This window comes from Streptomyces sp. 35G-GA-8 (assembly GCF_023534745.1).
In the GTDB taxonomy this organism is placed as follows: domain Bacteria; phylum Actinomycetota; class Actinomycetes; order Streptomycetales; family Streptomycetaceae; genus Streptomyces.
Genome location: NZ_JAMHJQ010000004.1, coordinates 115,343 through 346,028, shown reverse-complemented (window position 1 = coordinate 346,028; position 230,686 = coordinate 115,343). Strand labels below are relative to the sequence as shown.

Here is a 230,686-nt window from a genome sequence, read left to right as displayed (position 1 = left end):
GACAACGTGCTCGTCGAGCACTACGTCAACAAGGAGCAGGCCACCAGCTACGTCGGCAATGTGTATCTGGGCAAGGTCCAGAACGTACTGCCGTCGATGGAGGCCGCGTTCGTCGACATCGGCAAGGGACGCAACGCCGTCCTGTACGCCGGTGAGGTCAACTTCGAGGCGCTGGGCATGGCCAACGGCCCGCGCCGGATCGAGACCGCGCTCAAGTCCGGCCAGTCGGTGCTCGTGCAGGTCACGAAGGACCCGATCGGCCACAAGGGCGCGCGTCTGACCAGCCAGGTGTCGCTGCCCGGCCGCTATCTGGTCTATGTGCCCGAGGGCTCGATGACCGGCATCAGCCGCAAGCTGCCCGACACCGAGCGGTCCCGGCTGAAGACCATCCTCAAGAAGATCGTCCCCGAGGACGCGGGCGTCATCGTCCGTACGGCCGCGGAGGGCGCCAGCGAGGACGAGCTGCGCCGCGATGTCGAGCGGCTTCAGTCGCAGTGGGAGGACATCAAGAAGAAGTCGAAGAGCGGCAACGCCCCGACGCTTCTCTACGGTGAGCCCGACATGACCGTGCGGGTCGTCCGCGACATCTTCAACGAGGACTTCTCGAAGGTCATCGTCAGCGGTGACGACGCGTGGGGGACCATCCACGGCTATGTCGACCATGTCGCGCCCGATCTCTCGGACCGGCTGTCGCGCTGGACGAGCGAGGTCGACGTCTTCGCGACGTACCGCATCGACGAGCAGCTGATGAAGGCGCTGGACCGCAAGGTCTGGCTGCCCAGCGGTGGTTCGCTGGTGATCGACAAGACCGAGGCCATGATCGTGGTCGATGTCAACACCGGGAAGTTCACCGGTCAGGGCGGCAATCTTGAGGAGACCGTCACCAGGAACAACCTGGAGGCGGCCGAGGAGATCGTGCGCCAGCTGCGGCTGCGCGACCTGGGCGGCATCGTCGTGATCGACTTCATCGACATGGTGCTCGAATCCAACCGGGACCTCGTGCTGCGACGCCTGCTCGAATGCCTGGGCCGGGACCGTACGAAGCACCAGGTCGCCGAGGTCACCTCGCTGGGTCTGGTGCAGATGACCCGTAAGCGGGTGGGCCAGGGTCTGCTGGAGTCCTTCTCCGAGACCTGTGTCCACTGCAACGGGCGCGGTGTGATCGTGCACATGGAGCAGCCCACGGCGGCCGGTGGCGGTGGCAACGGCAAGCGCTCCAAGAAGCGCGGTCGCGGCGGCGCCGGTACGGAGCATGACCACGAGCATGAGCACGTCGAGGTCGTGGCGGAGACCGAGGCCGAGGTAGCGGCGGAGGTGGCGGCCCCGGTCGCGGTGGCCGAGTCGTTGTCCGACACGTTCGCGCCGGACGAGGAGCTGTTCAGCAGCGTGGCGGAGGCGGAGGCGTCCGTACGCGGCCGTTCGCGCCGCCGGGCGTCCCGCAAGGCGTCCGCCCCGGCGGGCTCGCCGAGGACCGCGGAGCCCGAGCAGGTGCCGGCGCAGGTGGCCAGGACCGAGGCACCGGCCGCCGAGACGTCCGTGGAGTCGCCGGTGGAGACCCCGGCAGCGGACGCGGCTCCCGCCGCCGCGCCGGAGACGCCCGCCGAGGAGGCGGCCCCCAAGGGCCGTACGCGCCGCCGCGCCACGCGCAAGGCGACGGCTCCGGCAGGTTCGCCGAAGGCCGCCGACACGGAGGCACCCGCCGAGGTGGTCCTGCCGGTGTCCGCCGAGCCCGTGACCGCACCGGAGCCGCTGGCGGCCGAGCAGGCCGTCGCCGAGCCCGTCGCCGTCGACGCGCCCGTCGCCGAAGAGGCGCCGGTCGCGGCTCCGCCCCGGGCGCGCCGCAGGGTGACCCGCAAGGTCACCGCTCCGGCGGGGTCGCCCTCGGGCGCCGAGGACGCGGCGGTCGTCGTGGTGGAGCCGGCCAGGGCGGAGGAGCCCGCGAAGGCCGGGGAACCGGCCGTCGAGGAGCCCGCGGCCCCGGCCAAGAAGGCGGTGCGCAAGACCGCCAAGAAGGCGACGACGGCGAAGAAGACGGCCGCCAAGAAGACGACGGCCAAGAAGACCGCGGCGAAGAAGACGACGGCCAAGAAGACGGCCAAGTCGACGACGAAGAAGACCGCGGCGGCCGAGCGTACGACGCCCTCCGGCGTCACCGCCTCCACGGAGGACTGACGACGCCGTCGTCCCCGGTCGCCGTACGGGCCGGGACGACGCCGTCGTCCCCGGTCGCCGTACGGGCCGCGCATGAGCCCGTACGGCGCCGGGGACGGGGGAGCTGGTTTGACCCTCTGTACAGGGGCCCCGTACTCTAAACCTTCGGTGTGTTCCTATGCGCGCCCACCTCTGAGCACCCACCTCCCGGATTCCCGGGGGAGGCCGCTCGTCCTGTCAGGAATCGCCACGGGCCCCGGTCCGTGCGAGCGGCTGGCATCAGAGGTTCCGTTCCGAGCGAGAGTGAGATCCGCGTGTACGCCATCGTGCGCAGCGGTGGTCGCCAGCACAAGGTTGCTGTCGGCGACATCGTTGAGGTTGACAAGATTCCCACTGCCAAGGTTGGCGACACGGTCGAGCTCTCGACCCTGCTCGTGGTCGACGGCGAGGCCGTCACCAGCGACCCGTGGGTGCTGGACGGCATCAAGGTCACGGCCGAGATCGTGGACCACCACAAGGGTGCGAAGATCGACATCCTTCGCTACAAGAACAAGACCGGCTACCGCCGTCGCCAGGGTCACCGTCAGCAGTACACGGCGATCAAGGTCACCGGTATCCCCGCGGCTGCGAAGTAAGGGACTGAGGAGACATGGCACACAAGAAGGGCGCATCGTCCACTCGGAACGGGCGCGATTCCAATGCTCAGCGGCTCGGCGTGAAGCGCTTCGGCGGTCAGGTCGTCAGCGCCGGTGAGATCCTGGTCCGCCAGCGCGGCACGCACTTCCACCCGGGCTCCGGCGTCGGCCGTGGCGGCGACGACACGCTGTTCGCGCTGAACGCGGGCGCGGTGGAGTTCGGCACCAGCCGCGGCCGCAAGGTCGTGAACATCGTTCCGGTCGCCTGAGCACTGAGCATCAGGCGCCTGTAGCACGGTTTCTTCGCGAGGGCGGACCTCACTTCCCGGTGACGGGAAGCGGGTCCGCCCTTCGTGTGTTGGACGTATGACATTTCCGTATGTACTGGAGGCAATCCCCATGACCACCTTCGTGGACCGCGTCGAGCTGCATGTCGCCGCGGGTAACGGAGGCCACGGCTGCGCCTCCGTACACCGTGAGAAGTTCAAGCCGCTCGGCGGACCCGACGGCGGCAACGGCGGCCGTGGCGGCGATGTCATCCTCGTCGTCGACCAGTCGGTGACGACGCTGCTCGACTACCACCACTCCCCGCACCGCAAGGCCACCAACGGCAAGCCGGGCGAGGGCGGCAACCGCTCGGGCAAGGACGGCCAGGACCTGGTCCTGCCGGTCCCCGACGGTACGGTCGTCCTCGACCGCGCGGGCAATGTCCTGGCCGACCTGGTCGGGGAGGGCACCACATATGTCGCCGCCGAGGGCGGTCGCGGCGGTCTCGGCAACGCGGCGCTGGCCTCGGCCCGCCGCAAGGCCCCCGGCTTCGCGCTGCTCGGTGAGCCGGGCCGCAGTGGCGATGTGGTGCTTGAGCTGAAGACGGTCGCCGATGTGGCGCTCGTCGGCTACCCGAGCGCCGGCAAGTCCTCGCTGATCTCCGTGCTCTCCGCGGCCAAGCCCAAGATCGCGGACTACCCGTTCACCACGCTTGTCCCCAACCTGGGTGTGGTGACGGCGGGTTCCACCGTCTACACCATCGCGGACGTCCCCGGTCTGATCCCGGGCGCCAGCCAGGGCCGGGGTCTGGGTCTTGAGTTCCTGCGCCATGTCGAGCGCTGCTCCGTGCTGGTGCATGTGCTGGACACGGCCACGCTGGAGTCCGACCGCGACCCGGTGACCGACCTCGATGTGATCGAGGAGGAGCTGACGCAGTACGGCGGTCTCGACAACCGGCCGCGGATCGTCGTCCTCAACAAGATCGACATCCCGGACGGCAAGGATCTCGCCGAGATGATCCGTCCTGATCTGGAGAAGCGCGGCTACCGCGTCTTCGAGGCCTCGGCCGTGGCCCATCTGGGTCTGAAGGAACTCTCCTTCGCGCTCGCCGAGATCATCGCCAAGGCCCGTGCCGACAGGCCCAAGGAGGAGGCGACCCGGATCGTCATCCGTCCGAAGGCCGTCGACGACGCGGGCTTCACCGTCTCCCTGGAGGACGACGGGCTCTACCGGGTGCGCGGCGAGAAGCCCGAACGCTGGGTCCGCCAGACCGACTTCAGCAACGACGAGGCCGTCGGCTATCTCGCGGACCGGCTCAGCCGGCTCGGTGTCGAGGAGCAGCTGATGAAGGCGGGCGCGCGATCGGGGGACGGGGTGGCCATCGGACCCGAGGACGACGCGGTCGTCTTCGACTGGGAGCCGACGATGATGGCGGGAGCGGAGATGCTCGGCCGCCGCGGTGAGGACCACCGTCTGGAGGCGCCCCGTCCGGCGGCGCAGCGGCGCAGGGACCGGGACGCGGAACGGGACGAGGCGCAGCGGGCCTACGACGAGTTCCACCCCTTCTAGAACGCCCCGGAGAGCTTCCGGCGGGCCTGCGGGCCGCGGGCTCCGCAGGCCCGTGGGCCCGTAGCACCACGGGCCCACGGGCCGTTGTCGCGGTGGGTGACCGCGTGGGCACGTCGCGTAGGCTCTCATTTGGGAGCCGCCGTGCTCCGACGTGAAACTTATGTGGTGTCCTTCACGTACGACTCCCGGCACCGAACCGCTGCCGTGCTGGTCTTCGCAGGTGAATCAGGGGTTGCGTACCGGTGTCGCGGGGTTGTGGTCCACCTTGCAAGACGATTGCCGCGGGTGGGACCATCGCTACATCCTCTGAGCCCGCAAGGTAGGTCAGTCCTGTGTCTGCAACATCCGCGTCGCCCACGAAGTCCCGCACCACCGCTGTCGTCCTGGCGGGCGGAACCGGTCAGCGTGTGGGCCTGTCGATCCCGAAGCAGCTGCTGAAGATCGCGGGGAAGGCGGTCATCGAGCACACGCTGTCGATCTTCGAGCGGAGTGACTCGATCGACGATGTGATCGTGCTGATGGCGCCGGGCTATGTGGCCGACGTGGAGAAGATCGTCGCGAAGGCCGGACTGGCCAAGGTCACCCGGATCATCGAGGGCGGCGCGACACGGAACGAGACCACCGAGCGCGCCATCGCCGCGCTGGGCGAGGGCCTGGCCGAGGGCGAGGACCGCAACGTACTGTTCCACGACGCCGTGCGCCCGCTGCTGTCGCACCGCGTGATCAAGGACTGCGTGGACGCGCTGGAGCGCTACCAGGCCGTGGACGTCGCCATCCCGTCCGCGGACACGATCATCGTGACCCGTACGCACGGCGGCGACGGCGAGTTCATCACGGACGTCCCCGACCGGTCGCGGCTGCGGCGCGGCCAGACCCCGCAGGCGTTCAAGCTCTCCACCATCCGCAAGGCGTACGAGATCGCCGCGGGCGACCCCAACTTCCAGGCCACCGACGACTGTTCGGTGGTGCTGAGGTATCTGCCGGACGTGCCGATCTATGTCGTCGCGGGCGACGAGTACAACATGAAGGTCACGCAGCCGGTCGATGTGTTCATCGCCGACAAGCTCTTCCAGCTGGCCTCCGCCGCCGCTCCGCAGCAGTCCTCCGACGACTCCTACCGTGAGCTGCTGGCCGGCAAGACGCTTGTCGTCTTCGGCGGTTCGTACGGCATCGGCGCGGACATCGCGCAGCTCGCCGAGTCCTTCGGCGCCACGGTGTACGCGCTGGGCCGCTCCACCACCGGTACGCATGTCGAGAACCCCGAGCATGTCGACGACGCGCTGTCGCGCGCCTATGCCGAGACGGGCCGGATCGACTATGTGATCAACACCGCGGGCGTGCTGCGCATCGGCAAGCTGGCCGAGACGGACAACACCACCATCCAGGAAGCGCTGAACGTCAACTACCTGGCGCCGGTGCAGATCGCCCGCGCCTCGTACAAGTACCTGGTGGAGACCAAGGGGCAGCTGCTGCTCTACACATCGAGCAGCTACACCCGGGGGCGCGCGGAGTACAGCCTTTACTCGTCCACGAAGGCGGCCATGGTGAATCTGACCCAGGCGCTCTCCGATGAATGGGCCGGTGAGGGAATCCGAGTGAATTGCGTCAATCCGGAGCGCACCGCGACTCCCATGCGCACCAAGGCATTCGGCCAGGAGCCGGAGGGCTCGCTGCTCTCCTCCGAAGCGGTCGCCAGGACTTCCCTCGATGTGCTGCTCTCCGAGCTGACCGGCCATGTCATCGACGTACGGCAGCAGGACCCGACCCGCAGTGCCTCCGAGGCGTCGGACTTCGAGCAGGCTCTGGCGGCCGTCCTGGACCGTCAGGAAGATGTGTAATAATTCTTGACAATCTTTGCACGGGCCTCTGTGGTCGCCGACGCGCGAATCACGGAGGCCCGAGTTCGTGAAGTTTTCTCTTCACATTTTCGTCGCAAGGTCCTATAGCCTCCACGGTCTGGAGCAAGTATTCCGTGATTTCGACAGCCATTCGCCTGGCCCGGGTGGGCAGCGGATCAGAGCTGGCAGCCGCACTTCTTCTGGGTCTGAGTTTCCCGTGCGTCATGCTCGCCGCGATAATTCCCAATGTCTGGTTCTTCGCCGCGGCCGCGGCGGTGAGCTATCTCGCGGACACTTTCCTGCACCAGCGCGGCAGCTATCTGGTGAACCGGCTCGCCAAGGTGCGGGCCGGTCTGTCGATCCGCTTCCTGATCCGGCAGATGCTGCTGGTGCTCCTGGTCGCGCGGTGCGGCCTCGGTGAGGACCGGATCTTCTATGTGACCGTCGTCGCCGTGCTGGTGTTCTACGGGCTCCAGGCGCCGCACGGCGCGATCGTCACCCTGCTCCGACTGCGCCGCAGACTGCCCGTGGTCACCCGCAATATCGATCTCGGTGCCATCCGGATCCCGGACGCCCCGCCGCCCTGGCTGCTCAGCCGTTCCGCCGAGAAGATGCTCCACCTGGATGTCTTCGCCATGGTCGGCGTGATCGTCACGCTCCAGACCCGCGACAACCTCTACGGCTACGCCGGGCTCGGCCTCAGCGTGCTGCTCGCCGTCGGCTTCATCGTCGCGCTGCTGCCGTATCTGCGGCCGAGCCGGCTCGTGCCCAACGCCGAGAAGGTGCTGACGGCGGTGGACGGCTGGCTGGCCGACTACCGGCCGACCGTGATGCTGTACTTCTCCGGCTCCAAGGAGTCCGCGTACCAGGTCAACATGTGGCTGGAGACGATGGGACAGCTCGAAGGGCGACCGCTGATCGTCCTGCGCGAGCGCGTCATCGCGCAGCAGCTGGGCCCGACGGCCGTGCCGGTGCTCTGCGTCCCCGGTGGCGTGCATCTGATGAATCTGGATCTCTCGACGGTCCGGGTCGCGCTCTACGCGGCCAACGTCGGCAAGAACATCCATATGCTGCGCGTCCCGACCATGAAGCATGTCTTCATCGGGCACGGCGACAGCGACAAGCTGGCCAGCGTCAACCCGTACAGCAAGGCCTACGACGAGGTGTGGACCGCGGGCCGGGCCGGACGTGACCGGTACGCGCTCGCCGATGTCGGGGTACGGGACGAGGACATCGTCGAGGTGGGCCGCCCGCAGCTGGCCCCGATCGAGCCGGCGAACGGCTCGACGAAGAACCCCATCCCGACGGTGCTCTACGCGCCCACATGGGAGGGCTGGGACGACAGCCCGGGCAACACCTCGCTCCTGCTGGCAGGCGAGAACATCGTCAAGCGGCTGCTGAAGGCCGAACGCCCCGTCCGGGTGCTCTACAAGCCGCACCCCTTCACCGGTACGCGCAGCGCCAAGGCGAAGGCGGTCCACGAGCGGATCATCGCGCTCGTGGAGAAGGCCGCCACCGAGCGCGCCACCGACGCCCGCTGGGCGAAGGACGCGGCGGGGCTCCGCGACGAGCAGAGCGCGGCGCGGACCGAGCTGGCCAGGATCGGCGCGCGGCTGACCGAGCTGTCCGGCGGGGCCGACGCGAGCAGGGACGAGGCGGAGGAGTCGCGCGACTCCAAGGCCGACCCGGCCAGGCAGGCGGAGCTGACGCGGCTGAGGCGCGAGTGGAACGGCGCGTACTGGCGTTCCTTCGGCTGGTGGGAGCACCGGGTCATCGATGGCTCGGAGCCGGCCCTGTACGACTGCTTCAACGAGTCGGACGCCATGGTCTCCGACATCTCCAGCGTCGTGTCGGACTTCATCGCGAGCGGCAAGCCGTACGCGGTCACCGACTCCGCGGAGCTGGGCGCGGAGGAGTTCAAGCGGCAGAACACCGCCGTGCGGGCCGCCGTGATCCTCTCCAACAGCGCGAAGGAGCTGGACCAGCTGCTCACCGCGGTCGCGGAGCCGTCCGCCGACCCGCTGGCCGAAGCCCGTGGTGAGCTGAAGCGCTATCTGCTCGGTCCTGACGAGCCGACCTCCATCGAGCGGTTCGACGCGGCGGCGCAGGCCCTGGCGGCGAAGTCGCTGGCCCGCAACGTGGGTGTCGAGCAGCGGCTCACGGAGCCGGAGGAGGCGCCCGCGCCGGACGACTCGGCGCCGGCCGAGCCCCGGGCGGAGGACTCGCCCGTGGGGGGCTAGGCCCTGTCTGACAAATCCCGCCTGGCTCGCGACGCCTGGCACGCGCGCTCGCCGCGTTGTCGGGCTCGTCCAAGTAGCTCCGCTACGAGAACGACCCTCCGCCTTGCGATCGCGCTCGGCATCCGAAGGAGGAGTCAGGGCGCCGAGACGGAGAGAGCGCAGCGAACGTAGTGCACCAGACGCCGCGAGCCCCGCCCTCCGGGCGGACGGCGTTATTTGTCAGACAGGCCCTAGGGTCAGCGGTTCTCGGGCCCGGCAGGGCGCCTACGGGCGCGCTGCCGGGCCTTCGTCATGCCCGCCGCGTTCCGCCGCCACTCCGCCCGGCCGGAATACGGATGTGACGGGCATCACGGCCACAGGCGATCGAAGTGAGACAACCAACATTCGATGGCGCTTGTCTTGAATTGCGATGAACACTTTGACTCTTCCTGACGTCAGTGTGATCGTCGGGGCATATGAAGCGATGCCCTATCTGATCCGCTGTTTGGAATCCGTCGAGGCCCAGACGCTGGGGCCCGACCGCATCGAAATCGTCGCGATCGACGACGGCTCGACCGACGGCACGGGTGAATACCTGGAGGCGTTCGCCGCGCGGACGGCCATCCCGACCAGAGTGGTGCGCCAGCCCAACTCGGGCGGTCCCAGCGGGCCGCGCAACGTCGGACTCGGCATGGCGCGCGGCCGCTATGTCTTCTTCCTCGACGCCGACGACTACTTCGGCGAAGAATCGCTGGAGCGCATGGTCGCCATGGCCGACCGCGCCGGCACCGACGTGGTGCTCGGCAAGGTCGAGGGTGTCAACCGCGGCGCTCCCGGCTCGATGTGGAACCGTACGGCGGAGCGCGTCGACATCTACCGCTCACAGGTCATCTACACGCTGAGCGCGCAGAAGCTCTTCCGCCGCGATCTGCTGGAGCGGCTGGGGCTGCGTTTCGACGAGACGCTGAAGACCGGTGAGGACGCCCTGTTCACGATGGAGGCGTATATCCGGGGCAACGGTGTCTCGGTGATCGCCGACTACACCTGCTACTACCTGGTCGGCCGCGACGACGGCAAGCATGTGACCAAGAGCGGCGGCCACGCGCTCCGTTTCGAGGCCACGGGCGCTCTGATGGCGCTCATCACCTCGCTGGTGCCGGCCGGCCGGAAACGCGACCGGCTGATGGTCAGACCCTTCACGGTCGGACTGATCCAGCAGTTCGGCCACGGGATGCTCAAGCAGCCCGAGGAGATCCGGGAGCACAAGCTGGAGCTGGCCGCGCCGCTGATGGAGCGGTACTGGACCCCGGGCGTGGCCGCGCGCATCAAGGTCTCCGAACGGCTGCGGCTGGAGTGCGTCGCGCTGGGCCGGCTCGATCTGCTGGCGGACATGCTGGCCTTCGTCAAGGCCGGGACCGTACCCGAGGTCGTCCACCGGGGCCGCGCCCGTACCCCGTACCTCGTCTTCCCGCACTTCGGTGACAAGAGGAGCGGCCTGACGGACGCGTCGTACGAGGTGACCGTGCCGGACTGGCTCGGCAAGCCGGGGCTGCGGCGCATCGAGGCGCCCAAGGTCTTACGCCGGCGCAAATCGCTGGCACGCAGGGTGGCGCGCAGGGTGCGTACCCGGATACGGGACCTGGCCGTGCCGAGGCCGCACGGTTCGCTGCCAACCGGGCCCAGGCCGTGAGGGGTTGGACGGTGCGGGGTGATGAGCCGGGGGCGGCTCCGAGCGATACGGCGATGAGGGCCGGTGAGTCCGCCCGCGCGTCTGCCCGCGCGGGGCTCTTGATTGCACCTCCGCGCACGCCTGAGCGCCCTTTCGCGCACCCCTTTTGCACCGGTTCACTCTCCTGAGATGACCAGCGGCGGGCCGCACAGGAAATCGTAGGTAAAATCGGACTGTCGGGCGACGCCCGGACAGCATCGGAATCTCAGCAGGGATAGGGATAGTGAAGGCTCTCGTACTGTCCGGCGGGGCGGGTACCCGTCTGCGCCCCATCACGCATACCTCCGCGAAACAGCTCGTCCCCGTGGCGAACAAGCCCGTGCTCTTCTACGGTCTTGAGGCCATCGCGGAGGCGGGGATCACCGAGGTCGGCGTGATCGTCGGGGACACCGCGGAGGAGATCCGCGAGGCGGTCGGCGACGGCTCGCAGTTCGGCATAAAGGTCACCTACCTCAAGCAGGACGCCCCCCTCGGACTGGCGCACGCCGTTCTCATCGCGCGTGAGTTCCTGGGCGAGGACGACTTCGTGATGTACCTCGGTGACAACTTCATCGTCGGTGGCATCACGGGCCTGGTCGACGGCTTCCGCGAGGACCGCCCCGAGGCGCAGATCCTGCTCACGAAGGTCCCCAACCCCACCTCCTTCGGCGTCGCCGAACTCGACGGCGCGGGCAGGGTGGTGGCCCTGGAGGAGAAGCCCAAGGAGCCCAAGAGCGATCTCGCGCTCGTCGGCGTCTATCTCTTCACCCCGGCCATCCATGAGGCCGTGCGCTCGATCGAGCCCTCCTGGCGCGGTGAGTTGGAGATCACCCACGCCATCCAGTGGCTGATCGACCAGCAGCGCGACGTCCGCTCCACGACCATCTCCGGTTACTGGAAGGACACCGGCAATGTCGCCGACATGCTGGAGGTCAACCGCTCGGTGCTGGAGACCGTCGAGCCGTGCCGTGACGGCAGCGTCGACGAGGCGACGGAGATCATAGGGCGGGTCAGGATCGAGAAGGGCGCTCGGGTCACCGGCAGCCGGATCGTCGGTCCCGCGATCATCGGCGAGGACACGGTGATCAGCGACGCCTACATCGGTCCCTTCACGTCGGTCTCCGAGGGGTGCAGGATCGAGGACAGCGAGATCGAGTACTCCATCGTTCTGCGGGGCTCCTCGCTCACCGGCGTGCGCCGGGTGGAGGCATCGCTGATCGGCCGCGATGTCGAGATCACCCCCGCGCCCCGTAACCCGTCCGCCCACCGACTCGTCCTCGGTGACCACAGCAAGGTGCAGATCTCCTCATGACCGACAGGATTCTGGTGACCGGCGGTGCCGGTTTCATCGGCTCGCACTACGTCCGTACGGTCCTGGGCCCCCAGGGCCCCGGCGATGTCGAGCTGACCGTGCTCGACAAGCTCACCTACGCGGGCAACCCGGCCAACCTGGACGAGGTCCGTGACCACCCCGGGTTCCGCTTCGTCCAGGGCGACATCTGCGACCCCGAGCTGGTCGCCAAGCTGATGGCCGAGCACGACCAGGTGGTGCACTTCGCCGCCGAGTCGCACGTGGACCGCTCCATCGACGGCGGCGCGGAGTTCGTCCGTACGAACGTCGTGGGCACGCACACACTGATCGACGCCGCGCACCGCGCCGGCGTGAAGACCTTCGTGCATATCTCCACCGACGAGGTCTACGGCTCGATCGACGAGGGTTCCTGGCCGGAGACCCACCCGCTGGAGCCCAACTCGCCCTACTCCTCGGCGAAGGCGTCCAGCGATCTGATCGCGCTCTCGTACCACCGCACGCACGGCCTCGATGTGCGGGTGACCCGCTGCTCCAACAACTACGGGCACCACCACTTCCCCGAGAAGGTCATCCCGCTCTTCATCACGAACCTGCTGGACGGCAAGAAGGTCCCGCTGTACGGCGACGGCGGCAACATCCGCGACTGGCTGCACATCGACGACCATGTGCAGGGCATCGAGCTGGTCCGCACGAAGGGCCGGGCCGGTGAGGTCTACAACATCGGCGGCGGCACGGAGCTGTCCAACAAGGAGCTGACCCGGCTCCTGCTGGAGGCCTGCGGAGCGGACTGGGACACCAGCGTCGAGTACGTCACCGACCGCAAGGGCCACGACCGCCGCTACTCCGTGGACTGCGCCAAGATCCGTACGGAGCTGGGGTACGAGCCGCGCAAGGACTTCGCCGCGGGCCTCGCGGAGACCGTGGAGTGGTACCGCGAGAACCGCGCCTGGTGGGAGCCGCTGAAGGGGCGTGCCGCGCTGTGAGCCGCTGGCTCGTCACCGGCGCCGGGGGCATGCTCGGTCAGGATCTGCTGGCCCGGCTCGCCGGGGCCGGGCAGCACGCGACCGGCCTGGACCGTAAGGCCCTGGACATCACGGACCCCGGCGCGGTGCGCACCGCCCTGGAGACCCGTACGCCGGACATCGTGGTCAACTGCGCCGCCTGGACGGCCGTGGACGACGCGGAGACCAAGGAGGCCGAGGCGCTCGCGGTCAACGGCACGGGACCCCGGGTGCTCGCCGAGGCGTGCGAGGCGTCCGGCGCCGTCCTGATCCAGGTCTCCACGGACTACGTCTTCGCCGGAGACGCCGGGGCACCGTACGGCGAGGACGACCCCACGGGCCCGCGCAGCGCCTATGGGCGGACCAAGCTGGCGGGGGAGCGGGCGGTCCTGGACACCGTCCCTGAGACCGGTTTTGTGGTCCGTACGGCCTGGCTGTACGGCGCGGGCGGCGGCAACTTCGTCCGGACGATGATCAAGCTGGAGGGGATCAAGGACACCCTGGACGTGGTGGACGACCAGCTCGGCCAGCCCACCTGGACCGGCGACCTCGCGGACCGGCTGGTCCTGCTGGGCCTCGGGGCCCTCGCGGGGACGGCCCCGGCCGGGGTCTACCACGGCACCAGCGGCGGCGAGACGACCTGGTTCGGGTTCACCCGCGAGATCTTCCGGCTGCTCGGCGCGGATCCGGAGCGGGTCCGTCCGACCACCAGTGAGGCCTTCGTACGGCCGGCCCCCCGGCCCGCGTACAGCGTGCTGGGACATGACCGGTGGAAGGCCGCGGGCATCGAACCGATCCGTGACTGGCGCACGGCGCTCGGCGAGGCGTTCCCCGCGCTGGTCCGGGCCGAGCGGGGCTGAGCCCAGGTCTTGTCCGGGGGCTGAGCCGGGCGCAGTCTGCCCGCGCGGCCAAATGGGTGTTACTGGCCAGTAGATGTTTACGTACAGCCTGGTGGCCCACTAAGTTCACTGAGAATCAATCCCTTGGTTGTTGATTCTCAGTGAAGGGCCCCTTACGTGGATCGCCACGGCTTCCTGCGCCAACTGCACCGTGTGTACAAACCCCGCACCTACTTGGAAATCGGGGTCAATGACGGCCGCAGTCTGGCGCTGTCCCGGGTTCCGTCGGTCGCGGTCGACCCGGCGTTCCGGGTCGTCACGGACATCAGCTGCGATGTCCATCTGGTCAAGGCCACCAGCGACGACTTCTTCGCCCGCAAGGATCCTTTGATCCATCTCCGCAACGGCCGCAACCCGTTCCGCGCGCTCGCCCGGCGTGACCCGGTCAATCTGTTCGGCGGTGACCCGAAGCTGGAGCTGTCGTTCATCGACGGCATGCATCTCTTCGAGTTCGCGCTGCGCGACTTCATGAACGTCGAGAAGCACTCCCGCTGGTCCAGCGTGATCGTCCTGGACGACATGCTGCCGCGCGATGTCGACGAGGCGGCGCGCGACCGGCACACCAAGTTCTGGGCCGGCGACGTCTACAAGGTCGCCACCGTGCTGCGCCGGTACCGCCCCGACCTGCTGGTCGTCGACGTCGACACCGAGCCGACCGGGGTGGTGGCCATCTTCGGCGCGAACCCGGACAGCACGGTGCTGAAGGGCGCGTACGACAAGATCATCGAGGAGTACGTCGTACCGGACCCGCAGGACGTGCCCGAAGAGGTGCTGGTCCGTAAGAACGCGGTGCGGCCCGAGGCGCTGCTCGGGGCGGGTTTCTGGCCCGCTCTGGCCCGCGCCCGCAATCTGCGCCGCTCGCGGTCGGCCTTCGCGCCGCTGCGGCGGCAGATCGAGGCGGTCACCGGCTGATCCCGGAACCCTACGGAAGGGGCCCGAGCGATTCATGATCGCTCGGGCCCCTTCCGTATGCGCCGGGCCGGCTCAGCCGCGGGCGGCCAGCTCGCTGTAGTACGCCTTGCAGTCCTCGTACGACGGGAGCAGGCCCTGGGCCTCGGCCTCCGCGAGGGTCGGCGCCGCCGCGTCCTTGTCGGAGAGCAGCGGGGTGATGCCCTGGGGCCACTCGATACCGAGCGCCGGGTCCAGCGGGTTGATGCCGTGCTCACGCCCGGGGGCGTACCCCTCGGAGCACAGATAGACCACCGTGGCGTCGTCCGTCAGCGCCATGAACGCGTGGCCGAGCCCCTCGGCGAGATAGACGGCGTGATGATCCACATCGTCCAGCCGTACCGCCTCCCACTGCCGGTATGTGGGGGAGCCGACCCGGATATCCACGATCACGTCGAGCACCGCGCCGCGTACGCACTTCACATACTTGGCCTGGCTGGGCGGTACATCGGCGAAGTGGATCCCGCGCAGCGTGCCGCGGCTGGACACCGAGCAGTTCGCCTGGGCGAGGCGCAGTGGGTGGCCGGCCGCCTCGGTGAAGTCCGACGCCTTGAACCACTCGTGGAAGCTGCCACGGCTGTCCGGGAAGATCTTCGGTTCATGTACCCAGGCACCTTCGACCGAGAGCTGCCGCATGTGATCACGTCCTTGTTCTGTGTGCTTGTCACTCATTGCTCGGGAGAAGCGCGGCCGGTCACAGACGCGCGGCGAGCCGGCGCACCTTCTTGCGCGCCGACGAGGGCAGCCGGCGCACGAGCGGGCCGCCCGCCGAGCGGAGCACCCGGCGCAGCGTCGCCCTGCGGCGCTTCACCGTCACCATCCGGACGAGCAGCGGATCGACCATGTCCAGACCGCTCTCGTCCAGCCGGATCCGGCCGCCCTGGGCCACGGGCACCTCGCAGAGCGGCAGCACGGGGCCCTTCGGCCCGTCCAGCCGCACCGAGAGCTGCGCCGGTCCGGCCGGCAGGTCCGGCACCCTGGCGGGGACACCGAGGTGGGCCCTGCCCTGGTCGGGGCGGAGCGTGGACGGCGCGGTCCGCGCGTTGCCGTCCGCCGGGGTCAGCACCAACTCGACCGCCTGCGAACCGGACTTGGTGCCGGTGAAGACGTCGAGACGCAGCTCGGGACGGCTGCCGGGCATCCGCCGCGCGGGCCGGTCCGCGAGATAGGTGGCCATCTTCTTGGCGCGGCCCGCGACATCGAGGGTGAGGTTGCCGTGCGGGTCGGTGAAGTACGGGATCACCGGCCGCGCGGGCGAACCGAGCAGCGCGGGAAGGCACTTGGTGTCGACCGACGCGGCGCGGTCCGCGCCCAGCCTGGCCTTCCGTACCAGCCCGAGTCCGCGCAGCGGCACCCAGACGTCCCAGAAGCCGCGGGAGACCCGGCCGCGGCCCTTGACCGCCTCGCTGGTGACCTGGCCGACGCCGTGCAGGACGACCTCGTACGCGTCGTCGCCCAGCGCCTCGATCTTGGTGGTGAACTCCGCGACACACGGCCACTCGACGGCGGTCTCGCGGTTGCGCAGCGAGAACTCGCCCTTGAAGCTGTCCATGTCGTCGGTGACATCGAGGAGTTCACCGTCCGGCAGCAGCCCTTCGGTGATGTCGGGGTGCAGGAAGTAGCGCTTGTCGCGGCGGACCAGCCGCAGCGGCTCCTTGTCCTCGCCGTGGACGAGCCGGCCGGTCACGGTGAGCGCGGCACTGCCGTCCGGCTGCCAGTCGAAGTCCTCCAGCCGGGCCGCGCCCTTCACCGACTTGGCGAAGTGGGCGATCTTCACCAGCCCCTGGCGGTCGTCGGCGCGCAGCAGGGTGGAGCGGAGTCTGACCAGCGAGCCGAGGCCGTCGTGCACGCCGTCGTGCATGAACTCCTCGGCGAGCGGACGGATCGCGTCGCACATCTCGTCGAGGAACTCGGGCGTGTAGTTGACCACGGACGGCTCGCTCAGCCGGCCGAGCATCTCGACCCGGTAGAAGCGCCGCAGCAGCCGGTCCCGGAATTCACCCGGTTCGGTGTTGTCCACGACGACCTTGAGGACCTCGCGCAGGTTGCCGTAGTAGCCCGCCGGCACGATCTTGGCGGAGCCGGCGTTCTGGCCGTCGTCCCGCTTCGAGTAGTAGTAGCAGGTGTAAGTCCCCAGGATCGATACGACCTTGGCGGGGAAATACGCCTGCATCATGTACAGCTGGTCCTCCAGGCGCCGCTTGCCCTCGGGGTACGCGATGCCGTTCTCGCGCAGGAACTCCGTACGGAACATCTTGTGCGGGGTCAGGCTGTCGTACAGTGGCGCATTGCTCAGATCGCACTTCTCGCGGTTCTTCTTGAACACGCCGTGCGGAACGCCGCGGAAATTGGACGCGACCTTCCCGATCACGATGTCGGAGCCGTTGCGGTGACCCATCTCATACAGCCGTCGCAGCGCGTCGGACGCCATGTGGTCGTCCTGGTCAACGAACTGGACGTACTCCCCCTTGGCCTCGGCGACACCGATGTTCCTCGGCTTGCCGGGCCAGCCCGAGTTGGGGATGTGGATCACCCGGAAATGAGGGTGCTCGGCCGCCAGCTTGTCCAGCCGGGCCGGGCTGTCGTCGGTCGATCCGTCATCCACGAAGAGCACTTCGAAATCCGCCGCCGGCAGCGTCTGGGCCAGCAGTGAATCGATGCACGGGTCGATGTACTTACCCGGGTTGTACACCGGAATGACGACGCTCACTTTTACTGGCATTACTGATGGCCCATCTCGTGTGTGGTTGCGCGGGGGATCAAGTGGGGGGAGTCGCCGCCATCGGCGAGCGTGCGGGCGCCGTGGAGGCCAGCCTATCGCTGCGCGGACGGGAACGTTTCCCGGCTGTTGTCATACCTGACAGACTGTCTTCACCGGCACGCGGTTGCACCGCGGGCGAGGGTTGAACAGACGGACGGGTGTCCGGGTCGCGTCCCACCCACTGAAATGCCTCGTCGGCCCGGGAGTCGCCCGCGTACGCTGAGCGACCGGCGGACGACCAGCCGGCGAGCGGTCGGCCGGTGAGGTGTGGCCGACAGTGAGAGCAGGGGCACAGCACGTGGCAGCGGCACGGCAGAGCGCGACGGCACGGCAGGACGCGGTGGCAGGGGCCCACAGGATCGTCGTCAAGGTCGGCTCCTCCTCGCTCACCACCGCCTCCGGAGGGCTCGACGCCGACCGGGTCGACGCACTCGTCGATGTTCTCGCCCAGGTCAGACGCGGTGCCGGCAGCGGTGACGAGAAAGAGGTGCTGCTCGTCTCCAGCGGTGCCATCGCCGCCGGACTCGCCCCACTCGGGCTGGAGCGCCGCCCCCGGGACCTGGCCCGCCAGCAGGCCGCCGCCAGCGTCGGGCAGGGGCTGCTCGTCGCCCGCTACACCGCCTCCTTCGCCCGCTACGGCGTACGCGTCGGGCAGGTGCTCCTCACCACCGACGACACCAGCCGCCGCGCCCACTACCGCAACGCGTACCGCACCCTGGACCAGCTGCTCGGCATGGGCGCCGTCCCCGTCGTCAACGAGAACGACACCGTCGCCACGGACGAGATCCGCTTCGGCGACAACGACCGGCTGGCCGCCCTCGTCGCCCATCTCGTACGGGCCGATCTGCTCGTCCTGCTCTCCGATGTCGACGGGCTGTACGACGGCGACCCCCGTACCCCCGGCGCCTCCCGGATCGCGGAGGTGCGCGGCCCCGCCGATCTGACGGGCGTCTCCCTCGGCAGCGCGGGCCGGGCGGGCGTGGGCACCGGCGGCATGGTCACCAAGGTCGAGGCCGCCAGGATCGCCGCCGCCGCCGGGGTCCCGGTGGTGCTGACCTCCGCCAGCCACGCCGCCGACGGGCTCGCGGGCCGGGACACCGGTACGTACTTCCACCGCACCGGACGGCGCTCCGCGGGCCGGCTGCTGTGGCTCGCCCACGCCTCCACCCCGCAGGGCGCGCTCACCCTGGACGACGGCGCGGTACGGGCCGTCGTCGAGCGGCGCACCTCACTGCTGCCGGCCGGGATCGCCGCCGTCGAGGGCGAGTTCAGCGCCGGAGACCCGGTGGAGCTGCGGGACACGGCGGGCCGTCCGGTCGCCCGTGGACTCGTCAACTTCGACGCCAAGGAGATCCCCCAGCTCCTGGGCCGCTCCACCCGCGAGCTGGCACGCGAGCTGGGTCCCGCCTACGAGCGTGAGGTCGTACACAGAGACGATCTGGTCATCCTCCATCCCTGACCCACCCCTGAAACGGCTGAAACTCCGGTCTTTGAACAGGGACCTTTACCAAAACCGCCCCATGCCCTGCCCGGGACTGGTCAACTTTGTCCCAGGGGTACAGGCGGGGTACAGCACGACAACGCATCAACAGGAGGCCGCTGGTGAGACGAGCGCGCCCGGGGGCGGTGCCCCGAGGGACCGGGGGAAGCGCCCACGCCCGGAGGGCCGCGGGCGAGGAACGAGCCCTGACCAGCGTCGAAGCGGGGGACGACTTCGACGACGAACAACAGCGGGAGGTCGTATCGAGAACGGAGGCGCGCGGGGAGGGCCGTGCGCTGTCGAAGCTCTGGCACATCACGCTCAGCGTCTCGGGCGCCGAGGCCCCGCTGCCGGAGGTCCGGCGCGGCCTTGAGCAGCTGGCCCATGACCACCCCTTCCTGCTGACCAGCCGGTACGCCAACGACCACGCGGAGATCCGGTACTGGGAGGAGGCCCGGGATCTGCACGACGCCGCCGCCGTCGCACTGCGGCTCTGGGGCGAGCACCGGTCGAGCGCCAAGCTGCCGCCGTGGAAGATCGTCGGCCTTGAGGTCATCGACCGTGAGACCTATCACCAGCGGATCGCGGAGGGGTACGGCCCGCCACCGGCGGCCCCGGTGGGCGTTCATCCGTTCTGATCCCCCACCGGAAGTGTCTCGGAGTCCGGAATAGGTGCGGAATGCCCGCAGGGCGCGCACTACCCTGCGGGCATGACCTCGCTCTCGCCGTACGACAACCTCTCCCCGGTCGCCAGGGCCGCCTACCGGTCCCGCGCCGCGGCCGCCGATATCGCGCCACTGCCGCGGGCGGCCAAGGACGACGCGCTGCTGGCGATCGCGGACGCGCTGGAAGTCCGTACCCACGAGATCGTCACGGCCAACGCCGAGGACATCGCGCGGGCCCGGGAGGCCGGGACCGGCGAGGCGATCATCGACCGGCTGACGCTGACACCGGAGCGGGTGCGGGCCATCGCCGCGGATGTACGGGACGTGGCGGCGCTGCCCGACCCGGTCGGTGAGGTCGTACGCGGCTCGACGCTGCCCAACGGCATCGACCTGCGGCAGGTGCGGGTGCCCCTCGGTGTGGTCGGGATCATCTACGAGGCCCGCCCCAATGTCACCGTGGACGCCGCCGCGCTCTGTCTGAAGTCGGGCAACGCGGTGCTGCTGCGCGGCTCCTCCTCGGCGATCTCCTCGAACACCGCCCTCGTACGGGTGCTGCGCGACGCCGTCGGCGGGGCCGGGCTGCCCGCCGACGCCGTACAGCTCGTGCCCGGCGAGGGCAGGGACGCCGTACAGGAGCTGATGCGGGCCCGGGGCCTGGTCGACGTACTGATCCCGCGCGGCGGCGCCTCCCTGATCCGCGCCGTCGTCGAGGGCTCCACCGTCCCCGTCATCGAGACCGGCACCGGCAACTGCCATGTGTATGTGGACGCCGAGACCGATCTCGACATGGCCGTCGAGATCCTGATCAACTCCAAGGCGCAGCGGCCCAGCGTCTGCAACGCCGCCGAGACGCTCCTCGTCCACCAGGACATCGCGGGCGCGTTCCTGCCGCGCGCGCTGGACGCGCTCGCCGACGCCGGGGTCACGGTCCACGCCGACGAGCGGGTGCTCGCGTACGGCGCGGGCTCGAAGGCGGAGATCGTGCCGGCCACCGCGGAGGACTGGGAGACCGAGTACCTCTCGTACGACATCGCCGCCGCGGTCGTCGACTCGCTGGACGCGGCCGTCGCCCATATCCGCCTCTGGTCGTCCGGCCATACGGAGGCGATCGTCACCACCTCGCAGGCCGCCGCCCGCCGATTCACCCAGTTGGTCGATTCCACGACCGTCGCCGTGAACGCGTCCACCCGGTTCACCGACGGCGGCCAGTTCGGCTTCGGCGCCGAGATCGGAATCTCCACGCAGAAGCTGCACGCGCGGGGGCCGATGGGCCTGCCCGAGCTGACCTCGACGAAGTACATCGTGATCGGCGACGGCCACACGCGGTAGCGGTGGGGCCACTGATACGGACCAGTACGGCAGGGGCGCCCGCGGCGACGGACGGGCGCGCCCGGGCCGCGATGTGACAAAGACCGAGTCGGGAGAGTTCGGACTCCGCCTGCCCAAAACGACCCGCCAGGTCTACCCTGAAGGGGTGCCGGACGACGTGGGGGGCAAGCCGTTCCCGGACGGCTGGGAGCCCGACGACGACCGCGGAGGCGCGGACAAGGACTTCGCCCCCGTGGTGTTCGACGAGGACTTCGTCAGGTCCGCCACGATCCATGAACCCTCCGCCGTGGAACGGCTGCTGGCCGCCGCACAGGCGCGCGCCGAGGCCGAGGCGGCCCGCGCGCGGTCCGGCGGGGGACGGCCCGAGGATGAGCTGTACGAGGAGCTGTACGGCCGCGACGGCGCGTACGGACCCGACCCCGACTACGACGACGGGTACGACCCCGATGACCCCGACGCGCTCGCCGGGCCGTACGGACGCCATGGCGGCTCGCTGCGGCCGTACCGCGGCGCCGCCCGCTGGCACCGGCCCGTCGCCTGGCTGCTCGCCCTGCTGATGGGGATCGGGATGGTCGCGCTGGCCTTCTCGGCCGTCTACCGCGGAGCCTCCAACAGCCGCGACGGCACGGTGCCGGGGCCCACCACGACCGAGATCGACAAGCCGGCCCCGGGTATCCCCTCGGCCTCCGCGAACGAGTCGGCGCCGACGGTCTCCGTGGTGCCGCGCGCGCCCTGACCGCATGCCCTGACCGCGCGCCCTCAGCGCGGCGGAACACCCCCCGGACGGCCGGGGACGACCTGAACGGCCGATCGCGTGGCTCCCGGAACTTCCCGGCTTGCCCAGCGTTTATGTTCGGCCCCTCCGACCTACCCTGAAGGTATGGCAGGGCGTGGAGACCCACCCGAAGGGGAACCTGAGGGGCTGCCCGGCGGCGATGACGACGAGTACCGCTCCACCGTCTTCGACGAATCCTTCATCCGGGAGGCCCGCCTTCAGGAGTTCTCGGCGCGGGAACGGATGACCGATCACGCCGACGCCGTACGGAGGGTGCCTCCGACGCAGCCTCCGCCCCCGGCCGTACGACGGCCCCACGGGATCTTCTGGCGCGGATCGAGACAGCTGCTGCTGCTCGTCCTGGTGGTGGTCCTGGCGTTCGGTACGGCGATCTATCTGGGCCTGCGCAATCCCTACCGGCCGAACACCGGCCGCTCGGTGGACCAGGTGCGGATGTCGGTGATCCCCCTGGCCCCCCAGGGACCCGTACCCGGCGGTACCCCCGCGGATCTCTTCAAGCACAGTCCGGCCGCGCAGTTCCGGGTGGGGGCGGCCGGGATCACGATGCCCGCCGTCCGGGAGACCGGGGGCTTCTCGGAGAGCCAGGTGATGGCCGCGCTGGCCACCGTCAAGGACTATCTGGTGGCGTCCTCACTCGACCCGGACGTCATCGAGGGCCACTCGGAACGACCGGTACGGCTGCTGCTCGACCCGGACCAGCTCGACCAGTTCGACGCCGGATTCGCCGCCCCCGCCGACGACGGCCTGCACGCCCCGACCGGCTGGCTGGTGCGCTTCGACCCGTCGAAGGTGGCCCAGGCCGACGACGAGGTGCGGGTGCACGGCACGCTGCGCTACCAGGAGACCTCACCCGGGACGCTGGAGGTGGTCTCGGACCATGTCTTCGTCTACGCGCTGCGCCCGGCGGGCTCCGACGCGCTGCCCGTACGGGACGCCTCGCTCTTCACCGTCCGGCGCGAGCTGCGCTTCCGCTTCGACCTGGACGCGCTGCCGCGGCATACGGCGCGACTGCTGACCAGTGAGGTGCAGGCCGGGCCGCAGGCGTGCTCGACGGAGCCGCCGACGACGCTGCGGCCCCTGCTGGCGGGCCAGCGCGCGAAACCCCATGAACCGGCCGGCACGGACCCGTACGCGACGGGTCCGCCCACCACGGCGCTGTGCGGGACGCTGTCCCGCGCGGCGGAACCGAGCCCGGCCGCCTGACGTGGCCGACCGGGCTCTCGATGCACGCTCTCGCGGTTCAGCTCTTGCCGGGGCCCTCGTCCGAGGGGCGGTCGCCCTTGCCGGCGTTGCCGCCGTTGCTGCCGCCGCCACCCGTGAACTTGTCGCGCAGCTTGCCGCCCAGGTCGCCCGCGCCGCCCGCGATGTCGCCGACCAGCTTCATCAGCGGGTCCTTGCTGTGGCGGACAGTGTCCGCGTAATGCGTGGCGGAGTCACGGAGCGAGTCCGTCACGGAGGTGTCCTTGTCCTCCTCGCGGCGCGGGTAGTGGCCGTCCATGATCCGCTGGTAGTCGCGGCTCTCGGCCCACTTCTTCAGCTCGGCCGCACGCACGGTCGTGAAGGGGTGCGTACGCGGCAGCACATTGAGGATCTTGAGCACGGAGTCCCGCAGATCGCCGCCCGCCTCGTACTCGGCGGCCTGCTCCAGGAACGCGTCCACGTTCATCTCGTGCAGGTGATTGCCGCCGGCGATCTTCATCAGGCCGCGCATCGAGGCCTGGAGATCCTGGCCGACCAGCAGTCCCGCCCGGTCGGCCGACAGCTCCGACTTCCGGAACCACTCCCGCAGCGCCGTCACGATCGCCATGATCGCGACATTGCCCAGCGGGATCCAGGCGACCTTGAGCGCCAGATTGGTGAGGAAGAGAAGTATCGTCCGGTAGACGGAGTGACCGGAGAGCGCGTGGCCCACCTCATGGCCGACGACCGCCCGCATCTCCTCCTCGTCGAGCAGCTCCACCAGCCCGGTCGTGACCACGATGATCGGCTCGTCCAGACCGATGCACATCGCGTTCGGCTTCGGGTCCTGTGCCACATACATCGCGGGGACCTTCTCCAGGTCCAGGATGTAGCAGGCGTCCCGCAGCATGGCGTGGAGATGGGCGAACTGCGCGTCGCCGACCCGCACCGAGTCGGAGAGGAAGAGCAGCCGCAGGCTGCGCTCGGGCAGCAGCGCGCTCATCGCCTTGAAGACCGTGTCGAATCCGGTGAGCTTGCGCAGGGCGACCAGCGCCGAGCGGTCCGCGGGGTGTTCGTACGCCCGTGAGGAAATGCCCGGGAAGCGCTTGCGCTGCCTGCTCGGCACGTTTTCGTGAGTGGCTGCCTCGTGACTGTCTTCGGTCATATGGATATCCCCTGTTCATACGAGTCCAAAGCTCGTCCCCCTGACGGCCCCCACCCTAGGGGGTGGGTCTACCGTGTGACGGGGGCCCATCGCCGTGTTTCCCGGGAGCCGCCACCCCGGGCGTGGCCGGAAGAGACCGAGGAGCGCACCCGACATGCCGGAAATCGTCACCCTGCTCGCCGCCGCACCGGATCAGCAGGGACCGGGCGATACGTTGCGGATCGTGCTGGTCGTCTCGTTGGTCGGAGCCGTCCTGCTCGCCTGGTTCCTGTTGCGCGGATACCGCGACAACGATCACAACGACTGAGTCGGCGTGAGCGTGCCCGAAGCCCCCGCATACGATGTGCGCGAAGTCTCCGCTCCCACCCGTGAAGAAAAGGGCCCGTAGAAGATGAGCCTCACCGGTACCGCCGCCCACTTGGTCACGCTCGCCGAGGCCACCGAGAACGGCGGCAACCACGAAAGCCTCAACCCGTACCTCATCGGTGGCGGCGCCCTGTTCGCGTTGCTTCTGCTGCTGTGGATCACCACCCGCTTCAACCGCGACCGCTGACACCGGCGCGTCATCTTGTGCCAGTAGGCTCTGCACGCATGGGAGAGCAGCAGGCGGCCGGCGGTCGTGAACCCGGATCCGGCCGTGGCAGGCGCCGACTCGGCGTGATGGGCGGGACATTCGACCCGATCCATCATGGGCACCTGGTGGCGGCCAGCGAAGTGGCCGCCTTGTTCCACCTCGACGAGGTGGTGTTCGTGCCGACCGGGCAGCCGTGGCAGAAGAGCCAGCGCGTGGTCTCCCCGGCCGAGGACCGCTATCTGATGACGGTCATCGCCACCGCGTCCAATCCGCAGTTCTCGGTCAGCCGCAGCGACATCGACCGCGGCGGCCCGACCTATACGATCGACACGCTGCGGGACCTGCGGGCCGTCCACGGCGACGCGGACCTCTTCTTCATCACCGGAGCCGACGCGCTCTCCCAGATCCTGAGCTGGCGGGACCACGAAGAGCTGTTCTCGCTCGCCCACTTCATCGGAGTGACCCGGCCGGGCCATGATCTGACGGACGACGGACTGCCCAAGGGCGGGGTCTCCCTCGTGGAGGTGCCCGCGCTGGCGATCTCGTCGACCGACTGCCGGGGGCGGGTCGCGAAGGGCGATCCGGTCTGGTACCTGGTGCCGGACGGTGTGGTGCGCTACATCGACAAGCGGCAGTTGTACCGCGGCGCATGAGCCAGGGAGAGGGGCACCGGTGAACGACCAGCAGCAGCCGTACGATCCGTACGACCCGTATTACGCGCAGCCCCGGATCGTCGGTTACGACGAGTACGGGCAGCCGGTGTACCAACAGCCCCAGCCGCAGCAGCAGTACGACGCCTACGGGCAGCCGCGGCAGCACCAGCCCTCGCAGCAGCAACAGGGGTACGGATACGACCCGTACGCCCAGCCCCAGCAGACGACGGGGCCCCAGCAGCCTCAGCAGCAGTACGACCCGTACGCCCAGCCGTCATCGCCGCAGCAGCAACAGCCGTCGCAGCAGGGGCAGGCTCAGGGCCAGGGCCAGGGCCAGGGCCAGGGCCAGGGCCAGGGGTACGGATACGACGGCTACGGCTACGACACCGGGCAGCAGCAGCCCGTGAGCGTCGACACGACCCAGCAGTGGAACATCCCGCAGCAGCAGCCGGCCGCCGCGTCCGCCGCTCCGGTCGCCGAGCCGCCCGCCGCGCCCGCCCCGGCGCCCACGTCCGTACCCGTACCGGAGCAGCGGCGGCCCGACGGCGAGGACCGTGACTACCGCACCGAGCAGTTCTCGTTCATAGAGGAACCGGACGAGAACTCCGAAGACGTCATCGACTGGCTGAAGTTCACCGAGAGCCGCTCCGAGCGGCGCGAGGAGGCCAAGCGGCGCGGTCGCAGCCGTGTCGTGGCCCTGGTCGTCGTTCTCGCCCTCGCGATCACCGGCGGCGTCGGCTATCTCTGGTACGCGGGCAAGCTGCCGGGTCTCGGCGCCGCGGACGAGAAGAAGACCACCGCCACGGGGCCGCAGAAGCGCGATGTGATCGTGGTGCATCTGCACGACACCAAGCAGAAGGGCACCTCCACGGCGCTGCTGGTCAACAACGCCACGACCGGACAGGGCACCACCGTCCTGCTGCCCAACTCCCTCGCCGTCGCCGACGACGACGGTGTCTCCGCCACGCTCGGCAAGTCCGTCGACGACGACGGCTCGGACGGCACGCGCGAGGCCATCGGCGCCGTGCTCGGCACCAAGATCACCGGCACCTGGCGGCTCGACACCCCGTATCTGGAGAACCTTGTCGAGCTCGTCGGCACGATCGATCTGACCACCGACGTCGAGGTGCCCGGGGCGAAGGAGGGCGACGACCCGGTGGTCAAGAAGGGCGAGAACCAGACGCTCAGCGGAAGCATGGCCGTGGCCTACGCCACCTACAGCGCGCCCGACGAGCCGGAGGCCAAGCAGCTCCAGCGGTTCGGCCAGGTCCTCCAGGGGGTGCTGCGGAAGATGTCGGACGACCCGCAGGCCGCGACGGTCACCGTCGAGACCCTGGCACAGATCCTCGACCCCTCACTGCCCGAGAAGGACCTGGGCGCCTCCCTCGCCAAGCTGGCCGAGCACGCCAAGGTCGGCGACTACAAGACAACGCTCCTGCCCGTCCAGCAGAACGGCCTGCTCAGCGAGCAGGCCTCCGAGAGTGTGGTCAAGGACATCCTGGGCGGCTCGGTCACCGCTCCGGAGCAGGGCTCCGCCGTGCGCGTCGGGGTGAAGAACGCGAGCGGGAACCAGGACGCGGCGGAGTCCTCCCGGATCTCGCTGGTCAACGGCGGCTATCGCTTCGTGGACGCGGGCACGGCGGAGATCGTGGCATCCTCGCAGGTCACCTACGGTGACGAGGCGAAGAAGCCGGAGGCGGAAGAGGTCGCCAAGACCCTCGGACTGCCGGTCGACGCGGTGAAGAAGGGCAAGGCCGCCACGAACGCGGATGTCTCCGTCGTCCTCGGCAAGGACTACAAGGTCGACTGAGGCCGGCGGGGACCGGGGCCGCCCCGCTCCCGCGCCGCACCGGCTGTCGGTGGTCCGTGAGATCCTTGGTATCTCCATGACCACCGACGGAAGCCTGCTTGTGACCGCCACTGATCGTTCCATCGAGCTCGTCAACGCCGCCGCCCAGGCGGCGGCCGACCGGCTCGCGCACGACATCATCGCGTACGACGTCAGCGATGTGCTGTCGATCACCGATGCCTTCCTGCTCGCCTCGGCGCCCAACGACCGTCAGGTCAAGTCGATCGTCGACGAGATCGAGGAGAGGCTCCAGAAGGAGCTGGGCGCCAAGCCGGTGCGCCGCGAGGGCGACCGCGACGCGCGCTGGATCCTCCTCGACTACGTCGACATCGTCGTGCATGTGCAGCACAGCGAGGAGCGCGTCTTCTACGCCCTGGAGCGGCTGTGGAAGGACTGCCCCGAGCTGCCGCTTCCCGAGGACGCCGTCAAGACCCGGGGCAAGGCCGCGGAGCACGCCGAGTCGGCGGGCGACGGCGGGGAGCGCGCGGGGGCCTTCGGTGACACGGACGGTGAGCTGAGCTGAACGGCGGAAAGGGCGGCAGGGGCCGCCGCATCATCCTGTGGCGGCACGGCCAGACGTCGTGGAATCTGGAGCGCCGCTTCCAGGGCACCACGGACATCGAGCTGACCGACACCGGTATCGCCCAGGCGCACCGGGCCGCCCGGCTGCTGGCCTCCCTGAAGCCGGACGCGATCATCGCCTCCGACCTCCGGCGGGCCACGGCCACGGCCCGTGAGCTGGCCGCGATCACCGGACACGACATCGCCTATGACCCCGCGCTCCGCGAGACCTTCGCGGGCGACTGGCAGGGCCTGACCCATGAAGAGATCATCGGGCAGTTCGGCGAGCAGTACGCGGCGTGGAAGCGCGGCGAGCCCGTCCGGCGCGGCGGCGGTGAGCTGGAGACCGAGGTGGCGGAGCGCGCCGCGCCCGTCGTCCTCCGGCACGCCGACAAGCTGCCCGACGGCGGCACGCTCGTCGTGGTCAGCCACGGCGGCACGATCCGTACCACGATCGGCCATCTGCTGGGTCTGGAGGCCCACCACTGGGAAGGTCTCGGCGGGCTCTCGAACTGCTGCTGGTCCGTCCTCGGTGAGGGCGCGCGCGGCTGGCGGCTCCTGGAGCACAACGCGGGAACCCTCCCGGAACCCGTCCTCGGTGACGACGACTGAGCCACCCCGGGCGGCGGCGGGGCCGGATTTCACTTTCCGGCTGGTCGCAGGCTAAAGTTCTTCTTGTTCGCGGCGCTGAGCGCGGGGAACACGCGGGGCTATAGCTCAGTTGGTAGAGCGCCTGCATGGCATGCAGGAGGTCAGGAGTTCAATTCTCCTTAGCTCCACAATCGGTTACATCCTCTGGATCCCGTCCCTGGCAAGGGGCGGGATTTCTGGTTTCGGGACGTTCGTCCTCGCGCTCGCCCTCTCCCTCGCCGTCTTTCTCGCCCCGCGGGTTCCGGGCCCGTGGTCGCCGCGTCCGGTATAAGCCCTAACAGGCAGGATTTTTCAGGCTGCTCCCCAGTCCTCGTCGTGGCAGAATCGGACCGCCGGAGGGGGGCGACGGACCGCATGGGGAGGGAGCGCGTACATGTCCGCCAGCAGCGTCGAGGAACCCGGTGAACCGCTCGTCGCGGCGGAGGCGCGCACCGGCCTCAGTTGCCCTTCGTGCGGCTCGTCCCATGTGGCTCAAGTGCTTGGTGACAATGGCGGAATTTCCTACGTGTGCACGGCCTGCGGCCACAGCTGGAGCTGAGTGATGGGTGCACACAGGCGTAAATGCGACTGGTGCGGCAGTGGTACGCCGATCGTCCGTGACATGGATCCGCTCAACCCCGAGTACCAGTACTGGTGCGAGGAGTGCGCGCGGGCGCTGATCATAAAGGGCGACCCCATCGAGACCTACCGGGAGCTGGAGGGCGAGCCGATCTACGGCCGGCTCCTCGACGAGCACTGCACGCTCAAGCGGTTCTACTCGTTCGCCACGGCCTGACCACCGACACCGCCACGTACCCGATCAGGGCGGCGGCCGTCAGCGGGTAGAGGGCCGAGAGCGCCATCTCGGCGGCGCCCTGGGTCAGTTCGGGGCGGCCGGCGCCGTGCGGGACCCACCACAGGGCGTACGAGCAGAAAACCAGCGCCGCGGCGAGCGCCCACCTCGCCCCGGCGCGCGCGCCGAGGAACAGCACGATCGGTACGCACCACACCCAGTGGTGCGACCAGGAGACCGGGCTGATCAGCAGCGCCGTCGCCGCGCAGGCGGCCATGGCGGCGGCACGCTCCCCGCGCAGCGCCGCCGCGACCGCCGACGTGAGGCCGAGCACCGCCACCGCGGCGGCCGTGGCGGTCCACCAGAGCGCCGGCTCGCCGGTGTGCAGCAGCCGGGCGAGGACCCCGCGCAGCGACTGGTTGGCGGTGTTCTCCGCGCTGCCCACCCGGTGTGTCTCGAAGAGGGTCATGGACCAGAAGCGGAGCGAGTCGCGGGGGAGAGCGGCGGCTGCCGCCAGCGTCGCCGCGCAGAAGACCACCGAGGCCGTCGCGGACCGCCGCAGCCACGGATTCCGGCCCTCCCGCCCGGCCCGTACCAGCCCGACGATCAGGAACAGGACCGCGAAGAGCGCGGGGGTGAGCTTGACCGCCGCGGCGAGGCCGGTGCCCGCGCCCGCCCAGCGGTGGCCGTCGCGGCGCGTGAGGTCCCACATCACCGCCACCGCGAGCAGCAGATTGATCTGCCCGTAGCGCAGGGTCGTCCAGACCGGCTCGCACCAGACGGCGAGCGAGGCGACCCAGAGCGCGGTGACCCACGGTCGGGGGAGCCGGTCCGGGGGGAGCGTCAGCCGCAGGGAGAGCTGGGCGAACGCGACCAGGAGCAGTAGATTCCCGGCGGTGGCGAGCGCCCGCAGCCCGGGAACGCCCGGCAGCGTGAGCGGGGTGAACAGCAGGGCGGCGAACGGCGGGTAGGTCGCCGGAAGTTGAACGGACGTCGCGCGCATCGCGTACAGGTCCCGGCCGTCCAGCACCGTACGGCCCTCGGCCCGATAGACCATCAGGTCGATCATGGAGACCCCGGCCGCGCGCTGCGCCGCCCAGAACGTGGCGAAGGACAGCAGACAGACCGAGGCGGCGAGCAGGAGGGGGCGCCGGGCGGAGAGGTTGCGGAGCGTGCTCCGCGGGAGCATGGCGACAGTCACGAAGGGCGACAGTACCGGGCGTATCGGTCTTATCCCTTCAGACCGGAAACGATTTGGTGGTGAGCCGGAGTGACCGTGTAATGTTGGCGATGCCGCCGAGGGGAGAGCCCGGAGAGCGGCACACCGCGAGGGGCTATAGCTCAGTTGGTAGAGCGCCTGCATGGCATGCAGGAGGTCAGGAGTTCAATTCTCCTTAGCTCCACATCTATTCGGCTGTCACAGCGGATTCAGCAGTAGTCGGCAGTACTCAGCAGTACGAGAAGCGGGCCGCCCGGATCGGGTGGCCCGCTTCTCGTCTGTGTGCTGTGCCCTCATGGGGGGTGCTTGTGGGGCGTGGGCCGGCGGGCGCCCGTCGCGGGCATCCGCCGGCCGAATGTCTCAACCGCGCCCGGGTCCCAGGGCCTTGCGGCCACCGCTGGGCGGCAGCGCCATGCGAGCGGACCGCTCGGTGCGTACCGGCGCGGGCTGCTCGATACGGAGCGCGAGCGCGGGGCAGCGGCGCACCGCGCGCTGCGCACGCCCGCGCAGATGCATCGGAACCGACGCGTCCGCGAGCGCCGGATAGCCGTCAGGACCCATCCGGATCAGCTCGGGGACGATGTCCGCGCAGAGACCGTGGCCCTGGCACAGCGTCCAGTCCACGGCGAGTTTCTCCCCGCTCGGAATGGACTCCTCCGCCTCCTGGTGGCCCGGTCCCGGCAGGGGCAGCACCCCCGTCGTCTCGCGTCCGCAGCCGCCGTCGAGCACATGCGCGGCGAGGTCGTCGGTGAACGCCGACAGAGTGGAGGCGAAGAACCGCGCGGAGCCGTCGGGGTGCTTGCAGGCGCCCCGGCCCTTGACCGCCTGGGTCACCGCGCGCAGCGCCTCCAGCGCGGCCTGGCCGCCGCCGTTGATGACATCGGAGAGACCGCCCGCGGCCGCGGGCAGCCCGAGCTTGCAGGGGCCGCACTGCCCCGCCGTCTCGGCCGCCAGCCAGTTGGCGACCCGTAGCGCCTCACCCAGCGGGCAGGTCTCGGGACCGATCGGCAGGATCGCGCCCGCGCCCAGCGCGCCGCCGAAGGACGCGAAGGACTCCTTGGAGATGACGGCCTCATGGGCGGCCATCGCGTCGATCCAGTTGCCGTGGTAGCCGCCGGTCAGCACGCCCTGGGGCATCGGCGGGGCGCCGGCCATCTGGAGGATGTACCGCAGCGGCACCCCCGACGGCGCCTCGACCACCATGGGACGGGCGACCGCGCCGGAGATGGTGAGCAGGACCGTGCCCGGCTCGCTGTCGAGCCCGGTGTGGCCGTAACGGCGGGCGCCGATACGGGCGGCGACGGCCAGCTGGGCGAAGGTCTCGGCGTTGGACAGCAGCGTCGGGAGACCGGCCACCCCGGACTCGGCGGCGCGCTCGCGGCGGCCGGGCGGCAGGGCGGGTCCGCCGCCGATGGCACGGATCACGGACGAGGCCTCGCCCGAGACCATGCGCTCGGGGGTACGGATCACCCGCGCGCGCAGCGGCTGGCCGCGCCGGTCGGACAGTCCGCGTTCGGCGAGGGCCGCGCGGATCGAGACCTCGGTGGAATTGCGGGTGACGGCGACGACCAGGGTGCGCGCGCCGAGCGCCTCGGCGGCCAGCAGCGCGCCGTCGAGTATGAGATGCGGGGCGCGGTTGATCAGGACGGTGTCCTTGCGGCAGGGGGGCTCGCCCTCGCTGCCGTTGATCACGACGACCGGCCGGACACCTCGGCGGATCGCGGCCTTGGCGACCGCACGCAGTTTCTTGCCGAAGGGGAAGCCCGCGCCGCCGCGGCCGGTCAGCGAGATGTTCTCGGCGAGCTGTGCCAGCCGCTCGCCGGTCATCGGCTCCAGCGGGCCGTGCACCTTGAGATGCATGGGCAGATCGAGGCGTTCGACCAGATCGAATCCCTGGGTCAGCTGGGGGAGGCCGACGACACGGACTTCGGGGACATCGGGGAGCGGGGTGTTCACGGTCGGTCTCCTGCGGGTGCGTGCCAGGGTTCCCCGGCCGGGGGCGGATAGAGGGGACCGGGCGGTGGATCGGCGGGATCGGGCGTGTCCCGGGCGGGGGAGGCCGGTCCGGGCGAGGCGGGTCCGGGGGAGGCGGGTCCGGGGGAGGCCGGTCCAGGGGAGGCCGGTCCGGGGAAGGCCGACGTCTGCCCGGCATAGGGCCCGCTGCCGTAGGACCCGCTGTCGTAGGCGGGGACGGAACCGGTGTCGTAGGCGTCGGTGCCGCCGTACGGGGACGCTCCCGCCGGGCCGTAGGCCGAGGCGGCCGTCGTGTCGTACGTGGGGATCGCGCCGGAGTCGTAGGGGGTCGACGGGGGCGGAGCGAAGGCCTGCGCCGGCGCCGGCCGTGGCGGGGACGGGGCGGGCCAGCCGCCCGGCCTGCCCATGGGCTCCTCGGAGACGACCGGGATCTCCTCGGTCATCGGTATGCGCTCGGCGAGCGGTATGCCGTCGGGGGCCCCTGCCGGCCCGGGGGGCTGCGGTACCGGCATACGCGTGGTGGCCTCGGTCCCCAGCGAGACCGCGCGGTACCCGGCGGAGATACCCGTACCGGTGTCCGACAGCGGATCGGCGCGGGGGGCGGCGAAGGTGTCGGCCAGGGGGTCGACGGCCGGGAAGGGATCGGCCGGTGGACGGGGAGCCTCGTACAGCGGCGGGGACGGGGCAGCGAGCCGCGGCGGCGTACGGGGCGGGTCGAGCGGCGATCCCAGCGACGGGCCGGGCATGGCGGGCTCGCGCTGGAGGGGGCCCGCGTACCGGGGCCGCGGGGGAATGCCTGTCGCGCCCGGGAGCGGGGCCGAGGCGAGATCGCGCCGGGACGGCTCGGTCTCGGCCGTCTCACGGGCGGCCCCGTTCACCCCGTTCACCCCGGCCGCGCCGGTCAGCGACACGATCTTGTCGGCGATCCGGCGCTTGAGCGGGCGTGGGAAGAGCCGTACGGACACGGCGGCGGCCACCCCGACCAGGGTGAGGCAGTACAGCGTGGTGACATAGGTGGCCGCGGGGCGGCCCGCGAAGAGGCCGTGCACAAGAGCGAAGCACCAGGCCGGGTAGGCCAGCATGTGCACCGCCCGCCAGCGCCCCGCGAACCGGCCGGGGAGGGCGAAGGCGCTGCGCATCGCGCCGGTCGTGGCCGCGATGATCATCAGCAGTCCGGCGAGCGAGCCGAAGCCGATGAGGCCGTTGGCGCCGTCGATACCGAGGCCGAACGGCACGAGGGCGCCGATCAGTGCCACATGTCCGAGGGAGACCTTGACGGTGACATGCAGCAGCAGAAAGCCGAGCGAGGCCACGGCCGTCGCCCGGTGGACGCCTTGGGCCAGCAGTCGGTGCCGCGGGGAGAGCAGTAACCGGTCGGTGGCTATCAGGCCCCAGACGACGGCCCCGGAAAGAGACAGCAGCGACAGCACGCCGGCGCCGAAATCGAGGAAGTCACGGAAATCGTCGCCTCCCGCGACGGCGAGTAGCGGTACCAGTACCAGTGCGGCGACGGAAACTCCGCCCTGTATCTGCCGGCTCTTGTCGGGATCCAGGCTGAGCGACGAACTGGGCTTGCGTTGAGGGTTCATGGGGGCAACTCCGAATGGCTCGGGAAAGCGGTCCCGTGGGCGGCATGCTAGGTGGCGCCATACCGGGCAGTACCGGGTTTGCGGGTTTAGCCGGGGCAAGGTGAGTTATCCGACTGCGCGGTTGCCCGGATAGGGACTGATACGCGGAGTAAGCCGGGTGCGGCGCCCGCCTCAGGGGTCTCGCGGGAGCCCGCGGCATGCCCAACGCCGGGACCCGGTCAAGCCCTTCTGTCAACCCTTTCGCTCACTCTCACCCGTATTCTGCGCAGGCCCTCCCCGGACCGTCCGCCGCCTCTCCCCGCCGTCTCCCCGGACTCTTCTCCTCCGGGGCGCCCCTCGGCCGTGACCGCAGGCGTGACCGTGGTCGTCACCTCAGCCGTGACCTCAGCCATGACCTCGCTCGGAGGCGGCCCCGCGTGATACGCCGGTGCGGGCCGTCCGGACGCTGCGGTACCCTGACGCCATGCGTGCCGTACGCCTTCTGCTTAGCGGGCCGCGCTGATCAGTCCCGACGGACACGGATGACAGAGATCCGGTCGGAATCAGCGTGGCGTCCCCTCCTGTGTGAGGGGCTTTTTCGTTCACCGGCCGGCGCCGCCATTCGTCGAATGGCACGGCCGAATCCGCTGGCAGAGACGATCGATGGAGCTTCGGAGAACATGAGCGAGACGAATTCCGCTGCCGCTGAGCCGGTGGCGCCGCACCGCTACACGGCGGCCATGGCCGCCGACATCGAGGCACGCTGGCAGGACTTCTGGGACGCCGAGGGCACGTACGAGGCGCCGAACCCCACGGGTGATCTGGCCGGCGACCCCGAGCTGGTCGCGAAGCCCAAGAAGTTCATCATGGACATGTTCCCGTACCCGTCGGGCACGGGTCTGCACGTCGGTCACCCCCTGGGCTATATCGCCACCGACGTGTTCGCCCGCCACCGGCGCATGACCGGTCACAACGTTCTGCACACGCTGGGCTTCGACGCCTTCGGCCTGCCGGCCGAGCAGCACGCCGTCGCCACCGGCACGCACCCCCGCGTGTCGACCGAGGCGGCCATGGACAACATGAAGGTCCAGCTGCGCAGGCTGGGTCTGGGCCACGACAAGCGCCGGTCCGTGGCGACGATCGACCCGGACTACTACAAGTGGACCCAGTGGATCTTCGTACAGATCTTCAACTCCTGGTACGACAAGGACGCGGACAAGGCGCGCCCGATCGAGACGCTGGTGGCGCAGTTCGAGAGCGGGCAGCGCCCGACGCCCGACGGGCGCCCCTGGAGCGCGCTGAACGCCGCCGAGCGCGCCGACGTCCTGGGCGAGTACCGGCTGGCGTACGCGTCCGACGCGCCCGTCAACTGGGCTCCCGGCCTGGGCACCGTCCTGGCCAATGAGGAAGTCACCGCGGACGGCCGCTCCGAGCGCGGCAACTTCCCCGTGTTCAAGGCGAAGCTGCGCCAGTGGAACATGCGGATCACCGCCTACGCGGACCGGCTGCTGAACGATCTGGACGCGCTGGACTGGCCCGAGGCCATCAAGCTGCAGCAGCGCAACTGGATCGGGCGCAGCGAGGGCGCGCGCGTCGACTTCCCGGTCCATGTCGGTGACGACGGTCATATGGACGCGATCACCGTCTTCACCACGCGTCAGGACACGCTGTTCGGCGCCACGTACATGGTGCTGGCGCCCGAGCACGACCTGGTCGAGAAGATCGTGCCGGCCGCCTGGCCCGAGGGCACGCACGACGTATGGACGGGCGGCCACGCCACCCCCGCCGAGGCCGTCGACGCGTACCGCAAGCAGGCCGCGTCGAAGTCCGACGTCGAGCGGCAGGCCGAGGCGAAGGACAAGACCGGTGTCTTCACCGGCGCGTACGCCACCAACCCGGTCAGCGGCGACCGCGTACCCGTCTTCATCGCCGACTATGTGCTGATGGGGTACGGCACGGGCGCGATCATGGCCGTACCGGCGCACGACAGCCGTGACTTCGCGTTCGCGCGCGCCTTCGAGCTGCCGATGCGCTGTGTGGTCGAGCCCTCGGACGGCCGCTCCACCGACCCTGCGGAGTGGGACGACGCGTTCGCCTCGTACGACGCGCGTCTCATCAACTCGACGGGCGAGGACATCTCGCTGGACGGTCTGGGCGTTTCCGAGGCCAAGGCGCGGATCACGGAGTGGCTGGCCGCGCGCGGTATCGGTGAGGGCACCGTCAACTTCCGGCTGCGCGACTGGCTGTTCAGCCGTCAGCGGTACTGGGGCGAGCCGTTCCCGATCGTCTACGACGAGGACGGTACGGCGCACGCGCTGCCCGAGTCGATGCTGCCGCTGGAGCTGCCGGAGGTCGACGACTACTCGCCACGCACGTTTGACCCGGACGACGCGGACACGCAGCCGGAGACGCCGCTGTCACGGAACGCGGACTGGGTCGATGTCGAGCTGGACCTGGGGCAGGGCGAGGGCGTCAAGCGCTACCGCCGGGAGACCAACACCATGCCGAACTGGGCCGGTTCGTGCTGGTACGAGCTGCGCTACCTGGACCCGCACAACAGCGAGAAGCTGGTCGACCCTGCCATCGAGCAGTACTGGATGGGTCCCCGCGAGGGGAAGCCGCACGGCGGCGTCGATCTGTATGTGGGCGGTGCCGAGCACGCCGTACTGCATCTGCTGTACGCGCGCTTCTGGTCCAAGGTGCTGTTCGACCTGGGGCACATCTCCTCGGTCGAGCCGTTCCACAGGCTGTACAACCAGGGCATGATCCAGGCGTTCGTCTACCGGGACAGCCGTGGCATCGCGGTGCCGGCCGCCGAGGTCGAGGAGCGGGACGGCGCGTACTGGTACCAGGGCGCGAAGGTCAGCCGCGTACTGGGCAAGATGGGCAAGTCCCTGAAGAACGCGGTCACTCCGGACGAGATCTGCGCCGAGTACGGCGCGGACACGCTGCGGCTGTACGAGATGGCCATGGGCCCGCTGGATGTCTCGCGTCCGTGGGACACCCGCGCGGTCGTCGGCCAGTACCGGCTGCTGCAGCGGCTGTGGCGCAACGTGGTGGACGAGACGACCGGCGAGGCCACCGTCGTGGACACCGCGGAAGCCGACATCGACGAGGACACGCTGCGCGCGCTGCACAAGGCGATCGACGGGGTCTCGCAGGACATGGCGGGGCTGCGGTTCAACACGGCCATCGCGAAGGTGACCGAGCTGAACAACCACCTGACCAAGACGGACGGCCCGGTCCCGCGCTCGGTCGCCGAGCGGCTGGTGCTGCTGATCGCGCCACTGGCCCCGCATATCGCCGAGGAGCTGTGGCGCAGGCTGGGCCACTCCGACTCGGTCGTCCACCAGGACTTCCCGGTCGCGGACCCGGCGTATGTGGTCGACGAGTCCGTGACCTGCGTGGTGCAGATCAAGGGCAAGGTCAAGGCGAGGCTGGAGGTCTCCCCGTCCATCTCGGACGAGGAGCTGGAGGCGCTGGCGCTGGGTGACGCGGCGGTGGTCGCGGCGCTGGGCGGCGGGGGCATCCGGAAGGTGATCGTGCGGGCGCCGAAGCTGGTGAACATCGTTCCCGCGTAGCACAGGGCTTTCCCCTACGGGCAGGTTGGGGGTTTCGTACGGAACCCCCGGCCTGCCTGTTGCGTTTACGGTGGAAGAAGCGGCACGCGAAAGCCGCTGCCGAGAACGACCGAACGCGAAGGGGCGCCCATGGACGTCGTGATCCTGATCGTGGCGCTGCTCTTCGTCGCCTTCGTCGCGCTGGGAGTGTTTGTGAGCGTGAAGGCGGTGCGCGCGGCCAAGCGGGGCGTGGACCGTACGATCTCGCAGGCCCGCAGGACCGTCGAGGACACCACGCTGCGCGCCAGAAGCATCGGTCAGACGGGCGCGGCGGGGGAGCTGGCGCAGCTGCGGCTGAGGCTGCGGACCTCGATGCGGGCCACGCAGGAAGCGCTTCAGGCCGGTGTGGCCGAGGACGCCTCGCTGACGGAGTCGATCGAGCTCTTCCAGCGGCTGAGCGCGCACGGCCATGAGCTGGACGACGAGCTGCGGCAGCTGGAGCGGGACCCGGACCGGGTGAGGGTCGCGGAGCGGCTCCCGGACGTGCGGGAACGTACGGAACGGATCACGCACGCGGCGGACTCACTGCGCTGGGCCGCGCGGGACCGGGCGCGGAAGTTCGCGGAGGACGACCTGTCGTCGCTGAGCGCGCAGATCGATGTGGAGTCCGGGGCGCTGCGGCACTGGTCGACGGCGGAGGAACGGCCGGAGCGTGAGCCGATGCGTGAGCCGATGATGTGGCCGGAGCCGGAGGGCTCCGGGGCCGGGGCGGCGGGGGCGGAGCGGGCGGGTCCCGCGTCCGGCGACCAGGGCGGGCCCGAGGCGATCGAGCCGCCCGATACCCGGCGGCAGCAGACATATCCCTGGCAGAAGGCCCCCGGGCAGACCAGGCCCGAGACCACGACGTGACGGTCGGGACCATGACGGTTGAGGACTCTGGCCTGACGGTCGGAGACGATGATGTGACGGTCCGGGGGCCACGGGCCGACGGTCCGAGGCGGGATCACGACGTGTGCGGGGGCGGAAACGATCACTGACATGGGGGTGGGCTGCCGACCAGGGGCGACGACGGGTAACCTCCCGCTCATGTCCCGCCATGTCGCGATCATCACCGATTCCACGGCCTACCTGCCGCCGCAGGCGATGGAGCGGCACGGCATCACCGCGGTGCCGCTGACCGTCGTGCTCGGTGACCGCGCGCTGGAGGAGGGCACGGAGATCTCGGCCCGTTCGCTCGCCGTGGCGCTCCAGAAGCGACGCTCCGTGACCACGTCGCGGCCGAGCCCCGATGTCTTCGCCGCCGCGTACCGCGGGGCGGCGGAGGCCGGTGCGAGCGGGATCGTCTCGCTGCATCTGTCGGCCGAGTTCTCCGGGACGTACGACGCCGCCGTGCTCGCGGCGAAGGACGCGCCCGTGCCGGTACGGGTGGTGGACACCGGCATGGTGGCGATGGCGCTCGGGTTCTGCGCGCTGGCGGCGGCCGAGGCGGCGGAGGCCGACGGCACGCTGGACGAGGCGGTGGCCGCCGCCGAGAAGCGGGCCGCCGGGACCTCCGCGTACTTCTATGTGGACACGCTGGACTATCTGCGCCGGGGTGGCCGTATCGGTGCCGCCCAGGCGCTGCTGGGCTCCGCGCTCGCGGTGAAGCCGCTGCTCCAGCTGGACGGCGGGCGTATCGAGCTGCTGGAGAAGGTGCGTACGGCGTCGAAGGCGATCGCGCGGCTGGAGGAGATCGTCGCCGAACGGGCGGGCGCGAGCGAGGTGGACATCGCCGTGCACCATCTGGCCGCACCCGAAAGGGCGTTGACGCTGGCCGAGCGGCTGCGTGAGCGGGTGCCCGGGCTGGTGGATCTGCATGTCAGCGAGGTGGGCGCGGTGATCGGGGCGCATACGGGGCCGGGACTGCTGGGGGCTGTGATCTCCCCGCGCTGACCGGGGCGGCGAGGTCTGGGTGACTCTTCGGCGGGGGCGCGACCACTCCTGAGGGTGACCGAGTTTTCCACAACTCGCTTGTTGTCCACGAGAATTCGGCCTGCTCAGCGAGGTCGGGCGGATGTGCCTACCGTCTTGTGGCATGGCTCTCCGAACACGCTCCGTAACCTCCGTCGCTGCCGGGACAACCTCTGTCGCTGCCGGGACAACCTCCGTCGCTGCCAGGACCTCCGCGACCTTCGCGACCTCTGCCACCAGCGGCCCCGGCCGTGCCCCGGGCTCCGACGGCCGGGCCCGTCGTGGGCGTCATGGCCGTCCTGGCGGCCCACGAGCGCGCCCCCGCCCGCGCCCGCGCACGGTGCTGTCACGTACGGGCGGTGCGGGCGGTGCGGGCGGTGCGGCTCCGGACCCGATCCCCGCCCCGACCCTTGCTCGGACGGAGGTGCGCCGTCGCGCGGAAGCGCTCTTCGCCGACGCTGTGTCCGGGAGGAGCGGGGACGCCACCGCGACGCGTGGGGCGGACGCGGCTGTGGCGCCGGAGGTGGCTGTGGCGCCGCACGCGGCGCGGGCGGGGCGTGGGCGCGCGTGGGCGGTGACCGCGCTGTGCGAGCGGCTGCCTCTGTGGGTGCGGCTCAGATGCGGTCTGGAGCCCCGGACGCTCGCGGCGCTCGCGGTGGTCCTGGTGGTGGGCGTGATTCTGGCCGGTCATCACTTCTGGAGCGGCCGGCCGGGGACCGTCAAGGCTCCGGAGAACGTCGGTGCGGAGGCCGTGATCCCCGAGGCAGCGGCGGAGGCCTTGCCCCTGCCCTCGCCCTCACTCTCGCCGTCGCCGTCGCTGTCGGCTCGGGTCGTTGTCGATGTGAGCGGGAAGGTACGGCGGCCCGGAGTCCTGTGGCTGCCCGCCGGGTCACGGGTCGCCGACGCGCTGCGCGCCGCCGGGGGAGCGAAGCCCGGCACGGATCTGACCGGGCTCAACCGGGCGCGGGTGCTGATGGACGGCGAACAGGTCCTGGTGGGCGGGCCCGCCCCTCCGGGAGCAGCCGGAGCGCCGGGTGCGGGTGTCGGCGCGGGCGCGGGCGACGGCGCCCAGGCCGCCGCAGGGCCGGTGAGCCTCAACGCGGCCACGCCCGAACAGCTCGACACGCTCCCCGGCGTCGGTCCGGTGCTCGCCCAGCACATCATCGACTACCGCGGCAGGCACGGCGGTTTCCGGTCCGTCGATGAACTGCGCGAGGTCAACGGCATCGGGGAGCGCAGGTTCGCGGACCTCCAGTCCCTTGTACGGCCATGACGCGCCCGGTGGTTCACACGACGGCCGGGCACCGCCTGGGGTCCGCCGACCCCCGCCAGGAGGCACCGGCCGACCTCCGACTCGTCCCGCTCGCCCTGGCGGCGTGGGGCGCGGCGGCCCTGGCGCTGGGAGCTCCCGGGCGCCGGACCGCCGTTGGTGTCCTCGCCTGTCTGCTCGCCGCGGGTCTGCTGCTGGTGTGGCCCGGTGCCGGGCCGGAGCGACGGCTCACGTCACGGCTCAAGCGCCGTCTCAAGCGAAGCCTCAATGGTGTGGCCGTCGCGGGGATGCTGCTCTGCGCCGCCGCCGGAGCGGCGTCCGCCGGGCTGCACGCCGCCGATCTGCACCGGGGGCCCGTACCGGCCCTCGCGGAGCGGTACGCCCGTGTCACCACGGAGTTGACGGTGACCTCCGACCCCCGGCCCACGCGTCCCAGGGTTCGCGGGGACCGGACCGAGCGTGGTGGGTTCGTCCTGGACGCGGACCTCACACGGGTGATGACACCCCGGGGCGGGACCACCACCGGCCGGACGCCCGTCCTGGTGATCGTCGCGCCCGGTGCACACTCCGGGCCCTGGCAGCGGCTGCTGCCTTCCACGCGGCTGCGGCTGACCGGGAAGCTCGCGCCTCCCCTCCGTGAGGACGACCACTACGCCGCCGCGTTACGTGTGGAAGGCACGGGCCCGCCGTTGGTCACCGGCACGCCAACCTCCGTACACCGCAGGGCGGGAGAGCTGCGTGCCGGGCTGCGTGAGGCCACCGAGGGACTGCCGCCCGATGCCCGTGCCCTGCTGCCGGGGCTGGTCGTCGGCGACACCTCACGCGTCCCGCCGGAGCTGCACGACGCGTTCGCGGCAACGGATCTGCTGCATCTGATGGCGGTCTCCGGAAGCAATCTGACGATTGTGCTCGCTCTGCTGATCGGGCCGGCCGGGCTGGCCATCAGAGCCGAACGGCGCGGGCTCGCCCCGCGTCTGGGGATCTCACTGCGGTCGACGGCGCTGTTGGGAGGGGCGCTCACGCTCGGCTTCGTGGTCGTCTGCCGGCCGGAGCCCAGTGTGCTGCGGGCCGCCGCCTGCGGGGCGATCACGCTCCTCGCCATCGGCACGGGCCGCCGCAGAACCCTGGTTCCCGCGCTGGCCGCCGCCGTACTGCTGCTGGTGCTCTACGACCCCTGGCTGGCCCGGAGCTACGGCTTCCTCCTCTCCGTACTGGCCACCGGTGCCCTGCTCACCATCGGGCCGCGGTGGAGTGCGGCGCTGGTGCGGCGCGGGGTGCCACCACGGCTCGCGGAGATGCTGGCCGCGGCCGGCGCGGCGCAGGCGGTGTGCGCGCCTGTGGTGGCGGTGTTCGCGGCGAGGGTCGGGCTGGTGGCGATCCCCTGCAACCTCTTCGCCGAACTGGCGGTGGCCCCGGCCACGGTCCTCGGCTTCGCCGCGCTCGCCGTGGCGCCCGTGGCGATGCCCGTGGCCGAAGTGCTCGCCCATGGCGCGGGCTGGCCGGCGGGGTGGATCGCGTCCGTCGCGCGCGGTGGCGCGGCACTTCCCGGCGCGGAGGTCGCCTGGCCGGGCGGCTGGCGTGGTGGCCTGCTGCTCGCCGCGGCGACGGTCCTCGTCCTGCTCGCCCTACGGCGTGTCCCGCGCCATCCCTGGACGGCCGCCGTCTGTGCCGTACTGCTGCTGCTCGCGGTCCTGCGGCCACCGCCGCTCACCCGGGTCGTCACCGGATGGCCGCCGCCGGGATGGACGTTCGCGATGTGCGACGTCGGTCAGGGCGACGCGACCGTGCTCGCGGCGGGCGAGTCCACCGCCGTGGTCGTGGACGCGGGACCCGACCCCGGGCCCGCCGACCGCTGTCTGCGGGACCTCGGCGTCACGCGCGTCCCGCTGCTGGTGCTCACCCACTTCCACGCCGACCATGTCGCGGGGCTGCCCGGCGTTCTGCGGGGCCGGGCGGTCGGGGCGATCCAGACGACGGTCTCCGAAGACCCCCCGGAACAGGCCGCGTTCGTACGGAGAACGGCGGCCGGGGCGCGTGTGCCCGTCGTCCGTGCGCGGCCGGGCGAGCAGCGCCGGATCGGACCGCTGACCTGGCGGGTGCTGTGGCCGGGGACCGGGGCGGCCCCGACGGCCGGGGAGCCGAACGACTCCAGCGTCACCCTGTTCGTACGGATCGCCCGGGGGCCGACGCTGCTGCTCCTCGGTGATCTCGAACCACCCGCTCAACGAGGCCTGTTGCGCGGCTGGCCGACTCTGCCACCCGTGGACGTGCTCAAGGTGGCCCATCATGGCTCGCCCTTCCAGCATCCGGGGCTCCTGCGCGAGGTACGCCCGCGGCTGGCCCTCATCTCGGCGGGCCGGGACAACCCGTACGGACACCCCTCACCCCGTACCGTCGACGCGCTCCGCGCCGCGGGAGCGGCGGTGCTCCGTACCGACACGGACGGGGCGATCGCGGTGGTGGGATCCGGGGCCGGGCTACGGGCCGTGCTCCGGGGCAGGACCCCGTCCCGGGCGGCGGGGAGTCGGATTCGACGACCGCGGTCACCGCCCCCTCGACGTCGAGGCGCGCGGCGATCCGGCGGCGGCTGTTCGACACGTCTGTTGTTCAACAGCGGGTGACAATCCACTCCGCGCGCTCCTGTACCAGTGGGTACGTTTGCCTCGAACAAAGCAAGGGTGATCGAATGCGTACTCGTCATGGGTCGCCGCTCTCGACGATGACGTCTCCCGTGCGCGGCCCCGCAGAGCCCGAACGCACAGGGGTACGTACACCATGATCAGCCGCCTTCTCGGCCGACGGACGGCCGCTCATCAGCGAGGCAACCCGCTCGCCGGACTCTCTGTACCCGCCGGCGCGGGGCTGCTCTCCTGCCGAGTCCTCGACCCCGTCAATGAACCTGTCGGGCAGGCCGAGTTCACGGTGAGTGACAGCGCCGGCCGTAAGGTCGTGAGCGGTGAGACCGACCCCTTCGGGATGCTCGTGGCGATGGTGCCCTTCGGGGAGTACCGGCTCGCCATCTCGGCCGACAGCTTCGCCCCGTACCGGGGGAATGTGTCGATCACCGAGGGCGCGGAGCCCAGCGGCCTCGGTGACATCGTGCTTCAGGTGGCCCCGTCGCTTCCGCTGCCCGCCCCCGGCGACTGGGAGATCGAACAGGCCCACACGCGGGTCGGCTTCACCGCCCGCCACATCGGACTCGCCCGTGTGCACGGCCGGTTCGACAACTTCGCCGGGGCGATCCGGATCGGTGACACCATCGAGAACACGGCGATGCATGTCGTCATCGACGCCGCTTCGATCAACACCAATGTGCGGATGCGCGACGACCATCTGCGGTCGGCGGACTTCCTCGACGTGGAGAAGTACCCGACGATGGAGTTCTACAGCGACCGCTTCGTGCACCGCGGTGGCAGCACCTGGGCGATCACCGGCGGGTTCACGCTGCACGGTGTCACTCGCACGGTGACGCTCGACGCCAACTACGGCGGTATGCGTGTCGGCATGGAGGGCGAGACGCGCGCGGCCGTCGTCGCCACCACCGAACTGCACCGTGAGGACTACACCATCGACTGGCAGACGATGCTGGCCCGTGGCATCGCCGTCGTCGGCTCCAACATCAGGATCGAGCTCGACATCCAGATCGTGCCCAAGGACACCCAGCTGAAGTACAAGTGACGGCACCCGATAATGGGGTCCGTGAGCGATGTGAGACACCTGCTGGTACTGCCCGACCGTGACGCGGCCGAGGACGCGGCGCAGCAGCTGGGGGACCGGTTCGACGTGACCGAGACGCCGCGCCTGCTGCGGGACGCCCTGGCCGGGGAGGACGACGCGGAGGACGCCCAGTGGCTGGTGGTCGTGGAGGACCCGGAGGCGCGGATGGACACGGTCGCGCTCGACGCGTTCGCCGCCGAGTGGGGCGGCTGGCTGGAGGCGCCGTAGCCGCGCGCTCCGTGGCGGCGGTGCCTCATCGCGGTGGCCGCGCCGCGTGGCCCGGTGACCGTAGGGCGACAGCCATGCGTCCGGGTGTCAGTGGGCCGTGCGACCCTGGATCACGATGGCCACCAAAAAAGCTTCCCCCGACGACCCGCTCGCCCCGCTCACGCTCGCCGTGGGCCAGGAGGATCTGCTGCTCGACCGCGCCGTGCAGCAGGTGGTGGCGGCGGCCCGCGCCTCCGACGCCGATACGGACGTCCGCGATCTCACCTCCGACCAGCTCCAGCCCGGCACCCTCGCCGAGCTGACCAGCCCGTCGCTCTTCGCCGAGCGCAAGGTCGTCATCGTGCGGAACGCGCAGGATCTCTCCGCCGACACGATCAAGGACGTCAAGGCGTATCTCGACGCCCCGGCCGAGGAGATCACGCTCGTCCTGCTGCACGCCGGTGGCGCCAAGGGCAAGGGTCTGCTGGACGCCGCCCGCAAGGCGGGGGCCCGTGAGGTCGCCTGTCCCAAGACGACCAAGCCCGCGGAGCGGCTCACCTTCGTACGTTCGGAGTTCCGGGCGCTCGGCCGCTCGGCCACGGCGGAAGCCTGCCAGGCACTGGTCGACTCCATCGGCAGCGATCTGCGGGAGCTGGCGAGCGCCGTCTCCCAGCTCGCGGCGGATGTCGAGGGAACGATCGACGACGCGGTCGTGGGCCGCTACTACACGGGCCGCGCGGAGGCGTCCAGCTTCAATGTCGCCGACCGCGCCGTGGAGGGCAGGACCGCAGATGCCCTCGAAGCGCTGCGCTGGTCGCTGTCGACCGGGGTGGCGCCCGTACTGATCACCAGCGCCCTCGCCCAGGGGGTGCGGGCCATCGGCAAGCTCTCCTCCGCGCGCGGCGGCCGGCCCGCCGATCTCGCGCGTGAGCTGGGGATGCCCCCGTGGAAGATCGATCGCGTGCGCCAGCAGATGCGCGGCTGGACCCCCGACGGTGTGGCGACGGCGCTGCGGGCGGTCGCCGATGCCGACGCGGGCGTCAAGGGCGGCGGTGACGACCCGGAGTACGCGCTGGAGAAGGCGGTCGTCGCGATCGCCCGCGCCGCCCGCTCGAACCGCTGAGACAGCGGCTGACAACCCCTGACAACCACTGGCAACGGCTGACAACCGCCGACGTCCGGGAGCGCCTGCGCCGAAGGCCCCGGTGACCCGTCCTGGGGAGGACGGGGCCGGGGCCTCGACGTCAAACCTGGTGAACTCGCGCCCGCGTGGCGAACGCAGTCGCGCGCGAGTTCGGGGTCGCCGGTCAGGAGCGGTAGAGAGGGCCCGCTGAGTCCCGTCCGGCGGTCAAATCAAGAGAGCGCTCAGCCCTGGAGGGAAGCAACCTTGGCAGCCAGCGCCGACTTCTTGTTGGCGGCGGCGTTCTTGTGGATGACACCCTTCGAGGCAGCCTTGTCGAGCTTGCGGGACGCCTCACGAGCGGCCAGCGAGGCCTTCTCGACGTCGCCCGCGGCAGCGGCCTCACGGGCCTTGCGGATCGCGGTCTTGAGCGACGACTTGACAGCCTTGTTGCGCAGGCGTGCCTTCTCGTTGGTCTTGTTCCGCTTGATCTGGGACTTGATGTTCGCCACGAAAGAGCCTTTTCAGGTTCGGTGAATCTTGACTGAGCCGCCTCGCGCCGAGACGGCACGAGACACAGCTGTTCAGGCTACCAGTCACCCTCCGACCGGCCCAAACCGGGCGCAGTCCCGTACCCATGGGACCATGGAGCCTACGTATCGATCCGAGTCGACCCGAGACGAGACGCCGCGCGTCTCAAGAATCAGGACCCTGCGTGCCCGCGACCCCTCTCCACGTGCCCGAGCCGAGCCGTACGGACCCGGCGCTGCTCCGCAACTTCTGCATCATCGCGCACATCGACCACGGCAAGTCGACGCTCGCCGACCGGATGCTCCAGCTGACCGGAGTGGTCGACCAGCGGCAGATGCGCGCTCAGTATCTCGACCGGATGGACATCGAGCGCGAGCGCGGCATCACGATCAAGTCCCAGGCGGTCCGGCTGCCCTGGGCTCCCCGTACGGGCGAGGGCGAGGGCACGACGCATGTCCTCAATATGATCGACACGCCGGGCCACGTGGACTTCACCTACGAGGTGTCCCGTTCGCTCGCGGCCTGTGAGGGCACGATCCTGCTGGTGGACGCCGCCCAGGGCATCGAGGCGCAGACCCTCGCCAACCTCTATCTGGCGATGGAGAACGATCTCACCATCGTGCCGGTGCTCAACAAGATCGATCTGCCGGCCGCCCAGCCGGAGAAGTTCTCCGAGGAGCTGGCGAACCTCATCGGCTGTCAGCCCGAGGACGTGCTCAAGGTCTCGGCCAAGACCGGCGTCGGCGTGGACGCGCTGCTCGACCGGGTGGTCAAGGACGTACCGCCGCCGGTCGGTGTCGCGGACGCGCCCGCCCGCGCGATGATCTTCGACTCCGTCTATGACTCCTACCGCGGTGTCGTGACCTACGTACGTGTCATCGACGGCCAGCTCAACAAGCGCGAGCGGATCCGGATGATGTCCACCGGGGCCACCCACGAGCTGCTGGAGATCGGTGTCTCCTCGCCGGAGATGACCCCGTCCGACGGCCTCGGCGTCGGTGAGGTGGGCTATCTCATCACCGGCGTGAAGGACGTACGGCAGTCCAAGGTCGGTGACACGATCACCACCCTCAACAAGGGGGCGACCGAGGCGCTCGGCGGCTACAAGGACCCCAAGCCGATGGTGTTCTCCGGCCTCTATCCGCTGGACGGCTCGGACTACCCCGAGCTGCGCGACGCCCTCGACAAACTCCAGCTCAATGACGCGGCCCTGGTCTACGAGCCGGAGACATCCGCGGCCCTCGGCTTCGGCTTCCGCGTCGGTTTCCTCGGGCTGCTGCACCTCGATGTGATCCGGGAGCGTCTGGAGCGCGAGTTCGGGCTCGATCTGATCGCCACCGCCCCCAACGTGGTCTACCGCGTGCTGATGGAGGACGGCAAGGAGCACACGGTCACCAACCCGAGCGAGTTCCCCGAGGGCAAGATCGACTCGGTGCACGAGCCGGTCGTACGGGCCACGATCCTCGCTCCGAGCGAGTTCATCGGCTCGATCATGGAGCTGTGCCAGTCCCGTCGCGGCACCCTGCTCGGCATGGACTACCTCTCCGAGGACCGGGTCGAGATCCGCTACACGCTGCCGCTCGCCGAGATCGTCTTCGACTTCTTCGACCAGCTGAAGTCCAAGACCCGGGGCTATGCCTCGCTCGACTACGAGCCCACCGGCGAGCAGACCGCCCAGCTCGTCAAGGTCGACATCCTGCTGCACGGCGACAAGGTGGACGCCTTCTCCGCGATCACCCACCGGGACCAGGCGTACGCGTACGGTGTGCGGCTGGTCGCCAAGCTGCGCGAGCTGATCCCGCGGCAGGCCTTCGAGGTGCCCATCCAGGCGGCCATCGGCTCCCGGGTCATCGCCCGCGAGACGATCCGCGCCATCCGCAAGGATGTCCTCGCCAAGTGCTACGGCGGTGACATCTCCCGGAAGCGGAAGCTGCTGGAGAAGCAGAAGGAGGGCAAGAAGCGGATGAAGATGGTCGGCAGCGTGGAGGTCCCGCAGGAGGCCTTCATCGCGGTGCTCTCCAGCGACGAGTCCGGCGGCAAGGCGAAGAAGTGATGCCACGGAGCGGCATGACGAAGTAGCACGGAGAAGCAGCGCGAAGAAGAAGTAGCAGAGCGTGATTCGCGGACTGGACGGGTCCCGCGCCGTGGCGCAGGGGCCCGTTCGCGTACTCCGTGTCCCCTGGGGCGGTTCGATATGAAGCGGCGTGTCGCTGCCCCTTACGTACCGGGCGGGTGGCATCTAGTCTGATCAATGATCCTAGTTACTCGTCGGTTAGTTACTTGTCAGTCACATAACCAGGTCAGTCACGCAGCGCTGCCGCGGGCTCGGAGGATGTCGTGAGCGACACACAGAACCTGATCGAGAACCGGCCGCCCTCCGTGGCGACCCTCTTCATCGAGCGCGTGAGCGCCACGCCGGACGCGGAGGCCTACCGCTTCCCCGTACCCGCGCCGGTCGGCCAGGGCCCCGACGAATGGCGCTCCCTGAGCTGGCGCGAGGCGGCCGAGCGGGTGTACGCCATCGCCGCCGGACTGATCGCGCTGGGCGTACTGCCCGAGGAGCGCGTCGCGCTCGCCTCGTCCACCCGCGTCGAGTGGATCCTCGCCGACCTCGGGGTGATGTGCGCGGGCGCCGCGACCACCACGGTCTACCCCTCGACCAACACCGAGGAGTCCGCGTACATCCTCGCCGACTCCGAGAGCCGGGTCCTGATCGCCGAGGACGCCGCCCAGCTCGCCAAGGCGCGCGAACGCCGGGCCGAGCTGCCGCATCTCCGCCATGTCGTCGTGATCGACGCCGCCGACGCGCTCCCCGCCGACGGGGACCCGGAGGGCTGGGTGCTCTCGCTGGCCGATCTGGAGGCGCGCGGCACGGAGTATCTGCGCACGCGTCCGGAGGCGGTCAAGGAGCGGGTCGCGGCCATCACGGCCACTCAGCTCGCCACCTTGATCTACACCTCGGGCACCACCGGCCGGCCCAAGGGCGTACGGCTGCCCCATGACAACTGGTCGTACATGGCCAAGGCCACCGTCGGTACGGGACTGATCACCAAGGACGACATCCAGTACCTGTGGCTGCCGCTCGCCCATGTCTTCGGCAAGGTGCTGACCTCGGGACAGATCGAGGTCGGGCATGTCACCGCCGTGGACGGGCGCGTCGACAAGATCATCGAGAATCTTCCGGTGGTCCAGCCGACCTATATGGCGGCCGTGCCGCGGATCTTCGAGAAGGTCTACAACGGGGTCGCGGCCAAGGCGCGGGCCGGCGGCGCCGCCAAGTACAAGATCTTCCAGTGGGCGGCGGGGGTCGCTCGCGAATACGCCAAGGTCTCCCAGGACAACTTCCGGCGCACGGGCACGGCCTCCGTACCGTTCGCCCTCGGCGCCAAGCACAAGGCCGCCGACGCGCTCGTCTACGCCAAGCTGCGCGAGGCGTTCGGCGGCCGGCTGCGCGCCGCGGTCTCCGGCTCCGCCGCGCTCGCGCCCGACATCGGCTTCTTCTTCTCCGGGGCCGGGATCCACATCCTGGAGGGCTACGGACTGACCGAGTCGAGCGCCGCCAGCTTCGTCAACCCGGGGGAGGCGTACCGCACCGGCACGGTCGGCAAGCCGCTGCCCGGCACCGAGGTACGGATCGCCGACGACGGGGAGATCCTGCTGCGCGGCCCGGGGATCATGGCCGGATATCACGGGCTGCCGGAGATGACGGCGGAGGTGCTGGAGCCCGACGGATGGCTCCACACCGGCGACATCGGCGAGCTGTCCCCCGACGGCTATCTGCGGATCACCGACCGCAAGAAGGACCTCATCAAGACCTCGGGCGGCAAGTACATCGCCCCGGCCGAGGTGGAGGGGCAGTTCAAGGCGGTGTGCCCGTTCGTCTCCAACATCCTGGTGCACGGCGCGGACCGTAACTTCTGTACGGCGCTGATCGCGCTCGACGAGCCGACCATCCTCGGCTGGGCCGCCGAGAACGGGCTGGCGGGCAGGACCTACGCCGAGGTGGTCGCGTCCCCGGCGACCGAACGGCTGGTCGCGGGCTATGTGCAGCGGCTCAACGGGGGACTCCAGCGCTGGCAGACCATCAAGAAGTTCCGGCTGCTGCCGCGCGATCTGGACATCGAGCACGGTGAGCTGACGCCGAGCCTCAAGCTCAAGAGGCCGGTGGTGGAGCGGACGTACAAGGATCTGATCGAGGAGATGTACGCGGGCTCCCGGGAGTCCTGAGGGCGGCCGTCGGGCCGGGATCCGCGGGCCGGGATCGGCAGGCCGGGTCCCGGCCGGTGGGCCCCGGCCGGTGGGCCCGGCCGGGGGCTTCGCCGGTCGCGCTACTGATCCCGGCCGCGCCGCAGTTCCTCCAGCGTCTCCTCTATGCGGGCCAGCTGCTTGCCCACCGAGTCGAGGCCCCCGGAAGCGCCCGCGCGCAACTCGTCCTCGATCGAGGCCAGCCGGTCCGTGATCTCCCCCAGATGCTCCTGCTCGCGCGCCAGCAGCCGTTCCAACTGGCGGTTCTTGCGGTGCAGATCGAGGAAGACGCTGACCTTGGCCCGGAGCATCCACGGGTCGAAGGGCTTGGTCAGGAAGTCCGCCGCGCCCGTGGCGTAGCCCCGGAAGGCATAACCGCTGTCGGACTCCGGACCGTTCAGGAAGATGATCGGGATGTCCTTGGCGCCGTCGAGCCGCTTGATCCGGTAGGCGGTCTCGAAGCCGTCCATGCCGGGCATCCGGACATCCAGCAGAATCAGCGCGAACGGCTCCCGCAGCAGCGCCCGCACCGCCTCCTCGCCCGAACGGGCCCGTACGAGCGGCTCGTCGAGCGAGGCGAGGACCGCTTCCAGTGCGTCGAGATTGTCCTCCAGGTCATCGACGAGAAGGATGCTCGCCCGGTCCGTGGTGGCTGTTGTCCTGCTCATCCCGCTCCCCTAGGGCCTGTGTTCAGGCCAGGGAGGCAAGGATGCTCTGTGCGAGGCGTTTTGGCACGTCCTTCCGGCGGTTTGGGCCCCGTGTCGCCACCACGCCGCCGCCCCCCCCGCCATACCACCCGCATCCGGCCGGTGTGCTTCCGGTTCATGGTCAAATCTTGTCCACTTCCATGACTCGGCGCGTATGAGCGGGCTCCGTCTGTCACTCTGTCGGGATCGTAAGCGGCACAACGCCAGAACCGGATCAGGAGCCGCAGTGGGGCGCATTCCGATCCCGCGCGAGACCCTTCATCTCCCGGCACCCCAGGTGCCGTTACGGAGGGACACGCGGTCGACATCACGTACCAGCCTGCCGGGCAACCCGCTCGCGCCGTCCGCCGCGCGCCGCTTCACCCGCGCCGCGCTGGCGGACTGGACCAGTCTCGGGCTGCTCACCACCTGTACCTTCTGCCAGGGGGACGAGGGCTGTTCCCCGGGGGAACACAGCACCGATCTGCTCGCGGACGACGCGGTGCTGATCGTCGACGAACTCGTCACCAACGCGGTGGTGCACGCGGGCACCACCGTCGAGCTGCTGTGCCGGCTCGAAGACCCCGGCGAGGACACGTCAGGGACCCCGTCGGGGGAGGGCGAGGAGCCCGCGGCCGTCGTCCTCGAAGTCTCCGACCACCACCCCGCCCGCGCCATACAGAGCGACGGGGCGGGACAGGGACCGGCCGGCACACCCGAGTACGGGCGCGGGCTCCAACTCGTCGCCGCGCTCGCCGAACGCTGGGGCATCACCTATCGCTCCGGGCTCAAGACCGTCTGGGCCCGTCTCCCGCTCGAAGGCCGGGATTCGGGGCAGGACCAGGGGACCGAGCCCGCCCTGCGGCGCGGGCTGCGCGCCGCCGAGATCCTCGCGCCGGCGACGCGCCGCACGGCGCGCGACGACCCCGAGTGGACCGGGCGGGGCGCCCTCTCGTTCCTCGCCGAGGCGTCCGAACTGCTCGCCGGGCAGCTGGACGAGGATCTGGTCGCGGCGCTCGCCGGACAGCTGCTGGTGCCACGGCTCGCGGAGTGGTGCGCGGTCTGGCTGGACGGCGAGGGCGGGCAGCAGGGCGCGGTGCCCCGGCTGGCGCGGGTGTGGCACGCGGACGAGGCGAGGATCGAGCCGCTGCGCCGGATCCTGGAGAAGGAACCGCCGCGGTTACCGGTCTCACCGAGGGGCGGCCCGGTGCGGGTGCCCTGGCCGGGCGAGGGATCCCGTGCCGGTGCCGGTACCGGTCCCGACTCCGGCTCGGCTCCCGACTCCGAGGCCGGTCCCGGGTTCGACTCCGAGGCCGGTGCGGCGCTCGCCTGCCGGCTGGTCGCGAACGGGCGCGCGCTCGGCACGCTGCTGCTCGGCAGACCGGGGCAGGGCCCGGTCCCCGACGAAGTGACCGCGCTCATCGAGGACTTCGCGCGCCGCGTCGGCCTCGCGATCGGCGCGGCCCGCCGCTACACCCGTCAGGTCACCATCAGCCGGGTCCTGCAACGCGGACTGCTGCCCAGCCAGGTGGCGCGCATTCCGGGCATCGCCAGCTCACTCGTGTACGAGCCGAGCGACGACGGTCTGGCGGGCGGCGACTTCTACGACGTCTTCCCGTGCCCGCCGGGCGACCGCTGGTGCTTCATGCTCGGCGACGTCCAGGGCAGCGGTCCCGAGGCCGCCGTCGTCACCGGCCTGGCCCGCCCCTGGCTGCGACTGCTCGCGCGCGAGGGCTACCGGGTCGGCGCGGTCCTCGACCGGCTGAACCGGCTGCTCCTGGACGACGCGACGGAGGCGGCCGAGTCCGCGTCCCTGATGGTCGCCGCGTCTGCCGCGTCCGCCGCGTCCGCGACGTCTGTGGCGTCCGCCGCGTCGATGCCCCCGTCGTCGTCACCGTCCCCCTCCGAGGGCGGCCAGGCACGCTTCCTGTCCCTGCTGTACGGCGAGCTGATGCCGCTGCCGGGCGCGGGCGGCGCCGTACGGTGCACCCTCGCCAGCGCCGGCCATCCCCTGCCGCTGCTTCTGCGGCCGGACGGGACGGTGCGCCCGGTGGCGGAGCCGCAGATGCTGCTCGGGGTCGTCGAGAAGGTCGCGTACGAGAGCAGCACCTTCGACCTGGAGCCCGGCGACACGCTCCTCTGCGTCACCGACGGCGTCACCGAGCGCCGCTCCGGCCGGCGGATGCTCGACGACGGCGACGGCCTCGCGCGGGCCCTGGCGGGGTGTGTGGGGCTGACGGCGCAGGAGGTGGCGGAGCGGATACGACAGGTCGTCCACGACTTCGACGAGACGCCGCCGGAGGACGACGTGGCGCTGCTGGTGCTCCAGGCGACCTGAGCCCCCGCGCGACGGGTGGACCGGGCGCGGGGCCCGGTCCACCCGTCGCGTACGGGACACTGGGGGCATGCCTTCCGCACTGCCCGACGGCGACCCCATGCCCGAGACCGGCGCGCTGCCCCCGCACGCCCTCACGGGCGCGGCGGACCGGCCCCTCGGCTTCTACCTGCACGTTCCGTACTGCGCGAGCCGCTGCGGCTACTGCGACTTCAACACGTACACGGCGACCGAGCTGCGCGGCTCGGGCGGTGTCCTGGCCTCCCGCGACAACTACGCGGACACCCTCGCCGACGAGGTCCGGCTGGCCAGGAAGGTACTGGGCGACGACCCGAGGCAGGTCCGTACGGTGTTCGTCGGCGGCGGTACGCCGACACTGCTCGCCGCGGCCGATCTGGTACGGATGCTCGGCGTGATCCGCGACGAGTTCGGGCTCGCGGACGACGCTGAGATCACCACGGAGGCGAATCCGGAGTCCGTGGATCCGGCCTATCTGGCGGCCCTGCGGGAGGGCGGCTTCAACCGGATCTCCTTCGGGATGCAGAGCGCGAAGCAGCACGTACTGAAGGTCCTGGACCGCACGCACACCCCCGGGCGGCCCGAGACGTGCGTCGCGGAGGCCCGTGCGGCGGGCTTCGAGCATGTGAACCTCGATCTGATCTACGGCACGCCGGGGGAGAGCGACGACGACTGGCGCGAATCGCTCGCGGCGGCGGTGGGGGCGGGGCCCGACCATGTCTCCGCGTACGCGCTGATCGTGGAGGAGGGCACCCAGCTGGCCCGGCGCATCCGGCGCGGCGAGGTCCCGATGACGGACGACGACGAGCACGCGGACCGGTATCTGATCGCGGACGAGGTGCTGGCGGCGGCCGGCTTCTCCTGGTACGAGGTGTCCAACTGGGCGACCTCGGAGGCGGCCCGCTGCCTGCACAACGAGCTGTACTGGCGCGGCGCGGACTGGTGGGGCGCGGGTCCGGGCGCGCACAGCCACGTGGGGGGCGTGCGCTGGTGGAACGTGAAGCACCCGGGCGCGTATGCGGCGGCGCTGGCGTCGGGGCGGTCGCCGGGCGCGGGGCGGGAGATCCTGACGGCGGAGGACCGCCGGGTGGAGCGCGTCCTGCTGGAGCTGCGGCTGTCCGACGGCTGCGAGCTGTCATTGCTGCGGCCGGACGGCCTGGCGGCGGCCCGGCGGGCCGTGGCCGACGGGCTGCTGCGGCGGGGGGCGTACGACGAGGGGCGTGCGGTGCTGACGCTGCGGGGGCGGCTGCTGGCGGACGCGGTGGTGAGGGAGCTGGTGGACTGACGGGTGTGGCGCGGGGCGGGGTGCGGGTGCGTGCGTCGTCGGCCGGGGGCCGGGGTCTCCGGAGGTACATGTCCGGACGGCATGATTTACGGCGCGACCCTGCCCAGACGATGGTTCGGGCGTTCGCGCGCCACAAATCACGCTTTAGTGTCCGGACACGCACCTCCTACGACCCCGACCCCCTCCCCCCGGTGGTCGCCGCCAGGCGCCGACTCGGTGAGGTGGGGGGGCGGGTGCGGCCCGGTGGCCCCGCCGATTCGCCGTCCCGGCCGGGGGTGGGTGGGCTGGTGCGGGAGGGTGGCCCCTGCGATTCGCCATCCCGGCTGGGGTGAGTGGGCTGGTGCGGGACGGTGCCGCCGCCTCCCCCGCCCACCCTCGCGCACGGCCGGGCCAGTCGGTGACGGGCGGTGAAGGGGGGCGCGCAGGGGTCGTGTCCGGGACGTAGAGCGTGATTTGTGGCGCGCGACCGCCCGAACCAACGACAGGCCAGAACCGCGCCGTAAATCATGCAGTCCCGGATGCGAGCCCGGAGCGCACCCCGGCAACAACCCGCAGACGAAAACCGGCCCCAGCCGAAACGCACCCCGTCAAGCGGTACCCCCAACCGTGACGAAGTCGATCAACTCCTCCACCCTCCCCAGCAGCGCGGGTTCCAGGTCCCGGTACGAGCGCACGCGCGACAGCACGTGCTGCCACGCCGCCCCCGTGTTCTCCGGCCAGCCCAGCGCGCGGCACACGCCCGTCTTCCAGTCCTCGCCCCTTGGCACCGTAGGCCACGCCGCGATCCCCACCGACGATGGCTTCACCGCCTGCCAGACGTCGATGTAGGGGTGGCCCACCACCAGGACGTCCGCACCCGTCACCGCGGACGCGATGCGGGACTCCTTCGAGCCCGGTACCAGATGGTCGACCAGGACGCCCAGCCGCGCGTCCGCGGCCGGCGCGAACTCGTCGACGATGGCGGGGAGATCGTCGATGCCGCCCAGGTATTCCACGACCACGCCCTCGATGCGCAGATCGTCGCCCCACACCTTCTCGACCAACTCCGCGTCGTGCCGGCCCTCCACGTAGATGCGGCCCGCCCTCGCCACGCGCGCGCGGACGCCGGGGACGGCGACCGAGCCGGACGCGGTGCGGGACGGTCGGGAGGGGCCCGCCGTCGCCGGGCGGACCAGGGTCACCGGCCGGCCCTCCAGGAGGAAGCCGGCGGGCAGCAGCGGGAAGACCCGGTGCTTGCCGAAGCGGTCCTCCAGCGTGACCGTCGGACCCTCGGCGGTCTTCTCGCAGCGGATCACCGCGCCGCAGAAGCCCGTTGACACCTCCTCGACCACCAGATCCGGCTCGGCGGGGACCTCGGGCGCGGGCGTGGACTTCTTCCACGGGGGCGTCAGATCAGGGCTGTAGCTGCGCATGCGCACGACGATAGGCGGGAGCGCGGCACGGCGGCTACGACGCCCCCGCCCGCGCGGCACCGCGGCTACGACGCCCCCGCCCGCGCGGCCAGCGCGTCCCGCTGCGCCCGTACGAACGCCGCGTCCACCACCGCCCCGTGCCCCGGCACATACAGCGCGTCCTCGCCGCCCAGCGCCAGCAGCCTGTCCAGGGCCGCCGGCCAGCGCGCCGGGACCGCGTCGGGGCCCGCCTGCGGCTCGCCGGACTCCTCCACCAGATCGCCGCAGAAGACGACCGCCGGGGAGCCGGGCACCAGCATCGCGAGATCGTGCGCGGTATGACCGGGCCCCGCGTTCGCGAGCAGGACCCGGAGGCCGCCCAGGTCCAGCGCCACCTCCACGGACACCGCGTGCCGGGGCGCCACCAGGAGGTCCACCGCCTCGGCGGCCTCCCCGGCGGCGACCCCGTGGCGTACGGCGTCCTCGTACAGGCCCGCCGTGTCCCCGCTGAGCAGTTCCGCCATGCCCGCGGCCCCGTACACCTCCGCCCCCGCGAACGCGGCCGTCCCGAGCACATGGTCGAAGTGCGGGTGGCTCAGCGCGACATGGGTCACACGCCGGCCGCCCAGCGGCACCCGGGCCCGGATCGCGGCGCCCTCGCGGAGCGTGGAGCCCGTGTCGTACAGCAGCGCCGCGTCGGCGCCGACGACCAGTCCGGTCGTCGCGTCCCACCCTGGCAGCCGCAGCCGCCCCACCCCTGGAGCCAGCGGCTCCCATCCGGATTCTTCCCAGGCGACGTTCATACCGGGACGCTACGGGACGCTATCGGCACCGGCCGGCGCGAGCGCGGGGTAGCGTGGTCGGCTGCTCTTGCTAGCGGTGTACCCCACGGCCGTACACTGGCTGGGGGAGTGCTGGCACTCCTCCAGAGCGAGTGCCAAGGCCGGAACGACGGACGAGAGCTGGAGGTGTGCGATGCTCAGCGAACGCAGGCTGGAGGTGCTGCGCGCAATCGTCCAGGACTATGTCGGGACGGAAGAGCCCGTCGGCTCCAAGGCGCTCACCGAGCGGCACAAGCTCGGTGTCTCCCCGGCGACCGTACGCAACGACATGGCGGTGCTGGAGGACGAGGGCTTCATCGCCCAGCCGCACACCAGCGCGGGCCGTATCCCGACGGACAAGGGATACCGGCTCTTCGTCGACAAGCTGGCGGGGGTCAAACCCCTGTCCTCGCCGGAGCGCCGCGCCATCCAGAACTTCCTGGACGGAGCCGTGGACCTCGACGATGTCGTGGGTCGTACGGTACGGCTGCTGGCGCAGCTCACCCGGCAGGTCGCCGTCGTCCAGTACCCCTCGCTGACCCGCTCGACGGTGCGGCACGTGGAGCTGCTGGCGCTGGCGCCCGCGCGGCTGATGCTCGTCCTGATCACGGACACCGGACGGGTCGAGCAGCGCATGATCGACTGTCCCGCGCCGTTCGGCGAGACCTCGCTCGCGGACCTGAGGGCCCGGCTCAACAGCCGGGTGGTCGGGCGCCGCTTCGCGGATGTCCCGCAGCTGGTGCAGGACCTGCCGGATTCCTTCGAGCAGGAGGACCGGGGGACCGTCACGACGGTGCTCGCGACCCTGCTCGAAACCCTGGTCGAGGAGACCGAGGAGCGGCTGATGATCGGCGGTACGGCCAACATCACCCGCTTCGGACACGATTTCCCGTTGACCATCCGGCCGGTGCTTGAGGCGCTTGAGGAGCATGTGGTGCTTCTCAAGCTGCTCGGCGAGGCCAAGGACCCCGGCATGACCGTACGGATCGGGCACGAGAACGCCCATGAGGGGCTCAACTCCACGTCCGTCGTCGCGGTCGGCTACGGTTCTGGCGACGAGGCAGTCGCCAAACTCGGCGTGGTCGGACCGACCCGCATGGACTACCCCGGAACGATGGGAGCGGTACGCGCAGTGGCACGTTACGTCGGACAGATCCTGGCGGAGTCGTAAGTGGCCACGGACTACTACGCCGTACTCGGCGTACGCCGCGACGCATCTCAGGACGAGATCAAGAAGGCATTCCGCAGACTCGCGCGCGAGCTGCATCCGGATGTCAATCCCGATCCCAAGACGCAGGAGCGCTTCAAGGAGATCAACGCCGCCTACGAGGTGTTGTCGGACCCGCAGAAGAAGCAGGTCTACGACCTCGGCGGGGACCCCCTCTCGCAGAGCGGTGGCGGGGGCGCGGGCGGGTTCGGAGCCGGTGGCTTCGGCAACTTCTCCGACATCATGGACGCGTTCTTCGGTACGGCGTCGCAGCGCGGCCCGCGGTCGCGGACGCGGCGCGGCCAGGACGCGATGATCCGGCTGGAGATCGACCTCAACGAGTCGGCCTTCGGCACGACCAAGGACATCCAGGTCGACACGGCCGTGGTCTGTACGACCTGTTCGGGCGAGGGCGCGGCGCCCGGCACCTCGGCGCAGACCTGTGACATGTGCCGGGGCCGCGGCGAGGTGTCGCAGGTCACCCGGTCCTTCCTGGGCCAGGTCATGACCTCGCGGCCGTGCCCGCAGTGCCAGGGCTTCGGTACGGTCGTGCCGACGCCGTGCCCCGAGTGCGCGGGCGACGGCCGGATCCGGTCGCGCCGTACGCTCACCGTCAAGATCCCGGCCGGGGTCGACAACGGCACGCGCATCCAGCTCGCGGGCGAGGGCGAGGTCGGCCCCGGTGGCGGCCCCGCCGGTGATCTGTATGTCGAGATCCACGAGCTGCCGCACGCGGTGTTCCAGCGGCGCGGCGACGATCTGCACTGCACGGTCACGATCCCGATGACCGCGGCGGCGCTCGGCACGAAGTGCCCGCTGGAGACGCTGGACGGCCTGGAGGAGATCGACGTTCGTCCCGGTACGCAGTCGGGCCAGTCGATTCCGCTGCACGGCCGGGGCATCACACATCTGCGGGGCGGCGGCCGGGGCGATCTGATCGTGCATGTCGAGGTGATGACCCCGTCGAAGCTGGACCCGGAGCAGGAACGGCTGCTGCGGGAGCTGGCGAAGATGCGCGGCGAGGAACGGCCCACGGGCCAGTTCCAGCCGGGGCAGCAGGGGCTGTTCTCGCGGCTTAAGGACGCCTTCAACGGCCGTTAGGACCAACGGGTTTCGCCGGTGGCCCGGGGAGTGCTCCCCGGGCCACCGGCGTTGTCCCCTGGGCGCCTCGGGATGCGGTCTCCTTGATGCGTCGCGCGTTCCGCCGCGCATTCCTCTGTCACATGCCGGACGTGGCACCGATTCGGAGCTGTCATACAAGGCATGGCACGATGCCTGCATGTCCTCCGCACTGACCGATCTCTGCCGGTATCCGATCGTGCAGGCCCCCATGGCGGGCGGCGCCTCCTGCCCGCAGCTGGCCGCGGCCGTCTCCGAGGCCGGCGGTCTCGGGTTCCTCGCCGCCGGGTACAAAACGGCGGACGGCATGTACGAAGAGGTCAAACAGTTGCGCGGGCTGACCGGCCGGTCCTTCGGGATCAACCTGTTCATGCCGCAGCCGCGCTACGCCGACCACGCGGCGGTGGAGGTCTACCGCAACCAGCTCGCCGGCGAGGCGACCTGGTACGAGACGCCGCTCGGCGATCCCGACGCCGGACGCGACGACGGCTACGAGGCGAAGCTGGCGATACTGCTCGACGACCCGGTGCCCGTCGTGTCGTTCACCTTCGGCTGCCCGACCAGGACGACGCTCGACGCCCTCGCCAAGGCCGGCACGTACACCGTGGTCACGGTGACCACCCCCGAGGAGGCCCAGACCGCGCAGTGGTCGGGCGCCGACGCCGTCTGCGTCCAGGGCATCGAGGCCGGCGGTCACCAGGGCACGCACCGCGACGACCCGGCCACCGACGGCGCGGGGATCGGGCTGCTCTCGCTGGTGACCCAGGTCAGGGAGACCGTGGAGCTCCCGATCATCGCCGCGGGCGGACTGATGCGCGGCGGCCAGATCGCGGCGGTCCTCGCGGCGGGCGCGGACGCGGCCCAGCTCGGAACGGCGTTCCTGGTGTGCCCGGAGTCCGGGGCGAACGCGCTGCACAAGCAGGCCATGACCAATCCGCTGTTCGTGCGGACCGAGCTGACCCGGGCGTTCTCCGGGCGCCCCGCGCGCGGCCTCGTGAACCGCTTCATGCGCGAGCACGGCCGGTACGCCCCGCCCGCCTACCCCGAGATCCACCACCTCACCTCCGGACTGCGCAAGGCCGCCGCCAAGGTGGGCGACGCGCAGGGCATGGCGCTCTGGGCGGGCCAGGGCCACCGCATGGCCCGCGAGCTGCCGGCCGGACAGCTGGTCGAGGTGCTGAACGGTGAACTCGAAGCGACCCGCGCCTCGTTGATGCCGGGTCTGGGCAACGCCTCGTGACCGCTCCTGTCTTCGTCGTCGAAACCGGCGGACTGCGGGTCGGCACGGTCACCCTGGACGGCCCCGAGGGGCGGCACGCCGTCTCCGTACGGCGGCTGCGCGTCGGCGAGGAGATCGTCCTGACGGACGGCGCCGGCACCGGCGCGTACGGGACGGTCGCGGCGGTCGAGGGCAAGGACCGGCTCGACGTCACCGTCACCGAGGTACGGACCGAGCCGGAGCCCACGCCCCGGATCACCGTGGTCCAGGCGCTGCCCAAGGGCGACCGCGGGGAACTGGCCGTCGAGACGATGACCGAGACCGGTGTCGACGCGGTCGTGCCGTGGCAGGCCGCGCGCTGCGTCACGCAGTGGAAGGGCGAGCGGGGCGCCAAGGCGCTCGCCAAGTGGCGGGCCACGGCCCGCGAGGCGGGCAAGCAGTCCCGCAGGCTCCGCTTCCCCGAGGTCATGGACGCGCTGTCGGCCAAGCAGATCGCGGCGCTGCTCGCCGAGGCGGACTTCGCCGCCGTACTGCACGAGGAGGGCAGCGAGCCGCTGGCCACCGCGCCGCTGCCCACGGAGGGCCGGATCGTGCTGGTCGTGGGGCCCGAAGGGGGCGTGTCCCCGCAGGAGTTGACGGCTTTCGCGGCGGCGGGCGCGCGGCCGTACCGGCTCGGCCGCAGCGTACTGCGCACCTCCACCGCGGGGACGGCGGCCACGGCGCTCCTGCTCGGCCGCACCGGCCGCTGGTCCTGACGGGCGCCGGGCCATCGGCCGGGACCGCCGCGCGCCCCGACCCCACCGGATAGCATGCGACGTACTCAACTGATCACCAGTGGTGCCGAGGAGGCCCGGACCATGGCGGGAGAACCGCAGGCGGACTGCCTGTTCTGCAAGATCGTCTCGGGGGATGTGCCGGCCACCGTCGTCCGCGAGACCGAGACCACCCTCGCCTTCCGTGACATCAACCCGCAGGCCCCGACGCATGTCCTGGTCATCCCGCGGGTGCACTACCCGGACGCGGGCACCCTCGCCGCGGCCGAGCCCACGATCGCCGCCGATGTGCTGCGCGAGGCCGCCGCGGTCGCCGTCGACGACGGGACCGACGGCAGCGGCTATCGGATCGTCTTCAACACGGGCGCGGGCGCGGGCCAGACCGTCTTCCACGCGCACGCCCATGTCCTGGGCGGACGCGGCTTCAACTGGCCCCCCGGGTAGGCGTCTTGTCCGTACGGGAACTGGTCGTGCTGGGCACCGCGAGCCAGGTGCCCACCCGCCATCGCAACCACAACGGCTATCTGCTCCGCTGGGACGGCGAGGGCCTGCTCTTCGACCCGGGAGAGGGCACCCAGCGCCAGATGCTGCGCGCCGGGGTCGCCGCGCACGACATCAACCGCATCTGTGTCACGCACTTCCACGGCGATCACTCGCTCGGGCTGGCCGGGGTCATCCAGCGCATCAATCTCGACCAGGTGCCGCACGAGATCACTGCGCACTACCCGGCGAGCGGGCAGCGCTTCTTCGAACGGCTGCGGTACGCCACGGCCTACCGCGAGTCCGTCGCGCTGACCGAAGCGCCGGTCACCGGCGACGGCGTGCTCGCGCGCACCCCCGCGTACACCCTGGAGGCGCACAAGCTCTCCCACCCCGTCGAGTCGTACGGCTACCGCCTCACCGAGCCCGACGGGCGCCGGATGGATCCGGCGCGGCTGGCCGCGCACGGCATCGCGGGCCCGGACGTCGGCCGCCTCCAGCGCGAGGGCGTGCTGAACGGCGTCACGCTGGAGGAGGTCAGCGAGACGCGCCGGGGACAGCGGTTCGCCTTCGTCATGGACACCCGGCTCTGCGACGGGGTGCACGCGCTGGCCGAGGGGTGCGATCTGCTGGTCATCGAGTCGACCTTCCTCGACGGGGACGAGCGGCTGGCCACCGACCACGGCCATCTCACCGCCGGCCAGGCGGCGCGGGCCGCGCGGGACGCGGGGGTGGGGCATCTGGTGCTCACACACTTCTCACAGCGCTACGACGACCCGGACGAGTTCGAGCGGCAGGCCCGCGCGGCGGGTTTCGAGGGCGAACTGACGGTCGCGGCCGACCTCGTACGGGTACCGCTGCCCAAGCGTTCCCGCTGACGGGAGCGCCGATGCCCGCCCCACGCCACCGCGACGGCCCGCCCGTGCCCGGCCGATCGGGCAGACTGTCCGGATCCGCACGCGACCGGGAGCCCGCCGTGATCACATCCAACGGAGACCCGCAGGAACACTCCGCCCATGTCGACCCGCTGCGCGGACTGCGCGCCCCGGACGATCCCGACTGCGATGTGTATCTGACGGGCACGGTCTTCCTCGACATCATCTTCACCGGGCTGGACAGCGCGCCCGTACGCGGCACGGAGTCCTGGGCCCGGGGCATGGGGTCCAGCCCCGGCGGGATCGCCAATATGGCCACCGCCCTGGCCCGCCTCGGCCTGCACACCTCACTCGCGGCGGCCTTCGGCGACGACCACTACGGCGAGTACTGCTGGGACGCGCTGGAGCAGGGCGAGGGCATCGACCTGTCCCGGTCGCGGACGGTCCCCGGCTGGCACTCGCCGGTCACCGTCTCCATGGCGTACGAGGACGAGCGCACGATGGTCTCGCACGGCCACGAGGCCCCGCCACCCGAAGGGGCCGTGCCCGAGTGCCCGCCGCGCGCCCGTGCCGCCGTCGCCGCGCTCACCCCCGGCCGCCGCGACGAGTGGATCGCCCGCGCCGCCCGCCGCGGAGCGCGCATCTTCGCCGATGTCGGCTGGGACGACACCGGCCGCTGGGATCTGGCGGGGCTGGCCGATCTGGAGCACTGCGAGGCGTTCCTGCCCAACGCCGAGGAGGCGATGCGCTACACCCGTACCGACTGCCCGAGAGCCGCCGCGCACGTGCTCGCCGAGCGGGTGCCGCTGGCCGTCGTCACGCTCGGCGGGGACGGCGCGTACGCGGTGGACGGCGCCACCGGCGAGACCGCCGAGGTCCCGGCGATCGCGGTGGAGGCCCTGGACCCGACGGGCGCGGGCGATGTGTTCGTGGCCGGATTCGTCACCGGCACACTCGCCGACTGGCCGCTCGCCGACCGGCTGGCCTTCGCGGGACTGACCGCGGCGCTCTCGGTCCAGGAGTTCGGCGGCTCGCTCTCCGCGCCCGGCTGGTCGGAGGTCGCGACCTGGTGGCAGTACGTACGCACCTCCCCGGACCAGGACCCGGCGGCGCTGCGGCGCTACGCCTTCCTGGAGGAGCTGCTGCCCGCGCCGAGCAGGCCGTGGCCGCTGCGCAGGGCCGTACCGACCATCGGCTTCGGCCGCTCGGCCTGAGCCGGGCGGCGCCGCCCGCCCGGCCCCAGGGGTTCGCCGACGGCACATGGAAAAGCCCTAGGGCTGTGTCAGTGCGGGGTCGTACGCTGGTACCCCAGAGGTTGTCGAGCAGCGAGAACCCTGCAACGGGAGGTATGCGCAGGCCACAGTGCCGGCCCATGACTCAGACACCCGCAGCCAAGACCCCCGTATCGGGGCAGGCACGCGCCCAGTGGACCGTCCCCGCCAAGCACCCCATGGTGACGGTCCTGGGCTCCGGAGACACCCTCCTTCGTGCGATCGAGAAGGCGTTCCCGGCCGCGGACATCCATGTCCGGGGAAACGAGATCAGTGCGACCGGCAGCGCGGCGGATGTCGCGATGGTCCAGCGCCTGTTCGACGAAATGATGCTGGTGCTCCGCACCGGTCAGCCGATGACGGAGGACGCAGTGGAACGCTCGATCGCCATGCTCAGGGCAAGTGAGAACGGCGGAGCGGACGGTCCCGAGACGCCCGCCGAGGTGCTCACCCAGAACATCCTGTCCAGCCGCGGCCGGACGATCCGCCCCAAGACCCTCAACCAGAAGCGGTATGTCGACGCGATCGACAAGCACACGATCGTCTTCGGCATCGGCCCCGCGGGTACCGGCAAGACCTATCTCGCCATGGCCAAGGCGGTCCAGGCTCTACAGTCGAAGCAGGTCACGCGGATCATCCTGACCAGGCCCGCCGTCGAGGCGGGCGAGCGGCTCGGCTTCCTGCCCGGCACGCTCTACGAGAAGATCGACCCGTATCTGCGGCCGCTCTACGACGCGCTGCACGACATGCTCGACCCCGACTCGATCCCGCGTCTGATGGCGGCGGGCACGATCGAGGTGGCGCCGCTGGCATATATGCGTGGCCGTACGCTCAATGACGCGTTCATCATCCTCGACGAGGCGCAGAACACCAGCACCGAGCAGATGAAGATGTTCCTGACCCGGCTCGGCTTCGATTCGAAGATCGTCATCACCGGTGACATCACCCAGGTCGACCTGCCGGGCGGCACGAAGAGCGGCCTGCGCCAGGTCCAGGACATCCTGGACGGGGTCGACGACATTCACTTCTCCCGGCTCACATCCCAGGATGTCGTACGGCACAAGCTCGTCGGCCGTATCGTCGACGCGTACGAACAGTACGACAGCGACAACGGGAAGTAGAGCCACAGCGCACCATGTCGATCGACGTCAACAACGAGTCAGGCACCGAGGTCGACGAGCAGGCGATCCTCGACGTCGCCCGCTACGCGCTCACGAGGATGCGTATCCACCCGCTCTCCGAACTGTCGGTGATCGTGGTGGACGAGGCCGCGATGGAACAACTGCACATCCAGTGGATGGATCTGCCGGGCCCCACGGATGTCATGTCCTTCCCGATGGACGAGCTGCGTCCGCCGGTCAAGGACGACGAGGAGCCGCCGCAGGGGCTCCTCGGGGACATCGTGCTCTGCCCCGAGGTGGCGAAGAAGCAGGGCGAGGAAGCCCCGACGCAGCACACCATGGACGAGGAGCTCCAACTGCTCACCGTCCACGGTGTGCTGCATCTTCTCGGCTACGACCATGAGGTGCCGGACGAGCGGGCCGAGATGTTCGGTCTCCAGGCGGCCATCGTCGACGGCTGGCGGTCGGAACAGGGGCTCACGGGTCCGTCGCCCGCGCCGACCGTCTCATGACCGCGCAACTGATCGTCGGAGCGGTCGCCCTGGTCGTCGTGGCCTGGCTCGCGGCCTCCGCCGAGGCGGGCCTCGCCAGGGTCTCCAGCTTCCGGGCGGCCGAGGCGGTCCGCTCGGGGCGCCGGGGCGCGGCCAAGCTGGCACAGGTCGCCGCCGACCCGACGCGCTATCTGAATGTGGCCCTGCTGGTACGGGTCGCCTGCGAGATGGCGGCCGGGGTGCTCGTCACGTATGTCTGTCTGAAGGAGTTCGAGGAGACGTGGGCGGCGCTGGTCGTCGCCATCGGTGTGATGGTGCTCGTCTCGTATGTCGCGGTGGGTGTCTCGCCCCGTACGATCGGCCGCCAGCATCCGCTGAACACGGCGACGGCCTCGGCGTATGTCCTGTTGCCGCTCGCCAGGATCATGGGCCCGATCCCCCAGCTGCTGATCCTCCTGGGCAACGCGCTCACCCCCGGCAAGGGCTTCCGCAAGGGACCGTTCGCCAGCGAGGCCGAGCTGCGCGCGATGGTCGACCTCGCCGAGTCGGAATCCCTCATCGAGGACGACGAGCGCCGCATGGTGCACTCCGTCTTCGAACTGGGCGACACCCTCGTACGGGAGGTCATGGTCCCGCGCACGGACCTGGTCTGCATCGAGCGGTACAAGACGATCCGCCAGGCGCTCACGCTGGCGCTGCGCTCCGGCTTCTCCCGTATCCCGGTGACGGGGGAGAACGAGGACGACATCGTCGGCATCGTCTACCTCAAGGACCTGGTCAGGAAGACCCATATCAACCGGGACTCCGAAGCCGATCTGGTCTCCACGGCGATGCGCCCCGCCGCCTTCGTGCCCGACACGAAGAACGCGGGCGATCTGCTGCGCGAGATGCAGCAGGAGCGCAGCCATGTCGCGGTCGTCATCGACGAGTACGGCGGCACGGCCGGCATCGTCACGATCGAGGACATCCTGGAGGAGATCGTCGGCGAGATCACCGACGAGTACGACCGCGAACTGCCCCCGGTCGTGGAGCTGGGCGACGGCTCGTACCGCGTCACGGCCCGGCTGGACATCGGTGACCTCGGGGAGCTGTTCGGGCTCGACGAGTACGACGACGAGGACGTGGAGACCGTCGGCGGCCTCCTGGCGAAGGCCCTGGGCCGCGTCCCGATCGCCGGCGCCACCGCCAGCGTCGACCTGCCGGACGGCCGCACGCTCCGGCTCACGGCCGAATCCCCGGCCGGCCGCCGCAACAAGATCGTCACGGTCCTCGCCGAACCGGTCAGGAAGGAAGCCCAGACCCCGTGACCCCGGCGGAGCTGACGGCGTGCTGCCTGGCACTGAACGGAACGTCCTCGGACATCCCGTTCCCGCGCAACCCGGGCATCACGGTCTTCCGGGTCGCCACGAAGATCTTCGCGATCTGCTCCCTGGAGGACCGTCCGCTGAAGGTCTCCCTCAAGTGCGACCCGGAGGAAGCGATCCGCCTCCGCGAGACCCACCCGGAGATCGTCCCGGGCTGGCACCTCAACAAGCGCCACTGGAACACGGTCACGGTCGGCCCGCTGCCGGCCCGGATGGTGCGGGAGCTGATCGAGGACTCGTACGACCTGGTGGTGGCCGGCCTCCCGAAACGGGAACGGCTCGTGCTGGACAGGCCCTGAGCGGCCTGTCCGGGCCTGGCTCACAGTCCGACGACGGTGAACTCACGCAGCCGCATGATGAGCTGTCCGGCCCGGACCCAATGGACACGCGGATCATCGAAGGCCACGCCCACGACGCCCAGCGGGACAGGGGACGGATTCCCCGGAGCGTAGAGCGCTCCCCGCACCCCTGCCAGTCCGAAGGCGCGGACACGTAGCGCCACACATCGGGTGCGCAGATGCGGGCACGCCCGCACGGACCTCGCGGCGCAGTGAAGACAGAGCGGTGGATGGGTCGTGACGAGGTCACGGGGCCATGAGGCCGGGTCGGCCGGGTCTTCGCCCAGCAGCCACAGCACCCCATCCGCATCGCGGTCGGCGGGCCGGGCACAGATCTGGCACAGAAGCTGTCCCATGGCGCGGCGCTGCCGCAGCGCGTGAACCTTGCCGAACTGGGGTCGTCCCCTGCCGGGAAGCGACCTGACACGTGTCCACAGCACGCCGTCCGAGTCACGGTCGTACGGCCGCTCGTCCGCATAACCGATGCCCCTGCCTTTTACGACGACACGCTGGCCGGGAGCCCGCTCCTCGCTCCACTCGGCGATGTACGGCACGGGGTCCGAGTGATGCGGTCCGCTTGCCCCAGGTGCCTTTTGACGCCTCATCGGCGCACCTCGCCATTCCTGTCGATTGACATCTCTAGACATCTTGAGTGAAGCGAACATCTCTAGAGATGTCAATCGGAGCGGGAAGGTCGACCGCTGTCGGGGCGCATCGGCCGACCGAAGTGCGCTGGTACACCTGTGCCCTAGGGTGTCTAGAGAAGAGGGAGGACGTTCACGTATGGCCACAAGCGGCGGCGGCCGTCAGCCGAAGTACCAGCGCATCGCCGACGCGCTCCGCAAGGCGATTGAGGCGGGCGAGTACGGGCCGGGCGCGCGGCTTCCGGGGGAGAACGACCTCATGGCCGCCCATGGCGTCGCCCGTATGACCGCGCGGCAGGCACTGGGCGTTCTGCAGAGTGAAGGGATCGCCGAGTCCCGCAAGGGCGCCGGTGTGTTCGTGAGGTCGTTCCGGCCGCTGCGGCGGCATGGTGTGCAGCGGCTGGCCGGCGAGCGGTGGGGCGCCGGGCGATCGGTCTGGTCGGCGGACATCGAAGACCGGACGCTTGTCGTGGACGGGGTCAGTGTGGCCGAGGAGCCCGCCCCTGAGTCCATCGCACGTGTTCTCGCGCTCGAACCGGGCGATGCCGTGTGCGTACGGCGGCGGCGGTTCGTCCTGGACGGAAAGCCGGTCCTGCTGGCCACCAGCTTTCTGCCTGCGCCGATGGTGGCGGGTTCGGCCATCACTGAGGAGGACACCGGTCCCGGCGGAATCTACGCCAGGCTCGGCGAACTCGGCTTCGCGCCCGCACACTTCAGGGAAGAGATCCGTTCCCGCATGCCGTCCAAGGAGGAGGCGGACCGGCTGAGCCTCTCCGCCGGTACCCCCGTCATCCTTGTCTGTCGCACCGCGTTCGACGCCGAGGGGCGGCCGGTGGAAGTGAACGAGATGGTCCTCGACTCGGCGTCGTACGTGCTGGAATACGACTTCGACGCATAGCGGCACGGCCCGTTGGCGGCCGTGCGGATCGGGCTGCCTATGCTCGGCGTATGACTGAGAGCACCGACGTCTCCGCCGAGGACCGCAAGATCATCACGCTCGCACGCAGCGCCCGCGCCCGTAACGGCGTGCCCGAGGGCGCGGCGGTACGGGACGAGACCGGGCGTACGTATGTCGCCGGCACCGTGCGGCTCGACTCGCTCAAGCTCAGCGCGCTGCGTACCGCCGTCGCCATGGCCGTGGCCAGTGGCGCGACCTCGCTGGAGGCGGCGGCCGTCGTCACGGCGGGGGAGACCGTGTCGGACGAGGACCGCGCGGCCGTACGCGACCTCGGCGGGCCCGCGACCCCGGTCCTTCTGGCGGGCCCGGACGGCACCCTCCGGATGACCGTCCCGGCGGGCTGAGCCACGGCCCCGTGGGGCGCGATCCGCACGCGGAAAGTGGCGGCGCGGAGGCCGTGTGGGGCTGTCTGGTCGGCGCGCGGTAAACGATCGGGGAGAATGGGCGCCATGAGCGCTCGTACCTCTTCGCCCGAGACTTCTCCCGAGGCAGCCGAAGCCCCCCATCGGGCCGGCTTCGCCTGCTTCGTCGGCCGCCCCAACGCGGGCAAGTCCACCCTCACGAACGCTCTGGTCGGCCAGAAGGTGGCCATCACCTCCAACCGGCCGCAGACCACGCGCCACACCGTGCGCGGCATCGTGCACCGTCCCGAGGCGCAGCTGATCCTGGTCGACACCCCGGGCCTGCACAAGCCGCGCACGCTGCTCGGTGAGCGACTCAACGATGTCGTACGGACGACCTGGGCCGAGGTCGATGTGATCGGCTTCTGTCTGCCGGCCGACCAGAAGCTCGGCCCCGGCGACCGGTTCATCGCCAAGGAACTGGCCGCGATCAAGAAGACGCCGAAGGTCGCCGTCGTTACCAAGACGGACCTCGTCGACTCCAAGACGCTGGCCGAGCAGTTGATCGCGATCGATCAGCTCGGCAAGGAACTCGGCCTGGAGTGGGCGGAGATCGTCCCGGTCTCGGCGGTCGGCGACCAGCAGGTCGGCCTGCTCGCCGATCTGCTCGTCCCGCTCCTCCCGGAGAGCCCGCCGCTCTACCCGGAGGGCGACCTCACCGACGAGCCCGAGCAGGTCATGGTCGCCGAGCTGATCCGCGAAGCCGCGCTGGAAGGCGTACGGGACGAGCTGCCGCACTCGATCGCGGTCGTCGTCGAGGAGATGCTGCCGCGCGAGGACCGCCCGGCGGACAAGCCGCTGCTGGACATCCACGCGAACGTCTATATCGAGCGCCCCAGCCAGAAGGGCATCATCATCGGCCCGAAGGGCAAGCGCCTCAAGGAGGTCGGGACGAAGTCCCGGAAGCACATCGAGGCGTTGCTCGGGACGCCCGTCTTCCTCGACCTGCATGTCAAGGTGGCCAAGGACTGGCAGCGCGACCCGAAGCAGCTGCGCAAGCTGGGGTTCTGACCGGACCGGATGCGTTTTGGCTGGGGCCGGTGGTTGGGTGCGGGTTGTTGCCGGGGTGCGCTCCGGGTTCGCGTCCGGGACTGCATGATTTACGGCGCGCAGCTGCCCAGACGATGGTTCGGGCGGTCGCGCGCCACAAATCACGCTCTACGTCCCGGACACGACCCCTGCGCGCCCCCCTTCACCGCCCGCACAAGCGGGCCCGGCCGACCGCGAGCCGAGTGTGCCCACCGGGGGAGGGGGTCGGGGTCGTAGGAGGTGCGTGTCCGGACACTAAAGCGTGATTTGTGGCGTGCGGACGCCCGAACCATCGTCTGGGCAGGGTCGCGCCGTAAATCATGCCGTCCGGACATGTACCTCCGGAGGCCCCGGCCCCCGGAGGTACAACGCACCGCCCCGCAGGGCCTACGCGCCTTCCTTGAGCACGCGTGAGATCAGCGCGCGCTGCGCGTCCGTCAGGCCCGGGTCCGCGCAGTGGACCGCGTGGTCGTCGATGGTGATCACGTAGTGGTAGCCGTCCGGTACGCCGGCGGACGGCGTGTCCGCGCCGTCCGCCATCGCCCGGTCGGCCAGTTCCCGCCAGTCACCGGCATCGCGCAGGCCCGAGGTCTCGATCTCGGCCCGGCGCTCGATGCCCGCGAAGCCGCCTGTGCGCCGTACTTGGATACGCATGGGTCCTGTCTAGTACGTGATCGGCGGCGGCGGTAGCCGCCGCTCGTGCCACACCTGGTGCTTCACACCGCGGGGACCCCGACCTGGGACCAGGCCTTCGTCACCGCCTCCAGCTCCGCGCCGTCGCCGAAGCGGGCCCGCGCGGCCGCGACCGTCAGCCGGGCGAAGTCCGCGAACCGCGCGTCCGCGGCCAGCTCGCCGCCTGTCAGCACGTCGAACCAGATCCGCCCCGCCCGCTCCCACGCCTTTCCGCCGAGCGCCGAGGCCAGCAGATAGAACGCGTGGTTCGGGATCCCGGAGTTGATGTGGACCCCGCCGTTGTCCTGGCTCGTCCGTACGAAGCCGGCCATGGTGGCCGGCTGCGGGTCCTTGCCGAGGACATCGTCGTCGTACGCCGTCCCCGGCGCCTTCATGGAGCGCAGCGCCTCCCCGGTGACACCGGGAGCGAGCAGACCCGCGCCGATCAGCCAGTCGGCCCGGTCGGCGGTCTGGTCCAGGGTGTACTGCTTGACCAGCGAGCCGAAGACGTCGGAGACGGACTCGTTGAGGGCGCCCGCCTGGCCCTGGTACTCCAGGTTGGCGGTGTACTGGGTGAGGCCGTGCGCCAGCTCGTGGCCGATCACATCGACGGGCAGCGTGAAGTCGAGGAAGACCTCGCCGTCACCGTCGCCGAAGACCATCTGTTCGCCGTCCCAGAACGCGTTCCCGTACCCCTCGTCGTAGTGGACGCTGGCGACCAGCGGCAGCCCGGCGCCGTCGAGCGAGTCGCGTCCGTACGCCGAGAGCAGCAGCTCGAACGTGGCACCGAGACCGCTGTACGCGCGGTTCAACGTGGCGTCGCCGCCGGGCGGGTCACCCTCACCGCGCACCTTCTTTCCCGGCAGTGTGGTGCGGTGCTCGCAGTCGTGGAGAGCGCGGTGCGGATTTCCGGTGGCGGCGGCCGTGGGGGAGGCGACGGCGCGCAGACCCGTGACCCGGCGGCGGGTGCGGTGGGCGGCGTCCACCTCCAGCGCCCGGCGGGCGGGCCCGGAGAGCCGGGGGTCCTCTGCCTGGGCGAGCTTGTCGAGGACATGGGGCGGCACGATGGTGCAGAAAACGGGAGCGATGGCGTTCATATCCGCACGGTGGCAGTGCGTCACCCTTCTGTCACTCATCGCGACAGAAATTGCTGAGATGGAGTGATTCCCCCGGATTCGGGCTTTGGGAATCCGATCCCGCATTCTGATACGGACCCGCGCGTCCGGCGCCGCTCGGCTAGGCTGCCTCACATCATGCGTTTCGGGCTGCTTCTCCTTAGCTGCCGCGGCGAGGGTCTGTAGTCGTAGGCCGACCCCCTCCCCGCGGAGTCTGGTGTTGCGGTGATCACACCCGTCGGCCACCCCAGTGGACACACGAGGAGCCCTACGCAATGTCTGATTCTTCCGTCGGTCGCGCCACGCCCATCACCAACGCGACCCACACCCAGCGGCCGTCCGGGATGCCGATCCACAAGTACGGCCGCTACGAGGCGGTGGAGATCCCCGACCGCACCTGGCCGGAGAACCGGATCACCGTCGCCCCCCGCTGGCTCTCCACCGATCTGCGCGACGGCAACCAGGCCCTGATCGACCCCATGTCACCGGCCCGCAAGCGCGAGATGTTCGATCTGCTGGTCCGCATGGGCTACAAGGAGATCGAGGTCGGCTTCCCGTCCTCCGGTGAGACCGACTTCGCGTTCGTACGGTCGATCATCGAAGAGGGCGCGATCCCCGAGGACGTGACGATCTCCGTCCTGACCCAGTCCCGCGAGGAACTGATCGAGCGCACCGTCGAGGCGCTGCGCGGCGCCCACCGTGCGACCGTCCATCTCTACAACGCCACCGCCCCCACCTTCCGGAAGGTTGTCTTCCGTGGCACGAAGGAGCAGGTCAAGCAGATCGCCGTGGACGGCACCCGGCTGGTGATGGAGTACGCGGAGAAGATCCTCGGCCCCGAGACCGTCTTCGGCTACCAGTACAGCCCGGAGATCTTCACCGATACCGAGCTGGACTTCGCGCTGGAGGTCTGCGAAGGCGTCATGGACGTCTGGCAGCCCGAGGCCGGCCGCGAGATCATTCTCAATCTGCCCGCCACGGTGGAGCGTTCGACCCCGTCCACGCACGCGGACCGCTTCGAGTGGATGTCGCGCCATCTCTCCCGCCGCGAGAACGTGTGCCTGTCCGTGCACCCGCACAACGACCGCGGTACGGCCGTCGCCGCCGCCGAGCTGGCGCTCATGGCCGGGGCGGACCGAATCGAGGGCTGTCTGTTCGGGCAGGGCGAGCGCACCGGCAACGTCGACCTGGTGACGCTGGGCATGAACCTCTTCTCCCAGGGCGTCGACCCGCAGATCGACTTCTCACAGATCGACGAGATCCGTCGTACCAGCGAGTACTGCAATCAGATGGAGATCCACCCGCGCCACCCCTACGCGGGCGATCTGGTCTACACCTCCTTCTCCGGCTCCCACCAGGACGCCATCAAGAAGGGATTCGACGCGCGTGAGGCCGACGCCGCCGCGCAGGGCAGGACGGTCGACGAGATCGAGTGGGCCGTGCCGTATCTGCCGATCGACCCGAAGGACGTGGGCCGTTCGTACGAGGCGGTCATCCGGGTCAACTCGCAGTCCGGCAAGGGCGGGATCGCGTACGTACTGAAGAACGACCACAAGCTGGACCTGCCGCGCCGGATGCAGATCGAGTTCTCCCGGATCATCCAGGCCAAGACCGACGCCGAGGGCGGCGAGGTCACGCCCGGCCAGATCTGGTCGGTCTTCCAGGACGAGTACCTGCCCAACCCGGACAATCCGTGGGGCCGGCTCCAGCTGCGCTCCGGCCAGACCACGACCGACACGGACGGCAAGGACACACTGACCGTCCAGGCCGTCGTGGACGGTACGGAGACCGTGCTGACCGGTACCGGCAACGGTCCGATTTCGGCCTTCTTCGAGGCCCTGGCGTCCGTCGGGGTGGACGCCCGGCTGCTGGACTACCAGGAGCACACCATGAGTGAGGGCGCGAGCGCGCAGGCCGCCTCGTACATCGAGTGCGCGATCGACGGAAAGGTGCTGTGGGGCATCGGAATCGACGCAAATACCACCCGCGCTTCACTCAAGGCGGTCATTTCCGCGGTGAACCGCGCGGCCCGCTGATCCGGCCGGCACCCCCGTCCTGACCTGAGCGTTCACGGACCCCGACCACCGGACACGGTGGTCGGGGTTCGGCCATGTCGTGGCGATCTCACGCCGCGGTACTGACGGCGCCCGCGCGATGTGGCTAACATCACGTCAACGCGGCGGCCCCGCAACCCGGATTCCCAGCATCCGGGTTCCCCGGAAGGGTGCGGAGGCGAAGCGGAGCGCAACGCAACGAAGCGTTGCCGGAGCGTTACGGAGGTGCGCGACGTGCTGCCAGCTCAGAGACCCGGTGGGCGAAAAGTGCGTTTCTGCGGCATTCGTACGTCCTGGAACACCGTCGGTGACGGGGAGTTCTTCTGTCCCGACTGCGGGGGCGACCGCAACTACCGCCGTCGTACCGGCCGTCGCCGTTTCACGGTGCTCGGGGTTCCACTGCTTCCGCGCGGCTGCGCCGGGCCCGTCGTCGAATGCGCCGCCTGTCACGGCCACTTCGGGACGGACGTACTGGATCACCCCACCACCGTCCGCTTCTCCGCGATGCTGCGCGATGCCGTGCACACGGTCGCGCTGGCGGTCCTCGCGGCGGGTGGCACCTCCTCGCGTACGGTCAGGGAGACCGCGGTCCTCATCGTCCGGGCGGCCGGGTTCGAGGACTGCACGGAGGACCGGCTGACGGATCTGGTGGACGCGCTCGCCGCGGACACCGGCCGCTTCCTCATGGAGCCGGGGCCGTGCGGCGCTGCGCTCGCCATCGAGCTGCATGAGGCCCTGGAGCCGCTGGCACCGCATCTGGCCCCGGCGGGCCGGGAGTCGATCGTGCTCCAGGGCGCGCGGATCGCGGTGGCGGACGGACCGTACAGCCTGCCGGAGCGCGAGGTGCTGAGCATCGTGGGCGGCGCGCTCCAGCTCTGTTCGGACGATACGGAGCGACTGCTGCTGGCGGCGTCCGGCACGCCTTCCTGAGCCCGCCCAGGGCGGACCGGGGCGAGCGGGAGGCCGAGGGGTGTCCGCGCATGCGGGACAATGGCCCCCATGAGTCTGTTCCGGGACGACGGCGTTGTGCTGCGCACCCAGAAGCTCGGTGAGGCCGATCGCATCATCACGCTTCTGACCCGCGGCCACGGCCGCGTCCGCGCCGTCGCCCGGGGGGTACGGCGGACAAAATCGAAGTTCGGGGCGCGGCTGGAGCCGTTCTCCCATGTCGATGTGCAGTTCTTCGCGCGCGGCAGCGATCTCGTCGGACGCGGGCTGCCGCTGTGCACGCAGAGCGAGACCATCGCCCCTTACGGCGGCGGCATCGTCACCGACTACGCCCGCTACACGGCGGGCACCGCCATGCTGGAGACCGCCGAGCGGTTCACCGACCACGAGGGCGAGCCGGCCGTCCAGCAGTATCTGCTCCTGGTGGGCGGGTTGCGTACGCTCGCGCGCGGTGAGCACGCGCCCCATCTGATCCTGGACGCCTTCCTGCTGCGTTCCCTCGCCGTCAACGGCTACGCGCCGAGCTTCGACGACTGCGCGAAGTGCGGACTCCATGGGCCGAATCGTTTCTTTTCGGTCGCGGCGGGTGGTGTCATCTGCGGCGACTGCCGGGTGCCCGGCAGCGTCGTACCCTCGGCTGAGGCGGTCGGACTGCTCAGCGCGCTGCTGACCGGCGACTGGGACACGGCGGACGCGTGCGAGGCACGGCATGTCAGGGAGGGCAGCGGACTGGTGTCCGCCTATCTGCACTGGCACCTGGAGCGCGGGCTGCGCTCGCTCAGATACGTAGAGAAGAACTAGGAAACCGGGAGACGAGAGCGCATGGCACGACGCGGAATCATGGGGCGTTCCCGCCGCGAGTACAAGACGCCGGAACCGCATCCCTCCGGTGCGCGCCCGCCGAAGATCCCCGGCGAGCTGGTGCCACGGCATGTGGCCTGTGTCATGGACGGCAACGGCCGCTGGGCCAAGGAGCGCGGTCTGCCGCGCACCGAGGGCCACAAGGTCGGCGAGGGCGTTGTGCTCGACGTGCTCAAGGGCTGTCTGGAGATGGGCGTCAAGAACCTCTCGCTGTACGCCTTCTCCACCGAGAACTGGAAGCGGACCCCCGACGAGGTCCGCTTCCTCATGAACTTCAACCGCGATGTCATCCGCCGCCGCCGCGACGAGATGGACGAGCTGGGGATCCGGATCCGCTGGGTGGGCCGGATGCCCAAGATGTGGAAGTCCGTCGTCCAGGAGCTCCAGGTCGCCCAGGAGCAGACGCGGGACAACGACGCCATGACGCTCTACTTCTGCGTCAACTACGGTGGCCGCGCGGAGATCGCGGATGCCGCGCAGGCGCTCGCCGCCGATGTCGCGTCCGGCAAGCTCGACCCGTCCAAGGTCAATGAGAAGACGTTCGCCAAGTATCTGTACTACCCGGACATGCCGGACGTGGATCTCTTCCTGCGCCCCAGCGGTGAGCAGCGCACGTCCAACTATCTGATCTGGCAGAGCAGTTACGCCGAGATGGTCTTCCAGGACGTGTTGTGGCCGGACTTCGACCGCCGCGATCTGTGGCGGGCGTGTCTGGAGTACGCGTCCAGGGACCGGCGCTTCGGCGGGGCGCTGCCCAACGAGGACCAGGCGGAACAGGCGGAGCAGCAGGGCTGATACGCGCCGCGGTCGTCGTACGGTCTGATGGCGAGCCCGTACGACGACCCAACGCGCCTGAAACAGGCACTAGGGCGTGTATCGAAAGTAGCGCCGTCCGCCCGCAGGGCGGGGCTCGCGGTGTCCGGTGCGTGCGATCGCAAGGCGGAGGATCGTCCTCGTAGCGGAGCTACTTGGACGACTCCGACAACGCAGCGAGCGTGCGTGCCGGACGCCGCGAGCCAGGCGGGACTTTCGATACACGCCCTAGTTCTTCGCGACCGCCGCCGCGCACTCCGCGCACGTACCGAAGATCTCCACCGTGTGCGCCACCCCGACATAGCCGTGCTGCGCGGCGATCATCTCGGCCCACTGCTCCACCGCCGGGCCCTCGACCTCGACGGCCTTTCCGCAGACCCGGCAGACGAGATGGTGGTGATGGTCGCCGGTCGAGCAGCGCCGGTAGACCGACTCGCCGTCGTTCGTGCGCAGCACATCGACCTCGCCCGCGTCGGCGAGGGACTGCAGGGTGCGATAGACCGTGGTCAGACCGACCGAGTCACCACGGTGTTTGAGCATGTCGTGGAGCTCCTGCGCGCTACGGAACTCATCCACCTCGTCGAGCGCCGCCGCCACCGCGGCGCGCTGGCGGGTCGATCGGCCGCGCACGGGGGCCGCGCTTGATCCACCGCTGGGCGCAGTCGTCACAGGTGCCTCCTTGCCTCTGCCCGTGTCCCACGGGCGTTGCCCGCTTCCCACGGGCCATTCTGCCAGTTCGTGACCGGCTCGCGGTCAGACCGTGACATCACCCGGGGCCCGGCGCGCGGCCGGCACGTCCACGTCCGGCGCCGCCACGTCCGGGGCGCCCGCGGCCTCGGCGGCCCGCAGCGCGCGGGCCCTGCGTCTCGCGAGAGGGGCCGCGAGAGCGGTCAGCACCACGAAGACACCGATCGCGATCAGCACGATCGTCGCGCCGGGCGGCACGTCCTGGTAGTACGAGGTGACCGTGCCGGCCAGCGTCACCGCCGTACCGATCACGACGGACAGCACGAAGGTGACCACGAAGGACCGGGTGATCTGCTGGGCCGCCGCGACCGGCACCACCATCAGCGCGCTGACCAGCAGCAGCCCCACCACCCGCATGGCGACGGTGACCGTCACCGCGGCCGTGACCGCGATCAGCAGATTCAGCGCCCGCACCGGCAGTCCGGTGACACGGGCGAACTCCTCGTCCTGGCTGACCGCGAAGAGCTGCCGCCGCAGCCCCACGGTGACCAGCACCACGAAGGCGGCGAGCAGCGAGATCGCGGTCACGTCCGCCGGCGAGACCGTCGACAGGGAGCCGAAGAGATAGGTGCTGAGGCTGCCGTTGGAGCCGTTCGGCGCGAGGTTGATCAGCAGGACACCGCCCGCCATACCGCCGTAGAAGAGCATCGCCAGCGCGATGTCGCCGCGCGTGCGGCCGTACGCCCTGATCAGCTCCATCGTGACGGCGCCGGCGACCGAGACCAGCGTCGCCGTCCAGATCGCGCTGGTGGAGAGCAGGAAGCCGAGACCGACCCCGGTCATCGCGACATGGCCGATGCCGTCGCCCATCAGGGCCTGGCGGCGCTGGACGAGATAGATGCCGACGGCGGGGGCGGTGATGCCGACCAGTACGGCCGCGATCAGCGCGCGCTGCATAAAGGCGGTCTGGAGTATTTCCATGGTCAGGTCAGCAGTCCTGTGCGAAGCGGCTCGCCGGCCGCGTGCGGATGAACGTGATCGTGGCCGGGCAGGGCATGTTGGCCGACCGCCCGGGGAGGTGGCCCGTCGTGCACCACACAGCCGTCGCACAGCACCACCGCGCGGTCGATCAGCGGCTCCAGCGGGCCGAGTTCGTGCAGGACGAGCAGAACCGTCGTACCGGCCGCGACCTGTTCACGCAGAGTGGCCGCGAGGATCTCCTGGCTGGCCAGATCGACGCCCGCCATCGGCTCGTCCATGATCAGCAGTTCGGGTCCGGCGGCGAGCGCCCTGGCTATCAGCACGCGCTGGTGCTGGCCGCCCGAGAGGGCCTCCACGGAGTCCTTGGCGCGGTCGGTGAGCCCGACCAGCTCGATGGCCCGCTCGACGGCCGCCCGGTCGGCCTTGCCGGGCAGGCCGAACCTCGTACGGGACAGCCGGCCGGAGGCGACGACCTCGCGCACGGTCGCGGGCACCCCGCTCGCGGCGGTGGTGCGCTGCGGTACGTAGCCGACGCGAGCCCAGTCCCGGAAGCGGCGCAGCGGGGTCGAGAAGAGCGTGATCTCGCCGTCCGTCAGCGGTACCTGTCCGATCACCGAGCGTACGGCGGTGGACTTGCCGGACCCGTTGGCGCCGAGCAGGGCGACGACCTCACCGCTGTGCACGGTGAGATCGATGCCGCGCAGCACGGGGCGCGCACCGAGCGTGGCCCGCGCGCCCCGGACGGTGATGACCGGTGCGGAGCCCCGCTCCGGCGTCCGCTGTGCCGCCTCAGCGGTCTGGCCGCTCTCCACCGTCGCCATGTCGGGCGCCTCCGATACTGCTGCCGACTGTTTCACTTCGCGGGCCTCACTTCGCGCCGAGTGCCGTCCGCAGCGCGGTGAGGTTGGCGTTCATGACCTCGATGTAGTCATCGCCCTTGGACTTGTCCGTAATTCCCTCCAGCGGGTCCAGGACGTCGGTCTTCAGTCCGGAGTCCGCTGCGACGGTCTTGGCGGTCTTGTCGCTGGCGAGCGTCTCGAAGAATACGGTGCCGACCTTGTCGTGCTCCGCGATGGTCTTCAGTTCCTTCATCCGGGCGGGGCTGGGCTCCGACTCGGGGTCGAGGCCCGCGATGCCCTCCTGCGTCAGACCGTAGCGCTCGGCGAGATAGCCGAAGGCGGAGTGGGTGGTGATGAAGGTCTTGGTGGTGGTGTCGGCGAGGCCCTGCCTGAACGCGGTGTCCAGGCCGCCGAGCTCCTTCACCAGCGCGTCGGTGTTCTTCCGGTACGCGGCGGAGTTGTCCGGGTCCGCCTTCTCCAGGGAGGCGCCGACACCCTTGGCGACCTCGGCGTACTTCACCGGGTCAAGCCAGATGTGCGGGTCCTTGCCGGCCAGGGCGTCCTCCTCGCCGGCGGAGTGGCCCTCCTCGGTCGCGTGCTCGTCCCCATGGCCCTCCTCGTGGGAGTGGCCGACCTCGGTGCCGTGCTTCTCCAGCGTCGTGAGGGAGGTCGCGTCGACGGTGTTCTTCACACCGGACTGCGTGATGGCCTCGTCCACGGCGGGCTGGATGCCCTTGAGATAGAGGAGGACATCGGCTTCGCCGAGCTGGGCGGCCTGCCGGGGGGTGAGTTCCAGGTCGTGCGGCTCCACGCCGGGCTTGGTGAGCGTGGTGACGGAGACGTGGTCGCCGCCTATTCGCTCGGCCAGGAACTGCATGGGGTAGAACGACGCGGTCACCGCGAGTTTGCCGCCGCTCTTCGTGCCGGTGGCGGCGTCGGAGGAGGAGCAGGCGGACAGGGCCACCAGGCCGAGGGTGACCGCGCCGGCGAGAGTGGCGGTCGGTATCAGACGTCTTGCGTTCATGACTGTCATTTTCAACAAAAGTGGAAACGATTGTCAACAAGGGTCGGAGATCTCTCTTACCCCGCACCGATTTGATCCAAGGGGTGCGGCCGCCGCTAATCTGAAGCATTCGCCGTTCGTCGTCGTCGTAATGAAGAGAGCACCGTGGCCGCCGACAAGATCGACAGCATCGTCAACCTGAGCAAGCGCCGTGGCTTCGTCTACCCGTCCAGTGAGATCTACGGTGGTCAGCGCGCCGCCTGGGACTACGGGCCGCTCGGAGTCGAGCTGAAGGAAAACCTCAAGCGCCAGTGGTGGCGCTACATGGTCACCTCGCGCGAGGACGTTGTCGGTATCGACTCCTCGGTGATCCTCGCCACGGAGGTCTGGGAGGCGTCCGGCCACGTCGCGACCTTCAGTGACCCGCTCACCGAGTGCACCTCCTGTCACAAGCGGTTCCGCGCCGACCATCTGGAGGAGGCGTACGAGGCGAAGCACGGCAAGGCGCCCGAGAACGGCCTCGCCGACATCAACTGCCCCAACTGCGGCAACAAGGGGACCTTCACCGACCCCAAGCAGTTCTCCGGTCTGCTCTCCACCCACCTCGGCCCGACGCAGGACTCCGGCTCCGTCGCCTATCTGCGGCCCGAGACCGCGCAGGGCATCTTCACCAACTTCGCCCAGGTGCAGCAGACTTCGCGCAAGAAGCCGCCGTTCGGCATCGCGCAGATGGGCAAGTCCTTCCGGAACGAGATCACTCCGGGCAACTTCATCTTCCGCACGCGCGAGTTCGAGCAGATGGAGATGGAGTTCTTCGTCAAGCCGGGCGAGGACGAGCAGTGGCAGGAATACTGGATGGAGCAGCGCTGGAACTGGTACACCGACCTGGGTCTCCGTGCGGAGAACATGCGGTGGTACGAGCACCCGGCCGAGAAGCTGTCGCACTACTCCAAGCGCACCGCCGACATCGAGTACCGCTTCCAGTTCGGCGGCAGCGAGTGGGGCGAGCTGGAGGGTGTCGCCAACCGCACCGACTACGACCTCTCCGCGCACTCCAAGGCGTCCGGTCATGACCTGTCGTACTTCGACCAGGAGGCCGGTGAGCGCTGGACCCCGTATGTCATCGAGCCCGCCGCCGGTGTCGGCCGCTCGATGCTCGCCTTCCTCCTCGACGCGTACAACGAGGACGAGGCGCCCAACGCCAAGGGCGTGCTGGAGAAGCGCACCGTGATGCGTCTCGACCCGCGCCTCGCGCCGGTCAAGGTGGCCGTGCTGCCGCTCTCCCGCAACCCGCAGCTCTCGCCGAAGGCCAAGGGGCTCGCGACGGATCTGCGGCGCAACTGGAACATCGAGTTCGACGACGCGGGCGCCATCGGCCGCCGCTACCGCCGCCAGGACGAGATCGGCACGCCGTTCTGTGTGACCGTCGACTTCGACACCCTGGACGACAACGCGGTGACCGTGCGCGAGCGCGACACGATGCAGCAGGAGCGCGTCTCGCTCGACCAGATCCAGGGCTACCTCGGCGCCCGGCTCCTCGGCTGCTGACACTCGCTGACCACGGACGCGGACAACCCACACTGAACGGCGGGTCACGTTCGTAACTCGAAGCCCCCGGTTCCCCCGCGGAACCGGGGGCCTCGTCGCAGACTGGGCGGGGACCTACCAGGGAGGCGGGGATCATGCCGGCCACGACCACCAGCACGGTCAGGAGATGGGATCAGCATGGGCGCGAGCATGTCGTACGCGTTCAGAAGGCGGGTGTGCAGCGGTCGTTGATCTGCGACACCTGCGGCTGGCGCAAAGGGGCGCAGTTCCTGCCCTGGCTCAAGGCGGAGGAACATCTCACCGAGGCCCACCAGGCGACCGTGGACCCGGCCGCGGACTGACGGGACGTGAGCGGGGCCCTCAGTCCGCCCGCAGCCCGCGCAGCAACAGCTCGCACACGGCGGTGAACTCGGCGTCGATGGTGGGCTTTCGCCATTCCGGCGCGTACGCCGGGTCATGGAAACGGGCCGTGGCGGCGAAGACCGCCCCGGCCGTGCTCGCCGGGTCCGCCGCCACGAACTCGCCCTCGCGCACGCCCTCTTCGACGATCCTGGTGAGCTGATGGGCCAGCTCCGACAGATGCGCGTCGACCACATCGCTGCTCTCGTCGATGAGTACGGAGAAGGTGGCGAACAGCTCCGGGTCGTCCCCGGCCTTGTGCCGCTTGGTGTCGAACAGCGCCAGCAGCCAGCCGCGCAGCTTCTCCGGGCCCGGCTCGGCCTCCCCCTCCATGATCCGGGCCAGCACGCTCTCCGTACGGCTCAGCCAGCGCGCGGTGACCGCCTCCCGCAGCGCCGCCTTCGTACGGAAGTGGCGGTAGACACTGCCATGGCTGACGCCCAGGACCCGGGCCACATCGACCACCGTCGCCTTCGCCGGGCCGTAGCGACGCAGCACCTCCTCGGTGGCTTCGAGGATGCGCTCTGCGGTCAGGGGCTCGGTGGCCATGGGGCGCCCGACCTTTCATGGCTCGTACGGCGGATGCGACAGATGACACTACCTGTCAGGTCCGACAGGCGACGGGGTGGTCTCCGGCGGGCGGTCCTCCCCTCCGCGCCGGTCGGCGCTGCCGCGCTCGTCAGCGCTCGCTGTCGAGGTGCCTCATCTGTCCGGCCGGATAGCGGTCCCCGGCGGCGGCATCGGACGGTACGGCGCGCTCGATGGCGGCCAGATCACCGGCGTCCAGCGTGAGGTCCAGCGCGCCCAGGGCCTCGGTCAGCCGGTCACGGCGGCGGGCGCCGACGAGCGGCACGATGTCCTCGCCCCGCGAGAGCACCCAGGCGATGGCGATCTGGGCGACCGAGACCCCCTTCTGCTCGGCGATCTTCCGCAGCGACTCGACCAGCCCGAGATTGTGCCGGAGGTTGTCGCCCTGGAACCGGGGGCTCATGGCGCGGAAGTCGGCGGGGGACAGCTGCCGGTCGCGGGTGAAGTGCCCGCTGATCAGTCCGCGCGAGAGCACTCCGTACGCCGTGACGCCGATGCCCAGCTCGCGGACGGCCGGCAGGATCTCGTCCTCGATGCCGCGCGAGAGCAGTGAGTACTCGATCTGGAGGTCGACGACCGGGGTGACGGCGGCTGCCCGGCGGATGGTGTCGGCGCCGACCTCGGAGAGCCCGACATGACGCACATGCCCGGCCCGGATCAGCTCGGCGATGGCGCCGACGGTCTCCTCGATCGGGACGTCCGGGTCGACCCTGGCGATCCGGTAGATGTCGATGTGGTCGGTGCCGAGGCGCTGGAGGGAGTACGCGGCGAAGTTTTTCACGGCGGCCGGACGGCCGTCGTAACCGCTCCACCCGCCCTCCGGATCGCGCAGGGCGCCGAACTTGACGCTCGTGAGGGCCCGCTCGCGGGCGCCGGCCGGGGCGGTGCGCAGGGCTTCGCCGATCAGCAGCTCGTTATGGCCCATGCCGTAGAAGTCGCCTGTGTCGAGCAGGGTGACGCCCGCGTCCAGAGCGGCGTGGATGGTGGCGATGGACTCGGCGCGGTCCAGGTCTTCCTGCCCGTAGGCGCCGGACATGCCCATGCAGCCGAGTCCGAGGGCGGAGACGCGGGGTCCTGAGCGGCCGAGGGGGCGCGTGGGGATGGCGTTCATGAGGGTTCCTCCCTGCGGATCCTGAGTGGCACAACAACCATGGCATGGGCGATGACAGATTTCAATATCTGTCATCACTCATCTGTTCACGTGTCTGGTGTCCGCCAAAAATGCGTTACGTCCCGGCCCTGCCCGGTGGTAGCGTCACGGGCATGTTCTTCCAGATCTACGAGTGAGAGCGCGGCGGCGATGCTCCGCCCCCCACCGACGAATCCGCAGATCACTTCTCATCGCTTCGGGAGAACCCCATGGCAAAAAGCCGTAACAACCTTCTCGGCGTCGGCGGACAGCGCAAGAAGCTGGCCCGTACCGACCCGCAGGCCAGCGCCCCCGCGCGCGACGCCAATCGCAAGGCATCCGCCGACCACAAGCAGGAGCTGCTGCGCAAGATGCGTGAGCGCGCCCTCGGCCAGGAAGGCACCGTGCGCAGCGACGACGCGGCCGAAGGCACCGACGGCGCCGCCGCGCAGGACTGACGTACTCCAGCCATAGGCCGTGGGCCCGGATCACCGAGATGATCCGGGCCCACGGCCATGAGCGTGTACCGCGCCGGCCCGGCCGGACTTCCGTGCCCGGCCGGACTTCGCTGCTCAGCCGATCTTCCGTGGCAGCCGCAGGCTCAGCAGCGCCGTCNCCCCCCCCCGCCGCCCCGCCCCCACGGCCATGAGCGTGTACCGCGCCGGCCCGGCCGGACTTCCGTGCCCGGCCGGACTTCGCTGCTCAGCCGATCTTCCGTGGCAGCCGCAGGCTCAGCAGCGCCGTCAGCACGACCAGCCCCAGCTGTGCCAGCAGAGTGACCACCAGGGCGTCCCGCATCCCCGTCGTGGCGGCCAGGGTCAGGAAGAGCGAGCCCAGCGTCGCCACCCCCAGTGCCAGCGCGGACTGCTGGGCCGTGACCATCACACCGCTGCCCACCCCGGACCGCTCCGCCGGTATGTCGGAGAGCACGATGCGGATGATGACCGGCAGTTGGAAGCCCTGGCCGAGACCGGCCAGCGCGATGCCCGGCAGGAGATCCAGCCCGCCGACCGAGGGCCAGCCGCCCCATACGGCGAGCGCCAGCAGCGCCACCCCGGCCATCTGGAACACCGCGCCCGCCGTGACCACCAGGCTCCCGTAGCGCCGGATCAGCCGCGGTCCCGCCAGTGACGCCCCGAAGAACGCCACCGCCATGGGCACCAGCGTCAGTCCGGCGTCGACCGCGCCCATCCGCAGACCCTGCTGGAGGGCGACGGCGATCACGAACATGAAGCCGCCGAAGCCGATCCCGAACGGCACGATCAGCGCCAGCCCACGCCGGAGCGTGACCAGCGCGAGCAGACTCGGCGGTACGAGCGGCATCCTGCCCTGCCGGTCGGCCCGCCGCTCCACCCGTACGAACGCGTAGGAGACGATCGGGAAGGCCGCGAGCGAGACCCAGGTCCAAGGGGGCCACCCGGCGGCCCTGCCCTCTGTGAGGGGCGCCAGGAGCGTCACCAGAGCGGCGGCCAGCAGGACCGTCCCGGGAGTGTCGACGGGCGCCGGCCGCTGCGAGCGGGTCTCCGGCACCGAACGGACCGCGAAGAGCAGGCCCACCAGCGCCACCGGCACATTCACCAGGAAGATCGCCCGCCAGCCGCTCCCCGCGATATCGGCCGCGACCAGCACCCCGCCCAGGATCTGGCCCGCCACCATCGCGAGCCCGGCCGTCGCGCCGTACAGGCTCAGCGCCTTCGCGCGGCGCGGCCCGTGCGTCGCCGAGTGGATCGTCGCCAGTACCTGCGGCAGCATCAGCGCCGCCGCGGCGCCCTGCGCCACCCGGGCGCCGACCAGCGTCCAGGCGTTCGGTGCGAGGCCGCAGGCGAGCGAGGTGATGCCGAAGGCCGCCATGCCGAGGAGGAAGAGCCGTCGCCGGCCGAGCATGTCCCCGAGCCGCCCGCCGAGAACGAGCAGTACGGCGTAGGAGAGCCCGTACCCGGCCACCACCAGCTCCAGCAGGGCGGGGCCCGCGGCCAGATCGTGATCGATGGTCGGCAGAGCTACATTGACGATGAAGAAGTCGATGAGGGGGAGCGCCGCACCGAGGAGCACGGTGAACAGGCCGAGAGTGCCGAGCACGGACCCGTGGTCATGGATGACGGGCGGTCCGCCGGAAGACGCCCCGGCGGCGTACGGTGCCTTGGCGGCGGATGCTTTCCGGAGGGATGCGAATGCTCTGCTCACTCCATCGACCATCGCCCATCTCTCACCCTGGTACCAGAGTCTCTTCATCCTGGTACTCGGACTACCCGGCAATGGGCTGAGGCGCGACACCCTCCTTCACCGAGGGCGACCGCACCGGCCGCTTCGTACACTCTCGGTTACGTCAAGTGACATAGGAGTGATGATGAAAGCAAGCAAGGGCGACCGCCTCGTGATGCACGGCCGGGTGGTCGGCAAGCACGACCGGATCGTGGAAGTCGTGGAGGTACTGGGCCCGAACGGCTCGCCTCCGTTCAAGGTGCGCGCCGAGAACGGTCATGAATCGATCGTCTCGCCGGGCCCCGACACCGCGGTGGAGCCGCACTCGAAGCGCGGCTGAAACCCGGGCAACACCGCGAGATGCCTGGTGGCAGCGGTCGTACGGTCCCGACTGGGCCCGCTGTCACCGGGCTTGGGGTGCGCGGCGCCCTCAGCCGGGTGGCCGGGCGTTCTTGTCCTGGTACCGGCACCACCTGGCAACGGGCTGAGGCATGCCGCACCCTGGTTCCATGAGTACCACCACCGCACAGGCAGGGCAGGAGAGCGATATCCGGCGGCATGAGCTGGCGGGGTTCCTGCGCAGTCGCCGTGAGCGGATCATGCCCGAGCAGGTCGGGCTCGACCGGGGGAGCCGACGGCGTACCCCCGGGCTGCGCCGCGAGGAGGTCGCCCAGCTCTCCGCTGTCGGTGTCACCTGGTACACCTGGCTTGAGCAGGCGCGGGCCATACAGGTCTCCGCGCAGGTCCTCGACGCGCTCGCCCGCGCCCTCCTCCTCGACCCCAGCGAGCGCGCGCATCTCTTCGCGCTGGCCGGGGCGCTGGATCCCGCGCCCGGGACGCCGTGCCCCACCGTCACGCCCGCGATCCGGCGGATGCTGGAGCGGCTGGAGCCGTTTCCGGCGTGTGTGCAGAACAGCCGGTACGACATCCTCGCGTACAACCGCACCTACGGCGTGATGATGTGCGACCTGGACTCGGTGCCGCCGCAGGACCGCAACTGTCTCTGGCTCGCCTTCACCAACGAGGACTTCCGCGCCTCCCTCGGCAATCGCGAGGAGACGACCCGGATCATGGCGGCCAAGTTCCGGGCCTCCATGGCGGAGCATCTCGCGGAGCCTCCCTGGAAGACGCTGCTGGGACGGTTGCGCGCGGCCTCGCCCGAGTTCCGTGAGATCTGGGAGCGGCACGAAGTGGTCACCCCGGTCGGGGACAGGACGAAGAGGTTCAACAACGCCGAGGTGGGGCAGCTCAATCTGGAGCACACCAACCTCTGGCTCGGGCCGTCCGCGGGGCCCCGGCTGGTCAGCTATGTCCCGGTGGACGAGGAGAGCAGGCTCCGGCTGGAGAAGCTTCAGGCGTCCGCTCAGACGTCCCCGCCGGGCCCCGTCCACTTCTGAGTGGCCTCGCGCATGGCGCCCTCGCCGCCCACGGCGGCGGGATCCAGACGCCGCGCCGTACGGTACGCCGTCGCGCGCGCCCAGGCGCCGCTGGTCAGCGCGCCCACCAGCAGCACGCAGGCCCCGCAGGCCGTGATGATCCACCAGGCCGGGTGGCTCGCCGTCACGAACCCCGACGCGTACGAGGCGGAGCCCACCGCTCCCACCGTGCCGGCGGCCAGCACCGCGCCGATCACGGCCACGCCCAGCGTCTGGCCGATCTGGCGGCTGGTGGAGGCGACGGCGGCGGCGACGCCCGCCTGGGAGCGGGGCATACCGGAGACGGCGGTGTTGGTGATCGGCGCGTTCACCATGCCGAAGCCGAGGCCGAACAGCACATAGCCGGTGAACATCAGCGCGGTCGTCCCCTCCGCGTCGAACACGGCGAACAGCACACCGCTCGCCGTCATCGCGACCCCCGCGATCAGCAGCGGAAGACGCGGGCCCCGGCTGCCGACGAGCCGGCCCGAGAGCGGGGCGCAGAGGAAGGTCAGGGCGGCCATCGGCAGGATGTAGAGCCCGGCGTGGAGCGCGGACAGGCCCCGTACGTTCTGGAGATAGAGCGTGTTGAGGAAGAGGAAGCCGCCGAGTGCGGCGAAGGCGCAGATCGCGATGACCGTCGCGCCGCTGAACGGCGCGCTGCGGAAGAAGCGCAGTTCGATCAGTGGTTCCGCGCGCCTCGGCTCGTACAGCAGCAGCCCGATGAGCGAGAGGACCGCGACACCGGCGAAGGACAGGATCAGCGGTGAGGTCAGGCCCGCCCCGGGAGCCTCGATGATCGCGTAGGTGAGCGCGCCGAGTACGCCGATGACCAGCAGCTGTCCCACGGGGTCGGGGCGGCGCGGCTTCGGGGCGCGCGACTCGGGGACATAGCGCCAGGTCAGGACGTACGCGGCGATCCCGATGGGGATATTGATCCAGAAGATCGACCGCCAGCCGACCGAGTCCACCAGCAGTCCGCCGATCAGCGGGCCGGCCGCCATCGCGATACCGACGACGGCGCCCCAGGCGCCGATGGCGCGGGCGCGCTCACGGGGTTCGGTGAAGGTGTTGGTGATGATCGACATCGCCACCGGATTGAGCATCGAGCCGCCGACCGCCTGGACCATGCGGAAGGCGACCAGCGTTTCGAGGCTGGGGGCGAGGGAGCAGAGCAGCGAGCCGAGTGTGAACAGCACCAGCCCGGTCTTGAAGACCCGGCGCCGGCCGATCCGGTCGGCGGTGGAGCCCGCGAGCATCAGCAGCGAGGCGAGGACGAGGGTGTAGGCGTCGATCGTCCACTGGAGCCCCGCGACCGTGGCATGCAACTCCTTCTGCATGGTGGGCAGGGCGACGTTGAGGATGGTGTTGTCGAGGCTGACGAGCAACAGACTCATACAGCAGATCGCCAGCACCAGCATCCGCCGTCGATGGCTCAGCTCGGGCATCCATTGATAGTACGACTAACTAATGACTCGTGTCGTGCGCGACAATGGGCGGATGACCGCTCCACTCTCCACGCTCGCCGCGCCTCCGGCCGCCCCGCTGGCCATCGGCCCCCATACCGTCCGGCCGCCGGTGGTGCTCGCCCCCATGGCCGGGATCACCAACGCCCCGTTCCGGACGCTCTGCCGCGAATTCAGTGGTGGGGCGGGGCTGTTCGTCAGCGAGATGATCACCACCCGGGCGCTGGTGGAGCGCAACGAGAAGACCATGCAGCTCATTCACTTCGACGCGACCGAGACCCCGCGCTCGATCCAGCTGTACGGAGTGGACCCGGTCACCGTCGGCAAGGCGGTCCGCATGATCGTGGACGAGGATCTGGCCGACCACATCGACCTCAACTTCGGCTGCCCGGTCCCCAAGGTCACCCGCAAGGGCGGCGGCTCGGCCCTCCCGTACAAGCGGCCCCTGCTGCGGGCGATCCTGCGCGAGGCCGTCTCCAACGCCGGGGATCTGCCGGTCACGATGAAGATGCGCAAGGGCATCGACGACGACCATCTCACCTATCTCGACGCGGGGCGGATCGCGGTCGAGGCCGGCGTCACCGCGATCGCGCTGCACGGCAGGACCGCCGCCCAGCACTACGGAGGCACCGCGGACTGGGACGCCATCGCGCGGCTCAAGGAGCATGTCCCGGAGATCCCCGTGCTCGGCAACGGCGACATCTGGTCGGCGGACGACGCGCTGCGGATGGTGCGCGAGACCGGCTGCGACGGTGTGGTCGTGGGGCGCGGCTGCCTGGGCCGGCCATGGCTCTTCGGGGACCTCGTCGCCGCCTTCGAGGGGCGGGGTGAGACGGCGCGGCCCACACTGCGCGAGGTCACGGGCGTCATGCGGCGCCACGCCGAACTGCTGGGGGAGTGGATCGGGGACGAGGCCCGCGGGGTGATCGACTTCCGTAAGCATGTGGCCTGGTATCTGAAGGGCTTCTCGGTCGGCTCCCAGCTGCGCAAGCAGCTGGCGATCACCTCGTCGCTCGCCGAGCTGGACGAGCTGATGGCCGGACTCGATCTGGACCAGCCGTGGCCGGACGGCGCGGACGGGCCGCGCGGGCGTACGTCGGGGAACAACCGGGTCGTCCTGCCGGACGGCTGGCTGAAGGACCCGTACGACTGCGCGGGTATCGGCGCGGACGCGGAACTGGACACGTCGGGCGGCTGAGCCGGGGGCGCTCCCGGGGTGCTCCCGGACGGTCGGTCGCCCTGGGACAGGGCCGACCGAGGGGCGCTCCCGGGCGGTCAGTCGCCCGACGGGCCTCTGGCCACCTCGGGACCCGCCTGGCGCTCCAGCGGCGCCGCCGCCGCCGAGTTGCTGACGCTGAACGCCACGCTGCCCGCGCGATAGCGGTCGTCGGTCCACTCGATGGGCCTGCCCGCCGCGGTGTTCGTCAGATGGCGCTGCCGCAGCAGCGGGCTGGCCCGGCGGACCCGGAGCAGCCGGGCGTCCTCGCTGCCCGCCGCGACGGCGTCGATGAGGTGCTCGCCGTAATGGGCGACGATGCCGGCGTTCTCCGCGATGCTGTTCATGATCGAGACGACATCGTCGGGCAGCGCGCGCACGACCGGCGCGACCCAGTCCGTATAGGCCGTGCGCTCGACCATCACCGGCTCCCCGTCCAGCCGCCGTACGCGTACGACGTACAGCACCTCGCTGCCCGGCGCGACGCCGAGCCGGGACGCCTCCTCGGCGGTGGCGGGCCGGGTCGTACGGCTGAGGATCAGGCTGGAGACCTCGCAGCCCATGGCCTGTGCCCACTGCGCGAAGCTGTTGAGCTGCTGGAAGCTGTGGCGGCGCTCCTGGCGCAGGACGACTCGGCGCGCGCCCTGCCGGGAGCCGATCAGCCCCTCCGAGGCGAGCAGTCCGACCGCCTGCCGTACCGTGCCGCGCGAGACCGACCAGTGGGCCGCCAGATCGCTCTCCGAGGGCAGCAGGGCGCCCACGGGGTGTTCGCCGCTCAGGATCGACTGCCGCAGCGCCTCGGCGATCTCCAGATAGCGCGACCCGCTCACGCCTGAACCCACGCCTGCCCCCTCGGATCCGTCAACTGTGCACAGGTACGTCAAACCGTCGCGCACCTGACCTTCACTCTAACCGTACGTTTCGGCGGGTGTTCGAGTCCCCCTTCACTGGTATCGCCAGCCAGTTGTGCGGATTTGGTCTTCCTCGGGCCGTGCCGTCGCGGTCATGATTCGTTCACTTCCGGGTCATCTGGACCGGGCGAACTGATCCCGGCTTGTCTGAACAAGTGAACCCCCCCTCGACACCCCCGCCACCCGTCGGGCACCCCCCGACACCCTCACTTCTCGCTCCGGGAGACACCGCGTGACCAGACTCCGTGTCCGTGCCAACGGCCGGCTCGCCGCCGCCGTGGCGCTCAGCACCGCCGCGCTCACCGCGCTCACCGCCTGTGGCGCGGCGCCCGACGACTCCGCGGACTCCGCCGCGGGCGCCAAGGCCGCGACCGCCGCCTCCGCCGCCGACTTCGGCGGGCTGGACGCCCTCGTCAAGGCCGCCGAGAAGGAGGGCACGCTCAATGTGATCGCCCTGCCGCCGGACTGGGCCAACTACGGCGAGGTCATCAAGGCGTTCGAGGCCAAGTACAAGATCAAGGTCAGCAGCGAGAACCCGGACGCCTCCAGCTCCGACGAGATCGCCGCCGTCAAGTCCCGCAAGGGCCAGAAGCGCGCGCCCGACGTCCTGGACCTCGGGATCGCCTTCGCCCGCAGCGGCGCCGCCGAGAACCTCTTCGCGCCGTACAAGGTCGAGGCGTGGGACAAGATCCCGGACACCCAGAAGGAGAAGGACGGCCGCTGGTTCAACGACTACGGCGGCTATGTCTCGATCGGCTGCGACGCGGCCCGGATCAAGAACTGCCCCCAGACCTTCGCCGATCTCCTCAAGCCCGAGTACAAGGGCAAGGTGGCGCTCAACGGCAACCCCACCAAGTCCGGTTCGGCCTTCGGCGGGGTGTACGCGGCGTCGCTCGCCAACAAGGGCTCCTTCGGCGACATCCAGCCCGGCATCGACTTCTTCGGCAAGCTGAAGAAGAACGGCAACTTCATCCCCGTCGAGTCCACTCCGGCCACGGTCGAGAAGGGCGAGACGCCCATCAGCATCGACTGGGACTACCTCAACGCCGGTTACGCCGACCAGTTCCGCGGCAAGGGCGTCGACTGGAAGGTCGCCATCCCGGCCGACGGCGTGTACGCGCAGTACTACTCGCAGGCCATCAACAAGGACGCGCCCCACCCCGCCGCCGCCCGGCTGTGGATGGAGTTCCTGTACGGCACCGAGGGCCAGAACCTGTGGCTGAAGGGGTACGCGCGCCCCGTGCTGCTGCCCTCGATGACCACCGAAGGCACCGCCGACAAGTCCTTCGTCGCCAAGCTCCCCAAGGTCGAGGGCACCCCGAGCTTCCCCGAGTCCGCCGAGCTGGACAAGGCCAACGCCACCCTCGCCGAGAACTGGGACAAGGCCGTCTCCTGATGCCCACCCCCTCCTCGTCCGCACCGGGCGCCGCCGACGGAACACGCCGTCGGCGGCGGGCGCCGCGCGCCTGGTTCGGCGCCCTCCCGCTGCTCGTCTTCGCCGCGCTGTGCTTCGGACTGCCGGTGGGCGCGCTGGTGTACGGGGCCGTCACCCGCGACGACCCGGCCACCGGCGCCACCGCTCTGACCGGTGAACATCTTCAGCGTTCGCTCCAGGGCCCGTATCTGACCTCGCTGGCCGGCAGCGTCGAACTCGCCGCGCTGACCGCCGTGATCGCCACCCTGCTCGGCACCCTGATCGCCCAGGCGGTCGTCACCTCGCGCGGCGGCGCGCTGCGCAACGCCGTCCTCACCGCGTCCGGGGTGCTCGCCAACTTCGGCGGTATCCCGCTGGCGTTCGCGTTCGTCGCCACCCTCGGCATCTCCGGGGTGGTCACCCGGCTCGGCCATCTCGACAGCGCGGGCTGGAACCTGTACTCGTTCACCGGGCTCGTCGTCATCTACCTCTACTTCCTGGTGCCGTTGATGGTGCTGGTCAGCGTCCCGGCGCTGGACGGTCTGCGCCCGCAGTGGCGCGAGGCGGCGCAGAACACCGGCGCCACCACCTGGCAGTTCTGGCGCCATGTCGGACTGCCGGTCCTCGCGCCCTCGCTGCTCGGCGGGTTCGTGCTGCTCTTCGGCAGCGCCTTCGCCGCGCACGCCACCGCCGCCGCGCTGGTGGGCGGTTCGGTCCCGCTGGTGACGCTGAAGATCGCCGACGCGCTCTCCGGCAATGTCCTGGTCGGCCAGGAGAACGTGGCGCTCGCGCTGAGCCTCGACATGATCGTGATCGCCGCTCTGGTCATGGCGGTCTATCTGCCCCTCCAGCGACGGAGCACCCGATGGCTGCACTGACACCGACCGCCGCCCCCGCCCCCGGCGGGACCCCGCCCCGGGCGCGGGACGGCAAGGCCGTACGGGTACGGGCGCGCCGCCGCCCCCGCGTCTGGCGTGGCGCGGTGCTGGCGTTCGCCGGGCTCTACTTCCTCGTACCGCTGCTGTCCTCGTTCGTCTTCACGGTCCACACGCCGGGACAGGGCGTCTCCTTCGCCGCGTACACCGGGATCCTCTCCGCCGAGGGCTTCACCCGGAGCCTGCTGCTCTCCCTCGGGCTGGCCGCCGCCACCATCGCGCTCGCGCTGCTGCTGGCCGTGCCGGCGCTGATCGCGGTACGGCTCGGCGCGCCCCGGCTGCGCCCGCTCGTCGAGATCGTCTGCATGCTGCCGCTGGTGGTGCCACCGATCGCGCTGGTCACCGGCGTCACGACCGTACTGCGCTGGGGACCGGACCATCTCTCCCGTACCCCGCTCTACCAGACCTTTCTGGCCGTGCAGAACGAGTCGTTCCCGGTCGTGCTGGTGCTCGCCTACACCGTGCTCGCGCTGCCGTTCGTCTACCGCTCACTGGACGCCGGGCTGCGCGCCGTGGACGTACCGACCCTGGTGGAGGCCGCGCGCAACTGCGGGGCGAGCAGGCCGTATGTGATCCTGCGGGTCATCCTGCCCAACCTCCGCTCCTCGCTGGCCGGTGCCTCCTTCCTCACCCTGGCGCTGGTGCTCGGGGAGTACACGATCGCCTCGCTGCTCGGCTTCCAGCCGTTCGCGGTGTGGATCGTCTCCGTCTCCGGCGCGCAGGCGCGGATGTCGGTGGCCGTCTCGCTGCTCAGCCTGCTGATCACCTGGGCGCTGCTGCTGCTTCTGTCGCGCGCGGGGACCCGCGCCGCCTCGGCCACGCCCGCGCCACCCGCCCCTTCCGCCTCCGGCAAGGAGTAGACCTCCCATGTCACTCACCTCGACAGCAATCGAAGACCGTCCGGAGGAGGAGACCGCGGGCGCGACCGGCGCCCTGGTCGAATTCCGCGGTCTGCGCCGGGCGTTCGGCCCGACCGTCGCCCTCGACGGGCTCGATCTGACGGCGCGGCCCGGTGAACTCCTCGCGCTGCTCGGCCCCTCGGGCTGTGGCAAGACCACGGCGCTGCGGGTCCTGGCCGGCTTCGAGCAGCCGGACTCGGGCGAGGTGCTGGTGGACGGGCAGGACATCACCCGCGTACCGGCCAACCGGCGCGACGCGGGCATGGTCTTCCAGTCGTACAGCCTCTTCCCGCATCTCAACGCCCGCGACAACGTGGCCTTCGGACTGCGGGTGCGCAAGGTGTCCGCCGCCGAGCGGCGCGCCCGCGCGGCCGAACTCCTCGATCTGGTCGGCCTTCCCGAGCACGGCGACCGCTATCCGCACCAGATGTCCGGCGGCCAGCAGCAGCGGGTCGCGCTGGCCCGCGCGCTGGCGCTGCGCCCGCGCGTCCTGCTGCTGGACGAGCCCCTGTCGGCACTCGATGCCAAGGTCAGGCTGACGCTGCGCGAGGAGATCCGGCGGCTCCAGCTGTCGCTGGGCATCACCACCATCTTCGTCACCCACGACCAGGAGGAGGCGCTTTCCATGGCCGACCGGGTGGCGGTGCTCAACGCGGGCCGGCTGGAGCAGTGCGCGCCGCCCGCGGAGCTGTACGAGCGGCCCGCCACGGCGTTCGTCGCCGAGTTCGTCGGCACGATGAACCGGCTGACCGGCCGGCTCACGGACGGCCGGCAGGTCGAGGTCGCGGGCGTCACCCTGCCCGTGGACGGTGAACTCCCCTCGGCGGGCCGGGAGGTGGAGGTGCTGATCCGGCCCGAGAACATCACCGCCACCGCCGATCCGGCCGGTACGGCGACGGTCGTGTCCGCGTCCTTCTTCGGCTCGGTCACCCGCGTACTGCTCGATCTGCCCGGCGGCGGTTCCGTGAAGTCCGATGTGCCGTCCAGGGACGCGGGCGAACTGGTCCCGGGGGTACGCGCGAGGGTCGAGCCCGCGCGGCGCCCCGTCCTCGTGGTGCCGGCCCCGGGCAGCGGCGCGTGAGTAAGGCGACGACGCCGGCGGCCGTGCTCTTCGACATGGACGGCACCCTCGTGGACACCGAGGTGCTGTGGTGGGAGACGGCGGACGAGATCGCCGGGAGCCTCGGCCACCGGCTCACCGGCGCGGACGCCCCCGAGGTGGTCGGCCGGGCGGTCGCCGACACCGCCGCTCATCTGGTGCGCGTCACGGGGGGCGGATGCGCCGAGACCGTCGCCGCGGAGCTGACCGGGTCCTTCTTCCGGCGCGTGGAGGCGGGGGCGCCGCTGCGGCCCGGCGCCCGGCGGCTGCTGGCCGAACTGGAGCGGGCCGAGGTGCCCTTCGCGCTGGTGAGCGCGTCGCCGCGGGCCGTCGTGGACTCGGTGGTCGCGGGTTCGCTGGCCGATGTGCCGTTCGCCTTCACGCTCTCCGCCGACGACACCGTACGGACCAAGCCGCACCCCGATCCCTACCGGGCGGCGGCCGAGCGGCTGGGCGTCGGGCCCGCCGTGTGTGTCGCCGTGGAGGACTCGCCGGACGGCAGCGCCTCGGCGCAGGCGGCCGGCTGCGCGGTGCTGGTGGTGCCCTCGCTGCTGCCGGTGGACCCGGCGGCGGGGCGGTACTTCGCCAGGAGTCTGGAGGACGTCGATCTGGCGGTGCTGCGCGGCTGCGGACTCGGCTACGACGAGCCGTCCGGGGACCTCGGAGACCTCGGGTAGGCCATTCGAGGGCGTGATTCTCGCCACGTTTGATGTATGCAAGGCTCAGATGAGCGGATCTTGAGCGAGTGCAGAAGGGAAAGGGTGGCACGCAGTGCCACCCTTTCTGTGTTCATCCCTTGAACTCAGACGGCGATGTCATCACTCATATGAGCGCATCCGGTCATGTCCGGGTCATGGCCGCTTCGAGGGGTGAAGGAGGCGGGTGGGACCGATCACGCCAAGGTCGCTTTCGATCCGCTGGCGGACGGGTGGTTAAGGCCGTATGACAGGCAAGTGGCCGTACCCAGGCGCCTTCGATCTGGGTATGTTCCTCGCCGTCAGGGCAGCCACCGCGTCCTTGAGGAGTCGGACCCGTGTCGGAAAACAGCGATCCCCAGGTAGCCACCTCCACGCTCCAGGGCGAGAAGTTCGTCTATGACTTCACCGAGGGCAACAAGGATCTGAAGCATCTCCTCGGCGGCAAGGGTGCCAATCTCGCCGAGATGACCAACCTCGGGCTGCCTGTCCCGCCGGGCTTCACCATCACCACCGAGGCGTGCAACATCTATCTCGCCAGTGGTGCCGAACCCGCCGCTCTGCGCGACGAGGTGAGCGCGCATCTGGACGCCCTCGAACAGAAGATGGCGAAACGGCTCGGCCAGGCCGACGATCCGCTGCTCGTCTCCGTACGCTCCGGCGCCAAGTTCTCCATGCCCGGCATGATGGACACCGTCCTGAACGTCGGGCTCTCCGACGCCTCCGTCGCCGGACTCGCCGCCCAGGCGGGCGACGAGCGCTTCGCCTGGGACTCGTACCGCCGGCTGATCCAGATGTTCGGCAAGACCGTGCTCGGCGTCGACGGGGATCTCTTCGAAGAGGCGCTGGAAGAGGCGAAGCGCGCCAAGAAGGCCGCCACGGACGTGGATCTGGAGACCGCCGACCTCAAGAAGCTGGTCGAGGGGTTCAAGAAGATCGTCTCCCGGGAGGCGGGCCGCGACTTCCCGCAGGATCCGCGCGAGCAGATGGATCTGGCGGTCCGCGCGGTCTTCGAGTCCTGGAACACCGACCGGGCCAAGCTCTACCGCCGTCAGGAGCGCATCCCCGGCGACCTCGGCACCGCCGTCACGATCTGCTCCATGGTCTTCGGCAACCTCGGCCCCGACTCGGGGACGGGCGTCGCCTTCACCCGCGACCCCGCCGGCGGTCACCAGGGCGTGTACGGCGACTACCTCCAGAACGCGCAGGGCGAGGACGTCGTCGCGGGCATCCGCAACACCGTCGCGCTCGCCGAGCTTGAGCACATCGACAAGAAGTCGTACGACCGGCTCATGGGCATCATGGAGACCCTGGAGACGCACTACCGGGATCTGTGCGACATCGAATTCACCATCGAGCGCGGCCAGTTGTGGATGCTCCAGACACGTGTCGGCAAGCGCACCGCAGGCGCCGCCTTCCGGATCGCCACCCAACTCGTCGACCAGGGACTGATCGACGAGGCCGAGGCGCTCCAGCGCGTCAACGGCGCCCAGCTGGCCCAGCTGATGTTCCCGCGGTTCGACGAGAACACGAAGCGGAAACTGCTCGGGCGCGGGATCGCCGCGTCCCCGGGCGCGGCCGTCGGCAAGGCGGTCTTCGACTCGTACACCGCCATCAAGTGGTCCCGGTCCGGCGAGAAGGTCATCCTCATCCGCCGCGAGACCAACCCCGACGACCTGGACGGGATGATCGCCGCCGAGGGCATCCTGACCTCGCGGGGCGGCAAGACCTCGCACGCCGCCGTCGTCGCCAGGGGCATGGGCAAGACCTGTGTCTGCGGCGCCGAGGAGCTGGAGGTCGACACCAAGTCGCGCCGGCTGACGGCCGACGGGACCGTCATCGAGGAGGGCGACGTCGTCTCCATCGACGGCTCGACCGGCAAGGTCTACCTCGGTGAGGTCCCGGTCGTACCGTCCCCCGTCGTCGAGTACTTCGAGGGCCGGATGCACGCGGGCGCCGACGACGCCGACGAGTTGGTGGAGGCCGTTCACCGGATCATGGCGTACGCCGACCGCCGGCGCCGGCTGCGCGTGCGCGCCAACGCCGACAACGCCGAGGACGCGCTGCGCGCCCGCCGCTTCGGCGCGCAGGGCATCGGACTGTGCCGTACGGAGCACATGTTCCTGGGCGAACGGCGCGGGATGGTCGAGAAGCTGATCCTCGCCGACACGGACGACGAACGGGAAGAGGCGCTGGGGGCGCTGCTGCCGCTCCAGAAGAAGGACTTCATCGAGCTGTTCGAGGCGATGGACGGCCTGCCGGTGACGGTCCGGCTGCTCGACCCGCCGCTGCACGAGTTCCTGCCCGACATCACCGAACTGTCGGTACGGGTCGCCCTCGCCGAGGCCCGCAAGGACCACAACGAGAACGATCTGCGTCTCCTCCAGGCCGTGCACAAGCTCCATGAGCAGAACCCGATGCTCGGTCTGCGGGGGGTACGGCTCGGCCTGGTCATCCCCGGGCTGTTCGCCATGCAGGTACGCGCCATCGCGGAGGCGGCGGCCGAGCGCAAGAACGCCAAGGGCGACCCCCGCCCGGAGATCATGATCCCGCTCGTCGGCACCGTCCAGGAGCTGGAGATCGTCAGGGACGAGGCCGAGCAGGTCATCGCCGAGGTCGAGCGGGCCACCGGGGTCGAACTCACGCTGGCGCTCGGCACGATGATCGAGCTGCCGCGCGCCGCGCTGACCGCCGGACAGATCGCGGAGGCGGCGGAGTTCTTCTCGTTCGGTACGAACGACCTCACCCAGACCGTCTGGGGCTTCTCCCGCGACGATGTGGAGGCGAGCTTCTTCACCGCGTACCTGGAGAAGGGCATCTTCGGGGTCTCCCCGTTCGAGACGATCGACCGGGACGGCGTCGGCGCGCTCGTGCGGAGCGCGTCCGAGGCGGGCCGGGCCACCCGGCCGGGGCTCAAGCTCGGCGTCTGCGGTGAGCACGGCGGCGACCCGGAGTCCGTGCACTTCTTCCACGAGGTGGGTCTGGACTATGTCTCCTGCTCGCCGTTCCGGATCCCGGTGGCGCGGCTGGAGGCGGGCCGCGCGGCGGCGTCGTCGGCCGGCAGCGATTCCCGGTGAATCCCGATGGCGGCTATGCGGGGGCCCGATGACTTCTGGTGACTCCCGAGAGAAAGTGGTGGATTCCCACTGAACACCCGAGCCGCATTGCCGGTTGATCCCTGACCCTCGCCGGACCGGCGGGGCGGCTCCGGGGCAGAGAAGGGGCGGGCGCCTTGTGCGGAGGCGTCCGCCCCTTCGTCATGTGCGTTTGGTGGATGCCGTGTTGAATTGCCCCATGGGTAACGGCTGGTAACAGGTAGAGCGCGGCCGGTGGATCCCCACCCACCGGCCGCGCCCCTTTTACGCGGGCCGGACATGGAGCCGCAACCTCGACCGACCGCCGCCGAGCGGGCAAAGCCCCCCACGGCCTTCGCCACGCCTATTCGGTCGTCCAGGTTTCATGCCCGACGAGGTACAGCTTTTCGCTTCGCGCGCGCCGCCGCGAAGCGTTTCAACTGTGGCCGAAACACCGTGGTAACAGCCCGTGATGGCCTGCATACTCAGTGCTGGGGGCTGCTGGGGAGATTGTGGCTGCAACAAGTGGAGATTTGATGCTGCGTATTCATTTCACCGGGAAGGACCTCGGCGGGGTACGGATGGCCGCCGGGCCCGACCCGCTGTGGGAAACGATTCTCAGCTTTCATCGAATAAGAGACCGACGCGGCCCGCTCGCCTACGGGGAATGGCGCAGGGAAACGCGAACCCGGTTGAACGGTGAAACAACTCTGCTCTCCGCGCTCGTTCCGCAGCGCGGCTATTTCCCGGATTTCCTGACGCCGGCTCAGGGACGGCTCGGCTTTGACGCGGGCCTGGCGGCGGGCCTTGAGGCGCTGCACGCCACACCACGGGAGAGAATCCGCGCCGAACTCGCCCTGCTCGTCCTGGAGCGGTCCCGTGGCACCGGACGGGGCCAGGAAAAGGACCCGGGCGGACTGCTGGCCTCGCTCGCCGGCGGCTGCCCCGACTGCCCGGGCCGGCTCGTCGACGCGCTGCGTACGTACCACCGGGCCGCCGTCGAGCCGTACTGGCCCCATATCCGGGCCAGGGTCGAGGCGGACCGGGCGCTGCGCGGCCGGGCGCTGCTCGACGGCGGCGCGGACGAACTGCTCTCCACGCTGCCGCCGATGCTGCGCTGGCGCTCCCCGGTGCTGGAGGCCGACTACCCGTTCGACCGCGAACTGCGGCTGGACGGGCGGGGACTGCTGCTCCAGCCGTCGTTCTTCTGCCGCTCCACGCCGGTCGTCCACCGCGATCCCGCGCTGCCGCCCGTCCTGGTCTATCCCGTCACCCATTCCGACGCGCCCGCCGTCACGGAGCGTGGCGGACCCACGCTCGGCCGGCTCGTCGGGCATACGCGTTCGGCCGTTCTGCGCGCCATCGAGCACGGCTCGACCACGAGCGAGCTGGCTCGCAGAACCGGCGTGTCCCTCGCCTCTGCGAGCCAGCACGCCTGCGTCCTGCGCGAGGCGGGGCTCGTCGTCACCCTGCGGCACGGCAACGCCGTGCTGCACACCCTCACCCCGCTGGGCGCCGCCCTGCTGCGGGGCCGCGGCCAGGCGGAAGGGCTCTACGCCCGGAACGGCCCGGTGACCTCGTAGGTGATACCGCCCGACGAACTCCCGCTGGTCCCGCGCTGGCTGGAGAAGTAGAGCCGCTTGCCGTCGGGGGAGAAGGCCGGTCCGGTGATCTCGGAGCCGGACTGGCCGCTGATCCGCAGGAACGGCGCGACGACATCGTCAGGGGTGATCACACAGATCTCCATGTTCCCGCCGTCCTCCGCGACGAAGAGATCGCCGGAGGAGGAGCCGGTGACATTGTCGACACCGGTCAGCGGCGCCGTACCGGAGACGAGCGAGTCGTCGTAGGCCAGCTCGATGGTCCCCGCGGCCACGTTGTACTGCCAGACCCGGTTGTCGCCCTTGGTCGTGAACCAGCAGGTGTTGTCGGCGTAGTAGCAGCCCTCGCCGCCGTTGAAGCGCTTCGCGCCGGAGACCTGGTTACGGGTGGCCGTCGAGGCGCCGCTCGGGTCGGGGACCGTCGCCCAGCCCACCGGGCCGCTCGTGCCCGTACCGGCGGTCAGGACTTCGAGGCGGCCCGCCGACAGATCGCCCCACGTGGTGGGCGTGAAGCGGTAGAAGCAGCCGTCGGTGGTGTCCTCGGTGAGATAGATCGTCCGGCGTACGGGGTCCGCGGCGGCGGCCTCGTGCTTGAAGCGGCCGATCGCGTCACGCCGCACCGGCGCCTTCACGCCCCACGGGTCGGTCTCGTAGACATAGCCGCGGTCCACCTCCTCGCAGGAGAGCCAGGTGTTCCACGGAGTCGTGCCGCCCGCGCAGTTCTGCCGGGTGCCGGAGAGGATCCGGTACGCGGCGGTGATCGCGCCCGTCGAGGAGAAGCGGACCGCGCTCGCGCCGCCCGACGGGTCGATCTCCGAGTTGGAGACATAGATCCAGCCGGTGCCGTCGGCGTAGCAGGCGCCGCCGTCCGGGGCGTTGTGCCAGCTGTACGACGTGCCGGGGACCTGCTGGCCCGACCGGGCGATGACCCGGCTGGTGAATCCGGCGGGGAGCCGGATGTTGTTGGCGTCCGCCGTGCCGAGCGCTCCGTAGGGGCCCGCGCCCGGCTGGGCGGGTGCGGCGTAGGCGGCGCCGCGCCACAGGGTGCCGCCGAAAGCCGCGGCCGACGTGCCGATGACCGCTCCGCGCAGGAAACTGCGACGTTCCACTGGTCGCTCCATGGTGGTGTCGTGACCGCCCCGCGGTGCCGGCCGACGCCACGGGGTCGCGCGTCGCAGAAGCCTAGGGGATGTCCATGGCCGCCGTCTGAACGAGCGGTGAGGAGTCGTCATTCCCGCCCGGGTCCCTGGGGAACAGGGAGGGTGGACGGGCGGGCCGACCCGGGGCGTTCGGTCAGCGGATTCCCGGTCGGGTGGACGCTTGAGGGGGTGGCGTCGGGGGCCTCTCGCTCCGACGGCGGCTCGACGGATCGCTCGGCCGTGGTCTCGTCGCTCGGAGCGACGGGGTCCGGCGCCGTCGTCGGCGCCTCTGGGGGCGGGGTCGAAGAGCTGCGCACGGGCGGTGGGGCGAGGGGGGCCGTCGGGGACGTGGGTGACCCCGATGCGGCCAGGCGGAGCGGAACGACGACAAGGGCGGCGACCACGCATGCCACGCCGACCCTGGACGCGGTGCGCAGCAGCCGGCGGCGGGCCGCGGCGCGGCGGATCGCCTCGTATCGGCCGGCGGGCGGGCCGAGGGTGTCGGAAGAGGGCCGCAGGATCACCGCGAGAGGGTCATCGGACTCGAACTCCGGGCCGTCGTCAAAGCGTGTGGTCAAGGCTTCTCCTCAGGTGGGCGCGGAGCAGTTCCCGGGCCGCGTGGAGGTCGGCCTTGACGGTTCCTTCCTTGCGCCCGGTCAGTTCGGACACCTCCCGGATCGGCATGTCGGCGTAGTAGTGCAACAGGACCGCGACACGCAGTCGTTCCGGCAGTGACTGCACGAGAAGCCGCACCGACGGGTCCTCGTGTTCGGCGTGGGGGCGGACGGCGGCTTCCGTGGCGGCGCGGTGCATGGCTTTCCGCTCGCGCTCCAGTTTGCGCCAGTGGTCCCGGACGAGGTTGGCCGCGGTGACGTAGAGGAAGCCGCGGGGCTCCTCCACGGACGTCCAGCGGGCCCAGAGTCTGGTGAACGCCTCGGAGGCTATCTCGTGGGCCGTTCCGTCGTCGTCGACGAGACGGCGGCACCAGCCCGCGAGGCGCGGGTAGAGGGCACCGAACAGCTCGGACGCTGCCTTCTCGCGGGACCGTTTCAACGCTCTCCAGGGTCGTGACGTATGCGTGGGGAAGGACCCCGGTCCGTTGGCGAACGGTTCCGACGGACCGGGATCCGGCTGGCGAGTCAGGGACTCCCCGGGCTCAGTGCGGCGAAGACGATCACGTTGTCGAGGTACTCGTCACCGGCACGGGGGCCGCCGCAGGTGATGAGCCGCAGCTCAGGACCGCTCACGTCCCCGTATACGTCGTCCGTCGGGAAGTCCGCCTTGGCGACCGTCCGTACGGCGCCGACCGCGAACGGCGCCTCCGTGCCGTTCCTCAGACGCGCCACGATCCGGTCGCCCCGGCGCAGCCGCGCCAGGTGACGGAAGACCCCGTCCCCATAACGGCCGACCGTGACATGCCCGAGGATCACCGACGGGCCGACCTGACCGGGCGTGGGCGAGTGCCGGTACCAGCCCGCCCGGTCGTGCTCCGTGATCGGTGGCACCTGCACACTGCCGTCCGGCGCCAGCCCCAGCTCCATGACCGGGGTGTCGACCCCGATGGCCGGGATCCGCAACGCGACCGGGACCGAACGCCCGAGGGCGTGCGCGGCCGTCGCGGGGGACCCGGAGGAACGTGACGGCGGTGGCGCGCTGCCGGAGCGGGCCGTGGGGCCCTGGCCCGCCCCGGGGCCGCCGCAGTTCACGAGCAGCGAGGTCGTCGCCACGGCGAGGAACGCGCGCCTGGAGGGCGAGGTCATGCCCCGGTCGTCCTCCGGCGGCGCAGGACGAAGACGGCCGCGCCGCCCGCGACGAGCGCCGCGGCGGCGCCCCCGCCGATCAGCCCGGCGTCGGACCCGGACCCCGTCGATACGAGCGCCGCACCGGTGTCGGGCGCTCCGCTCGGTACGACGGACACCTGGTCCCGGGCCGGGACCTCGGCCGGTCCGGCCTCCTGGGGCGGGACCTTGGTCGGCCTGGCGACCTGGCCCGGGACCTCGTCGGCCGGCTCCGCGACCGGGGCCGGGGCCGTGGTGGCCGGGCGGGACGCCTCGGGGGTGGGCGTCTCGTCGGCGAACGCGGGCACGGTGCTCGCCAGTACGGCGGTGCACGCGAGTGCCGTGGCGCTCAGGATGATGCGGCGCATAACTCGCTCTCTTTCGTCGGTCCGCCCGATGGGCTCGGCGGACTGAGTAACGGATCGAGCGGAGAGACGAGGCAGCGGCGTGACGGGTTGTAAAGAAAAGGCAAAGTCGCCGGAGTGGCCCGGCTCCGTCCGTGATCGACGGGACAGGGCTCAGGGGGGCGCGAGGGGCCGTACGCGCGCCGAGTACGCGCGGACCGCGGCCTCGTCGTCGTCCAGGCAGCGGCCCGTGATCAGGTCGAAGCGCTGCTTGAGCAGCGGCGAGGCGACAAAGGGCCGTCCGTCGTGCGTACCGGTCAGCCCGCGTGACAGGACCTGCGCGCCGGAGAACGGATCGCGGTTGCCGATCGCGTACGGGCGGCCCGCGCGGTCCAGGAAGACCGCCGCCTGACGTCCGTCCGGGAGCAGCGCGGCCACTCCGCGCCCGGGGGTGAGCGCGGACACGTCACAGACCGCGAACCAACCGTCGTCCAGGAGCAGTTCGAGCATCGCCGGGGAGGGCGCGGGCCCGCTCGCCGGGCGTTTCACAGGGCCTTTCACCGGGCCTTGCACCGGGCCTTGCACCGGGAGTCTCATCCGGCGTTCACCTCTTCCCGGGTCGTCAGCGTGAGGAAGGTCAGATCCGGCTTGACCTGATCGCGTTCCGGTACGAACCGCACGGACGGGTCAGGGGCGTCCGGCGCGTTGACGAAAGAGACGAAGCGGCTCAGCCGCTCCGGGTCACTGATCGTCTCCGCCCACTCGTCGCGGTAGCCGGCCACATGCGCCGCCATCAGCCGTTCGAGCTCCGCGCAGAGTCCGAGCGAGTCATGGACCACCACGTCCCGCACATGGCCGAGCCCGCCCTCGATCCGCTCCAGCCAGGCGGCGGTCCGCTCCAGCCGGTCGGCGGTACGGATGTAGAACATCAGGAACCGGTCGATCAGCCGTACCAGCTCCGCGTCCGACAGATCCTGCGCGAGCAGGTCCGCGTGGCGCGGATCGGCGCCGCCGTTGCCGCCCACGTACAGGTTCCAGCCGTTCGCCGTGGCGATCACCCCGAAGTCCTTGCCGCGCGCCTCCGCGCACTCCCGCGCACACCCCGACACCGCGGACTTCAGCTTGTGCGGCGCGCGCAGGCCCCGGTAGCGCAGCTCCAGGTCGATGGCCATCCTGACCGAGTCCTGGACGCCGTAGCGGCACCAGGTCCGCCCCACACAGGACTTGACCGTACGCAGCGACTTTCCGTACGCGTGCCCCGACTCGAAGCCCGCGTCCACGAGCCGCGTCCAGATCAGCGGGAGCTGGTCCACCCGGGCGCCGAACAGATCGATCCGCTGGCCGCCCGTGATCTTGGTGTAGAGACCGAAGTCCCTGGCCACCTCGCCGATCACGATCAGTTTCTCCGGGGTGATCTCGCCACCCGGGATACGCGGCACGATCGAGTACGAGCCATTGCGCTGGATGTTCGCGAGGAAATGGTCGTTGGTGTCCTGGAGGGCCGCCTGTTCGCCGTCCAGGACATAGCCGCTGACGCCCAGCGCGGGCGCGAGCGAGGCGATGACCGAGGCCACGACGGGCTTGCAGATCTCACAGCCGTCACCGCCGCGCGCCCCCTCCCGGCCGTGCGAGTCGAGCAGCGTGGTGTACGAGGTGACGCGCAGGGTGCGGACGATCTCGTACAACTCGGCCCGCGTGTACGGGAAGCAGCCGCACAGCCCTTTGTCGCCGCGGGCGGCGGGGAGGAGTTGGCCGATCACCTTGACGCAACTGCCGCAGCCCGTGCCCGCCTTGGTGCGCTTGCGCACCTCGGGCAGCGTGGCGCAGGCGGCGATCGCGCCCTTGGAGACGTTGTGGCAGCTACAGATCACGGCGTCGTCCGGGAGCGCGTCGGGACCGAGCGCGGCCGGCGCCCCCGCGTCCGCCGGCAGCACCAGCCGCTCGGCGGGGACGGGCGGCACCGAGCCGGTCAGAGGCCGCAGCGTGCCGTACGCGTCGGCGTCGCCCACGAGCACACCGCCGAGCAGGGTGCCGTCCGGGTCCACCACCAGCTTCTTGTAGACCCCGGCACGGGAGTTCGCGTAGACGACGTCCAGGCAGCCCGGCGTGGCGCCGTGCGCGTCACCGAACGACGCCACGTCCACCCCCAGCAGTTTGAGCTTGGCCGACTGATCGGCGCCCGTGAAGCCCGGCCCCCGCTCCCCGGCGAGGACCGCGGCGACCGTGGCGGCCATCTCGTATCCCGGCGCCACCAGCCCGTACACCCGCCCGTCCGCCGTCCGCGCGCACTCACCGATCGCGAAGACGGCGGGGTCGGAGGTACGGCACCACTCGTCGACCACGATCCCGCCGCGCTCGCCGACCGCGAGCCCGGCGTCCCGGGCCGGCCGGTCCCGGGGCCTGATCCCCGCGGAGAAGACGACGAGGTCGGTGGCGAGGACCGAACCGTCCGACAGCGCCATCCCGTTGACGGCCCCCTCGGCGTCCGTCGTCACCTCGTCCGTGCCGACGCCCGTGTGCACCGTCAGCCCCATGGACTCGATCGTCCGCAGCAGGGCCGCGCCACCGCCCTCGTCGATCTGGACAGGCATCAGACGGGGCGCGAACTCCACGATGTGCGTGTCGAGCCCGAGCCCCTTCAGCGCGCCCGCCGCCTCCAGCCCCAGCAGCCCGCCGCCGACGACCGCGCCGGTGCGGGACGTCGTCGCGTACGCCTCGATCGCGAGCAGGTCCTCGACGGTGCGGTAGACGAAGCAGCCGGTCGCGTCCCTGCCGGGCACCGGCGGTACGAAGGGGTACGAGCCGGTGGCCAGGACCAGCGTGTCGTAACCGACGGTGTGCCCGGCCCGCGAGGTGACCGTGCGGGCCGCGCGGTCGATGGCTTCGACGGGGTCGCCGAGACGCAGCTCGATGCCGTGGCGTGCCAGGAAGTCCGGTTCCAGGAGGCTGAGTTCATCGGGGGTACGGCCCGAGAAGTACGAGGTCAGCCGCACCCGGTCATAGGCGGGCCTGGGCTCCTCCGCGAGCACCACCACGCGCGCCCGTGCGCTCACGCCCCGCTCGGCGAGAGCCTCCAGGAACCGCTGGCCGACCATGCCGTGGCCGACGACCACGATCGTGGGGGTGGACATGTCGGGAACCTCCGCCGGGGGCCGGCATCGCTGGGTCATGCCCAGGAGCCTGCGCGGCGGCTGTTACCCGGCCGGATCGCCGCGATTTCGCCGACGGAACGCTGCGCTCAGCGCGGCGGCGCGCGGGGTGTGAGGGCGGCGCCGGGTGCGGGGCGTGGACGGTGCGGGAGGCAGGGGTATCTCACACTCTTCCTGGATCCATGGACGGTGCGCACCCCTCGTCCATAGGGTCGCGATCATGCCCGACATCTCGCTGACCATGCTCGTTGTGCTCTGCCTCGCCGCCGCGGCGGCCGGCTGGATCGATGCCGTGGTGGGCGGGGGCGGGCTGCTGCTCCTGCCCGCGATGCTCCTCGGGCTGCCGCATGTACCCGCCGCGCACATCCTCGGCACCAACAAGGCGGTCGCCATCGTCGGCACCACGGGCGCGGCGGCGACCTATCTGCGCAAGGCGCCGGTCGACATGAGGACGGCCGTACGGATCGGGCTCGTGGCCCTGGCGGGCTCGATGGGCGGTGCCTTCTTCGCGGCCGGGATCAGCAGCGAGGTGCTCCGGCCCGTGATCATGGTGGTGCTGCTCGGCGTGGCGGCGTTCGTCCTGCTGCGGCCGTCCTTCGGCGGGACGCCGGCGGACGGCCCGGTCACCCGGGCGCGTACGGTCACCGCGATCGTGCTGGTCGGCGGCGGGATCGGCTTCTACGACGGGCTGTTCGGACCCGGTACAGGAACGTTTCTCGTACTCGCGCTCACCGCCGTGCTCCACCTCGATCTGGTGACGGCCTCCGCCAACGCGAAGATCGTGAACGTCTGCACCAACGGTGGCGCGCTCGCGATGTTCGCCTACCAGGGCACCGTGCTGTGGCGACTGGCCGCGCTGATGGCGGTGTTCAATCTCGCGGGCGGGATGATCGGTGCGCGGATGGCCCTGCGGAAGGGGAGCGAGTTCGTGCGCGGGGTGCTGCTGGTCGTGGTGTTCTCGCTGGTCGCGAAGCTCGCGTTCGACCAGTGGAACGCGTGAGCGCCGGGGTGAGTGCCCGGGTGAGTGACCGGTGGGCGCCCGGGTGGGCGTGGTGGCGTGGCTCGGGCAGGGCGTGGCGCGGGGGTGGGGAGGGCCACTGCCCTGAAGCTATCTCGTGCCGGTGAGATGGGAGTACACCACCACATTGCCCTGGTAGCCGCCCTTCTTGGCGAAGCCGCCCCCGCAGGTGATCACCCGTAGCTCCGCCCGGTCCGTGGCCCCGTACACCCTGCGGTCGGGGAACTCGGCGTTGTCGTAGACCTCAAGGGCGTCGACCGTGAAGACGGCGGTACTGCCGTCCGCCCGGGTCACCTCGATCTGATGGCCCTTCTTGAGGGTGCCCAGCTCGTAGAAGACGGCGGGTCCTTGCGCGTTGTCGACATGACCGGCCAGGATCGCGGTGCCCTGGGCCCCCGGGGTGGCGCCGTCCTTGTACCAGCCCGTGATGTTGCGGATGCCGGACGGCGGTACGTCGAGACTTCCGTCGCGCCCCAGCCCCAGCCCGAGGACCTGCGCGTCCACCTTGATCTCGGGGATGCTCAGACGCACCGGGGCCGACGACCGCATCGGAGCGGCGGTGATGTCGCTGTGGCTGCCGGGACCCGCGGCGAACGCCTCCGCGGCGGTCGGCATGGGCGGGGTCACGGGCTCGGAGCCGTTCTGGACGAGCCAGATCCCGACCAGCACGGGAATGGCTATCAGCCAGCCCGAACCTCCGCCCCTGGTCCGGCCACCGGCTCCGCAGGCGCACATGCCCCTGCCGCCGCCTCCTCCGCATATGGCGCCGCACCCGGCCCCGTACATGCCTCTGCCTCTGCGCCTGGCCCTGGCGGTCATCAGTCCTGTTCTCCTGTTTTCCCGTCGGTCGTGCGGATGGCTGCTGTTCCTGTGGGGAGGGGTTCCGGTGCGGTGTGGGGAGGTGTTCCGGCGCGGTGGGGGCCGGAGAGGTTCCCCGCCCCCGTCAGCGATGAGCGTGACGGGGACGGGGACGCGGGGCGGGACCGGGGCGGTGGAGGCCGGCCCGTCAGCTTGCCCGCGTGCCGCTCGCCCGGCGACGCAGGAGCCAGGTCCCGCCGACGGCGGCTGCGGCCAGCATGGCCACGCCCGCCGCGATCTGGGTGGTGTCGGGGGCGACGCTGCCGCCGACCCCCGTTCTCACATGGCCGGTCGGCCCGCCGTGCTCCACGAAGAGCTCGCCGCGGGCCTCTCTGCCGTTGTCACAGCGCACGCGGATGCTGTGCGTCCCTGTTCTGGCGTGGCGTGCCACCCGGAACTCTCCGGCCACCGCGTCCTTGGGGGTGGCGCGGCGTTCCAGCCTGAACTGCCCGGCGCCGACGGACTCGGCGAAGCCCCGGCCGCTGCCCTCGCGTCCGCAGGCCGTGGTCCTGGCGACCACGGTGGTGCCGGGGCGCACATGCCTGGGGGACAGCTCCAGCCGGGCCGGCTTCCCACGGTCCCGCCCGGTGTCCCAGTTGCCGGCGGGTCCTTCGTTGCCGACCGGCCCTTCGTCGCCGACGGGCCCCGCGTTGCCGACGGGCCCTGCGCTGCCGACGGGCCCTTCGTTCCAACTGCCCTCCCGGCCGGTCTCCCGGCCGCTGTCCCAGCCACCGTCACGGTCCCCGGCGACGGCCGCCGTAGTGCCCGCGACGGTCAGGGCTATCGCGGCGGCTGCCAGGGCGGTTCCGGTGTGCAGTCGGACAGTGGTGGGCATGGTGGCATCCTCCGAGGCTGGCTACGCGCGGTACTCGTCACCTCCGAGATAAGGCGCCCAGGAGCGCGCACGCCTGCTGATGGGCGATCAGATTCGCCGGTCGGAGGGCGCCTGCCGGGCCCGCGTGCCGGTGTCGTCGCAGGTCACGGCGGAGCGGCCGTGGTCCGTCGGCGCAGCGGTCCGTGCCGCGCCGAACGGGTGACCCGGGGAGGCGTGCCGCGCACCGGGAGCTCTGGCCCCGTCCCGTCACTCAGATACGGTCCCACTCCACCGCGTCGTACAGCTCGATCACCCTCCGCACCAGCGCCGCGTCCCCGGGGAAGACCGTGTCGTCGATCCGGCTCACCGGGGCGATCCCGTGCGAGTTGGTGACCAGGGCCGCCCGGTACCGGGGCAGGTCCGCCAGGGTGACCTCACGTCGTACCGAAGGGAGACCGGCGGCCGGGAGACGGGGCTCCACCAGCGCCATGGTGATACCCGTCAGAACCGGCGCGTCCGGCCAGACCACCGAATCGCCGTCCCAGAAGGCGATATTGGCGATCGCCGCCTCGGCCACCACCCCGCGCTCGCCGGTCAGCAGCGCGTCGTCGAAGCCCGCCTTCCTGGCCACCCGCCCGTAGTGCGTCTGGGCGAAACCGCCCAGATGCTTGACATGCGCGACCGGGCGCAGATACGGGACGGACATCAGGCTCTGCGCCCGCTCGTCCGGGACCGCGGGCGGCCGTACTGTCACCATCAGACTGACCTCCCCCGCCTCCTCGGGCCGGTGCGCATACACCCGCCCCGAGGCGTCCCGTACGTCACCGAGCGCGTGCCGGAGCAGGGCGCGTACCCGCTCGCCGTCCAGGCCCATGCCGAACAGCTCCCGGGTCGAGGCGTCCAGCCGGGCGAGATGGAGGTCCAGCCCGCGTACCCGGCCGTCCCTGATCTGCATGGCGGTGAAGTGCCCGTACGTGTCGAGCGCGCGGAGCCGCAGGTCGGCCTCGGTGGCGGGGCGGCCGTCGACCTCTATCAGGAGCTGTGGTGCGCTGGAGGTAGTTGTCATGCGCCTCACGGTATGCCTGTCAGTCCTCTATGAGCCGACGCGGTCCGGGCCCGTGCGAGGCCAGTTCGTCGCCGGGGTTGGAGAGCACGCAGCGGTCCAGCGACAGACAGCCGCAGCCGATGCAGTCCGTGAGGTTGTCCCGCAGCCGCCGCAGCGTACGGATGCGCCGGTCGAGGTCGTCGCGCCAGCACTCGGAGATCCGGGCCCAGTCCTCCTTGGTGGGCGTACGGTCCTCCGGCAGCAGCGCCAGAACGTCACGGATCGTGGCGAGCGGTATGCCGAGGCGCTGCGAGGTGCGGATGAAGGCGACCCGGCGGAGTGTGTCCCGGCTGTAGCGGCGCTGGTTCCCGGTCGTACGGCGGCTGCTGATCAGCCCCTCGCGTTCGTAGAAGCGCAGCGCGGAGGGGGCGACCCCGCTGCGTTCGGCCAGTTCACCGACGGTGGCTTCCTTGGCGTCCCAGGCGAGATGCGTCATGCGGGCCAGCGTAACTTGACCTGAACCAAGGTTGAAGTATGACGCTCTTCCCATGGACCTCACCACGCGGGAATCCGCGATCACAGCTGTGCCCGGACACGCCGGGAACAAGGGCAGGCTGCGGCTCGCCGTCATCCTGGGCAGCAACCGGGAAGGCCGCTTCGGCCCCGTCGTCTCCAACTGGTTCCTCGCCCGCGCCGCCGAGCGCAAGGACTTCACCACCACCTTCATCGATCTCGCCGACACGGACCTGTCGGCCCCCCTCACCTCCCGCCCAGGACCCGCCGTACGGGCCGAACTCGACAAGGTCACCCCGGCGCTGGCCGACGCCGACGCCTTCGTCGTCCTCACCCCCGAGTACAACCACTCCTTCCCCGCCGCCATCAAGGCGCTGATCGACTGGCACCTCGTGGAATGGCAGGCCAAGCCCGTCGGCTTCGTCTCGTACGGCGGGATGTCGGGCGGGCTGCGCGCCGTCGAGCAACTGCGCCAGGTCTTCGCCGAGATGCACGCCGTCACCGTCCGGGACACGGTCTCCTTCCACAACGCGCACGCGGACTTCGACGCCGAGGGCCGGCACCGGGACCCCGCCGCCTGTGACGCCGCGGCGCGGACGATGCTCGACCGGCTCGCCTGGTGGGGGCTGGCGCTGCGCGAGGCCAAGTCCGTCCGCCCGTACTCCGGTTGACGGACCGGTTCATCCGTAGGTGCGACGAACTGCCCGGCGGCCGAGGAGGGCGCGTACGCGCGGCTGTACGCCTCGCGGTTCGCGGACCTCGCGGTGTAGGGTCCCCCGGCCCGCCACGAACATCCGGAACCCGAAGGAGTCCGCCCGTGCCGCTCGCCGCGTGCCTGACCGTGCTGACCACGACCGACAGCGCCGACAAGGCGGAGGATCTGGCCCGGGGCGTGATCGAGGCCGGGCTCGCCGCCTGTGCGCAGATCTCCGCGCCGGTCACCTCCGTGTACCGCTGGCGGAGCGCGATCGAGACCAGTGTGGAGTGGCAGATCCTCTTCAAGACCACCGCTGCCCGTTATGACGCGCTGGAGGCGCATCTGAAGGAGGCCCACGACTACGAGACACCGGAGATCATCGCCACGCCGGTGGTGCGGGGGAGCGCGGAGTATCTGACGTGGATCGCCGAGGAGACCGTCGCACCATGAGGGCCGAGGGCGGGCTTCCGTTCTTCGTCTACGGCACGCTGCGGCCGGGCGAGCAGAATCACGACCTCTGCCTGCGCGGACGCGTGGCCGAGGAGGAACCGGCCAGGCTGGCGGGAGCGCTGCTGTACGACGGCCCCGGCTACCCGTACGCGGTCGAGGCCCCTGACATCACCGCCTTTGGCACGACTGCCCCTGGCGCGGTCGTCTCCGGCACCGTCGTCGGCGAGCTGGTCACGGCGAAGCCGGGGAAGTACCACGAACTGCTCACCGAGCTGGACGAGTTGGAGGGGTACGAGGCCCCCGGCGATCCGCGCAACCTGTACGTACGGGTGGTCCGCGACGTCCTGCGGTCCGACGGCACCCCGGTCAGGGCATGGGTGTACTTCGCGGCGCCGCGCGTCGCCCACGGGCTACGGGCACACGGACGGCTGATCGCGGGCGGCGACTGGCTCGCCCATCTGCGCGGGCGCTGACCGGACACGGACGGTGGGCATCGCGGCGGGTGCCAGGGAGGGTGAGCGGATGTCAGCGGGCGCCTCCGCCGCCCGCCGCCAGCGCCTCGGCCACCCCCGTCTCGGCCGGCCCGAGGAACATGGGATTCGGCTGGAGCACCGCCTCCGCCGCCGCTTTCCCGGAGGCGAACACCTCCCGTATCCCGCCGTAGTACCAGGTCGCGTCACGCGGCTCCGCGACCCCGACCCCGTACGACTCGACGCCCGCCGCCCCGCAGAGCGCCACCGCGCGCCGGACATGGAACCCCTGTGTCACCAGCACCGCCCGGTCGACCCCGAATATCTTCTTGGCCCGTACACAGGAGTCCCAGGTGTCGAACCCCGCGTAGTCGCTGACGATCCGGTCGTCCGGCACTCCGCGCTCGACCAGATACGTCCGCATCGCGCTCGGCTCGTCGTACTCCTCCCGGCTGTTGTCGCCGGTCACCAGTACGACCTTCACCTTCCCCGCGCCGTACAGCTCCGCCGCCGCGTCGAGGCGGTGCGCGAGATACGGCGTCGGCCGGCCGGACCACAGCCCGGCGCCGAAGACCACGGCGACGTCCCGGGCCGGGACCTCGGCGAGCGCCCGGATCCGGCTGTCCGCGACCGCGTGCATCCATGTCGCGGGCGCCAGCGCGAGTGCGCATCCGAGCATGACGGCCTGCACGAGGTGTCTCCGACGGCGTTGAGTGAGCCGAAAACGCGGGCGCCGGGCCTCTCCCGGCTGCCGTGGCTGACGTTTCAGCCGTAGCGCGCGCAGGCGTGACGCGCGCGGTAGTGACGCGCGGAGGCGTGACAGCCTCGGCAGTGGCATGGTCCCCCCTGGGTGGTCCTGGATCTCCCGTTGATCCCGCTCTCTGCTCTGTATGACGATCGACGGTGCCGATCAGTTCGCGGATATGTCCGGTGGTGTCCAGGCCGCCAGCAGCAGCGATTCGGTCGCCGCCGACGCGTAGACCGCCGCCGCCAGCCAGGCCAGGGCGAAGCCCCCGGGATCGGCGGGCAGCAGCCGGCCCAGGACGTCATGGCGGCGGTCCCCCGCCGCGTCCGTCAGCGCCTCGACCCGCCGCGCGCCGGTGGTGAGGCCCACCGCCCGCAGCCGGCGGGGCAGTTCGTCGTCCGCCGACAGGGCCGACACCGCGCGGCCGCCCGCGACCGCGCGGTCCACGGCCCTGCGCAGCAGGTCCAGCTCGACGGGGAGCGCGGGCGGCGCCCCCGCCTCCATCGGCTCCGGGCGTCCCTGCGGTACCGCCGGGATGTGCGAGCGGTTGAGCGGGCGCAGCCCCAGATCCGCGCGGACCGGCTCGCCGTCGTGGCCGGTCCAGGACGCGGCGAGCGCATGCACCCGGTCGGGCCGGTCGGGCACCACCCGGGCGATCAACCGCAGCGCGAGTCCGGGCCGGCTCGCGAGCAGGGAAAGGTTCTCGGCGTAGGGGAGTTCCGGCCGCTCGTCGGCCGCCGCGAGCCGTAGCGTGGGCCCCCCGGCCACGGCGAAGCCCGCGCCGGTGACGACACCGTCGAGAAAGAGCAGATCGCCCCCCGCCGAACGGGCGTCGGCGGGCTGGGACAACCAGCCGAGCGCCGAGGCCAGTTGTCCGGCGGGTGGCCGCTGCCAGAGGGTGGCGAGCGGCGCTTCCCGCCAGCCCGCGCCTGCGGCCCGCACGGAACGTACCGCTCCGCCACCACCGATCCGGCCGTCCGGCGAGACGGTGGGCGCGGTGAGGATCACCCCGCCGCCGTCGCCGAACTCCCGCAGCCCGAGCGCACAACCGCCGGGCACCGGCGTCCCCGAGGCCTGGAGGGCGCGGTCCGGTCCACCGGGAGCGACGTCCGAGAGCGTGCGGAGCGCCCCGTCGGGCGCGAGCGCGTAGACCGTGGCGCCCGCGTATCCGGACGCGGTCACCACCGGCTCGGTGAACAGTCCGTACAACCGGAGCGGCCCTTCCGGCCGGTAGGCGCGGCGGGCCGGGGAGAGCGCGGCGACGGGGCGGCGCACCAGATCCAGCAGCTCCGCCAGCTCGCCCGACAGCCCGGACAGCCGGAACGCCGGGTCGTCGGAACGGGCCTCGCCCAGCAGCCGCGCGATCCGTACCGCCGTGCCGGCGGGCCTGTGCAGCCCCGCCAGCCGCGCGGAGTGGGCGGCATGGAGCAATTCGGCGCGGTGGACCGCGCCGGAGCCGGAGATGCCCGAGACCAGGACGGCGGTCACGGCCTCCCGGAGCGCGTCGAGAGCCATGGACTGGGCCGGGGTGAGCACGGGGGTGAGCACGGACTCGTCGGCGACCGCGGGCGTCGGTGCCCCGGCTTCGCCCTGTCCCCTCTCGGGCTCCCCTTCCCCCTCCGGACCAAACGCCCCATGAGCCCCATCGGCCCCGTCAGTCGCGTGAGTCGTGCACGTCCCGTCAGCGCTGCCAGTTCCGTCAGTCCCCTCCTCTTCCTCCTCCTCAGACACCGCGAGAGGGGCGACGGACAGGACCGCCGCGCGATGCAGACAGGCTGGGGCCAGGAGACAACTGCACACCGCGTCGTCCGGGTCGGCCACGATCCCGGCCGTCACTCTCAACGTCACGGCCGTGTCCTCGGCGACCCGTACCAGGACACCGTCCCGCGCCGCCTCCACCGGCCAGCCGGCGGCCTTCGCCACGGCCCCGTCCACGCGTTTGCGCAGTCGAGCGGGCAGCAGATCGAGCGCCCCGGCCGCCACTTCGGCGGTCACCGGCGGCAGTACCGCCGCGGAATCCGTCATCGGTGCGCACCTCCTACGCGTTCGCCGACCCACCGGGCCAGCTCCAGGGGGCTGAGCGCCGCCACCGGCATGCCCGCCCCCACCAACTGGCCCGCCACACCGGCCGAATACCGGGGCCGTCCCTCGTCGTCCAACGAGGCGCAGCCGAGGACATGACAGCCCGCGTCGACCAACGCCCGTACCTCCGTGAGCAGCGGGGAGACCGGGCCGCCCTCCTCGAAGTCGCTGATCAGTACCACCAGCGTGCGGGACGGCACCGTCACCAGCTCGCGGGCGTGGCGCAGCCCGCGCGCGATGTTCGTACCGCCACCGACCCGTACCTCAAGGAGCAGGCTCAGCGGGTCGTCGACCTGGTCGGTGAGGTCGAGCACCTCGGTGGAGAACGCGACGAAGTGCGTACTCACCGCGGGGACTCCGGCCAGTACGGAGGCGGTGAGCGCGGCCCAGACCGTCGAGGCCTCCATCGAACCCGAGACATCCACGACCAGCACCAGCCGCCAGTCGGCCGCCTTACGGGCACGCGTACGGAAGACGGGCTGTTCCGGCAGGACCGTCACCGCGCCGGTGTCCGGATCGCGGCGGGCCCTCGCCAGATTCGCGCGCAGCGTCCGGGCGAGATCCAGCGGCCCGCCGGGACGGCGGGTCGGGCGCGGATGGGAGAGCCCGGTCAGGGCGGGGCGCAGCCGGTTGGCCAGCGCCTCGGTCAGCTCGGCCACCAGCCGGGCCACCAGGGGCCGCAGCCGGGCGAGCTGGTGCTCGGGGAGCCCACCGGCGTACGAGAGGACGGTGCGCAGCAGCTCCACCGACGGCCGGGCCGAGGCCGGGTCCAGCTCCAGGGCGGCGTCGAGCCGTCCCGTATCGGCGGCGGCCGCGAGCACTTCTTCCCGTACGCCGGGCCCGAACAGCGCCGACAACTCCTCGGACCAGGAGCGGACATCGGGATACGAAGCCCCGTCCCCGCCCCGGGAGCCGCCCGCGCCACGCTCCTCACCGCGCGCGCCCTCGCCCCGTCCGTACCCGTACAACTCATCGAGCGCACCGGCGATCCGGGCGGCTCCACCGGTGAGCTCCCGCCCCCGCCCGAGGAGCAGTCGCCATCGCTCACCGGGGGTGAGCGCGATGGCTCCGGCCGGGGCATCGCCCCCACCGGGGGAGCCGTGGTCCAGTGCACCTGAGCCGCCGGGGGCGTCGGGGTCACCGGAGCCGGCGGAGCCGCCGGGGGCACCGGGGGGCGCCTGTGCCTCACTCACCCCGCCACGCGGACCCGCCGGAGCGTCCGCGTCCAGCCCCCGTGCCGCCAGGGCCTCTCGGCCCGCCAGATCGGCCGCCGCCAGGAGCGCCGACGCCGCCGGATCCGACAGCACCCCGGGGAGGGTGCCCGCCGCGAGGCCCGTGCGGTCCTCCACCACGGCGAGCAGCCGGGAACGGGCCGCCGGGGCGAGCGTGTCGAAACCCGCGCGCAGTGAGGGAAGCCGGTCCAGGAAGCCGCGGTCGGGCAGGGCCTCGATCCGTTCCAGCAGCGGATCGAGCGCGCGGCCGGTCTCCAGCAGCGGGCCCGCCGCGAGCAGCGTCCCGCGCAGGAATCCCGCCAGGTCGGCGCGGAGTTCGGGGGTCGTCGCGCTGTCCACGCGGGACGCCAGACGCGTACCGAACTCCGCCGCCTCCCGGTGTCCCAGCAGTACCCGGGCCGCCCCCGCCGCGCCCCGGATCAACGGGGTCGCCTCGGCGTCCAGGCGCTTCAGCGAGGCGTCGAGCCGGAACCCACCGCCCCGATCCTGTCCGGAGGTGCGTCGCGCGCCCACATCCGCCGCCTCGCCCTCTCCCACTCCGGACGCGGCTGCTTTCGCCAGGCGCCCGGGCTCCCCGGCCGCCCTGCCGGCCAGCGAGACCAGAGCGCGCGCGTCGGCCGGCTCGGTGGAACCGGCGAGCCCGTCCAGCGCCCGGACCCCGGCCGCGGCCAGCTCCTCGTACGCCGCGCCGAGCGCGTCCCGCTCCCACCCGGAGGGCAGCCCCGGCAGATGCCCCGCCCCGATCCGGTCCAACAGGGCGAGGCCGGTGAGCAGCTCGGGCAGGGTGCCGGACGCGGGCAGCAGCCCGGCGGCCTCGGAGAGCCGCTCCGCGGCCGGCGCGGGCAGTCCGCAACGCACCGCGTCCTCCAGGCCGGACAGCACCTCGGCCGCGGTCGGCCCGCCGCGCTCACGCTCCGCCGCACGCCGTCGGCGCAGCATCCCGGCCGCCGCCTGTTCGAGCGTCACTCCGTGAACTCCCGCCACATCCAGCATCGCGGCGGTCGACGGAGACCAGGCCACGACCCAGCGCGTGGTCAGCGGCGCGGCGTCGCCCACGCCCGCCACCTCGCCCTCCTCCCCGTACGGGACACGGCAGACGGCGAGCCGGCGCAGACACAGCTCACGGCGCCGGTCCAGATCGCCGCGGTGCGCGTCGAGACGCAGCTCCCGGCGGCCGGGCGCGGCCGGTGTGGGCAGCGACAGGCCGTCGAGCAGCGCCTCCACGGCCGGCCCCAGACCGGAACGCGGCGTACCCGGCGCGAGTCTGCCCTGCCGCGTCCCCACCAGCACCCGCTCCATGGCGGCGGCCACCACCCGGCCCCGCCCGAACAACCGGCCCTGTGTGAGCACGGTCTGCGCCGCCTCGGCCAGCTCACCGCGCCCGGCGGCGGGCAGCCCGCGCAGCGCCGCCAGGTCGCGCGCGACCCGGACCACCTCGCGCGCGTCGGCCGGCCCGCTCGGATGCCCGGCGTCCCGAACGGCCGCGCAGATCCGTACCGCCGTCGATGTCAGCAGATCGTCGAGCAGCGCGGGATCGCCCGCCGCGAGATGCACCCCGCGCTGCCACTCCGGGTCGCGGATCCCGGCCGGATAGCCGGACCGCTCGTCCAGCAGCGCGTACGAGTACGGCACGAGCGAGGTGACGACGGCCTCGGCGGCCCGCACGTTCCCGGGCCCCGCCGACACGTCCCCGGGGCCGGGGCCGGCGGCGCCCGGCAGCAGCGCGGGCGCGTGGAAGGCGCCGATCACGGCCGCCGCCCGGCGGCCCCCACGCTCGGCCAGCCGGCGCCGCATATTCGCCTCGCGCCGCAGATCGTGCGGATCGACCGTGCCCGCGTCCGCCCGCAGGGCCCAGCCGACCAGCAGCGCGGCCCGCCGAAGCGCCTCCGGGCCGGAACCGGGCGCCTCCGCCTCGACCAGCCGGTCCCACAGATCGTCCCCGGGCCGCCCCGCGGCCCGTGCCCGCAGCGCGGCGGCCAACGCCCCACCGGCCCAGGCCGGTTCACCGGACTCACCGGAGCCCTCCGAACCGTTCGACTCACCTGCCCCGTCCGGCTCGGCATCCACGCCCGGACCGGACGCGCGGGCGGTCAGCGGCAGATCGAACGGAACGACCTCCACCCCCGCCTCCCGCGCCCAGCGGATCGCCGCCAGCTCCGGCGAGAACTCCGCGAACGGCAGGAACACCAGCCCGCCGCCCGCCGCCCCGGCCCGGCCGCCCGCCAGGGCGACCGGGGCGACAGTCGCAGGATCGGCGAGATACGGCAGCCAGGGCGCGAACTCCTCGGGCAGCTCGACGAACAGCACCTCCGGCGCCGCCCGGTCGAGCATCGCCGGTACCGCCGCGGCCAGTGCCGGGGAGTGGTGCCGTACCCCGATCAGATACGGCTCCCGGCACCCGGCGAGCCCGGCCACCGCCTCGGCAGGCCCCTCGCCGGGGCCCACCGAGGCGCCACCCGCCGACGCGTCACCCGCCCCAGCCCCGGCCGCCTCCGTCCCGGCCGCCCCTACCCCGACCGTCGCCGCCCCGGGCTCCGGCTCATCCCAGCTCATCGCGCAGCCCCCACAGCGTCCGCCACAGCGGAGCGCCCGCCTCCGCCCGGCGGCGCACCGGGCCGTCCCAGTACCCCAACAGCCGTGCGTGGTCCGCCGGATCGTCCTTGCGTACCGTCCCGAGCAGATGGCCCGGCAGCGTACGCAGAACATCCCGTCCGTCGCCGAGATACGCCGCGCCGAGCCCCATCGACGTGGCCACATGCACCGCCTCGGCCGTCGACATGACCGTCGAGGGGCGCTCGATCTCCCAGCCCTCCGCGCTCCGCCCCGTCCGCAGATCCCGGAACGCGGTGACCAGCGCTTCGAGCACCGTGTCGTCCACGGAGAACGCCGCCCCGCCGCGCACGAGCGCCGCCGTCGCCTGATCGCGGACCAGCCGGGTCTCCGCGTCGAGATCGCCGATCGGCCCGACCGTCTCGAAGTTGAACCGGCGTTTCAGGGCCGCGGACATCTCGGAGACGCCCTTGTCGCGCAGGTTGGCGGTGGCGATCAGGGTGAAGCCCGGCACGGCGTGCACCGTGCTGTCCCCGCCTTCCCCGCCCGCCAGTTCGGGCACGGACATCCGGCGCTCCGACAGGATCGAGACCAGCGCGTCCTGCACCTCGGGCAGACAGCGCGTGACCTCCTCGACCCGGGCCACCGCGCCACGTGTCATGGCCGTGAGCACGGGGGAGGGCACCAGGGCCTCCCGGCTCGGCCCCTTGGCCAGCAGCAGCGCGTAGTTCCAGCCGTAGCGGAGCTGGTCCTCCGTGGTGCCCGCGGTGCCCTGCACCGTGAGCGTGCTGCTGCCGCACACCGCGGCGGACAGCAGCTCGGAGAGCATCGACTTGGCGGTGCCCGGCTCACCGACGAGCAGCAGTCCGCGCTCGCCCGCCAGCGTCACCACACACCGCTCCACCAACGCCCGGTCGCCCACGAACTTCCGTGTCACGACCAGCTGTCCGCCGTCGGGCGACCGCAGCGCCTCGCCGTCGGAACCACAGACGAACAGCACCACCGCACGCGGCGTCAGCCGCCATCTCGGCGGGCGCGGGCCGTCGTCGTACGTCGCGAGGAACGCCAGCTCCGCCGCGTACCGGTCCTCCGGCAGCTCCAGCTGCCGCCCCGGCTCCCGCTCCGCGGCCGTCGTCTCCGCCGCCGTCATGTCTGTCACCGTCATCGTCTGCCTCCCCGGCCGCCTCGGCCCTGGAACTCCTCGAACCCCGGCGTATCGCCGTCAACGATCCGCCGCCACGCCGCCCTGTACAGCTCCGGCACCGGCCGGTCGGGCACCAGATAGAGCGGCAGGCCCCGTGGCAGCAGCGCCGTCTTCCAGCTCTCCATGGGCAGCCGCGGCGCCTGCTGCTCCAGCCAGCCGCCCGGCAGGAACAGCGAGCGGCCCGCCCGCGCGCGCTTGGCCTCCACCACCAGGTCCGTGGCGGCCAGTTCGGCCCTCGCCCGCTTCAGCCTGGCCGGCTTCCACCCCGTCCACTCGGCCTGGTGACGGTCGGTCGGATCAGAGAGCGCGAGCAGCATCAGATAGAGCACGGCGGCGTCCTCCGAGAGTCCGAACCGCTCACCCGCCGCTGCCACCACTTCCGGCGCACCGAGCCGCGGGTCCTGCGGGTGACCCGGCGGGCCGTCCGCCGTGACGAGCTCCATGAACTCCGCGCCGAGCAGCGTCCGCAGCGCCTTCAGCTGCGGTGGCTCGCCCGCTGTCGCCACCAGCAGCGTCAGGTCCGGATGATCGGGGCCGCCCTCGCGCCGACCCGTACCGTCCGTTCCCTCCGGGGGCAGTACGGCGGAGGGCCGCACCCACACCGCGTCCCAGGTGCTCCCGTACCGCGAGGGCGTGAGCACCAGCGCCGATGAGAGCTCGACTATCTCCTTGTCACCCGCGCCCCGCTCCGGGGCCAGACCACGGGCCTCGCGCAGCAGCCTGGACACGGCATCATGGGCGGCGTTGTGGTCGACTCCCAGACGCAGCAGCAGACCGGGGTCGGCCAGCCGCTTCCGCAGCATGCGCGCGGTGACCGGCAGGACCTCGCGCAGCGGGTCGCCGTACGGCAGCCGGTACGCGAGCCAGCGCAGCGTGTCGACCATGGCGCAGAGGGCCGGTCCGGTCAGCAACCGCCGCGGCTCGGCCGGCTCCAGCTCCCCGTCCACCAGCCGCTGTTCGGTGCGGCCGGTCAGCTCCTCCCGCCACTCGGGGTTGAGCACCTCCTGCGCCGTGGTGCCGCCGCGCATCTCGGCAACCAGCTGTCTGATCAGCGCGGGAGGTACGGGCCGTCGCCTGCCGCGCGCCGCGATCCACGCCTCCACCAGCGGCTCCAGTGCGAAACCGGTGGTCCACAGCTGCGCCACCCGCTCCGGATCGGTCGGCAGCAGCAGCCCGCTGAAGGTCCGGCGCTCTCCGGCGCTCAGCGCGTCGAGCGTGGCGATCCCCCATTCCACCTCGGCGTTCTTCGCACCCAGCGGCTCCAGATACGCGGCGGTCAGCACCCCCTGGCCCCGGTAGCGGCCTATCCCCGGGGAGCCGAGCTGGAGCAGGGCGCCCGCGGTCGCGGCGATCCCGACCCGCTCGGCGAACTCCAGGGCCTGCTCGGGGCGGTACGGCAGCGGGCCGCGCTCCCGTACCAGCTCCATGACCCGGGCCACCACCGGCGCCCGTACCGGATCGTCCGCCGCGCCCAGCACCTCGGACTCGATGAGCACGCAGCCGTCCCAGCCGCCGAAGGCCCCGGCCGGGTCGTACTCCACGCAGTGCCAGTACGCGTCCTTGTCGTCGGACCGCAGTTGGCCGAGAATCACCAGCCGCCGCGCCTCCGCGTGCCGTACCTCCCCGGCGAGCTTGCTCCCGTCGCTGCCGGGGATCCGCAGCTCCATCGCGCGCAGCCGTCCGCGCGGGTCGATCAGCAGCGCGTCACCATCCACCTCGACGGCCAGCGCCGCGTCAAGGAACTCCATGAGCGCTGCCCGGTGTTCGTCGGAGATGGCGGGTGAGGCGGCGCGCAGCGCGAGCGCCGTCATACCGGATCCGGCCAGCGTCACCCACCCCTGATCCGTCTGCTCGATCGGCGTGCGCCCCGGCACCGCGGCCGGTGCCAGCGCCTTCGGCAGCAGCCGGATCTGTTCGAGGACGGTCGCGCTCTCCTTGGGCGTATGGCGGTAGTAGTACCGGTACGTCCGCACGGCGAAGCCGTCGAACGCCTTGCTCAGCACGGCGTCGCGGGCGTACCGGATCTCCTCCTTCACGTCCTCGGAGCCCGGCCCCCGCGCCGCTCGCGCGGCGAGCGTGGCGATACGCCCGCTGTGCCGCGCCGCCTCGTCCACCAGCCCCGCCACGCCCGCCACCAGCCCGGGGTGGGTGATGCCGGGCAGCAGCAGACGCACCGCGGCCTCCGCCTTCGTCCCCTCCGCGACCGAGGCCAGCAGCGCCCGCGCGTCCGCGTCCGTCACCGCGCGGAGCGCCGCGGAACCCCGCTCGTCACGCGTCCGCAGCGCGTGCCAGTACGCCAACGGCGCCACGAACGGCGTGCCCGCCGCGTACGCGCCGCCCCGGCCGCCTTCCTCGAAGTGCGCGAGCTGGACGCCCTCGGCGTCGTACAGGGAGACCGCCGGGCTGAAACCACGGCTCTCCCGCGGATACAGCGAGGCCCCGCCGGGCAGCCGCAGCGGCGGCAGGGGAATGCCGTCGCTGAGATACTCGACGCGCGCGCCCGCCGGGACCGGTACGGCGGGGCTCCGGCTGCCGTCCACCGAACAGGCGGTGAGCGTCCCCTCCTTGGGGTCGTACGTCACCCACCAGCCGAGCAGCCCGTCCTTCGTGCCGAACGGCGAGGACTCCAGTCCCGGTTGTACGGGCAGCAGCCGGCAGGCCCGCTCCAGCAGCCGCCCGCCGCCCTCGGTCAGCGCCGAGTCGAAGAACGCGGGCACTGACACCCGGCCCCTGCGGGCCGACTCGGGGTCGTACTCCCACCACTGGTTCTCGTGCAGCACCCATACGGAGATGCCGTCCGAGGCGACCGGGCGGCGCTCGGCCGCGAACGAGGTGTCGCCCGCGTACACCGGCCGCCCGCCGTAGCAACGCCCTCCGTCGGGCAGCTCGAACGACGGCGTCTGGGCGTCCGTCCAGTGGTCGTTCAGCTCGCCCTTGGGCTTGAACACCTCGGCGGGACGGCCCGACCACGCGGCCCGCCGTTCGTCACCGTGCCCATTGGCGATCAGCCACTGGCCCCCGACGTAACGGACGGTCGTCGTGTCCCAGGAAGAGGACGAGGTCGTCGGGGGAGTCAGCGGCCGCTGGTCGAGCACGCCCGTCGGTCCGACCGCCGCGACCTGCCTGTTGACCCGGACCAGCAGGGTGGGCCAGGAGTCCCGCGTCTGGTACCACGTGTCGGCGCGGTAGCCGTAACGCAGTCCCGAGGCCTTCACGTCGACCGGGCCGAGCCCCGGCAGCGCCTCCTCCAGAGCGGGCCAGCCCAGCTCGTCGAGAATGCCCGCCCGCAAGGTCCTCGCCAGGGCGGGAGTGGGTGAGACCGCCGTGATACGCCGCACCGCCTCCGGCGCCGTGGCCAGCACGGACGGCGAGGAGAAGCGGCTGAGCCGCCGCAACAGGCTGTCCAGCTCGGGCAGTCCGAAGGGCCGCGACAGATCGTCGGCGCGGTCGGCCAGCCAGCCCACGAGCGCGGTACGCAGAGCGGGATGGTTCGCGATCCGGTCGAGCCGGTCCGGGGAGTCACCGCTGTCGGCCAACTGCTCCACGCCCGCGCGCAGCAGGCCCCTGAACCGGGGATCGGTGGTCAGCGCCACCAGATCCCTGCGCCCCTCGCGCTCGTCCGTCAGCCAGTCGGCCAGATCGAGGTGCGAGGCGCCCTCCGAGGGCCCGGCGACCGGCACGCCCCACGCCAGACAGGCGTCCAGCAGATCCAGATCCGCCGAGACGCGCCGGCCGTAACGGCCGAGCAGCCGTACCGGCGTGCCGTCCGCCACCAGCCGCGCCACCAGCCTCTCCACCAGGGTCAGTTCGGCTTCGAGACGGACGGTGGTCCGCCAGCCGCGCTGCCGGTGCCGGGCCCAGGACGACAGCCACTCGGCGGCCGGGACCGTCCCGTCCACCAGCAGCTCGACCGCCCCGCACCGGTCGAGCAGCGTCAGCCACGACGCGTCGAACTCCTCGGGCCTGTCACCGCCCGTGGCGGGCAGCAGCGTCAGCAGCCGCTCCCGTACGGAGCGATCCTCGGCCGCGACGGCGGCCAGGGAGGGCAGCGCCGCCTTCCAGAAGCTCCCCGCCGCGCGGTTCATCGGGCCGGTGTGGATGATCTCGGCGAGCAGCGACCGCTCCTCCGCGTCCGCGTCCAGCCCCGCGCCCTTCGCGAGGCGGCGCAGATCCTCCAGCATGCCCGCGTACGGGGCGAGCCCGGCCGCGCACCGCTCCAGCGACACCGCCCTGAACTGTCCGTACGCCTCGGCCGCCGACAGCCGGACCGTCAGTGCCTTGGCGTGCTCACGCAGCGCCTTGCCGGTCAGCGCGCCCGCTCCGGCGAACTCCAGGAAGACCTCACGCAGCCGCTCCTCGTCGACCGCCAGCGCGTGCCGCTGCTCGGCCGCCCGCGCCTTGCCGAAGAACACCGAGGCCTGCTGCCGGGACTCGACGGCCAGGAAGAGCCGGGCCACCTGTTCGTAGTAGGTGGGAAGGAAATGCGGGACGGAGCGGTCGAGCCGCTCGCCGATCTCGTCGAACCCCTCCTTGGCCAGCCCCGGCTTGGTGCCCACGAGCCGGGTGAGCCGCTCCATCTCCTTGACGACGGCCAGCGCGTGATGGCCGTTGGCCGGGTCGTTCACCAGCGCCCAGGCCGGGAAACCCAGCGACTCCCGCTTCACCCGGCCGACCTCGGTGACCTCGGCCGCGCCGAACCCCAGATACTCCAGAGCGAGATCCTCGGCCGCCCCGATCGCCCCGGAGACGAGCCTTACCACCGCGCGCTCGTCCAGCGCGGGATGGCCGTACGAACGCGCCGTCAGCACATCGCCCCCGGCACCGCCGAGCGGCAGCACCGCCCCCGCCTCCCGCAGGTCCTTCTCCAGCCGCTCCCCGTCCACCTGTGCCCCGCCCAGCGGTCGCATGTCGCTCACAGCGCCTTCTCCTCGTCGCTCTCGACCACACGGCCCGCGTACACCAGCGCGGCCATCCGCTCGCCCTCCGACCAGGCGACCGGCCCCACTTCGGTGAGCGGCAGCCGCCGCCCCGCCTTGTCACGCCACTCCAGCGAGCCGGTCAGCGTCTCCGACTCGGGGTAGTCGTCCCCCAGCCAGTACGCCGCCTCCAGCTGCCGGCCGTTCTCCACCAGCGGGCATACCGCCTGGCCGCCACGCACCCGGTAGCCGAGCGAGACCGCGCGGGCCGTGGCGTGCCGCAGCTGCGCGAACTTCCCGTCGGCGTACGCCCGCCAGTCCTGCGCCGTACCACCGCCCCCGGAGGCACCCCCGGTGATGTCCCCGGCACCCTCCGGCCGTCGCCACACCTCACGGAACAGCTGCTCCGCGCCCTGCTCGACCCCCAGCTCGGCCGCGAACTCCCGCAGATCCGCCAGCTCTTCGAGCAGCACCGGATGCGGAATCAGCACCGTCTCCACCTCGGCGGCGTCCAGCCACACCGAATCCCCGTCCAGATCGACGATCCCCAGCCCCCGCGCCGGATCGGCGTTCCGCAGAAAACCGGCACGCTCCGTCTCCGCAGAGCCGTCCGCCGCCACCGGGGCCACCACGAGATCGCGCAGCGCCGACTGCCAGGCCTCGTCCGGCCACACCCGCGCCAGCAGAGCCACCGGCACCGGCAGCGAACGCACCAGCCAGGTGTCCACCTGCTCCCGGCACTCCCGCTCGTGCCGCTCCAGCCACTCCGCCAGCTGCCGCAGCCGCACGACCTCCGCGTCGTCCTTGAGCTTCGGCGGCACCTGCTTCAGCGCCCGCCCCGCGGCGTTCCGGCACACCACGCGCGTGCCGTCAAGCGCGATGGCATACCCGCCCGTTGTCTCGATCCAGCCCATGGCAGGACCCCTCCCCGACCTTCTGGTTCCGAACTGCCATCACACTAAGTGAGGGGTCTGACAACGCCCCCGCGCCGTTGGTGAGGCGGTGGAAAACCACCGTCACCAGCGCGCAACCGCCCGGCAATCCGGACCCGCCACGATCGGTTCATGACGGAGTCGGCACACCACCGCATGTCACCCCCACACCCCGCCGCACGGGAGCCGCGGGAGCCGCGGGAGCCATGGGAGTCACGGGAGCCGCGGGGGTCACAGGAGTCACAGGAGCCATGGGAGCCACGGGACGAGGAGCCGTTCCCCTTCGACACGGCGGGGCAGCTCTTCGCCCGGATCACCGAGCGGCTCGGTCACCAGCTCAGCCACGTCACACGGAACGGAACCGTGAGAAACACGAGCGGCGACACCCCTGCCTCCCCCTGCCCGGCACCGACCCTCCTCGTCGTCGCCCACGGCAGCCGCGATCCGCGCGCCCTGCGCACCATCACCGCGTTGCTCGACCGGGTCCGCGAACTGCGCCCCGGTCTCGACGTACGGCTCGGCCACATCGAGCTCAACGAACCGCGGCTGCCCGACACCCTCGCCGCCCTCGGCGCCGGCCGGGCCGTCCTCGTACCCCTTCTTCTGAGCCGTGGTGTGCACATCAAGCGCGACCTGCCCGCGTTCGCCGCCGCCGTCGCGCCCCGCCTGCGCACCCGGATCGCCGCCCCGCTCGGGCCGCATCCGCTGCTGGTCGAGGCGCTGTACGCCCGTCTCGTCGAGGCCGGCTGGCCCATGAGCCCGACGAACCCGACGGAGCGTACGCGTCACGGAAACCGTACGGACCGGGACCTGGGCACCGACCCGACCGGGCACGACGCCGCGATCGTCCTGGCCGCCGCCGGATCGCGGGACCCCGAGTCGGCGGCGGACACCCGCCGTACGGCCCTGATGCTCAGCGAGCGTCTCGGCGGCGTACCGGTCGTCCCCGCCTACGCCTCCGCCGCCTCACCCACCGTCCCCGAGGCCCTGCGCGCCCTCGCCGCCCGGGGCCGCCACCGCACCGCGATCGCTTCGTACTTCACCGCACCCGGATACTTCGCCACCCGCAGCGCCGCCGCCGGATCCGGGCTCGTCACCGCGCCCCGGCTCGTCACCGCCCCGCTCGGCGCGCACCCCGCGATGGCCCGGCTGCTGCTCCACCGCTATGACGCGGCCCTCGCGGCACCTCTGACATCAGCCCTGAGGGCAGTGTTCAGCTGTCGAGCACGGCCTTCATGACGCTCTTCGCGATCGGAGCGCCGAGCTTGCCTCCGGAGATATCCGCACGGGAGATGTCCATGTCCGTGGGGTCGATGAAGACAGCGACGGCGACGGAGGCGTCGCCCTTCTGGCCGTAGGAGACGAACCAGCCGTACGGCACCTCCTGGCTGACATCGATCCCGCGCTGCGCGGTGCCGGTCTTCCCGCCGACCGTGACGCCGTCGATCAGCGCCCTCTTCGCGCTGCCCTCCGCGGCGGTGAACTCCATCATCTCCCGCACCTGTGCCGCGGTCTCCGCGGAGACGGCCTGGCTCTTGATCGCGGGTTCGCGCTTGTCCAGGCTGGAGAGATCGGGACCGCGCAGCTCCTCGACGATGTAGGGCTGCATCAGCTTCCCGCCGTTGGCAAGGGCGGCGGTCACCATGGCCATCTGCATCGGGGTGCTGGTGAGACTGCCCTGACCCATGCCCGTCAGCGCGGTCCCCGGCTTGTCCAGCTTCTCGGGGTAGAGGCTCTTGGTGGCCAGCATGTCCCCGAAGTCGTCGGAGTAGACATCGGCGTTGAACCCGAATTTCTCCGCCGTCTCGCGCATCTTCTCCGCGCCGACCTTGGACGCCGCGTCGAGGAAGACGTTGTTGCAGGAGTACTGCATGGCGGTCTTCAGCGAGGCCCGGTCGCACACCTCGTCGCCCGCCTCACTGCCGATCTTGTTGCTGGAGAGCGGCAGGGGATAGGGGGAGACGGCGTCGGAAGGGGCGTCGATGTCCGTGACCACTCCGTGCTCCAGGGCCGCGGCGGCCGTGAGGATCTTGAACGTGGAGCCGGGCGGATAGGTCTCCCGCAGCGCCCGGTTGGCCAGCGGCTTGCCCTTGTCGGCGTCGAGCGCCTTGAATTTGTCGCCCTCCTTGAAGGACAGCCCCGCGAAGACGGAAGGATCGTAGGAGGGCGTGGAGACGAGCGAGAGCACCTTGCCGGTCCGTGGATCGAGGGCGACGACCGCGCCCCGGGCGTCCAGATCGGTCAGCCCCTTGTAGGCGGCCTTCTGCGCCTTCGGGTCGATGGTGGTGATCACATCACCGCCGCGTGGCTTCTCGCCGGTGAGGACATCCAGGGCGCGCCCGAAGGCGAACCGGTCGTCCTGTCCGCTCAGCACCTTGTCGTACGTCTTCTCCAGCAGGGACATGCCCTGGGCCTGCGAGGCATAGCCGGTGACCGGGGCGTACATCGGGCCCTCGGAGAAGGTACGCCGGTAGGCGAACTCCGCGTCCGTGACCTCCTTCGAGCCGGTGACCGGCCGGCCTCCCACGATGATGTCCCCGCGCGGCTGCGAGAACTGGGCGATCTTCACCCGGCGGTTGTTCTCGTGGTTGGCGAGGCTGTCGCTCTGGACGAACTGAAGCCAGTTGGCCCGCAGCAGCAGGCCGAGTACGAGCACCCCGCAGAAGATGGCGATACGCCTCAGTGGCTTGTTCATCGAGCTCTCCTCTCCCACGCACCCGCGCGGTCACCTCCACGCACTCGTACGTGGTCACACATTCGATCTTCCTGATAAAGATGCGACCCAACGGCCTGCGGTTCCGGCGAGCCGGTACGACCCGCGCCCGGAGCCCGCGCCCGGAGCCCGCGCGGGTCACTCGCGCCGGTTACCTTCGGGGCATGGCAGGCACCACCGATACCACCACACCGCACTCTCCGGAACCGGCGCGCCGGTACGACGACGCGGCCACCGAACGCTGGGCACCCGAGCCCGACAAACGTCCTGGCCGCACCGCGTTCCAGCGCGACCGCGCGCGCGTTCTGCACTCCTCCGCGCTGCGCAGGCTCGCGGGCAAGACCCAGGTGGTGACGCCCGGATCGCGCAGCCAGGAGTGGGACGCCAGCCCCCGTACCCGGCTGACCCACTCCCTGGAGTGCGCCCAGGTCGGCCGCGAGCTCGGCGCGGCGCTCGGCTGTGACCCGGATCTCGTCGAGGCCGCGTGTCTCTCCCACGACATGGGCCACCCGCCCTTCGGCCACAACGGTGAGCAGGCGCTCAACGACTTCGCCGCCGACTGCGGCGGCTTCGAGGGCAACGCCCAGTCGCTGAGGCTGCTCACCCGTATCGAGCCGAAACGTTTCGTCCGCGCCGAGGCGGTGGCCTCGGCAGCCGACGACGCCTCCGCGGCCGACGACGCCGAGAACGCCGGCCTGGTCAGCGTCGGCCTCAACCTCACCCGGGCCGCACTGGACGCCGCCACCAAATACCCCTGGCCGCGCGGCGCGCATCCCACCGAGCCTGGCTCGGCGAAATTCGGTGTCTACGAGGACGATCTGCCGGTCTTCACCTGGGTGCGCAAGGGCGCGCCGGCGGGCCGTACCTGCTTCGAGGCGCAGGTCATGGACTGGTCCGACGATGTGGCCTACTGCGTCCATGACTTCGAGGACGGGCTGCACGCGGGCCATGTCGACCCCGCCGCGCTCACCTCCGCGTCCGAGCGGAGCACGATCTGGGCGGTGGCCATCGGCCGTTACGTACCCGCCGGCACGGACCCGCGGGAACTGGCCGCGGCGCTCGACCGGCTGATGGCGCAGGAGTGGTGGCCGCATTCGTACGACGGATCCGCCGTCGCGCAGTCCCGGCTGAAGGACGCGACCAGCCAGCTCATCGGCCGCTTCTGCGAAGCCGCCGAGGGCGCCACCCGCCGGGCGTACGGTACGGGCCCGCTCACCCGGTACGCCGCCGAACTGGTCGTCCCGCGCGAGGCCCGGTACGAGTGCGCGGTCCTCAAGGCCGTCGCCGACCGCTATGTCATGCAGCGAGCCGAACAGGAGGTCCTCCGCGCCGACCAGCGGATCGTCCTGGCCGAGCTGGCGGACGCGCTCACGGCCCGCGCCCCCGAGGGGCTCGATCCGCAGTTCCGCGCGCTGTTCGACACCGCCCGGGACGACCGGGCGCGCAAACGCGTGATCGTCGACCAGATCGCGTCGCTCACCGACGCGGCGGCCCGCTCCCTCCACGCGGAGCTCACCGGCCGCCGCTCATCACCGCTCTGACCCCGCTCGTCAGCGCGTCCAATGGTCCAATGAGCGCTGCTCCGATGAAGGTGGTGCGATGAACGTGGTGCGATGAAGGAGTGACATGCGCCCCTCATGCCTCACGGCTCCGGATCACCGGTTGCAGGAGAGTAGCCGGATCACAGCAGTGAGACATGCCCGTGGAGCGCTCCCTCTTTCGCCATCACGCTCCGTGCGGGACGCTCACAGATGGCGGCAGCGCGAAGAGGAGGCATCAAGTGGTCGACGCACATCGGACATTTGTCATCGTCGGCGGTGGACTCGCCGGGGCCAAGGCGGCGGAAACCCTGCGTGCGGAAGGGTTCACCGGCCGGGTGATCCTCATCGGTGACGAGCGCGACCATCCCTATGAACGCCCGCCGCTGTCGAAGGGATATCTGACCGGTTCCGAGGAGCGGGACAGCGTCTTCGTGCACGAGCCCGCCTGGTACGCCCAGGCCCAGGTGGAGCTGCATCTCGGCCAGACCGTCACCTCCATCGACCGGGACACCCGGTGCGTACATCTCGGCGACGGCGCCTCCGTACGGTACGACAAGCTGCTGCTGGCCACCGGCGCGGAACCGCGCCGCCTCGACATCCCCGGCACGGACCTGGCCGGTGTCCACCATCTCCGCCGTCTCGCGCACGCCGACCGGCTGCGCCAGGTGCTCACCTCCCTCGGCCGCGACAACGGCCATCTGGTGATCGCGGGCGCGGGCTGGATCGGCCTGGAGGTAGCGGCGGCGGCCCGCGGCTACGGCGCCGAGGTCACCGTCATCGAGACCGAGGAGACCCCGCTCCTGCGGGTCATCGGCCCGGAGCTGGGCCAGCTCTTCACCGATCTGCACCGTGAGCACGGCGTGCGGTTCCACTTCGGGGTCCGGCTCACGGAGATCACCGGACAGGACGGCATGGTCCTCTCGGCCCGTACGGACGACGGCGAGGACTACCCCGCCCACGATGTGCTCGCCGCGATCGGCGCCGCCCCGCGCACCGCCCTCGCCGAGGCCGCCGGTCTCGCGCTCGCCGACCGCGCGCAGGGCGGCGGGATCGTCGTGGACGCGGCGCTGCGCACCTCCGACCCCGATATCTACGCGGCGGGTGACGTGGCCTCCGTACCCCTGCCGGGGTGGGGCGCCCCTCCCTACGCCGACCGGGTACGTGTCGAGCACTGGGCCAACGCCCTCAACGGCGGCCCGGCCGCCGCCCGCGCCATGCTCGGCAAGGACGTCGTCTACGACCGGATCCCCTACTTCTTCTCCGATCAGTACGACCTCGGCCTGGAGTACTCCGGCTGGGCCCCACCCGGCTCGTACGACCAGGTGGTCGTGCGCGGCGACGCCGGAAAGAGGGAGTTCTGCGCGTTCTGGCTGAAGGACCGCAGGGTGCTCGCCGGGATGAACGTCAACGTGTGGGACGTCACCGAGGACATCCAGCGCCTCATCCGTTCCGGTGCCCGGCTGGATCCGGACGCCCTCGCCGACCCGGCTGTCCCGCTCGGCTCGCTGCCCGCCTGACCTGGGACGGACGGCTCCGGCGGCCCCGGCCGCGTATCGGACGGTCCAGGGATGTCGGTACGTCCCCGTAGAATTCACGCGTGGCCGGCAGGATCAACGATGACGACGTGAAGGCGGTTCGGGACGCGGTCCCGATCGACGCCGTCGTGTCCGACTACCTCCAGCTGCGCAGCGCGGGCGGTGGCAACCTCAAGGGTCTCTGCCCGTTCCACGACGAGAAGTCCCCCTCCTTCCAGGTCAGTCCGAGCAAGGGTCTCTTCCACTGCTTCGGCTGCCAGGAGGGCGGGGACACCATCGCCTTCGTGATGAAGATCGACCATCTCTCCTTCTCCGAGACGGTCGAGCGGCTCGCCGCCAAGGGGGGCATCACCCTCCGGTACGAAGAGGGCGGCTACAACCCGGCGAGCCAGCGCGGCGAGCGCACCCGCCTGGTCGAGGCGCACAAGATCGCCGCCGAGTTCTATGTCGAGCAGCTCTCGGGACCCGAGGCCGAGACCGGCCGGAGGTTTCTCGCCGAGCGGGGTTTCGACCAGGCCGCCGCCGAGCATTTCGGCGTCGGTTACAGCCCCGTCGGCTGGGACCATCTCACCCGCTTTCTGCGCGGCAAGGGCTTCACCGACAAGGAACTGCTGCTCTCCGGCCTCTCCCAGGACGGCCGCCGCGGTCCCATCGACCGCTTCCGCGGCCGGCTGATGTGGCCCATCCGCGACATCTCCGGCGAGGTGGTCGGCTTCGGCGCGCGCAAGCTGCGCGAGGACGACAACGGCCCGAAGTACCTCAACACCCCCGAGACGTCGATCTACAAGAAGTCCCAGGTGCTGTACGGCGTCGACCTGGCGAAGAAGGACATCGCCAAGGCCAGCCGCGCCGTGGTCGTCGAGGGCTACACCGATGTGATGGCCTGTCATCTGGCCGGGGTCACGACCGCCATCGCCACCTGCGGCACGGCCTTCGGCGGCGACCACATCAAGATCCTCCGACGGCTGCTGATGGACAACGGCAGCGCCCGGGTGATCTTCACCTTCGACGGGGACGCGGCGGGCCAGAAGGCCGCGCTGCGCGCCTTCGAGGACGACCAGAAGTTCGCCGCCGAGACCTATATCGCCATCGCTCCCGACGGGATGGACCCGTGCGAGCTGCGGCTCGCCAAGGGCGACGACGCCGTCCAGGACCTGGTTCAGCCGCGTACGCCGCTCTTCGAGTTCGCGATCCGCCAGATCGTCGGCCGGTACGACCTGGAGACCCCGGCGGGCCGGGCGGCGGCGCTCGACGAGGCGGCCCCGATCGTCGCCCGGATCAAGAACGGCTCCTCGCAGCACGAGGTCGCGGTCCAGCTCGCCGGCATCCTCGGCATCCTCGACACCCAGTTCGTGGTCAAGCGGGTGGCACAGATGGCACGCTGGGCGCGCGACCGCGGCGGCCGGGGACCGGCGCCGGCCCCGGAGCGCCGCTCGCAGCACTCGCAGTCGTACGCCGGCGCTCCGCAGGGTCCCGCGGGCCCCGCGCTCAACCTCCGCAGCCCCGCCCACCGCACCGAGCGCGAGCTGCTGAAGCTCGCCCTCCAGCGGCCCGAGCTGGTCTCCCCGGCCTTCGACGCCTACGGCGAGGACGAGTTCACGGCCCCGCCGTACGCCGCCGTACGCCGGGCCATAGAAGACGCGGGCGGCGCCGAACAGGGCCTGGAGTCCGCCCCCGAGTATCTGGCGAGGGTCCGTGACGCCGCGCCGAACGACGTGGTGCGCGCCATGGTCACCGAACTCGCGGTCGAGGTCTTCCACGGCAAGACGATCGACGAGGTCTACGCGGGCCAGCAGCTCGTCCAGGTCAGACTGCGCGCCGTCGACCGCCGCGTCGGTGAGGTGACCGGCACGCTCACCCGGCTGGGCACGCGGTCCGATCCGGACCATTACGCCGCCGTTCAGAAGGAACTGTGGGTGCTTCAGCAGTACGGCCAGTCCCTGCGCAACGACGGCGCCGCCGCCCTGTAGACCGCCTCCGGGCCTCCGCCCGGTAACGGCGCGGTTACGTACAGGGCGCAAAAAGTCGCCGCACGCCCCTCGTGGCAGCGATATGTCGTACCCCACACTGGGGTGCGGTGCCTGAGTTCACCGGAGCGCGGCCGGCCTACCGACGGTGGGCGCCTCACCCCCGCGGATCCGCTCATCGTGTACGGGACGGAAGGCGGCCCGGCCGTCCTCGTCCCGCTGCCGTACGCCCCCCGCCCCGAACCGGCAGCGATCACCTGGAGGTCGCCCCCCGTGCAGACCCATACCCAGACCCTCACCGAGACGTTAGCCGCGCCCCCCGCCGCGTCCCCCACCGGCCGCGCGCCCGCCGTCCCCGCGCAGAGCCGCGCCGCGCACCACCCCGAGACGGTCGAGGAGCCGCTCACCGAGCACCCCGTGGAGGTGCCCCTCGTGCCCGAGCCCACGGGCCGGCCGGGCAGCCGCGCCGACACCGGCGGACCCTCCTCCGATCTCTTCCGCCAGTATCTGCGCGAGATCGGGCGGATACCGCTGCTCACCGCCTTCGACGAGGTGGACCTCGCCCGCCGGGTCGAAGCCGGCCTCTTCGCCGAGGAGAAGCTGAGCACCACCCCCGATCTGGACTCCCAACTGGCCCTCGACCTCGACCGGCTGGTCGTGCTGGGCCGGATGGCCAAACGCCGTCTCATCGAGGCGAATCTGCGGCTGGTCGTCTCGGTGGCCAAACGCTATGTCGGCCGCGGACTGACCATGCTCGATCTCGTCCAGGAGGGAAACCTCGGCCTGATCAGGGCAGTCGAGAAGTTCGACTACGCCCGCGGCTACAAGTTCTCGACGTACGCGACCTGGTGGATCCGCCAGGCGATGTCCCGGGCGCTCGCCGACCAGGCCCGCACCATCCGCGTCCCGGTCCATGTGGTCGAGCTGATCAACCGCGTCGTACGCGTGCAGCGCAGACTCCTCCAGGAGCGCGGTTACGAGCCCACCCCCGAAGAGGTGGGCGCCCAGCTGGAGCTGGCCCCCGACCGGGTCAGGGAGGTGCTCCGGCTCTCCCTGGAGCCGGTCTCCCTGCACGCCCCCGTGGGCGAGGAGGACGATGTCGCGCTCGGTGATCTGATCGAGGACGGCGACGCCGCGTCCCCCGTCGAATCCGCGGCCTTCCTGCTGCTGCGCCAGCATCTGGACGCCGTGCTCTCCACCCTCGGCGAGCGTGAACGCAAGGTCATCCAGCTGCGGTACGGACTGGCCGACGGCCGGCCCCGCACGCTGGAGGAGATCGGCCGGATCTTCGGCGTGACCCGCGAGCGCATACGCCAGATCGAGTCCAAGACGCTCGGCAGACTCCGCGACCACGCCTACGCCGACCAGCTCCGCGGCTACCTGGACTGATACCGCGGCCCCCAAGGCCAGGTCCCAAGGCCCAAGGCCCGAGCCCCGGGCCCCAGTCCCCGATCTCCGATCCCCGAAACGGGCGCCGCGCCCGTACCCACCCGAAGGCGAACACGGACGCGGCGCCCATGACGGGCCCTCACCGGCCGTGCCGGTCAGTCCACTTCGGCGACCGCCTGGGCGAACTGGGCCGCGTACAGCCGTGCGTACGCGCCCTCCGCCGCCAGCAGTTCGTCGTGCGTGCCCTGTTCGACGATCGCGCCGTTCTCCATCACCAGGATCACGTCCGCGTCCCGGATCGTGGAGAGCCGGTGCGCGATCACAAAGCTCGTACGGCCGTGGGCCAGCCGCGCCATCGCCTTCTGGATCAGCACCTCGGTCCGGGTGTCCACCGAGCTGGTCGCCTCGTCCAGCACCAGGATCACCGGATCGGACAGGAACGCCCGCGCGATGGTGATCAGCTGCTTCTCACCGGCGCTGACCCCCGACCCCTCGTCGTCGATCACGGTGTCATAGCCGTCGGGGAGCGTACGGACGAACCGGTCGGCGTGCGCCGCCCGCGCCGCCTCCTCGATCTCCTCACGGCCGACCTCGCGCGACGCGCCGTACGCGATGTTCTCCGCGATCGTGCCGCCGAACAGCCAGGTGTCCTGAAGGACCATGCCTATCCCGGACCGCAGCTCCGCACGGGACATCCGCGACACGTCCGTGCCGTCCAGCGTGATCCGGCCGCCCGTGACCTCGTAGAACCGCATCAGCAGATTGACCAGGGTGGTCTTTCCCGCGCCCGTCGGCCCGACGATCGCGACCGTCTGTCCCGGGTCCACCGAGAGCGACAGATCGTCGATCAGCGGCTTGTCGGGCTCGTACCGGAACGACACATGCTCCAGCGTGACCCGGCCCTGGGATTCACGCAGCCGCTCCACCGCGGGGGCGTCGGCCTCCTGCTCCTCCGCGTCGAGCAGTTCGAAGATCCGCTCGGCGGAGGCGACACCCGACTGCACCAGATTGGCCATCGACGCGACCTGCGTCAGCGGCATGGAGAACTGGCGCGAGTACTGGATGAACGCCTGCACATCACCGATCGACAGCGAGCCCGAGGCGACCCGCAGCCCGCCGACGACCGCGACCAGCACATAGCTCAGATTGGAGACGAAGAGCATCAGCGGCTGCATGATCCCGCTGTTGAACTGCGCCTTGAAACCCGCCTCGTAGAGCTGTTCGTTCTGCTCGCGGAACGCCTCGGCCGACTCGTTCTGCCGCCCGAAGACCTTCACCAGGGCGTGCCCGGTGTACATCTCCTCGATATGCGCGTTCAGCGTGCCGGTGACCTTCCACTGCTGGACGAACTGCGGCTGCGACCGCTTGCCGATCCTCGCCGCCACCACCACCGACAGCGGAACCGTCACCAGCGCGACCAGCGCCAGCAGCGGCGAGATCCAGAACATCATCACCAGCACACCGATGATGGTCAGCAGCGAGTTGATCAGCTGCCCCATCGTCTGCTGCATGGTCTGCGAGATGTTGTCGATGTCGTTCGTCGCCCGGCTCAGCACCTCACCGCGCGGCTGCTGGTCGAAGTACGACAGCGGCAGCCGCGACAGCTTCGCCTGGATCTCCTCCCGCATCCGGTACACCGTGTGGTTGATGACCCGGATGGAGAGCCGCGTCGACACCAGCATCAGCAGCCCGGCGGCGACATAGACCACCAGCACGATCAGCAGGACCTCGCCCACGGCGCCGAAGTCGATGCCCTGGCCCGGGGTGAAGTCCACCCCGGAGAGCAGATCGGCCATTCCGTTGTCGCCCCTGGCCCGCAGTTGCTCGATGGTCTCCGCCTTGGTGACACCGCCGGGGGTTCCTCGGCCGATGACCCCCGCGAAGATGAGGTCCGTCGCCTTTCCGAGGATCTTCGGTCCGACGACCGAGAGCGCGACGCTCAGCACACCGGCCACGAGCATCCACCAGAGGGTGGTCCGCTCCACGAGCAGCAGCCTCACCAGCCGCTTGCCCGACCCCTTGAAGTCCATGGACCGCTGCGTCGGGCCCGCCATCATCATGCGTCCGCCTGGACCGCTCATCAGGCAGCCTCCGCCTCGGTCAGCTGGGAGAGCACGATCTCCCGGTATGTCTCGTTCCCCGCCATCAGTTCGTGATGGCGGCCCGACCCCACGATCCGGCCCTCGTCGAGCACCACTATGCGGTCGGCGTCACGGATGGTGGAGACCCGCTGCGCGACGATCACGACGGTCGCCTCGGCGGTCTCCCGCGCCAGCGCGCCGCGCAGCGCCGCGTCCGTGGCGTAGTCCAGCGCCGAGAACGAGTCGTCGAACAGATAGATCTCCGGCCGCTGCACCAGCGTCCGCGCGATCGCGAGCCGCTGCCGCTGCCCGCCGGAGACATTCGTACCGCCTTGCGCGATCGGCGCGTTCAGCCCGCCCTCCAGGGCCGCGACGAACTCCTTCGCCTGGGCCACCTCCAGCGCGTGCCACAGCTCCACATCGGTCGCGTCCGGATTGCCGTACCGCAGATTCGTCGCCACCGTCCCGGAGAACAAGTACGGCTTCTGCGGTACGAGACTCACGGTCTTCGCCAGCAGTACCGGATCGAGTTCCCGCACATCCTGGCCGTCGACGAGCACCTGCCCGCCGGTCGCGTCGAACAGCCGCGGAATGAGCCCGAGCAGCGTCGACTTGCCGCTGCCCGTCGACCCGATCACCGCGGTCGTCTCGCCGGGGCGCGCCGTCAGCGACACCTCGCGCAGGACGGGCTCCTCGGCGCCGGGGAAGCGGAACTCCGCGTCCCGCACCTCCAGATGCCCGTGCCGGCGCAGCTCCCGCACCGGGTTCTCCGGTGGTACGACGCTCGAACTGGTGCCGAGCACCTCCTCGATGCGCTCGGCGCAGACCTCGGCGCGCGGCACCATCATGAACATGAAGGTGGCCATCATCACCGCCATCACGATCTGCATCAGATACGCGAGGAACGCGGTCAGCGCGCCGATCTCCATCCCCCCGCTGTCGATCCGGTGCGCGCCGAACCAGACCACGGCGATCGACGACAGGTTCACGACCGTCATCACGGTCGGGAACATCAGCGCCATCAGCCGTCCCGTCGACAGCGAGACATCGGTCAGCTCGGTGTTGGCGCCCCGGAAGCGTTCCTTCTCGTAGTCGTCCCGTACGAAGGCCCTGATCACGCGATTGCCGGTGATCTGCTCGCGCAGCACCCGGTTCACGGTGTCCAGCCGGGTCTGCATGGTCCGGAACAGCGGCCGCATCTTCCTGACGATGAGGCTCACGGATATCCCGAGCAGCGGTACGACGGCCAGCAGCACCGACGACAGCGGGATGTCCTGGCCGAGCGCCATGATGATGCCGCCGACACACATGATGGGCGCGGACACCATCAGCGTGAACGACATCAGGACCAGCATCTGGACCTGCTGGACGTCATTGGTGGTGCGGGTGATCAGCGAGGGGGCGCCGAAGTGACCCACCTCACGGGCGGAGAAGCTCTGCACCCGCTCGAAGACGGCGGCCCGCACATCCCGGCCGAGGGCCGAGGCGGTCCGCGCGCCGTAGTACACGGCGCCGATATTGCAGATGACCTGGACGACACTGACGGCGATCATGATGCCGCCGAACCGCAGGATGTAGCCCGAGTCCCCCTTCACCACACCGTTGTCGATGATGTCGGCGTTGAGAGTGGGCAGGTAGAGGGTGGCGCACGTCTGCAACAGCTGGAGCGCCACCAGCAGGGCTATCGGTCTCTTGTACGGGGCGAGATGGGCTCGCAGAAGTCGTAGCAGCACGCGCAGTCTTTCGGGGTCGGCTCGGAATGAAGGGTCGCGAGAACGGGGATCAGCCCCCATCTTGCGGTACCGCCCCCGCCTCGCCCCATGGGTTTATGTCCAAGGACGGGTCAAGAACGCGACCGTGCTCCGGCCGCTCCGAAGCACTCCCGCGCGCCCCACTTTCGCCGGCCCGCCCCGCGGGCCGCCCCGCTCAGTCGGCCCGCACCGCCGGCCCGGCCCGCTCAGCCGCCGTGCCCGAAGGCCCCGGGGTGGATCTGCTCCCGCGTTGCCGTGTACTGCTGCCGCACCGCCGTGCCCACGGCCGCGTCCTCACCCGGCTCGAACACCTGGGCCGCCGCGCCCTGCCAGGCCGGCGGGTTGTGCGGGGAGAGCGACCCCTGTGAGACACCGAGCGCCCAGGCCGCCTGCCGCGCCGCGCCGATCGCGGTGTAGTCGGCGGGCTGCGGTACGACCACCTGCGCCCCGAAGATCGCCGGAGCCAGGGCCTGTACGGCGGGCAGCTCGGCGGCGGCGCCCAGCAGGAACACCCGCCGCACCTCCACCCCCCGTCCGCGCAGCACGTCCATCGCGTCGGCGAGCGAGCAGAGCATCCCCTCGAACGCGGCCCGCGCCAGATGCTCCGGCTTCATCGACTCGCGCCGCAGCCCGGTCAGTGTGCCCGCCGTGTGCGGCAGCTGCGGGGTCCGCTCGCCCTCCAGATACGGCAGGAACACCAGCCCCGAGGAGCCCGGCGTGGACGTGAGCGCCAGCTCGGACAGCTCGGCCAGCTCCGCCGTGCCCAGCAGCTCCGCCGTCCCGCGCAGCGCCCTGACGGCGTTCAGCGTGTGCACGACGGGCAGATGCATTCCGGTGGCGTCAGCGAAGGAAGTGATCATTCCGGACGGATCGGCCGCCGCCTCGTGGTGGACCGCCATCACCGACCCGGACGCCCCCAGCGACACCACGGCGTCCCCGACCGCGACACCGAGCCCGAACGCGGCGGCCATCGTCTCGCCGGTCCCCGCCGAGATCAGCAGCCCCTCGGGGGTGGTCCCGGCGGTGTCCGCGGGGCCGAGCACCTCGGGCAGCGCGGCCTGGTGGCCGAGCGCCAGCTCCACCAGATCCGGCCGGTACGCCTCCGTACGCGCGGACCAGTAGCCGGTCCCGGAGGCCCCGCCCCGGTCGGTCGTCCTGCGCGCAGGACGCCCCAGCAGCTGCCAGACCAGCCAGTCGTGCGGCTGGAGCACCAGCGCGGTGCGCCGCGCCGCCTCGGGCTCGTTCCGCGCCAGCCAGCGCAGCTTGGCCACGAGCTGACCCGACTGCGGTACGGACCCGACGGCCTCGGCCCAGGCGTGCCGGCCGCCCAGCGCGTCGACCAGATCGGCGGCGGCGACCTGCGCGCGCTTGTCATTGCCGACCAGCGCGGGCCGTACGGGGTTCCCCTGCCGGTCCAGCGCCACCAGGCCGTGCTGCTGCGCCGCCACCCCGATGGCCTGCACGCCCTCCAGCAGCCCGCCCGACGCGGCCTCGCCGAGGGAGAGCAGCCAGGCCTGCGGATCGACCTCGGCGGCTTTGGGCTCGACCGGATGGGCCGCGTACCCCTGCCGCAGCACGGCACCTGTGTCCGCGTCGCAGACGACGACGCGTGTGAACCCGGACGAACTGTCCAACCCGGCGACTATTCCCATGACACCCGATTCTGCCGCACGCGCCGCACCGGTAGCGCTGCCGGGAAGCTCCGGGTGTCCTGATCCGGGTCAGGTATTGCTCGTACCCCAGTCGTCCTGGCCGTTCTGACTCCGCTCGCGCAGCGAGCGGACACGCTGGGCGACGGAGTCGGGGAGCTTGTCGCCGACGATGCCGTTCACCGAGTGGTACGCCTTGCCCGCGATCTCGCGGCCGGTCTGCGCGGCGGACTCGGCCGCGTTGCGCACCGCCGGGTTCTGCGACACCTGGCGGGCCGATTTCTTGAGCTCCTCGTAACGCTCCCGGCCGGCGCGCGTCCCCAGGACATATCCGCAAGCCAGTCCCGCGATGAATGTGAGGCGGTACCGCATGGCTGCCACCCTTCCCTCTCGGCGTCGGAGTCCCCAGCGTCAGCGTCGGACCGTGGGTCTGTGCTCTGCGCCTACCCCGCCGGGGCCCGGGATCACCCGGCGTGCCCCGGGTCGATACCGATTGGCAAAGCACCCCCCTGCTTGCGCTAATGTATGTGTCGCAGCGAACGCGCGCCGCCCGGGAGGACCGGGGTAGGTACGTTCGGTGCAGACGCAGCAATCCCCTGTAGCTCAATTGGCAGAGCAGCCGGCTGTTAACCGGCAGGTTACTGGTTCGAGTCCAGTCGGGGGAGCGCGATCCCCTGTAGCTCAATTGGCAGAGCATTCGGCTGTTAACCGGAGGGTTGCTGGTTCGAGTCCAGCCGGGGGAGCGGTAGTACGAGGAGGGCCCTTCGGGGTCCTTTTTCGTGTGCCCGTTCTCACTCCCCGGTACTCCGCCGACCGGGCGTCCCGCCCCTTTTGGGTACCTCTTACGGATCTACTCCGCGGTTCGTGGAACCGGACGGCGCATGGCGAAGTCCTCATGGTCAGAGGATGCCGACCATCCGAGGCAGGAGATCGTATGAGCGGCTATGCTGCGGCAGACGGGCGCGCACAAATGTGCGCGACACGCCGTTAGGGGCGGTAGCTCAGCCGGTTAGAGCAGCGGACTCATAATCCGTCGGCCGTGGGTTCGAGTCCCACCCGCCCCACGGGAACGCCTGTTTGATGAATCGTTCCCACCTGGCATCCGAGCGCCCCACGTGGCCTAGACCACATGGGGCGCTCAGTGGTTTACAGGGTCTTGCGTGAGCGGTGCGTGAGCGAGCGTGCCGGACGGCCGTGCACGGCGGGCACGGGGGACGACGGCTTCGGCATTCCTCGCGACCTCCTTGTCGACCTGGGGCAGAAGACTGGTGTACGTGTCAGACGCTAGCTGAATAGTTCCGTGTCGCAGCGTTTCCTTGATCGTATGGATGCCACCTCCACCCGCATGGATCAAGGTTGCGGCCACATGGCGCAGATCCCCGAGGCTGACCGGCGGAAGGCCGACCTCCCGGAAAAGCCCTGTCTGACACCTTCTCAGGGTGCGGCCAGGAGCCGTCCTCCTGAACGGAGACCTTGCCGGTCTCATGCCGCGGCAGCCGCTTCCCGAGCCGCTCCTGACGGTCGTCCAGCTGCCGCGGGCGATGTTCAAGGAGGACCTGTGCCGTTCCCGGCCCGAGCGCGACAAGGGCCTCGCTGTCCTCCGTCTTCGGCTTGCTCCCGACCGCTGACGGCGCCTCACCGGTTTCGCGTCCGTATTCGACATGGTCGGCCGGCCACAGCACCGCCTTGGGCCGCTTGCCCGGCTCCAGCTCGACCTGAGCGGCCGGATCGAATGTCAGCAGCTGTGGGGAAAGGGCGGCGTTGAGGGCGGCGCGCGGATTTGCTGCCGGGTCGCCGGCCATGTCACGCGTCGGTACGGCGGCGCCTCCGCGGGCTTCGCGCGCTCGGCCGTGAGGCCGGCGGCCTCTCTGAACTCCGGCCGCAGCGCGTGCAGTTGTGCGTCGGCCTTCCGCCCACCACCCGACGCGGCACGGTGCCGGATTCAGGGGCGGCCACATCCGTCGCAGGCGGTCCGGATGAGGCGACGGGCGAGCTCACCGGTGCGCCGGGCGGGGCCCTGGGGGCCGAGGACGGTGGCGGTGGCGTAAACACCATTGAGGACGAGGATCAGATCGTCGGCGAGCTGCTCGGGGCCGGGAGCGCCGGCGTCGGCCGCCAAGTCGCGCACCCAGTCGCGGACCCGCTGCTCGTGGGTGACCGCCACACGGTTCGCGGGGTGCCGCGGGTCGGGGAACTCGGTATGGGTGTTGAGGATGGGACAGCCGCGGAAGGTGGGCAGTCCGGTCTCCTCGATGATGGCCGTGAAGATCGCGAGGAGCTTCTCGCACGGGTCGTCGACCCGGTCGGAGGCCTGGCGCATACGCGCGAACCAGGCGTCGGCGCGTTCGACCGGGTGGGGGTTTGTTCCCCCGGTGGGCCCGGGGACGTCGGACTGCTGACCGCCGCCCAACTGCTCCGCGGCCATGTGGAGATGGCCACCGACGGTGGTCCCGGTGAACTCATGGCGGTCGCCGACACGTTCGCCGACCCGGCGCTTCTGGCAGCGGACCTCGTAGCCCACCTGGAGTGCGGCCCGACGGCATCGGCCGTCGTGGTCACTGCCCATGAGTTCGTGGCCGATGCCGTCGAAGCCGAGATCGAGTCCCTGCCGACGTCCGGCGGGACGGGCGCCGGCCTCATCGGGGCGCGGGCGGCGGTGGTCCTGGTCGACGACCTGGAGCAGGCGGTTGACGTCGTCGAGGAGTACGGACCGCAGACACTGGCGATCCACAGTGTCTACGCGGTGTCACCGGCCAATCGGGTCCGCAACGTGGGGGAGGTCTATGCCGCCTCCTTCTCGCCTGCCGGCCTTGGCAGGTACGGCTTCGGAGCGACGAGTGTGCTCGCGGCCGGTGAAGCTCGTCTTCTCTACGCGTGACGCGCTTGAGCGGATCAGTGAGTCCGTGACGACCCTCACCGACGCCGCCGGCAGCGCCCTTGCGCGGCACGCCATCAGCACTCGGTTCGCCGAGTGAAGGCGGGTCCGGGCAGGCCGCTCCGTCTGCCCGGACCCGCACGCCGTGTCCTCCCGTACGCGATCAGGTGGGCCACGGTGATATCAAGGCTGCCTACGCCGCGCAACGGGTCAACGTTCAACGCCGGCTCGGCGTCGACCAGCCGGACTTCGGGGCACTGCTGTCCGACATGGCGGTGCCCGATGGCGGGGTGATCCCGACCGGCCGGTTGCTCCAGCCGAAGATCGAGGCCGAGGCGTTCATCGCGGTCGCCGACCTGATGGGCCGGGACCACGGCTGCGACCTGTTCCCGCTCATGGACGCGGCCGACGCGGCATGGTGGGCGGCCAGGAAGACATGATCACCGACATCGCGCTCGACCTCCTGGCCCGGAGGCGGTCGTGAGCACCGGGCAGGCACCCCTGCGCATCGGCATGCGGATCCGCCCCGCGGATCGGGCGGGTCGGCGACCAGATCGGGTCCCGCACGGGCTTCTTCGGCCGGTCGGCCGGACCGCCGCCTCGTCGCGGTATGCACAACGCCCGCGTGTGGCCATATGACTCATGTCACAGATCCGGGTGCGGGATGACTATTGCATGTGCACGTCACGTGAAGAAATGATCTACCGAATTTCTCTGGTTGTTCATCATTTACGGGGGACCCGTGTCAAGGGTGGGGAAGATGTGGTGGCGCAGCGCTGCCACCGTGTTGGCGGGGGCGCTGCTCGCCCTGGGGCTCGGCGGTGGCGGGACGCCTGCCGCGGCTGCCGTCGCGTGCCCGTCGGGCATCGAGTCGGACTTCAACGGCGACGGTGTCAGGGACACGGCGATCGCCGACCCGGAGGCGACCGTCAACGGCGTCGCGAGGGCCGGCGTCGTGCATATCGTCTACGGCGGCGGCAAGGGCACCCTCGCCCTCTCGCAGGCCACCGACGGCATCCCCGGCGATCCCGAGACGGGCGACCGGTACGGCTACGCGCTGGCCGTCTACGACGCGAACCTCGACGGTTGCAGCGACCTGGTGGTCGGGGTTCCGTACGAGGACCTCGGCGCGGTCCGCGACTGCGGGCTGGTGCAGGTGATCTACGGCGCCCCGGCCGGACTGGGCGGCGGCGCCAAAGCCGTGACGGAGTTCTACCAGGGCGCCGACACGCCACTGGGCGGTGGCACGGAGACCGACGACTGGCTCGGTTACGCCGTCGCGGCCGGAAAGACCTCGGCCGGCTCGCCCTTCCTGCTGATCGGGAACCCCGGAGAGTCGCTCGGCACCACCGAGGACGCGGGCCTCTTCTTCTATGTGAGCGGCACCGCGCAGACGGTCGTCAGCATCCACCAGGACACCGACACCGGCGGTGCCGTCGCCGGAGTCGCCGAACAGGACGACCGCTTCGGCTCCTCGCTCGCCGCGACCCCGACCCACTTCGCCGTCGGCACCCCCGGGGAGGCGCTCGGCACCACGACCTTCGCGGGCGGCGTGGGCTACTTCAGCCACACGCTCACCTCCGGCTACCCGAAGCCGCTCGGCGGACTCGGCCAGGACCAGGACGCGATCGGCGGGGCGGAGGAGGTCGGCGACCAGTTCGGCGCGGCGCTCGCCATGGTTCCGTACCGGGCCGCCGGGGCCACCTCCACCACCGAGTCGCTGCTCGCCGTCGGAGTCCCGGGCGAGGACCTGACGACCACGGTCGACGCGGGCGCCGTCCAGGTCTTCCGGCTCGCCGCGAACGGCACCTACACCGAGACCGCCTGGATCGACCAGGACACGGTGGACGTGGACCAGGAGGCGGAGGCCGGCGACTTCTTCGGCCGACGGCTGGCCGCCGTCAACACCTCCCCGAACGCCACCTCCACCGGCACGACCACCCGGCTCGCGATCGGCGTGCCCGGCGAGGAGTCGTCCGAGGAGCATCAGGAGAAGGGCGGCGTCCAGATCGTCCCGCTGGTCGGCGCACCCGGCGCCTCCGACCAGTGGATCGACCCGGGGCACGGCGTCCCGTCCGGACCGGCACCGCGCATGCTCACCGGCCTCTCCCTGGGCGCCACCCCCTCGCTGCTGTACGTGGGCACGCCCTACGGCACGGCCGACGGGCAGGCGGTCTACGGATTCCCGTGGAACGTGGCCTCCGGTGGGGCGCCGACCCAGACGTTCAAGCCCGGTGAGGGCGGTATCCCGGCGACCGGTGTCGCCTTCGGAGCCACCGTTCACTGATCGCGTCCCCGCGGAGCGGGGGCGGGGGAGCGGCGACGTGCCCGCGGGCGGAGTGAGGACGGCCGTCGCGGGCCCGGCACGAACAGCCGCCGCCCGGCGCCGGTGGCGGCCCACGGGCCTGCTCCGGCGGTGGCCCGGAACGCGACACCGCCGTCGCCGCTCTCCGCTGCCCCGCGACCGCGGGACGACGACTCATCGAACGTGTGGCGCATCAACGCGGCTTTCCGGACGCGGCGTTCCGGCGAGCGGACTTCCGACACAGACATGAACCGACTGGAGAGTGGACGCGTGTCCGCAGACAGACACAGACCGATACGGCGAGGCATGCTGCTGCGTGCCGCCGCCGCGGCGGCCGTCACCGCGGTGGTGGCGGGCAGCCTGGCGGTCCTGCCGGTCGACGGCGACGGCCCGGCGCGGGCCCAGGTGCCCGTCGCCGCCGACCAGCCGATGCAGACCGAGCAGCAGGCCATGGCCGTCGCCAAGGACACCGGCAAGACGACCGAGGTCGCCGGATTGCGCACCGAGCGCAGGGAGATCTTCGCGGAGCCCGACGGCACCTTCACGGCCCGCGAGTACACCGAGCCCGTCCGTACGGTCCAGGGCGGCCAGTGGGTCGACATCGACCCGACGCTGGTGAAGCGCGCCGACGGCGACTGGCGCCCGAAGGCCGCCGCCGTCGATCTGGCCTTCTCCGCCGGGCAGCCGGACAAGCCGTTCGTCACGATGCGGCGGGCGGGCCGGGAGTTCGCCCTGACCTGGCCGTACGGCGGACTGCCCGCGCCGCGGGTCGACGGGGACACCGCCACCTACGTCGACGCGCTGCCCGGCATCGATCTGACCGTCCGGGCCGAGGCGGACGGCTTCGGCCATCTGCTGGTCGTCAAGACGCCCGAGGCGGCGGCCGACCCGAGGCTGGCCAGGCTCGACCTGGGAATGACGGCCGACGGACTGAAGGTCACGGAGGACGCCTCCGGCGCCATCGTCGCGAAGGACGCCGAGGTGGGCGGCACCGTCTTCGAGGCAGGCAAGCCCGCGATGTGGGACTCGTCCGCGGTCGAGGAGGCCGCGGCGAGGTCCCAGGGCCCGAAGGGGGTGGCGGCGGCACTGACCGCCGCGGCGGGGGCCGATCCCGCGGACACCCCCCGAGCGGCCCCCGAAGCCGCTCTCGAAGGCCCCGGCGGCGGCGGGCAGTTCGCCCCGCTGGACGTCGAAGTGACCGGGGACAGGCTGAGCCTCGTACCCGACCAGGAGTTCCTCAACGGCGCCGGCACCGTCTTCCCCGTCGTCATCGACCCGATCCAGCGCACCACCTCGCGCACCGCCTGGACCGGCGTCATGTCCGGGATGACCGGCGAGCAGGACTGGAAATACTCCGGCAGCGCGGGCGTCGGCAAATGCCCCACCGACTACAACCCGGTCTCCTGCAACGGCGTCGGCACCCGCCGGGTGCTGTTCACCATGCCTCTCTCCTTCTACAAGGGGAAGCAGATCCTGGGCGCGACCTTCTCCGCCCGGGTCGAGCACATCTACAGCGCCTCCCCGACGGCGGAGCCCATCCAGCTCTACCGGGTGGGCGGCCAGAACTACACGATCACGTCGTCCAGCAATTGGTCCAACACCACGGACGACTGGGACGACTATCTCCAGACCGTCGACAAGGCGATCTCCCCGACCTCCTGCTCCAGCCAGGCCAACCTGCACTTCGAGAGCGGTGCGACGGGCGAGCTGACCAGTGAGATCAAGACGGCCGCGGCCGGCGGCTGGAACTCGATGACGCTGGGCCTGCGGGCCGCCGACGAGTCCCGCTTCGCGGAGTGGAAGCGGATCTGCGGCAACGCGTACCTGTCGATCAAGTACAACAACCTGCCGAGGCAGATCAAGACGTCCGACATGTTCACCGACCCGGGTGGTCTGTGCGCGTGGGGCGCGGGCCGCGAGTACACCGATGTCCCGCCGAAGCTCCAGGCCATCGCGAGCGACCCGGATCACGGCAACGGCCAGACCGACAAGGTGAAGGTCGAGTTCAAGGTGGAGTGGGGCGGCACCACTCCGGGCTCGTACACGTACACCACCCCGGACTGGCTCTCCCCCACGTCCAACACCAGATTCGCCCACACCGTCAAGTCGTCGATCCCGCAGAACACCACCATCTTCTGGAGCGCGCGGGCCTACGACGGTGACGGCTGGGGCCCGTGGAGTTCGGACGGCGACCCCGCCCAGCGCTGCGAGTTCATCTACGACAAGACATGGCCCGGCAAGCCGAACGTGCTGTCCAAGCAGTACCCGTCCGACACCGTGTACCACGACGGCGTGGGCACCTACGGCACCTTCACCTTCGCGCCCAACCCGAACGACTCCATCCCGGACACCGATGTCGTCAAGTACCGGTACGCCTTCGACAGCGACGCCGCTCCGACAACCACCGTCACCCCGGCCTCGGCGGGCGGCTCCGCCTCCGTCTCGTGGATGCCGACCCGGCCCGGACGGCACTGGGTCGATGTGGTCGCCGTCGACAAGGCCGAGCACGGCAGCAGCAAGGCGCACTACGAGTTCCTGGTGAGCGAGGGCACACCGGTCGTCGCCCAGTGGAACCTCGCCGACCAGCCCGGCGACACCGAGGCCCATGACGAGAGCGACGAGTTCTCGGCGACGGCCGGCGGCGCCGTCACCTTCGGCGCGGACGGTCCGGGAGGAAAGGCCGACCGGGCGGCCCGGTTCGACGGCAGCGCCGGCGCGTACCTCAATGTCGGCGAGACCGTGCTCGACACCGCCAGGAGTTTCAGCGTCAGCGCCTGGGTACGGCCCACCGCGCTGGACAAGGACATGGCGGTCGTCAGCCAGGACGGCACCGGCGAGCCCGGCTTCACACTCGGCTACGACGCGGCGGCGGCGACCTGGAAGTTCTCCGTTCCGGTCAACGACGTGGATTCGCTCGGCGAGTGGAAGGCCGTCTCCACCGGAGTGACCGTGGTCAAGGACCAGTGGGTGCTGCTGACCGGCGTGTACGACGCGCAGAAGAGCGGCGGGCCCGAACTGCGGCTCTACCTCAACAAGGACTCGAAGGGCGTGTCCCAGCGCCGGTCCACCTGGAAGTCGTACGGACCGCTGCAGATCGGCCGCGCGACGGCCAAGAGCGGCTACCGCGACCACTTCACGGGTGACCTCGCCGAGGTCCGCGTCTTCGACCGCGTCCTGCCGGCCACCCAGGTCGCCGAGCTGATGACCGTCAAGCCGGAGCGCAAGGGCTACTGGCAGCTCGACAGCGCCACCACCGGCACCTCCGCCGAGACCGGCGGAGGCCAGGCACTGACCCTCGCCGGCAATGCCTCCATCTACCGGCCGGCCGACCCCCTGTTCGACACGGCGGCCCTGGTCGGCGACGGCAACCTGGTCCTGGACGGCGACGGCGACTACGCGTCCACCGCCGCCGCCCCGGTCACCGGCGGCACCAGCTTCACCCTGGCCGCCCGCGCCCAGCTCACCTCGCTGGACCCGGAGAAGTCGCAGACCGTGCTGTCCCTGCCGGGGGCCGGCTCCAACCGCGTCCAGGTCCGGTACCAGGCGACCACCGGCCAGTGGGAGCTGGCCGTCGCCAGGACGGACGCCGCCGCCCCGCAGGTCGTCACCTTCACCGACGACCAGGAACTGCCCGACACCGGCGGCTCCGGCCAGCACCTGGCGGTCGTCTACGACGCCTTCGCCAACTCGATCCGGCTGTATGTCGAGGGCCAGCTCGTCGCCGGCGCCTACGGCAAGGACGACACCCTCTGGTCCGCCACCGGCGGTCTCCAGGTGGGCCGTTCCCTGCGCGGAGCGAGCGAGTACTTCGCCGGTGCCATCGACGAGGTGCGTGTCTACAGCGGCGCCGCGGACGCGGTCGCGGTGCAGCAGATGGCCGCGCTGACGGCCCTGCCCGATATGTGACGCTCCGTCAATTTTCAGGTGTGCCGGGCCCGGACGGGCCCGGCACACCCCCTCCCTCTGCCCGGTTCTGTCTCTCCTACCAGGGAGTTGTCCGATGTATTTCCGTGGCCGCTCACTGAGCCGCCGCATGCCCGGACCGACCGTCGTCGCGACCGTGCTCGGGCTCACGCTCGCACTGTCCGCGTCCTCGGTCCAGGCACTGGCGCTCGATGATGATCCCCGGGGCCGCACCAGCCGCCCCGCCGTCCAGGACGACGGCGATCCCGCCGAGGGATCCCCCGCATCTGCGAAGCCCCGCCCCTCCGACCCGGCGCGCGAGGCCGCGGTCAAGGGGCTCGACCAGGCGGTATGGCCCGAACAGGGCGGCTCAGAGATGAAGCTCGGGGCCACCGGCGAGGCAGGCGGTCTGCCGGTCACGGTCGGCAGGCCCCGGGCCGCGACCGCGAAGGCCGCCGGCACGGTGCGCGTCGACGTACTCGACCCCCGGCATGCCGCGAAGCTCGGCGCCGGTGTCCTCCTCGGCGTCGAGCGCGCCGACGGCTCCGACCGGGCCGCCACGGTCCGGCTGACCGTCGACTACAGCGAGTTCGCCGAGGGCTTCGGCGGCTCGTACGCATCCCGCCTCCAGCTGGTCCAGCTCCCGGCCTGTGCCACCGTCGCCGTACCGGGCAGCGCGGCCTGCCCCGAGCGGCCCAAGGCGCTGCCCACGGTCAATGACGTGCGGACGGGCACCGTCTCCGCCGACGTCACCGCCGCCCCGGACCCCGCCGGGGGCGTCTCGACCATGGCGGGCACCACGACCTCGCTCGTGGCCGTGGCCGCGGGACCGGCGAGCGCGCAGGGCACGTACAAGGCGACCGCCCTGTCCCCGTCGGCCGGCTGGAGCGTCGCCACCTCCTCCGGCGGGTTCAACTGGAACTACCCGCTGCGCACCGTGCCGACCCCGGGCGGCCTGGCCCCCACCGTGGGCCTCGGCTACTCCTCCCAGTCGGCGGACGGCCGCACCGCGGCCACCAACAACCAGGGCTCCTGGATCGGTGAGGGCTTCTCCTACGACCCCGGATACATCGAGCGCCGCTACAAACCGTGCGCCGACGACGGCCACGACAACTCGGCCGAGCAGTGCTGGGCGTTCGACAACGCCACCATCATGCTCAACGGCACCTCCGCTGAACTGGTCAAGGACGACACCACCGGCGAGTGGCACATGTCGGCCGACGACGGCACCAAGGTCGCGAAGCTGACCGGCGCCGCCAATGGCGACGAAGGCGGCGCGGACGACAAGGGGGAGCACTGGAAGGTCACCACCCCCGACGGCACCGAGTACTACTACGGCATGAACCGGCTGCCGGGCTGGGCCTCCGGGAACGAGGAGACCAACTCCGTCTGGACCGCCCCGGTCTTCGGCGACGACTCCACCGAGCCCTGCTACGACGCCACCTTCACCAGCGCGCACTGCCGACAGGCCTGGCGCTGGAGCCTCGACTACGTCAAGGACACGCACGGCAACGTGATGTCCTACTTCTACGACCGCGAGACCAACCACTACGCGCTCAACGGGAAGACGGACGTCGAAGGCACCGCGTACCACCGCGGGGGCTACCTCAAGCGCATCGACTACGGTCAGCAGGACGGCAAGGCGTACGCGGCGAAGGCCCCGGCCCGGGTCGTCTTCAACACCGTCGAACGCTGCCTGCCGACCGCCGACTTCGACTGTGCGGAGAGCAAGCGCACCAAGGCGAACGCCGCTCACTGGCCGGACGTCCCGGTCGACCTGGAGTGCACGTCCGGCGCCAAGTGCACCTCGCCCGTGCCGACCTTCTACACCACCAAGCGGCTGGCGTCGGTCGTCACGCAGATGCGCAAGGACGCCACGGCCTACCAGGACGTGGACGCCTGGACGTTCACGCACCTGTTCACCGACAACGGCGACGACTCCAGGACACTGTGGCTGTCCAAGATCGAGAACGAGGGCCGCGCCGGTACGGCGGTCACACTGCCCTCGGTGGACCTCCTCGGTGAGCAGCTCGCCAACCGTGTGGACGCGCTCGGCGACAACATCGCGCCGTTCCACCGCTTCCGGCTGTCGACGGTGGTCAGCGAGACCGGCGCCCAGCTCGACGTCACCTACGCCCCCACCGACTGCGTCAAGTCCGCACTGCCCAGACCGGGCGAGTCCACCAAACGCTGCTACCCCGTGAAATGGGCCCCGCCGGGCTACACCGAACCGATCACGGACTGGTTCCACAAGTACGTCGTGTCGGCGATCATCGAGACCGACCGCACGGGCGGCAGCGACAGCATGGTCACCCGCTACGACTACCAGGACGACGCCGGCTGGCGCAAGGCCAAGCCGGACGGCATCAGCGACGACAAGTACCTCACCTGGGGCGGCTGGCAGGGCTACGGCAAGGTCTCGGTCACCAGCGGCACCAGCGACAAGCAGACCACCCGCGTCGACTACACGTTCCTGAAGGGCATGGACGGCGACAAGGACGCGGCGGGCAACACGCGCTCGGTGGTGGTCAAGGACTCCACGGGAGCCTCGTACACCGATGAGGAGGAGTTCACCGGCCAGCAGCTGGAGGCCGCCACCTACGACGGGGACAAGCTCGTCGGCAAGACCATCAGCACCCCGTGGAAGCACTACACCGCCACCCAGACCCGGAGCTGGGGCACCACCCGGGCGGCGATCGTACGCACCCAGACCGGCCGCGGCCTCAGCCTGAAATCCGACGGCACCTGGAGCGAGACGAAGTCCACGACCACGTACGACACCGCCAACGGCACCGGCCGGGTGCTGGCCGTCGACGACCAGGGCGACGTCTCCACCACCAAGGACGACACCTGCACCCGCACCACGTACGCGGACAACGCGGCGAAGAACATCCTGTCGCTGCCCGAGCGCACGGAGGTCGTGTCGGTCAAGTGCGCCACCACTCCCGACCGCAGGACACAGGTCCTCGCGGACGAGCGCGTCTCGTACGACGGCGGCACCTTCGGCGCGACGCCCACCAAGGGCGCCGCTACCAGGACCGAGCGGCTCACGGCCCACAACGGCACCACGGGGACCTACCAGGTCACCGGCGCCACGACCTATGACACCTACGGCCGCCCGCTGACCCAGCAGGACGCCAAGCAGTACGGCACGGCGGACCAGACGAAGACCGGCTACACCGAGACCAACGGTCTGCTGACGAGGACGACCGTCACCAACGCCCTCGGCCATGTCACCTCCACCGACTACGCCCCTGCCTGGGGCATGTCGACGGGCCAGACCGACCCGAACGGCCGGCGGACGGACCTCGCCTATGACGCGCTGGGACGGCTGACCTCCGTATGGCTGGCCGACCGGGCCTCGACCCAGACGCCGACCATCAAGTACTCCTACACCGTCCGCAAGGACAAGGTCACCTCGATCAAGACCGAGAAGATCGAGAACGACGGCTCCTACGGCGCCGAGTACCAGCTCTACGACAGCATGCTGCGGCCCCGTCAGATACAGACCGAGGGCCCGGACGGCACCCACATGGCCGCCGACACCTGGTACGACGGCACGGGCAACGTCAGAAAGACCAACGCGACCTACAACGCGGCCGGTGCCGCCTCGGACGAGCTGCTGCCGGTGCGCAACGGCGAGGTCGGCCGGCAGAGCCTGTTCGAGTACGACGGCCTGGGCCGCACCACCGCCCAGATCTTCGCGGTCGGCGGCGCCGAGCAGTGGCGCACCACCACGGCCTACGACGGCGAGGTCACCCGGGTCGACCCGCCGGCCGGCGGCGTGCCCACCACGACGATCAACGACGCCCAGGGCAATGTGTCCGAGATCCGTCACCACCGCGGCGCCTCGCCCGACGCGGGCGTGCCGTACGACGCGACGAAGTACACCTACAACACGGCCGGCCTGCTGGAGACGGTCACCGACGCCAAGAACAACGTATGGCGTTACGAATACGATCAGTTGGGCCGCAAGAAGCTCAGCGTCGACCCCGACGCGGGAACCTCGCGCACGGAGTACGACGAACTGGACCGGCCGGTCGTCTCGTACGACGGCCGCAACAAGAAGATCACGACCAGCTACGACAAGCTCGGCCGCGTGGCGTCGACCTGGCGGGGCGATGCCACGACGGGCATCAAGCTGACCGAGACCAGGTACGACAAGGCGGGCTGGCTGGGGCAGGCCTACGGCTTCCTCAGCTATGTCTCGCCGACGGAGTACTTCGCGACCGCCGTCCAGTCGATGGACGAGTTCTACCGTCCGCTGCAGACGGCATACCAGGTCCCCGCGTCCCAGGGGAAGCTCGCCGGCACCTACGTCTACAGCTCCACGTACAACCGGGACGGAACCCTCCAGAGCAGCGGCATGCCCGCACTCGGCGGCCTGCCGGCGGAGGCGGTGACCTACACCTACGACGCGTTGCAGCGCCCGAAGACGATGAAGGGCAGCACCACCTACGTCACCGACACCGTCTACTCCAAGAACAGCCTGGTCAAGCAGCTGGAGCTGTCCACCGGCAGCGGCAAGAAGGTCTGGCAGACGTTCGACTACGAGACGGGCACCGACCGGCTGACCCGCTCGGTGGTGGACGTCTACGGCGCGACCGCCCCGGCCAAGGAGTCGAACTACTCCTACGACCAGGCGGGCAACGTCCTGTCCATCGCGGACACCGCCAACTCCGCCTCGCCGGACGTGCAGTGCTTCGCCTACGACAGCCGGCAGCGACTCCAGGACGCCTGGACCCCCGCGGCCACAGCGGCGACCGCGGCGGGCACCGGCACGCGCGGCTCCATCGCGCCGGTGGACGGCACCGGACCCTCGGCATGCGCCTCCGCTGCCGGGTCGGGCGCGCTCGGCGGGCCCGCCCCGTACTGGAAGTCGTACGAGACCGACGCCATCGGCAACCGCCTCGGCGACGTCGAGCACGACACGGGGCTGAACGCGGCGAAGAACATCACCCGCGGCTACGAGTACGGCGGCGCGGGCGCCCTCGGTGACGGACCGCACCAGGTCACCAAGGTCACCGAGAAGACCCCGACCGGGGACCGGCAGTCGGCGTACGAGTACGACGACGCGGGGGCCTCCACCAAGCGCACGATCGGCGGCGACGCCCAGGTCCTCGAATGGGACGACACCGGTGCGGTCAGCAAGGTCACCGAGGCGGACGGTTCGGAGACGAGCTATCTGTACGACGCGGCCGGCAACCGGGTACAGCGCAAGGATCCCTCCGGGACGACCGTCTATCTGCCCGGCACCGAACTGAAGCTGTCGGCCGACGGCACGAAGACGGAGGCCACCCGCTACTACGAATACGCCGGCCAGAGCGTCGCGGTCCGTACCGCCGCGAAGCTCTCCTTCATCGCCGCCGACCACCACGGCACGGGCGAGGTGGCGATCGACTCCGCCACCGGGGCGATCGCGCAGCGGCGCTATGACCCGTTCGGTATCGAGCGTGGCGAGAAGACCGGCACCTGGCCGGGGGAGAAGGGCTATGTCGGCGGCACGATCGACGCCTCGACCGGCCTGACCCATCTGGGCGCGCGGGAGTACGACGCGACCATCGGCAAGTTCATCTCGGCCGACCCGGTCATCGACTACACCCAGCCGCAGCAGATCAACGGCTACGCCTATGCCAACAACTCCCCGGTCACCCACGCCGACCCCAGCGGAATGATCGTCCCGGAGTGCATGGAGGGCCTGATCGAGTGCCGTGGCGGCATACCCGTCACGACCACCGACCCGCAGGTCTCGAAGGCTCAGTCGGACGCCAGCAAGGCGTCCAGCGATCTGGCGGGGGCGCAGCAGCAGCAGTCGGCCGCCAAGCAGCGCATCAAGACCGCGGGCAAGGCCCTGGTCAAGATCGCCCGGGACATCCTCGGTGTGGACGCGGCGCTGGACTGTATCTCCAGCGGTGACGTCGGCTCGTGCGGTGAGACCCTGCTCAATATCGCGGGCAGCTTCGCGGGCGGCCTGGCGGGCAAGATCCTCGCCAAGTACGGGGCCCCGTGGAAGTGGGCCAAGGGCGTCAAGCTCGCCAAGCGGGTCACCGGTCTGATCGGTGACCTGATCGGGGGCGTCAAGGGCCTGTGGAAGGCCGGCGAGGCGGTGGGCAAGGCGAAAGCCGGGCTCACCAAGGCCGCCGCGAAGCTGGCGGACGTCAGGAAGAAGGCCGCGGCGGCGCTCAAGAAGAGAGCGAAGCCCGAGTGCCACAGCTTCCTGCCGGGGACGAAGGTCCTGCTGGCGGACGGCACGACCAAGCCGATCGAGAAGGTTGCCCTCGGCGACAAGGTCGCCACGACGGACGCCGAGACCGGCCGGACGGTGGTCCGCGAGGTCGCGGGCACCATCGTCACGGAGGACGACAAGCACTTCTCCGACCTCACGGTGAAGACCGCCTCGGGCGCCGCGCAGGCCCTGGTCGCCACGACCACGCACCCGTTCTGGGTGGAGTCCGCACAGGCATGGATCAAGGCCGGCGACCTCGAAGCCGGAATGACGCTGCGTACGCCGACGGGCGACCCGGTCCAGGTGACGGCCAACCGTCACTTCGACAAGCGCCAGCGCACCCATGACCTGACGATCAGCGGGATCCACGCGTACTACGTGCTGGCCGGCACCACCCCGCTGCTGGTGCACAACTGCGACGGCACGGCGACCGTCACCTGGGACGACGACGCCGGACACGCCACGGTCAAGGTGCAGTTGGACGACGGGCGGCCCCCGCTGGAGACGGAGCAGGTGATCGACGCCCCGCCGGGCCTGGATGACTACACTGGTTACGACACGTCGGCCCAGGTGGTCACGGAGAAGGCGGGGCCGAACACCAAGCAGCTCACGTTCCGGCTCCCCAACGCCCGAGGGGCCATCAAGGCACAGCTCAAATCCCTCAACGCGAATCTCGGCCCGTACTCCAGGAGCGAGAACAGTTGTGTCACCTACTGCATCGGCATTCTGCGAGAGGGCGGAATCGACATGCCCACGGGCAGGGCCGGTTCGGCGATGCTCGCCCGCATGGCGAGGGAGATGGAGAACTGATGCTGGACGGCGAAGAGCACTGGAACAGGGTGCTGGCCGACATTCTGCTGAGCCGCAAGATCGGCACGATCCACGTGAAGCTCGTGGGTGATCTGATCTCGGTCACCGCTCAGCTGGACATGGCCGCCATACGCAGCCGCCGACCGGCCCTCGCGCTGGACGAGATCATCGAGTACGACGAGAAGATCGGTCCGCTGGAGGAGGCGTACCAGGAGGCCTGGCAGGCGGTGCAGGCCGCGCCTGACAGGGAACGGCGTTGGCCCGAGCTGCGGAAACTCGAGGCCGCGCTGACGGCCGCGGTCGAGGGCATCGCAGACTTCGCCCGCCGGCAGGGCGTCGAGGTGGAGCTGTACCGCTTCGGCGAACCCGGGGCGTAGCACCACGGGGCCCGGTTGATCTCTCAACCGGGCCCCGTTCCTTGTGTGTCCGCGCCTGGGGCCGCGCGTTGACAGACTCCCGGACCGGCGGCTGTAATGGTCCGCGTGTCGCGTGGTACTGGCCGAAGAGAAGTGGGCGGGCCGGTCGCCATGGAGGCACCTTCACCGAGGGACGACGCCATGAGTTCATACTCAGCACTTCGCGCCTGACGCATCCGACGCAGCGCCTCCGCGCGTCGTCCCTTGTCCTTCGCGGTGCCCGGCACCGCCGTACGACATTGCTGTTCTTCTCCGGACGAGGGTCCGCGCGCGGCCACCGCGCGCCATGCGCCGTTTCGCGCGCGCATCACGGCCATCCACCATCACCGCGTTCACCGCGGGACCCCACACTTCTCCGGAGAGACGACACCGCATGCCCGCATCCTTCAAGCAGGCCATCATCGACGAGTTCCGGGCCAACGGAGGGAAGGTCGGCGGCCCCTTCGAGGGCGCCGAGCTCCTCCTGCTCACCACCACCGGCGCCAAGTCGGGGACGGAGCACACCGTTCCGCTCGGCTTCGTCCGCGACGGCGAGCTGCTGCTGATCGTCGGATCCGCGGGAGGCGCGCCGCGTCATCCCGCCTGGTACCACAATCTGCTCGCCCATCCCCAGGTAGGGGTGGAGATCGGCACCGAGAGGCTCGAACTGATCGCCGTCCCCGCCGAGGGGGCGCGGCGCGACCGGCTGTTCGAGCGGGTCGTGAGCGTGGCGCCCGGATACGCCGACTATCAGGCCGCCACCAGCAGGATCCTGCCCGTCGTGGTGCTTGAGCCCTCGGGGGCCGAGGCGTCGGCGGAGGAGCCCGGTGAGATGCGCAATCTCGCCGACAAGCTGGTGCAGGTCCATGGCTGGCTGCGCGCGCAGCTGCGCCACATACAGGCCGAGACCGACGCCCACTTCGCCGCCCGAGCGGCCCACGAGGGCTCCGGTGAACCACCGGCGCCGGGCATCGGACTCCAGCTCAGACAGCACTGCCTGGCCTTCTGCCAGTTTCTGACGTTCCACCACACCGGCGAGGACGCGTATATCTTCCCCTCGCTGGCGGACCGTCAGCCGCAGCTGCGTGACGCCCTGGACCGGCTCGGCGAGGAGCACCGTACGGTCGCGCGTGTCAAGGACGACCTGCTCGCTCTGCTCGCCGACATCACCACCGCCGACCCCGAACGCTTCCGCGCGGAGCTGGCCCGGTTGTCGCGGGAGTTGGTGGCGCATCTCGACCACGAGGAGGAGACGCTTCTCCCCGCCCTGAGCGAGATCCGGTTGCCGCCGGGGCCACCGGTGTCCGAACCGGGCGGGGGCGCGGCGAGCTGACGGTCGGTCGGAAGCACGTTCTCCGGGGGAGCGGGTGCGGGCCGCTCAGAGGGCCCGCGGTGTTCCCCCGGCGGGCCGGCGGCGGACTCCCATCGCACCCCCGTGCCATCCGTCCGCCGCACGCCGAGACGTCTCTGAGCGGCCTTGCTGCCAGTTCATCAGATGAGCCGGTCACCAACAGGGCGTGAACGGGGCGGATTGCGGGGGCCGGTGGTGGCTTCTCTTCCCGTCACTCACGCCCCCGCTCACGCCCCCGCCCCTCATGTCCCGCCGTTCACGCCGTCGAGTCTTCCGTGCCCTCGCCCGTGTACTCCGCCAGCATCCGGACCACGAGACCGGCGGGGGCCAGCCCTCGTGCGATCAGATGGATGTCCCAGTCCGCGCCGCGCGCCAGCTCCGCGTCGACCGCCGCCCACACCGCGCGCACGCTCTGCTCGTACGGCAGTCCGCCCCGGCCGGAGCCGAGCAGCGGGAAGCACACGGACCGCAGCGGGGGATCGAACCGCTCGTGTTCCTCCGCGAGCACCGCCAGGGCGCGGGCCACCGCGCGGGTGACATCGGCGGGCAGTACGTCGTAGTCGTTGGTCCCGGCCCGGGGTACGGCGACGGCCGCGTGGTAGACGCGGCGTACTCCCTGGTCGGCGAGGGCGCCGGAGCCGGTGACGGCCACCGTGCCGGGCAGCACCGGGCGGCCCGAGGTGCCCCGGGCGGTGGCCCAGTCGCGCAGTTCCTCGTGGATCGGGTCACCGAGCAGTTCGCCCGTCAGCCCGCGCAGCGCGCCCGCCCGGCGCAGGGAGGCCGCCACGGAGGACTTGTACGCCTCGGGCAGTGCCAGATACGTGTTGACGGGGGAGACCACCACATCCACGTCACGCAGCAGATCCACCGGGTGGACATGGAGGGTGACCGGCACGGTCCTGCCCTGTGCCCGGACGGAGAGGAGCCGGTGGGTCCGGGCGCTCACGGCGGGATCGGCCGGATCGGCCGGATCAAGGAGAGCGGCCGGATCGTCGTGGGCCGTGTCGCCGGCCGCCGGATCACGCTCGGCGAGGGCCGTCCGCGCCAGACTTCCCACCTGCTCGGCGACCTGGTCGAGCACCACCGCCTCCTGCTCCTTGCGGAAGCGCTCGATGCTCACCCCGTACAGCTCGGCCGCGCGCCGTCTGCGGTCGGCGCCCGGCCAGTCCCGGGTGCCCGGTGTCAGACCCAGGGTGTATTCGGCGGCCTCCTGGAGGGTGCCGCCACCGAGGCGCGACACCGCCAGCCGCAGCAGCCACTCGACCGACTGCGACTGCGACCGGGCGGGGACCTCGGCCCGCCGGTCGTCCGCGGGGGCGAGCGCGAAGGCGATCCGGGCCAGTGAGGGCACCTCCAGCCTGCGCAGCCGTACGATCCCGCCGCGCCGAACTGTCTTTATCTCCTCAAGGATCGAGGCGTGGTCCGGGACAGGAGTGAGCGGCATGGCCGCAACGATGGCACCGGGCGGCCCGCGCCCACAAGCGGCGCACCGGCCGAGCGCCCGCGGGCGCTCCGGGCACGGCGCGGACGGGGCGCTCGTATGATGCCCCCTCGCGGGCACCGCACAGATGTACGGGCTGCCCCGGACCGCCACCGCTCAGCGTCCGACCCCCGATCCGACCAGCCAGGGAGCACCGTGCCCGCCACCACGCCCCGCGTCCTCTATGTCAGCGATCTCGCCTACGAGGCCAAGGGACGCAGATACTGCGACGAGGACATCCAGCTGTCGTCCCGGCTGCGGCGGGACTTCGCCGTGGCGCTGGCCCATCCTCTCGACGCCGGGCGCCTGATGGGGTCCTTCGACACGGTCCTGGTCCGCAACAGCGGGCCCGTACTGCACTACCAGGAGGAGTACGACGCCTTCCGCGACCTGGCGCGGGCGGCCGGGGTCCGGGTCTACAACCCGCTCACCGGACGGGGCGACATGGCGGGCAAGCAGTATCTGGTGGAGCTGAGCACGGCCGGGTACCCGGTCATTCCGACCGTGGACCGCGCCGAGGACCTTGCCCGGCTGCCGCGTGCCGAGACGTATGTCGTCAAGCCGAAGGCGGGCGCGGACTCGATCGGCATGGAGTTCGTCGGCGCGGACCGGCTCGCGGACGTCTCCTTCGGCGGGGTCCTGGTGCAGCCGCGGATACCGTTCCGCTACGAGGTCTCGTTCTACTTCATCGACCGCGACTTCCAGTACGCCCTGTACGCGCCCGACCCCGAGCGGCGCTGGGAACTCGCGCCGTACGAGGCGGGGCCCGCGGATCTGGCGTTCGCGCGGCGCTTCATCGAGTGGAACGCGCTGGAGCACGGGATCCAGCGCGTGGACGCCTGCCGCGCACCCGACGGGGAACTGCTGCTCGTCGAGTTGGAGGACCTCAATCCGTATCTGTCCCTGGAGTCGGTGCCGGACGCGACCCGTGAGGCGTTCGCCACGCGGCTGACGGCCTCGCTGCGGGACCTGCTGCGCCGATGAGCCGCGGCTCCGGGCGGCCGGCCGGAGGGGATGTCAGCGGGGTGCCTCCCATGTCATCGTCGTCCCCCGGCCGCCGTCCTCACGGGGACCGTCGTCCGCCACGATCAGCCGTACCCCGGTGCGTCCGTCGGCCAGCGGCGCCATCGCGTCGACCTCCACCGCGATCGCCGTCACCCCTTCGCGCCGGTGCGCGGCGGCCAGCGCGCCGCGCAGTTCGGCCAGCAGGCTCCGGCCCGCCGGCTCGCCCACGAGCGTGTCCACCGGTCCCGTGAAGCGCACGGACGGCCGGAATCCCAGCACGGCCGCCGCGCCGCCCGTCTCGCGCAGCACCATGCCGCGCACACTCGTCGGGCCCTCGGCCGGCGGCTGCTGGAGCGCGAAGATCGTGGTCCTGACCTCCTGGATCGTGGAGTCCAGCTCGTCCACGGCCCGGCCGAGCAGCTCGTCCAGATCCGTCGAGGTCGCGCGCCGACGGGTCGACTCCAGCATCATTTCGGTGGCGAAGAGCCGCTGGACGACAAGATCGTGCAGATCGCGGGCGATCCGGTCACGGTCCTCGAAGACGGCCAGCTGCTCCCGGTCGTGCTGCGCGTCCGCGAGCACCAGCGCCAGCGCGGCCTGCGAGGCGAACTGGGTGGCGAGCAGCCGGTCCACCGCGCGGTACGGGCGGCCACCGCGCCGGCGCGGCAGCGCGAGGGTGCCGATCAGCTTGCCGCCGGCCTGGAGCGGCAGCATCATGCTCGGCCCGAAGCGCGTCCGTACATGCGTGGTCATCCGGGGATCGGTCGACGAGTCCTCGATGAACACCGGCTCGCCGCCGAAGAGTTGAACGAGTACGGGGGAGCCGGGCTCGATGATGGTGCCGACGATGCCCGCCGGATCGCCGAGCGTGGACGTGGCGACGATCTCCATCCCGCCGTCCTCGGTCGGCTGGAGCACGACGCCCGCGTACGCGTCGGCGAGCACCCGGGCCGACTCGGCGACCGTGATCAGCGCGTCGGTGGCGTTCTCGCCGGTCAGCAGCGCGGTGGTGACGGCCGCCGCCCCCTCGATCCAGCGCTCGCGCTGCCGGGCCGTCCCGTACAGCCGGGCGTTGCCGATCGCGAGCGCCGCCTGGGAGGCGAGAACGCGCAGCAGGCTCTCGTCCTGCTCGCTGAAGGAGCCGGTCCGCTTCTCCGTCAGATAGAGATTGCCGAGGACCGTGGTCTCCAGCTGGAGCGGTACGCCGAGGAAGGAGCGCATCCGGGGGTGGCCGGGCGGCACTCCGGCGGACCGGGGGTCGGCCGTCAGATCGTCCAGCCGCAGCGGCCTCGGGTCCTCGATGAGGAGCCCCAGCAGGCCGGTGTGTCCATCGGGGAGCCGCCCGATCCGCTGCCGGTCGGCCTCGCTCATCCCCGCCGTGAACAGCTCGGTGAGTCCGCCGCGCTCGGGGTCGAGGACACCGAGCGCGCCGTACCGCGCGCCGACCAGCTCGGCGGCGGTGTCGACGATGTGCTGGAGCGTGGCGCGCAGTTCGAGGTCGGTGCCGATACCGAGCACCGCTTCGAGCGGCGAGGGCGGCCGGGACGTCGTCGCGTCCTCGTCGCCACGGCTCGTACCACCCGCGCCCCGGCTCGGGCGGTCACCGTGGCGCTCGCCGTCGGCCTCTTCGCTCATCGCCCCGTCGAACCGTCGTACCGGTCGCGTCGTGCTCTCAGTGGGTGTCGGCCAGCGGGTTCAGGACCATCGGCTCGATCTTGCCCTCCAGCATCGCCCCGAGCCCGAGCACGGCGCAGATGTCGGGGCGCTCCGCGATGGCGACCGGCATGCCCGTCGTATCCCGCAGCATCTGGTCCAGCCCCGGCAGCAGCGCGCTGCCGCCGACCATCATGATCCCCCGGTCACCGAGGTCGGCCACCAGATCGGGCGGGCAGTCGCGCAGCACCTTGCTGATGCCGTCGAGGACGGCGGTCAGCGGGGTGTAGATGGCCTCCCGTACGGCGGCGGTGTCCACCATCACCGAACGGGCGACCCCGGTGGCCACGTCCCGGCCGTGGATCTCGGTCTTGCTGGGACCGCCCTCGGTGAGCCCGTTGTTGCTGAGGGCCAGCTGCAACGGGCGTACGGACTGGCTGGGCAGCATCAGATCATGCTGGTGGCGCAGGTGCTGGATCACCGCGTGGTCGATGGCGTTGCCGCCGACCGGGATCCGTACGGCCGTCACGATCGAGCCGAGCGACAACACCGCGACCTGTGTGGTCGCCGCGCCGCACACCATGATCATGGTGGCGGTGGGCTGCTCCACGGGCAGTCCGCAGCCGACGGCGGCGGCGATCAGCGTGTCCACCAGCTCTACCCGGCGCGCGCCGAGCCCGACCAGGGTCTCGACGGCGGCCCGCTGGGCGAGCGGATCGCTGTCGTGCGGGGTGGAGGCGGCGGCACGCAGCCAGGGCTTGCGCCGCAGCTGACGCCGGAGCTTGTCACCCAGCAGCTGCCGCAGCATGCGCTGCGCCATCTCGATGTCCACGACGGTGCCGCCGGTGACGGGACGGACGACGCGGATGTAGTCGGGGGTACGGCCGGTCATCTGCTCGGCGAGGGCGCCGACGGCGATGAGCGCGCCGGTACGGGTGTTCACGGCGGCCGCGCTCGGCTCATCGACGACGAGCCCGGCCCCCTTCACAAAGACCCGGGTCCGGGCGGCCCCCAGGTCGACGGCGATATGGCAACGTCGCAACTGCTCAAGACTGACGGTCACGGCAGGTTCTCCCGAGAGCGCTGAGGTGGTTCACCGGCGGCCGCCGGCCCTGTTCGCATAGTGCGGCGCCGGGACACGCGCCGCGCGCTGGGGTACGCCAGACGGGCGTTCGGATTTGACGGCCTGCCAGGAAGAATGACGGGGAACCGGCGGATCGTACGGACGGTCAGTCGGACCAGCGTTGCAGCAGTCCCCAGGTGAATTCCGCGACGCGGGCACGGCCGTCGGGCGGGGTGAAGGCGAGCCGCATCCTGGTCGGGGCGGTGCCCTCCATCGGCCGGGCGGGCGGGAAGGCCCGCGCCACCTCGTCCACCGTGCAGCACCAGGGACGCAGATCGCCGGCCGTACGCAGCTCGGGGCCCGCCGACCCCGGAGCGCGGACCAGCCACTCGTTCCATACGGCCCCGCCCGGTGCCACCATCACCTCGAAGCGCAGCTCGGGCCAGAGCGGAACGGGCCACAGCAGGGCGTCGCACTCCAGATCGCCGATCACGCGCCGGAAGGTACGCTCCGGCTCGCCGAGCACGGAGCGGTAGCGGGACAGCGAGCCGCGCGCCCGGGACGAGCGCACCATCGCCTGCCAGCGGCGGTTGGCCTCCCGCATGCCGGCCGGGGACACACCGAGCTCATGGCGGGCCTCATCGACCAGCTCCGGCTGATGATCGGCCATCCGGCGCAGCAGGACGAGCTGGAAGTCGAGCGGCCCGAACGGCCCGGTGGAGGTCATAACGCCATACTCCCCCGTCGCGGCGGGGCGGTCCCCAACCGGGCAGACGCACGCAGACATGGGCAGACATGCCATGCGCACGCCACTTCACACACGATCCTCACAAACTCGCCATGCCGGCCCTACCACCCGCCGCATAATCTGCGGGGCGCCATGGACTACTGCCCACAGTGTCGTCGGCACCTCAACGGCGCACTGATCTGCGCAGGATGCGGGACCCCCGCCGAGGAGCTGCGGCAGCATCAGCCTGTCCACCCCGGGTCGCACCACAGCCGCCACCCGGGCGAGGATGACAGGGACAATGAAGGTCACGGAGAGTACGACGCCGGGGCCGTGAGTGACTACGGGCTCGTCAGTCGCGACCGCCCGGACGACACCGTGCCACGCCGTGACTCCTCGCGCCGCAAGGGCTCCTACCGCAGGGCCGGGCGGAGCAAGGGCGCGGCGGGCAAGGCTCCGCGCCGGGGCGGACCGCGTCGCGCACGCAGCAGGCGGGGCCGCAGGCTGCTGATCGTCACGCTCGGTGTGATCCTCGCGGCCGGCGCGCTGAGCCTGGCCGAACTGGCCAGGGAATCGGCTCGCAACGACAACGCCACCTCCGTCAAGGAGGAGACGCCCGTCGAGTTCGAGGGTGGCCCGCAGGACACGGAGCGCCCCGCAGCGCCCGAGGATCCCAGCGGATCCCCGACGCCGGTGCCGGCGTCCGGAATCAGTGCCGGCGGTGAGGCGAGTCCGGGCGGCAGCGGCGGTCCGAGCGCGTCGGGGCGTCCCGAGGCACCGCCGTCGGCCTCCGCCACGCGTGAGGACGAGGAGACGGTCACGGACGGGCCGGAGCCGCCGGAGACCGACGACCCGAAGCCCGGTACGTCCGGGCCCGCCGAGCCGACGGACGAACCGACGTCGGGCGGCCCGACCTCGGCGGCCCCGCCGCCACCGCCGCCGCCTGCGCCCTCTCCCACACCGTCCGAGACCTGCACCTGGTGGATCTTCATCTGCGTCTGACGCGTCAGGCGGTCTTCGGGGCGCGTGTCTCAGAGCGCGCTCCCGCCCAGCATCCGCTTGAGCAGATCGCGCAGCGTCCCGCGCTCCTCCTCGGAGAGCGCGGCGAGCGGTTCGCGCGCGAAATCCAGCGAGTCGCGCAGCCGCGTCGCGGTCTCTCTTCCTTCCTCCGTGGGCGCGGCGAGTTTCACCCGGCGGTCGGCCGGGTCGGGCCGACGCTCCACCAGGCCGCGCGCTTCGAGCCGGTCCACGATGCCGGTGACATTGGACGGCTCGCACTTCAGCTTCCGCGCGATCCCGCGCATGGGCAGGGGCTCCAGGGACAGCAGCCCCAGCACGCGCGCCTGCGCGCCGGTCAGCGAGTGACGGGCCGCGGCCTGCTCGTATTCCGCGTAGTAGCGCGCCACGACGGTGCCGATGAGTTCGACGACCTCAAGGGTGAGCGGGTCTCTTCGCGGAGTGGCCATGGGCATCAGGGTACTCCGTTACTTGACAACATGAAATATTCAGGCACATTGTTGTTTCATGTGGTGAAGCTTTTTCTCGGTTCCCTGACCTGGTACCCATGGCTCACCGTCGCAGAACTGTCTGAGGAGGCTCCGCACAATGACCGCACTTCCCGAGTCCGGCCGCGCCTGGTTTCTCGTCGCACGCCCCCACGGCTGGCCAGAGCCGGGCGATGTTGCCCTGCGCGACGTCCCTGTGAGCGAGCCGGGTGAGGGCCGGATCCTGGTCCGCAACCTCCACTTCTCGGTCGACCCGTACATGCGGGGCCGGATGAACGACGTGAAGTCGTACGTACCCCCGTTCCCACTGGACAAGCCGATGGACGGCGCCGCTGTCGGCGAGGTCATCGCCTCGCGCGCCGAGGGGTTCGCGGTCGGCGACCATGTCGTGCACGGGCTCGGCTGGCGTGAGTACGCCGAATTCCCCGCCGAGCACGGCACCAAGGTCGACGCCTCGCTCGCCCCGCTCTCCGCGTACCTCGGCGTACTGGGCGCGACCGGACTCACCGCCTACGCGGGCCTGTTCGAGACCGCCTCCTTCAAGGAGGGCGACGCCGTCTTCGTTTCCGGCGCCGCCGGTGCCGTCGGCAGCCAGGTCGGCCAGCTGGCCAGGATCAAGGGCGCCTCGCGGGTGATCGGTTCGGCCGGCTCCGACGAGAAGGTCAAGCTCCTCACCGAGGAGTACGGCTTCGACGTGGCCTTCAACTACAAGAAGGGCCCCGTCAGGGACCAGCTGAAGGCGGCGGCGCCCGACGGCATCGACGTCTACTTCGACAACGTCGGCGGCGACCATCTCGAAGCGGCGCTCTCCACGCTCAACCTCCATGGCCGCGTCACGCTGTGCGGTGCGATCGCGCAGTACAACGCCACGGACCCGACGCCGGGTCCGCGCAATCTCGCCCTGGCCATCGGGAAGCGGCTGCGTCTCCAGGGCATGCTCGTCACCGACCACTACGGTCTGCGGGCGCGGTTCGTCGAGGACGTCACCGGCTGGCTCGCCTCGGGTGAGCTGAAGTGCCACGAGACCTCGGTCGAGGGCATCGAGAACGGCTTCGACGCCTTCCTCGGTGTACTCCGCGGCGAGAACACCGGAAAGATGATCGTCACGCTCAACAGCGAGACCCACTAGTGCCGGGAGGGGCGCTAGGCTCGTCCCAGGCCGCCGCGGTCCGTGGGCGCGAGTCGCGGCGTACAACAGGAGGAACGCACCGCATGACCATCCAGAAGCTCGATGTCCTCTACACCGCCGTCGCCACCGCGGAGAACGGCCGTGACGGCCGTGTCTCCAGTGATGACGGTCAGCTCGATGTCATCGTCAACCCGCCCAAGTCGATGGGTGGCAGCGGCGCCGGCACCAACCCGGAGCAGCTGTTCGCCGCCGGGTACAGCGCCTGCTTCCAGGGCGCGCTCGGTGTGGTCGCCCGTCAGCAGAAGGCCGACATCTCCGGCTCGACGGTGACGGCCAAGGTCGGTTTCGGCAAGCTTGAGGCCGGCGGTTTCGGTCTTGAGGTCGAGTTGGTGGCCTCCATTCCGAATGTGGACGAGGCGACCGCCAAGGATCTGCTGGAGAAGGCGCACCAGGTGTGCCCGTACTCCAACGCCACGCGCGGCAACATCAAGGTCGAGCTCTCCGTCGTCTGACGGACCGTCTGACCGGCTGTCTGACGGACGGTTCGACGGAGTGCCCGACGCGTTGTGTGTCGGCTGAGGGCCGTACCCCCGACCGGGGTGCGGCCCTCAGTCATGTCCGTGTCCGTTTCCGACCGTTGACGCGGAAGCGCTTCGACTCTAGCTTCCCGTTCGAGGTCGTGACCGTAGTTCGGTATACGGAACATCTCCCACTCCCGCGCGCTCCACCCCCCTCGATGCCGTAAGGAGAATCCGCGTGAGCCGCACCTCTCGCAGAACCACGCTCCTCCTGGCCCTGTCGCTCGCCGTCCTCGCCGCCTTCACCGCGTTCGCCGCGTTCGTGCCCCCGCCCGCCGAGGCCGTCACGTCCCGGAACGGCGCCGATGCCTGGATCCAGTACTACGACGGCGACTACTACCTGGTCACGACGGTCAGGTCGGCGGAGCTGGCCATGCGCAAGTCGCCCACCCCGACCGGGCTGTCGAGCGCGCCGAGCGTGCGGGTCTGGACGGACTCCACCTCCTCGCGCTGCTGCGACATGAGGGCGCCCCGGCTCCACTTCCGCGACGGCCACTGGTATCTGTCCTATGTGGCCGGCCGGGCCGTCGAGGGCCACCACCGGACCCAGCGCGCGCACGTACTGAAGAGCGCCGGCGCCGACCCCATGGGCCCGTACACCTACCGGGATCAGCTCGATGACGACCGGCTGCCGGACGCCACCGCGTCTCCGCCGGGCGCCGTGCTCGCCGGGGCCTTACGTGAGCGCGCGGCCACCCCCACGGCGTACACACTCGTGAACCGGGGCAGCGGCAAGTGCCTTGAAGTGGAGGCCGGTTCGACGGCGAATGGCGCGAATGTCCTCCAGTGGGCCTGCCACGGCGGCGCCCGTCAGCGCTGGCGCGTCGAGGATCTCGGCGATGACACCAGCCGGCTGGTCAACGCCGCCAGTGGGAAGGTGCTGGACACGGCGGCCTGTTCCGTCGCGGACGGGGCCGATCTGCGCCAGTGGTCCTGGCGCGACACCATCTGCCAGGCCTTCCGGCTCGTCGTCACCGACCAGGGCGGCTGGGTACGGCTCGTCGGCGCCCGCAGCGGCAAGGTCGCGGACGTCGCCGGCTGCTCGACGGCGGACGGGGCCGATGTACGGCAGTGGCCCTGGCTGGGCAGCACCTGCCAGCAGTGGCGGCTGCGTCCGGTCTGACAACGCCGAGGGGGCCGCCCCCGCACCTGCGGGAACGGCCCCCGAACGGCCCCCGAACGGCCCCGGCGTCACGTCGGCATCACGGAGACGCCACAGGGAGACGCCGTAGCACGTGGACGCCGTGAGAAATCAGCCGGCCGCCCCCAGCAGGGCCCGGCCGACCTGCGAGAACAGCCCCTTCGGATGGTCGCGGAACAGCGGCTCCGTACCGAACAGCACCACGGACCCGCCCTTCGTGGACATACCGCTGACGACGGAGGCCCGGCCGGCCGCGTCCGAGGGGCCGCCCGTACCGTCCTCCTTCGCGCGCCAGTGGCCGGACACCAGCGGGCCCCCGGTGCCGTACGACTGCTCGACCCGCACGCCACGACCGAGGTCGGTGAACCACAGCGGCGAGTAGACGAAGGTGTGCGCCGGGGCGCCACCCGTGATCGGGCCGCCCGCGTTGGTCACCCGCACCACGCCGTTCGCGTCGCCGTTGCCCGCGACCGGCTTGACGGCGAGCAGACCCGCGGCGGTGTTGAAGGCCGCCCCGGTCGAACCGAGCGTGACCACGCCCCCGCCGCCGGCGAGGAAGCCGTCCAGGGCCGAGCGCGCCGCCGGGTTGAGCGCGCCGTACTGGAGACCGGAGGAGACGTACAGGACATCCGCCTTCGACCAGTCGAAGCCCGCGTTCAGCGTCGCGGTCGAGACCGGCAGCACCTCGAAGCCCATCTCCCGCAGGGCGAACTGCTCGCCGGACGTCACCGCCGCCGCGACGCGCGTACGGGCCACCGTCCCCGAGCCCTTCTCCTTGGTGGCGGTGAAGGCGACGCCGTAACGGTCCGCGAGGACGGCCGCCTCACGCCGTGCCGAGGCCGGCACGATCGCCGAACCGTCCGCCGCCCGCCGTATCCTCACCCCCTGCGTGAGCAGGGAGTTGAGCGCGGCCAGCTCCTTCGGGTCGTCCAGGCGCAGCCGGAGATCGCCGTGCCCCGTCACCGCCCCGGTCGGGGACGCGGCCTGGACCGGACGCGTCGGGATGTGCAGCCCGCCGTCGGCCTTCTGGACCTTGTCGACGCTCGCGCCCCACAGCAGCCCGAGGCTCCACCCCGAGATGTCGTACATCGTGGAGACGTCCGCGCTGATGTCCCGGCCCGCGTCCAGGATCACATTGGCGATACCGCGCTTGGCCTGGTGCATGTCGACGAGGTACGAGCCCGCCGGATATGAACGTCCCGCCAGCCGGAAGCCGGTACGGGCGCGCTCCACCCGTACGTCATTGGCGATCAGATGGTCCACCAGCCGGGCCGCCGCGGTCGCCGAGCGCTGCCCCTGGCCCGCCGGGATCACATACGCGCGGGGGAAGGACGTGGTGTACACGTCCTCCGGTCCGATGCCCGGTACGCCCGGCACGGTCTCCTCGGACACCGGCCGCTGCGCCTCGCCCGCCGCTCCCCGCCGGAACGTCTCGATCTGGTCGGCGATCAACGACGTACGGTGGTCGAGCGTGTAGTCCAGGGTCGCGCGCATCACCGCGCCCGCGATGTCGGTGTTGATCGCGGAGCGCCGGCGCAGCTCCTCCACCGGCAGGTTGTTGTAGTCGTTGTTGTTGACGCGCATCGGGAACTCGACGGTGTGCGAGGCCACCGCGCCCTGGAACGCCATGTACTGCGGGGTGAAGATCGGCGGCCAGTCGTCCCAGCCCTCCTGCTGGTCGCGGAAGGGGATGACGGGCGGCTGGACCCCGTCCTTGTCCGGGGTGTAGCCGAGATCGTTCACCGCCTTCTCCATGCCGAGGGCGTTGGCGTAGCTGTTCTTGAGGAAGAGGTCGTACTCGTAGTTCTCGCCGTGCGGCGGCGTCGTCGGCTCGATCAGCGTGCCGTTGACATAGCCGTGCAGATCGAGCATGACGGCGGGCTGCTTGTCGACGGCGATCCGCCGGATCGTCTGTGACTCGGGCTGCGAGGCGGTGATGAAGTCCCGGTTGAGATCGAAGCCGTTGCCGTTGGCGCGGGTCCCGGCGATCCGGCCGTCGGGGTTGGCGGTCACATTGAGATAGATCCGGTTCTTGGCGAGCAGCCCGGCCGTTCTGCCGTCCTTCGCCTTCGCCAGTTCCTCGATGAGCTTCAGGGCGGCGTCGGTGCCCTCCCACTCGTTGCCGTGGATGTTGTTGTTGATGAAGACCGGGGTCTTGTACGAGGACGTGATACGCCGGTCCTTGGCCGCGGCCGCCGGGGAGTCCTCGATCAGCTCGCGCATCCGGTCCTGCTCGCGGGACTCGCGGGAGCTCTCGGGCGCGGTGACGGTGACGAGATACAGCTCATGGCCGGCCGCGGACCGCCCCGCCACCTCGACGCTGACGCGATCGCTCAGCTTCTGGAGCGCGTTGAGCCGGGGAGCGAGCGAGTGGTACGGGGCCAGACCCAGCTTGATCGACTTGTCGGCCGGGTTCTCCGGCGGCGTGTCGAGGACCGTACGCCGGGGGTAGCCGCCGTCCTTGCGCAGCGCGGGAGGCGCGGACGTACCGGGGGTGCCGGTGGTCTTCTGGAGCGCGGCGGCGGTGGTGTCGGGGCCGCCGCTCTCCCTGACGGGGTGCGGGCGCCGGGTGTCCTGGCCCGGGGCGGCGGTCGCCGGGAGCGGGGCGAGCAGCAGGGCGCCGGCGAGAGCGCTGACAGCGGTGGTGAGCAGGACGGGTCTGGGTATCCCCATACGTCTGTTCCTCCGGGTCCTCGGAAGTGACGGCAAAGTCAGAGGCGATCAATGCGGAGCCGATCAGAAATGATCGGTGGCGATCGACGTTGATCGGTACGCAGGGTCTACCGGTTACTCACGCGAACATCAAGGGGGGTTCATACGCAGCCGGTAAGCTGCGTCCATGCATGATCTCGGCGCCGGCTTCGGCTACTTGATGAAGGGCCAGCGCTGGGTCGCGGGCCACGGCCGGTGGTTCGGATTCGGACTGCTGCCCGGTTTGGTCACTCTGGTCCTGTATGCGGGCGCGCTTGTCGGCCTCGGCTACGGCGCCGACAATCTGACGGCCTGGGCCACCCCCTTCGCGGACGACTGGTCCTCGCCCTGGCTCGGTCTCTTCCGGGGCTCCCTGACCGTGCTGGTCTTCGCGCTCGGGCTGTTCCTCGCGGTGATCACCTTCACCGCCGTGACGCTGCTGGTCGGCCAGCCCTTCTACGAATCGCTCTCGGAGGAGGTCGACCGCGCGGAGGGCGGCGAGGTCCCGGAGTCCGGGCTGTCGCTCTGGCGCGAGCTGTGGATCTCCGCCCGGGACAGTGTGCGGATCCTGGTGCGGGTGGCGCTGTACGGCGTGCTGCTCTTCGCGCTCGGTTTCCTTCCCGTCGTCGGGCAGACCGTCATTCCCGTGCTCGGCTTCTGTGTCTCCGGCTTCTTCCTGGCGGAGGAGCTGACGGCGGTGGCGCTCCAGCGTCGCGGAGTCGAGCTGAAGGAGCGCCTGCGGCTGCTCCGGGGCCGGCGGATGCTCACCCTCGGCTTCGGCGTCCCGCTCACGCTCGCCTTCCTCGTCCCGTTCGTGGCGGTCTTCCTGATGCCGGGCGCGGTGGCGGGGGCGACCCTCATGGTGCGCGAGCTGACGGCCCCGCCGCAGGACCCGTCCGCCGACGACGACGCCGCGACCGGCGGACAGGGCACGCGGCGGCCGGGCGTGCCGCTCGCCATGGACAAGTAGCGGCGGAACTCACAAGCCGTCCCGCGGCGCCGTCCGATCCGGATTCGTATCCCGTACCGGATCGGACGGCGCCGCGCGTTCCGCGCTTGACGCGACTGGGGCGGATCAGGAGTTTTCCGCGGCCACCGTGATGATCGTCCGCAGCTGCGCGATGATGTCCAGCCTGTTCCGGACGAACTCCGGGTCCGTCACGGACCCCGTCGCCGGGTCGGTGTTCCCCGCCCCGAACTGGAGCACCGGCGTGTGCACATGGCCGCCAGGGATGTCCAGCCCCAGCCGGTCGCGGAGCAGCGTCGCGCGGTAGGCGATCTCATTGGACAGATAGTCCCCGCCGCCCCCGGCACGGGCCGCCGAACCGGGCGTCGGTCCGTCAGGACGTACCACCGGCGCGGTCCCGCCCGCCGGGATCTCGGTCACCGACGTGTTGTCGTACACCGGGAAGCGGCCCGTGTCCGCCGCCACGATCGAGTGGTACGGCAGGCTGGTCGTCGTCCACTGCGGCTGCGAGGCCGGATCGGACACCGGTACGAGCCCGGTCTCCGAGACATTCTCGTTGTCCCCGAACCCGCCGCGCCAGGCGCCGTTGAAGCGCTCGACATCGATCCGGCCGACCCGGCCCTGGCTCACCGTGGTGAAGAGATCGGCCCTCGACAGCGGCTCGCGCAGGGCCTGTTCGACGGTGCCGTCGGCGAAGTCCCCCCAGCGGACGGGGAAGACGGCGGCCTCGATACGGGCGGGCCCGTCGGCGGTCCTGATCACCGTGCCGTCCAGCGCCAGCGCCGTCGCCCCGGACGGATTGCTGATCCGGATGTCGCGGTCCAGGGTGAAGGGGTCGAAGCCCGTCAGCACGATCCGCTTGACGCCCTTGGTCTCCTCGGCCCCCTTGATGTCGCCGCGTGCCGGGAAGTCCATGGAGTCCTGGCCGCGCGAGGAGCGCTCCAGCTTCCCGAGCAGCGCCGCCCGCCCGCTCTCGGAGAGGTCGAACTCCGGCTGCCACTGCCGCAGTTCACGGGTGAGCGCGAGCCGTGCCCAGTACAGCGGCCGGTCGTCGTCCCGGCTCAGATCGCCGCGCGCGGGACCGCGCCCCTGCGCCCGGTCCACCGCCCGCTGCCAGAGCCGCGCGCCATTCCGCGCGACGGCCCGCTCGGCCTCGGCGTACGAGTCCGCGCCGCGCAGTGACCGTACGAAGTCCGGTGCCACGGTGTCGAAACCGCCGCGCCGCAGGATCTCCTGGGGCACGGCCCGGTCCAGCCGCTGTTCCTCGACGGTGAACGCGGCGGTGCCGGCGGACCGTACGGGGGCGGGCTGAGCGGCGGCGGCGAGCGGGGGCGGCACGGCGAGGGTGAGCGCGGTGGTGGTGAGGAGTGCGAGCCCGAACAGCTCGGGGCGTACACGTATGTGGCCCAGGGGCCTCATGAGTCTCACGGGAGTCCTTCCGTCGGGTGGCGGAAGTATCACCTCCGGGCGGGGCGGATGACCATGGGCACTACAACCGGCCGGATCGCTGTGCGACCATCCGGCGGAGACGGAGACTCTTCGACGAGGAGGTACGGCTGTGGCAGACGCGTCCGACACCCGGGCCGCTCAGACCCGCGAGGCGGCCGTCGAGGCGGCGCTCGGCACGCTGGATCTGGCCGCGAAGGCGGGGCTGCTGGCCGGTCAGGACATGTGGTCCCTGCCCCCGCTCCCGGAGATCGGGCTGGCCTCCCTGGTCATGTCCGACGGTCCGATCGGGGTCCGCGGGGTGCGATGGACGGCGAACGACCCGTCCATCGCCCTGCCGTCGCCGACCGCGCTCGCCGCCTCCTGGGATCCGGAACTGACCCGCCGGGCCGGCCGGCTGCTCGCCCAGGAGGCCCGCCGCAAGGGCGTGCACGTACTGCTCGCGCCGACCGTGAATCTGCACCGATCTCCCCTCGGGGGCCGCCACTTCGAGGCGTACAGCGAGGACCCGTACCTCACCGGCGAGATCGGCACCGCGTATGTACGGGGCGTCCAGGACGGCGGGGTCGGTACGACGGTCAAGCACTTCGTCGCGAACGACGCCGAGACCGACCGCTTCACCGTCGACAACATCGTCGCCCCGCGCCCGCTGCGCGAGCTGTATCTCGCCCCCTTCGAGGCCATCGTCGCCAACGCCCACCCCTGGGGCATCATGGCCGCGTACAACCAGGTCAACGGCTCGACGATGACCGAACACCGCTATCTCCAGAACGAAGTCCTGCGCGGCGAGTGGGGATTCGACGGCGCCGTCGTCTCCGACTGGCTGGCGGCCAGGTCCACCGTCGGCGCCCTGCTCGGCGGGCTCGATGTCGCGATGCCAGGACCGCGCACGGTCTACGGCGACGCGCTCGTCGCCGCGGTACGCGCCGGTGAGGTGCCGGAGTCCGCCGTCGACGACGCGGTACGCAGGGTGCTGATGCTCGCCGCCCGGGTCGGCATACTCGACGGCGCCCCCGCGGCCGTCACCGATCCGCCCGCGCCGATCGACGGCGACGCCCTGGCCCGCGAGATCGCGCGCCGCTCCTTCGTCCTCGTACGCAACGAACCACGGACACACGCCGAGCACGAGGACGAGGACGACAGCGGCGAGGCCCGCGGCGGCCGGCCGGCTCCGGTCCTCCCGATCGATCCGGCCAGGACCGGTACGGTCGCGCTCAGCGGCGCCCCGGCCCGCGAGGCCCGGGTGCTCGGCGGCGGCTCCGCGGTGGTCTTCCCCGACCATGTGGTCTCCCCGCTCGACGGGCTCACCGCCGCCCTTCCCGACGGCTCCCTCGGCTACTCCCTCGGCGCCGACCCCAACGAGGAACTCGCCGACGCGGGCAGCGGCTTCGAGCTGACCGCCCTCTGCCGCGCGGCGGACGGACGGATCCTCGGGACCTCCACCGTCCCGGGCGGCCGGGTGCAGTGGGCCGGCAGCGATCTGCCCGACGGTGTCACCCACGAGGAGCTGCACACCGTCGAACTGACCGGCACCTTCCTCCCGCGCGAGAGCGGCGAGCACGCCTTCGGCACCCGCGGTCTCGGCGGCTTCGTCCTCACCGTCGACGGCAAGGTCCTCTTCGACGGCACGGAGCGACTGGGCGCCGCCTCCGATCCGTTCGAGGCGTTCTTCGGCCGGCCGGTGGAGCGCGCCCACGCGGAACTGACCGAGGGCGAGCGCGTCACGGTCTCGCTCCTGCACACCGTCCACCGGATCCCGGACGCCCCGATCAAGGCCGTCGCGTTCTCGCTGCTCCATCTCGGCCCGCGGCACGACCCCGACGAACTGATCCTCCAGGCCGTCGAGGCGGCCCGTACCGCGGGCACGGCCGTCGTGGTCGTCGCCACCACCGAACGCGTCGAGTCCGAGGGCTTCGACCGCGAGAACCTCAAGCTCCCCGGCCGCCAGGACGATCTGGTACGCGCGGTCGCCGCCGTCAACCCGAACACCGTCGTGGTCGTCAACACCGGCTCCCCGGTGGAGATGCCCTGGCGCGAGGACGTGGCGGCGGTGCTGCTCAGCTGGTTCCCCGGCCAGGAGGGCGGCGCCGCGCTCGCCGACGTCCTGCTCGGCGCGGCGGAGCCAAGCGGCCGGCTGCCCACCACCTGGCCGGTCGCGCTGGCCGACGTACCGGTCTCGGCGACCACCCCGGCCGACGGTGAACTCCACTACAGCGAGGGCGTGTTCATCGGCTACCGGGCCTGGGAACGTGCGGGTGTCGCCCCCGCGTACCCGTTCGGCCACGGCCTCGGCTACACCGACTGGGAGTACGAGACGATCACGGCCACCCCCGACGACGCGCGGGTACGGCTGCGCAACACCGGTGTCCGCGCGGGCCGTGAGGTCGTCCAGATCTATCTGGCCCCCGTGGACGACACCGTGGAGCGCCCGGCCCGCTGGCTGGCCGGCTTCGCGTCGGTCGAGGCGGGACCGGGCGAGACGGTCGAGGCGCGGATCCCGCTGCGGCGCAGGGCGTTCGAGATCTGGGACGAGGACTCCGGATCCTGGTCGTTCGTCCCCGGTGCGTACGAGGTCCAGGCGGGCAGGTCCGTCGCCGACCGCCGGCTGCACGCCGTGGTGGACGCGCGGCCGTAGCGGGCTACCGGACGCCGAAGCCGAACGTCGTGGTCGAGACGAACACCTCGCCCGGCCGCAGCACCGTGCTCGGGAACGCCGGCCGGTTCGGGGAGTCGGGGAAGTGCTGTGTCTCCAGCGCGATCCCGTCCCCCGGACCGTACGGCTCCCCGTCGAAGTGGTCGCCGGTGTAGAGCTGCATCCCGGGCTCCGTGGTGGTCACGGTCAGCACCCGGCCCGACACCGGGTCGTACAACTCGGCCGCCGGACCCGCCCCGTCCAGGACGAAGTTGTGGTCGTAGCCGGAGCCCACCGGGCGCGGCTCGCGGAAGTCGAAGCGGGTGCCGTCGACGGGTGCCAGCTCCCCGGTCGGTACGGCGGAGCCGTCCACCGGCGTGATGTGCCCCGCCGCGATACGCAGTTCATGACCGGTCGCGGTGCCACTGCCCGCGCCGCCCAGATTCCAGTAGGTGTGATTCGTCGGATTCACATGTGTCGGGGCGTCCGTCACCGCGCGGTAGTCGATCCGCAGCGCACCGTCCGCGTCCAGCGTGTATGTCGCCGAGATGTCCAGCCGGCCGGGAAAGCCCTCCTCGCCGTCGGGGCTGATCCGCGACAGCCGTACCCCGTGGTCCCCGGCCTGCTCCGCGTCCCAGACACGCCGGTCGAAGCCCCGCTCACCGCCGTGCAGACTGTTCGGACCGTCGTTGGGCGCGAGCCGGTGTGTCCGGCCGTCGAGTGTGAAGGCCGCGCCCCCGATGCGGTTCGCGTAGCGGCCCACCAGCGCCCCGAAGTAGGGCCCGCCCACACCCAGATAGCCCGCGAGATCCGGGAAGCCGAGCGCCACATTGGCGACGGTGCCGTTCCGGTCCGGTATCTCGACCGACTGCACGATGCCGCCGTACGTCAGCAGGCGTAGCCGGGTACCGGCCCGTTCGAGGGTCCAGCGGTCGACGGGCGTACCCTCACCGGTCGTACCGACGCGCTCCGTATTGATGACAGTCACGAGGGAAAACCCTACGCGGGCTATTGCCGGTCGCGGCACTGGCGCCGGAGAGGTCCTACGCGGGTGGCTTCACGGCCGTGACATTGCGGTACGCGATCTCCGCCAGCCTGCTCTGCCCGTCCTTGCTGGGATGGAACCAGTCCCAGTGGCTCAACTGATCGCCGGTGAACCGGAAGTCGAAGACCGCGCCGCCGTCGTACCGGCAGCGCGGATCCTTCGCGCACACGTCCTTCAGCACGTCGTTGTACGCCACGACCCGCTCGTACACCATGTTCCGCCGGTCCTGCGCCCGCTTGCTCATGTCCTGCGAGTCCCCGAGCATCGTGGCGCAGATCCCCAGCTTCCAGATCTGCCGGCCCAGCGGATTGCCCCGGCCCGTCGACCAGAGCCGCTTCAGATCCGGCACGCTCGACACATACACCTGCGCCTTGGGCGCCCCCGCGCGCAACTGACGCATCGACGCCTCGAACGACTTACGGAAGTCGGCGACCGGTGTCATCTGCTTCGCCGTGTCCTGGCAGGCGTCATTGGCGCCCACCATGATCGTGACCAGCTCGGGCTTGTTCTGCGCGGCCTGTGCCAGCTGGCCCGGCAGGTCGGACATCTTGGCGCCGGTCGCGGCGTGGTTCCAACTGCGCTCCTTCGCCGCCGGAGCGCCGAGCAGCCGCAGGGCGAGGCTGCGCACCTTGCTGTCCGTACCCGTCGACCAGGACACCTCCGGGCAGTCCGCGAGCACCACACACGCGTCGAAGCCACGGGTGATGGAGTCGCCGACCGCCGCCACCGAGGCCGGGGCGCGGTTCCACAGGGGCGGGCGCGAGGACGGGGCGGTGCGCTCGACCTCCGTGTCGGACGGGGATCCGCCGAGGCCGGTGCAGCCGGCCAGCAGGCCGGTCACGGTCAGTGCCGTGGCGGTCGCGGCGGCCGTCCAGGCGCCTGACCGGCGCCCTCCGCGCCCCTTCCGGGCCGGGCGGCGATCCCCGCCAGGACGGCCGCTCCCGCTCCGGCTCCGAAGGCTCTTCCGCATCAGGGTCCTTCCCCTTGGCGTCCTCTTGGCATCCTTTTGAGAAGTCTGGCGTCTTCAGGCATCCGGGGGCGTCCTGCCGAGTGAAAGCTTCGCGCATATCGGCCCCGGGACCGACCGTACGTCACCGCGGGCACCCCGCCGCACGGTAGTTTTTCCACGTCGAACCAGAGGCGTCCGTTCTCTTGGCTCCGGTAAATTACATCACGTCACATGCTGTCCCTTTTGCGGAGTTTCACTCCCGATGCTGTTTACTGAGGCCGCTGGGAAAGGCGAACCTCGTCCCACACTGGAGGTCCCGGTGACGACACGTGGAGTTCTGTACGTTCACTCCGCACCACGCGCGATGTGCCCGCACATCGAATGGGCGGTGGCCGGAGTGCTCGGTCTGCGGGTCCAGCTCGACTGGATCCGGCAGCCGGCCTCGCCGGGCACCTGGAGAGCCGAGGTCTGCTGGAAGGGCCGGGCGGGCACCGCCTCCAAGATCGCCTCCGCCCTGCGCGGCTGGCAGATGCTCCGCTTCGAGGTCACGGCGGAACCCTGCGCCACCGCCGAGGGCGAGCGCTACAGCGCCACGCCCGATCTGGGAATCTTCCACGCCGTCACCGGTATGCACGGCGACATCCTGATCCCCGAGGACCGGCTGCGCGCCGCGCTCGCGCGCTCCCAGCAGGGTGAGACGCGGCTGGAGGCGGAGATCGCCAAGCTGCTCGGCAAGCCGTGGGACGACGAGCTCGAACCGTTCCGCTACGCGGGCGAGGGCGCCCCTGTCCGCTGGTTGCACCAAGTCGTGTAAGTGGTCGGGGCCGTCGCGTCTACCGTGGTCCCATGGCTGATCACCTCTCAGTAGCTGTCCTCGGCACCGGCATCATGGGCGCCGCGATGGCTCGTAATCTCTGCCGCGCCGGACATGACGTCCGGGTCTGGAACCGCACCCCCGCCAAGGCCGAGGCGCTGGTCGCCGACGGCGCGCGGGCCTTCGCCACCCCTGCCGAGGCCGTCGCCGACGCGGATGTCGTCGTCACGATGGTGTACGACGGCCCCGCCGTCGTGGAGGCCATGACGGCCGCCGGCCCGGGGCTGCGGCCCGGCGCCGTCTGGCTCCAGACGACGACCGTGGGCGTCGAGGCGGTCTCCTCACTCGCCGATCTGGCCCGTCATCACGGGCTCGTCTTCGTCGACGCGCCGGTGCTCGGTACGAAGGCGCCCGCCGAGAGCGGGGACCTCCTGGTCCTGGCCGCGGGCCCGGAGGCGGCGCGCGCCCCGCTCGCGCCCGTACTCGACGCCGTCGGCAGCCGTACCGTCTGGCTGGGCGAGGACGGCTCCACCGGCGCCGCCAGTCGGCTGAAGCTCGTCTGCAACAGCTGGGTGCTCGCTCTCACCAACGGCACGGGCGAGGCACTGGCCCTGGCGAAGGGGCTGGGCGTGGATCCGCAGTACTTCCTGGAGGCCATCTCCGGCGGCGCGCTGGACTGCGGCTATGTCCACGCCAAGGCCGCCGTCATCACGGAGGGCGACTACACCCCGAGCTTCTCGGTGGTCACGGCGGGCAAGGACGCCCGGCTGATCGTGGACGCCGGGGCGTCGGTGGGCGTACGGCTGGACGGGGCGGCGGCGTCCGCCGAGCGGTTCCGCCGGGCGGTGGCCCAGGGACACGGCGACGAGGACATGGCGGCGATGTACTTCGCCAGCTTCGACGACTGAGACGCCGCCGGGTCCCCCCTCCCGCCCCACCCCCTTCCCCCGATGGGGTGATCGTCCGGCCGGTCCGGGCGTGTCGTTGTGTCCGGCTGCGACCCTTCGTCTAGGTGACTTCGTGTCAGGGGGAGAAGCGGCGTGACCACAGCCGGAACGGTCTGGGGTGCCTTCCAGTCGCTGGGAGGCACCCTCGTCAACGATCCGGCCGTGGTCACCCGCGCGGATGGCCGGCTGATCGTCCTCGCCGAGGGCCGGAGTCACGCTCTCGTGTCCATCCGGCAGAACAGGGATCTGAGCTGGTCCCCGTGGACGGAGTTGCCCGGGGACCGGACCCGGCTCAACGGGGTGCCCGCCGCGATCCTGGGCCGTGACCGGCTGATCCGGGTCTTCTGGCGCACGACGGGCGACGAGCTGTTCGCCGCCCGGATGAGTGGTGCGGCGGGTGAGTTCGACAGCGCTCCGGTCCAGGTGGCCGACGGAGCCGCGGGCGATCCCGCCGCGGTCCTCAACGCCGACGGGCGGGTCTCGGTGTTCTTCCGGGGCCCGGACCACACGGTCCGGTCGGTCAGCCACACCTCGGTGGCGTACGCCGTCTGGGCCCCCGCCGCCACGATCGGCGGAGCCGCCAAGGGTGTCCCGTGCCCGGTTCTGGCGGCCGACGGCCGGGTGGCGGTGTTCGTCCGCGGCGGCGACGACGAGGTGTGGATCTCGGAGCAGCGGATCCCCGACACTCCCGGGGACTGGACCCCCTTCGAACGGCTCGCCCGGACCCCCGCCGCTCACGACCCGAAGGCCGCGCTCGACGCGGATGGCCGTATCCGGGTCTTCTGGCCGGGCCCGGACGGAGCGGGCTGCTTCCTGGGCCGGCGGGGGGACTACGCCGCGTGGAACCCGGAGGGCTCGCTCAAGGGCGGCCCGGTGGGCGCGCCGTATCCGTTCCGCTCGCCGCTCGACGGACGTCTTCGGATCTTCGCGGCCGGCCCCGACCGCGCGCTGTGGATCGCCGAGCAGAAGACCGTCAACAGCGACCAGTTCACCGACTTCGCCTCCTTGAACGGCGCGTTCACCGGCGCTCCGGTCCCGGCGCGCCACGCCGACGGCCGGATCTCCGTCTTCGTCCGCGGCACCGACGGCGCGCTCCGGTACGTGTCGCAGCACTGGGCGCCTTAGGACCCGTCCGCACAGCACCCGCGCCCGTCCGGCGCCGCCCGGAAACCGGAGACGCCCGGCCGGGAACCCCGGGCCGGGCGTCTTCGCGAAGGTTCGCCGGGAACCGCGCGCGGTCAGACCGTACGCAGCGCCAGCACCACGTTGTGGCCGCCGAAACCGAACGAGTTGTTGATCGCCGCGATCGTGCCGCTGGGCAGATCACGGGGGCCGTCGACGACGATGTCCGCGACGACCTCCTCGTCCAGATCATCGACATTGATCGTCGGCGGGGCCTTGCGGTGGTAGAGCGCGAGGACCGTCGCCACGGTCTCGATACCGCCCGCGCCACCCAGCAGGTGGCCCGTCATCGACTTCGTCGCGGAGACCGCGACATGGTCCAGATCGTCGCCGAGCACCCGGCGCAGCGCCTTGATCTCGGCGACATCGCCCTGCGGCGTCGACGTGGCGTGCGCGTTGAGGTGCATGACCTCGGCCGGCTTGAGATCCGTCTGGTCGAGCAGGTTCTCCATGGCCTTGGCGATACCGCGGCCGGTGGGCTCGGGCTGGGCGATGTGGTGGGCGTCCGAGGACAGGCCCTGGCCCAGCAGCTCGCAGTAGACCCGCGCGCCGCGCTTGGCCGCGTGCTCGGCCGACTCCAGGACGATGACGCCCGCGCCCTCACCGAGGACGAAGCCGTCGCGGCCCTTGTCGTACGGGCGGGAGGCCTTGGTGGGCTCGTCGTTGTTCTTGGACATCGCCATCATGTTGGCGAACGCCGCGATGGGCAGCGGGTGTACGGCCGCTTCCGTACCACCGGCGACGACCACGTCGGCGCGGCCGGTACGGATCATCTCCACCGCGTAGCCGACGGCCTCGGCGCCCGACGCGCAGGCGGAGACCGGGGTGTGCACGCCCGCGCGGGCGCCCACCTCCAGGCTGACGTTGGCGGAGGGGCTGTTGGGCATCAGCATCGGCACGGTGTGCGGGGAGACACGGCGTTCGCCCCGCTCCTTGAGCACGTCGTACTGGTCGAGCAGGGTGGTCACGCCGCCGATCCCGGAGGCGATCACGGTACCGAGCCGGTCGGGGTCGACCGAGGGGTCCTCGCCGGCCCTGGCGGTGTAACCCGCGTCCGCCCAGGCTTCCCTGGCCGCGATCAGCGCGAACTGCGCCGAGCGGTCGAGTTTGCGGGCGAGCGGACGGGGCAGGACATCGCCCGGGTCGACCGCGGCGACCGCGGCGATACGGACCGGCAGTTGGGCGAAGATCTCGCCTTCGAGCGGACGAACCCCGGAGCGGCCCGCGAGCAGACCTTCCCAGGTCGTCGCGGTGTCGCCACCCAGTGGTGTGGTTGCGCCGATACCGGTGACGACCACGGTGCGATTGGTCGAGTTCACTGGAATTCTTTCTCCACGTGTAGAGGGTGCTGAATTTTTACGGCGCCACCACCGGGTGGCGGATGCCGCGCGATGGGTCAGCGCGAGTGGTCAGGCGGTCAGGCGGCCTGGTGCTTCGCGATGTACTCGGCGGCGTCGCCCACCGTCTTGAGGTTCTTGACGTCGTCGTCCGGGATCTTCACGTCGAAGCGCTCTTCGGCGGCGACGACGACCTCGACCATGGACAGCGAGTCGACATCCAGATCGTCGGTGAAGGACTTGTCCAGCTGGACGTCCTCGACCGGGATACCGGCGATCTCATTAACGATCTCGGCGAGACCGTTGACGATCTCTTCCTGGGTGGCGGCCATGTTGGCGCTCCTTCGATGTTGAGCAGAGGGATATATAGGAACACGCTCCGGAAAGATCCGGTGTGCCTAGGGGAGGGTAACGACCGTCGCGGCGTAGACAAGACCCGCCCCGAAGCCGATGACGAGCGCGGTGTCGCCACTCTTCGCCTGTCCGGTCGCCAGAAGCCGCTCCATCGCGAGCGGGATCGAGGCGGCCGAGGTGTTGCCGGTGGTTTCCACGTCACGGGCGACCGTCACGCTTTCCGGCAGCTTCAGAGTCTTCACCATCGAGTCGATGATCCGCATGTTGGCCTGGTGCGGAATGAAGACGTCCAGGTCCGCGGGGCTGATTCCGGCGGCGTCCAGCGCCTGCTGGGCGACCTTCGCCATCTCGAAGACGGCCCAGCGGAAGACCGCCTGGCCCTCCTGTGTGATGGCCGGAAACTTCTCCACCGTTCCGTCGCGGTAGACGTCCCACGGCACGGTCTGCTTGATGGTGTCGGACTTGTCGCCCTCGGAGCCCCAGACGGTGGGGCCGATCATCGGCTCCTTGGCGGGGCCGACGACCACGGCGCCCGCGCCGTCGCCGAACAGGAAGGCCGTCGCGCGGTCCTCCAGATCGGTCAGGTCCGAGAGCCGCTCCACACCGATGACAAGTACGTGCTCTGCCGAGCCATCGATGACCATGCCCTTGGCGAGGGTCAGTCCGTAGCCGAAGCCGGCGCAGCCCGCGGAGACGTCGAACGCGGCGGGCTTGCCCGCGCCGATCCTGTCCGCGATCTCGGTCGCGACGGCCGGGGTCTGCTTGAAGTGCGAGACGGTGGCGACGATCACACCGTCGATCTGCTCCGGCGTGATCCCGGCGTCCGCGATGGCCTTGCCGGACGCCTCGATGGACATCGCGGCGACCGTCTCCTCCGGGGAGGCCCAGTGGCGGGTCGCGATGCCGGAGCGGGAGCGGATCCACTCGTCGGACGAGTCGATCGTTTCGAGGATCACCTCGTTGGGCACGACCCGGGTCGGGCGATAGCCGCCCACGCCCATGATGCGCGCGTGCGGGGCACCCTTGCTGGGCTTGATCTTCGACATGCTCTCTGACTCCTATTCAGCAGTGGAGGAGTGCTCGGCGATCAGCGACCGGGCCGCGTCGAGGTCATCCGGCTTCTTCAGCGCCAGGGTGCGCACACCGGGCAGGGCACGCTTGGCGATCCCCGTCAGGGTGCCGCCCGGGCACAGCTCGATCAGCGCGGTCACGCCCCGCTCCTTGAAGGTCTCCATGCACAGGTCCCAGCGGACCGGGTTGGCGACCTGGCCGACCAGGCGGGTCACGATTCCGGAGCCGGTCGCGACGGTCAGTCCGTCGCGGTTCGAGACGTACGGTACGACCGGGTCGGCGACGGAGACGGAACGCGCGGCCGTGTCGAGCTTCTCGACCGCGGGTGCCATGTGGTGCGTGTGGAACGCGCCGGCGACCTTGAGCGCCACCACGCGCCGTACGCCCTCGGGCTTGTCGGCCTCCAGCGCGGCCAGTTGCTCACGTGTGCCGGCCGCGACGATCTGGCCCGCGCCGTTCACATTGGCGGGGGTCAGACCGAGCTTCTCCAGATGCGCGAGGGTGGTGTCCGGTTCGCCGCCCAGCAGCGCCGACATCCCCGTCTCCGTGATGGCGGCGGCCTCGGCCATCGCCTGGCCCCGGGCGCGTACGAGCGTCAGGGCGACCTCGTCGGGGACCACACCGGCCAGCGCCGTGGCGGCCAGTTCACCGACGCTGTGGCCGGCCGTGACACCGACATCGCGCGCCACGTCCTCGGTGGTGGGGAAGAGCTGGCGGGCGGAGAGCAGGGCGGCGGCGACCAGCAGCGGCTGGGCCACGGCCGTGTCTCTGATCTCGTCCGCGTCGGCGTCCGTGCCGTAGTGGACCAGGTCCAGGTCAATGGCGGCTGACCAGGCCCGCAGCCGGTCTTCGGCGCCGGGCAGTTCGAGCCAGGGAGTCAGGAAGCCGGGCGTCTGAGCGCCTTGGCCGGGAGCGACGAGTACGAGCACCCTCACACTCTCTCTTGCGAAGGGTCTTCACCGCCCGTGGGGAGGGGAACGAAGAACCGCTGGGGTAATTGTTGGAGTACGACAAAAGTTTAGGTTCCTGGATCCCCGTCGGCCAAGCGCCCGAGGATCAGGGCAATCCGCAGCGTGAACGCGGACCTCACGTCGGAGGGTGACCATCCGGTGACGTCAGTCACACGTCGCAGCCGGTAGCGCACGGTGTTGGGGTGCACGAACAGCATCCGAGCCGCGCCCTCAAGACTGCTCGCCTGTTCCAGATAGACACTCAGAGTCTCCAGCAGCGCGGACCCCGCTTCCTCAAGCGGTCTGTAGATCTCCTCCACCAGTTGCTCACGCGCGGCGGGGTCGGAGGCGATGGCGCGCTCCGGCAGCAGATCGTCCGCGAGCACCGGGCGCGGTGCGTCCTGCCAGGCGAAACACGCCTTGAGGCCGGCCGCCGCGGCCTGCGCGGACTTCGTGGCGGCCAGCAGATCGGGCATCACGGGACCCGCCACCACGGGGCCCGCCGCGTAGGGGCCGATGAGCGCCTTGGCGACCTGGAGCGGGTTGTCGCTGCCGCCCGCGATCACCACGAGCCGGTCGCCGAGCACCCCGGTGAGGACCTGGAGCTTCGCGTGCCGGGCCGCCCGGCGGATCGCCTCGACGGTCAGTTCGCTGTCGCCGTCCGGCGCGGTGCCGAGCAGGACACAGACATGCTCGGGGGAGTTCCAGCCGAGGGCCGCCGCCCGGGAGACGGCGCCCTCGTCGGCCTCCCCGGAGAGCACGGCGTTCACCACGAGCGACTCCAGCCGCGCATCCCAGGCGCCGCGTGCCTCCGCGGCCTGCGCGTACACCTGCGCCGTCGCGAAGGCGATTTCCCGCGCGTACACCAGCAACGCCTCGCGCAGCGCGGACTCGTCGCCCGGGGCCGCGACCTCCTCGATCGCGGTCTCCATGACCTCGATCGTGGTCCGGACCATCTCGACGGTCTGGCGCAGGGTGATCGCCCGGGTCAGCTCGCGCGGGGCCGTGCCGAAGACATCGGTGGAGATGGCCTGCGGGGTCTCGGGGTGACGGAACCACTCGGTGAACGCGGCGATACCGGCCTGGGCGACCAGCCCGATCCAGGAACGGTTCTCCGGCGGCATCGCGCGGTACCACGGCAGCGTCTCGTCCATGCGGGCGATGGCGTTCGCGGCGAGCCGTCCTGAGGACTGCTCCAGTCGCCGCAGCGTCGCGGGGTGCGGATGGGGTTCGTTCGAGGGTTCAGCCACGGGGTCAAGAGTGCCTTATCGGGGCCACCGCCCGCGGGGGCGGGGTCGGCGGCCGTCTCGTGCCGTACCCGCCGCAGCGCCTACCGTGAGGCTGTGATTCTCGTACGGTACGCAGCGCAGCGTCATGTCGGCGGCGACCCCTCGGCGGGCATCGAGTCCCTGCACGCCTTCTCCTTCGGGCGCTTCTACGACCCGGACAATCTGCGCTTCGGCGCCGTCCTCGCCTGCAACGAGGAGCGGCTCGCGCCCGGCGCCGGGTTCGACGAGCACCCGCACAGTCATACGGAGATCGTCACCTGGGTCATCGAGGGCGAGCTGACGCACCGCGACTCGGCCGGCCACGCCACCGTCGTGGGGCCGGGGGACGTCCAGCGGCTGAGTTCGGCCGGCGGGGTGCGGCATGTGGAGCGCAATGACGGCGACGGGCCACTGGTCTTCGTGCAGATGTGGCTCGCGCCGCTGGAGCCGGGCGGCGAGCCCGCGTACGACGTGGTGCGGGGTATCGCCGACTCCACGCCGTACGCCCTGCCGCGGGCCGGGGCCATGCTGCACGTACGGCGGCTGCGGGACGGCGAGCGCTCCGCCGTGCCCGACGCGCCGTATGTGTATGTCCATGTGGTGCGCGGCGGGGTACGGATCGACGGGGCGGCGGGGCCCGCGCTGGGGCCCGGCGACTCGGCGCGGATCACCGGCGCGGAAGGGCTGGAACTGACGGCGGGCCCGGCGGCGGAGGTACTGCTCTGGGAGATGTCGGGCTGAGAGCCCCGGCGGAGGGTCCGGACCGGGGGTCCGGACCGGGATCTCAGGCCGACAGCTCCGCGAGGACCGCGTCGGTGAACGGCGGCCAGGCCGCGACCGCCCACGGCCCGAAGTCCCGGTCGGCCAGCGCCACACAGGCCGCCCCCGCGTCCGGATCGACCCACAGGAACGTACCGGACTGCCCGAAGTGCCCGAAGGTGCGCGGCGAGGACGAGGCGCCCGTCCAGTGCGGGGACTTGGCGTCGCGGATCTCCACGCCGAGACCCCAGTCGTTGCTCTTCTGGAAGCCGTAGCCGGGCAGTACGCCGGACAGCCCGGGATGGACGACCGTCATCGCCTCCAGAACGGTGCGCGCGTCCAGCAGCCGGGGTGCCTGGAGCTCGGCGGCGAACCGCGTCAGATCGTCGACGGTCGAGATCCCGTCCCTGGCCGGCGACCCGCCCTCGGGCAGCGAGGTCTCGGCCATGCCGAGCGGCTCGAACACGGCCTCGCGGAGATAGTCGGGGAAGGCGATCCCGGTGGCCTTGGCGATATGGTCGCCGAGCACCTCGAAGCCCGCGTTGGAGTACAGCCGGCGGGTGCCCGGCGCGTTGGCCACGCGGTGCTCGTCGAAGGCCAGACCGCTGGTGTGGGCGAGCAGATGCCGGACGGTGGACCCCTCGGGCCCGGCCGGCTCGTCCAGCTCGACCGCCCCCTCCTCGTACGCCACCAGCGCCGCGTACGCGGCCAGCGGCTTGGTCACGGAGGCGAGCGGAAAACGCCGCGCCGTGGGACCGTACGACCCGACGACGGTGCCGTCCGCACGGACGACGGCCGCCGCCGCGTGCGGCACCGGCCAGTTCTCGATCATCCCCAGGCTCTGCATGACTACGAGGTTAGCGAGAGCGTCCGTCGCGCCGAAGGGGCGGGGGTACGGGCGGGACGTAGCGACGGCGGTGTGAAACCCGCCGGCATTTCCGCTTGCTTAGAGCGCACTCCAAGGATTTAGCGTTGAGGACATGACGCTGACGGAGAGCACCCCCCTACGGACGGATCGAGTGGACGACTGCTCGGCGGGGCCGCGCCCCTATCCGCGGCCCGACGGCTCGGCGCGCTACACGATCAGCGAGGTCGCCGCCCACACCGGACTCTCGGCACACACCCTGCGCTGGTACGAGCGGATCGGCCTCATGCCGCATGTGGACAGGTCGCACACCGGCCAGCGCCGCTTCAGCAACCAGGACCTCGACTGGCTCGCCTTTGTGGGGAAGCTGCGGCTCACCGGCATGCCGGTGGCGGACATGGTCCGGTACGCGGAGCTGATCAGGATGGGTGAGGACACGTTCGAGGAACGGCAGCAGCTGCTGGAGCGGACACGCAGGGATGTCCATCAGCGGATCGCCGAGCTACAGGACACCGTCGCGGTGCTCGACTACAAGATCAGCTTCTACGCGGGCGCCCGCAAGGCGCCGGAGAGGGTCTGAACCCCGATGAGCGACAGCAGGATCGAGAAGGTGCGGCTCGGTGCCGGCGGCCCGGAGGTCGGTGTCCAGGGGCTCGGCTGTATGGGAATGAGCCAGTCCTACGGGCCGACGGACGTGGACGAGGCGCGGGCCACCCTGGAACGGGCGCTGGAACTGGGCGTGACGCTGTACGACACGGCTGATGTCTACGGGGCGGGGGAGAACGAGAAGTTCATCGCGCCGTTCGTCCGGGCACACCGTGACGAGATCGTCCTCGCCACCAAGTTCGCCCTGGGCGTCGACCCGGCCGACCCGACCAGGCGGACGATCCGCAATGACGCTCCCTATATCCGTCAGTGCGTCGAGGGAAGCCTGAAGCGTCTCGGTGTCGACCACATCGACCTCTACTACATGCATCGCCGCGATGTGAACGTCCCGATCGAGGAGACGGTCGGCACGATGGCCGAGCTGGTGCGCGAGGGCAAGGTCGGCCACCTCGGGCTGAGCGAGGTCACCGGCCGCGAGCTGCGGGCCGCGGGGGCCGTGCACCCGATCGCCGCCCTCCAGTCGGAGTGGTCGCTGTTCAGCCGTGATGTCGAGGTGAGCGCCGTATCGGCCGCCGTCGAGCTGGGCGTCGCGGTCGTGCCGTACTCCCCGCTCGGGCGGGGCTTTCTGACCGGCGCGTTCGTCAACGCCGACCGGGAGCTGGGCGCCGACGACTTCCGCCGCCAGCAGCCGCGCTTCACCGGTGACAACGCCGCCGCGAACGCCGCGCTGCTCGACCCGGTACGCAAGATCGCCGAGGGCAGGAACGCCACCCTGGGGCAGGTCGCGCTCGCGTGGGTGCAGCAGCGGGCCGCGGTGCACGGTCTGGCCGTCGTACCGATCCCGGGGACCCGCACGCGCGCCCGGATCGAGGAGAACACCGCCGCGACGCGGCTCATTCTCACCGAGAGCGAGCTGCGGCTGCTAGAGCCGATCGCGGGCCAGGTGGCCGGCGGCCGGTACACCGACATGTCGTTCACCTCGGCCGGCCGCGAGTAGCGGAGCCACTCGGCGCGTCCGGGAGCGGCGCCCCCGCCCGGGACCGGCGCTCACGCCAGCCCCAGCGCGAAGACCGCGAAGCCCGCCGCCAGCAGCCCCGCTGCCGCGCGGCGGGCCTTCGACGCGCGTGTCCCGGTCGCCCACGGCGCGTCGAAGCGGCGCGCGTACCACCCGATGAGGACGAGCAGCGTCGCGAAGAGCGGCATCCAGGTCAGCCGCACCACGATCCAGCCGAGGGAGTCGGGCGAGGTCGTCAGACCGGCCACCGGCCCGAGGAAGGACGCGGGCACGGCCGCGGCGAGCATCGCCGTCTGGTGCCAGCACAGGATCGTCATCGCGCACAGATTGATCACGACGACCGGCGCCCACAGCGCGGGCCTGCTCAGCAGCCGCCCGATCCGGTCGCGCAGCAGGATCGCCGCACCGCTCTGCGCGGCGGCGAGGGCGAGCACCAGCAGGGACGGCGGATGCGAGTTGGTACGGGTCTCGCCGGGCACGCCGACCATCGACGCCGGGTAGTGGAAGACGATCAGCAGCGCGGCGAAGAGCAGCGTGCCGCCGATGAGCAGGACACGCGCCCCGCGCCGGCCGATCCGGCCCTCGCCCCAGGAGACTCCGAGCTGATAGGCGAAGAGCCAGCCGGGCAGGATGTTCACCATGCTGAGCCAGGACGGCATGGCGTCCGCATATGGTCCGTAGCGCAGGAAGTCCACGACGGCGACCGATGCCAGCAGGGGAGCGGCGGCCCAGCCGCCCAGTCCCTGTGCGGCGCGCACACAGTACGGGGTCAGCGCGGTGACCACCGTATAGACCCCGACGAACCACAGGGGCTGGATCACCAGCGTCGATCCGGTGCGCAGCGTGGTTTCGGGCACACCGAGCACATACAGCAGCGGCATCGCCGCCGCCCAGACGGCCGTCACCCCGAGGACGGGCCTGCCGAGCCGCACCACGCGCTGCCGGAGCCAGGCGGCGGTGGTCGACTTCCGTCTGCGGTACGAGAGTACGGAGGCGTATCCGCCGACCAGGAAGAAGATGCCCAGCATCTGGAGCACCCAGCTCACCGGCGCGAAGCCGCCGAAGGTGGCGAGCGGACTGGCGTTGTGCAGCGCTCCGTCGGAGTCCAGGGTGAAACCGCCGAGCAGCCAGTGCCCGGTGGGTACGGCGAGCAGCGCGAGGGCGCGCAGCCCGTCGATCGCGCGGTCGCGGTGGGCGGGGGTCCGTGCCTCGATCTTCTCGATCGTGGTCGCGAGCGTCGTCATCGTCCCTCTCCCCGAGTGATGTCCTCCGGTGCGGTGTCCTCCGGTGCGGTGACTCCCCGCGTGATGTCCCGCTGGGTGATCCGGCCCTGGGCGATGGCGGCGAAGGCGCGCAGCGAGTCCGTGCCGGGGACGAAGTAGCCGGTGTGGCCCTCGGCCAGGTCGGCGGGCACCCGGCGGGCGCCGAAGGACGGGGCGGTCGGGTCCTGGCCGTGACCCAGGCCCGCGATCTCGACATGGGGGACCTTGGAGATCCAGTCGGAGGGGTCCTTGGCGGCCCAGACCCGTGCGTCGGTACGGAGGTCCGCCCGGTGTCCCGCCCGCATTCCGGGGGCGCCGAGCACCACGATGTCGGTGGCGTTCACCTCGGAGGCGGCGAGTCCGCAGACCACGGCTCCGTAGCTGTGGCAGAACAGCGCCGGTTCGCCGGCCCCGGCCGCCGTGAGCCCCTGGGTGAACCGGGCGAGCCGGCCGGCCCCCGCCTCGGCGAGATCACCGGTGGCCACATCGAGACCGATCCCGACGGGGGTGGTGTAACCGGCCCACGCGATCACGGCGGTACGGCCGTCCGTCGCGGCCCGCAGCGCCCCGGCCATGCCGGCGGGCGTGCCGTACGGATCCTTCTCGCGGTCGAAGGTCGCCGCGTCGATGTCCGCACCCGGTACGACGACGGACACATGGCGTGCGCTCGCCAGATCCCCGTACACCTCGGCGACCTGGCCCCGGCCGCGCGGGTCGAAGGCGAGGATCTGCCGGCCGGGCTCCGCGAGGCGCGCGTACCGGGGGTCGTGCTCGGCCCGTACCGCACGGGAGTTGGCCTCGTACCGCAGGGCGATCGGCGCGCCGTCGAGATTGCCGACGACCAGTGGATGGCGGCGGACCAGCAGCTGACTCTGACCGGGTGTCAGCGTGGCGAAGAAGTGGGCCACTTCGCCGGGCGTGGCGCTCGCCGGGTCGGGCAGTGCCCGGCCGAGCGAGTCGTCGGCGCGCCAGGCGTCGCTTCCCACCGGCGGTCCCGTGACCGCCCGTTGACTGGTGCCGGAGGCCCAGCCCGCTGTTCCCCCGACCATGGTCGTCGCCAGTGCGGCGGCGACCAGGGTCCTCCTGAAGCGGCGCATTCCCGTCTCCCTCTTCCCGCTCGTCCAAGTGATGGCGAGGAGGAAGGTAGGAAGAGGGTGCCGGGCCGGACGTCACACCGGGGAGCCAACTGCCATGTCATACCGGGGTAGTGGGGGTACCGGTCCGTACCGGCGCGCGGCAGTGCCCCACGAGGGGCCGGGGGCGGGCGGCCGGACGGCTCAGGCGGGCGCGTCGCCCGGGGTGACCAGGCCCGACTCGTACGCGAAGATCACCGCCTGCGCGCGGTCGCGCAGCGAGAGCTTGGACAGAACACGGCCGATATGGGTCTTCACCGTCTGCTCGGCGACCACGAGATGATCGGCGATCTCCTGGTTGGACAGCCCCCGGGCGATCAGTTCGAGCACCTCGGTCTCCCGGGGCGTGAGGCCGCGCAGCCGCAGCGAGTGGTCCTTGCGGCCACGGGCGGGGCGCTGCTGGGCGAAGTCCGCGATCAGCCGCCGGGTCACGGACGGCGCGAGAAGCGCCTCACCGGACGCGACGATCCGTACCGCCGCGATGAGATCGGCCGGGGGCGCGTCCTTGAGCAGGAAGCCCGACGCCCCGGCGCGCAGCGCCTCGTAGACATAGTCGTCGACGTCGAAGGTGGTCAGCATCAGCACCTTCGGCAGACGCACCACCCCCACCGGCGGGTTCAACAGCTCGCGGGCGGCGGCCAGTCCGTCCATCTCCGGCATCCGGACGTCCATCAGGACCACGTCCGGGTGGACGGAGCGGCTCACCTCGATGCCCTGGCGGCCGTCGGGCGCCTCACCCACCACATCGATATCTGCCTGCGCCGACAGCAGAGCGGCGAACCCCGCGCGCACCATGGCCTGGTCGTCGACGATGATCACGCGGATGGTCAAGGAGCGTCCTTACGGGCCGGACCGGCCGGGCCGGTGACGTCGGTGGAATCGTTGGAATCGTTGGAACCGGTGGAATCCGTCGAGCCACGAGAGCCGGACGGAGCGGACGAGGCCGAGGGGGCCGACGAGGCCGATGGGGCGTCCGTGTCCGTCAGCGGGAGCCGCGCGGCGACCCGGAAGCCACCGTCCGGCAGCGGTCCGGTGTCGAGCGTGCCGCCGGTCAACCGTACGCGCTCCCGCATACCGATCAGGCCGTGGCCCGTTCCGCTGCTCTCCAGCGGTGAAGTGCGCTCGGTGCCCGGTCCGTTGACGATCAGGACGGTCAGCCAGTCGCCGTCGGAGACCACCGAGACCCGGGTCGGCGCGCCGGACGCGTGCCGCACCACATTGGCCAGCGCCTCCTGCACGATCCGGTACGCGGAGAGATCCACGGCCGGCGGGACGGGCCCCAGCGCGGCGGGGAGCGACACCTCGGCCGGTACCCCCGCCCGTACCGTCGCCTCCACCAGCTGCTGCACCCGGTCGAGCCCCGGCTGCGGGGTGCGCTCGCTCTCCGTACCGTCGCTGCGGAGCACCGTGAGCAGCCGCCGCATCTCCGTCAGCGACTCCCGCGCGCTCGCCGCGATGGTGGAGAACTCCTCGCGCGCGGAGTCCGGCAGGCCGTCGATCCGGTACGGCGCCGAGTCCGCCTGCACCGTGATCACCGACATATGGTGGGCCACCACATCATGCAGCTCACGCGCGATGCGGGCGCGCTCCTCCAGCAGCGTGCGCCGGGCGCGTTCGGCCTCGCTGATGGTCTCCTGCTCCACCAGTCTGCGCTGGGCGTCGCCCCGTTCGCGCAGCGCCGCCGTCAGGACGAGGACGACGCCGCTGAGGACGAACAGCAGCAGATGGGTGCCGTCGCTGCGCTCCTGCGAGATCAGCTCGAAGAAGAACCCGGCCGCACCGGTCGCCAGCCAGACCGCGAGCAGGGTACGGCGCGATTCGCGCAGCCCCAGACAGATCATCAGCACCAGATAGCCGACGATCACCGTGGGGGGCCACGGCCAGGCGCGGCCCACGACACCGTCCGAGCTCAGGAGCAGGACCCCGGCCACCACATCGGCGGTGAAGATGATCCACCAGGTCTGGAGGGGCCGGCTCACGGCGAGCAGCAGAGGCACCGTCTGCGCGATGGCCAGCGCCCCCGCCCAGCCGCCGCCCAGCCGGTAGTCCTGGGTGAGGACCATGATGCTGGTGGGCAACAGGGACACGGCGAAGCCGAAGAGCACCACATACGGTGCGAACCGCTGCCACCGCCTGGGCGCCCGCGCGAACAGCGGTTCGGTGGACTGCGCCGGCGTGCGCAGCGCGCCGAAGAGCGCGCGCGCCACGTCACGCCACAGCGCGGTGCGCGGTGGCGAGGGCGGCGACGACGGCCGGGGAGGCGACGAGGGCCGCGGCGGGGCGGCCGGCCGCGGCGGCGACGGTGGGGTGCTCATGACTTGTTCAGCCTAGGCAGCACCGCGCGATTCGGCGTCATACCGAGGAATCGGTCCCGAGGTCATACCACGGTATGACGTCATGCCTCCGGAACCGGGGTAGGTCACAGCTCCGCCAGCAGCTCCGCCTTCTTCGCGCTGAACTCGTCGTCCGTCACCAGACCCGCGCTGTGCAGCTCGCCGAGGTGTCTGATCCGCTCCGCCACCTCGGCCGGATCGCGGCGGGCGGGGACCACGGCGTGGACCGGGACGGCGGCGCGGCCCGTCGCGGCGCCCTGGACCGCCGCCAGAACCGCCGCCGCGAACGGCAGCGACTCATGCACCGGTCCGTAGCCGAGCCCGAAGACGACGGCCGCCGGATCGTGGTCGGCGAGGGCGGGCTGTCCCTGCGCCGCGCCCGGGCCCTCACGCCGGAGCAGCCGCAGATAGCCGTTGAAGAGTTCGGGGGAGCGCCACTCGACGCCCTGGAGCTCGCCGACCGGGAGGCTCTGGTCGCCCGCCTTCCATTTGGCGGAGGAGGCACCCGTCCAGAACCAGCGGAAGGACACCCGGTCGCCGTCGAAGGACGCCTTGGCGTCGTACGCCTTGAACTGGAGCGGTGGCTCCGGCGCGGTCACCAGATAGCGCTCGGCGGGCTCCTGCTCGTCCCGTATGCCCCCGGCCCCGGTCCCCCTGACCCGGGCGAGCGCGGCGCGCAACTCGTCGGCGTAGTACTCCGCGAGGGTCTCGCGCTCGGCCGGCAGCACCAGCCGGTACGGATCGCCGCTCGCCCTGAGCTGCCCGGCCGCCGCTTCCGTAAGAGGGTCGGCGCCGGCTCTTGGCACGGCGTGCAGCACCACCGTCCCGCGTCTGCCGGGAGTGAGCGTCACCGATGACAACGCCTCGTGGGGGATACGGCGTTCGCCCAGCGCCTGAAAGAGCTTCGGCGTCCGGATCCCCCGTTCGAAGCGGATGAGCACGGAGTCGCTTTCGAACTCCCAGGTGGCATGGATCCCCTGAAGCACATCACCCATGTGCTTCATCGTAGGCGGCGGGCGCCCGTGCGTCGCCTGCCACAGCGGGGGAATTCTACGCGCGTCAGCTCGGCGGCCCGCCCCCGTGACGCCGCCGGCCGCGGTTCTCAGTCGGCGTCGGGGATGCCGCCGCGGCAGGTGTCGGCGCCGTCCGCGCAGCTCACCGCGGGGTAGGAACCCACCCCGATGTCCGCGAAGTTGTCCAGGCTCTCCGTACCCGGCTGGAAGTAGCCGGCGTGACCGACCGCCCCGCGCGCCGAGATCACCCGCGCCCCGAAGCCCCGGGCCACCGGATCGGCGCCGTGGCCGAGGCCGCCCACGGCCATGTACGGCACGTCCTGGATCCAGTCGTCACGGTCCCGCATGGCCCACACACGCGCGTCCGTGCGCAGCTGCGCGGCGTTCTCGACCCGCATGCCGGGGCTGCCCGCGACCGCCACGTCCGTGACCCTGCCCGGCAGCGCGTGCGCGGCGACGCCGCAGACCACGGAGCCGTAGCTGTGGCAGAACAGCGAGACCCGTGACGTCCCGGGCAGCGCGGCGGTCAGCGCGGCGAGCCGTACGGCACCGTCCTCCGCGAGCTTGCCGATCGCCGCGTCCACACCGAGACCGGCGGGCGCGGTGTAGTCGGCCCAGGCGATGACGGCGGTACGGGTGTCGGCGTCGGCGGCCCGCTCGGCGGAGTACAGCGACTCGGCCATGCCCGCCGGGGCGCTGTACCAGCGGCTGGTCCGCTCGAACGTCAGCACATTGGTGTCGACTCCGGGGACGATGACGGAGACGCGCTCGGCGCGGTCGAGATCGCCGAGGACCTCGGCCGCGCGCCCCTTGCCCGACGGGTCGAACGCGAGGATCTGCCGGTCGCCGCTGAGCATCGACTCGTACCGGTTCATCCGGCGGCCCGCTTGTTGACGGCCGTCGTCCGACAGTCTGGTGTCGCGCATACGGCGCTCCTCCACCGCCCGCGCCTGCGCCAGGGCCACCCGGTTGGCGCGATAGCGAAGCGTGACCGGGGCGCCATTGAGATTGCCCACGACCAGCGGGTACGTGACGGCCAGCTGTTCCTGCTGTCCGCGGGTGAGGGAGGCGAAGAAGGCGGCGAGACGCTTCGGTGACGCGTCGGGGCTCGGCAGATGACGGACCCCTATCCGGCCCCTCTCCCACGCGCTGAGGGCGAGCTTCAGGGGTTCGCCGGGACCGCGCCGGTTCGCCACGGCCGTCCAGCCGGTGGATGTCAGCATCACGAACACCACGGCGAGAGCGAGGAGAGCGCGCCATGCGTTGAGGGTGGGTGAGGAGTCGAAGGAAGTCACTACCGCTCAGCCTAGGACGAGCGCGGGGACCCTCAAGACGAGGGTGAGTCAGATCACGCGCCAAGGAGGATTGGACCGAGGTTAACCGCACTGAACGCACGGGAGGTGTCTACGCTCCGGCGCGTCGCGGAGCTGTCATCAGGCGGGTCCGCGTTCCGTGTCGGGCGCCGGCGTACGCCAGTTCCCCGCCAGCGCGGGGCCCAGTTGGTCGAGATAGAGCCGGGTGATCTCCTGGAGCGCCTCCACCCTCGCGTCCCGGCCGCGCCCCCAGATCTTGCCGGTCACCCGCATGACGCCGGTGAACGAGGCGACGGCGACCCGCGGCCGTGGATCGGTGTTCACGTCCAGGCCCTCGCGGTCCGCGATGAGTTGGGCGATCCCCTCCTCCAGCTCGGCGGTGCGCCGCAGATGGACGGCGATCAGGGCCGGGGTCGACTCGATCAGCAGATACGTCCGCATATAGAGCTCGACCGGGACCACGGCATCATGCGCCAGCGCTTCGCTGACGGAGTCCCAGGCCGACTCGACGGCGTTGCGCATCGCCTCGAACGGGGCCTCCTCCGCGGGCCGGGCCCGCAGCGCGTCGACGAACTTGCTCTCGACCATGTCCACGACGGCGAAGGCGGCCTCCTCCTTGCTGGCGAAATAGCGGAAGAAGGTGCGCTGGGACACCTCTACGGCGTCCGTGATCTCGTCGATGGTGGTCTGTTCGTACCCCTGGGTGGTGAACAGTTCGAGGGCCACACGCAGCAGGGCGTCGCGGGTTCGGCGCTTCTTGCGGGCGCGCAACCCGATGGTCGTGTTCTGCCCGGGGGTCAACGCAATGCCCTCATTCCACCACTTTTGAGTACTTTGTGTAATTCAGTCTAGCTGTGAGCCACGTGACAGTTACTTGCTTAAGAAATGGTTTGTCAACTGTCAGTGGCTGACACTAACGTTCGCGGTATGACTAGTCAGACCACTGTCGACAAGGCGCCGCTGTCGCCGGAATCCCCGGAGCCGGCACCTTCCAAGGGGCTGCGCGGCCACCCCTGGCTCACGCTGTTCTCCGTGGCGATCGGCGTCATGATGGTGGCCCTCGACGGCACCATTGTCGCGATCGCGAACCCTGCCATTCAAAAGGACCTCGGCGCCACTTTCGCCGATGTGCAGTGGATCACCAACGGCTACTTCCTCGCGCTCGCCGTGGCGCTGATCACCGCGGGCAAGCTCGGTGACCGCTTCGGCCACCGGCAGACCTTCCTCATAGGTGTCGTCGGCTTCGCCGCCGCCTCGGGGGCCATCGGGCTGTCCGACAGCATCTCCCTCGTGATCTTCTTCCGGGTGCTCCAAGGGCTCTTCGGCGCCCTGCTGATGCCGGCCGCGCTCGGTCTGCTGCGCGCCACCTTCCCCGCCGAGAAGCTCAATATGGCCATCGGTATCTGGGGCATGGTCATCGGGGCCTCCACCGCGGGCGGCCCGATCCTGGGCGGCGTGCTGGTCGAGCACGTCAGCTGGCAGTCGGTCTTCTTCATCAATGTGCCGGTCGGCGTGGTCGCGCTGATCGTCGGCGGGCTGATCCTGCGGGACCACCGGGCGGCGAACGCCCCGAGGTCCTTCGACATCCTCGGCATCGTGCTGCTCTCGGGCGCCATGTTCTGTCTGGTCTGGGCGATCATCAAGGCGCCGGTCTGGGGCTGGGGCGACGGCAAGACCTGGCTCTTCATCGGCGCGGCCGTGCTCTCCTTCGTGCTCTTCGCCGTCTGGGAGACGAAGGTCAAGGAACCGCTCGTACCGCTGGCGCTCTTCCGCTCCGTACCGCTCTCCGCCGGTGTGGTGCTGATGGCGCTGATGGCCATCGCCTTCCTGGGCGGCCTCTTCTTCGTCACCTTCTATCTCCAGAACGTGCACGGCATGAGCCCGGTCGACAGCGGTCTCCATCTGCTGCCGCTCACCGGCATGATGATCGTCGGCTCGCCCCTCGCGGGCGTCCTGATCACCAAGGTGGGGCCGCGGATCCCGCTGGCCGGCGGCATGGCGCTGACCGCTGCCGCCATGTTCGGCATGTCCACCCTGGAGACCGGTACGGGCAGCTTCACCATGTCGATCTGGTTCGCGCTGCTCGGTCTCGGCCTGGCTCCGGTCATGGTCGGCGCGACCGAGGTCATCGTGGGCAACGCCCCGATGGAACTGTCCGGTGTGGCCGGCGGAATCCAGCAGTCCGCCATGCAGATCGGCGGCAGCCTCGGTACGGCCGTACTCGGCGCCGTCATGGCCTCCAAGGTCTCCAACGACCTGCCGGGCAACTGGACCGGGGCCGGTCTGCCGCCGCTCAGCCCCGAGCAGGCCGACCAGGCCGCCGAGGCGGTCCAGGTCGGGGTGGCTCCGGTGGCGCCGGACACCCCCGCCGCGATCGCCGAGAAGATCACGGGCATCGCGCATGACACCTTCATGTCGGGCATGGGCCTGGCCTGTCTCGTCGCGGCCGGTGTCGCGGTCGTGGCGGTCTTCGTCGCCCTGCTGACGAAGCGCGGCAGCAACGCGGACGCCGCGGGCGGAGGGGTGCACATCTGACGTCAGCCCCCGGCTGACCCGACGTCAACTCAGCGCCCGCGAGAGCCCCGCCGGAAGGATCCGGCGGGGCTGTCGCCTATCCGGGTGGAGCCCGCCGTGTCCTCTTCCCGTGGCCAAGTGACGCGGGTCAGAGTGCGGTTGACCGATTTCGCACCACACACGGGGACCGATTCATATGCGCAACACCACACTCACCGCCATGTCCGTCGGGGCGCTGGCCGTCGCCGCCCTGCTGCCGGCGACCGTCGCGCAAGCGGCGCCGCCCCGCCTCGGGGAGTGCGCCACCGGCGAGTTGTGCCTCTGGCAGAAGGAGGACTTCCGGGGCGCGCGGCAGACGCACGAGCTGTCGGCCACCGATATCGACAGCTGTGTCCCGCTCCCGGCGGGCATCAGCGCGCAGTCACTGGCCAACCGCACGGGGCGGAACGTGACCACCTATCAGTCCGCCGAGTGCGCGGAGACGGGGGAGTTCGAGACGTATCCGGGCAAGGGCAGTTGGGTGCCGCAGTCGCCGTACCGGGTAAGGGCGTTCAAGATCTGGGAACGCTGACCGGACCGTGAGAAGCCGGAGAAGCCGGAGAAGCGGGAGGGCGGCGAAACCCGTGGGTCCCGCCGCCCTCCTCCCGTCTCACGCGTGGTGAGTCGTCAGGCGTCGCCGCCGGCCGCGCCCGGATCGGCCGCCGAAGCGTCCAGCAGCTGGTAGCGGTCCACCGCCTGCTTCAGCACCGAACGGTCGACCTTGCCCTCCTTGGCCAGCTCGGTGAGCACGCTGAGCACGATCGACTGCGCGTCGATGTGGAAGAAGCGGCGGGCCGCGCCGCGCGTGTCGGCGAAGCCGAAGCCGTCCGCGCCCAGCGACTGATAGGTGCCGGGCACCCAGCGCGCGATCTGGTCCGGTACCGATCGCATCCAGTCGGAGACCGCCACGAACGGTCCCTCGGCGCCGGACAGCTTCCGGGTCACATAGGGAACGCGCTGGTCCTCCTCGGGGTGCAGCAGATTGTGCCGCTCCACCTCGACGGCCTCACGGCGCAGCTCGTTCCAGGACGTCGCCGACCAGACATCGGCCCGTACGTTCCACTCCTCGGCGAGGATCCGCTGCGCCTCAAGCGCCCAGGGCACGGCCACGCCGGAAGCCATGATCTGCGCCGGGATCGAGCCGTGCTCGCCGCGCCGGTAGCGGTGGATCCCCTTGAGGATGCCCTCCACGTCCACATCGGCGGGCTCGGCGGGGTGCTGGATCGGCTCGTTGTAGACGGTGAGGTAGTAGAAGATGTCCTCGCTGTCGGGACCGTACATCCGGCGCAGACCGTCCTGGACGATATGCGCGATCTCGAAGCCGTAGGCCGGGTCGTACGCGACACAGCCCGGGTTGGTCGAGGCCAGCAGATGCGAGTGGCCGTCCGCGTGCTGAAGCCCCTCACCGGTCAGAGTCGTACGTCCGGCGGTCGCGCCCAGTACGAACCCGCGCGCGAGCTGGTCGGCCATCTGCCAGAACTGGTCGCCGGTGCGCTGGAAACCGAACATCGAGTAGAAGACATAGACCGGGATCAGCGGCTCGCCATGGGTGGCGTACGCCGAGCCCGCCGCGATGAGGGAGGCCGTGCAGCCCGCCTCGGAGATGCCGTCGTGCAGCATCTGGCCGGTCGGTGACTCCTTGTACGCGAGCAGCAGCTCACGGTCCACGGACTCGTACTGCTGGCCCAGCGGGTTGTAGATCTTGGCGCTCGGGAAGAACGAGTCCATACCGAACGTGCGGTACTCGTCAGGGGCGATCAGCACGAAGCGCCTGCCGATCTCCTTGTCCCGCATCAGGTCCTTGAGCAGCCGGACGAACGCCATGGTGGTGGCGATCGACTGCGTGCCCGAGCCCTTCTTCACCGACGCGTAGGTCTTGTCCCCGGGCAGATTCAGCGGCTTCGCCCGTACGACCCGGGTCGGTACGTACCCGCCCAGTGACTTACGGCGGTCGTGCATGTACTGGATCTCTTCCGAGTCCCGGCCGGGGTGGTAGTACGGCGGCGCGCCGTCCTCCAGCTCCCTGTCGGTGATCGGCAGATGCAGCCGGTCGCGGAAGCCCTTCAGGTCGGAGACCGTCAGCTTCTTCATCTGGTGGGTCGCGTTGCGGCCCTCGAAGTTCGGTCCCAGCGTCCAGCCCTTGACGGTCTGCGCCAGGATCACGGTCGGCTGGCCCTTGTGGGCCTTGGCCGCCGCGTACGCCGCGTAGACCTTCCTGTGGTCGTGACCGCCGCGCCCCAGATGAAGGATCTGGTCGTCGGTCATGTTCTCGACCATGGCACGCAGCCGCTGGTCGTCGCCGAAGAAGTGTTCACGGATATACGCGCCGGTCTCGGTGGCGTACGTCTGGAACTGCCCGTCCGGCGTGGTGTTCAGCCGGTTGACAAGTACGCCGTCTCTGTCCTGGGCGAGCAGCGGGTCCCAGGAGCGGTCCCAGACCAGCTTGATGACATTCCAGCCGGCCCCGCGGAACTGCGACTCCAGCTCCTGGATGATCTTGCCGTTGCCGCGCACCGGGCCGTCGAGACGCTGCAGATTGCAGTTCACGACGAAGGTCAGATTGTCCAGGCCCTCACGGGCGGCGATGGACAGCTGGCCCAGCGACTCGGGCTCGTCCATCTCCCCGTCGCCGAGATACGCCCAGACATGCGAGGCGGAGGTGTCGGCGATGCCGCGCGCCTCCATATAGCGGTTCATCCGGGCCTGGTAGATCGCGCCGAGCGGGCCGAGGCCCATCGAGACGGTCGGGAACTCCCAGAAGTCCGGCATCAGCCGCGGGTGCGGATAGCTGGACAGCCCGTAAGGGGCCTTGGACTTCTCCTGGCGGAACGCGTCGAGCTGCGTCTCGTTGAGCCGGTCGAGCAGGAAGGCGCGGGCGTAGATACCGGGGGAGGCATGGCCCTGGAAGAAGATCTGGTCGCCGCCGTCGCCACCGTCCTTGCCCCGGAAGAAGTGGTTGAAACCCACGTCGTAGAGGGAGGCGGAGGAGGCGAAGGTGGCGATATGGCCGCCGACACCGATCCCCGGGCGCTGCGCGCGCGACACCATCACCGCCGCGTTCCAGCGGGTCGCGTTGAGGATCTTGCGCTCGATCTCCTCGTTGCCGGGAAAGAACGGCTCGTCCTTGGTGGCGATGGTGTTGACGTAGTCCGAGCTGCGCATCTCCGGCACAGCCACACGCTTCTCGCGTGCGCGCTCGATCAGTCGGAGCATCAGATAACGGGCGCGCTCACGGCCTCGCTCGTCGACAGCGGCGTCGAGCGAGTCGAGCCACTCCTGTGTCTCTTCGGGATCGAAGTCCGGGACCTGGCTGGGAAGGCCGCCAATGATGATCGGGTTGCGATCGGATCCGGAAGCCACGCTTTTCCTTCGCTGTTTGGGTCGTATCGTGCCCTGCACGCGATCGTTGCGGTGCACGCCGTCGGGTTACTGCTGCTACGCGGGCCCGGGATCCGGGGTGTCTCACCGGAGCCCCCGGGGCACGGGCACGTACGCCGCCTCCATCGTGTACCGCGGCGGCTGAAACGTCATCTCTACCGAGGGGTAACCCGTACTCCGCGGAAAATCCCCCGCCCGAGTACGGCTTCCGCACCGGTCAAATCGCAACCTTACGCCCACACCGTCCATGTGTTTCGTTCGGTCGTTCGGACCTGATTGACCTACCGAAGCGGCATAACATGGCAGAGGATGAGAAAACGTACGGCCTGTGTCACAGGGTGCGAGGTCGAAGTGACAGGAGATGCGACGAAGGAGCCCGGAACGTCACCGTTTCGGCGGTCTCGGCGGCCGGGTACTTGCGCGATCCGCCCCGCCCGTGTGGACAATGGCCAATGCCCCGCGTACGCGCGGCCGAAGCATTTATCCGAAACATGATCAGGAGGCAATCCGTGAGCGCGACCGCGGACCACGCGGAGGAACGAACCAACCTCGCCGCACGGCTTGGGTTCGAACCCGGACAGGTGGTCCAGGAGCTCGGCTACGACGACGACGTCGACCAGGAGCTCCGCGAGTCCATCGAGGCCGTCATCGGCCAGGACCTTGTCGACGAGGATTACGACGACGTGGCCGACGCCGTCGTCCTGTGGTTCCGTGACGAGGACGGCGACCTTACGGACGCGCTGGTGGACGCCATCGGTTTGATCGAAGACGGCGGAGTGGTCTGGCTGCTGACGCCCAAGACCGGCCGTGACGGCTACGTCGAACCGAGCGACATCAGCGAGGCGGCCCAGACCTCGGGCCTGTCCCAGACCAAGAGCGTGAGCGCCGGCAAGGACTGGACCGGCGGCCGTCTCGTCACCCCCAAGGCGGCGAAGGCCAAGCGCTGACCCGGGCGCCGAGCGCGCGAGACGCAGCAGCCGACAGCAAGCGGCCTTGAGGGCCCCCGCCGACTCCGATCGGCGGGGGCCCTGTGCGTAGGGTGGTCGGGAGACAGTCACAGCCTCAGCCCTTGAAAGGACGTGCAGCCATGGCGATCGAGGTCGGCGCCCCCGCCCCGGACTTCGAACTGAAGGACAACCACGGGCGGACCGTGCGACTGTCCGACTTCCGCCGGTCCGAGGACGGTGCGGAGGGCGGTGCGCAAGGCGGGAAGAACGTGGTGCTGCTCTTCTACCCCTTCGCCTTCACCGGTGTGTGCACCGGTGAGCTGTGCGCCCTGCGCGACGAGCTTCCCTCGTTCGTCAACGACGACACCCAGCTGCTCGCCGTCTCGAACGACTCCATCCACACCCTGCGCGTCTTCGGCGAGCAGGAGGGCCTGGAGTACCCGCTGCTGTCGGACTTCTGGCCGCACGGCGCGGTCTCGCGCGCGTACGGCGTCTTCGACGAGGAGAAGGGGTGCGCGGTGCGCGGGACCTTCATCATCGACAAGGACGGCGTCGTGCGCTGGACGGTCGTCAATGGCCTGCCGGACGCCAGGGACCTCGACGAGTACGTCAAGGCGCTCGCCGCGCTCTGACCGGTCGGGCCGGCTCCGACCGGCCGGTTCGGCTCCGACCGGCCGTGCTCCGGCCGGTCCTTGAAATCCGGACCGGTCCCCCGAAATCGCACAGCAACGGGGAACCGGTCACTAGGATCCAGTCGTTGATCCGATGCCAACGCCTCAGGGGACGCGCGACCCTCGGCGGCAGCCGCCGCCGAGCCGGGCCGCCGGCCCCGAGAAACCAAAGGGAGGACTCGTGGGAGTCAGCCTCAGCAAGGGCGGAAACGTCTCGCTGACCAAGGCCGCGCCCAACCTGACCGCGGTCACCGTGGGTCTGGGCTGGGACGTCCGCACCACCACCGGCAGTGACTTCGACCTCGACGCCAGCGCCCTGCTGACGAACGCCGAGGGCAAGGTCGCCGTCGACGGGAACTTCATCTTCTTCAACAACCTCAAGAGCCCCGACGGCTCCGTCGAGCACACCGGTGACAACCTCACCGGTGAGGGCGAGGGCGACGACGAGGCGATCAAGGTCAATCTGGCCGCGGTCCCCGCCGATGTGGAGAAGATCGTATTCCCCGTCTCGATCTACGAGGCGGAGAGCCGCCAGCAGTCCTTCGGTCAGGTGCGCAACGCGTTCATCCGCGTGGTCAACCAGGCCGACAACAATGAACTCGCCCGGTACGACCTGAGCGAGGACGCCTCGACGGAGACTGCCATGGTCTTCGGCGAGCTGTACCGCAACGGCGCGGAGTGGAAGTTCCGCGCCATCGGTCAGGGGTACGCCTCGGGTCTGCGCGGTATCGCGCAGGACTTCGGCGTCAACGTCTGAACCGCCGGGCCCTGTCCCCACCGGACGGAGCCTGGGTATCTTCGAGCACGGCGCCGCACGCTCCAGTGCGGCGCCGTACGCGTCTCGCACCCGTAACCGGATACGGCTACGGAACATCATCTCGGGGAGGACTCACCATCATGGGCGTCACACTCGCCAAGGGAGGCAATGTCTCCCTCTCCAAGGCCGCACCCAACCTCACCCAGGTACTGGTAGGGCTCGGCTGGGACGCGCGCTCCACCACCGGGGCCGACTTCGACCTCGACGCCAGCGCGCTTCTCTGTCAGTCGGGCCGGGTGCTCGGCGACGAATGGTTCATTTTCTACAACAATCTGACCAGTCCGGACGGATCCGTCGAGCACACCGGTGACAATCTGACGGGTGAGGGCGACGGCGACGACGAATCCCTGCTGGTCGACCTCTCCAAGGTGCCTGCCCACTGCGACAAGATCGTCTTTCCGGTCTCGATCCATGACGCCGACAATCGCGGTCAGACGTTCGGGCAGGTGAGCAACGCCTTCATCCGGGTGGCCAACCAGGCCGACGGTCAGGAGCTCGCCCGCTACGACCTCAGCGAGGACGCCTCCACCGAGACCGCGATGATCTTCGGCGAGCTCTACCGCTATGGCGCCGAGTGGAAGTTCCGGGCCGTGGGGCAGGGGTACGCGTCGGGGCTGCGGGGCATCGCTCTAGACTTCGGGGTCAACGTTTCGTAAAGCAGTGCGCTGCGCGGGGGAAAGCCCGTTAATCACCAGATGGGGTAGCCAGTGATCCTGAAAACCTTCGGCTGGTCGTTCGCCATCACGGCGCTCGGCCTGGCCTTCGCGGCCTGGCAGTGGGGGTGGGAGGCGTTCGGGATCGTACTGATCCTGTCCATCCTTGAGATCTCGCTCTCGTTCGACAACGCGGTTGTCAACGCCGGGGTCCTGAAGAAGATGAATGCCTTCTGGCAGAAGATCTTCCTCACCGTCGGCATCCTCATCGCGGTGTTCGGTATGCGACTGGTCTTCCCCGTCGTGATCGTCGCCATCAGCGCCAAGGTCGGGCCCATCGAGGCCGTCCAGATCGCTCTGGACAACCCCGATCGGTACGAGGCCCTGGTCACCGACGCCCACCCGGGCATCGCCGCCTTCGGCGGTATGTTCCTGCTGATGATCTTCCTCGACTTCATCTTCGAGGAGCGGGACATCAAGTGGCTGAGCTGGCTGGAGCGTCCGCTGGCCAAGCTCGGCAAGGTCGACATGCTGTCGGTCTGCGTCGCGCTGATCGTGCTGCTCGTCACCGCGCTCACCTTCGCCACCAACGCCCACACCAGCACCGGCTACCAGGACAAGTCGGCCACGGTGCTGCTCGCCGGGGTCGCCGGCTTGGTCACGTACCTCATCGTCGGCGGGCTCTCGGGCTTCTTCGAGAACCGGCTGGAGGAGCAGGAGGAGCAGGAGCACGAGGCGGAGGAGAAGGCCAAGGCCGAGGGCAAGCAGGTCTCCGCGATCGGGCTCGCCGGCAAGGCCGCGTTCTTCCTCTTCCTCTACCTGGAGGTCCTGGACGCGTCCTTCTCCTTCGACGGTGTCATCGGCGCCTTCGCCGTCACGAACCAGATCTTCTGGATGGCGCTGGGTCTCGGTATCGGCGCGATGTACGTGCGTTCGCTCACGGTCTACCTGGTCCGCGAGGGCACGCTGGACGACTACGTCTACCTGGAGCACGGCGCGCACTACGCGATCGGCGCGCTCGCCGCGATCCTGCTGATCACCATCGAGCACTCGATCAGCGAGATCATCACCGGTCTGATCGGCGTGGTTCTCATCGCCGCCTCCTTCTGGTCCTCGGTACGCCGCAACAAGGCGCTCGCGACCGAGGGCGGCGACAAGGATCCCGACGACGACAAGGCAGCGGTCCAGGTCTGAGCCGGTGCTCCGGTGAGCCTTTGGTGAGCCGGTCCTCCGGAGGGTGACGCGGAGGGTATTCAGGGAACGCTCTGGACGGGGCGGCCGAGCGGCGGGAGCCTGCCGGCCGCCCCGTTCTTCCATGTGCGGTTGGCGAGTTGACGACAGGGGTGGGGTGGGCATGGCCTTCTGGGACAACCTGTGGCAGGGACAAAGGGCAACGCAATTCGATTCGGGCAACGCCGCGTCCAACTCCATCGAGCTGACGAAGCGGAGGCCTACGGTCTCGCTCACCAAACAGGGCGCGGCCACCGGCAATCTGCGGGTGAACCTCTCCTGGCAGATGCGCACCTCCGACATCGAGGGACGTTCCAGGCAGAGCGGGCGACTGCTGTCGAACCCCCTCAAGCTCTTCAAGCCCGAGGTGGTGCAGGCCCATACGCAGGGCATGGTCAATGTGGACCTCGACCTGGGCTGCCTGTACGAACTGGCCGACGGCAGCAAGGGCGTGGTCCAGCCGCTGGGCAACTTCCTGGGGGATCTGAACGATCCTCCGTACATCAAACTCAGCGGCGACGACCGGTTCGGCGCCGCCTCGGGTGAGACCGTCTACGTCAATCTCGACCACCGCGAGTCGATCAAGCGGCTGCTGTTCTTCGTCTACATCTACGACCAGACGCCCGCCTTCGACCGTACGCGCGCGCATGTGACGCTGTACCCCAGCAATGGCCCGCGCATCGAGATCGAACTCGACGAGCACGCGCCGCAGGCCCGCTCCTGCGCCGTGTTCTCGGTGGAGAACGTCAAGGGAGACCTCGTCGTGCGCCGAGAGGTGAAGTTCGTCTACGGCTTCCAGGCGGAGCTGGACCGGCTGTACGGCTGGGGGCTCCAGTGGGGGCGTGGCTACAAGACGAAGACCTGAGACGGCCCCGGGGTCCGTTCCCGCCCTGGTGTCCGTACCTGCCCCGGGGTCCGTACCGGCTTCTACGGGCGGATGAACTGCGGCCCCATGGGGGGCAGCCGGAAGTTCGGATCGGGGGCGGGCGCGGCGGCGGCGGCCGGCTGCGGATAGCCGTACGCGGGGCGCGGGGACGACACCGGCTGGGGATAGCCGTACTGCGGCTGGGCCGACGGCAGAGGCGGCTGTGGGTATCCGTACGCGGGCCCCGCGGCCGGCTGGGTGGGAGGAAGGGGCGGGGGAGGCGGCAGCGGCCTCTCCGCGGCCACGGTGGCGCCTTCCGAGGCATCGGGCGTCCCGTCGTCGACGGCCTCTTCCGTCTCGTCCACCAGAATGCCGAACGCGGTGGCCAGACCGTCCAGACCGGTCGGATATCCCTGGCCCACCGCGCGGAATTTCCAGCCGCCGCCGCGCCGGTACAGCTCGCCGCAGATGATCGCGGTCTCCTCGCCGGTCTCCGGCCGGACATCGAAGGCGGCCAGCGGCTCGCCGTCCGCCGCTGCCGCGTCGTAGAGCAGGATCCGCAGATCTGTCACATGCTGGAAGCTCGCACCGTCGGAGGAGGCCGCGAGCACCACCTGGTCGACCGAGGGATCGAGCGCCGTGAGATTGGCCTCGACGGTGTCCGTCAGCTCGTCTCCGACGTGCTTCTTGGGCAGCCGCCGCACCAGCCCCGAGGGATGGCGCGGCTGGTTGTAGAAGACGAAGTCCTCGTCGGAGCGGACCCGGCCGTCGTGTCCGAGGAGCAGGGCGGAGGCGTCCACATCCGGGACCCCGGTGCCCGGGGACCAGCGCAGCACGGCTCGTACGGCCATGGCATCGAGGGGGACGTTCGAGCCCTTGAGCATCGCGTGCGTCATAGCTGCCATCCTGCCTTCCCGCCGCCCGCGGGGACAACGCGGGCCCAGATCCGCTCCGTCCGGGCCATGGACGAGAAGCGGACGAGTAACCAGGATTTCATGTATCGAGGGAACTCTTGACACCCACCCATACGTACTATTACCGGCCACCTGACCGACGGGCCATCTTGGCAGTACGGGGGATTCACATGCGTCATTTCGGGCATATCCCGACCGCTGCTCGACGGGCTCTGTTCCATCAGGAGCCCTGCGAGTTCACCGCCGACTCGCCCGCCCGGCTGCTCTCGGCCGCTCTCGGGGCCACGCTCTACAGCCCGGCCACCCGGCCGCGGCTCGCCGACGACGTGCTGAAGCAGGCGGGGCGCGGAGTCGTCTCCATGGTGCTCTGCCTGGAGGATTCCATCCATGACGCCGAGGTCGGGGACGCCGAGGCCAATCTGGTCCGGCAGTTCGCGGAACTCGCCGAGCGCCGGGTCGCGACGCCGCTGCTGTTCATCCGCGTCCGCGAGCCGGGGCAGATACCCGACCTGGTCAGGCGCCTGGGCGAGTCGATCCGGCTGCTGTCCGGATTCGTACTCCCCAAATTCACCGAGGAGCGCGGGACGGCCTTCCTGGAAGCGCTCGCGGAGGCGGAGAGCGACTGTGGCCGGACGCTGTACGCGATGCCGGTGCTCGAATCGCCCGAACTGCTGCATCTGGAGACCAGGACCCGGACGCTCACCGGGATCGCGACCGCCGTCGACAAGTACCGCGACCGCGTACTCGCGCTGCGACTGGGCGTGACCGACTTCTGCGCGGCGTACGGCCTGCGCCGGTCGCCCGATATGACGGCGTACGACGTACGCATCGTGGCCGGGGTCATCGCGGACGTGGTGAACGTACTCGGACGTGCCGATGGCTCGGGCTTCACGATCACCGGCCCGGTCTGGGAGTACTTCCGGCTCCAGGAGCGCATGTTCAAGCCCCAGCTGCGGCGCAGCCCGTTCCTCGAGGGCCGGGCCGAGGAGCTGCGCACCGCCCTGATCGAGCACGACCTCGACGGGCTGCTGCGCGAGATCGAGCTGGACCGGGCCAATGGGCTGCTCGGCAAGACCTGTATCCACCCCTCCCATGTCCCGCCGGTCCACGCACTGTCCGTGGTCAGCCATGAGGAGTTCAGTGACGCCCAGGACATCCTGCGGCCCGAGCGCGACGGGGGCGGGGTGCTGCGCTCCGCGTACACGAACAAGATGAATGAGGTGAAGCCTCACCGCGCCTGGGCCGAGCGCACCCTGCTGCGGGCCGAGGTCTTCGGCGTCGCCCGGGAGGATGTCGGCTTCGTGGAGCTGCTCACGGCCGGTCTCGCCACGTGAGCACCCGGGTACAGACCACTCGGACCGGGCAGGCCGGACCGTCGTCGAAGGAAGAGATCGTCACTATGGTGTGGTCGGGCACATGGGTCGCCGAGCGGCTCGGCGTCGAACTCGTCGGCGGCGAGGGCCTGCGGGATCTGCTGGGCCTGGCGCTGCGCCGCAACCCCAAGCGGGCCCACCTCCTTGTCTCAAATGTGCTGGGCAAACACATCCCGCAGCACCCCCGGGTCGTATACGGAACGGGTGTACAGCTGGGCGAGCGCGTACGGGAACTGCTCGGCGCGGACGTGGACCGGGCCGTGGTGCTCGGCTACGCGGAGACCGCGACCGGACTCGGCCACTCGGTCGCCGACGGGGTGCGCCGGGCTCCGTATCTCCACTCCACCCGGCGCCCGGTCCCGGGTGTCGCGAGGGCGGGCGGCTTCGAGGAGTCGCACTCGCACGCCACCTCGCATCTGCTGCTCCCCGAGGACCCGGAGCTGCTCGCCTCCGGCGGCCCGCTGGTCCTCGTCGACGATGAGTTCTCCACCGGTAACACCATCCTCAACACCATCCGCACCCTCCATCAGCGCTACCCCCGTGACCGGTACGTCATCGTCGCCCTGGTCGATATGCGCTCGGCGGCCGACCAGGGCCGGCTGGCGGAGTTCGCCCGGGAGATAGGGGCCCGCGTCGACCTGGTCACCCTGGCCTCCGGCACGGTCCGGCTCCCGGACGGCGTCCTGGAGAAGGGCCGGGCGCTGGTGGCCGAGCACGAGGCCGGGGCCCCCGCGCCACGCCCCATGGACCGCGCCCCGGCCCCCGTGGCGCCGGGGGCCCACGCGACCGGCGTGACCCGCATGGCCCTGGAGTGGCCCGCCGGAGTCCCCGACGGGGGCCGCCATGGCTTCACCCCCGCCCACCGGGCCGCCCTGGAGTCCGCGCTGCCCGCCATGGCGGCCGAGGCGGCCGTCGGGCTGGGCGACGCCCGGCGCGTCCTCGTCCTCGGCTTCGAGGAGCTGATGTACGCCCCCCTGCGGCTCGCCGAAGCGCTGGAACGTTCCTGCGACGCCGAGGTGAGGTACTCCACCACCACGCGGTCACCGGTGCTGGCCGTGAACGACCCCGGCTACGCGATCCGCAGCCGTCTTGTCTTCCCGGCCCACGACACCGGTGCCTTCCCCGACGGGGACGGCACCGGAGACCGATATGCCTACAACGTCGCGGACGCCGGATTCGACGCCGTCGTGGTGGTCGTCGACTCCCTGGCCGATTCCCCCGAGCTGCACGCCCCCGGCGGTCTGCTGGCCCAGCTCGCCGCACACATACCCCGGGTGGTCCTCGCCGTGATCCCCTCGTATCTCCCTTCCTCCGCGCACCCTCCGCGCCCCTCGCACGACCCCGAACGGCAGGAACCCTCCATGCTGCCCGAGCCTCTCCGCGGCCCCGCCTTCTCCTCCTACGCGCCCGACGATGTGGGCTGGCTCCTCCAGGACCTGTCCGACGTGGAGCTGGAGGCCCCGACAGAGGAGCGCGAGGAGGCGATACAGAGCGGTGGCGCGCACTACGCCGAATCCCTTCCCGTCGAGTACCAGCCGAGCGCCCAGTACCAGGAGCTCTTCAAAGCCGCCCTGGAGACCTCGGCGGCCCGGATCGCGCGGGCCGTCGGTACCGTCACCGAAACGGTGCTCGCCGAGCGGGGCCCCCGCCCCGTCCTTGTCTCGCTGGCCCGCGCCGGCACGCCGGTCGGCGTACTGATGCGCCGCTGGGCCCAGCACCGGCACGGACTGGACCTGCCGCACTACGCGGTCTCGATCGTGCGCGGCCGGGGTATCGACGCCAACGCCCTGCGCTGGCTCGCCGCCCACCATGACCCCGCCGATGTCGTCTTCGTCGACGGCTGGACCGGCAAGGGCGCGATCACTCGTGAACTCGCCCAGGCCCTCGACGCGTTCGGTGGATTCAACCCCGAGATCGCGGTCCTCGCCGATCCGGGTGGCTGTGTGCGGACCTATGGCACCCGAGAGGACTTCCTCATACCCTCCGCCTGTCTCAACTCGACTGTCTCCGGCCTGATTTCCCGTACCGTCCTCCGATCCGATCTGGTCGGACCCAACGATTTCCACGGCGCGAAGCACTATCGCGAACTCGCCGACGCCGATGTCTCCGGGCACTTCCTGGACACCGTCGCCGCCCGCTTCGACGAGGTCGCCCACGCCGTGGACGCCGAGGTCGAGAAACTGCTCTCGGCGGACCGCGCGCCCACCTGGGAGGGCTGGGCCGCCGTCGAGCGGATCAGTGAGGAGTACGGCATCCACGATGTGAACCTGGTCAAGCCCGGTGTCGGCGAGACCACCCGCGTCCTGCTGCGCCGCGTCCCCTGGAAGATCCTCGCCCAGCGCGACGCGGGCGCCGATCTCGATCATGTCCGACTGCTGGCCGAGCAACGGGGCGTGCCCGTCGAGGAGGTCGACGACCTTCCGTACACCTGCGTCGGACTGATCCACCCGCGATACACCCGCGGCGCCACCGGCGCGGACGGCAAGGCGGTCGTCGCGCCGTGAACCTCTCCCACACCCCGGACACCTCCGCGAAGGCCCCGGTCCTGGTCGCCAGCGATCTGGACCGCACCCTGATCTATTCGGCCGCCGCGCTCCAGCTCCCGATGCCCGACGCCGACGCCCCCCGGCTGCTCTGCGTCGAGGTGTACGAGAGCCGGCCACTGTCGTATCTGACCGAGACGGCCGCCGGACTGCTCGACGATCTCGCCCGCGCCACCGTCTTCGTACCGACGACGACCCGCACCCGCGAGCAGTACGGCCGCATCCATCTGCCGGGCCCCGCACCTCGGTTCGCGATCTGCGCCAACGGCGGCCATCTGCTGGTGGACGGGGTCTCCGACCCGGTCTGGCGGGCCCAGGTGGCCGACCGGCTGGCCGATGAGTGCGCTCCCCTCGCCGAGGTCCGCGCCCATCTGCTCGCCGCTTCGGACCCCGCGTGGCTCCTCAAGGAGCGGATCGCCGAAGACCTCTTCGCCTATCTCGTGGTCGACCGCGCCCTGCTGCCCGAGGGCTGGGTCAAGGAACTCGCCACATGGGCCGACGGCCGGGGCTGGACCGTCTCCCTCCAGGGCCGCAAGATCTATGCCGTACCGCGACCGCTCACCAAGAGCGCCGCGATGCGTGAGGTGGCCCGCAGGACCGGCGCCGAACTCACCCTTGCCGCCGGGGACTCGCTGCTCGACGCCGATCTGCTGCTGGCCGCGGACCGCGGCTGGCGTCCCGGCCACGGCGAACTCGCGGACAGCGGCTGGAGCGCCCCCCATGTCGACGTACTCCCGCAGACGGGTGTCGCGGCGGGAGAGGAGATCCTCCGGCGCCTCACCCTCGCCGCTGCCCCGGACCCGGCCTGACCTGCCGCGCGTCCCCACGAAACCCAGGCGGGGCCTGCCGGATCAGCCGCAGCAGCCGCCACCGCAGCAGCCTCCGCCGCCGGCGGCCGCCGGGGCAGGGGCGCCGGCCTTCGCGGTTCCGCCGACCGCCACGGTGGACAGCAGTTTCACGGTGTCGTCGTGCCCCTCGGGGCACGCGGCGGGGGCCGCCGATTCCGACATCGGCCGACTGAGCTCGAAGGTGTCACCACAGGGGCGGCAGCGGTACTCGTAACGAGGCATGTGCTCAGATTAGGCGGTGTTCCACGACGGCTCTAGCCGACGCCCACCTGGCCCGGACGGCCCCTGGCCCTGAGGCGCTGTTCGCGCTCCGCCTGTTCCGGATGGCGGGCCCGCCAGTACGGATTGTCGTGCGGCAACCCCCCGCTGACTCTCCCGTACATCCCGAAGAACATGAGCAGCAGGCCGACCACAAAGCTGAAGAGCACATTCTGGAGATGGAAGGCGAGGAAGTTGTAACTGGTCTCCAGCAGAGCGAGATTGACGAATCCGCTGATGATGAAGAGGACACCGAGGACCATATTCAGGGTCGACGCGGTATTCCCGCCGATCACCATGCCGATCATGAGGATCAGCCCGACACAGATGGACAGCACGCTCAGCGTGCCATTGGTGTTCAGGCCCGCGACCGTGGCGCCGCCGGTGTCGAAGAAACCGATCTTGTCGATCAGCCCGAGGATGCCGAAGACGATCAGGATGAGCCCCATCAGCCCGGCCCCGACGCGATAGACCTGGTTGAGCCGGTGATCGACGGGGAGTCGTTCGTCGAGCATGACATGCCGCCGGGCCGGCGGATGGAGCACTCGCGTGGCCATGGGCGGCCTCCTTCGGCGGTGGCGGTGCTTCACTCCAGCATCCGCCCGCCGCGACCGGTGGACAACTCAGCCGCCGTGCCCGGCGCCCCGCTCCTCGCGGATCTCCGAGACCACCTGGGCCACGGTGTGCCGAACCGCCTCGGTCTCGGTCAGGAAGTGCCAGTAATCGGGATGGCGGCCCTCCAGCGCGGCCACCGCGCGGTCCAGCCTGGCCACGGACTGGTCCAGCGGACGCGCGTGACGGGGCTCGGGGGTATTCCGTCCTGTCATGGCCAGCCGCTGGGCGTCCCGGATCGCGAACCGGGTGCGGTCGATCTCCTGCTGCGGGTCCTTCGACACGGCGTTCAGCCGCCGCAGCCGGTCACCGGCGGCGGAGACCGCCTCGTCCGTACCGTTCAGCAGCGCCCGCGCGGTGCTGAGCAGCGAGGTCGCGTCGGCCCACCGCTGCTCCTCGCGTGCCTTGCCGGCTTCCTTGAGCTTCTGCTCGGCCTGGTGGACGCTGGTCGCCGCGTGATCGGGGACCTGCTGAAGGTCCTGCCAGCACGCCGCGGCGAAGCGGCGGCGCAGCTCGCTGAGTACCGGCTCCACGGTCCCCGCCCGGGTCGTCAGGGCCTGCGCGCGGGTACGGAGGGACACCAGCCGGCGGTCGATCTCCTGGGCCCGCTCCGGCAGCCGCGCCGCCTCGGCCCGTACGGTCTCGGCATCCCGCAGGACCCGGTCGGCGCGCTGAAGTGTCTCCGCCACGCCGTGCTGTCCCGCGCCCTGGTTGAGCTTTGTCAGATCGGGCGCCAGCGCGGCGAGCCGGGCGGCGAGATCGTCCGCCCGCAGCCCGGAGGCGCGCACCGCGTCGAGGGCGTTGCTCGCGGCGAGCAGTGTCTGCCTCGCCCGCTCCACGGCGGGTGCCAGCCGCGCCAACTGCGTCTCGGCCTTGTCGAGCAGCGGACCGAGCCCCTGCTCGAACCGGTCGAGATCGCCCTTGACCCGGATCAGCTCGTCCTTGGCCTTCGTCAGCTCGTTGCGCGCCTTGGACGCGGCGGACGGTTCCAGATCGTCGCGGTCGAGATCGTGCGCGTCGACGGCCTCGATATAGCTGTGGCTCACCTCGTCGATCCGCTGCCCCAGCGCCGCGAACCCCTCCACGGCCCTGCGGGCTCCCGGCGAGCTGTCCACCGCCGTGATCGTCTCTATCGAGATCCGCAGATCGCGCTGGGCCGTGTCCAGCTCGTAGAAGGCGGCCGCCGCGGCGTCCTTCGCCGCCTGCGCGTCCGCGCGCTGGCTCTCGCCCCTGCCGCCGAACCACCGCCGCGTGCCCCCGCCGGCGAAGGTGAGCGGCAGCGCCGCCACCACCAGGGGCACCGGCAACAGCATCAGCGTGAGGACATCACGGACGGCACTCGCTTTCGCTTTCGCTCTTGCGTGCGGCTGCGCGTGTGTCGCCGTCACATCCCTCTCCCGTGCCGAGTTCACCCTGCCTGGTTCATTGTCCCACCAGGTAGAGACGAACACACGGGTCGGTTAGTTCGCGCTTTGGATGGTGATCTTCCCGTTGCTGGTGCGGGCCTTCACCACATGGGCGCTGCTCTTGTCGGTCCGCACGCCGACATCGACCGAGCCGTTGTCGGTCGATGTGGTCACCGCGTAGGAGGTGTCCGAGCTGGGCAGATCGATGTCGATCCGGCCGTTGTCCGTGGTGGTGTCCACGCGGTTGGGCACAGCGGTGAGCCCGAGGCGGATCGCTCCATTGCTCGACTTCGCGGCCACGGTCCTGGCGGAGACCCCCTCCGTCGTGATCTTTCCGTTGTCGGTCTCCAGATCAATCGGTCCGCTGGAGTCCCGTACCGTCACGGCGCCGTTGTCCGACGTCAGCTTCAGCGCGGTGGTGAACCCGTCGGCGGTGACCCGCCCGTTGTCGCCCTTGAGCGTCACCGCCACCCCGCGTGGCACCTTCACCTTGTGCAGCGACTCGCAGTTGCTCGCGACCGCCCGGCACTTCACCTTGAGGCTGAGGGTGTTGTCCGTCATCTTCCAGCTGGCGTCGGGCCCGCTTCCCATGAAGACCCAGCCGTCGACCTGCCGGGTCACCTCGACGTCCTTCACATCGGCGGGGACGAGTTCGACCGCCGCGTTCACGGTGTCGACCGTCAGCGTCTCCCCTTTGAAGGGGAACGACTTGGTCTCGACGGGGGCGTCGGAGGCGTCCGCGCTGCCGCACCCGCTGACGGCGAGCGCGATGAGCACGGCTCCGCCGGCGGCGAGAAGCGTACGAGAGCGGTGGCGGCGTGCGAGTGCGGCCATGGTGATCGTCCCCCAGAGAAGTCCTGTAGTGCTGCCGGAGCGTTCGGGCCGATGTCTCTTTCGGCGGGTCACTGGCAGCGCTGTGTCGTGCTGTCCCACCACCGTATGAACGGAAACCACCGAAACCGATCCGGCGGCCCTCCGTCTCCGTGGTGGGGATACCCCCCGTACCCCGGGCACTCCGGTACCGCGCCCGGCATACGGTGTGCGGCCGTGCCCGGTGGGCCATGTACGCTGTTGCCTCATCCACGGGTGCGTAGCTCAGGGGTAGAGCGCTGCTCTTACAAAGCAGATGTCGGCGGTTCGAAACCGTCCGCGCCCACCAGTGACAGATCACCGGCCACGGTCGGTCCGGACGGACACGGACGAAGGGCGCGATCGCCATGTGCCAGTCGCCGATGCGGTCCCTCGCGTGACCACCAGAGCCGGGGTCCTTGTACGGCCGCTGACCGCCGCGCATGCCGCGCAGGTGCTGGCGATCTACCAGGCGGGCATCGACGAGGGCAACGCGACCTTCGAAACGGCCGCCCCCTCCTGGGATGCGTTCGACGCGGGGAAGCTGGCGGAGCATCGCTTTGTCGCGCTGGCGCCGGACGGCGAACGGGTGCTGGGCTGGGTTGCCGTCGCCGCGGTGTCCGGGCGGTCCGCCTACGCCGGGGTGGTCGAGCATTCCATCTATGTCCGTCCCGACGCCCGCGGCCAGGGGGTCGCGCGCTCGCTGCTCGACGCGCTGATCGCCTCGACCGAGGCGGCCGGGATCTGGACCATCCAGGCCGGCATCTTTCCCGAGAACGCGGGGAGTCTGGTGCTGCACCAGCGAGCCGGGTTCCGGATCATCGGCACCCGCGAGCGCGTCGGCCGTCTCCATGGGGTCTGGCGGGACGTCCAGCTGATCGAGCGCCGTAGCCCGGTGGTCGGCTGAGCGGGACCGCCCGGTTCGTGGCTACGGTGGGCGCATGGCAGGCCTGCGCGTCGAGCGTCTCGACCATCTCGTCCTCACCGTCGCCGATATCGAGGCGACCGTCGATTTCTATACCCGGGTCCTCGGTATGGAGCCGGTGACATTCGGCGGCGGGCGGCGCGGGCTGGCCTTCGGGCAGAGCAAGATCAATCTGCATCGGGCGGGCCATGAGTTCGAGCCCAGGGCCGAGCGACCGACCCCGGGCAGCGCGGACCTGTGTTTCGTGGTCGCGGACCCACTCGAACGGGTGATCGCCGAGCTGGCGGCGCGGGGGGTGCCGGTCGAGGAGGGTCCGGTGGAGCGCACCGGTGCGCTGGGGGCGTTCGTCAGCGTGTATGTGCGCGATCCCGACGGCAATCTCATCGAGCTCAGCAACTACCCCGGCTGACGGACTCCCGGGCGCTGCCGCGCGCCGACGTGGTGAGGGACCGGCGTCCATGGGCGCACACTGGGGCCATGAGCAACTACCAGGGGCCCGCGACTCTCGTCGCCGGTGACGCCGAGATCGCGGTCGAGGCCACCCTGTGTGCGAGCCTGTCGGGTGAGGTGCGCCAGTGGGGCGGCAGCGTACAGACCGTGGACGCGGGGGAGGCCCTGCGTGCGGCGCTGGCCGGTGGAGACGTACGCATCCGGTTCCCCGACGGCCAGGAAGGCGCGGTCGTGGCCACGCATACGGCCATCGGGAATGGACGGCTGCGGGTCTCGGGGAGCGGCACGATTCCGTTCTAGGGCGTGTCTTCGAAGTAGCGCCGTCCGCCCGCCGGGCAGGCGGGACTTTGAAGACACGACCTAGCGCCGCGGCGGGGCGAATTCCGCGGGTCGGGCCCGGCTGGTTCGGGGGCCTGACGGGCGCGCACGGCATCGGTCACACTGGAAACATGTGCCGCAGCATCAAGACTCTCCGCCCGCCCGTACTCCCCGAAGAGGCCACCGAGGAGGACATCCGGGCCGCCGCCCTCCAGTACGTACGCAAGGTCTCCGGCTTCCGTGCGCCCGCCGCGCACAATCGGGAGGTCTTCGAGCAGGCCGTCGCCGAGATCGCGGAGTCGACCGCGAAGCTCCTCGGGGGCATCGAGGTCCGGGGCGCGGCGGCCCGTACCGCGCCCCAGGCGATCTAGGTCCGGGCAGGAGTCAGGACGCCTGGCCGGCCGCCGGTGCCTGGCCCGGGCGGCGTAGGACGTACGCGGCGAGCGCGCCCGCCGCGAACAGCGCCAGTACGGACACTCCCGCGCTGGTCCAGGTCGTACCGAGCCACTGGCCGCCGAAGTAGCCGAGGCCCGCGCTGTAGCCCGTCCACGCGACGGCCGCCAGCGCCGACCAGGGCAGGAACTCCCTCGCCCTGCGGTGGCCCGCGCCCGCGCCCAGGGAGACCACCGAGCGTCCTGCCGGTGCGAACCGGGCGATGACGACGAGGATTCCGCCGCCCCGGCCAAGCGCCCCGCCGAGACGTTCCTGCGCGGTGGTCAGACGGCGGGAGCGGGCGATGGCCCGGCCCAGACGGTCACCGCCGCGCCGGGCGAGCCGGAAGGCGACCAGATCGCCGAGTACGGACGCGCTGAACGCGCACAGCATCAGGAGAAGCAGCGAGGGCACTTCCTCCGGCACCCGCACCACCTTGTCGGTCGCGCCCGCGACCGTGGTCGTACCGGCCGCCGCGGCGGTGGCGGCCGTGATCACCAGAACGCCGCTGGGCAGCACCGGAAGGAATACGTCGAACAGCACGGAGAGGGCCACCACGGCGTAGATCCATGGGCTGCCCGTCAGGGACTCCAGACTCTCCAGCACCTATGTCACTTCCCGCCCGGTCCCATGGACAGCGCCTCGATGTCGCGGGGGAGCGGCGGTGGCGGCTGCGGCCAGCCAGCGTACGCGTGTGCGGAAGCGGAAGATCGGCCGGGGCCCGGCATATCGGTGCCCGGACCGCGGAGGGTCCGGGCACCGGGGGTTTCCGGCGGGGATCAGGCGAGGATCAGGCGGCCACGGCCGTGCGCCGATCCCGTCTCTCCTCCCCGGACATGCCCCCGGAGCCACGCGACCCGCGCGCCCCGAACAGCTGGTCCAGGGCGAACGCCCCTGGCCCGGTGAAGACGATCAGCAGGAACGCCCAGCAGAACATGGCCGCGGGTTCGCCGTTGTTCTCTATGGGGAAGAGGCCATCGCCCTGGTGCACGTTGAAGTACGCGTACGCCATGGAGCCGGAGGCGACCAGCGCGGCCACCCGGGTGCCGAGGCCGAGCAGTACGAGGGCCCCGGCCACGAGCTGGATGACGGCGGCGTACCAGCCCGGCCAGGCGCCGGTGGAGACGGTGTCCTTGGCGAAGTACCCGAAGAGCGAAGCGGCGCCGTGGCAGGCGAAGAGAAGCCCGACGACCACACGGAACAGGCCGAGTGCGTAGGGCTGGGCACGATTGAGGCGTGTGTACATGGGGGGTTGTACTCCTTCGATCATTGGTCTGGACCGATGAGAAGTTCCTGCCTCAGGTTAAGTACGCCTAATCAATGCTTGCAAGTTCAACATTCAGCTGAGGGTCAATTCGCGTCGTGTATTCGGGGCGCGATATGTCCGGTGTCCGCAGGGTGGCACGGGCCACCGCGTCGGAGTCCGAGAGCATCACCGAGTCGACCCCGGGGCGTGCTCCCGCGGCCGTCACCCAGTGGACCCCTTCCGTGGGCACCCCGAGCGCGAACCTCCGTGGGTGGGCTTCCCCACGGCGGTCTATCAGGCGATATGGACGGCGCGTTACATCCAGCCCACCGGTTTCGTAACCACCGACCCGGTGCGGCCGGCACTGACCGGTCTTCAGGAGCCGCGAGAGCAGCGGATCGCAGCTGCGCCGGAGATCAGGCTCCGGAAGCCGGGCTTCCACGAGCGTTGTGGCGTGGATCAGCGACCCCGGAACGTCGGGGGACTCGGCGGTGAACCCGCCGTCCGCCGTCCGTACGCTCGTCCGCGGGCCGATCACATCGAGCACCCCCGCCTCGATCAGGGCCGCCATCTCCTCGATTCGGCGGCGCGGCGGCCCGATGGAGAGAAAAGCGTTCAAAGGCGTGTACCAGCGGTCGAGATGGTCGCGCCGGGAGGTGCCGGGGAGGCCGGCGTGGTCGACGATCTGCCGTACCTCATTGCGGAGATCGCGCAGCACGTCCAGGGCCGCCTTGACCGGGCCCGTGACATTGCCGAGCGCGGCCTGGGCCGCGTCCTCGCGCAGATGGGCGAGGAGCCAGGCGCGGTGATCGGCCGGATCGCGGAAGGACACCCCGTCGTAGGGGCGCGAGATCCGGTCCCAGGACCAGCGGTCGGCGGGCGCGATCCCGGCCTCGTCGAGGACGGCGGCCTCCTGCGGGCTGCCGTGGGGCGCGGCGAGGAACCGTTCGAGAAAGCGTTCCCACGAGCACTCCGTCCAGCCGGAGCCGTCCTCACCGGCCGTCGCGCGGAGAGTCGGAGTCGTCGCGCGGAGAGTCGGAGTCGTCGGGCGGAGAGCCGTCGCGCGGAGAGTCGCCTCGTAGAAGACCGCCTCCACCTCCTTGGCGACCAGCGGCCATATCTCCTTGAGGAAGTCCGGCGGGTCGCCCTCGTCCGCGCGTTTGCGGAACACCGCGATCACATCCGGGGTCAGCAGCAGCGGGAGATGCCGGCCGGAGGGCCCCTTCGCGTTGTCCCCGCGTGCCTGGTACGGGACGCCGCGCCGCGACCCCGCGTACAGCTGCGGTTCCCGCCCCGAGGGGTGGTATACGAGAACGCCGTCCGTGTCGCGGGTGAACAGACCGCCCCTGCCCGCCGTCAGCAGTGCCATGTGGTCGAAGAAGTTGAGCCCGAGTCCGCGCAGCAGAACCGGTTCGCCGGGGGCGACCGCCGAGAGATCGACATCCGCGGGGTTGGCGGGCGGCAGATAGCGGAGCCGGTGGCGGACCGCGTACTCCGCGAGGGCCGCCTGGGTCTGGCCGGAAACCACCGGTAGATGGCCCTGCGCGAGCACGACGGCGCTGAGACCGGAAATCGTCGTGTCATCGTCGAGGAAGAGCGTCTGGGTGGGGCGGTGCGCGGTGGAGCTACCGGGTGTTTGGGGTGAACCGGTGGAGGTGGGTGGGGCTGACGCGTCTGGAGCGGTCCGGTCGGTGTCGTCATCGAGCCGGATCGCACGGGCCCGGTGAACGACAACCGTCACGCTCTCCGGTGCGTTCTCCACCGTTCTGTGGAAGGCCCATTCCAGATACCGGCCATAGGCGGCACGGCTCGGGTAGTCGTCCGGTCCGAGCCGCTCGGCAGGCCGGGTCGCGGCCCACTCGTACAGGCTCGGCCCCGGGCGTATCGGCCCCTCGCACTCGACGCTGTCGTCGGTGAAGACGGTCACCTGTGAGGCGACCGTGTTCATCAGCAACTCGGCGGGCTGGTCCGTGCGCCAGACGAGCCCCGCGCCCGGGGGCGCGGGGTCGATCAGATGCACGGTGAGGGGAACGTCCGGGGCGAGTTCGGGTACGGACGCGCAGAGTCTTTCGAGGACCGAGGTGCCACGGGGGCCGGCGCCGACGACTGCGAGAGAGCGGGGCAGGGGCTGCCGTACATCGCACAAAGCTGTGACTCCCGGGGCGGGTGGTGCTGGAAGCGAGTAGTCCGCTCATCATGCCGCCCGTACATGGCGAGTTCGAACCCTTGGGTGAAGGATCACGCCGTGTGGGAATGATCACGGCAACGTTGTCGGACGCGGTGAACCGAGATCGGCAGAGCCGTCAGGGGCGCACTCAGGGTGTCAGAGAACTTTCCTGAACGGTCACCAGCTTTGAGCCGGGCGTCCGGCCGGGCGTCCGGCCGGACTCCGGGGCCCGTCTGGGCGCGCGGGCCTGTTCCAGCCGTAGACCGGCGGAACGGCCGTGCAGCGTCAGGGTCATCAGCTGGTTACCGAACCAGGGGCCGCCCGTTTTGCGCCAGTTGACGGATGACCGGACGACTCGTCCATGCCGGACCAGCGCATGCCCGAGCCGCCGGGCAGGCCCGCTCCAGCCGAAGCGGAAGCCCAGCTTCATATAGCCGGGGATGGAGTTGTGCACGGGCGAGCAGGTCAGCTGCGCGACCCGCGCGTCCGGGCCGCCGCCCGCCGTCCAGGAGGGCTCGGCCACATACGCGTGATGCACATCACCGGACAGTACGCATACCGTCGCCGGGGCGTCGGGCCCGCTGCCCGCCTCCGCGATCAGCGCCGTCAGCTCCTCGAAGGAGCGGGGGAAGGCGGCCCAGTGCTCCAGATCGGCCGCCCTGCGCAGCCGTTCGCCGAACCGCGCCCAGCGGGGGCCGCGTTCGCCGCCGCAGAGGGCGGAGTCCCAGGACTCCACGTCATGGATGAAGGGCGGCAGCAGCCAGGGCAGTGAGGTGCCGATCAGAAGATGGTCGTACGGTCCGCGCGCGTCCGCGCCTCCGTTCTCCGAACTCCGGCCGTCCAGCACCTGGTCGCGTACCCAGCGTGCCTCGGCCTCGTCCAGCATCGCGCGGTCCCGCTCCGCCAGCACCCGGGCGGCGCGGGAGTCGACCATCAGGAGTCGCGTACGCCCGAAATCGCGCCGGTAACTCCAGCGCGCGCAGGCCGGATCGCGGTCGGCCTCGGAGGCGAAGCGCCGCAGCAGCTCCGTGCCGTCGGGTTCGGCGCGCACCGCCGCGTACAGCTTGTCCGCCGCCAGCTCGACGGGGGAGAGATTGCCCAGGTGCTGGTAGACCCAGTACGACATCAGTCCGCCGAGCACCCGCTCCTGCCACCAGGGCTTCTCCCGCATGTCGGCCAGCCAGGCGGCGCTGGTGTTCCAGTCATCGACCAGATCGTGGTCGTCGAAGATCATGCAACTGGGGACCGTGGAGAGCAGCCACCGTACGGCGGGGGCGCTCCAGGACTCGTCGTAGAGGTGGGTGTACTCCTCGTAGTCCGCGACCTCCGCGCCCGGCGGCTCGCTCAGATCGCGGCGCCCGGCCAGCCTCCGCCGGGTCGCCTTCGATGTCTCGTCCGCGTACACCTGGTCGCCCAGGAGCAGCAGGACGTCCGGGCGCGCGGCGGCGGGATCGCCCGCGATCCGGGTGGCCAGGGCGTCGAGCGCGTCGGGGCCGATCGGGTCGGGCTCGTCGTGCGGCGGTGACGCCCAGCGGCAGGAGCCGAAGGACACCCGCAGTTCGGCGGCGGGCACGGCCGGGGTACGGATCGTGCTCGGCGGGAACGGGGAGTCCTCGGGCGGCCAGACACGCTGGTCGTCGAGCAGCACCTCGTACGGGGTGTCGGTGCCGGGCGTCAGGCCGGTCACCGGGATCAACGCGTAGTGATGGCCCGCGATATGGAACGTACGCGACGTGCCGTACGCGCCGTCACCGCAGCGGACCTCCGCCGCGGACGGGCGGTCGGCCTCGACCCAGACGGTCGCGGTGCCGCCGCCGTCCCCGTCGACGTACCGCAGCAGTGGTCCCAGGCGCAGCCGGGTCATAAAAAGCCTCCTCCGTCGCCCCCGTACGGTACGGAACGACCGTACGGAGTCGACGGGAGGGACCTCGGGACCGGGAAAGTGGTTGCTCAGCAGCCGTTCAGGGTGGACTGGAGCGCGCTCTTCTCGGCGGAGTCGACCTTCAGCTTGTAGTAGTACTTCACCTGCACCCAGGCGCGGACGTAGGTGCACTTGTACGCGGTGCGCGAGGGCATCCACTTGGCCGGGTCCTGGTCGCCCTTGGACTGGTTCACATTGTCCGTGACGGCGATGAGCTGCGGGCGGGTCAGGTCGTTGGCGAAGGCCTGGCGCTGCGCCGTGGTCCAGCTGTTCGCGCCCGACTTCCAGGCCTCGGAGAGCGGCACCATGTGGTCGATGTCCACGTCGGACGCGGCGCTCCAGGTGGCGCCGTCGTACTCGGAGTACCAGGTGCCGCTGACGGCGGCGCAGCTGGAGTCCTGCTGGACGTTCGAACCGTCGCGCTTGAGCACGACCTCACGGGTGTTGCAGGCGCCGGACTGGGTGATCCAGTGCGGGAACAGGTCGCGGCTGTAACCGCTGGAGGAACCTTCCGCCTGAACGGTCAGCTGGCTGAGGTAGGTGCGTGCCGTGGCGGCGCTGACAGGGGTGGGCATGGCGGCCTGCGCCGTGGGCGCGGTCAGCAGGGTGGTGGCGGTCGCGAGGGCGGCCGTGGCGGCGAGGACGCCGGCACGGGACATTCGACGCGCGTAGACACCGGACATGTGAACTCCCTTGGAGTGGGGGGAAACCTGACGGGACCGTGCGAGGTGGTGCGGGTGGAGCCGTGGGGGGCTGGGCCGTGCGGTACCTGGGTCGTCTGGACGGGACCGTGCGGGGCCGTGGGCCCGGCCGCCATCGTGGTCGCGGTGGGTTTCCGGAAGGTGGGCTTCAGGTAACAGAGTGACGACATGAGCACGTCACATCAAGGGGGTCGAGGGAAACGGACCTTTCTGAGGGGCAGGCAAATGTGTTCTATCCGGGCGAGGTTGGAGAGATCGACGCGGGCGCTGCGCCGGAGCGCGGACCAGCGCGCGGGGCGTGTGTCGCGAGGCGTCGCGAGTCAGGCGGGATTTGTCAGACAGGGCCTAGACGAGTAAGTCCGAAGTAGCGTCGTCCGCCCCGGGCAGACGGGACTTCGGACTTACTCGTCTAGGGTGGGTCTGTGCTGCTGCGGGTCGATATCACGTTCGGGGTCGTACTCGGCGCGCTGCTGATCGTGGCCGTGGCGGTGGCCGCGCTCGCCCATCTGGGCCGGGCCCGCGAGATCGCCGTCGCGGGGGTCAGGGCCGCGGTCCAACTCGGCGTGGTCTCGCTGGTGATCGGGTGGGTGGTCGGCGCCGTGGCGCCGCTGCTCGGCTTTGTCGTCCTCATGTACGCCGTCGCCGTAAGGACCGCCGGCCGACGGGTCACCGGCAACAGCACCTGGTGGTGGGCGGCCGTACCGATCGGCGCGGGGGTGGCGCCCGTCATGACCGCGCTACTGCTCACGGGGGTCGTGCCGGCCAAGGGCATCGCGGTCATCCCCATCACCGGCATCCTCATCGGCGGCGCGCTCACCGCGACGGTGCTGGGCGGCCGACGGGCGCTCGACGAACTGCACGCGCGACGCGGGGAGGTCGAGGCGGGGCTCGCCCTCGGGCTGCTGGACCGTGACGCGCGGATGGAGGTGGCGCGGCCGGCCGCGGCGGACGCGCTGCTGCCGGGGCTCGATCAGACGCGGACGGTGGGGCTCGTGACGCTGCCGGGCGCGTTCGTCGGCATGCTGCTGGGCGGCGCGTCACCCGTACTGGCGGGGGCGGTCCAGCTGTTCGTCCTGGTGGCGCTGATGGCGGTACAGGCGGTGGCGGTGAGCGTGGTGCTCGAACTGGTGGCGCGGGGGCGGCTGCACCGGGAGGAGTGAGTGCCGCGCGCCACGCCCCGCGGCCGGTCCGACGGCACCGGGCGGCCGAATGACCAGACGGCCCAATGACTTGACGACCGGGCGACCGGGCGGCCGGCGGGACCGTGAGTGAGGGGATCAGCCGAAGCGCAGCGCGATCTCGCCCGTCGGCAGTGCTTCCACCCGCAGTTGGGTGAGGTCGTCGACATGCGCGTCCGGGGACATCGCCCTCGCGCGCGGTCCCACGCCCACCACGCGCATGCCCGCCGCCCGTGCCGCCTCGATACCGGCCTCGGAGTCCTCGAAGACCACGCAGTCCTCCGGTGCGAAGCCCAGGGTCGACGCGCCCAGCAGGAAGCCCTCCGGGTGGGGCTTGCTGGCGGTGACGTCCTCGGCCGTGACCCGGGTCCTGGGCATGGGGAGGGCCGCCGCCGTCATCCGGGCGTCCGAGAGTGCGACGTTCGCCGAGGTGACCAGGGCGTGCGGGAGTTCGGCGATGGCGGACATGAAGGCCGGGGCGCCGGGGATCGGGACGACGCCCTCCGTGTCGGCGGTCTCCTGGGCGAGCATGACGCGGTTGTCGGCGTAGTTCTGTTCCATGGGGCGGTCCGGGAGCAGGACGGCCATCGTGGCGTACCCCTGGCGGCCGTGGACCACCTTGAGGACTTCCTCGGGGTCGAGGCCGTGTTCGCTCGCCCAGAGGCGCCAGCAGCGCTCCACGGAGGCGTCGGAGTTGACGAGAGTGCCGTCCATGTCGAGCAGGAGGGCGCGGGCGGTCAGGACGGACGTCGTGGTGGAAGCGGTGGCCGTCATCGGCGGACTCCAGAGCGCGAAAGCGAGGGCGAACGAGACAAGCGGGGCGAGCGGAACAAGTGGCTCCGCCCGTCGGTCAGGGTGAACGGGCGGAACCACTTTGTTTCGTCATTATACAAAGCGGGTCAGTGGCGGCGACCCGCACCCCGCGTGTCGGCCTCAAGGGCCTGCCGGGTGCGCGGTCCGTAGACGCCCCGAGGGTCTTCCTCGATCCCTTTGTACGACTGATACATCGCGACGGCACCCGCGACGCGGTCGTCGTACCGGCCGTCCGGGCTGCCGCGGAAGAGCCGGATCTCCGCCAGTCGCTGCTGGAGCTCCATGACCTCGGGCCCGGAGTCGCCCGGCCCCAGTGAGTCGTCCGCCGGTGCGCTGCCGCTCTCCCGCGTCGGCTCGCTCATGGTCGTCGGGGCGGAGGGTGACGGTGTCTTCGCCTCGGCCGACCGTGACGCACTCGGGGTCGGGGTCGGGTCGGGCGGCGGTGGGGGCGCGGCGGCCGACGGTGTCGCCGACGGGGTCGGGGTGGGCGTGACCGCCGGCGGAGAGGTGTCCCGCGGGCTCATCGACGGCAGCCAGGTGTGCGCGTTGTCGGGCCGTGCCCGTACCTCCCCGGCGTCCTGCGAGAGGACCTTCCCGGCGAACGCCACCGTACCGATCACCGCCACCGCCGCGGCGCCGATCGCCACCGCTCGGTACGGCTTGCGCCGGACGGGCGGTGGCGCCGGACGGTCCTCGCCGTCTCCGCCGGCGGGCGGTGGTCCGGCGGGGCCGCCCGTCGGCGCGGGTGGCGCGAGCGGTGGCAGCGGACCCGCCGTACGGAACGTCCGCGGCGCCTCGGCCTCCGCGCCGAGCGTCACGTACGGCCGAATCCGCAGCGGATCGAAGTCCTCGGCCGCCGCGATCTCGGCCGCCCGCCCCGTCGCGTTCCCCGCCGCCCCCTGCGCCGAGGTCCTCTCGGATCGCGCGTCCAGGTCCTGTCCGGTCGGTCTCCGTGGATCAGACCGCGGCGTCTGGTGCCGTGCATCGCAAGGCGGAGGATCGCTCTCGTACTGGACGTACTTGGGCGACTCCGACAACGCGGCGAGGTGCGGTGCCAGGCGTCGCGGGCCCGCGGAGACCGGCCGGGCAGGGCCTGGGTCCTCGCAGTCGCAGCCGGGTCTGTCTTCAGCGGTGCGCGGCGTACCGCATTCGGGACAGAGCTGTCCGGTCAACGTGGGTCCCCTCCCCTTGAACTGCCGCCGATTATGCAGCCCGTATCCGAACGGAGTGCGACGCCCGGGCGTCCCGGCGGGGCCTCGGTGTGCGAGGAGGGGTGTGAGGGGGGCGCGAGGCGCGCGTGAGGGGGCGGAGGTCTCACGCATCACAACGGGACAGAACGGTGTGAAGCGGACAGGATGGAGGTCCGGCGAACCCGAGGAGATGCCCCATGTTCCAGAAGGAGATACCCCCATGGCCCAGGACGTGACCACCCCTGCCCCGAGCCGGACCCCCGGCGAGGACCAGAACCCGCGCGGGGTTCCCGTGGCCATCGGCGCCCTGCTGCTCGGACTGCTGCTGGCCTCGCTCGACCAGACGATCGTCTCCACCGCTCTGCCGACCATCGTCAGTGACCTCGGGGGCCTGGAGCATCTGTCCTGGGTCGTCACCGCCTATCTGCTGGCCTCGACCGCCGCCACGCCCCTCTGGGGAAAACTCGGCGACCAGTACGGACGCAAGAAGCTCTTCCAGATCGCGATCGTCATCTTCCTCATCGGGTCCGCGCTCTGCGGCATCGCCCAGAACATGCCTCAGCTCATCGGCTTCCGCGCGCTCCAGGGACTGGGCGGCGGCGGGCTGATCGTGCTGTCGATGGCGATCGTCGGCGATATCGTCCCCCCGCGCGAACGCGGCAGATACCAGGGCCTGTTCGGGGCCGTCTTCGGCGCGAGCAGCGTCCTCGGCCCGCTGCTCGGCGGCTTCTTCACGGAGTCCCTCAGCTGGCGCTGGGTCTTCTACGTCAATCTGCCCGTCGGCGTTGTCGCGCTGCTCGTCATCGCCGCCGTCCTGCACATCCCGGTGCACCGGACCAAGCACACCATCGACTATCTCGGCACCTTCCTGATCGCGTCCGTCGCCATCTGTCTCGTGCTTGTCGCCTCGCTCGGCGGCACGACCTGGGCCTGGGACTCGCCCGAGGTCATCGGACTCGCGGCCCTCGGACTGCTGCTTCTCGCCGTCTTCGTACGGGTCGAGCGGCGCGCGGCCGAACCCGTGCTGCCGCTGCGGCTCTTCCGGCTCAGGACCTTCACGCTGGTCGCGCTCATCAGCTTCATCGTCGGCTTCGCGATGTTCGGCGCGATGACCTATCTGCCGACCTTCCTCCAGGTGGTGCAGGGCGTGAGCCCCACCCTGTCCGGGGTGCATCTGCTGCCCATGGTGCTCGGGCTGCTGATCACCTCCACCCTCTCCGGGCAGATCGTCAGCCGCACCGGCCGCTGGAAGGTGTTCCCCGTCCTCGGCACCGGCATCACCGCCCTCGGACTGCTGCTGCTCCACCAGCTCACCGAGTTCACCGGTACCTGGGTGATGAGCGCCTATCTCTTCGTCTTCGGCGCCGGGCTCGGACTGGTCATGCAGATCCTCGTGCTGGCCGTCCAGAACTCCGTCAGCTACCAGGATCTGGGTGTCGCCACCTCGGGCGCCACCTTCTTCCGCTCCATCGGCGCCTCCTTCGGCGTCGCCGTCTTCGGCACGATCTTCAGCAATCTGCTGCATGGCAAGATCAACGCCGCGCTGGCGGGCAAGGCGCTGCCGCCGGGCGTGGCGCCCGCCGACATCTCGGCCGATCCCCATGCCATCACCCTGCTGCCGCCCGCGCTGCGGCCCCCCGTCCTGAACGCGTTCTCGACCTCCATCACCGATGTCTTCCTGTACGCCGCGCCGGTCGTGCTCCTCGCCTTCGTCGTCTCGTGGTTCCTCAAGGAGGACAAGCTGCGCGGCTCGGTGACCGCCCCGGAGATCACCGAGACCCTGGCGTCCAACCCGGTCGAGCGCTCCTCGCGCGACGAGTGCGCCCGCGCCCTGTCGCTCCTCGGCACGCGCGAGGGCCGTCGGCGGATCTACGAGACGATCACCGCGAAGGCGGGGTACGACCTGCTCCCGGCGGCCAGTTGGCTGCTGCTGCGCATCAGACGCCTCGGCTCGGTCGAACCGGCCCTGCTCGCGGACGTCACGCCCGTACCGCTCAGGACCATCACCGACGCGTCCCGGCAGTTGGAGGTACGC

192 protein-coding genes, 6 tRNA genes and 1 pseudogene (2 of these 199 cut by a window edge) are annotated in these 230,686 nt (G+C 70.8%); 119 read left to right on the top strand and 80 right to left on the bottom strand.

The genetic code is table 11. The features are described from left to right. The 11 genes from M1203_RS10755 to M1203_RS10705 form a co-directional block, all read left to right on the top strand. Positions 1–2,172, top strand: partial view of an Rne/Rng family ribonuclease gene (locus M1203_RS10755; RefSeq protein WP_249949348.1) — the 3' portion only. The gene continues 2,127 nt to the left of window position 1, outside the view; 2,172 of the gene's 4,299 nt are visible here — the last part of the coding sequence; the start codon falls outside the window, past its left edge; the stop codon is at positions 2,170–2,172. Between the two features lie 293 nt (positions 2,173–2,465). Next, positions 2,466–2,786: a 50S ribosomal protein L21 gene (gene rplU, locus M1203_RS10750; protein ID WP_030352366.1), complete on the top strand. Its 321-nt coding sequence runs from the start codon at positions 2,466–2,468 to the stop codon at positions 2,784–2,786. 14 nt (positions 2,787–2,800) lie between these two features. Then, a complete protein-coding gene (gene rpmA / locus M1203_RS10745) occupies positions 2,801–3,055 on the top strand; it encodes a 50S ribosomal protein L27 (RefSeq protein ID WP_249949347.1) in 255 nt (84 codons plus the stop codon). 130 nt (positions 3,056–3,185) lie between these two features. Further along, complete coding sequence (obgE, locus tag M1203_RS10740) at positions 3,186–4,622, top strand: GTPase ObgE (RefSeq protein WP_249949346.1); 1,437 nt, start codon at positions 3,186–3,188, stop codon at positions 4,620–4,622. A gap of 332 nt (positions 4,623–4,954) precedes the next feature. Then, a complete protein-coding gene (locus tag M1203_RS10735; RefSeq protein WP_249949345.1) occupies positions 4,955–6,460 on the top strand; it encodes a bifunctional cytidylyltransferase/SDR family oxidoreductase in 1,506 nt (501 codons plus the stop codon). A gap of 134 nt (positions 6,461–6,594) precedes the next feature. Continuing rightward, positions 6,595–8,700 (top strand): CDP-glycerol glycerophosphotransferase family protein, encoded by a 2,106-nt coding sequence (locus tag M1203_RS10730; RefSeq protein WP_249949344.1) that lies wholly within the window; start codon positions 6,595–6,597, stop codon positions 8,698–8,700. Between the two features lie 409 nt (positions 8,701–9,109). Then, entirely contained in the window at positions 9,110–10,369 is a 1,260-nt protein-coding gene (locus M1203_RS10725) for a glycosyltransferase family 2 protein (protein WP_249949343.1), read from the top strand. Positions 10,370–10,631: 262 nt separating this feature from the next. Further along, positions 10,632–11,699: a glucose-1-phosphate thymidylyltransferase gene (locus M1203_RS10720; RefSeq protein WP_249949342.1), complete on the top strand. Its 1,068-nt coding sequence runs from the start codon at positions 10,632–10,634 to the stop codon at positions 11,697–11,699. Beyond that, entirely contained in the window at positions 11,696–12,682 is a 987-nt protein-coding gene (rfbB, locus tag M1203_RS10715; RefSeq protein ID WP_249949341.1) for a dTDP-glucose 4,6-dehydratase, read from the top strand. The genes M1203_RS10720 and rfbB overlap by 4 nt, the downstream gene beginning before the upstream one ends. Before the next feature lie 29 nt (positions 12,683–12,711). Further along, positions 12,712–13,560, top strand: a complete 849-nt coding sequence (rfbD, locus tag M1203_RS10710; RefSeq protein ID WP_249949619.1) for a dTDP-4-dehydrorhamnose reductase — start codon at positions 12,712–12,714, stop codon at positions 13,558–13,560. Positions 13,561–13,716: 156 nt separating this feature from the next. After that, the gene (locus M1203_RS10705; protein WP_249949340.1) at positions 13,717–14,511 is read left to right on the top strand and encodes a class I SAM-dependent methyltransferase; all 795 of its coding nucleotides are present in this window, start codon (positions 13,717–13,719) and stop codon (positions 14,509–14,511) included. Between the two features lie 72 nt (positions 14,512–14,583). Here M1203_RS10705 and rfbC read toward each other — a convergent pair whose 3' ends face one another. Both rfbC and M1203_RS10695 read right to left on the bottom strand, forming a co-directional pair. Then, complete coding sequence (gene rfbC, locus M1203_RS10700) at positions 14,584–15,183, bottom strand: dTDP-4-dehydrorhamnose 3,5-epimerase (protein WP_249949339.1); 600 nt, start codon at positions 15,181–15,183, stop codon at positions 14,584–14,586. 58 nt (positions 15,184–15,241) lie between these two features. After that, positions 15,242–17,257 carry a glycosyltransferase family A protein gene (locus tag M1203_RS10695; protein WP_249949338.1) on the bottom strand — a complete coding sequence of 672 codons (2,016 nt, stop codon included), beginning with the start codon at positions 17,255–17,257 and terminating at the stop codon, positions 15,242–15,244. A gap of 391 nt (positions 17,258–17,648) precedes the next feature. Between M1203_RS10695 and proB the strand changes: the two genes are divergently transcribed. The 5 genes from proB to M1203_RS10670 all read left to right on the top strand — a co-directional run bounded on the left by proB (position 17,649) and on the right by M1203_RS10670 (position 22,781). Next, positions 17,649–18,767, top strand: coding sequence for a glutamate 5-kinase (gene proB / locus M1203_RS10690; protein WP_249949618.1), 1,119 nt, complete (start codon positions 17,649–17,651; stop codon positions 18,765–18,767). Between the two features lie 143 nt (positions 18,768–18,910). Continuing rightward, entirely contained in the window at positions 18,911–19,426 is a 516-nt protein-coding gene (locus M1203_RS10685) for a hypothetical protein (protein WP_249949337.1), read from the top strand. A gap of 72 nt (positions 19,427–19,498) precedes the next feature. After that, complete coding sequence (locus tag M1203_RS10680) at positions 19,499–20,782, top strand: glutamate-5-semialdehyde dehydrogenase (RefSeq protein ID WP_249949336.1); 1,284 nt, start codon at positions 19,499–19,501, stop codon at positions 20,780–20,782. Between the two features lie 145 nt (positions 20,783–20,927). Continuing rightward, complete coding sequence (locus M1203_RS10675; RefSeq protein WP_249949335.1) at positions 20,928–21,518, top strand: hypothetical protein; 591 nt, start codon at positions 20,928–20,930, stop codon at positions 21,516–21,518. A gap of 144 nt (positions 21,519–21,662) precedes the next feature. Then, entirely contained in the window at positions 21,663–22,781 is a 1,119-nt protein-coding gene (locus tag M1203_RS10670) for a hypothetical protein (RefSeq protein ID WP_249949334.1), read from the top strand. Between the two features lie 37 nt (positions 22,782–22,818). On the opposite strand, the gene M1203_RS10665 is transcribed toward M1203_RS10670, so the two are convergent. Beyond that, entirely contained in the window at positions 22,819–23,922 is a 1,104-nt protein-coding gene (locus tag M1203_RS10665; protein ID WP_249949333.1) for a M48 family metallopeptidase, read from the bottom strand. A gap of 154 nt (positions 23,923–24,076) precedes the next feature. Here M1203_RS10665 and M1203_RS10660 point away from each other — a divergent pair, with 154 nt between their 5' ends. From M1203_RS10660 to M1203_RS10625, 8 genes are all read left to right on the top strand, one after another. Then, the gene (locus M1203_RS10660) at positions 24,077–24,229 is read left to right on the top strand and encodes a hypothetical protein (protein WP_249949332.1); all 153 of its coding nucleotides are present in this window, start codon (positions 24,077–24,079) and stop codon (positions 24,227–24,229) included. Between the two features lie 84 nt (positions 24,230–24,313). Continuing rightward, positions 24,314–24,475 carry a hypothetical protein gene (locus M1203_RS10655; protein WP_249949331.1) on the top strand — a complete coding sequence of 54 codons (162 nt, stop codon included), beginning with the start codon at positions 24,314–24,316 and terminating at the stop codon, positions 24,473–24,475. Between the two features lie 38 nt (positions 24,476–24,513). Next, positions 24,514–25,149: a nicotinate-nucleotide adenylyltransferase gene (gene nadD / locus M1203_RS10650; RefSeq protein ID WP_249949330.1), complete on the top strand. Its 636-nt coding sequence runs from the start codon at positions 24,514–24,516 to the stop codon at positions 25,147–25,149. A gap of 19 nt (positions 25,150–25,168) precedes the next feature. Beyond that, positions 25,169–26,959: an LCP family protein gene (locus M1203_RS10645; RefSeq protein ID WP_249949329.1), complete on the top strand. Its 1,791-nt coding sequence runs from the start codon at positions 25,169–25,171 to the stop codon at positions 26,957–26,959. Between the two features lie 76 nt (positions 26,960–27,035). Beyond that, positions 27,036–27,521 carry a ribosome silencing factor gene (gene rsfS / locus M1203_RS10640; protein ID WP_249949328.1) on the top strand — a complete coding sequence of 162 codons (486 nt, stop codon included), beginning with the start codon at positions 27,036–27,038 and terminating at the stop codon, positions 27,519–27,521. Continuing rightward, a complete protein-coding gene (locus tag M1203_RS10635) occupies positions 27,518–28,171 on the top strand; it encodes a histidine phosphatase family protein (RefSeq protein WP_249949617.1) in 654 nt (217 codons plus the stop codon). The genes rsfS and M1203_RS10635 overlap by 4 nt, the downstream gene beginning before the upstream one ends. 94 nt (positions 28,172–28,265) lie before the next feature. Then, positions 28,266–28,338: transfer RNA gene (locus M1203_RS10630), tRNA-Ala, on the top strand. Positions 28,339–28,751: 413 nt separating this feature from the next. After that, positions 28,752–28,985: a hypothetical protein gene (locus M1203_RS10625; protein WP_030352343.1), complete on the top strand. Its 234-nt coding sequence runs from the start codon at positions 28,752–28,754 to the stop codon at positions 28,983–28,985. Here the strand turns inward: M1203_RS10625 and M1203_RS10620 are convergent. After that, on the bottom strand, positions 28,954–30,183 hold the full coding sequence (locus M1203_RS10620; RefSeq protein ID WP_249949327.1) for a glycosyltransferase 87 family protein: 1,230 nt from the start codon (positions 30,181–30,183) through the stop codon (positions 28,954–28,956). The two genes, M1203_RS10625 and M1203_RS10620, sit on opposite strands and share 32 nt — an antisense overlap. A 129-nt stretch (positions 30,184–30,312) precedes the next feature. On the opposite strand from M1203_RS10620, the gene M1203_RS10615 reads away from it, so the two are divergent. Continuing rightward, positions 30,313–30,385 (top strand) — tRNA-Ala (locus M1203_RS10615). A 176-nt stretch (positions 30,386–30,561) separates the two neighbouring features. Here the strand turns inward: M1203_RS10615 and M1203_RS10610 are convergent. Together M1203_RS10610 and M1203_RS10605 are read right to left on the bottom strand one after the other, a co-directional pair. After that, positions 30,562–32,157 carry an NADH-quinone oxidoreductase subunit NuoF family protein gene (locus M1203_RS10610; protein ID WP_249949326.1) on the bottom strand — a complete coding sequence of 532 codons (1,596 nt, stop codon included), beginning with the start codon at positions 32,155–32,157 and terminating at the stop codon, positions 30,562–30,564. Continuing rightward, entirely contained in the window at positions 32,154–33,764 is a 1,611-nt protein-coding gene (locus M1203_RS10605) for a ferric reductase-like transmembrane domain-containing protein (protein ID WP_249949325.1), read from the bottom strand. Before M1203_RS10605 ends, M1203_RS10610 begins: the two co-directional genes overlap by 4 nt. 659 nt (positions 33,765–34,423) lie before the next feature. Here M1203_RS10605 and leuS point away from each other — a divergent pair. From leuS to holA, 8 genes are all read left to right on the top strand, one after another. Beyond that, entirely contained in the window at positions 34,424–37,324 is a 2,901-nt protein-coding gene (gene leuS, locus M1203_RS10600) for a leucine--tRNA ligase (RefSeq protein ID WP_249949324.1), read from the top strand. Positions 37,325–37,453: 129 nt separating this feature from the next. Further along, positions 37,454–38,212 carry a hypothetical protein gene (locus M1203_RS10595; RefSeq protein WP_249949323.1) on the top strand — a complete coding sequence of 253 codons (759 nt, stop codon included), beginning with the start codon at positions 37,454–37,456 and terminating at the stop codon, positions 38,210–38,212. 177 nt (positions 38,213–38,389) lie between these two features. Continuing rightward, a complete protein-coding gene (locus M1203_RS10590) occupies positions 38,390–39,235 on the top strand; it encodes a DegV family protein (protein ID WP_249949322.1) in 846 nt (281 codons plus the stop codon). Between the two features lie 442 nt (positions 39,236–39,677). After that, on the top strand, positions 39,678–40,526 hold the full coding sequence (locus M1203_RS10585; protein ID WP_308404863.1) for a helix-hairpin-helix domain-containing protein: 849 nt from the start codon (positions 39,678–39,680) through the stop codon (positions 40,524–40,526). Further along, the gene (locus M1203_RS10580; RefSeq protein ID WP_249949320.1) at positions 40,523–43,144 is read left to right on the top strand and encodes a ComEC/Rec2 family competence protein; all 2,622 of its coding nucleotides are present in this window, start codon (positions 40,523–40,525) and stop codon (positions 43,142–43,144) included. Before M1203_RS10585 ends, M1203_RS10580 begins: the two co-directional genes overlap by 4 nt. A 154-nt stretch (positions 43,145–43,298) precedes the next feature. Beyond that, on the top strand, positions 43,299–44,201 hold the full coding sequence (locus M1203_RS10575) for a YceI family protein (RefSeq protein ID WP_249949319.1): 903 nt from the start codon (positions 43,299–43,301) through the stop codon (positions 44,199–44,201). 21 nt (positions 44,202–44,222) lie between these two features. After that, complete coding sequence (locus M1203_RS10570) at positions 44,223–44,468, top strand: hypothetical protein (protein ID WP_249949318.1); 246 nt, start codon at positions 44,223–44,225, stop codon at positions 44,466–44,468. A gap of 115 nt (positions 44,469–44,583) precedes the next feature. Next, complete coding sequence (gene holA / locus M1203_RS10565) at positions 44,584–45,570, top strand: DNA polymerase III subunit delta (RefSeq protein ID WP_249949317.1); 987 nt, start codon at positions 44,584–44,586, stop codon at positions 45,568–45,570. Between the two features lie 242 nt (positions 45,571–45,812). Here holA and rpsT read toward each other — a convergent pair whose 3' ends face one another. Next, positions 45,813–46,079 carry a 30S ribosomal protein S20 gene (gene rpsT / locus M1203_RS10560; RefSeq protein ID WP_030352331.1) on the bottom strand — a complete coding sequence of 89 codons (267 nt, stop codon included), beginning with the start codon at positions 46,077–46,079 and terminating at the stop codon, positions 45,813–45,815. A gap of 203 nt (positions 46,080–46,282) precedes the next feature. Between rpsT and lepA the strand changes: the two genes are divergently transcribed. Further along, entirely contained in the window at positions 46,283–48,151 is a 1,869-nt protein-coding gene (lepA, locus tag M1203_RS10555; RefSeq protein WP_249949316.1) for a translation elongation factor 4, read from the top strand. A 284-nt stretch (positions 48,152–48,435) separates the two neighbouring features. Continuing rightward, on the top strand, positions 48,436–50,325 hold the full coding sequence (locus M1203_RS10550; RefSeq protein ID WP_249949315.1) for an AMP-dependent synthetase/ligase: 1,890 nt from the start codon (positions 48,436–48,438) through the stop codon (positions 50,323–50,325). 101 nt (positions 50,326–50,426) lie between these two features. On the opposite strand, the gene M1203_RS10545 is transcribed toward M1203_RS10550, so the two are convergent. Further along, positions 50,427–51,011 (bottom strand): two-component system response regulator, encoded by a 585-nt coding sequence (locus M1203_RS10545; RefSeq protein ID WP_249949314.1) that lies wholly within the window; start codon positions 51,009–51,011, stop codon positions 50,427–50,429. Between the two features lie 265 nt (positions 51,012–51,276). Here M1203_RS10545 and M1203_RS10540 point away from each other — a divergent pair, with 265 nt between their 5' ends. Together M1203_RS10540 and hemW are read left to right on the top strand one after the other, a co-directional pair. Further along, on the top strand, positions 51,277–53,367 hold the full coding sequence (locus tag M1203_RS10540; protein WP_249949313.1) for a SpoIIE family protein phosphatase: 2,091 nt from the start codon (positions 51,277–51,279) through the stop codon (positions 53,365–53,367). Positions 53,368–53,434: 67 nt separating this feature from the next. Beyond that, on the top strand, positions 53,435–54,667 hold the full coding sequence (gene hemW, locus M1203_RS10535) for a radical SAM family heme chaperone HemW (RefSeq protein WP_249949312.1): 1,233 nt from the start codon (positions 53,435–53,437) through the stop codon (positions 54,665–54,667). A 587-nt stretch (positions 54,668–55,254) separates the two neighbouring features. Here the strand turns inward: hemW and M1203_RS10530 are convergent. Both M1203_RS10530 and M1203_RS10525 read right to left on the bottom strand, forming a co-directional pair. Continuing rightward, the gene (locus M1203_RS10530; RefSeq protein WP_249949311.1) at positions 55,255–56,079 is read right to left on the bottom strand and encodes a DUF3097 domain-containing protein; all 825 of its coding nucleotides are present in this window, start codon (positions 56,077–56,079) and stop codon (positions 55,255–55,257) included. A 65-nt stretch (positions 56,080–56,144) separates the two neighbouring features. After that, positions 56,145–56,861: an MBL fold metallo-hydrolase gene (locus M1203_RS10525; RefSeq protein ID WP_249949310.1), complete on the bottom strand. Its 717-nt coding sequence runs from the start codon at positions 56,859–56,861 to the stop codon at positions 56,145–56,147. A gap of 172 nt (positions 56,862–57,033) precedes the next feature. On the opposite strand from M1203_RS10525, the gene hrcA reads away from it, so the two are divergent. The 11 genes from hrcA to M1203_RS10470 all read left to right on the top strand — a co-directional run bounded on the left by hrcA (position 57,034) and on the right by M1203_RS10470 (position 67,098). After that, the gene (hrcA, locus tag M1203_RS10520; protein WP_249949309.1) at positions 57,034–58,050 is read left to right on the top strand and encodes a heat-inducible transcriptional repressor HrcA; all 1,017 of its coding nucleotides are present in this window, start codon (positions 57,034–57,036) and stop codon (positions 58,048–58,050) included. Next, positions 58,051–59,187, top strand: a complete 1,137-nt coding sequence (dnaJ, locus tag M1203_RS10515) for a molecular chaperone DnaJ (RefSeq protein WP_249949308.1) — start codon at positions 58,051–58,053, stop codon at positions 59,185–59,187. 178 nt (positions 59,188–59,365) lie between these two features. Continuing rightward, positions 59,366–60,445: a nitronate monooxygenase gene (locus tag M1203_RS10510; RefSeq protein ID WP_249949307.1), complete on the top strand. Its 1,080-nt coding sequence runs from the start codon at positions 59,366–59,368 to the stop codon at positions 60,443–60,445. Next, on the top strand, positions 60,442–61,179 hold the full coding sequence (locus M1203_RS10505) for a 16S rRNA (uracil(1498)-N(3))-methyltransferase (protein WP_249949306.1): 738 nt from the start codon (positions 60,442–60,444) through the stop codon (positions 61,177–61,179). Before M1203_RS10510 ends, M1203_RS10505 begins: the two co-directional genes overlap by 4 nt. A 102-nt stretch (positions 61,180–61,281) precedes the next feature. Continuing rightward, the gene (locus M1203_RS10500) at positions 61,282–61,641 is read left to right on the top strand and encodes a histidine triad nucleotide-binding protein (RefSeq protein WP_249949305.1); all 360 of its coding nucleotides are present in this window, start codon (positions 61,282–61,284) and stop codon (positions 61,639–61,641) included. Positions 61,642–61,646: 5 nt separating this feature from the next. Further along, positions 61,647–62,555: a ribonuclease Z gene (locus M1203_RS10495; RefSeq protein WP_249949304.1), complete on the top strand. Its 909-nt coding sequence runs from the start codon at positions 61,647–61,649 to the stop codon at positions 62,553–62,555. Between the two features lie 98 nt (positions 62,556–62,653). Then, a complete protein-coding gene (locus M1203_RS10490; protein WP_249949303.1) occupies positions 62,654–63,766 on the top strand; it encodes a PfkB family carbohydrate kinase in 1,113 nt (370 codons plus the stop codon). 158 nt (positions 63,767–63,924) lie between these two features. Beyond that, on the top strand, positions 63,925–64,944 hold the full coding sequence (locus M1203_RS10485; RefSeq protein WP_249949302.1) for a PhoH family protein: 1,020 nt from the start codon (positions 63,925–63,927) through the stop codon (positions 64,942–64,944). 14 nt (positions 64,945–64,958) lie between these two features. After that, the gene (gene ybeY / locus M1203_RS10480) at positions 64,959–65,456 is read left to right on the top strand and encodes an rRNA maturation RNase YbeY (protein WP_249949301.1); all 498 of its coding nucleotides are present in this window, start codon (positions 64,959–64,961) and stop codon (positions 65,454–65,456) included. Further along, positions 65,453–66,742, top strand: a complete 1,290-nt coding sequence (locus M1203_RS10475) for a hemolysin family protein (protein WP_249949300.1) — start codon at positions 65,453–65,455, stop codon at positions 66,740–66,742. The genes ybeY and M1203_RS10475 overlap by 4 nt, the downstream gene beginning before the upstream one ends. Continuing rightward, a complete protein-coding gene (locus tag M1203_RS10470) occupies positions 66,739–67,098 on the top strand; it encodes an MmcQ/YjbR family DNA-binding protein (protein WP_249949299.1) in 360 nt (119 codons plus the stop codon). Before M1203_RS10475 ends, M1203_RS10470 begins: the two co-directional genes overlap by 4 nt. Before the next feature lie 20 nt (positions 67,099–67,118). Here the strand turns inward: M1203_RS10470 and M1203_RS10465 are convergent, their stop codons facing one another. Beyond that, positions 67,119–67,691 (bottom strand): hypothetical protein, encoded by a 573-nt coding sequence (locus tag M1203_RS10465; protein ID WP_249949298.1) that lies wholly within the window; start codon positions 67,689–67,691, stop codon positions 67,119–67,121. 229 nt (positions 67,692–67,920) lie between these two features. On the opposite strand from M1203_RS10465, the gene M1203_RS10460 reads away from it, so the two are divergent. From M1203_RS10460 to era, 3 genes are all read left to right on the top strand, one after another. Next, positions 67,921–68,679, top strand: a complete 759-nt coding sequence (locus tag M1203_RS10460; RefSeq protein WP_249949297.1) for a GntR family transcriptional regulator — start codon at positions 67,921–67,923, stop codon at positions 68,677–68,679. Positions 68,680–68,729: 50 nt separating this feature from the next. Further along, a complete protein-coding gene (locus M1203_RS10455; RefSeq protein WP_249949296.1) occupies positions 68,730–69,083 on the top strand; it encodes a cytidine deaminase in 354 nt (117 codons plus the stop codon). A 96-nt stretch (positions 69,084–69,179) separates the two neighbouring features. Continuing rightward, the gene (gene era / locus M1203_RS10450) at positions 69,180–70,151 is read left to right on the top strand and encodes a GTPase Era (RefSeq protein ID WP_249949295.1); all 972 of its coding nucleotides are present in this window, start codon (positions 69,180–69,182) and stop codon (positions 70,149–70,151) included. 405 nt (positions 70,152–70,556) lie between these two features. Here era and M1203_RS10445 read toward each other — a convergent pair whose 3' ends face one another. Together M1203_RS10445 and M1203_RS10440 are read right to left on the bottom strand one after the other, a co-directional pair. Then, positions 70,557–70,823, bottom strand: coding sequence for a protealysin inhibitor emfourin (locus M1203_RS10445; protein WP_249949294.1), 267 nt, complete (start codon positions 70,821–70,823; stop codon positions 70,557–70,559). Between the two features lie 62 nt (positions 70,824–70,885). After that, positions 70,886–71,938 carry a M4 family metallopeptidase gene (locus M1203_RS10440; RefSeq protein WP_249949293.1) on the bottom strand — a complete coding sequence of 351 codons (1,053 nt, stop codon included), beginning with the start codon at positions 71,936–71,938 and terminating at the stop codon, positions 70,886–70,888. Between the two features lie 293 nt (positions 71,939–72,231). Between M1203_RS10440 and leuA the strand changes: the two genes are divergently transcribed. From leuA to M1203_RS10420, 4 genes are all read left to right on the top strand, one after another. Then, positions 72,232–73,992 (top strand): 2-isopropylmalate synthase, encoded by a 1,761-nt coding sequence (gene leuA, locus M1203_RS10435; protein ID WP_249949292.1) that lies wholly within the window; start codon positions 72,232–72,234, stop codon positions 73,990–73,992. Positions 73,993–74,244: 252 nt separating this feature from the next. Further along, complete coding sequence (locus tag M1203_RS10430) at positions 74,245–74,940, top strand: TerB family tellurite resistance protein (protein ID WP_249949291.1); 696 nt, start codon at positions 74,245–74,247, stop codon at positions 74,938–74,940. Between the two features lie 69 nt (positions 74,941–75,009). Continuing rightward, positions 75,010–75,759 carry a DNA repair protein RecO gene (recO, locus tag M1203_RS10425; RefSeq protein WP_129771048.1) on the top strand — a complete coding sequence of 250 codons (750 nt, stop codon included), beginning with the start codon at positions 75,010–75,012 and terminating at the stop codon, positions 75,757–75,759. Between the two features lie 21 nt (positions 75,760–75,780). Then, positions 75,781–76,614 carry an isoprenyl transferase gene (locus M1203_RS10420; RefSeq protein ID WP_249949290.1) on the top strand — a complete coding sequence of 278 codons (834 nt, stop codon included), beginning with the start codon at positions 75,781–75,783 and terminating at the stop codon, positions 76,612–76,614. Between the two features lie 246 nt (positions 76,615–76,860). Here M1203_RS10420 and M1203_RS10415 read toward each other — a convergent pair whose 3' ends face one another. From M1203_RS10415 to M1203_RS10400, 4 genes are all read right to left on the bottom strand, one after another. After that, complete coding sequence (locus M1203_RS10415) at positions 76,861–77,301, bottom strand: transcriptional repressor (RefSeq protein WP_249949289.1); 441 nt, start codon at positions 77,299–77,301, stop codon at positions 76,861–76,863. Between the two features lie 84 nt (positions 77,302–77,385). Then, a complete protein-coding gene (locus tag M1203_RS10410) occupies positions 77,386–78,300 on the bottom strand; it encodes a metal ABC transporter permease (RefSeq protein ID WP_249949288.1) in 915 nt (304 codons plus the stop codon). A gap of 2 nt (positions 78,301–78,302) precedes the next feature. Continuing rightward, positions 78,303–79,121 carry a metal ABC transporter ATP-binding protein gene (locus M1203_RS10405; RefSeq protein ID WP_249949287.1) on the bottom strand — a complete coding sequence of 273 codons (819 nt, stop codon included), beginning with the start codon at positions 79,119–79,121 and terminating at the stop codon, positions 78,303–78,305. A gap of 46 nt (positions 79,122–79,167) precedes the next feature. Beyond that, positions 79,168–80,163 (bottom strand): metal ABC transporter substrate-binding protein, encoded by a 996-nt coding sequence (locus M1203_RS10400; RefSeq protein WP_249949286.1) that lies wholly within the window; start codon positions 80,161–80,163, stop codon positions 79,168–79,170. Positions 80,164–80,307: 144 nt separating this feature from the next. On the opposite strand from M1203_RS10400, the gene M1203_RS10395 reads away from it, so the two are divergent. Then, a complete protein-coding gene (locus tag M1203_RS10395; RefSeq protein WP_249949285.1) occupies positions 80,308–81,690 on the top strand; it encodes a glycine--tRNA ligase in 1,383 nt (460 codons plus the stop codon). Positions 81,691–81,824: 134 nt separating this feature from the next. Continuing rightward, complete coding sequence (locus M1203_RS10390; RefSeq protein WP_129771042.1) at positions 81,825–82,031, top strand: hypothetical protein; 207 nt, start codon at positions 81,825–81,827, stop codon at positions 82,029–82,031. 19 nt (positions 82,032–82,050) lie between these two features. On the opposite strand, the gene M1203_RS10385 is transcribed toward M1203_RS10390, so the two are convergent. Continuing rightward, positions 82,051–82,638: a TetR family transcriptional regulator gene (locus M1203_RS10385; RefSeq protein WP_249949284.1), complete on the bottom strand. Its 588-nt coding sequence runs from the start codon at positions 82,636–82,638 to the stop codon at positions 82,051–82,053. A gap of 130 nt (positions 82,639–82,768) precedes the next feature. After that, on the bottom strand, positions 82,769–83,788 hold the full coding sequence (locus M1203_RS10380) for an aldo/keto reductase (RefSeq protein ID WP_249949283.1): 1,020 nt from the start codon (positions 83,786–83,788) through the stop codon (positions 82,769–82,771). A 248-nt stretch (positions 83,789–84,036) separates the two neighbouring features. Between M1203_RS10380 and M1203_RS10375 the strand changes: the two genes are divergently transcribed. Continuing rightward, on the top strand, positions 84,037–84,264 hold the full coding sequence (locus M1203_RS10375; RefSeq protein WP_249949282.1) for a DUF6243 family protein: 228 nt from the start codon (positions 84,037–84,039) through the stop codon (positions 84,262–84,264). Between the two features lie 244 nt (positions 84,265–84,508). Here the strand turns inward: M1203_RS10375 and M1203_RS10370 are convergent, their stop codons facing one another. After that, positions 84,509–86,002, bottom strand: coding sequence for an MFS transporter (locus M1203_RS10370; RefSeq protein ID WP_249949616.1), 1,494 nt, complete (start codon positions 86,000–86,002; stop codon positions 84,509–84,511). A gap of 151 nt (positions 86,003–86,153) precedes the next feature. Here M1203_RS10370 and M1203_RS10365 point away from each other — a divergent pair, with 151 nt between their 5' ends. Next, complete coding sequence (locus tag M1203_RS10365; protein WP_249949281.1) at positions 86,154–86,348, top strand: DUF1918 domain-containing protein; 195 nt, start codon at positions 86,154–86,156, stop codon at positions 86,346–86,348. Between the two features lie 169 nt (positions 86,349–86,517). After that, on the top strand, positions 86,518–87,405 hold the full coding sequence (locus tag M1203_RS10360) for a helix-turn-helix transcriptional regulator (RefSeq protein WP_249949280.1): 888 nt from the start codon (positions 86,518–86,520) through the stop codon (positions 87,403–87,405). Here the strand turns inward: M1203_RS10360 and M1203_RS10355 are convergent. After that, positions 87,372–88,871, bottom strand: coding sequence for an MFS transporter (locus M1203_RS10355; RefSeq protein WP_249949279.1), 1,500 nt, complete (start codon positions 88,869–88,871; stop codon positions 87,372–87,374). The two genes, M1203_RS10360 and M1203_RS10355, sit on opposite strands and share 34 nt — an antisense overlap. Positions 88,872–88,923: 52 nt before the next feature. On the opposite strand from M1203_RS10355, the gene dusB reads away from it, so the two are divergent. Then, complete coding sequence (gene dusB / locus M1203_RS10350; protein WP_249949278.1) at positions 88,924–90,087, top strand: tRNA dihydrouridine synthase DusB; 1,164 nt, start codon at positions 88,924–88,926, stop codon at positions 90,085–90,087. Between the two features lie 77 nt (positions 90,088–90,164). Here dusB and M1203_RS10345 read toward each other — a convergent pair whose 3' ends face one another. Continuing rightward, positions 90,165–90,947: a GntR family transcriptional regulator gene (locus M1203_RS10345; protein ID WP_374402620.1), complete on the bottom strand. Its 783-nt coding sequence runs from the start codon at positions 90,945–90,947 to the stop codon at positions 90,165–90,167. A 301-nt stretch (positions 90,948–91,248) separates the two neighbouring features. On the opposite strand from M1203_RS10345, the gene M1203_RS10340 reads away from it, so the two are divergent. The 7 genes from M1203_RS10340 (at position 91,249) to M1203_RS10310 (ending at position 100,715) form a co-directional block, all read left to right on the top strand. Next, positions 91,249–92,412: an ABC transporter substrate-binding protein gene (locus tag M1203_RS10340; protein WP_249949277.1), complete on the top strand. Its 1,164-nt coding sequence runs from the start codon at positions 91,249–91,251 to the stop codon at positions 92,410–92,412. Then, positions 92,412–93,308: an ABC transporter permease subunit gene (locus tag M1203_RS10335; RefSeq protein ID WP_249949276.1), complete on the top strand. Its 897-nt coding sequence runs from the start codon at positions 92,412–92,414 to the stop codon at positions 93,306–93,308. Before M1203_RS10340 ends, M1203_RS10335 begins: the two co-directional genes overlap by 1 nt. Further along, a complete protein-coding gene (locus tag M1203_RS10330; RefSeq protein WP_249949275.1) occupies positions 93,296–94,225 on the top strand; it encodes an ABC transporter permease in 930 nt (309 codons plus the stop codon). Before M1203_RS10335 ends, M1203_RS10330 begins: the two co-directional genes overlap by 13 nt. Before the next feature lie 7 nt (positions 94,226–94,232). After that, the gene (locus M1203_RS10325) at positions 94,233–95,345 is read left to right on the top strand and encodes an ABC transporter ATP-binding protein (RefSeq protein ID WP_249949274.1); all 1,113 of its coding nucleotides are present in this window, start codon (positions 94,233–94,235) and stop codon (positions 95,343–95,345) included. Next, a complete protein-coding gene (locus tag M1203_RS10320; RefSeq protein ID WP_374402616.1) occupies positions 95,342–96,040 on the top strand; it encodes an HAD family hydrolase in 699 nt (232 codons plus the stop codon). The genes M1203_RS10325 and M1203_RS10320 overlap by 4 nt, the downstream gene beginning before the upstream one ends. Positions 96,041–96,396: 356 nt before the next feature. Then, a complete protein-coding gene (ppdK, locus tag M1203_RS10315; RefSeq protein WP_308404862.1) occupies positions 96,397–99,135 on the top strand; it encodes a pyruvate, phosphate dikinase in 2,739 nt (912 codons plus the stop codon). Positions 99,136–99,668: 533 nt separating this feature from the next. Next, positions 99,669–100,715, top strand: coding sequence for a helix-turn-helix transcriptional regulator (locus tag M1203_RS10310; protein WP_249949273.1), 1,047 nt, complete (start codon positions 99,669–99,671; stop codon positions 100,713–100,715). Here the strand turns inward: M1203_RS10310 and M1203_RS10305 are convergent. The 7 genes from M1203_RS10305 to nirB all read right to left on the bottom strand — a co-directional run bounded on the left by M1203_RS10305 (position 100,685) and on the right by nirB (position 107,125). Then, positions 100,685–101,842 carry an alkaline phosphatase PhoX gene (locus M1203_RS10305; protein WP_249949272.1) on the bottom strand — a complete coding sequence of 386 codons (1,158 nt, stop codon included), beginning with the start codon at positions 101,840–101,842 and terminating at the stop codon, positions 100,685–100,687. The genes M1203_RS10310 and M1203_RS10305 overlap by 31 nt on opposite strands. Before the next feature lie 119 nt (positions 101,843–101,961). Beyond that, on the bottom strand, positions 101,962–102,450 hold the full coding sequence (locus M1203_RS10300; RefSeq protein ID WP_249949271.1) for a hypothetical protein: 489 nt from the start codon (positions 102,448–102,450) through the stop codon (positions 101,962–101,964). Beyond that, positions 102,434–102,925 (bottom strand): RNA polymerase sigma factor, encoded by a 492-nt coding sequence (locus tag M1203_RS10295; RefSeq protein ID WP_249949270.1) that lies wholly within the window; start codon positions 102,923–102,925, stop codon positions 102,434–102,436. The genes M1203_RS10300 and M1203_RS10295 overlap by 17 nt, the downstream gene beginning before the upstream one ends. An 86-nt stretch (positions 102,926–103,011) precedes the next feature. Then, a complete protein-coding gene (locus M1203_RS10290) occupies positions 103,012–103,632 on the bottom strand; it encodes a class F sortase (protein ID WP_249949269.1) in 621 nt (206 codons plus the stop codon). Continuing rightward, positions 103,629–104,018 (bottom strand): Tat pathway signal sequence domain protein, encoded by a 390-nt coding sequence (locus tag M1203_RS10285; protein ID WP_249949268.1) that lies wholly within the window; start codon positions 104,016–104,018, stop codon positions 103,629–103,631. Before M1203_RS10285 ends, M1203_RS10290 begins: the two co-directional genes overlap by 4 nt. Positions 104,019–104,168: 150 nt before the next feature. Next, positions 104,169–104,504, bottom strand: a complete 336-nt coding sequence (nirD, locus tag M1203_RS10280; RefSeq protein WP_249949612.1) for a nitrite reductase small subunit NirD — start codon at positions 104,502–104,504, stop codon at positions 104,169–104,171. 83 nt (positions 104,505–104,587) lie between these two features. After that, on the bottom strand, positions 104,588–107,125 hold the full coding sequence (nirB, locus tag M1203_RS10275; RefSeq protein WP_249949267.1) for a nitrite reductase large subunit NirB: 2,538 nt from the start codon (positions 107,123–107,125) through the stop codon (positions 104,588–104,590). Positions 107,126–107,363: 238 nt separating this feature from the next. Between nirB and M1203_RS10270 the strand changes: the two genes are divergently transcribed. Continuing rightward, the gene (locus tag M1203_RS10270; RefSeq protein ID WP_249949266.1) at positions 107,364–108,143 is read left to right on the top strand and encodes a TSUP family transporter; all 780 of its coding nucleotides are present in this window, start codon (positions 107,364–107,366) and stop codon (positions 108,141–108,143) included. 108 nt (positions 108,144–108,251) lie between these two features. On the opposite strand, the gene M1203_RS10265 is transcribed toward M1203_RS10270, so the two are convergent. The 4 genes from M1203_RS10265 to soxR form a co-directional block, all read right to left on the bottom strand. Next, on the bottom strand, positions 108,252–108,896 hold the full coding sequence (locus tag M1203_RS10265) for a class F sortase (protein WP_249949265.1): 645 nt from the start codon (positions 108,894–108,896) through the stop codon (positions 108,252–108,254). Between the two features lie 271 nt (positions 108,897–109,167). Further along, positions 109,168–109,854, bottom strand: a complete 687-nt coding sequence (locus tag M1203_RS10260; protein ID WP_249949264.1) for a hypothetical protein — start codon at positions 109,852–109,854, stop codon at positions 109,168–109,170. Between the two features lie 250 nt (positions 109,855–110,104). Continuing rightward, the gene (locus tag M1203_RS10255) at positions 110,105–110,899 is read right to left on the bottom strand and encodes an aminotransferase class IV (RefSeq protein ID WP_249949263.1); all 795 of its coding nucleotides are present in this window, start codon (positions 110,897–110,899) and stop codon (positions 110,105–110,107) included. A 19-nt stretch (positions 110,900–110,918) separates the two neighbouring features. After that, positions 110,919–111,374 carry a redox-sensitive transcriptional activator SoxR gene (gene soxR, locus M1203_RS10250; RefSeq protein WP_249949262.1) on the bottom strand — a complete coding sequence of 152 codons (456 nt, stop codon included), beginning with the start codon at positions 111,372–111,374 and terminating at the stop codon, positions 110,919–110,921. Between the two features lie 52 nt (positions 111,375–111,426). Here soxR and M1203_RS10245 point away from each other — a divergent pair, with 52 nt between their 5' ends. The 3 genes from M1203_RS10245 (at position 111,427) to M1203_RS10235 (ending at position 113,011) form a co-directional block, all read left to right on the top strand. Beyond that, positions 111,427–112,062 (top strand): NADPH-dependent FMN reductase, encoded by a 636-nt coding sequence (locus M1203_RS10245; RefSeq protein ID WP_249949261.1) that lies wholly within the window; start codon positions 111,427–111,429, stop codon positions 112,060–112,062. 146 nt (positions 112,063–112,208) lie between these two features. Next, positions 112,209–112,538 (top strand): divalent-cation tolerance protein CutA, encoded by a 330-nt coding sequence (gene cutA / locus M1203_RS10240; protein WP_249949260.1) that lies wholly within the window; start codon positions 112,209–112,211, stop codon positions 112,536–112,538. Next, on the top strand, positions 112,535–113,011 hold the full coding sequence (locus tag M1203_RS10235; protein ID WP_249949259.1) for a gamma-glutamylcyclotransferase family protein: 477 nt from the start codon (positions 112,535–112,537) through the stop codon (positions 113,009–113,011). The genes cutA and M1203_RS10235 overlap by 4 nt, the downstream gene beginning before the upstream one ends. Before the next feature lie 52 nt (positions 113,012–113,063). On the opposite strand, the gene M1203_RS10230 is transcribed toward M1203_RS10235, so the two are convergent. From M1203_RS10230 to M1203_RS10205, 6 genes are all read right to left on the bottom strand, one after another. After that, positions 113,064–113,846, bottom strand: coding sequence for a vancomycin high temperature exclusion protein (locus tag M1203_RS10230; RefSeq protein ID WP_374402610.1), 783 nt, complete (start codon positions 113,844–113,846; stop codon positions 113,064–113,066). 72 nt (positions 113,847–113,918) lie between these two features. Next, complete coding sequence (locus M1203_RS10225) at positions 113,919–115,778, bottom strand: hypothetical protein (protein WP_249949257.1); 1,860 nt, start codon at positions 115,776–115,778, stop codon at positions 113,919–113,921. Next, positions 115,775–119,620, bottom strand: coding sequence for a DUF5682 family protein (locus tag M1203_RS10220; protein WP_249949256.1), 3,846 nt, complete (start codon positions 119,618–119,620; stop codon positions 115,775–115,777). The genes M1203_RS10225 and M1203_RS10220 overlap by 4 nt, the downstream gene beginning before the upstream one ends. Next, positions 119,607–120,782, bottom strand: a complete 1,176-nt coding sequence (locus tag M1203_RS10215; protein WP_249949255.1) for an AAA family ATPase — start codon at positions 120,780–120,782, stop codon at positions 119,607–119,609. The genes M1203_RS10220 and M1203_RS10215 overlap by 14 nt, the downstream gene beginning before the upstream one ends. After that, positions 120,779–125,728: a hypothetical protein gene (locus M1203_RS10210; RefSeq protein ID WP_374402757.1), complete on the bottom strand. Its 4,950-nt coding sequence runs from the start codon at positions 125,726–125,728 to the stop codon at positions 120,779–120,781. The genes M1203_RS10215 and M1203_RS10210 overlap by 4 nt, the downstream gene beginning before the upstream one ends. A gap of 5 nt (positions 125,729–125,733) precedes the next feature. Then, positions 125,734–126,651, bottom strand: a complete 918-nt coding sequence (locus tag M1203_RS10205; protein ID WP_249949253.1) for a DUF4132 domain-containing protein — start codon at positions 126,649–126,651, stop codon at positions 125,734–125,736. A gap of 150 nt (positions 126,652–126,801) precedes the next feature. Here M1203_RS10205 and M1203_RS10200 point away from each other — a divergent pair, with 150 nt between their 5' ends. Continuing rightward, positions 126,802–127,908 carry a sirohydrochlorin chelatase gene (locus tag M1203_RS10200; RefSeq protein WP_249949252.1) on the top strand — a complete coding sequence of 369 codons (1,107 nt, stop codon included), beginning with the start codon at positions 126,802–126,804 and terminating at the stop codon, positions 127,906–127,908. Here the strand turns inward: M1203_RS10200 and M1203_RS10195 are convergent. Further along, on the bottom strand, positions 127,883–129,364 hold the full coding sequence (locus M1203_RS10195; protein ID WP_249949251.1) for a penicillin-binding protein 2: 1,482 nt from the start codon (positions 129,362–129,364) through the stop codon (positions 127,883–127,885). The genes M1203_RS10200 and M1203_RS10195 overlap by 26 nt on opposite strands. Positions 129,365–129,546: 182 nt before the next feature. Here M1203_RS10195 and M1203_RS10190 point away from each other — a divergent pair, with 182 nt between their 5' ends. From M1203_RS10190 to M1203_RS10175, 4 genes are all read left to right on the top strand, one after another. Beyond that, positions 129,547–130,923 carry a deoxyguanosinetriphosphate triphosphohydrolase gene (locus M1203_RS10190; protein WP_249949250.1) on the top strand — a complete coding sequence of 459 codons (1,377 nt, stop codon included), beginning with the start codon at positions 129,547–129,549 and terminating at the stop codon, positions 130,921–130,923. Positions 130,924–131,162: 239 nt separating this feature from the next. Then, complete coding sequence (locus M1203_RS10185) at positions 131,163–132,440, top strand: FAD-dependent oxidoreductase (RefSeq protein ID WP_249949249.1); 1,278 nt, start codon at positions 131,163–131,165, stop codon at positions 132,438–132,440. Between the two features lie 80 nt (positions 132,441–132,520). Beyond that, positions 132,521–134,428: a DNA primase gene (gene dnaG / locus M1203_RS10180; protein WP_249949248.1), complete on the top strand. Its 1,908-nt coding sequence runs from the start codon at positions 132,521–132,523 to the stop codon at positions 134,426–134,428. 102 nt (positions 134,429–134,530) lie between these two features. Next, entirely contained in the window at positions 134,531–135,814 is a 1,284-nt protein-coding gene (locus M1203_RS10175; protein WP_374402605.1) for a sigma-70 family RNA polymerase sigma factor, read from the top strand. Positions 135,815–135,969: 155 nt separating this feature from the next. Here M1203_RS10175 and M1203_RS10170 read toward each other — a convergent pair whose 3' ends face one another. The 4 genes from M1203_RS10170 to M1203_RS10155 all read right to left on the bottom strand — a co-directional run bounded on the left by M1203_RS10170 (position 135,970) and on the right by M1203_RS10155 (position 141,667). Beyond that, a complete protein-coding gene (locus M1203_RS10170; RefSeq protein ID WP_249949247.1) occupies positions 135,970–137,895 on the bottom strand; it encodes an ABC transporter ATP-binding protein in 1,926 nt (641 codons plus the stop codon). Then, positions 137,895–139,628: an ABC transporter ATP-binding protein gene (locus tag M1203_RS10165; protein ID WP_249949246.1), complete on the bottom strand. Its 1,734-nt coding sequence runs from the start codon at positions 139,626–139,628 to the stop codon at positions 137,895–137,897. The genes M1203_RS10170 and M1203_RS10165 overlap by 1 nt, the downstream gene beginning before the upstream one ends. 224 nt (positions 139,629–139,852) lie before the next feature. Then, positions 139,853–141,298 carry an FGGY family carbohydrate kinase gene (locus M1203_RS10160; RefSeq protein ID WP_249949245.1) on the bottom strand — a complete coding sequence of 482 codons (1,446 nt, stop codon included), beginning with the start codon at positions 141,296–141,298 and terminating at the stop codon, positions 139,853–139,855. Positions 141,299–141,367: 69 nt separating this feature from the next. Further along, entirely contained in the window at positions 141,368–141,667 is a 300-nt protein-coding gene (locus M1203_RS10155; RefSeq protein WP_249949244.1) for a YtxH domain-containing protein, read from the bottom strand. 220 nt (positions 141,668–141,887) lie between these two features. On the opposite strand from M1203_RS10155, the gene M1203_RS10150 reads away from it, so the two are divergent. The 4 genes from M1203_RS10150 to M1203_RS10135 all read left to right on the top strand — a co-directional run bounded on the left by M1203_RS10150 (position 141,888) and on the right by M1203_RS10135 (position 142,923). Beyond that, positions 141,888–141,960, top strand: a tRNA-Asn gene (locus tag M1203_RS10150). Between the two features lie 5 nt (positions 141,961–141,965). After that, positions 141,966–142,038 (top strand) — tRNA-Asn (locus M1203_RS10145). Positions 142,039–142,285: 247 nt separating this feature from the next. Continuing rightward, positions 142,286–142,359: transfer RNA gene (locus M1203_RS10140), tRNA-Ile, on the top strand. 420 nt (positions 142,360–142,779) lie between these two features. Beyond that, on the top strand, positions 142,780–142,923 hold the full coding sequence (locus M1203_RS10135) for a hypothetical protein (protein WP_249949243.1): 144 nt from the start codon (positions 142,780–142,782) through the stop codon (positions 142,921–142,923). A gap of 314 nt (positions 142,924–143,237) precedes the next feature. On the opposite strand, the gene M1203_RS10130 is transcribed toward M1203_RS10135, so the two are convergent. Continuing rightward, positions 143,238–143,720, bottom strand: a complete 483-nt coding sequence (locus tag M1203_RS10130; RefSeq protein ID WP_249949242.1) for a hypothetical protein — start codon at positions 143,718–143,720, stop codon at positions 143,238–143,240. A 6-nt stretch (positions 143,721–143,726) separates the two neighbouring features. On the opposite strand from M1203_RS10130, the gene M1203_RS10125 reads away from it, so the two are divergent. From M1203_RS10125 to M1203_RS10090, 7 genes and pseudogenes are all read left to right on the top strand, one after another. Next, positions 143,727–144,173 carry a histidinol dehydrogenase gene (locus tag M1203_RS10125; protein ID WP_249949241.1) on the top strand — a complete coding sequence of 149 codons (447 nt, stop codon included), beginning with the start codon at positions 143,727–143,729 and terminating at the stop codon, positions 144,171–144,173. Positions 144,174–144,502: 329 nt separating this feature from the next. Then, positions 144,503–144,654, top strand: a pseudogene (locus tag M1203_RS10115) (hypothetical protein); the annotation flags it as partial. A 276-nt stretch (positions 144,655–144,930) separates the two neighbouring features. Beyond that, a complete protein-coding gene (locus M1203_RS10110; protein WP_249949240.1) occupies positions 144,931–146,457 on the top strand; it encodes a VCBS repeat-containing protein in 1,527 nt (508 codons plus the stop codon). Between the two features lie 288 nt (positions 146,458–146,745). Beyond that, positions 146,746–150,381: a LamG domain-containing protein gene (locus M1203_RS39015; protein ID WP_249949239.1), complete on the top strand. Its 3,636-nt coding sequence runs from the start codon at positions 146,746–146,748 to the stop codon at positions 150,379–150,381. 127 nt (positions 150,382–150,508) lie between these two features. Then, complete coding sequence (locus tag M1203_RS10100) at positions 150,509–157,414, top strand: RHS repeat-associated core domain-containing protein (protein ID WP_249949238.1); 6,906 nt, start codon at positions 150,509–150,511, stop codon at positions 157,412–157,414. Then, the gene (locus M1203_RS10095) at positions 157,414–157,791 is read left to right on the top strand and encodes a hypothetical protein (RefSeq protein WP_249949237.1); all 378 of its coding nucleotides are present in this window, start codon (positions 157,414–157,416) and stop codon (positions 157,789–157,791) included. The genes M1203_RS10100 and M1203_RS10095 overlap by 1 nt, the downstream gene beginning before the upstream one ends. A 412-nt stretch (positions 157,792–158,203) precedes the next feature. Continuing rightward, a complete protein-coding gene (locus tag M1203_RS10090; RefSeq protein WP_249949236.1) occupies positions 158,204–159,142 on the top strand; it encodes a nitroreductase/quinone reductase family protein in 939 nt (312 codons plus the stop codon). Positions 159,143–159,416: 274 nt separating this feature from the next. On the opposite strand, the gene M1203_RS10085 is transcribed toward M1203_RS10090, so the two are convergent. Beyond that, positions 159,417–160,604 (bottom strand): macro domain-containing protein, encoded by a 1,188-nt coding sequence (locus M1203_RS10085; RefSeq protein WP_249949235.1) that lies wholly within the window; start codon positions 160,602–160,604, stop codon positions 159,417–159,419. 192 nt (positions 160,605–160,796) lie between these two features. Between M1203_RS10085 and M1203_RS10080 the strand changes: the two genes are divergently transcribed. Beyond that, the gene (locus tag M1203_RS10080; protein WP_249949234.1) at positions 160,797–161,624 is read left to right on the top strand and encodes a hypothetical protein; all 828 of its coding nucleotides are present in this window, start codon (positions 160,797–160,799) and stop codon (positions 161,622–161,624) included. 33 nt (positions 161,625–161,657) lie between these two features. Here M1203_RS10080 and M1203_RS10075 read toward each other — a convergent pair whose 3' ends face one another. The 3 genes from M1203_RS10075 to M1203_RS10065 form a co-directional block, all read right to left on the bottom strand. Next, complete coding sequence (locus tag M1203_RS10075; protein ID WP_249949233.1) at positions 161,658–163,280, bottom strand: GAF domain-containing protein; 1,623 nt, start codon at positions 163,278–163,280, stop codon at positions 161,658–161,660. 37 nt (positions 163,281–163,317) lie between these two features. Continuing rightward, on the bottom strand, positions 163,318–164,361 hold the full coding sequence (locus tag M1203_RS10070; RefSeq protein ID WP_249949232.1) for a rod shape-determining protein: 1,044 nt from the start codon (positions 164,359–164,361) through the stop codon (positions 163,318–163,320). Positions 164,362–164,527: 166 nt separating this feature from the next. Further along, positions 164,528–165,088 (bottom strand): hypothetical protein, encoded by a 561-nt coding sequence (locus tag M1203_RS10065; RefSeq protein ID WP_249949231.1) that lies wholly within the window; start codon positions 165,086–165,088, stop codon positions 164,528–164,530. Positions 165,089–165,421: 333 nt separating this feature from the next. Between M1203_RS10065 and M1203_RS10060 the strand changes: the two genes are divergently transcribed. Continuing rightward, positions 165,422–166,090, top strand: a complete 669-nt coding sequence (locus M1203_RS10060) for a hypothetical protein (RefSeq protein ID WP_249949230.1) — start codon at positions 165,422–165,424, stop codon at positions 166,088–166,090. A gap of 29 nt (positions 166,091–166,119) precedes the next feature. Here M1203_RS10060 and M1203_RS10055 read toward each other — a convergent pair whose 3' ends face one another. Further along, complete coding sequence (locus M1203_RS10055; RefSeq protein WP_249949229.1) at positions 166,120–166,554, bottom strand: MarR family winged helix-turn-helix transcriptional regulator; 435 nt, start codon at positions 166,552–166,554, stop codon at positions 166,120–166,122. A 139-nt stretch (positions 166,555–166,693) separates the two neighbouring features. On the opposite strand from M1203_RS10055, the gene M1203_RS10050 reads away from it, so the two are divergent. The 3 genes from M1203_RS10050 to M1203_RS10040 all read left to right on the top strand — a co-directional run bounded on the left by M1203_RS10050 (position 166,694) and on the right by M1203_RS10040 (position 169,423). Next, positions 166,694–167,722: an NADP-dependent oxidoreductase gene (locus M1203_RS10050; RefSeq protein ID WP_249949228.1), complete on the top strand. Its 1,029-nt coding sequence runs from the start codon at positions 166,694–166,696 to the stop codon at positions 167,720–167,722. Between the two features lie 83 nt (positions 167,723–167,805). Beyond that, positions 167,806–168,234 carry an organic hydroperoxide resistance protein gene (locus tag M1203_RS10045; protein ID WP_249949227.1) on the top strand — a complete coding sequence of 143 codons (429 nt, stop codon included), beginning with the start codon at positions 167,806–167,808 and terminating at the stop codon, positions 168,232–168,234. A 244-nt stretch (positions 168,235–168,478) separates the two neighbouring features. After that, on the top strand, positions 168,479–169,423 hold the full coding sequence (locus tag M1203_RS10040) for an RICIN domain-containing protein (protein ID WP_249949226.1): 945 nt from the start codon (positions 168,479–168,481) through the stop codon (positions 169,421–169,423). Positions 169,424–169,552: 129 nt separating this feature from the next. On the opposite strand, the gene M1203_RS10035 is transcribed toward M1203_RS10040, so the two are convergent. Then, on the bottom strand, positions 169,553–172,114 hold the full coding sequence (locus M1203_RS10035) for a M14 family zinc carboxypeptidase (RefSeq protein WP_249949225.1): 2,562 nt from the start codon (positions 172,112–172,114) through the stop codon (positions 169,553–169,555). 166 nt (positions 172,115–172,280) lie between these two features. Here M1203_RS10035 and M1203_RS10030 point away from each other — a divergent pair, with 166 nt between their 5' ends. Beyond that, complete coding sequence (locus M1203_RS10030; RefSeq protein ID WP_249949224.1) at positions 172,281–173,102, top strand: EI24 domain-containing protein; 822 nt, start codon at positions 172,281–172,283, stop codon at positions 173,100–173,102. Between the two features lie 105 nt (positions 173,103–173,207). Here the strand turns inward: M1203_RS10030 and M1203_RS10025 are convergent, their stop codons facing one another. Then, entirely contained in the window at positions 173,208–174,518 is a 1,311-nt protein-coding gene (locus M1203_RS10025) for a pyroglutamyl peptidase (RefSeq protein ID WP_249949610.1), read from the bottom strand. A gap of 139 nt (positions 174,519–174,657) precedes the next feature. Here M1203_RS10025 and M1203_RS10020 point away from each other — a divergent pair, with 139 nt between their 5' ends. Further along, on the top strand, positions 174,658–177,180 hold the full coding sequence (locus M1203_RS10020; protein WP_249949223.1) for a glycoside hydrolase family 3 C-terminal domain-containing protein: 2,523 nt from the start codon (positions 174,658–174,660) through the stop codon (positions 177,178–177,180). A gap of 4 nt (positions 177,181–177,184) precedes the next feature. Here the strand turns inward: M1203_RS10020 and M1203_RS10015 are convergent, their stop codons facing one another. Both M1203_RS10015 and M1203_RS10010 read right to left on the bottom strand, forming a co-directional pair. Beyond that, complete coding sequence (locus tag M1203_RS10015) at positions 177,185–178,165, bottom strand: aldose epimerase family protein (RefSeq protein WP_249949222.1); 981 nt, start codon at positions 178,163–178,165, stop codon at positions 177,185–177,187. 55 nt (positions 178,166–178,220) lie between these two features. Further along, the gene (locus M1203_RS10010) at positions 178,221–179,192 is read right to left on the bottom strand and encodes an SGNH/GDSL hydrolase family protein (RefSeq protein WP_249949221.1); all 972 of its coding nucleotides are present in this window, start codon (positions 179,190–179,192) and stop codon (positions 178,221–178,223) included. Positions 179,193–179,490: 298 nt separating this feature from the next. Here M1203_RS10010 and M1203_RS10005 point away from each other — a divergent pair, with 298 nt between their 5' ends. From M1203_RS10005 to M1203_RS09995, 3 genes are all read left to right on the top strand, one after another. Then, the gene (locus M1203_RS10005; RefSeq protein WP_249949220.1) at positions 179,491–179,985 is read left to right on the top strand and encodes a DUF3145 domain-containing protein; all 495 of its coding nucleotides are present in this window, start codon (positions 179,491–179,493) and stop codon (positions 179,983–179,985) included. A 32-nt stretch (positions 179,986–180,017) separates the two neighbouring features. Continuing rightward, positions 180,018–180,893 (top strand): NAD(P)-dependent oxidoreductase, encoded by an 876-nt coding sequence (locus tag M1203_RS10000; protein WP_249949219.1) that lies wholly within the window; start codon positions 180,018–180,020, stop codon positions 180,891–180,893. A gap of 132 nt (positions 180,894–181,025) precedes the next feature. After that, positions 181,026–182,057, top strand: coding sequence for a hypothetical protein (locus M1203_RS09995; protein ID WP_249949218.1), 1,032 nt, complete (start codon positions 181,026–181,028; stop codon positions 182,055–182,057). Positions 182,058–182,170: 113 nt separating this feature from the next. Here the strand turns inward: M1203_RS09995 and fabF are convergent, their stop codons facing one another. The 5 genes from fabF to M1203_RS09970 all read right to left on the bottom strand — a co-directional run bounded on the left by fabF (position 182,171) and on the right by M1203_RS09970 (position 187,076). Beyond that, positions 182,171–183,433 (bottom strand): beta-ketoacyl-ACP synthase II, encoded by a 1,263-nt coding sequence (gene fabF, locus M1203_RS09990; protein WP_249949217.1) that lies wholly within the window; start codon positions 183,431–183,433, stop codon positions 182,171–182,173. Between the two features lie 98 nt (positions 183,434–183,531). After that, on the bottom strand, positions 183,532–183,783 hold the full coding sequence (locus M1203_RS09985; RefSeq protein ID WP_249949216.1) for an acyl carrier protein: 252 nt from the start codon (positions 183,781–183,783) through the stop codon (positions 183,532–183,534). Positions 183,784–183,849: 66 nt separating this feature from the next. Then, positions 183,850–184,851, bottom strand: a complete 1,002-nt coding sequence (locus M1203_RS09980; RefSeq protein ID WP_249949215.1) for a ketoacyl-ACP synthase III — start codon at positions 184,849–184,851, stop codon at positions 183,850–183,852. A 12-nt stretch (positions 184,852–184,863) separates the two neighbouring features. Next, positions 184,864–185,805 (bottom strand): ACP S-malonyltransferase, encoded by a 942-nt coding sequence (locus M1203_RS09975; RefSeq protein WP_249949214.1) that lies wholly within the window; start codon positions 185,803–185,805, stop codon positions 184,864–184,866. A gap of 89 nt (positions 185,806–185,894) precedes the next feature. Next, positions 185,895–187,076, bottom strand: coding sequence for a helix-turn-helix domain-containing protein (locus M1203_RS09970; protein WP_249949213.1), 1,182 nt, complete (start codon positions 187,074–187,076; stop codon positions 185,895–185,897). 93 nt (positions 187,077–187,169) lie between these two features. On the opposite strand from M1203_RS09970, the gene M1203_RS09965 reads away from it, so the two are divergent. After that, positions 187,170–187,835, top strand: coding sequence for a pirin family protein (locus tag M1203_RS09965; RefSeq protein ID WP_249949212.1), 666 nt, complete (start codon positions 187,170–187,172; stop codon positions 187,833–187,835). A gap of 43 nt (positions 187,836–187,878) precedes the next feature. Here M1203_RS09965 and M1203_RS09960 read toward each other — a convergent pair whose 3' ends face one another. Continuing rightward, positions 187,879–188,700, bottom strand: coding sequence for a serine hydrolase (locus tag M1203_RS09960; protein WP_249949211.1), 822 nt, complete (start codon positions 188,698–188,700; stop codon positions 187,879–187,881). Between the two features lie 133 nt (positions 188,701–188,833). On the opposite strand from M1203_RS09960, the gene M1203_RS09955 reads away from it, so the two are divergent. Then, positions 188,834–189,298 carry a MerR family transcriptional regulator gene (locus M1203_RS09955; RefSeq protein ID WP_249949210.1) on the top strand — a complete coding sequence of 155 codons (465 nt, stop codon included), beginning with the start codon at positions 188,834–188,836 and terminating at the stop codon, positions 189,296–189,298. Positions 189,299–189,304: 6 nt separating this feature from the next. Then, the gene (locus tag M1203_RS09950) at positions 189,305–190,321 is read left to right on the top strand and encodes an aldo/keto reductase (RefSeq protein WP_249949209.1); all 1,017 of its coding nucleotides are present in this window, start codon (positions 189,305–189,307) and stop codon (positions 190,319–190,321) included. A 50-nt stretch (positions 190,322–190,371) separates the two neighbouring features. On the opposite strand, the gene M1203_RS09945 is transcribed toward M1203_RS09950, so the two are convergent. The 7 genes from M1203_RS09945 to M1203_RS09915 all read right to left on the bottom strand — a co-directional run bounded on the left by M1203_RS09945 (position 190,372) and on the right by M1203_RS09915 (position 198,194). Then, positions 190,372–191,583 carry an acyltransferase gene (locus M1203_RS09945; RefSeq protein ID WP_249949208.1) on the bottom strand — a complete coding sequence of 404 codons (1,212 nt, stop codon included), beginning with the start codon at positions 191,581–191,583 and terminating at the stop codon, positions 190,372–190,374. Next, positions 191,580–192,698 carry an alpha/beta hydrolase gene (locus M1203_RS09940; protein ID WP_249949207.1) on the bottom strand — a complete coding sequence of 373 codons (1,119 nt, stop codon included), beginning with the start codon at positions 192,696–192,698 and terminating at the stop codon, positions 191,580–191,582. The genes M1203_RS09945 and M1203_RS09940 overlap by 4 nt, the downstream gene beginning before the upstream one ends. Before the next feature lie 180 nt (positions 192,699–192,878). Beyond that, a complete protein-coding gene (locus M1203_RS09935; protein WP_249949206.1) occupies positions 192,879–193,565 on the bottom strand; it encodes a response regulator transcription factor in 687 nt (228 codons plus the stop codon). Beyond that, complete coding sequence (locus M1203_RS09930; RefSeq protein WP_249949205.1) at positions 193,562–195,049, bottom strand: sensor histidine kinase; 1,488 nt, start codon at positions 195,047–195,049, stop codon at positions 193,562–193,564. The genes M1203_RS09935 and M1203_RS09930 overlap by 4 nt, the downstream gene beginning before the upstream one ends. A 104-nt stretch (positions 195,050–195,153) precedes the next feature. Next, complete coding sequence (locus tag M1203_RS09925; protein ID WP_249949204.1) at positions 195,154–196,062, bottom strand: DUF4429 domain-containing protein; 909 nt, start codon at positions 196,060–196,062, stop codon at positions 195,154–195,156. 107 nt (positions 196,063–196,169) lie between these two features. Beyond that, positions 196,170–197,375: an alpha/beta hydrolase gene (locus tag M1203_RS09920; protein WP_249949203.1), complete on the bottom strand. Its 1,206-nt coding sequence runs from the start codon at positions 197,373–197,375 to the stop codon at positions 196,170–196,172. A gap of 138 nt (positions 197,376–197,513) precedes the next feature. Then, a complete protein-coding gene (locus tag M1203_RS09915; protein ID WP_249949202.1) occupies positions 197,514–198,194 on the bottom strand; it encodes a TetR/AcrR family transcriptional regulator in 681 nt (226 codons plus the stop codon). Between the two features lie 126 nt (positions 198,195–198,320). Between M1203_RS09915 and M1203_RS09910 the strand changes: the two genes are divergently transcribed. Together M1203_RS09910 and M1203_RS09905 are read left to right on the top strand one after the other, a co-directional pair. Then, positions 198,321–199,928, top strand: coding sequence for an MFS transporter (locus M1203_RS09910; protein WP_249949201.1), 1,608 nt, complete (start codon positions 198,321–198,323; stop codon positions 199,926–199,928). A gap of 175 nt (positions 199,929–200,103) precedes the next feature. Continuing rightward, a complete protein-coding gene (locus M1203_RS09905) occupies positions 200,104–200,478 on the top strand; it encodes a peptidase inhibitor family I36 protein (RefSeq protein WP_249949200.1) in 375 nt (124 codons plus the stop codon). A gap of 95 nt (positions 200,479–200,573) precedes the next feature. Here the strand turns inward: M1203_RS09905 and aceE are convergent, their stop codons facing one another. Continuing rightward, positions 200,574–203,306 carry a pyruvate dehydrogenase (acetyl-transferring), homodimeric type gene (gene aceE, locus M1203_RS09900; RefSeq protein ID WP_249949199.1) on the bottom strand — a complete coding sequence of 911 codons (2,733 nt, stop codon included), beginning with the start codon at positions 203,304–203,306 and terminating at the stop codon, positions 200,574–200,576. A 527-nt stretch (positions 203,307–203,833) separates the two neighbouring features. Between aceE and M1203_RS09895 the strand changes: the two genes are divergently transcribed. The 6 genes from M1203_RS09895 to M1203_RS09870 all read left to right on the top strand — a co-directional run bounded on the left by M1203_RS09895 (position 203,834) and on the right by M1203_RS09870 (position 208,507). Further along, on the top strand, positions 203,834–204,271 hold the full coding sequence (locus M1203_RS09895; RefSeq protein ID WP_249949198.1) for a DUF3052 domain-containing protein: 438 nt from the start codon (positions 203,834–203,836) through the stop codon (positions 204,269–204,271). A gap of 140 nt (positions 204,272–204,411) precedes the next feature. Further along, positions 204,412–204,903: a peroxiredoxin gene (locus M1203_RS09890; RefSeq protein WP_249949197.1), complete on the top strand. Its 492-nt coding sequence runs from the start codon at positions 204,412–204,414 to the stop codon at positions 204,901–204,903. A gap of 220 nt (positions 204,904–205,123) precedes the next feature. After that, positions 205,124–205,699 carry a TerD family protein gene (locus M1203_RS09885; protein ID WP_030352590.1) on the top strand — a complete coding sequence of 192 codons (576 nt, stop codon included), beginning with the start codon at positions 205,124–205,126 and terminating at the stop codon, positions 205,697–205,699. A gap of 140 nt (positions 205,700–205,839) precedes the next feature. Then, a complete protein-coding gene (locus M1203_RS09880; protein ID WP_129768711.1) occupies positions 205,840–206,415 on the top strand; it encodes a TerD family protein in 576 nt (191 codons plus the stop codon). A 51-nt stretch (positions 206,416–206,466) separates the two neighbouring features. Next, positions 206,467–207,606: a DUF475 domain-containing protein gene (locus M1203_RS09875; RefSeq protein ID WP_249949196.1), complete on the top strand. Its 1,140-nt coding sequence runs from the start codon at positions 206,467–206,469 to the stop codon at positions 207,604–207,606. A 160-nt stretch (positions 207,607–207,766) separates the two neighbouring features. Beyond that, entirely contained in the window at positions 207,767–208,507 is a 741-nt protein-coding gene (locus tag M1203_RS09870) for a Tellurium resistance (protein WP_249949195.1), read from the top strand. A 62-nt stretch (positions 208,508–208,569) separates the two neighbouring features. Here M1203_RS09870 and M1203_RS09865 read toward each other — a convergent pair whose 3' ends face one another. Next, a complete protein-coding gene (locus tag M1203_RS09865; RefSeq protein ID WP_374402755.1) occupies positions 208,570–209,403 on the bottom strand; it encodes a TerD family protein in 834 nt (277 codons plus the stop codon). A 188-nt stretch (positions 209,404–209,591) separates the two neighbouring features. Between M1203_RS09865 and M1203_RS09860 the strand changes: the two genes are divergently transcribed. The 3 genes from M1203_RS09860 (at position 209,592) to M1203_RS09850 (ending at position 214,146) form a co-directional block, all read left to right on the top strand. Continuing rightward, entirely contained in the window at positions 209,592–210,755 is a 1,164-nt protein-coding gene (locus M1203_RS09860; RefSeq protein WP_249949193.1) for an HpcH/HpaI aldolase/citrate lyase family protein, read from the top strand. A gap of 65 nt (positions 210,756–210,820) precedes the next feature. Continuing rightward, complete coding sequence (locus M1203_RS09855) at positions 210,821–213,298, top strand: phosphoribosyltransferase (RefSeq protein WP_249949609.1); 2,478 nt, start codon at positions 210,821–210,823, stop codon at positions 213,296–213,298. Beyond that, positions 213,295–214,146, top strand: coding sequence for an HAD family hydrolase (locus M1203_RS09850; protein WP_249949192.1), 852 nt, complete (start codon positions 213,295–213,297; stop codon positions 214,144–214,146). The genes M1203_RS09855 and M1203_RS09850 overlap by 4 nt, the downstream gene beginning before the upstream one ends. A 42-nt stretch (positions 214,147–214,188) precedes the next feature. Here M1203_RS09850 and M1203_RS09845 read toward each other — a convergent pair whose 3' ends face one another. From M1203_RS09845 to M1203_RS09830, 4 genes are all read right to left on the bottom strand, one after another. Continuing rightward, positions 214,189–214,407 (bottom strand): zinc ribbon domain-containing protein, encoded by a 219-nt coding sequence (locus M1203_RS09845; RefSeq protein WP_249949191.1) that lies wholly within the window; start codon positions 214,405–214,407, stop codon positions 214,189–214,191. 32 nt (positions 214,408–214,439) lie between these two features. Then, positions 214,440–215,000, bottom strand: coding sequence for a DUF4383 domain-containing protein (locus M1203_RS09840; RefSeq protein WP_249949190.1), 561 nt, complete (start codon positions 214,998–215,000; stop codon positions 214,440–214,442). Positions 215,001–215,066: 66 nt separating this feature from the next. Beyond that, complete coding sequence (locus M1203_RS09835) at positions 215,067–216,443, bottom strand: hypothetical protein (protein ID WP_249949189.1); 1,377 nt, start codon at positions 216,441–216,443, stop codon at positions 215,067–215,069. Between the two features lie 72 nt (positions 216,444–216,515). Further along, positions 216,516–217,295 carry a DUF4097 family beta strand repeat-containing protein gene (locus M1203_RS09830; protein WP_249949188.1) on the bottom strand — a complete coding sequence of 260 codons (780 nt, stop codon included), beginning with the start codon at positions 217,293–217,295 and terminating at the stop codon, positions 216,516–216,518. 250 nt (positions 217,296–217,545) lie between these two features. Between M1203_RS09830 and M1203_RS09825 the strand changes: the two genes are divergently transcribed. The 5 genes from M1203_RS09825 to M1203_RS09805 all read left to right on the top strand — a co-directional run bounded on the left by M1203_RS09825 (position 217,546) and on the right by M1203_RS09805 (position 219,374). Beyond that, positions 217,546–217,620 (top strand) — tRNA-Val (locus M1203_RS09825). Positions 217,621–217,707: 87 nt separating this feature from the next. Next, the gene (locus M1203_RS09820) at positions 217,708–218,217 is read left to right on the top strand and encodes a GNAT family N-acetyltransferase (RefSeq protein ID WP_249949187.1); all 510 of its coding nucleotides are present in this window, start codon (positions 217,708–217,710) and stop codon (positions 218,215–218,217) included. A 34-nt stretch (positions 218,218–218,251) separates the two neighbouring features. Then, on the top strand, positions 218,252–218,644 hold the full coding sequence (locus tag M1203_RS09815) for a VOC family protein (protein ID WP_249949186.1): 393 nt from the start codon (positions 218,252–218,254) through the stop codon (positions 218,642–218,644). 68 nt (positions 218,645–218,712) lie between these two features. After that, on the top strand, positions 218,713–218,985 hold the full coding sequence (locus tag M1203_RS09810; RefSeq protein ID WP_249949185.1) for a DUF4873 domain-containing protein: 273 nt from the start codon (positions 218,713–218,715) through the stop codon (positions 218,983–218,985). Positions 218,986–219,134: 149 nt separating this feature from the next. Next, positions 219,135–219,374 carry a DUF2277 domain-containing protein gene (locus M1203_RS09805; RefSeq protein WP_249949184.1) on the top strand — a complete coding sequence of 80 codons (240 nt, stop codon included), beginning with the start codon at positions 219,135–219,137 and terminating at the stop codon, positions 219,372–219,374. 13 nt (positions 219,375–219,387) lie between these two features. On the opposite strand, the gene M1203_RS09800 is transcribed toward M1203_RS09805, so the two are convergent. From M1203_RS09800 to M1203_RS09780, 5 genes are all read right to left on the bottom strand, one after another. Continuing rightward, the gene (locus tag M1203_RS09800; protein WP_249949183.1) at positions 219,388–220,041 is read right to left on the bottom strand and encodes a VTT domain-containing protein; all 654 of its coding nucleotides are present in this window, start codon (positions 220,039–220,041) and stop codon (positions 219,388–219,390) included. A 184-nt stretch (positions 220,042–220,225) separates the two neighbouring features. Then, positions 220,226–220,681: a DoxX family protein gene (locus M1203_RS09795; RefSeq protein ID WP_249949182.1), complete on the bottom strand. Its 456-nt coding sequence runs from the start codon at positions 220,679–220,681 to the stop codon at positions 220,226–220,228. Between the two features lie 67 nt (positions 220,682–220,748). Then, a complete protein-coding gene (locus M1203_RS09790; protein WP_249949181.1) occupies positions 220,749–222,827 on the bottom strand; it encodes an FAD/NAD(P)-binding domain-containing protein in 2,079 nt (692 codons plus the stop codon). A gap of 169 nt (positions 222,828–222,996) precedes the next feature. Then, a complete protein-coding gene (locus M1203_RS09785; protein ID WP_249949180.1) occupies positions 222,997–224,712 on the bottom strand; it encodes an alkaline phosphatase D family protein in 1,716 nt (571 codons plus the stop codon). Between the two features lie 86 nt (positions 224,713–224,798). Next, entirely contained in the window at positions 224,799–225,452 is a 654-nt protein-coding gene (locus M1203_RS09780; RefSeq protein ID WP_249949179.1) for an HNH endonuclease family protein, read from the bottom strand. Between the two features lie 440 nt (positions 225,453–225,892). Between M1203_RS09780 and M1203_RS09775 the strand changes: the two genes are divergently transcribed. Beyond that, entirely contained in the window at positions 225,893–226,630 is a 738-nt protein-coding gene (locus M1203_RS09775) for an ABC transporter permease (protein WP_249949178.1), read from the top strand. A gap of 117 nt (positions 226,631–226,747) precedes the next feature. Here M1203_RS09775 and M1203_RS09770 read toward each other — a convergent pair whose 3' ends face one another. Next, positions 226,748–227,422, bottom strand: a complete 675-nt coding sequence (locus M1203_RS09770) for an HAD-IA family hydrolase (protein ID WP_249949177.1) — start codon at positions 227,420–227,422, stop codon at positions 226,748–226,750. A 125-nt stretch (positions 227,423–227,547) separates the two neighbouring features. Further along, on the bottom strand, positions 227,548–228,279 hold the full coding sequence (locus M1203_RS39010) for a peptidoglycan-binding domain-containing protein (protein WP_249949176.1): 732 nt from the start codon (positions 228,277–228,279) through the stop codon (positions 227,548–227,550). Between the two features lie 592 nt (positions 228,280–228,871). Here M1203_RS39010 and M1203_RS09760 point away from each other — a divergent pair. Further along, positions 228,872–230,686 carry the 5' portion of an MFS transporter gene (locus tag M1203_RS09760; RefSeq protein WP_249949175.1) on the top strand. It continues 234 nt past the right edge of the window, so the window shows 1,815 of its 2,049 coding nt (coding positions 1–1,815); it begins with the start codon at positions 228,872–228,874; its stop codon lies off the right edge, out of view.

What these genes read in the sequence shown, in the direction of transcription:
- rpmA (WP_249949347.1), top strand. Translation starts at nt 2,801, where the DNA reads ATGGCACACAAGAAGGGCGCATCGTCCACTCGGAACGGGCGCGATTCC.
- obgE (WP_249949346.1), top strand. Translation starts at nt 3,186, where the DNA reads ATGACCACCTTCGTGGACCGCGTCGAGCTGCATGTCGCCGCGGGTAAC.
- M1203_RS10725 (WP_249949343.1), top strand. Translation starts at nt 9,110, where the DNA reads ATGAACACTTTGACTCTTCCTGACGTCAGTGTGATCGTCGGGGCATAT.
- rfbB (WP_249949341.1), top strand. Translation starts at nt 11,696, where the DNA reads ATGACCGACAGGATTCTGGTGACCGGCGGTGCCGGTTTCATCGGCTCG.
- rfbD (WP_249949619.1), top strand. Translation starts at nt 12,712, where the DNA reads ATGCTCGGTCAGGATCTGCTGGCCCGGCTCGCCGGGGCCGGGCAGCAC.
- rfbC (WP_249949339.1), bottom strand. Translation starts at nt 15,183, where the DNA reads ATGCGGCAGCTCTCGGTCGAAGGTGCCTGGGTACATGAACCGAAGATC.
- M1203_RS10680 (WP_249949336.1), top strand. Translation starts at nt 19,499, where the DNA reads ATGACCTCGCTCTCGCCGTACGACAACCTCTCCCCGGTCGCCAGGGCC.
- M1203_RS10670 (WP_249949334.1), top strand. Translation starts at nt 21,663, where the DNA reads ATGGCAGGGCGTGGAGACCCACCCGAAGGGGAACCTGAGGGGCTGCCC.
- M1203_RS10665 (WP_249949333.1), bottom strand. Translation starts at nt 23,922, where the DNA reads ATGACCGAAGACAGTCACGAGGCAGCCACTCACGAAAACGTGCCGAGC.
- M1203_RS10660 (WP_249949332.1), top strand. Translation starts at nt 24,077, where the DNA reads ATGCCGGAAATCGTCACCCTGCTCGCCGCCGCACCGGATCAGCAGGGA.
- M1203_RS10655 (WP_249949331.1), top strand. Translation starts at nt 24,314, where the DNA reads ATGAGCCTCACCGGTACCGCCGCCCACTTGGTCACGCTCGCCGAGGCC.
- nadD (WP_249949330.1), top strand. Translation starts at nt 24,514, where the DNA reads ATGGGAGAGCAGCAGGCGGCCGGCGGTCGTGAACCCGGATCCGGCCGT.
- rsfS (WP_249949328.1), top strand. Translation starts at nt 27,036, where the DNA reads ATGACCACCGACGGAAGCCTGCTTGTGACCGCCACTGATCGTTCCATC.
- M1203_RS10625 (WP_030352343.1), top strand. Translation starts at nt 28,752, where the DNA reads ATGGGTGCACACAGGCGTAAATGCGACTGGTGCGGCAGTGGTACGCCG.
- M1203_RS10605 (WP_249949325.1), bottom strand. Translation starts at nt 33,764, where the DNA reads ATGAACCCTCAACGCAAGCCCAGTTCGTCGCTCAGCCTGGATCCCGAC.
- leuS (WP_249949324.1), top strand. Translation starts at nt 34,424, where the DNA reads ATGAGCGAGACGAATTCCGCTGCCGCTGAGCCGGTGGCGCCGCACCGC.
- M1203_RS10595 (WP_249949323.1), top strand. Translation starts at nt 37,454, where the DNA reads ATGGACGTCGTGATCCTGATCGTGGCGCTGCTCTTCGTCGCCTTCGTC.
- M1203_RS10590 (WP_249949322.1), top strand. Translation starts at nt 38,390, where the DNA reads ATGTCCCGCCATGTCGCGATCATCACCGATTCCACGGCCTACCTGCCG.
- M1203_RS10580 (WP_249949320.1), top strand. Translation starts at nt 40,523, where the DNA reads ATGACGCGCCCGGTGGTTCACACGACGGCCGGGCACCGCCTGGGGTCC.
- M1203_RS10575 (WP_249949319.1), top strand. Translation starts at nt 43,299, where the DNA reads ATGATCAGCCGCCTTCTCGGCCGACGGACGGCCGCTCATCAGCGAGGC.
- holA (WP_249949317.1), top strand. Translation starts at nt 44,584, where the DNA reads ATGGCCACCAAAAAAGCTTCCCCCGACGACCCGCTCGCCCCGCTCACG.
- M1203_RS10545 (WP_249949314.1), bottom strand. Translation starts at nt 51,011, where the DNA reads ATGAGCAGGACAACAGCCACCACGGACCGGGCGAGCATCCTTCTCGTC.
- hemW (WP_249949312.1), top strand. Translation starts at nt 53,435, where the DNA reads ATGCCTTCCGCACTGCCCGACGGCGACCCCATGCCCGAGACCGGCGCG.
- M1203_RS10530 (WP_249949311.1), bottom strand. Translation starts at nt 56,079, where the DNA reads ATGCGCAGCTACAGCCCTGATCTGACGCCCCCGTGGAAGAAGTCCACG.
- M1203_RS10525 (WP_249949310.1), bottom strand. Translation starts at nt 56,861, where the DNA reads ATGAACGTCGCCTGGGAAGAATCCGGATGGGAGCCGCTGGCTCCAGGG.
- hrcA (WP_249949309.1), top strand. Translation starts at nt 57,034, where the DNA reads ATGCTCAGCGAACGCAGGCTGGAGGTGCTGCGCGCAATCGTCCAGGAC.
- M1203_RS10510 (WP_249949307.1), top strand. Translation starts at nt 59,366, where the DNA reads ATGTCCTCCGCACTGACCGATCTCTGCCGGTATCCGATCGTGCAGGCC.
- M1203_RS10500 (WP_249949305.1), top strand. Translation starts at nt 61,282, where the DNA reads ATGGCGGGAGAACCGCAGGCGGACTGCCTGTTCTGCAAGATCGTCTCG.
- M1203_RS10485 (WP_249949302.1), top strand. Translation starts at nt 63,925, where the DNA reads ATGACTCAGACACCCGCAGCCAAGACCCCCGTATCGGGGCAGGCACGC.
- ybeY (WP_249949301.1), top strand. Translation starts at nt 64,959, where the DNA reads ATGTCGATCGACGTCAACAACGAGTCAGGCACCGAGGTCGACGAGCAG.
- M1203_RS10475 (WP_249949300.1), top strand. Translation starts at nt 65,453, where the DNA reads ATGACCGCGCAACTGATCGTCGGAGCGGTCGCCCTGGTCGTCGTGGCC.
- M1203_RS10460 (WP_249949297.1), top strand. Translation starts at nt 67,921, where the DNA reads ATGGCCACAAGCGGCGGCGGCCGTCAGCCGAAGTACCAGCGCATCGCC.
- M1203_RS10455 (WP_249949296.1), top strand. Translation starts at nt 68,730, where the DNA reads ATGACTGAGAGCACCGACGTCTCCGCCGAGGACCGCAAGATCATCACG.
- era (WP_249949295.1), top strand. Translation starts at nt 69,180, where the DNA reads ATGGGCGCCATGAGCGCTCGTACCTCTTCGCCCGAGACTTCTCCCGAG.
- M1203_RS10445 (WP_249949294.1), bottom strand. Translation starts at nt 70,823, where the DNA reads ATGCGTATCCAAGTACGGCGCACAGGCGGCTTCGCGGGCATCGAGCGC.
- M1203_RS10440 (WP_249949293.1), bottom strand. Translation starts at nt 71,938, where the DNA reads ATGAACGCCATCGCTCCCGTTTTCTGCACCATCGTGCCGCCCCATGTC.
- leuA (WP_249949292.1), top strand. Translation starts at nt 72,232, where the DNA reads ATGTCTGATTCTTCCGTCGGTCGCGCCACGCCCATCACCAACGCGACC.
- recO (WP_129771048.1), top strand. Translation starts at nt 75,010, where the DNA reads ATGAGTCTGTTCCGGGACGACGGCGTTGTGCTGCGCACCCAGAAGCTC.
- M1203_RS10420 (WP_249949290.1), top strand. Translation starts at nt 75,781, where the DNA reads ATGGCACGACGCGGAATCATGGGGCGTTCCCGCCGCGAGTACAAGACG.
- M1203_RS10410 (WP_249949288.1), bottom strand. Translation starts at nt 78,300, where the DNA reads ATGGAAATACTCCAGACCGCCTTTATGCAGCGCGCGCTGATCGCGGCC.
- M1203_RS10405 (WP_249949287.1), bottom strand. Translation starts at nt 79,121, where the DNA reads ATGGCGACGGTGGAGAGCGGCCAGACCGCTGAGGCGGCACAGCGGACG.
- M1203_RS10400 (WP_249949286.1), bottom strand. Translation starts at nt 80,163, where the DNA reads ATGAACGCAAGACGTCTGATACCGACCGCCACTCTCGCCGGCGCGGTC.
- M1203_RS10390 (WP_129771042.1), top strand. Translation starts at nt 81,825, where the DNA reads ATGCCGGCCACGACCACCAGCACGGTCAGGAGATGGGATCAGCATGGG.
- M1203_RS10385 (WP_249949284.1), bottom strand. Translation starts at nt 82,638, where the DNA reads ATGGCCACCGAGCCCCTGACCGCAGAGCGCATCCTCGAAGCCACCGAG.
- M1203_RS10380 (WP_249949283.1), bottom strand. Translation starts at nt 83,788, where the DNA reads ATGAACGCCATCCCCACGCGCCCCCTCGGCCGCTCAGGACCCCGCGTC.
- M1203_RS10375 (WP_249949282.1), top strand. Translation starts at nt 84,037, where the DNA reads ATGGCAAAAAGCCGTAACAACCTTCTCGGCGTCGGCGGACAGCGCAAG.
- M1203_RS10370 (WP_249949616.1), bottom strand. Translation starts at nt 86,002, where the DNA reads ATGGTCGATGGAGTGAGCAGAGCATTCGCATCCCTCCGGAAAGCATCC.
- M1203_RS10365 (WP_249949281.1), top strand. Translation starts at nt 86,154, where the DNA reads ATGAAAGCAAGCAAGGGCGACCGCCTCGTGATGCACGGCCGGGTGGTC.
- M1203_RS10360 (WP_249949280.1), top strand. Translation starts at nt 86,518, where the DNA reads ATGAGTACCACCACCGCACAGGCAGGGCAGGAGAGCGATATCCGGCGG.
- M1203_RS10355 (WP_249949279.1), bottom strand. Translation starts at nt 88,871, where the DNA reads ATGCCCGAGCTGAGCCATCGACGGCGGATGCTGGTGCTGGCGATCTGC.
- dusB (WP_249949278.1), top strand. Translation starts at nt 88,924, where the DNA reads ATGACCGCTCCACTCTCCACGCTCGCCGCGCCTCCGGCCGCCCCGCTG.
- M1203_RS10335 (WP_249949276.1), top strand. Translation starts at nt 92,412, where the DNA reads ATGCCCACCCCCTCCTCGTCCGCACCGGGCGCCGCCGACGGAACACGC.
- M1203_RS10330 (WP_249949275.1), top strand. Translation starts at nt 93,296, where the DNA reads ATGGCTGCACTGACACCGACCGCCGCCCCCGCCCCCGGCGGGACCCCG.
- M1203_RS10325 (WP_249949274.1), top strand. Translation starts at nt 94,233, where the DNA reads ATGTCACTCACCTCGACAGCAATCGAAGACCGTCCGGAGGAGGAGACC.
- M1203_RS10310 (WP_249949273.1), top strand. Translation starts at nt 99,669, where the DNA reads ATGCTGCGTATTCATTTCACCGGGAAGGACCTCGGCGGGGTACGGATG.
- M1203_RS10290 (WP_249949269.1), bottom strand. Translation starts at nt 103,632, where the DNA reads ATGACCTCGCCCTCCAGGCGCGCGTTCCTCGCCGTGGCGACGACCTCG.
- M1203_RS10285 (WP_249949268.1), bottom strand. Translation starts at nt 104,018, where the DNA reads ATGCGCCGCATCATCCTGAGCGCCACGGCACTCGCGTGCACCGCCGTA.
- nirD (WP_249949612.1), bottom strand. Translation starts at nt 104,504, where the DNA reads ATGCTCGAACTGCTCCTGGACGACGGTTGGTTCGCGGTCTGTGACGTG.
- nirB (WP_249949267.1), bottom strand. Translation starts at nt 107,125, where the DNA reads ATGTCCACCCCCACGATCGTGGTCGTCGGCCACGGCATGGTCGGCCAG.
- M1203_RS10270 (WP_249949266.1), top strand. Translation starts at nt 107,364, where the DNA reads ATGCCCGACATCTCGCTGACCATGCTCGTTGTGCTCTGCCTCGCCGCC.
- M1203_RS10265 (WP_249949265.1), bottom strand. Translation starts at nt 108,896, where the DNA reads ATGTGCGCCTGCGGAGCCGGTGGCCGGACCAGGGGCGGAGGTTCGGGC.
- M1203_RS10260 (WP_249949264.1), bottom strand. Translation starts at nt 109,854, where the DNA reads ATGCCCACCACTGTCCGACTGCACACCGGAACCGCCCTGGCAGCCGCC.
- M1203_RS10255 (WP_249949263.1), bottom strand. Translation starts at nt 110,899, where the DNA reads ATGACAACTACCTCCAGCGCACCACAGCTCCTGATAGAGGTCGACGGC.
- soxR (WP_249949262.1), bottom strand. Translation starts at nt 111,374, where the DNA reads ATGACGCATCTCGCCTGGGACGCCAAGGAAGCCACCGTCGGTGAACTG.
- M1203_RS10245 (WP_249949261.1), top strand. Translation starts at nt 111,427, where the DNA reads ATGGACCTCACCACGCGGGAATCCGCGATCACAGCTGTGCCCGGACAC.
- M1203_RS10235 (WP_249949259.1), top strand. Translation starts at nt 112,535, where the DNA reads ATGAGGGCCGAGGGCGGGCTTCCGTTCTTCGTCTACGGCACGCTGCGG.
- M1203_RS10230 (WP_374402610.1), bottom strand. Translation starts at nt 113,846, where the DNA reads ATGCCACTGCCGAGGCTGTCACGCCTCCGCGCGTCACTACCGCGCGCG.
- M1203_RS10225 (WP_249949257.1), bottom strand. Translation starts at nt 115,778, where the DNA reads ATGACGGATTCCGCGGCGGTACTGCCGCCGGTGACCGCCGAAGTGGCG.
- M1203_RS10220 (WP_249949256.1), bottom strand. Translation starts at nt 119,620, where the DNA reads ATGAGCTGGGATGAGCCGGAGCCCGGGGCGGCGACGGTCGGGGTAGGG.
- M1203_RS10215 (WP_249949255.1), bottom strand. Translation starts at nt 120,782, where the DNA reads ATGACGGTGACAGACATGACGGCGGCGGAGACGACGGCCGCGGAGCGG.
- M1203_RS10210 (WP_374402757.1), bottom strand. Translation starts at nt 125,728, where the DNA reads ATGCGACCGCTGGGCGGGGCACAGGTGGACGGGGAGCGGCTGGAGAAG.
- M1203_RS10205 (WP_249949253.1), bottom strand. Translation starts at nt 126,651, where the DNA reads ATGGGCTGGATCGAGACAACGGGCGGGTATGCCATCGCGCTTGACGGC.
- M1203_RS10200 (WP_249949252.1), top strand. Translation starts at nt 126,802, where the DNA reads ATGACGGAGTCGGCACACCACCGCATGTCACCCCCACACCCCGCCGCA.
- M1203_RS10195 (WP_249949251.1), bottom strand. Translation starts at nt 129,364, where the DNA reads ATGAACAAGCCACTGAGGCGTATCGCCATCTTCTGCGGGGTGCTCGTA.
- M1203_RS10190 (WP_249949250.1), top strand. Translation starts at nt 129,547, where the DNA reads ATGGCAGGCACCACCGATACCACCACACCGCACTCTCCGGAACCGGCG.
- M1203_RS10170 (WP_249949247.1), bottom strand. Translation starts at nt 137,895, where the DNA reads ATGAGCGGTCCAGGCGGACGCATGATGATGGCGGGCCCGACGCAGCGG.
- M1203_RS10160 (WP_249949245.1), bottom strand. Translation starts at nt 141,298, where the DNA reads ATGGGAATAGTCGCCGGGTTGGACAGTTCGTCCGGGTTCACACGCGTC.
- M1203_RS10155 (WP_249949244.1), bottom strand. Translation starts at nt 141,667, where the DNA reads ATGCGGTACCGCCTCACATTCATCGCGGGACTGGCTTGCGGATATGTC.
- M1203_RS10135 (WP_249949243.1), top strand. Translation starts at nt 142,780, where the DNA reads ATGCCGCGGCAGCCGCTTCCCGAGCCGCTCCTGACGGTCGTCCAGCTG.
- M1203_RS10130 (WP_249949242.1), bottom strand. Translation starts at nt 143,720, where the DNA reads ATGGCCGCGGAGCAGTTGGGCGGCGGTCAGCAGTCCGACGTCCCCGGG.
- M1203_RS10125 (WP_249949241.1), top strand. Translation starts at nt 143,727, where the DNA reads ATGGCCACCGACGGTGGTCCCGGTGAACTCATGGCGGTCGCCGACACG.
- M1203_RS10110 (WP_249949240.1), top strand. Translation starts at nt 144,931, where the DNA reads ATGTGGTGGCGCAGCGCTGCCACCGTGTTGGCGGGGGCGCTGCTCGCC.
- M1203_RS10100 (WP_249949238.1), top strand. Translation starts at nt 150,509, where the DNA reads ATGCCCGGACCGACCGTCGTCGCGACCGTGCTCGGGCTCACGCTCGCA.
- M1203_RS10095 (WP_249949237.1), top strand. Translation starts at nt 157,414, where the DNA reads ATGCTGGACGGCGAAGAGCACTGGAACAGGGTGCTGGCCGACATTCTG.
- M1203_RS10090 (WP_249949236.1), top strand. Translation starts at nt 158,204, where the DNA reads ATGCCCGCATCCTTCAAGCAGGCCATCATCGACGAGTTCCGGGCCAAC.
- M1203_RS10085 (WP_249949235.1), bottom strand. Translation starts at nt 160,604, where the DNA reads ATGCCGCTCACTCCTGTCCCGGACCACGCCTCGATCCTTGAGGAGATA.
- M1203_RS10075 (WP_249949233.1), bottom strand. Translation starts at nt 163,280, where the DNA reads ATGAGCGAAGAGGCCGACGGCGAGCGCCACGGTGACCGCCCGAGCCGG.
- M1203_RS10065 (WP_249949231.1), bottom strand. Translation starts at nt 165,088, where the DNA reads ATGACCTCCACCGGGCCGTTCGGGCCGCTCGACTTCCAGCTCGTCCTG.
- M1203_RS10055 (WP_249949229.1), bottom strand. Translation starts at nt 166,554, where the DNA reads ATGGCCACTCCGCGAAGAGACCCGCTCACCCTTGAGGTCGTCGAACTC.
- M1203_RS10050 (WP_249949228.1), top strand. Translation starts at nt 166,694, where the DNA reads ATGACCGCACTTCCCGAGTCCGGCCGCGCCTGGTTTCTCGTCGCACGC.
- M1203_RS10045 (WP_249949227.1), top strand. Translation starts at nt 167,806, where the DNA reads ATGACCATCCAGAAGCTCGATGTCCTCTACACCGCCGTCGCCACCGCG.
- M1203_RS10035 (WP_249949225.1), bottom strand. Translation starts at nt 172,114, where the DNA reads ATGGGGATACCCAGACCCGTCCTGCTCACCACCGCTGTCAGCGCTCTC.
- M1203_RS10030 (WP_249949224.1), top strand. Translation starts at nt 172,281, where the DNA reads ATGCATGATCTCGGCGCCGGCTTCGGCTACTTGATGAAGGGCCAGCGC.
- M1203_RS10025 (WP_249949610.1), bottom strand. Translation starts at nt 174,518, where the DNA reads ATGAGGCCCCTGGGCCACATACGTGTACGCCCCGAGCTGTTCGGGCTC.
- M1203_RS10010 (WP_249949221.1), bottom strand. Translation starts at nt 179,192, where the DNA reads ATGCGGAAGAGCCTTCGGAGCCGGAGCGGGAGCGGCCGTCCTGGCGGG.
- M1203_RS10000 (WP_249949219.1), top strand. Translation starts at nt 180,018, where the DNA reads ATGGCTGATCACCTCTCAGTAGCTGTCCTCGGCACCGGCATCATGGGC.
- M1203_RS09985 (WP_249949216.1), bottom strand. Translation starts at nt 183,783, where the DNA reads ATGGCCGCCACCCAGGAAGAGATCGTCAACGGTCTCGCCGAGATCGTT.
- M1203_RS09980 (WP_249949215.1), bottom strand. Translation starts at nt 184,851, where the DNA reads ATGTCGAAGATCAAGCCCAGCAAGGGTGCCCCGCACGCGCGCATCATG.
- M1203_RS09960 (WP_249949211.1), bottom strand. Translation starts at nt 188,700, where the DNA reads ATGCAGAGCCTGGGGATGATCGAGAACTGGCCGGTGCCGCACGCGGCG.
- M1203_RS09955 (WP_249949210.1), top strand. Translation starts at nt 188,834, where the DNA reads ATGACGCTGACGGAGAGCACCCCCCTACGGACGGATCGAGTGGACGAC.
- M1203_RS09950 (WP_249949209.1), top strand. Translation starts at nt 189,305, where the DNA reads ATGAGCGACAGCAGGATCGAGAAGGTGCGGCTCGGTGCCGGCGGCCCG.
- M1203_RS09945 (WP_249949208.1), bottom strand. Translation starts at nt 191,583, where the DNA reads ATGACGACGCTCGCGACCACGATCGAGAAGATCGAGGCACGGACCCCC.
- M1203_RS09940 (WP_249949207.1), bottom strand. Translation starts at nt 192,698, where the DNA reads ATGCGCCGCTTCAGGAGGACCCTGGTCGCCGCCGCACTGGCGACGACC.
- M1203_RS09930 (WP_249949205.1), bottom strand. Translation starts at nt 195,049, where the DNA reads ATGAGCACCCCACCGTCGCCGCCGCGGCCGGCCGCCCCGCCGCGGCCC.
- M1203_RS09925 (WP_249949204.1), bottom strand. Translation starts at nt 196,062, where the DNA reads ATGGGTGATGTGCTTCAGGGGATCCATGCCACCTGGGAGTTCGAAAGC.
- M1203_RS09910 (WP_249949201.1), top strand. Translation starts at nt 198,321, where the DNA reads ATGACTAGTCAGACCACTGTCGACAAGGCGCCGCTGTCGCCGGAATCC.
- M1203_RS09905 (WP_249949200.1), top strand. Translation starts at nt 200,104, where the DNA reads ATGCGCAACACCACACTCACCGCCATGTCCGTCGGGGCGCTGGCCGTC.
- M1203_RS09890 (WP_249949197.1), top strand. Translation starts at nt 204,412, where the DNA reads ATGGCGATCGAGGTCGGCGCCCCCGCCCCGGACTTCGAACTGAAGGAC.
- M1203_RS09880 (WP_129768711.1), top strand. Translation starts at nt 205,840, where the DNA reads ATGGGCGTCACACTCGCCAAGGGAGGCAATGTCTCCCTCTCCAAGGCC.
- M1203_RS09870 (WP_249949195.1), top strand. Translation starts at nt 207,767, where the DNA reads ATGGCCTTCTGGGACAACCTGTGGCAGGGACAAAGGGCAACGCAATTC.
- M1203_RS09865 (WP_374402755.1), bottom strand. Translation starts at nt 209,403, where the DNA reads ATGACGCACGCGATGCTCAAGGGCTCGAACGTCCCCCTCGATGCCATG.
- M1203_RS09860 (WP_249949193.1), top strand. Translation starts at nt 209,592, where the DNA reads ATGCGTCATTTCGGGCATATCCCGACCGCTGCTCGACGGGCTCTGTTC.
- M1203_RS09855 (WP_249949609.1), top strand. Translation starts at nt 210,821, where the DNA reads ATGGTGTGGTCGGGCACATGGGTCGCCGAGCGGCTCGGCGTCGAACTC.
- M1203_RS09845 (WP_249949191.1), bottom strand. Translation starts at nt 214,407, where the DNA reads ATGCCTCGTTACGAGTACCGCTGCCGCCCCTGTGGTGACACCTTCGAG.
- M1203_RS09840 (WP_249949190.1), bottom strand. Translation starts at nt 215,000, where the DNA reads ATGGCCACGCGAGTGCTCCATCCGCCGGCCCGGCGGCATGTCATGCTC.
- M1203_RS09830 (WP_249949188.1), bottom strand. Translation starts at nt 217,295, where the DNA reads ATGGCCGCACTCGCACGCCGCCACCGCTCTCGTACGCTTCTCGCCGCC.
- M1203_RS09815 (WP_249949186.1), top strand. Translation starts at nt 218,252, where the DNA reads ATGGCAGGCCTGCGCGTCGAGCGTCTCGACCATCTCGTCCTCACCGTC.
- M1203_RS09810 (WP_249949185.1), top strand. Translation starts at nt 218,713, where the DNA reads ATGAGCAACTACCAGGGGCCCGCGACTCTCGTCGCCGGTGACGCCGAG.
- M1203_RS09805 (WP_249949184.1), top strand. Translation starts at nt 219,135, where the DNA reads ATGTGCCGCAGCATCAAGACTCTCCGCCCGCCCGTACTCCCCGAAGAG.
- M1203_RS09795 (WP_249949182.1), bottom strand. Translation starts at nt 220,681, where the DNA reads ATGTACACACGCCTCAATCGTGCCCAGCCCTACGCACTCGGCCTGTTC.
- M1203_RS09785 (WP_249949180.1), bottom strand. Translation starts at nt 224,712, where the DNA reads ATGACCCGGCTGCGCCTGGGACCACTGCTGCGGTACGTCGACGGGGAC.
- M1203_RS09780 (WP_249949179.1), bottom strand. Translation starts at nt 225,452, where the DNA reads ATGTCCGGTGTCTACGCGCGTCGAATGTCCCGTGCCGGCGTCCTCGCC.
- M1203_RS09770 (WP_249949177.1), bottom strand. Translation starts at nt 227,422, where the DNA reads ATGACGGCCACCGCTTCCACCACGACGTCCGTCCTGACCGCCCGCGCC.